The organism is Burkholderia catarinensis, from assembly GCF_001883705.2.
Taxonomy (GTDB): domain Bacteria; phylum Pseudomonadota; class Gammaproteobacteria; order Burkholderiales; family Burkholderiaceae; genus Burkholderia; species Burkholderia catarinensis.
Map to the genome: position 1 here is coordinate 1 of NZ_MDEQ02000002.1, position 223,607 is coordinate 223,607.

Below are 223,607 nucleotides of genomic sequence, written 5' to 3' on the forward strand. Positions count from 1 at the left end.
GCCTGGGAGCAGTGGATCGAACAGGCTCAGCAAAGCGGAATCGCTGCCCTGCAAAAGTTCGCTGAACGCTTGCAGGGCTATTGGCACGGTATCGTGACTCGTTGCCGCCACCCGCTCAATACCAGCATCGTTGAAGGCATCAACAACACCATCAAGGTCATCAAGCGTCGGGCTTATGGGTACCGCGACGAGGAATACTTCTTCCTGAAGATCCGCGCCGCGTTCCCCGGTAATCCGCGATGAACCTTTCTTTTTGCTTCAGCGCAACGGCGCGCGTGCGATCAGCGCAGATTCAGCGCAGCCCGCCGTACGACGAACTCGGCCGGCGCAGGCCGTCGACGCTCGCGCCTCCGGCGCCGGTAACGTACAGCAGCAGGAAACCGCCGGCAATCGCGATGTTCTTCCAGAAGTGGATCACCATGTCGTGCTGGACCGCGGCGTCCGTCGCGTCCCAGAAATTGTGCCCGACCATCGCGGTTGCGACCGTGTAGAACGCCATCAGCAGCGCGAGCGGCTTCACCTTGTAGCCGACGATCAGCAGCAGGCCGCCGAGCCCCTCGATCGCGACGACGATCGGCCCGATCACCTGCGGATACGGCACGTTCAGCCCATGCAGGTAACCGACGAAATCGCTGTAGCCGAGCAGCTTCATCACGCCGCCCCACAGGAACAACGCCGCCAGCGCCAGGCGTGCGAAAAAAATGACGCCGGAATCGACGGAACGCGTCATGCCTCTCTCCTCGTATGCAATTCGGCCGGCCGCGCGGGGCGCGCCCACGCGGCTCGAGGCCGCGTGGCCCTGCGGGGCCCGCGGCAAATGGGCCAGCATAGAGGGTCTTTCGGCCGTGTCCAAGAAAAAGGTTGTAGCAAATCTTTACACGGCGGCGGCATGGAAAAAAGCAAACGGGGCGTTTAGCCCGCGTCGCTCAACAGCACGCCTTTCTTGAAGATGAAGCAGCCGTAGCCGCGCAGCTCGCCGGTGACGATCACCGCGTAAGCCTGCTGCGCGCGCTCGTAGAACGCGAAACGTTCGATGCCCGAGAGCGGCACCGTGCGCCCTTCCGCGCGATCGATCTCGGCCTGCACCTCGCGCTGCACGGGCGGCACCGCGGCTGCATCGCCGACGACTTCCATCCGCCACGCGGGCGTGTCGACGAACGTATCGAGCGGCAGCACGGACAGCACCGCGCGCGCGACGCGCGCCGAATCGGCGCCGTCGACCCGCAGCGCGCGGCCGACCACCGTGTGCTCCGCGACGGATTCCGCGGGGAAATTCGCGTCGCAGATCACGATTTCGTCGCCGTGGCCCATCGCGCGCAGCGTGTGCAGGATGTCGGCGTGCAGCAGTGGATCGAGATTCTTCAGCATGCGGCTAGTCTCCGGGATCAGGAACAAACCGCATAACGTTACCCGATCCCGGTGGCCGCTGCACATGCGCCGCTCGCGTCACGACACCGCGGCCGGCATTTCGTCGATGAAACCCGTGACCGATGCGAGGCGGCCCGACGCGTCGACGGTGCCGAAGTCCGAGCCCTTCACGATCGCGGCGCCGTCGGGCGACACGAGCGCCCACGAGAACCGCAGGTGCCGGCCGAACGCGTCGACGTCGGTCGTGCGGCGGAAGCGGTACGCGGGGAAGCGCTCCTGCACGGCCGCGATCATCGTGTCGATGCCCGCGTGACCGTCGCCGGCCATCAGCGGATCGCGATAGGCCGCGTCGCTCGCGTAGGTCGCATCGATCAGCGCGCGCCGGCGCGCGACGTCCGGTTCGTTCCATGCGTCGAAGTAGCGGTCGATCAGGTCGGTGTGAGCGGCCGGGACGGATTGGGCGGTGTTCATGGCGAGGCTCCTTGTGTCGATGAGGGGACGAGGTCGCGAACGTGGTGTGCTTCGTATTCGCGTGCAGTCATCGTCGCCGACCTCGCGCAAGCGGTCGATTACGTGCGAGGTAAGGAAAATCGCGCCGTTCGCGTACGACACGCGTGCGTCGAATCGCGAACCGCCGCCGCAATGAAAACGGGCGCCCTCGGCGCCCGCATCGTCTGCCGTCACCACCGCGCGCGTCAGGTCACCGGCGCCGGGTTGAACAGCGTCAGCGCATTCGCGAGCTTCCATTGCTCGGCCCACGTGCGGCGCTTGCCGCTTGCGACGTCGAGCATCAGCCGGAACAGTTCCCAGCCCGTGTCCTCGATCGTTGCCGCGCCGGTCGCGATCCGCCCCGCATCGAGATCCATCAGGTCGTGCCAGCGGCGCGCGAGGTCGCTGCGCGTCGCGACCTTGATCACCGGCACCTGCGCGAGGCCGTACGGCGTGCCGCGGCCGGTCGTGAAAATGTGCAGGTTCATCCCCGCCGCGAGCTGCAGCGTGCCGCAGATGAAATCGCTCGCGGGCGTCGCCGCGTACAGCAGCCCCTTCTGCCGCGCGCGATCGCCGGGGCGCACGACGCCGGCGATCGGCGCGCTGCCCGACTTCACGATCGACCCCATCGCCTTCTCGACGATGTTCGACAGGCCGCCCTTCTTGTTGCCGGGCGTCGTGTTCGCGCTGCGGTCGACGCGGCCGCGCTGCAGGTAGCGGTCGTACCAGTCCATCTCGCGGATGATGTCGCGCGCAATCTCCTCGGTCGCCGCGCGCGACGTGAGCTGCGCGACGCCGTCGCGCACTTCGGTCACCTCGGAGAACATGATCGTCGCGCCGGCGCGCACCAGCAGGTCGGCCGCGAAGCCGACGGCCGGGTTCGCGGTGAGCCCCGAGAACGCGTCGCTGCCGCCGCACTGCACGCCGACGACGAGATCCGCCGCGGGGCATGTCTCGCGGCGACGGCGGTTCAGCCGCTCGAGATGCGCTTCGGCCATCTTCATGATCGAGTCGATCATCGAGTTGAAACCGACGTGCGCGGCGTCCTGCAGGCACACGACACCACCGTTGCCGGTCGCGCCGTCGGCCGTCACCGGAATCGCGCCGGGCGGCAACAGGCGCTCGGGCTGCAGCTTCTCGCAGCCGAGGCTCACGGTCATCACCTCGCCGCCGAAGTTCGGATTCAGGCTGATGTTGCGCAGCGTGCGGATCGGGATGTCGGCGTCGGGCGCGTCGATCGCGACGCCGCAGCCATACGTGTGCTCGAGCCCGACCACGTCGTCGACGTTCGGATAGCGCGGCAGCAGCTCGTCCTTGATCCGCTTCACCGCGTGCTCGACGACGCCCGACACGCACTGCACGGTCGTCGTGATCGCGAGGATGTTGCGCGTGCCGACCGAGCCGTCGGCATTGCGGAAGCCCTCGAACGTATAGCCTTCGAGCGGCGGCAGCGGCGGTGCGGCGCGCGTCGCGAGCGGCAGGTCGTCGAGCCCCGGCGGCTCGGGCATGCGCATCGTGCGCTCGTTGACCCAGCTGCCGCGCCGCAGCTCGGCCAGCGCATAGCCGATCACCACGTTGTAGCGCACGATCGGATCGCCGGCCGCGAGATCGGCCAACGCAACCTTGTGCCCCTGCGGCACGCCTTCGCGCAGCGTCAGCCCGTCGGCGAACGTCGCGCCCTCGGGCAGCCCGCCGTCATTGACGACGATCGCGACGTTGTCGTCCGGATGCACGCGGATATAGAGAGGGGAAGCAGTCATCGGGATTCCAGCAAGCTATTGACCATATCGTTAGTCATCATACGACATTCCGCGTCAACCAGCGATGCTGAGTAAACCCTTATCCGGAAAGACCCTACCCTCGAACGGCCAGCAAACCGCTTGCGCCACCCTTTCCCTCGTTGTACGATGACATACAACGACATCGCCAATGTGGCTCGTATGCCGTTCCCGACGAACCCAGCACTCGCGCTAGACGGACGACCCCAACCATGACTTCACCGCAAGAACTCAAACAGATCATCTCCCACGGCCTGCTGTCGTTTCCGCTGACGGATTTCGACGCCGACGGCAGCTTCCGCCCGGCCACCTATGCCGAACGCCTGGAATGGCTGGCGCCGTATGGCGCGAGCGCGCTGTTCGCGGCCGGCGGCACCGGTGAATTCTTCTCGCTCACCCAGCGCGAGTATTCGGACGTGATCCGCGTCGCGACGGAAACCTGCAAGGGCAAGGTGCCGATCCTCGCCGGCGCGGGCGGTGCGACGCGCGTCGCGATCGAATATGCGCAGGAAGCCGAGCGCCTCGGCGCAAGCGGCGTGCTGCTGATGCCGCACTACCTGACCGAAGCGAGCCAGGAAGGGATCGCCGACCACGTCGAGCAGGTGTGCCGCGCCCTGAAGGTCGGCGTCGTGGTGTACAACCGCGCGAATTCGAAGCTGAACGCCGACATGCTCGAGCGCCTCGCCGACCGCTGCCCGAACCTGATCGGCTTCAAGGACGGCGTCGGCGAGATCGAGAGCATGGTCACGATCCGCCGCCGCCTCGGCGACCGGTTCGCGTACCTCGGCGGCCTGCCGACGGCCGAAGTCTATGCCGCCGCGTACAAGGCGCTCGGCGTGCCGGTGTATTCGTCGGCCGTGTTCAACTTCATCCCGAAGACGGCGATGGAATTCTACGAAGCGATCGCGAAGGACGACCACGCAACGGTCGGCCGCCTGATCGACGACTTCTTCCTGCCGTACCTGAACATCCGCAATCGTCGCGCGGGCTACGCGGTCAGCATCGTGAAGGCGGGCGCGAAGCTCGTCGGCCACGACGCGGGCCCGGTGCGTGCGCCGCTCGTCGACCTCACCGACGCCGAAGCGGCCGAGCTCGACGTGCTGATCAAGAAGATGGGCCCGCAGTAAGCGGGCATGGCCGGCGGCGCGCCGGCAGATTTGCATCGCGGCCGGCACTCGCCGGCCGCGGCCATTGGTTGCGTTCTTTTCGCCATGACGCACGCATCCGCCGCGGTGCGCGCCGTCGCCGTCACATCTGCGCGATGATCCCGACGATCCGGTAGCGCACGGTCCCCAGCTTGACCCGCGTTGCCTCGATCTGGCTCTGTGCGCCCGTCCCTGCGCGCGCATTCGATTCGCCGCCGAGGATCTGCCCGAGCACGTCGCGGTCGACGACCGCATCGAAGAACCGGCCGACCGTGATCGTCGCCGACTGCTTCGCGGTCGCGAGCTGGCTGTTTGCCTGCATCAGCGCTTCGGTGCGCAGGCTCGGGTCGCGCTCGTCGATGCCGCGCCGGTACTGGAGCGCGAACACCAGCGCTTCCATGTCCTGCCGGAAACGGCGAACGGCCTGCCCGAACACGAGCGAATGCGCGTCGGCGCCCGTGACGAGCCGCCCCTGGTTGATCGTCACGTCGAATTCGCTGCCGCCGAGGTCGCGCTGGAATTCCAGCAGCGCATTCGCGAGCACGCGCCCTTCGCTGTATTGGCCGATCTGGGTGCGCACGGATTTCGCGACGTCGCCGATCGCTTTCCACAATCCGGCCGCGAACAGGTGATCGCCACGCTTGTTGATGTTCATGGGAGGGTTCCCTCGTTGTCTTTTGTCGGTCTCTCAGGCTCGCCCGCGAACCGGGTAGGCCGGGGCTTCGCTACTGTAGGAGAAAATCCGGCGACGCGGAAGGCACCCTGAAAAAAAGCGGAGACGGCCAGCCGGCCGCCTCCGCTTTCGCGCATCCGGCGAGCAGCCCGGCGTTCGCCGCCGGGCTGCCGCCCGTCACTCCGCCTTGCCGTCCCGCAGACGCGGAATCGCGAGCGGATTGCCTTCCTGCAGCCCTTCGGGCAGCAGGTCGTCCGGGAAATCCTGGTAGCACACGGGCCGCAGGAAACGCTCGATCGCCGTCGCGCCGACCGACGTGACGGCCGGGTTCGACGTCGCGGGGAACGGCCCGCCGTGCACCATCGCGTCGCACACCTCGACGCCGGTCGGGTAACCGTTCACGAGCAGGCGGCCTGCCTTGCGTTCGAGGACCGGCAGCAACCGGCGCGCGAGCGGCTTGTCGTCAGCGTCCATCTGCAGCGTGGCCGTCAACTGGCCTTCGAGCGCGTCGAGCACGCGCGCGACTTCGTCGAGATCGCGGCAGCGCACGATCAGCGACGCCGGCCCGAACATCTCGTGGCTGAACGCCGGCTCGGCCAGGAATGCCTGCGCGCCGGCTTCGTACAGCGCGCCGGCTCCCTGGCAGTCGGTCTGCGCGGCCTCGCCCGCGCCGATTTCGCGCGCGCCCGGCAGTTCAACCAGCTTGCCGCGGCCGTTGCGGTACGCATCGGCGATGCCGCGCGTGAGCATCACGCCGGCCGGCTTCTTCGCCAGCGCCTGCGCGGCGACGGTCTCGAAGCGGTCGAGATCGGGGCCGTCGATCGCGAGCACGAGGCCCGGGTTCGTGCAGAACTGGCCGACGCCGAGCGTCAGCGAATCGACGTAGCCCGTCGCGATCGCGTCACCGCGCGCGGCGAGCGCGGCCGGGAACAGCACGACGGGGTTGATGCTGCTCATTTCCGCATAGACGGGAATCGGCTGCGGGCGCGCGTTCGCGAGCTGCACGAGCGCCATGCCGCCCTGCCGCGACCCCGTGAAGCCGACGGCCTGGATCGCCGGATGGCCGACGAGCGCCGCGCCGATCACGCGGCCGGGGCCGATCAGCAGCGAGAACACGCCGGCCGGCATCCCGGATTTCGCGACGGCGGCGCGGATCGCGCGGCCAACCAGCTCGGACGTGCCGAGATGTGCCTCGTGCGCCTTCACGATTACCGGGCAGCCGGCCGCCAGCGCCGACGCCGTATCGCCGCCGGCCACCGAGAACGCGAGCGGGAAATTGCTCGCACCGAACACGACGACGGGCCCGAGCCCGACTTTCTGCAGTCGCAGGTCCGAACGCGGCAGCGGCGTGCGGGCGGGTTGCGCGGGATCGATCGACGCGGCAAGGAAGCGCCCGTCGCGCACGACGCGCGCGAACAGCCGGAGCTGGCCGACGGTGCGGCCGCGCTCGCCCTGCAGCCGCGCGACGGGCAGGCCCGTTTCGGCATGCGCGCGCTCGATCAGCGCGTCGCCGAGCGCGACGATTTCATCCGCGATCGCGTCGAGAAACGCTGCGCGGGCCGCGAGCGGCTGCGCGCGGTACGCATCGAACGCGTCGCGCGCGAGCTCGCACGCGCACTCGACGTCGGCCTGCGTCGCGACGCCGAACGCCGGCGCCTCGATCGGCGCGCCCTTCGTCGGATCGAACGCGCGCAAGGTTCCGGCCGAGCCGGCCACCGCTTCGGCGCCGATCAGCATCTCTCCTGTCAGTTGCATGGGGTGTGCTCCGTGGTTCGGGAATGGATTGTTCATTGTAGCTCAACAGATATGATGTCTGCCGACGACGTTTCAATATTCGCGTCAACAACCGGCCTCGTGCCGATATGCGCGAAGCCCTTATTCCATCAGTCTAGGCGCGGAATTCTTACCGTCTCGCGTCACCATCCAAAGGGAAAACCCGAGGTTTCTGCATCTGATCATTGCCCATAAACTGCCGTCATGTCATACGACGACGTACATTAAAGTGCCCAATCAGACCACCCCTCGCGATCTTCCGATCGACCTCGCGCGCACCGCGCGCCGGACCGCCGTGCGCTACTGGATCCTGGCGATGCTGTTCGTCGTCACGACGCTCAACTATGCGGACCGCGCGACGCTGTCGATCACCGGCACACCGATCCGCAAGGCGTTCGGCATCGATCCGGTGACGATGGGCTATATCTTCTCGGCGTTCAGCTGGGCGTACGTGCTCGCGCAACTGCCGAGCGGCTGGCTGCTCGACCGCTTCGGCGCACGCCGCGTGTATGCGGCGAGCATCTTCCTGTGGTCGGCGTTCACGCTGCTGCAGAGCACGATCGGCCTCGGCGGCAGCGCCGCGTTCGCGGTCGCCGCGCTGTTCGCGATGCGCTTCGCGGTCGGCATCGCCGAGGCGCCCGCGTTTCCGGCCAACGCGAAGGTCGTCGCGAGCTGGTTCCCGACCGCCGAGCGCGGCACCGCGTCGGCGATCTTCAACGCCGCGCAGTACTTCGCGGCCGTGGTGTTCTCGCCGCTGATGGCGTGGCTCACGCATGCGTACGGCTGGCACCAGGTGTACCTGTGGCTCGGCCTCGCGGGCATCGCGCTCGCGTTCCTGTGGCTGCGCGTCATGAAGGATCCGGCCGATCATCCGGCCGTGAATCGCGCGGAACTCGACCATATCGAGCAGGGCGGCGGCCTCGTGCGATCCGCGGGCCGGCCGACCGCGTCGCGCGGCGCCGGCGCCTCCGCTTCCGAAGGCAGTCGCGTGGCCGGCTGGTATTACATGCGCCAGTTGCTGTCGAACCGGATGCTGATCGGCGTGTACCTCGGCCAGTACTGCGTGAACGTGCTCACGTACTTCTTCCTCACGTGGTTCCCGATCTACCTCGTGCAGGCGCGCGGGATGTCGTTGCTGAAGGCCGGCTTCATGACGTCGCTGCCCGCGATCTGCGGGTTCCTCGGCGGCGTGCTCGGCGGGATGCTGTCGGACGGGCTGATCCGCCGCGGCGTATCGCTGACGCTCGCGCGCAAGATTCCGATCGTCGGCGGGATGGCGCTGTCGATGGTCATCATCGGCTGCAATTACGTCGACAGCGAAGTGCTGGTGATCGCGCTGATGGCCGTGTCGTTCTTCGGCAAGGGGATCGGCTCGCTCGGCTGGGCCGTCGTCGCGGATACCGCGCCGAAGGAAGCGATCGGCCTGTCGGGCAGCCTGTTCAACATGTTCGGCAACACGGCCGGGATCGTCGCGCCGATCGCGATCGGCTATCTCGTCGGCGCGAGCGGCTCGTTCAACGGCGCGCTCGTGTTCGTCGGGCTGAACGCGCTCGTCACCGTGTTCAGCTATCTCGTGATCGTGAAGGACATCAGGCGCGTCGAACTGCGTCATCGCGACGCGTGAAGCTCGGCGGGAGGGGAAGACGACGGCGGCCGCGTGAAAACGGCCGCCGTTTTTGCATCAGGTCGACGAATGCGCGACGCGCAGCATGTCGTGCACGCCGGACGTCATCAGCGCGAGGAACGCGAGCAGGCCGACGTAGCAGAGCGCGTACGTCGTCTTCGTCTCGATCGACGTCGCGTAGTACACGCGGTTCTCCGGCGCGTCGGGATCGTAGCGCCACGCGCGTTTCAGCTGCGGCAGCGCAAGGATCGCCATCACGATCAGCAGCGGGCTCGGGCGATACGCGAACAGCGCGATCAGCACGGGCACGCCCGCGAACCAGATGCGCGGCGACAGCACCGCGGTGATCCGCCCGCCGTCGAACGGCGACAGCGGAATCATGTTGAACAGGTTCAGGAAGAAACCCGTGTACGACAGCGCGAGCAGCAGGTTGCTGTCGAAGTGGCGCGCGGCCGCGTAGCAGGCCAGCGCGCCGAGCGTGCCGACGAACGGCCCGGCGAGCCCGACATACGCCTCGGTTTCCACGTCGTGCGGCATCTCCTTCAGCTGGATCCATGCACCGACGAACGGGATGAAGGTCGGCAGCCCGACATCGAGCCCGCGCCGCTGCGCGGCGATGTAGTGACCGGCCTCGTGCACCAGCAGCAGCGCGACGAAACCGGCCGCGAAGCGCCAGCCGTAGAACAGCGCATAGACCGCGATCGACGCCAGCATGGTGCCCGCCGACACGAGCACCTTGCCGAGCTTGAGGCCGCCGAAGATCAGCAGCAGCAGCTTCGTCATTCCTTGCGCTCCGTGACGGATACGTCGGAGACCTCGGACGCGTCGGCGACGGCCGGCACCGTGGCCGCCTTCGGCTTGCGCCCGAAGAAGCGCTTCAGCGCCGCGCCGCCGGCCAGCAGCGCGACCGCACCGATCTTGAAGAACTTCACCGCGAACACGCCGATCAGCGCGAGCAGGCCGAGCTTCTTCGCGCCGACGCCGACGATCAGTGCCGCGAGGCCGTACTCGGCGACGTGGTCGGTCGACTTGTTGAAATCGGCGTAGCGCTTGCCGTCGTTGAAGCTGATGTTCGACAGAAGATCATCGGCCGACGTCTTGTATTTCGGCAGGTCGGCCAGCGTCGACGCCATCGTCAGCGACAGGTAGCCGTCGCGGCCGAGCACGAGCGTCCGGTAGTTCACGCCGTCGTTCCCGGCATTCGCGGCCGCGCCCTTTTCACGGATGATCGCGGACCACACGAGCCGGTGCGTGGCCGCGTCGTACGCGGGCGCCTTCGCCCAGCCGACCACCTCGGTTTCGGGCAGGCCGCGCTCCTTGCGCGCCGGGTTGTCTTCCTCGGTGCCGGCCTGCAGGCTTTTCAGCAATTCGTCGGGTTTCCAGTCCTTCGCGTCGTCGTCGCGGATGTAGCCGCTCGGCTCGAACGACACGACCGAGATCCAGTCGGCGTCGGGATCGTCGGGCAGCACGAGGCCGACCAGCTTCGATTCGTCGATCGAGTTGCCCATCGAGCGCAGGTAGCGGCCGGCTTCGGCGGCCGGCACGAACGACTCGCCGGCCTTCAGCTTCAGCACGGCTTCGTGTTTCACGTCGATGTCGGTCGGCCCTTTCACGACCGCTTCGTTGGCGGCCGCGGCGGCGGCCCTCATTTCCACCTGCGCAGCTTCGGTCTGCGCGTGGCCGCTGGTCGCGGCGAGTGCGAGCATCGCCACGCAGGCGAGCCGGACGGCAAGTTTTTTCATTATTGGATTCCCCTGGAATGCCTTTGTCGTGAATGTGCGCGGCACCGGCCCGTGCGTTGTGGTCGCGGGGTCCGGCATCGCCTCTCAGATGGCACGGGGGTTATGGTAACGCAGCGCCGGGGGGAGCCCGGGGATTCGCGAAGGGGTGGCGGGAGGGGGCGGGACGAGCGCGCCGGCACGCACCGCTCGACCGCCATCGACGCGTCCCGCCGAAACGAAATGCTTACTTCCCGGGTAATGCCCGGCACGCACAGGATTGCCTATCATCCGGAACATGAACCCGACCGCCGCCCTCCATTCGCCCTCCCCGTCCGCCGGCCGCGCGTCCGGCATCGGCCCGCTGCTGCGCACGTGGCGGCAGCGCCGGCGCCTGAGCCAGATGGCGCTCGCGCTCGACGCGGAAGTCTCCGCGCGCCACCTGAGCTTCGTCGAATCGGGCCGTGCGCAGCCGAGCCGCGACATGGTGCTGCATCTCGCGGAGCGTCTGGACGTGCCGCTGCGCGAGCGCAATGCGCTGCTCGTCGCGGCCGGCTTTGCGCCGCTGTTTCGCGAGCGGCCGTTCTCCGATCCGCAGCTGGATGCCGCGCGCCATGCGGTCGAAGCCGTGCTGCGCGGCCACGAGCCCTACCCGGCGCTCGCCGTGGATCGTCACTGGACGCTGCTGGCCGCGAACCGGATGCTCGGCGCGCTGGTCGCGCAGGCCGATCCTTCGCTGCTGCAGCCGCCCGTCAACGTGCTGCGGCTGAGCCTGCATCCGGAAGGCCTCGCGTCGCAGATCGTCAACTGGCATGAATGGCGCGCGCACATCCTGCATCGGCTGCAGCGGCAGATCGATGCGAGCGGCGACCGCACGCTGCACGCACTGCGCGACGAGCTTGCCGCGTATCCGGCGCCGGCCGGCCAGCCCGACGAGCCGCAGGCGCGCGCCGACTTCGCGGATATCGCCGTGCCGCTGCGGCTGCGCACGGCGGCCGGCGAACTGACGTTCTTCAGCACGACGACGGTGTTCGGCACGCCGGTCGACGTGACGCTGTCGGAACTCGCGATCGAGGCGTTCTTTCCGGCGAACCCGGAGACGGTGGACGCGATGCGGGCGCTGGCGGACGCGTTGCCGGTGTAGTACCGCGCGCACGTCGACGATGCTGAAGTTGGCGTCGTAGCCCGGCGCGATGCACCCTTTCCCCTAGATGCGGAAACTGGAGTTGCACCGGCACCGCGCATGGCATGCCGATTGAAAGGTGTGGTTGATAAGCTTCCCGGCGAGACCGTTGGCCATCCACACAAACACCATGAAAAAGAAAAACTTTGCTGCGTTGTCACTCTGCGCCGCGCTGCCCGGCATCGCGCTCGCACAATCGATCGCGACCCCGACGCTGAAGCCGGGCGATACCTGGACCTACATCAACACCGTCGAAGTCGGCCCGAACGGCTGGCGCCAGACACGCGACCAGATTTCCGTGCAGCGCACGACGCCCGAGCATATCTACGTCGAGACCCGGCAAAGCGGCGCGACGCAAGCACCGCGCGAATTGATCGTCGACGCGGACTGGAGCCGCTCGCGCAGCGTCAACGGCACGGAAACCGTGGTGAACCGCCCGCTGGCGTTTCCGCTGACGGTCGGCAAGACGTGGACGATCAAGTACAGCGAGTCGCACCCGAATCCGCAGCACGCGTCGGAAGCGTACGACACGCATTACAAGGTCGTGGGCCCCGATACCGTCACCGTGACGGGCGGCAAGTTCGACGCGATCAAGATCGAGGCCGAAGGCACGTGGAAGGCGCAAGCCGCGCCGGGACAGTCGATCACGTCCGGCGTATCGCGCAACGCGGGCGGTTCGACGATCGTGATGCAGAGCCACAACAACGGGACGGCGGAACAGACCGGCAAGACCTACAAGGCATTCTGGTACGTGCCGGCGGTGGGCCGCTGGGTCAAGTCGGTCGAGGAATACTACGACGCGAACGGGATGCGGACGGCGCGCTATTCGGACGAACTGGCGTCGTACCAGCGCGCCGGTGCGGAGAGTAGCCCACCGCTGGCCGGCGAGCCGGCGCGCGCACCGGTGCCGGTGCCGGTGCCGCCGGAAGGCCAGCCTTCCGTCGAACAATGACGGAGCGCGCGCTCACTTACGTATAGAGCGACGCTTGCGGCAACTCGGCCGTCAGCGCGAACCGGCCCACATCGCGCAGCCGGTAGTCGAGCGGATCGTGCAGCGTATGCGTGCGCGCGTTCCGCCAGAAGCGGTCGAGGCCGAGCGACGCGGCCGTCGCGCGCGCACCGCAGGCGTCGAACAGCGCCTCGCCGTTCTCGAGCGCCGCGCGCTGCGCGACGATCTTCGCTTCCGATACCGCGAGCGCCACCTCGGCGCGCTCGTCGGCCGTCAGCGCATCCTGCCGCGCCCACGCGCGCTGCAACGCGCCGGCCGCGCGATCGGCCAGCGCCGCCGCGGCAATCGCCCGCACGCGCATGTCGCCGAAGCGCTGCAGCGTGTACGGATCGTCTTCCGCGTGTGCGGCGTCCGAGTGAAGCCACGGGCGGCCATGCTTCAGCACATAGTCGCGCGCTTCGGCCAGCGCGCCTTCCGCGAGCCCGACGAACAGGTTCGTCAGCACGAGCTGCGACACGAGCGTGCGCAGCGTCGCTCGCGGCGTCGGCGGCGCTTCGGAACGGTGCAGCACCTCGTCCGCCGCGAGCGTCACGCCGTCGAAGCGCACGCTGCCGCTATCGGTCTGGCGCTGGCCGATCGGATCCCAGTCTTCGTTGACCGTGATCCCCGGACGATCGGTCGGCACCACGCCGAACACGGTGCGGCCGGTTTCCGGATCGTGCGCGGACACCGTCATCCGCTGCGAGCCGCGCGTACCCGAACAGAAGCCCTTCACGCCGTCTAGCCGGTACCCGCCGTCCGGCGTCGCGACGGCCACGAGCCGCGTGTCGAGCGGATTGACCGCATTGCCCCACCACCAGCGCTGCTCGACCGTGCCGCGCAGATAGCGTTCGCGCTGCGCGGCGCTGCCCCACACGTCGACGCTCACCACCTGCAGGCACTGGAACCCGACGAGATGCGCGAGCGCGCTGTCGACGCGCGCGATCTGCCGGATCGCGTCGTAGATCTCGGGCCACGCGGCTTCCTGCCCGCCGAACGCGCGCGGCACCGCAAGTGTCAGCAGGCCCGCATCGGCGAGCCACTGTTTCTCCTGCGCCGCATGACCGCCCGCGCGGTCGCGCGCGGCGGCGGTCGCACGCAGCGCGTCGATCGCGCGCGCCAGCGCATCGTGGTCGAAGGCCGGCGCACCGGTATCCGGCGCGAAGGTCGCCGGGCCGCATGGATCGTTCATGCGACGGCTTCCTGCGCAACGGTTTCGCCCGACAGCGGCACGAGCGCACCGAGCCGGCGGCCGGTCAGCCGCGACAGGATCTCGCGCCGCCAGTCGTCGTAGATCGCTCGGTATTCGGCGATGTCCGCGCCGAACACGTGCGCGGTGTGCGCGTACTCGTCGTGCAGATAGCCGTCGAGCCGCGCCTGCGTTTCGTCGTCGGCCGCGATCACGCGATCGATCAGCGCGTCGCGCTCGGCGGCCGGCAGCGCCTGCAACGTGTCGAACCACCACTGGACGATCTGCACGCGATGCCACTCCTCGTCCGGCCGGATCCGGTTCTCGCCGTGCTCGCGCATCGCGCCGTCGCCGATGCGGCCGGTCTTGCGCTGGATCCACAGCTTCGCGAGGATGTGCAGCTCGTAATGCCATTCGAATGCGAGAAAGCCCGCGACGTCACGCACCGCAATGTCGCCGATGCGCGCCCAGTGTGCGGCGACGAGCCGGTCGACTTCCGGCAGCGGATCGCGCCCCGTCAGTTCGGTCACGCGTTCGCGGCCGATCGCCGCGTGCGCGCCGTCGTCGCCGAGCTGGCGCGACAGGATCAGCTGGAAATGCGGATCGTCGCGGAACAGCGTGTCGATCGCCTTCGCGACGACCTGCACGATGAACAGGTCGTGCGACGCCATCTTCGTGTAGTAGTCGGCGACGGCGGCCCGCTCGTCGTCATTGCGCGGCTCGCGCGGCGGCGTGGCGAGTTTGTCGGGGAAGCCCGGACGATGGCGTCGCGCCACGTCGAGAAACAGCGCCTCCTCGAATTGTCCGTTCCATTCGCGCGGCGCGCCGATGGGCAAGGTCATGGGTATCGTTCTCTCAGGGTCATGAATTGAAAAGAGCGGACGCTTGTGGCGTCGCTCAGGTACGCCGGGTCACGCGTCGGACCAGGCGGTCGCCCGTGATCTGCACGGCCGAGACGAGTGCGATCAGGATCACGATCACGGTCACCATGACGGTGGTGTCGAAACGCTGGTAGCCGTAGCGGATCGCGAGATCGCCGAGCCCGCCCGCGCCGACGGCGCCCGCCATCGCGGTCGAGCCGATCAGCGCGACGACGGTGATCGTGAAGCCGCCGAGCATGCCGGGCAGCGCCTCCGGCAGCAGCACGTGCCACACGATGTGGCGGCGCTTCGCGCCCATCGCGAGCGCGGCCTCGATCAGCCCGCGATCGACTTCGCGCAGGCTCACTTCGGCGATCCGCGCGAAGAACGGGATCGCGGCGATCGACAGCGGCACGACGGCTGCCCATACGCCGATCGTCGTGCCGATCAGCACGCGCGTGAACGGCAGCAGCGCGACCAGCAAAATGATGAACGGCGTCGAGCGGAACACGTTGACGAGCGCGCCGAGTACCGCGTTCACGCCGCGCCGCGCGTAGATGCCGCCGGGCGCGGTCGTCACGAGGATCACCGCGAGCGGAATGCCGATCAGCGCCGCGATCGCGGCCGACGCGGCGACCATCGACAGCGTGTCGCGGATCGCGTCGAGCAGTTCGGGCCACCAGAGCTCAAACATAGCCGAGCACCTCCGCGTGATTCGCGTGGCGGCGCGCGCGTTCGAGCAGCGCGGCGACCGCACCGCCGCGTGCCGGCGACTGGCCGGCGTCATCCGCGCGCGGCGCCGCGGCGATCACGAGGCGTCCCTGCGCATGCCCCTGGATGCGCTCGATCCCGCCGTGCAGGAAACGCACGGAGCCACCGAGCGCCGCCGCAAGCGCGCCAACGTCCGGCTCGCCACCGCTCTCGCCCGTATAGCGGACGTCGAGCACGACCTGTGCGCCGTCGGGCAACGCGGCCTGCTCGGGCAGCGGCCGCACGCGCGCGGCCAGTTCGGCCGGCAGGTCGTGCACGAGCGTACTGAGCAGCGCGCGCGTCGCGCCGTGGCGCGGATCGCCGAACACGCGCCACACCGGGCCCGTTTCGACGACTTCGCCCTGTTCGATCACCGCGACCGTGTCACACACCGCGCGGATCACTTCCATCTCGTGCGTGATCAGCACGATCGTCAGCCCGAGGCGGCGGTTGATGTCGGCGAGCAGCGCGAGGATCGACTGCGTCGTCTCGGGATCGAGCGCCGACGTCGCCTCGTCGCACAACAGCACCTCGGGATCGTGCACCAGTGCCCGTGCAATGCCGACGCGCTGCTTCTGCCCGCCCGACAGGCTCGCCGGATACGCGTCGCGCTTCGCGGCAAGCCCGACGAGCTCGAGCAGCGCGTCGACCTTGCGCACGCGCCCGGCCTTCGGCACGCCGGCGATCTTCAGCGGCAGCGCGACGTTCTCGAACACCGTCTTCGCGGACAGCAGGTTGAAATGCTGGAACACCATGCCGGTGCGGCGGCGCAGCGCGACGAGCCCGTCCTCGTCGAGCGCGCCGACGTCGACGCCCTGCACGCGCACGCGGCCCGAGCTCGGCCGTTCGAGCCCGTTGACGAGCCGCAGCAGCGTCGACTTCCCGGCGCCGCTGCGGCCGATGATCCCGAACACCTCGCCGCGCCGCACGTCGAGCGTCACGTCGCGCAGCGCGGCGGCCTGGCCGCGCGGTGTCGCGAACACCTTGCCGACCTGCTCCAGCGACACGGCGACTCCGCCGGCCGGCACGGCCGTTTCCTCATGCACCGCTGCATCGGCGCCGGCCCGCACGGCCGACGTCTCGATGAAACCCAGCGTATCGAACAATTGCGTCATCGCTTCGCTCCGTCACGTTCAGGCATGCGCGGGATGCGCGGGTTCGGACACGGCGGCCGGCCGGTGCTGCGCGCCCGTGTGCCAGGCGGGCAGGCGCGGGCCCGCGCCGAACAGCTTCTCGCGCAGCGTCGGCGCGGGATCGTAGTCTTCCTTGTAGACGCCGCGGTTCTGCAGCTCGGGCACGACCCAGTCGACGAAATCCTCGAACGACTCGGGCATCACGGTGCGCGTCAGGTTGAAGCCGTCGATGCCGGTCTCGTCGATCCACGACTGCAGTTCGTCCGCGACCTGCGACGGCGAGCCGACGATCGGCGCATAGCGGCCGCCGAGCGACATCTGTTCGAGCATCCGCCGCACGGTCCACGTGCCGGTCGTGCTCTTGCGCGAGATCGCGTCGACGGCCGACTGGATCGAATCGGTCTTCACGTACGAGATCGGCTCGTCGAGGCCGTACTTCGCGAAGTCGATGCCGGTCGAGCTCGCGAAATGCGCGAGGCCGGCTTCGGGGCTCGCGTAGCGCCGGTATTCGTCGAATTTCTCGCGCGCAAGCCGCTCGGTTTCGGCCGTCACGACGCTCACGCCCGCGAAGATCCGGATCGACGCCGGATCGCGGCCCTGCCGAGCGGCGGCCGCGCGGATGTCGAGCGCCGCCGCGCGCGCGGCGGCCTTGCTCTGCCCGTTCACGAACACGCATTCCGCATGACGGCCCGCGAACTCGACGCCGCGCGCGGACGAACCGGCCTGGTACAGCACCGGCGTACGCTGCAGCGACGGCTCGCTCAGGTGGATCGCGTCGATCGAATAGAACGGCCCGTCGTGCTTCACGCGCCGCACCTTGCCCGGCTGCGCGAACACGCGCGCCTGCGCGTCGCGGATCACCGCGTCGTCGTCCCAGCTCTGTTCCCACAGCTTGTAGACGACGTCCATGTAATCGTCCGCGCGCTCGTAGCGGTCGTCGTGGCCGATCTGCTGCGCGAGGCCCATCCCGCGCGCGGCGCTGTCGAGATAGCCGGTGACGATGTTCCAGCCCACCCGCCCCTTCGTCAGGTGATCGAGCGTCGACATGCGGCGCGCGAACAGGTAAGGCGGCTCGTAGGTCAGGTTCGCGGTCACGCCGAAGCCGAGATGCCGCGTGACCTGCGCCATCGCGGGCACGAGCAGCAGCGGATCGTTGACGGGCACCTGCACCGATTCGCGCAGCGCGGCATCGGGGCCGCCGCCGAACACGTCGTACACGCCGACGATATCCGCGAGAAAGATTCCGTCGAACTTGCCGCGTTCGAGCGTCTTCGCGAGATCGGCCCAGTAGTCGAGATCGGTGTAGTGCGCGGAGCGGTCGCGCGGATGCGTCCACAGCCCGTGGTTGATGTGCCCGACGCAGTTCATGTTGAACGCATTGAGCAGGATCTTCTTGCGGTTCGCCGTCGTCATGTTCGCCTCCGTCACCACGCGATCGCGTACAGCGAGCCGAATGCGTTGTCGAGCGCACGGCGCACGGCCGGCGAGTGCTGGTAGATCGCGATGAACTTGCGGATGCGCGGGTCGTTCACGCTGTCCGGCCGCACGACCCACTGGATCGCGAAGTTCTTGTTCTCGGTGCCGTCGAACAGCAGCGCGCTGTTCGGGTCGGTCGTGCCGGCGAGCTTGATGAAGCTCGGGTAGCCCTGCGCGAGATCGACGTCGTCGAGCGAACGCGCGAGCTGCGACGCCTCGAGCGGGATGATCTTCAGGTGCTTCGGGTTGGACACGATGTCGTGCGTCGTCGCCCGGTAGTCGGTGCCCGGCTTCAGCGCGATCAGGCCCGCGCGCTGCAGCAGCAACAGGCCGCGCCCGCCGTTCACCGGATCGTTCGCGATCGCGACCCGCGCGCCGTCCTTCAGCTCGGCGAAGCTTTTCACCTTCTTCGAATAGAGGCCGATCTTCATGATCGTGCCGGGTGCGATCGACACGAAATCGTAGCCGCCCTGCTTCTTCGCGTTCTCGAGAAACGGGATGTGCTGGAAGTAGTTGACGTCGATGTCCTTGTTCGCGAGCGCCGCGTTCGGCGTGTTCCAGTCGGTGAACTCGACGATCCGCACGTCAAGCCCCTGCGCCTTCGCCTCCTTCGCGGCGATCTTCAGCGCCTCGATCTGCGGGCTGGTCGAGATGCCGACCTTCAGCGGCGCGGTGTCGGCACGTGCGCCGTTCGGCAGCACGACGCCGAGCAGCACCGCGAGCAGCGCGGCCGTCAGCAGGCGGGCCGGCCGAGCAAGTTGGCCGGCGGAAAAGCGGGCGGAATAAACGGCATGCAGCATGGAAACCACTCTCCTGTCCAAAGACGGTATCGACGGATGAGCGACGCCGCGGCGAACGCGCGGGCGTTCTCCGGACAATCGTCGTCGCATCGGAAAAGGATCAGCTGATGATAGAGAGCGGCGGGTGGGCGGTCTACGAAGCGATTGTGCGAAGAAAATCGCGCGCGGCGATATGGCGGGCGAACGCGTCCGGCCGGGCGCCGGGCCGCCCGGTTGGCCGAAATCCCGGCCTGCCCGCCGCGCGAATTCCGAAATCTCGGAACGGCCTTCGCGCAGCCCTTTCCGCAGACGAAACAGACTCCTTATGAATCAACGATCTACAAGCACGCCGCAGGCGCGCACGCTTGGCACGGAGGTTGCGTAATACCCGGCACACGATGCCGCGAAGCAATGCAGGCATTCCAACATCAGGAGACACGTCTTGCAGACCTCTATCCATACCCCGTCCCATCCCGAGCCGGTTTCCGACGCCGTCGCCGCCCCGCGCGAGCGCTTCTGGCCGGAAGGCTGGTGGAAGCTGATGGAAATCCGCATCGGCATCATTCCGCTGCCCGTCTACTTCATCCTGCTCGCGCTGATCGTCGGCTTCTCGGTGACCGGCAAGGTGCCCGGCGAGATCTCGATGGCGATCGCCGTGCTCGCGTTCTTCGGCTTCACCTGCGCGGAACTCGGCAAGCGCCTGCCGCTGCTGCGCAACATCGGCGCGGCCGCGATCTTCGCGACCTTCGTGCCGTCGGCGCTCACGTACTACCACGTGCTGCCGAAGCCGGTGCTGAACCTGACGACCGAGTTCACGAAGTCGACCAACTTCCTGTACCTGTTCATCGCGTCGATCATCGTCGGCAGCATCCTGAGCATGGACCGGCGCGTGCTGATCCAGGGCTTCGTGAAGATCTTCATCCCGCTCGCGGCCGGCTCGGTCGCGGCCGCGATCGTCGGCACGCTGGTCGGCACCGCGCTCGGCCTCGGCGCGCGCCACACGCTGCTGTACATCGTCGTGCCGATCATGGCGGGCGGCGTCGGCGAAGGCGCGATTCCGCTGTCGATCGGCTATTCGGAACTGATGCACCTGCCGCAGGGCGAGATGTTCGCGATGGTGCTGCCGCCGGTGATGCTCGGCAGCCTGACCGCGATCATCCTGTCGGGCGCGCTCGACATGCTCGGCAAGCGCCTGCCGCACCTGACCGGCAACGGCCGCCTGCAGGTCGGCGAAAGCGGCGACATGACGCCGGAAAACGAGGAAATCCGAGGTCACGTCGACGTCACGCACATCGCGGGCGCCGGCATCACGGCGATCACGCTGTACCTCGTCGGCCTGATGGCGTTCAAGCTGTTCGGCCTGCCCGCGCCGGTCGCGATGCTGTTCCTCGCGGTGCTGGTGAAGCTCGCGCGCGCGGTGTCGCCGCCGCTGCAGGAAGGCGCGTTCGTCGTCTACAAGTTCTTCTCGACCGCCGTCACGTATCCGCTGCTGTTCGCGATCGGCGTCGCGATGACGCCCTGGGACAAGCTGACCGCCGCGTTCACGATCGTCAACGTGGTCACGATCGTGTCGACCGTCGCGACGCTGATGGGCACCGGTTTCGTGGTCGGCCGCCTGCTGAAGATGTACCCTATCGACACCGCAATCGTGAACGCCTGCCATAGCGGGCAAGGCGGCACCGGCGACGTCGCGATCCTGACCGCCGCGAACCGGATGCAGCTGATGCCGTTCGCGCAGATCGCGACGCGCATCGGCGGCGCGATCGTCGTCACGGTGACGCTGATCCTGGTCGCGCACTTCGGATGACGCACCGCCGCGCGCGCCGTCGCGCCGGCCGCTTCGCACGCGCCGCCGCCGGCCTTGCCGGCGCGCGGCGCGCGTCGTTTCGGGCTGGCAGGGCCTGTTCACGCCGATAACAGGCTTCGATGAGGGTGAACGTGCAGAAGAGCTTCAAGGGAATCCCGTGGTGGGGCTGGGCGTCGGCCGCCGTGCTGTATGTCGGCGTGGCGGGCGCGGCCGTCGATTTCGCGTGGGAACGCGCGATCGACGCGCTCGAGGAGGCCGGCGCGCACCGGCTCGACCTGTACGCGTCGAGCCTGAAGAGCGAGCTCGGCCGCTTCGAGATCCTGCCCGGCCTGGTCGCACGGCAGGACGGCGTGCGCGCGATGCTGAAGGCCGCGCCGCACGACGCCCCCGCGCTGGTGCAAACGGTGAACACGTACCTCGAAGCGGTGAACCGCGACGCGGGCAGCGGCGCGGTCGACGTGATCGGCCTGCAGGGCGACGTGATCGCCGCCAGCAACTGGAACGAAACGATCAGCTTCGTCGGCACCAACGTGTCGTACCGGCCGTATTTCAAGGACGCGCTCGCGCGCGGCAGCGGCCGCTTCTTCGGCATCGGCACCAACACGGGCGTGCCGGGCGTCTACTTCGCCAGCGCGGTGCGCGACGACGGCGTGCCGATCGGCGTGGCCGCCGTCAAGATCAGCGTCGATCCGCTCGAATCGGCCTGGCGCGCGCCGGGTGTCGCCGCGATGGTCGTCGACAGCAACGGCGTGGTCGTGATCTCGACCGAACCCGCATGGAAATTCACCGCGCTGCGCCCGATCACCGCGCAGCAGCAGCGCGACATCCAGGCGTCGCGGCAATACGCGGGCCGCACCGTCGACGCGCTGCCGTATCGCCGCATCGGCAGCCACAGCGCGGCCGCGTGGTTCGGCACCTTCCCCGATCCGCGCCGCACCGGCCGCACCACGCGTTATCTCGTGATGTCGCGCCCCGCGCCGCAGGCCGGCGATTCGCTGATGGTGCTGCTCGACATCGCGGGCGCGCGGCGCCAGCAGCAGACGGCCTTCGTGTTCGTCACCGGCGCGTTCCTGATCGCCGCGCTGCTGGCCGGCTACGCGGTCCAGCGCCGCCGGGCGATCGTCGCGCGGCTGAATGCGCAGGACGCGCTGCGCCGTGCGAACGACCGGCTCGAACTGACCGTCGCGCAGCGCACGGCCGCGCTGACGGCCACGAACGAGCAGATGCAGCGCGAGATCGTCGAGCGCGAACGCACCGAGCAGCGGCTGCGCGCGTCGCAGCAGGAAGTCGTGCACGCTGGCAAGCTCGCGGTGCTCGGGCAGATGGCCGCCGGCCTCACGCACGAGCTGAACCAGCCGCTCGTCGCGATCCGCACGCTGTGCGACAACGCGCGCACGTTCTTCGAGCGCGGCCAGCCGGCGCCGGCGCTCGCCAATCTCGAACGGATCGGCAAGCTCGTCGACAGCATGGCCGTGCTCACCGGCGAGCTGAAGACCTTCGCGCGCAAGCCCGATGTCGAGCGCGTCGCGGTGTCGCTGAACGAGGCCGTCGCGCATGCGCGGCTCATCTACGACGCGCGGATCCGCGACGAAGGCGTGCGGCTCGACGTGAACATCGCGCCCGGCACGACCGTGTCGGCCGAATCGAGCCAGTTGCAGCAGGTGATCGTGAACCTGCTCGGCAACGCGCTCGACGCGGTGCACGACGCGCCGGTGCGCCGCATCGTCATCGACGCCGCCGGGCCGGACGAAGCCGGCCGCGTGCGCTTCACGGTCGCCGACAGCGGCGCGGGCATCGCGCCCGACGTGCTGCCGCACCTGTTCGAGCCGTTCGTCACGACCAAGCCGCGCGGCCAGGGTCTCGGGCTCGGCCTCGCGATCACGTCGCGCATCGTCGAGGCGTTCGGCGCGAAGATCGCCGCGACGAACCGCGACGAAGGCGGCGCGCAGTTCAGTATCGAATTCGCGGCGGCGACGCTGCAACCAAGGACAGAGCATGGAAGATGAAATTCGGGTGCTGGTCGTCGAGGACGATGAAAACGTCCGGATCGGCGTCGAGCAGGCCGTCGCGCTTGCCGGGTTCCCGGTCGACGCATTCGCGTCGGCCGCCGACGCGCTTTCGCACGTCGCGCCCGGCGCGCCGGTCGTGATCGTGTCGGACGTGCGGATGCCGGGCATCGACGGGCTGCAGCTGCTCGACCGCGTGATGGCCGTCGATGCGCAGATCCCGGTCGTGCTGATCAGCGGCCATGCGGATATCTCGACGGCCGTCGGCGCGATGCAGGTCGGCGCGTATGACTTCATCGAGAAGCCGTTCTCGTCGGACCTGATCGCGGGCCGCGTCGCGCGTGCGGTCGAGAAGCGCCGCCTCACGCTCGAGGTGCAGGGGCTGCGCGCGGCGCTCGACAACTGGCAGGGCATCGAGGCGTTCATCCTCGGCAAGTCGCCCGCGATGGCCGACGTGCGCAAGAAGATCCTGCGCCTCGCCGATACGGCGGTGTCGGTGCTGATCACCGGCGAGACGGGCACCGGCAAGGAACTGATCGCGCGCAGCCTGCACGACTTCGGCGGCCGGCGCAGCGCGCATTTCGTCGCGCTGAACTGCGGCGGCCTGCCCGAGCAGATCTTCGAGAGCGAACTGTTCGGCCACGAGGCCGGCGCGTTCACCGGCGCGATCAAGAAGCGCATCGGCAAGATCGAATGGGCGCACGGCGGCACGCTGTTCCTCGACGAGATCGAGACGATGCCGATTTCGCTGCAGATCAAGATGCTGCGCGTGCTGCAGGAGCGCGTGATCGAGCGGCTCGGCGCGAACGAGCTGATTCCGGTCGACTGCCGCGTGGTCGCCGCGTCGAAGGCCGACCTCGCCGAGCTCGCGGCCGACGGCCGCTTTCGCGCGGACCTGCTGTATCGCCTCAACGTCGCGCAGATCGAGCTGCCGCCGCTGCGCGAGCGGCGCGAGGACGTGCCGCTGCTGTTCGAGCATTTCGTGCTCGCGGCCGCGCGGCGCTTCGGGCAGCCGGCGCCGGTCGTCACGGCTGCGCAGGTGTCCGAACTGATGACGCACGCGTGGCCCGGCAACGTGCGCGAGCTGCAGAACGTGGCCGACCGCTTCGTGCTCGGGCTGACCGGCGACAGCCTGCTGTCGTCCGGCGGCGCGCCGGCCGCGGGCGGCACGCTCGCGGAGCAGCTTGCGTATTTCGAGCGGATGCTGATCGAGGACATGCTGCGGCGTCACAACGGCAACGTTGCGGACGCAAGCGATGCGCTCGGCATGCCGAAGAAGACGCTCTATCACAAGCTGCGCAACCTGCGGATTCCCGCGCGCGGCGACGCGGCGGCCGACGGCGGCGAATGACGCGAACGAGGATACGCACAACAGCATGGATCGCATCGAAGTCACCGAACCCGGCCGCATCGCCGGCCACCTGATCCGCGGCGTCACGCGCGCGCAAAAGACCTTCCGCCCGAGCGACTGGCCCGAGCGCCTCGCCGGCGTCATCACGCTGTTCGTCGGCGAACGGCGCCCCGGCTATCCGTGCGCGCTGTCGCGGCTTGCGATGCCCGTCGTCGACGGCGGCGCCAAATGCCTGTTCGTGTCGGACGAATTGCGCGATGTGTGCGCCGATGCATTCGACTTCGCGATGCAGTTCGCCGCCGACAACGATCTTCCCGTCGAGCTTCAGGCCGCGCCCGCGTTGACGGTGCGCTGACGCGCGGGCCGCCGGCTTCCCCCTTTTTTCGATGCGGTTGCGCACGCGCGCAGGCCGTCGCGCGCCCTTTCGGTTCGGAAATCCATCGTCAGATGATTGAAGGCTTCGACTTACCCTTACGCTCCGACAACGGTTTGCGGCGCAGCCATCAATAAAATTGATCGCCACGATGAAAATTATGCGTTTTCCTTGCAGGTCGCCGTGATGCATAGTTGCGTCGTGTTGACGCACCTTTAAGTCTTTCAGCCATGAACATGCGAATCGAGCCTTCGGTGCTCGCGAACCCCGACCTGCAATTTGCGACGCTTTCGTCAGGCATCAGCCTGCCGTATGTCGAGCGGGGCAGCGGCGCACCGATGGTGTTCGTGCACGGCTCGCTGTGCGACTACCGCTACTGGGATCCGCAGCTTGCGTCGCTGTCGGCCCACTACCGCTGCATCGCGCCGAGCCTCAGCCACTACTGGCCGGCCGTCGAAGCGGGCATCCAGGACGAGTTCAGCTGGCAGAACCATGTCGACGAGCTCGCCGAATTCATCGACGCGCTCGATCTCGGCCCCGTGCATCTGGTCGGTCATTCGCGCGGCGGCAGCGTGGCGTTCAACGTCGCGCGCCAGCATCCGCATCTCGTCGAGTCGCTCACGCTCGCCGATCCGGGCGGCCCGCTGCAACAGCAGGGCGTGCTCGAAGCCGTGCTGCCGGCTGCCGCGATCGCGCTGCGCACGAAGGCCGTGAACCTGATCGGGCAAGGCGACGTCGAATCCGGCATCGAGATGTTCGTCGATTCGGTGAGCCTGCCCGGCGCGTGGAAGAAGAGCACGTCGCGTTTCCGCACGATGGCGATCGACAACGCCAGCACGCTGCCGAAGCAGCTGCGCGACCCGCTGCCTGCGTACTCGCAGCACACGGCCGCCGATATCGCATGCCGCACGCTGCTGATCGACGGCCAGCGCAGCCCGAAGATGTTCCGCAACAACGTCGACACGCTGTCGCAGTGGATCGGCAATGCGCAACGGCAGACCGTTGCTGGTGCATCGCACGGGATGAACGCGGCGAGCCCCGCGGTGTTCAACCGATACGTGCACGAGTTCGTCGCCGCGTAATTTCCCGGGCGGCATTCGTTCCGCCCGGTCTCGTCCCCTCTTTTCGAAATGATGCGGGCTACCCTGCATCGCTTCGCGATCCTCTACGTTACGCGACCGGCTTCGCCTTGCGCGTCACCGCATCCGGCAACCCGAACACGCTGTCGAACGCCCAGTTGTACGCGAACGTGAAGATCGGGAAGAACACGATCAGCACCGCGTCGTACAGGAACGCCTGCAGCAGCGACACGTCGAGCCACCACGCGATCAGCGGGATCAGGAACGTCACGAGCGCGACCTGGAAACCGATCGCATGCACGACGCGGCGCCCAACGGTGCGCGTGGTTTCCGCGCTGCGTCGCTCCCACGCCTCGAACGCGAAGTTGTACAGAAAATTGACGGTGACACCTGTCGTCGAGATCATCACGCCCAGCAGGCCGCTCGTCGCCGCGCTCGCGCCGCTCAGCATGCCGAGCACCGACGACGCGACCAGGATGCCGAGCACCTCGAACATCGCGACGTAGACTATGCGTCTCTTCCATCCTTGCATGACCATCCACCTTGCTATCGAACAAGGTGGCGAGACTAGCAGCGGGTACCTCGTCCGCCAAAGTCAGGTCCTTTCAATTTTTCTGACAGGAGGCCGCGGATGCTGACCAGCGACCACATCGACATGCTGCTGACCGTCATCGACAAAGGCTCGTTCTCGGCGGCCGCGCGTGCGCTCGGCCGCACGCCGTCGGCGGTCAGCATGGCGATCGCCAACCTCGAGGCAGAACTCGACCTCGTGCTGTTCGACCGCGGCACGCGCGAGCCGACGCCAACCGCCGCAATGGCCGCGCTGTTGCCCGATGCGCGATCGATCGCGGAGCGGCTGCACGTGCTGCGTGCGCATGCGCAGCATCTGTCCGAAGGCGTCGAGAACACACTGAGGCTCGGGCTCGCGGCCGAAATCGACGGCGCGCCGGTTGCCCGTGCGCTAACGGCCGTGGCCGCGAAATATCCGGCGCTCGCGATCAGCATCGTCACCGCGCCGCAGGACACGATCGTCGATGCGCTGCATCGCGGCGCCGTCGATCTGTGCGTCGCATACGGCGGGCTCGATCTTCATCCGCAGGAACAGATCCACGCGCTGTGGACCGAGACGCTCTTCGCAGTCGCCGCGCCGAGCCATCCGGCGATCGCCGAATGCGCGCAGCCCGAAGCGATCGAGCGGCTGTCGGGCTTCCGGCAGATCGTGATCGCCGATCCCGAACGGCCGCTGACCGACGTGCGGCCGCTGATCGGCAACCGCACGTGGAAGGTGACCGACATGGCCACCGCGATCGCGCTCGTGAAGGCCGGTCATGGCTGGGCGAATTTGCCGGAATCCGTGATCGGCCGATACATCGCCGACGGCGAACTCGTGCCGCTCGTGTTCGCGAACATCCGCAACGGGCTGCCGCTGCCCGTATTCCTGCGGCGGCCGAAGCACACGGGGCTCGGCAAGGCGGCGAGCGAACTGGTTCGCGCGCTGCGGGCTGAGGGCGATGAGAATTAAAGGTTTCCGCATTTGGCGGTGGATGGATGCTGCGGCGGAACGATGCAACACCAACATCACGGCGGCGGCCGTTTTTCCGAGGAGGTGAGGTTTTGCGCGGTTTAGACTGGAAAATAGCGCCCGGCTCTTTTATTGCCCTTGCCTTTATCAACTCCTTACCTTAATGTAAGGAGCAGTGGAGGGTAATTATGACAGCCGCAACTATCACATCAAAGGGCCAGGTCACGATTCCGGTGGACGTGCGCAACCAGCTCGGTTTGGCGTCCGGCGACCGGATCGAGTTCAGTTTCAACGAGGCAACGGGGCGGTACGAGATATATCCGGCCACGCGCTCGGTCGCATCGCTCAAGGGCATCGTGAAGAAGCCCGCCAAACCGGTCTCGATCGAGGACATGAACCGCGCCATCGCCGAGCGGGGAGCATCCGCGCGATGATCGGACTGGATACGAACGTACTGGTCCGCTATTTCGCGCAAGACGATGCCGTGCAGTCCAAGAAGGCGACGACGCTGATGGAATCCCTGTCGGCCGATCGGCCGGGCTATGTCTCGCAGGTGGCGCTCGTCGAGGTCGTGTGGGTGCTCGCGCGCTGCTACGGTGTCGAGCGCGACCAGATGAAGGACATTGTCGACTCGGTGATCGGCACGAAGGAACTGGTCGTCGAAGCTGCGGACACAGTGCGAAAGGCACTTCGTGTTTTCGCGGCATCAGACAAGGCAGATTTCGCGGACTGCCTGATCGAGCGGTCGGGGCACGTTGCCGAGTGCGAGTACACCGCCACTTTCGACGTGACGGCCTCGAAGGTCATCGGAATGCAGTTGATCAAGTAACGACGGCACTGGCTGATAGCAGGAAAAGCCCGCAATCGATGGGGATTGGCGGGGGTTCGTTCGCGACCGATGAGCGAATCGAATTTGAGGTACTGGTCATGCTCGGCGGTGATATCCCCGACCGAATGACCATCGACTCCATCGAGATCCTCCCCGGCAACCTTCACATCCAGCTCAACGAGATTGCCCCTGACTGGATGCATCCGTCTCAAAATGCGGATACCCAAAATTAACCGGTGCGGCGGCGATCGCCGCCGCACCGTCGGCCAACGCATGACGTGCTGACCGTTAGTTGCATCCAACTACACCGCTGCCGCCGCCGCGCTTTGAATCGAATCGACCAGCGACGCGTTGTCATAACGTCGTCCGGCAATGCCCCATCCGCCGTCGACGGCATGCACCACATTCACCCACACTTGCGCCGGCGTCAGCCGCCCGCCGGCCCGATGCAGCACGATTTCAGTCGCCCGTTCGACGAATTCCCGCTGTTTGTCGGGCGCCGCGAGCGCCACGGCTGGCAGCTTCAGTTCGACGAACGCGGCAGGCTCCGCGCGGCCGTGCACGAAGGTCCGGTGCCGCGGCAGCACGTTGAGCGTGCCCACCACGTTCGGCGCCAGGAACCCGTTCCCGGTCAACCCTTCGACTTCCAGCAGCGCATCGGTCAGCTCTGCAAACACCGGCCCCTCATCGTCCGGCGTGAAAACCCCTTCGGAAACTGTCAGCGTAATCGGCATCGCACTTGGGCGGCGTCACGCTCGCGCGAGCGGTGCGCGACCCCGAACTGGCACAGCGCATCGCCGATGCGGTCGGCCGCTACGCGGTGGTGATCGCCGAACGCACGGATGTGCAGCCCGAGCCACAGGCATAGCGGACGACCCATAAAAAACCCCGATCCGCATTGCCACGGATCGGGGTTCTTCGATCGACCACTTGTCTGGATGGCCCGTCGCGGGCCGCTGCGTCAACGCGCGGCGACCTCCGCCTTGACGGACGCCGCATCGCCAACCGCCGTCGGCGCCGCGCCCCACCCGCCGCCCAATGCACGGATCAGGTTCACGGTCGACACGGCCTGCGCGCCGGTCAGCTGGTTCACCTGCAGTTGCGACTGCAGCACCGAGCGCTCGCTGTCGATCACGTCGAGATACGCGACCTCGCCTTCCTGATACTGCGTACGCGACAGCGTTGCCGCACGACGCGACGCATTGACGGCCGCATCCTGCGCGCGGATCTGGTCGTCGAGCAGGCGCAGATCGGCGAGATTGTCCTCGACCTCGCGGAACGCGACGAGCACCTGCTGCCGGTAGTTCGCAACCTGCTCGTCGTACTGCGCGCGCGCCTGCTGCACGCCGGCCGCACGACGCCCGCCGTCGAACAGCGGCAGCGTCAGCGCGGTGCCGGCGAATGGCCCGAGCAGGAACGTGCGGCTCGACCACAGGAACAGGTTGCCGAGCGTCGACGCCTCATAGCCGAACGCCCCCGTGATATCGAGCTTCGGGAAGTATGCCGATTTCGCGAGGCCGATCCGCGCGTTCGCGGCCGCCATCGCGCGCTCGGCCGCCGACACGTCCGGACGGCGTTCGAGCAGCGCGGACGGCAGGCCCGGCGGAATCTTCACGCCCACCGGCACGATCGGCGTTTCCTTGAACGCGAAATCCGCGGGCGCCTTGCCGAGCAGGATCGCGAGCGCATGCTCGGACGCCGCGCGCCGGCGCGCGACGCCGACCGCATCGGCCTGCGCACTGGCCAGTTCGTTCTTCGCGCGCGACACGTCGAGCTCGCTGATGTCGCCTTCGTTGAAGCGGCGCTGCACGAGCTTCAGCGCCTGATCGCGCAACTCCACCGTGCGGCGGTACAGGTCCTGGTCCGAATCAAGCTGGCGCAGTTCGAAGTAGTTCTGCGCGACGTCCGCCTGCAGCGCGAGCTGCACCGAGCGGAACAGCGCCTCGCTCTGCGCCTGGTCGGCACGCGACGCCTCGACGTTGCGGCCGACGCGGCCGAACAGGTCGGCTTCATAGGACACCGTGCCCTGCGCGCGCCACAGCGTCGCGTTGGTCGGGCCCGTGCCCTGCGGCTGGAGCTGCGACGCCGACGACAGCCCTTGGCGCGTCGGCCCGAAACCGGCGCCGACCTGCGGGAACCATTGCGAGCGCGCGGAACGCGTCGCCGCACGCGCTTCCTCGACACGCGCGGCCGCGGCCTTCAGGTTCTGGTTCGCGGCGAGCGCCTGCGTCTCGAGCGAATCGAGCACCGGGTCGCCGAACACCGTCCACCATTCGCCGCGATGCGTGCCGTCCGACGGCTCGGCCGTCTTCCACGTGCCGGCCTGTTCGCCCGCGGCGAGCGTCGGCGCTTCCTTGAACGCGGCGGGCGTCGCTGCATCCGGGCGCTTGTAGTCGGGGCCCACCGCGCACGCGGCGAGCAGCGTCGCGAGCAGGGTGCTCGCGGCCGCCACCTTCGCGAAGCGCATCAGGCCATTCGTGTTGTGCAAGTTGTTCATCTTCTTATCCTCAAGCATCCGGAGCCGGTACGCCCGGAGCCGGCACGCCGTAACCCGCCGAGTCCTTGCCGGCGACGTGGATCTTGCCGCCCGCGAGCGTACGCAGCACGACGTAGAACACCGGCGTCAGCATCAGCCCGAACAGCGTCACGCCAAGCATCCCGAAGAACACCGCGATCCCCATCGCATGGCGCATCTCCGAACCCGCGCCCGTCGACACGACGAGCGGCACGACGCCCATGATGAACGCGATCGACGTCATCAGGATCGGGCGCAGCCGCAGCCGGCTCGCCTCGATCGCGGCCTCGAGCGGCGTCCTGCCGTCGTGTTCGAGCTCGCGCGCGAATTCGACGATCAGGATCGCGTTCTTCGCCGACAGCCCCACCAGCACCATCAAGCCGATCTGCGTGAAGATGTTGTTGTCGCCCTGCGTGAGCCACACGCCCGTCAGCGCCGACAGAATGCTCATCGGCACGATCAGGATCACCGCGAGCGGCAGCGTCAGGCTTTCATACAGCGCCGCGAGCACGAGGAACACAAGCAGCACGCTGATCGGGAATACATACATCGCCGAATCGCCCGCGAGGATCTGCTGGTACGTGAGGTCGGTCCACTCAAACCGCACGCCGCGCGGCAGCGTCTCGTGCGCGATACGCTCGATCGCGGCCTGCGCCTGGCCCGACGAGAAGCCCGGCGCCGGGCCGCCGTTGATGTCGGCCGCCGTGTAGCCGTTGTAGCGCACGACCATCTCCGGGCCGAACGTCGGCGTCACCGTGACGAGCGACGACAGCGGCACCATCTCGCCCTTGTCGTTGCGCGTCTTCAACTGCAGGATGTCGTCCGCGCGCTGGCGGAACGGCGCGTCGGCCTGCACGCGCACCTGGTACACGCGCCCGAAACGGTTGAAGTCGTTCACGTACAGCGAGCCGAGATACACCTGCATCGTGTTGAACACGTCGGTGACCGGCACGCCGAGCTGCTTCGCCTTCACGCGGTCGAGATCGACGTTGAGCTGCGGCACGTTGATCTGGTAGCTCGTGAACAACGGGCCGAGTTCCGGCGCCTGCTGCGCGCGCTTGATGAAGTCGTTGGTCGCATCCGCGAGCCGCGCATAGCCGACCGCGCCGCGATCCTCGATCTGCATCTTGAACCCGCCGAGCGTGCCGAGGCCGAGCACCGGCGGCGGCGGGAACACCGCGACGAACGAATCCTTCATCGCGCCATACTGCTGGTTCAGCGCACCCGCGATCGCACCGGCCGACAGCGCCTTGCCATGACGTTCCGAGAACGGCTTCAGCGTGACGAACACGATGCCCGCGCTCGAGCTGTTGGTGAAGCCGTTCACCGACAGCCCCGGGAACGCGACCGCGCTCTCGACGCCCGGCTGCTTCAGCGCGATCGAGCCCATGTCGCGGATCACCTTCTCGGTGCGGTCGAGCGACGCGCCGTTCGGCAACTGCGCGAACGCGATCAGGTATTCCTTGTCCTGCGCGGGCACGAAGCCGCCCGGCACGACCTTCGACACGAGCACGGTCGCGCCCACCAGCACGAGGTACACGCCCAGCATCAGCGTCTTGCGCGACAGCACGCCGCGCACGCCGCGGCCGTAGTTCTCCGCGCCGCGATGGAACACCTTGTTGAAGCCGCGGAAGAAGCCCCCGAGCACGCGGTTCATCACGCGCGTGAGCCAGTCTTCCTTGTCGCCATGCCCCTTCAGCAGGATCGCGGACAGCGCCGGCGACAGCGTCAGCGAGTTGAACGCCGAGATCACCGTCGAGATCGCGATCGTCATCGCGAACTGCTTGTAGAACTGGCCGGTCAGGCCCGACATGAACGCGAGCGGCACGAACACGGCGACGAGCGTCAGCGCGATCGCGATGATCGGCCCGCTCACTTCCTGCATCGCCTTGTAGGTCGCCTGCCGCGCGTTCATCCCGCTCTCGATGTTGCGCTCGACGTTCTCGACGACGACGATCGCATCGTCGACCACGATCCCGATCGCGAGCACCATCCCGAACAATGACAACGCGTTGATCGAATACCCGAATGCGAGCAGCAGCGAGAACGTGCCGATGATCGACACCGGCACCGCGATCAGCGGAATCAGCGACGCGCGCCAGGTCTGCAGGAACACGATCACGACGATCACGACCAGCGCGATCGCTTCGAGCAGCGTGTGCACGACGGCCTTGATCGACGAACGCACGAACTGCGTCGGGTCATAGACGATCTTGTAGTCGATGCCCGCCGGCATGTCCTGCTTCAGCTCGGCCATCGTCTTGCGCACTTCGTCCGAGATCTGCAGCGAGTTCGCGCCCGGCGACTGGTTGATCGCCATCGCGACGGCCGGCTTGTTATCGAGCAGCGAGCGCAGCCCGTATTCGGACGCGTCGAGCTGGATCCGCGCGATGTCGCGCAGGCGCGTGACGCCGCCGTCCGGTGTCGTCTTCACGACGATGTCGCCGAATTCGTCTTCCGTCTGCAGGCGGCCGCGCGCGTTCACCGACAGCTGCAGCGGCGTGCCGGGCAGCGACGGCGACGCGCCGATCACGCCGGCCGCGACCTGCACGTTCTGCTCGCGGATCGCCTGCACGACGTCCTCGGCCGACAGCCCGCGCTGCGCGACCTTCTGCGGATCGAGCCACACGCGCATCGCGTAGTCGCCCGAACCCCACAGCTGCACCTGGCCGACGCCCTGGATCCGCGACAGGCGATCCTTCACGTTGATCAGCGCGTAGTTGCGCAGGTAGGTCATGTCGTAGCGGTTGTCCGGCGAGATCAGGTGGACCACCATCGTCAGCGTCGGCGAGCTCTTCACCGTCGTGATGCCGAGCCGCTGCACGTCTTCCGGCAGGCGCGGCAGCGCCTGGTTCACGCGGTTCTGCACGAGCTGCGTGGCCTTGTCCGGATCGGTGCCGAGCTTGAACGTGACGGTGATCGTCATGTTGCCGTCGCTGTTCGCCTGCGACTGCATGTAGAGCATGTCCTCGACGCCGTTGATCTGCTCTTCAAGCGGCGACGCGACCGTCTCGGCGATCACTTTCGGGTTTGCGCCCGGGTACTGCGCCTTCACGATCACGGAAGGCGGCACGACTTCCGGATATTCCGAAATCGGCAGCAGGAACATCGCGATCACCCCGCCAAGCAGGATGATCACCGATAGGACTCCTGCAAAGATCGGCCGGTCGATAAAGAATTTGGAAATGTTCATGTGTGGCTCTGTCTGGTTGAACGCGGAAGCGAAGCGGCGTGCCGCTTACGAATCCGCCTTCGCCGGTGCGGCCGGCTTCGCGTTGTCCGCCAGCGGCGCGGACGGTGCATCGCCTCCCGTCATCGGGACCATGTGCGGCTTCACCTGCTCGCCGGGGCGCACGCGCTGCGTGCCGTTCACGACCACGCGATCGCCGGCGGACAGGCCGCTCACGATCACGCGCCGGTTGCCGTGCTGCATCCCCTGCTGCACTTCGCGGTACGACACGCGGCCCTGCTGGTCGACCACGAACACGAACTTCTTCTCCTGGTCGGTGTTGATCGCCGCGTCGTCGACAAGCAGCGCCTGGTGCGGCGCGCTGCCGCCCACCTTCACGCGTGCGTAGAGGCCCGGGACGAGTGCGCCGTCAGCATTGTCGAAGCGCGCACGCACGCGGATCGTGCCGGACGACGTGTCGAGCCGGTTGTCGACCGAGTCGATCTCGCCGCTCCTCGAATAGCCGGTTTCGTTCGCGAGGCCGAGCTCGACCGGCACCTTGCGGCCGTTGCGCGCGCCGTTGATGTATTGCAGGTAGGTCTGCTCGTCCGCGTCGAACGACGCGTAGATCGGCGACACCGACACCAGCGTCGTCAGCGGCGCGGCCGACGCGCCGGCCGACACGACGTTGCCGAGCGTGATTTCCGCGCGCGACACGCGGCCGGACACCGGCGCGGTGATCCGCGTATAGCCGAGGTTGATGCGCGCCGTTTCCAGCGCGGCATCGGCGGCCTTCAGGTTCGCGTTCGCCTCGCGCGCGGCGTTCTGCTTCTCGTCGTAGTCGCGCTTCGCGATCGCGTTGTCGCCGATCAGCCGCTGCGCGCGCTGCCAGTCGCTCTGCGCATAGCCGTTGCGCGCCTGCGCGGCAGCAAGCTGCGCGGCCGCGCGATCGGTCTCGGCCTGGTACGGGCGCGGGTCGATCACGAACAGCACGTCGCCCTTCTTCACGAGCGCGCCGTCCTTGAAGTTCACCGCGACGATCGTGCCCGACACCTGCGGGCGCACGTCGACTTTCTCGACCGCTTCGAGGCGGCCCGAATAACTTTGCCAGTCGGTCACGGTCTGCGGCACGACGGTCGCGACGTCGACTTCGGGCAGCGGCGCGGCCGATTTCTCGGGCGCGTTCGCGTTCACGCGCATTGCGCCGAACGTGCCGAGGCCGACGACGGCGAGCGTCACGATCGCCGCTGTCGCGATTCGGGAACGGGAGGTGCGTAGGATGGCCATGTGGATCTCCAGTAAACGTGGATTGGTTCTGGTTATTCGGAACGGTTCGGCTGGCGCGCCTGGAAGCGGCACTGGAAGAAGCGCACGGCTTCCTCGAAGGCGGCTTCGTGCGTCGCGAGCGCGGCGTGCGTGATGTCCGGATAGCGGATCACCTGCGTGAGCACGCCCGACGAGATCAGGCAGCCCGCATATTTCTCCGCCTCGACGTGCAGCACGTCGTTCTGCGCGGTGACGACGAGCGTCGGCGGCAGCCCCGCGAGGCGCACCGATTCGAGCGGCGCCGCGTACGGGTGCATGCGCTGCGCCGCCTGCGGCAGATACGCGCGATAACAGGCCGCGCATTCGCGCGCAGTGATGTCGGACGCGATGCGCTCGGCGTCGCCGATGCGCGTCATGCTCGGGTCGAGCATCGGCCCGAACAGCGCCTGCGCGGCGATCGACACTTCGCCGCGGTCGCGCGCGATGAAGGCAAGGCAGTTTGCGAGCTGGCCGCCCGCGTCGTGGCCCGCGACCCCGATCTTCTTCGGGTTGCCGCCGAACGCGCGGGCACGCGTCGCGGCCCATACGGCGGCGCGATACGCATCCTCCGGCGCGGCCGGAAAAGGAAAGGCCGGCGCGAGCGAATAATCGACCGACACTACGAGAGCTGGTAAGCGTTCTGCTAAAAAACGCGCGGCGAAATCCGCGTCTTCGAGCGAACCGCGCACGAAGCCGCCGCCGTGGAAATAAAGCACTACCGGTAATCCGGTCTTGTCCGGGCGGCGGTAGAGGCGCAGCACGATGTCCTGCGCGTAGCCGGGAATTTCCACTTCGGCGACCGTCAGTGCCGCGCCCGCCAAGGCTTGCGCGGGCAGTGCGGCTTTCAGGAATTTGCTGAATTCAGAAGCGTCCATGACGATGCAGCATCCATTTCGAGATGGAACGAATTCTGGGTCCGGCAGACATTGGGATAAATGCCTATAATCCGGCAACACAATTCAACACCCCCGAACAATCCGAGGCTGCGTTCACCCACGAGGTAGCGCAGCCTTCTTGTTCCGGAGGCTCATTAGATTGCGGAGGTTGTGATGGACCGGCTTCAGGCCATGCAGGTGTTTACTCGCGTCGTCGATACAAGCAGCTTCACCAAGGCAGCAGAAACGCTCGGCTTGCCGCGGGCGTCCGTCACGACGATCATCCAGAATCTCGAAGCATTCCTCGGCGTGCGGCTGATGCACCGGACCACGCGCCGGCTGTCGCTCACGCCGGACGGCGCCGCGTACTACGAAAGATGCGTGCGGATCCTCGCGGACGTCGAGGAAACCGAAGCGAGCTTCCAGGCCAACAACCGGAAGCCGCACGGAAAGTTGCGTATCGACATGCCGGGCTCGATCGGGCGCCTGCTCGTGATTCCGTCGCTGTGCGAATTTCATACGCGCTATCCGGACATCGACCTGCAGCTCGGCTTGTCAGACCGGCCGGTCGACCTGCTGCAGGAAGGCGTCGATTGCGTGATCCGCGTCGGCGCGCTGCAGGACTCGTCGCTCGTCGCGCGCCGTGTCGGGCTGTTCGAATGCGTGACCGTGGCCTCGCCCGACTATCTCGAACGGTACGGCGAACCGCGGACGATCGAGGACCTGAACGATCACAAGGCGGTCAACTACTTCTCGAGCCGCACGGGCCGCACGATCGACTGGTCGTTCCTGATCGACGGCAAGGAAACCGAGATCAAGATGAACAGCATCGTGTCGGTGAACGACGCGGATGCGTACGTGACCTGCGGGATCGAAGGCTTCGGGCTGACCCAGCCGCCGCTGTTCATGGTGCTGCCGCACCTGCGCGAAGGCCGGCTCAAGGAAGTGCTGCCCGGCATCAAGCCGCTGCCGATGCCGATCTCGGTCGTGTATCCGCACAGCCGGCACCTGTCGCCGAAGGTGCGCGTGTTCGTCGACTGGATCGCCGAGGTGTTCGACCGCTGCCCGCTGCTGAGCGGCAAGGGCAGCCTCGACGCGACGTGCAGCAAGCGCACGTTCGAGGAAGCCGAACGCGCGCCGGCGCTCGACACGCCGGTCGTCAACGAGTGGGTCGCGTAATCGTCTGAACCAACACGCGCGGGCTGCGAGGCCCGCGCGTCGTCCCGCCTTCGCGCCGCGTTCCCGCGCGGCGCCCCCGATCTTTCCCGAATCCGCAGCAAACCTTTGTGCCAGGCGCGGCAATCGTCCGCGGGTGTTGTCGCGTGTCGTCGCGCGTTGTCGTCACACCCGCGTGAGGCCCGCTGCAAGCGGGTTCGCGCGATTTCCGCATAACCCTGCCGGCCATGCGGATGACGATTGTTCCACTGACACGACAATTCAATTCGCGTCTGCCGCATTTATCGCGATGGAACAGATACCTAGAGTAAACCCTGTCGCGCACCTCGTTGCGCATCGAACAGATCCCGCTGATGGGGCCGGAGTAAGCGCTCAAGCGCCAGCTCCGACCCGCAAAGCGTGGGATCTGAGTAAGCGCTGAAGCGCTAACTCATATCGACAAAGGAGTTTCGCCATGAACCGCCGCCACCTTCTCTCGGCCCTCGCCCTCACACTCGCCGTGTCCGCACCGGCTTTCGCCGATTCGGGCACCCCGCACGCCGGCGACTACGGCAACACGTCGTGGTACTCGCAGCACAACGGCCCGCGTACGCGCGCCGAAGTGAGCGCGGAAGTCGAGCAAGCGCGCAAGGACGGCACGCTCGCGTACCTGCGCAAGGCGAATTCGTATCCGCAAGGGCTCGAACTGGCACAAGGCCCGTATCGCTCGATGCCGGAAAGCAACCAGCTCGCCGGCGGGGGCCGGTAAACGTGCAACGCCGCGCAGCGGATGATCCGGTGCGCGGCGTCGCGATACCGCTGTCGAATGTTCGATTAGTCAGTTAGTTGCAGGAGCCTGTGATGAACGATCAACTTCCTTCGCCGCTCGATCATTGGGACGACACCACGCCGGTCTGGACGCCGTTCCGTTCGGCGCCGGATTCGCATTGACCGCCAACTGAGTCATCGTCCGGCCATCAACGGCGCGGCACCCCGTCGCGCCATTCGCCCCAGTGCGTGACGATATCCTGCACGAGCGGATTGCCCGCGCGGTACAGGTTTTCGGTTGCCGGCGCGAAGCCGCCTTGGTCCGCGTAGTTCAGCAGGTTGTCGGCGCTCGTCTGCCCCGCATACGGTCGATCGAAATCGGACCCCGTGCGCAGCACGGCAACGCGCGACAGGTCGACCCGCTTCACGCTCGCGGCACGCTTGAGCGCTTCATACGTCGCGTTGTCTTCCTGCGCGGTCATGCAGTACGTGCCCTTGCCGTCCGTCAGGATCTTCGTCCACTGGCGCGCGCGCTCGCCGATCAGCGTGCCCGAGAACCACGTGTTGCCCGATGACGTGTCGCACTGGATCACCGTCGGCGGCCGGTTCGCCGGCGCATACGTGAACTTCGCGCGCGCGGCCTGCGCTTGTGCGCTGTCGGCGAGCACGACGTTGCGCGACAGCGCGTACGCGGCGTCGGTCAGCTGCGGGTTGAGCTGGAACACTTCGGTGCGATAGTCGAGCGGCGGCTTGTCGTTCGGGCTCTTCGTGTTGATGCCGAGAAAGCCCGTGTTCCAGCCGGCCGGAATCTCGCGCGCATCGAGCTCCCACTGCAAGCTGAAATCGACCAGGTATTTCGACCACGCGGCCGAACCGACCGTGCCTTGCGCGGGGTCGACGCCCGCGATGCCCGAGACCAGGAAATACGTGCGGCGCAGATCGAAGCGTTGCGAGAACGCGAGCGCCATGATCGTCGCCGACGCGTTCGCATAGCCCATGCCGGTCGTGACCACGCATATGTCCTGCTTGTTGCAGTGAACGTTCGGGTAGTCAGGCGACAGGCCCGGCACGGCGATGTCGCGCCACGGGCCGATACGGTCGAGCCACGCCTGGCCCTCCGGACCGAACATCGTGATGATCATGACCTTGACCGGGCGGCCCTGTGCACCGGTCTCGGCAAATGCATTGTTGCCCGCGTCGTTGCCCTGGTTGTCCTGCGCGATCGACGGTGCAGTCGCACAGGCCGCGAGCGAGAATGCGGCGGCGGAAAGGATGGAGCGAGTCAGCATCGGCGTTCCTTGTTTCGATGATGTTGGATGAGAACGGCTGTCGGAGACTGCGCGAGGGAGTATAGAACGGGCCTGCGCGATGCGGAACCCGACTACGAATCGACGACCGGTGTTTCGTGCGAAGAGATGCGTGTTGCGTGATGGAAATCGCGCGGTCGACACTGCATTGCAAACATCAGGAATGCTATCGGGTTGGACGCCACGCGTGACGTCGGCCGCCTGTCGCCGCTACACGCGCACCAGCCCCGCGACACCATAACCAAGCACGACCAGCGCGGCGACCACATGGCTCGCCGCGAGCCACCCGGGCGACTTCACGAAGCGCCCGATCGCGCTGCCGCCGAATGCGAACACGAGCTGCCCCGCGAGGCTGCCGGCAAACACGCACGCGGCACCGGACAGCCAATGCCGATGCGTACCGGCGGCAGCCGTCGCATAGCCGTAGAACAGCAGGATGGTCAGCGGGTTCGCGAGCGTGACGAGGAACATCGACGTGAACGGGCGGTTGCCCGGCGGCAGCGCATCGCCATCGAGCGTGCGGCGCCGGTCCCTCAGCGCCTGCCACAGCATGCGTGCGCCCATGGCGAGCGACACGAGCGCGCCGACGGTGCGGAACAGCGACAGGTGCAACGCGAGCGTGCTCGCGAGCAGCGTGCCGAGCGTGAACGCAACGACCGCATAGCAGCCGTCGGCAGCAGCCACGCCCGCCGCCGCGCGCACGCCGGTAGCGGTGCCGGCACGCATGCCGTAGTTCGCGATCATCAGCGCGACGGGCCCGACCGACAGCGCGATCATCAGCCCGAACAGGAAGTCGTTCATCGGTCCTCGATGCCTTCGATGGAAGGCATCGATTCTAGCGACGTCAAAACGATCCGGTGTGTGAATGCGGCGTCAGGCGATGTCGACGCGTGCGGGCCCGTCCACCATCTCGCCGATCACGGCCGCACGGTCGAAGCCGTCGGCGCGGAAGCATGCGAGGACTTCGTCGACCGCTTCCGGCGCACACGCGACGAGCAGCCCGCCGGACGTCTGCGGATCGGTCAGCAGCGCCTGCGCGACGGGCGGCAACTCGTCGGCGAGCCGCACGTCGGAGCCGTACGCGGCCCAGTTGCGCCCCGATGCACCGGTGAACACGCCGTCGGCGACGAACGCCTCGACGCCCGCGAGCCACGGCAGCGACGCATAGTGAACGCGCGCGGTGAGATGCGCGCCGCGCGCCAGTTCGAGCGTATGGCCGAGCAGCCCGAAGCCCGTGACGTCGGTCAGCGCATGCACGCCCGGCAGCGCGGCGAGCTCGGTGCCCGGCCGGTTCAGCTTGGTGGTCGTCGCGACCATCTGCGCGTAACCCGCGGCGTCGAGCTGGTTCTTCTTCAGCGCGGCCGACAGTACACCGACGCCGAGCGGCTTGCCGAGCACGAGCACGTCGCCCGCACGCGCGGCCGCGTTGCGCTTCACGCGCGACGGATGCACGACGCCGATCGCCGCGAGCCCGTAGATCGGCTCGACCGAATCGATCGAATGGCCGCCCGCGACCGGAATGCCGGCATCCGCGCACACCGATTCGCCGCCGCGCAGCACGGCCGCGATCGTCTCGTGCGGCAGCACGTTGATCGGCATGCCGACCAGCGCGAGCGCCAGAATGGGCTTGCCGCCCATCGCATAGACGTCGGACAGCGCGTTGGTCGCCGCGATGCGGCCGAAGTCGAACGGATCGTCGACGATCGGCATGAAGAAATCGGTGGTCGCGACGATCGCCTGCTCGTCGTTGAGCCGGTACACGGCCGCATCGTCGGACGTCTCCGTGCCGACCAGCAGATCCGGGAACAGCGCGGGCGGCGTCGCGCGCTTCAGCAGCTCGGACAGCACGCCCGGCGCGATCTTGCAGCCGCAGCCGCCCCCGTGCGAGAGGCTCGTGAGGCGCGGAACGGCAGGCTGGGCTTGGGTGGCTTCGGTCATCGTCGGCATCCGGTGAATAACAACGTTCTATTATCGACAATTCCGAGCGAGCGCGCCCGATACCCACATAATTGACGGCTCCCGCCCTCTCCCGTCCACGCCTTCGTCCATGGATCACCTGTTCATCGGCCTCGTGCTGTGCTCCGCGCTGCTGCACGCCATCTGGAATGCCTTCCTCCACGTCAGCGAAGACCGGCTCGTGCAGCTCGGCACGATGTCGCTGCCGTATCTCGCGTTCGGCGTCGCCGGCGCCGCGCTGCTGCCCGCGCCGGCGCCCGCCGCTTGGCCGTATATCGTCGCGTCGGCCGCGCTCGAGGTCGCGTACTGCTTCACGCTGGCGCGCGCGTACCGCAGCGGCGAGTTCGGGCAGATCTATCCGATCGCGCGCGGGATCTCGCCGCTGCTCGTGTCGGTGCTGGCGTTCACGATGCTGCACGAGCGGCCGACGCCGTTCGGCTTCGCGGGCATCGCGCTCGTGTCGTTCGGCATCATGTCGCTCGCGCTGCGGCGCGGCTTCAGGTTCTCCGGGGAAGGCGTGCCGTATGCGCTGCTGACCGGCGTGTTCATCGCCGCGTATTCGATCTGCGACGGGATCGGCTCGCGCGTGTCCGGCAGCGCGCTCGGCTACATCGCGTGGGTGTACCTGCTGTGGAGCGTGCCGCAGCTCGTGCTCGTCTGCGCGCTGCGCGGCGGCCCGCGCGCGGTGCTCGGCTCGCGCACGGCGCTGCGGCAGGGCGCGATCGCCGGCACGATCTCGCTCGCGGCCTACGGGATCGTGATTCTTGCGTACCGGCACCTGCCGGTCGCGACCGTGTCGGCGCTGCGCGAAACGAGCTCGATCTTCGCGGTCGCGATCGGCTGGTTCGTGATGCGCGAGCGGCCCGGCGCGCAGCGGCTCGCCGCGTGCGCGCTGGTGGTCGCGGGCGCGGCGCTGATCCGGCTTTAAGCGGAAACAAGCGCGCGCCCGCGGCCTGCAGCCACGTCAGAACTTGTGGCGGATGCCCGTCACCGCGACGATCTGCGTGCGCGTGCTCGACGGATTCGAGATCCCTTCGATCGCGGCCACCGTGTTCGACGACGCGCGCTGGTAGAACGCATTCACGTAGATGTCAGTGCGCTTCGACAGGAAATACTGCGCGCCGACGCTCGTCTGCAGGTAGTGCGAACTCGGCTTCGGCCCCTTCGACGCGAGCACCTGCGTATAGGTTTCGCCGAGCGCGAACTGCAGTGCGGGCGTCATCAGGTAGCGCACGCTGCCCTCGTAGTTGTTGAAGCGCATCGCGCCGCCCGTCTGCAGGTTGAACAGCGAGCTCGTGTACAGCAGCCCGAACGTCGCGGCGCCCCATGCATACGCGCCGCCCGCGCCCCAGATCTGCTGGCGCGTCACGCACTTGATGAACGTGTAGTAGTTGTCGGACGCCGCCGCGCCGGTCGTGTCGAGCGCAGGATGATCGACCCGCACATACGCCGCGCCGAGTTGCAGCGGCCCGTTCCCGTAGCTCGCGCCGAGGCTCCACACGCGGTTTTCCGCGAACGACGTCGAATTCGAGAAGCCGTACAGGCCGACCGCGCGCAGGCCGTACCACGTGGGCGTCTGGTACTGCACCGAGTTGTTGGTGCGGAACGTGTTGTTCAGGTCGTCGGTGTCGAACGGATGCAGCGCGTACTGGGTGAGCGCGGTGGTCGCGCCGATCTGCAGCGGCTCCAGCACTTCCTGCGCCGCGTTGTACTGGCGGCCCATCGTCAGCGTGCCCCAGCGGTCGTTTTCCAGCCCCACGTACGCGCGACGCCCGAACAGCCGGCCACCCTGGCTCGCGGCGCCGGACTCGATGTTGAAGCCGTTCTCGAGCCGGAACACCGCGCGCGTACCGCCGCCGAGTTCCTCCTTGCCGAGCAGCCCCCAGCGCGTGCCCTGCTCGTTGCCGCCGGTGGCCTGCCACGCGGCATGCCCGTTCTGGTTGTTCGTGTACGTGATCCCCGAATCGACGACGCCATACAGCGTCACGCTCGACTGCGCATGCACGTGCGTCGCGCCCGCCGCGATTGCGATACCTGCCAGCGCGACCGCCATCTCTTTCCGCTTCATCTCCGACCCCTTTTGTCGATTGAATATGGGGAGCGATTTATTTCTCCCACGACGTGTTTTATTGAATAAAACATCGTCTTATTAATTGTCGAATTCCGGGGTTTGAAGCGTCAAGCCATGCCAAAAATCGCACACGGGAATTAAAACGACCTGGCTCGCAATGCGTTTCGAAGAATGAAACAAACCCAATAACCACGGGCATTACAAGCAGATCCCCGCACGTAATCCCGGCGCTGAAAAAAGCCCTTGACCGCGACTTTCTGCCGTTGTGAAATATTGATACGTTGTTTTAATAAATAAAACACCCAGCCGAGACGCTTCGAGAAACTAGGTAAAGAACCTGATCCCCATGGTGACGTTTAATTGCAACAACGCGACCGCCGGCGAATCGCCCGCGTATTTCGTCGCACCGCCGACGGCGCCCGCGCTGCCGATCGTCGTCGATTCGCCGCACAGCGGCATCGCCTATCCGTCCGACTTCTCCGCCGTCGCGCCGGACGACGCGATCCGCACGACGTGGGACGCGTACATCGACGAACTGTGGGCCGGCGCCCCCGCGCGCGGCGGCACGCTGCTCGGCGCGACGTTTCCGCGCGCGTACATCGATCCGAACCGCGCGGAAACCGACATCGACGCGACGCTGCTCGCCGAGCCGTGGCCCGAGCCGCTTTCGCCGCAGCCGTATACGCAGCGCGGGATGGGGCTGATCCGGCGCGATGCGCTGCCCGGCGTGCCGCTGTACGACCGCCGGCTGTCGCTTGCGGAAGTACGCCACCGGATCGACGCGTACTACCGGCCGTACCGCCGCGCGCTCGCCGGCATCGCCGGGCCGCTGCATGCCGCGCACGGCGCGCTGTGGCACATCGACTGCCACTCGATGAAGTCGCGCGGCAACGCGATGAACGTCGACGCGGGCGCTTTGCGGCCGGACGTCGTCGTCAGCGACCGGCGCGGCACGACCGCCGACCCGGCCTTCACCGCGTGGACCGCACAGTGGTTCGCCGACGCCGGCTATCGCGTGCAGGTCAACGACCCGTACCAGGGCGGCGACCTGCTGACCGCGCTCGCCGATCCGGCGCGGCAGCGCCACAGCATCCAGATCGAATTCAATCGCGCGCTGTACATGGACGAAGCCGCGTTCGCGAAACACCCGGGCTTCGCCGCGCTGAAGCGCTCGGTCGACGCGTATCTCGACGCGCTCGCCGGCTACGTTCGCGCGCGCATCGCATCGCCGGGAGATGCCGCATGACGACCTACATCGTCGACGCCGTCGACAGCGCACTGAAGCTGCTGACCTACGTGGCCGAGCATCCGAACCTCGGCGTGACCGAGCTGGCGTCGCAGCTCGGCATCAACAAGTCGCGCACCTACCGGATGCTGTGCACGCTCGAACTGCACCGTTTCGTCGTGCAGGACCCGCGCACGTCCACCTATGCGCTCGGCCCGCAGGCATTCGTGATCGGCGTGGCCGCGTCGCAGCAGAACGCGCTCGTGCGCGCCGCGCACCGGCACATGCTCGCGCTCAACCAGGCGATCAACGAGACCATCGTGCTGCGCGTGCGCGAAGGGCTCGAATCGGTGTGCGTCGCGCGTTGCGAAACCACGCACGCGGTGCGCACCGTCGGCGCGGTCGGCAACCGCCGGCCGATCCATTTCGGCGCGTCGGGCAAGGTGCTGCTCGCGTTCGCGCCGGATGCCGTGCGCGACGAATTTCTCGCGCAACTGCGCAGGAACGGGCAGGCCGACGACCCGCCGAAACTCGCCGGCGAACTCGACGCGGTTGCGCGCAAGGGCTACGCGGTGAGCAGCGGCGAGGTGACGCCCGGCGCAGTCGGGATCGCGGTGCCGGTGCGCGACCTGACGGGTGCGACGGTCGCATCGGTCAGCGTGACGGGGCCCGAGGTACGCGTGAGCCACGCCGACATTCCCGACTATCTCGAACGCCTGCAGGCGTGCAGCCTCGCCATTTCCGCCGAACTCGGCTACGTCCCGGCGCGCGCCGCGCTGCAACCGGCCTGACGGGCCGCCCCTTCTTCGACGAGGATCCGATGTCCGCCTCTTCCCCGAATCCGGCCGGCGCGCACGGCGCCGCCCCCACCGCGCTCTCTTCCGACGATCCGGTTGCGCCCGCCGGTCACGCGCCGCACCCGCACGGCAAGATGCTGCACCCCGTCGTGATGATGCTGTGGGTACTGGCCGCCGCGATCGCGCTCACGTGGATCGTCGACTCCGGCCACTTCGAGCGCAACGGCCGGCTCGTCGTGCCGGGCACCTATCACGTGGTGCCGAAGACGACCGCGCTCGCGACGCTCGTCGCGCCGGCCGTCAGCCACAGCACGTCCGCGCATGCGCTGCCGGCGAGCCTCGTGTCCGCGTTCGTCGCGGTGCCCGAAGGCCTGCTGAAGAACGCGCCGCTGATCGTGATGGTGATGTTCGTCGGCGGGATGTTCGGCGTGATGCGCCGCACGGGCGTCGTCGATGCCGGCATCGACCGGCTGCTGCAGCTCACCGGCAACAACGCGTATCTGCTGACGCCGATGCTGATGATCCTGATCGGGCTCGGCAGCACGCTGCTCGGTTTCATCTCCGAGTATCTCGTGATCATCCCGATGGTCGTCGTGATCGCGCGGCGTCTCGGCCTGTCGGACCTGTTCGCGGTCGCGCTGGTCGCGCTCGCCGCGAAGATCGGCTATATCGCATCGGTCACGAACCCGCTCGCGCTCGCCGTCGCGCAGCCGCTCGTCGGCGTGCCGCTGTTCAGCGGCGTCGCGCTGCGCGCAGCCATATTCGTCGTATTCCTGACGATCGGCATCCTGTACCTGCTGCGCTACGTGCGGAACACCGGCTACCGGGCCGGGCAGACCGCCTCGGGCCACGCCGCGCACGCGGCCGCGAAGCTGTCGCTGCGCCACAAGGCGACGCTGGCCGTGTTCGCCGCGGCCGTCGCGATGCTGATCTACGGCACGCGCGAACTGAAATGGGGCAACGTCGAACTCGCGGCGTTCTATGCGGCCGTGAGCATCGCGACAGCCGTGATCGGCCGACTCGATTCGCGCAGCGCGGCCGACGCGTTCGTCGACGGAATGAAGAACATGATGCTCGCCGCGCTGCTGATGGGGCTCGCCGCATCGGTCGAGCTGCTGCTGCAGAACAGCCTCGTGCTCGACACGCTGATCAATTTCTTTACGCGGCTCGCCGACGGGCAGTCGCCCGTCTGGGTCGCCAACGGGCTGATGGGCGTACAGATGGTGCTCGACGTGTTCATCCCGTCGGTATCGGGCAAGGCCGCGGTCAGCATGCCGATCATCGGGCCGATCGCACAGCTCTCCGGCGTGAGCGGCCAGACGTCGGTACTCGCGTTCGTGCTCGGCGGCGGCCTGACGAATCTCGTCACGCCGACGTCAGGGATGCTGCTCGCGTATCTCGCGACCGCGCGCGTCGACTTCGGCGCGTGGATCCGCTTCGTGCTGCCGCTGTTCCTGACGCTGCTCGCACTGTCGTGCGTCGTGCTGACGTTCGCGGTGTGGATCGGGTATTGAGCGCCGGGGTTGCCACCGGCGCCCGCTGCCGTCATGCGACGGCAGCCACCTTGCCGAACGCCCGCTCGTCGATCGCTTCCGCAAGCGTCGCGAACGCGGTCGCGATCTCGTCCTCCGGCACGCACGCATAGCCGAGCAGCAACCCCGGTGCCGCACGGTCGCGGTCTGCGTAATACCCCGACAACGGCCGCACGACGATATTGCGTTCGAGCGCGGCCTGCGCGACCACGCGATCGTCGACGCCGGCCGGCAATTGCGTGACGAGATGCAGCCCCGCATCGCTGCCGAGCGCGTGCAGCGTGTCGCCGTAGCGTTGCGCGACCGCGTCGAGCAGCATTTCGCGGCGCTGCCCGTACAGCGTGCGCATCTTGCGGATATGCGACACGAAGTGCCCTTCCGCGATGAACTCGGCAAGCACGGCCTGCTGCAGCAGTTGCCCTTCGCGATACAGCTCGGCGCTCGCGGTCGCGAAGCTTTCCGCGAGCGGCTCCGGTGCGACCAGATAGCCGACCCGCAGCCCGGGGAACAGCGTCTTGCCGAAACTGCCGACGTAGATCACCTGCCCGGCCGTATCGAGGCCCTGCAGCGACGCGAGCGGCCGGCTGCCGTAGCGGAATTCGCTGTCGTAATCGTCCTCGATGATCCAGCAGCCGTGCTGGCGCGCGTATTCGAGCAGCATCCGCCGCCGCGCGAGGCTCATCACCATGCCGAGCGGATACTGGTGCGACGGCGTGACGAGCATCAGCTTCGGCGGTTCGGCGAGATCGGCAGCCGACGGCGCGATACCTTCATCGTCGACCGGGATCGGCCGCGTGGTCAGCCCCGACACGTTCAGCACGCTGCGCACGCCCCAGTAGCACGGATCCTCGGTCCAGATCGCGTCGCCGGGATCGGTCAGAAGCCGCACCGCGAGGTCGATCGACTGGTGGATGCCGGTCGTGATCACGATCTGCTCGGGCGTGCAGCGCACCGAGCGCGACGTGCGCAGGTAGTCGGCCAGCGCCTCGCGCAGCAGCGCGAGCCCGCCGCCCGGCGCGTAGGTCAGCAGATCGGGGCGCAGGCGCCGCCAGTACTTGTTGTGCAGCCGCGTCCACACGCGCGCCGGAAATCGCGACACATCGGGCACGCCCGGCATGAACGCGCCGCCCTGGCGCTTCGACACGCCGGCCCCGTCAACGAGCCGCGTGCCGCGCGCGGACAGCCGCCGCGCGGACGGCATCACCACGGCCGGCCCGGCCGCCGGGTCGTGCGGCGCGCCGACGATCTCGTCCGGCGCGCTGTCGGCGACGAACGTGCCGCGGCCGGTCGCCGAGTTCACATAGCCTTCGAGCACAAGCTGTTCGTAAACCTGCGTGACCGTGTTGCGCGCGATCCCGAGCTCGGCGGCCAGCAGCCGCGACGACGGCACGCGCGTGCCGGGCGGCAGTTCGCGCGACAGGATCGCCTGTTGCAGCAACCGGTGAAGCTGCCGGTAGATCGGCTGTTCGCCGCCGCGCACGAGACGCTGCGCCAGCCAGTCCGACAACACGCTCGCCCGCATGATTGGCTCCTGAATATTTATTGAAATGGCTCTGATTGCCAGAGCCAAATGTGATTATAGTCGGCTCCATGGGCTGCCAACGCGCCCGATTTCTACTCACCGGAAAGAACGTCAAGGAGATGACCGTGAAGAATGCCGACCTGCAGGCCCGCAAGAACGCCGCCACCCCGCGCGGCGTCGGCGTGATGTGCGATTTCTACGCAGCCCGCGCCGAGAACGCGGAACTGTGGGATGTCGAAGGCCGCCGCTTCATCGATTTCGCCGCCGGCATCGCGGTGCTGAACACGGGCCACCGCCACCCGAAGATCGTCAAGGCGATCGCGGACCAGCTGAACAGCTTCACGCACACCGCTTACCAGATCGTCCCGTACGCGTCGTACGTCGAGCTGGCCGAGAAGATCAACGAGCGCGCACCGGGCGACTTCCCGAAGAAGACCGCGTTCTTCACGACCGGCGCCGAAGCCGTCGAGAACGCGATCAAGATCGCGCGCGCAGCGACCGGCCGTCCGGGCGTCATCGCATTCGCGGGCGGCTTCCACGGCCGCACGATGATGGGCATGGCGCTGACCGGCAAGGTCGCCCCGTACAAGCTGAACTTCGGCCCGTTCCCGGGCGACGTGTTCCACGCGCCGTACCCGAACGCGCTGCACGGCGTGACGACGGCCGACTCGATCAAGGCGATCGAGATGCTGTTCAAGGCCGACATCGACCCGAAGCGCGTCGCCGCGATCATCTTCGAACCGGTCCAGGGCGAAGGCGGCTTCAACCCGGCGCCGGCCGAGTTCGTGCGCGCGCTGCGCAAGATCTGTAACGAGCACGGCATCCTGCTGATCGCCGACGAAGTCCAGACCGGCTTCGCGCGTACCGGCAAGCTGTTCGCGATGCAGCACTACGACGTGCTGGCCGACCTGATCACGATGGCGAAGAGCCTCGCGGGCGGCATGCCGCTGTCGGGCGTCGTCGGTCGTGCCGACGTGATGGACGCGGCAGCGCCCGGCGGCCTCGGCGGCACGTACGCGGGCAACCCGCTGGCAGTCGCATCGGCGCACGCGGTGCTAGATATCATCGACGAAGAGAAGCTGTGCGAGCGCGCGACGCAACTCGGCGACGTGCTGAAGGCGAAGCTGAGCGCGCTGCAGGCCCACGTGCCGCAGATTGCCGACGTGCGCGGCCCGGGCGCGATGATCGCGGTCGAGTTCCTGAAGCCGGGTTCGGGCGAGCCGGATGTCGAGTTCACGAAGCGCGTGCAGACGCGTGCGCTCGAGCGCGGCCTGCTGCTGCTCGTGTGCGGCGTGTACTCGAACGTCGTGCGCTTCCTGTTCCCGCTGACGATTACGCAGGCGGTGTTCGACGAAGCGCTCGTGATCCTCGAGGAAGTCCTGAAGGAAACGGTCGGCGTGCCGGCCTGAGTTCCCGTCAACTTGAATGCGCCGCCGCCGTCTTCACGACGGCGGCGGCCGTTTCATCTTCATAGCAGGCTATTCACATGAGCACGGTTCAGGAAACCCTGGCATTGAAAGACCCGTCGCTGTTCCGCCAGCAGGCGTACGTCAACGGCGAATGGCAAGGCGCGACGAACGGCGAGACGTTCGAAGTCCGCAACCCGGCGACGGGCGGCCTCCTCGGCACCGTGCCGGCGATGGGCACGGCCGAGACGCGTCATGCGATCGACGCCGCAAATGCCGCGTGGCCGGCATGGCGCAAGAAGACCGCGAAGGAGCGCGCGGTCATCCTGCGCAAGTGGCACGACCTGATGATGGAAAACGCCGACGATCTGGCGCTGATCCTGACGACCGAGCAAGGCAAGTCGCTGGCCGAAGCGAAGGGCGAGATCGGCTACGCGGCGTCGTTCCTCGAGTGGTTCGCCGAGGAAGGCAAGCGTGTGTACGGCGACACGATCCCGACGCCGGCGAGCGACAAGCGCATCGTCGTGACGAAGGAAGCGATCGGCGTGTGCGCGGCGATCACGCCGTGGAACTTCCCGGCGGCGATGATCACGCGCAAGGTCGGCCCGGCGCTCGCGGCAGGCTGCCCGATCGTCGTGAAGCCGGCCGAGGCGACGCCGTTCTCCGCGCTCGCGATGGCCGTGCTGGCCGAGCGCGCGGGCGTGCCGGCCGGCGTGTTCAGCGTCGTCACGGGCGACCCGAAGGCGATCGGCGGCGAACTGACGTCGAACCCGATCGTGCGCAAGCTGTCGTTCACGGGCTCGACGCCGGTCGGCCGCCTGCTGATGGCGCAATGCGCGGCGACGGTCAAGAAGGTGTCGCTGGAGCTCGGCGGCAACGCGCCGTTCATCGTGTTCGACGACGCCGATCTCGATGCGGCCGTGCAGGGCGCGATCGCGTCGAAGTACCGCAACAGCGGCCAGACCTGCGTGTGCACGAACCGCTTCTACGTGCATGAAGCCGTGTACGACCAGTTCGCGCAGAAGCTCGCGGCGGCCGTCGGCCAGCTGAAGGTCGGCCGCGGCACGGAGCCGGGCGTCACGCAAGGCCCGCTGATCAACGAAGCGGCCGTGCTGAAGGTCGAGGCGCACATCGAGGACGCGCTCGCGAAGGGCGCGACCGTCGTGACGGGCGGCAAGCGTCACGCGCTCGGCCACGGCTTCTTCGAGCCGACCGTGCTGACGGGCGTGACGCCCGCGATGAAGGTCGCGAAGGAAGAGACGTTCGGGCCGCTCGCGCCGCTGTTCAAGTTCAGCAGCGACGATGAAGTGATCCGCCTCGCGAACGACACCGAGTTCGGTCTGGCGGCTTACTTCTTCAGCCGCGATATCGGCCGCGTGTGGAAGGTCGCCGAAGCGCTCGAGTACGGGATGGTCGGCGTGAACACGGGCCTGATCTCGAACGAAGTCGCGCCGTTCGGCGGCGTGAAGCAATCGGGCCTCGGCCGCGAAGGCTCGCACTACGGCATCGACGACTACGTCGTGATCAAGTACCTCTGCCTGGCCGTCTGACGGTTCAGGGCCTGTGCGTCAAGCACAGGCCCTGACCGCCCGGCCGGAACCGGGCGGTCACGACGCGGGCCGGTGTCCCTCTCCGTCGCGCCCGCGTCGCCTCGATACGCGCGATGTCTACCCGCTCTGCGCGCGCGATTTCGACGCTGTATCCGCCGATACCTCATATCGGGCACGAATTTCGTTCAAGTCTCATTTCCCATTTCGCTACAAGCCGCTAGATTGAGCGCTCCACCTCGATCCGGTTTGCTCGCGCATGAATACCCCACCTGACGGCCCGGCGTACGCAGAGCCAGCATGACGTACGGGCGGGCGACCTCCCCGCCGCGTCCGTGTCATCTTTCTGCGTGCTCACCGAAACACGCTCACGTATCCACCAGCCGCGTCGCCTGCTGCTCAGGCGTCACCGACGCTGCCGCGTTCTGCTCGATCCCCCTTCGACCCGATCTCTATGATCGTTTCAATTCATCAATTTCAATCGTACTCCAAACTAAAAATCATACTCGTTCTATAGACAGAGAAAATCTTACCGTCCACTGTCTATGGCTAGTCCATACATAAGGTATCCGAGTCCATGGAAGTAGAACATGCCGCCTACCCTTACTTTCTTCACTCATCGATCTCGGCTTTACGCCATGGTGCAGCAGCTACACACGCCGCCGCCCGATACGCGCGACTCGATCGATTCGACGTATAGCGACAGCATGACGTGACCATTTCATGATCCTCTTCGCGGATGACGTGGTCGAGCAAATCGAAACAGCCTATCTGCGTGCCGGGCTATCCGCGTTCGGGACGACGCTGGAGGCGATGCATGGGTGGACCACCACGCAGATAGCTAAAGCAGAAGCATTGGCGCGCACGCCGCCGACCATTGCCGTTGAAGATGCCGCGATCGATCAATACGCAATTCATGACCCGGATTCAGCCGACTGGGTCTTTACCCACTTCGATTGAGGACATAGCCATGAGCCGACGAGCAGTCAGGATCGGCGACCCGACGACGACAGGCGGAATCGTCATCAGCGGGTCGTCAAACATGTTTAGCAACAGCAAAACCGTTGCCTTAGACGGTGACAAGGCAACGTGTGGAAATTGCGAGGGAGCGTTTCCGATAGCTGGCAGCGCTGTACGCGTGATATCACACGGGCGATGTATGGCTTTGGAGGGTGACGCAGTGCTCTGCCCCTGCGGGCAAAATCTTCTAATCTCTGGCAGCGATTGCACGATTTTTTACGAGGACGACGGCGGTCACAAGGTGGCAAAACCATTCACCACGCCTTCTGCATTCTCGCCCGCGCGATACACACCTGCATCAGGCATCAATGACGAACAGTACGTAGTGCGCGCGGCAGAGAGCGGGCGCCCTCTCGCGAATGTCCGCTATCGGATTCGCCTATCATCCGGAAAGATATTTACCGGTGTGACAGACGCAGCAGGCCACACGCAACGCGTCACATCCGCGTATGCGGAATCGCTCAAGTTCGAGATTGCAAGGAGCGGAAATGCCGAATCCTGAAGACGACTACGTGCTGGTACACGACACGGCCACGACGAACACGACGCCCGGCTCTAAGGTGTATGTCGATATCAACACGACACCGATTTGCCCAAACATGAGCAATGAAGATTTTAGAAAGACCGTCATGCGCGCTCGCGATGAAGCCGTCCATCTGATTAATTCCCGCATTGCAGCGCTAGCACGGTGGGACGCGAGCGAACAAGCGCGCGTCACCACCTATTTTGGGCGCGCTAACGCGCAGATTCGCAACACGTTATCTTCTGGTCTTCCGAGATTGCGTTCCGCGATGCAAGAGTTGGTGCCGGAAAAATTGTTCGATGGGACGGTGAAACCAGCAGGAATCTATCTTGCGCAGTCGTACCGGACAGCGGCCAAAACCGTGCCGCCGTGTGCAAACCCGACTCCCAGAAACGAATCATCGCTATCTACTCGTCATTTTGCAGCGACCCGTTTGGCGAGTTGTATCATGAAGCACAGATAAAGGTGTTGATTCACGAGTGCACGCACTTCACCGACACATTCGATTCCGTTGACGCCGGGTACGGAGATTCGGAACCTGGAATGAGAATATTTGCGATGAATAACCCGGACCTTGCCATTAAGAATGCAGACAGCATTACCGGATATATAGCAACCTTTGACAAGACAATCGAATAATGAACGGAAATCCCCTCAAATCCAGCGTTGCAGTCTACGTGCTCACGCTGTCGTCAATCCTGTCGAACGCAGCGATCGGATGCACGATAGGTGAGGAAGCACGGTTGCAACTTCCATTCAACACAACCACACTTTCCAATGCAGACAGAGTGACGATAGTTGATAGCGCTATCGAGGCAAAAAAATGGCCGAATGTCAAAATCCAAGCAATTATAATTGCGGGCGCCTATGTTTACGAGAAGAACATCGAAAAACTGAAGAATATGCGCGGAGAAAATGTAAAGGAATATTTACAACAACTTGGCATCAGTGCCGAGAACATCTACGTCGAAAAAAAGACATTTACCGATGAGATGATTACAAGACGACCGGACGGTACAATCAAAACCAATCAGGTAATCGTGGAATTTACGCCGATATGTAGCGGTAGCTGCGCATGGATGTGTGACGACCCTCGCGTGACACCACACAGCAAACTCATCAATTATTGACCACGGAACGCCCGCGTATGCGGCATTCTTATGCGACAACCCCGACAGTATCGCGGAGTATGTCATCGATGGCGACCAAACTCCTGACCGCCACCGCGCTCGCGTTGAGCTGCGCACATACGGCGTTCGCCTGTGAAGGCGCGATGAACATGCCCGCCCATTACATCGATATTGTTTTCGATGCTAATTCAAGCTCGATTTCTCCGGCTGAACTGTCGCGGTTGTCCGCATGGTCGAGCGACATGCACAAGCGCTTTCCGATCATTGATACGGTATGGCTTATCGGACTGGCCGAACAAACCGAACGCGACGCGCAACAGCTTGCAACGCGACGAGCGGAAAACGTGATGGCGGTCCTGGAGCAGCATTCGATCCGTGGCGAGAAAAGCGCCTTGGCGGGAAAAATTTTCAAGCCGGACGAGTTCGACCAATCCGGGCGACGCGTCGAAGTGAACGTCAGTCCGGGATGCCCGGATCACTGTTGCCCGAACCTCAATCCCATACCCAAGGCGCAATGACGTAGCAGGGCCCCCACGCCGGCCGCGCAATGCGGGCTGCCCTCCTCCTGCCTCACCTGTTCCTGCCCGTCACCGAAACACGTTCACCGCATCCACGAGCCGCGTCGCCTGCTGTTTCAGGCTCTCCGACGCCGCCGTGCTCTGCTCCACCAGCGCCGCGTTCTGCTGCGTGATGTTGTCCAGATGCACCACCGCCTGATCCACCTGCGACACGCCGGTGCTCTGCTCGGCCGTCGCCGAGCTGATTTCCGCGATCAGGTCCGACACGCGCTTCACCTGCGTGACGATGTCTTCCATCGTCTTGCCCGCGCCGTTGACGATCCGCGAGCCCGATTCGACCCGCTCGACGCTCGCGCCGATCAGCGTCTTGATCTCCTTCGCCGCATTCGCGCTGCGCTGTGCAAGCGCGCGCACCTCGCCCGCGACCACCGCGAAGCCACGCCCCTGCTCTCCCGCGCGCGCCGCTTCGACGGCCGCGTTCAATGCGAGGATGTTGGTCTGGAATGCGATGCCGTCGATCACGCCGATGATGTCCGCGATCTTGCGCGAGCTGGCGGTGATGTCGTTCATCGTCGTGACGACCTCGCCCACCGCCTGCCCGCCGCGCCCGGCCGCGTCGCTCGCCGACACCGCCAGCTGGTTCGCCTGCCGCGCGGTTTCGGCGTTGCTGTCGACGGTTGCCGTCATCTCGGCCATCGACGCCGCCGTCTGCTGCACGCTCGACGCGGCCTGCTCGGTGCGCGCGCTCAGGTCGTTATTGCCCTGCGCGATCTCGTTGCTCGCGCGCTGCACGTTGTGCACCTGCTCGCTCACGTCGTCGACGAGCCAGCGGAACATCAGCCCGAGCTGGTTGATCGTGCGCAGCGTCATCCCGATCTCGTCGACGCGGTTCATCTGCACGCCGCGCCGGCTCGCGCCGGTCGCGACGTTCAGCGCCTGGTCGTGCAGCCGCTTCAGCGGGCGCACGATCTGCGCGTCGAGCCACAGGCCGGCAGCCGCGGCCGCCCCGATCGTCGCAACCGCGAACGTCGCGAGGCCGCCGCCGGTCAGGCCGCACGCCCAGCCGGCGCCGATCACGGCCGGCGCCAGCACACCCAGCGCGGCATGCACGCGGCCGCGCACGGATAGCGTCTGCGGCAGCGACGCGATGCGCAGCAGCCCCGTGCGGATGACCAGCCCCTTGTGGAACCGGCGCTGCCCCGGCTTGCCTTCGCGAAACGCGCGGTACAGCGCGTCGGCGGCCTCGGTCTCGTCGGGCGGCGCCTTCGTGCGCACCGACATGTAGCCCGTCAGCTGCCCGTTGCGCATCACCGGCACCGTATTCGAGCGCACCCAGTAATGATCGCCGTTCTTGCGGCGGTTCTTCACGAGCGCGGTCCACGGCTCGCCGCCCTCGAGCGTCGCCCACATGTCGGCGAACGCCTCGCGCGGCATGTCCGGGTGGCGCACTAGGTTGTGCGGCTGGCCCACGAGTTCCTCGCTCGAGAAGCCGCTCACCTGCGCGAACGTCGTGTTCGCGTACGTGATGATGCTGTCGGCATCGGTCGTCGACATCAGCGTGACGTCGTCGGGAAAATCGAATTCCTGTTGGGTAACGGGTTGGTTGTTGCGCATGCAAGGCTCCGAAAAGCGGATCTGTCGTCCGCGCCGCGCTGAAATCACGCTCAGTAGCCGAAAAACGGTTGATCGCTTTACGACGGCATTCAACTTTACTGTCGGCAATTCGTCGGAAAACCTTACCCTCGTCGCGTATAAAATATTCAATTCGGCCGCCTCCATGATTTCGATCAAATAATCCGGCGATAATCGCCGCGCGCGCTGATCCGCCTGTCATGCCGAGCTGCTCAGAAGCGCCGCACGGCAGGCCAATGCCGGCAGCCGTTGCACGCGGCGAAACGATTCGATCTATCCTGCTCCGTTCAACCGCAATTAAAATTCGATGAAAAAGGCATTGCACGAACTGAATCGGCTGCCCTGGAATACGGCGACAGTCGCGCATGACAGCCATAAAGGCGATCAGGCCGCGTTTTTCCGCGATGGCGGCTCGACGCTGTTTCCGGAAGAACGCGAACGGCTCGACGACGGCGCGGATGCGACGGCCGTCGTCGATTTCGCGAACCCGCATCCGAGCTCCGCGTTCATGTGGGGGATCGGCGACGTGGTGAACGCGCTCGTATCGCCCGGGCTCGCGGTCGGCCGCCTGAACGAGTATCCGTATGCGAACGGCTGGAAGGGCTTCGACGGCATGCGCGAACTGGACGGCCGCCGGATGGTGCCGCCCGACCACATGCCGCGCCTGCCGCTGATGTATGCGATCGCCGCGCACCGGGCGGCCGCATGACGCGCCGTACCGCCGCCGAACGCGACGCGCTTTCCGCACGCCCGCTCGCACGCGACGAGGTGCCGCTCGTGTGGACCATCGACCGGCGCGAGATCATCGAGCACCTGTATGTGCTGCGCGACGGCGCGCTGCATCTCGTGCCCGAGTTCTACGACGTCAGCGGCTGGCCCGACGGCGAAGCCGACCACTACACGCCGATCCTGCTCGACTGTCACGATCGCGGCGGCTGGTGCCTCGGCATGTTCGACGGCGCACGGCTCGTCGCGGCGGTCGTCGTCGACAGTCAGCCGCTCGGCCCGCACCGCGACATGCTGCCGTTGAAGTTCCTGCACGTGAGTCGTGACTGGCGAGGCTGCGGGCTCGGCGAGCAGCTCTATCGAGCGGCCCATGCGCAGGCGCGCACGATGGGCGCAGCACGTCTGTATGTGTCGGCCACGCCATCGCAGCGCACGATCGACTTCTACCTGCGGCTCGGCTTTACGGTCAGCGCATCGCCCGACCCGGCGCTTTACGCGCTAGAGCCGGAAGACATTCATCTGGAAGGGCCGGCGGCCTGACGCACCGGCACGCGGGTGAAGCGTAGAATTTCCCGCTTTGCCACGGCCGCCATCGGCCATCGCAGAATCACGGAGAACGAAATTGCCGAACGAACCGCAGCCGCAAACCATGCCGAAGATCCTCGTCAGCATGTGCGTGGTCGGTCATCCGGTCCGTTACAACGGCTCGGCGAAGACCGCCGCGCACGAGGCGCTCGAACGGTGGCAGCGCGAAGGGCGTCTCGTGCCCGTCTGCCCCGAACTGGCCGGCGGCTTCGGCGTGCCGCGCCCGCCCGCCGAAATCGCGGGCGGCGAATCGGGGCAGCAGGTGCTGTCGGGCGCCGCGCGCATCGTCGACGTGAACGGAACGGACGTGACGGCGCCGTTCGTGTCCGGCGCGCAAACCGCGCTGGCCCTCGCGCGCACGCACGATTGCCGCTTCGCGATCCTCGCCGACGGCAGTCCGTCGTGCGGCAGCACGTTCATTTATGACGGGAGTTTCGAGAACCGGCGGCACGCGGGTGCCGGTGTCACGGCGGCGTTGCTGCGCGAGCATGGCATCGAAGTGTTCGCGGACACCGAGATCGACGCGCTCGACGCGCGCCTCAGGCAGCTGTCGCAGGCCGGTTAACGACGATGCGCGGCACGAGAACCCTCGTGCCGCGCATCGTTTCGGAAACCGCGAAGCGGTGAAGCAGCAAAGCGGCGCGTGCTCTGCCGCTTCGCCGCGAGACGCAGATCAGACGCGTTCGATCGCGATCGCGATGCCCTGGCCGACGCCGATGCACATCGTGCACAGCGCAAAGCGGCCGTTCGTGCGATGAAGCTGGTACATCGCGGTCGTCACGAGACGCGCGCCCGATGCGCCGAGCGGATGGCCCAGTGCGATCGCGCCGCCGTTCGGGTTCACCCGCGGATCGTCATCGGCGACGCCGAGCATGCGCAGCACCGCGAGGCCTTGCGACGCGAACGCCTCGTTCAGCTCGATCACGTCGAACTGGTCGATCGTCATCCCGAGCCGCGCGAGCAGCTTCTGCGTGGCCGGCGCGGGGCCGATGCCCATCACGCGCGGCGCGACGCCGGCCGTCGCGATGCCCAGCACGCGTGCGCGCGGCGTCAGGCCGAAGCGCTTCGCGGTTGCCTCGTTCGCGAGCAGCAGCGCGGCGGCACCGTCGTTGACGCCCGACGCGTTGCCGGCCGTCACCGAGCCGTCCGGGCGCACGACGCCCTTCAGCTTCGCGAGCGTTTCGAGCGACGTCTCGCGCGGATGCTCGTCGCGCGACACGACCACCGGATCGCCCTTCTTTTGCGGAATCGTGACCGCGACGATTTCCTCGGCGAGCGTGCCGTCCTGCTGCGCACGCGCGGCCTTCTGCTGGCTGCGCAGCGCGAACAGGTCCTGGTCGGCGCGGCTGATGCCGTAGTCGACCGCGACGTTCTCGGCCGTCTCCGGCATCGAATCGACGCCGTGCAGCTGTTTCATCAGCGGATTGACGAAGCGCCAGCCGATCGTCGTATCGAAGATGTCGGCCTGGCGCGCGAACGCGCTCGCGGCCTTGCCCATCACGAACGGCGCGCGCGTCATGCTCTCGACGCCGCCCGCGACCATCAGCGCGGCCTCGCCCGACTTGATCGCGCGCGCGGCCACGCCGACCGCATCCATCCCGGAACCGCACAGGCGGTTGATCGTCGAACCCGGCACGTCGGTCGGCAGGCCCGCCAGCAGCGCCGACATGCGCGCGACGTTGCGGTTGTCCTCGCCGGCCTGGTTCGCGCAGCCGTAGATCACGTCGTCGATCGCCGTCCAGTCGACATCGCGGTTGCGCTCGACGAGCGCCTTGAGCGGCACCGCGCCCAGGTCGTCGGCGCGCACGCCGGACAGTGCACCGCCGTAACGGCCGATCGGCGTACGGATCGCATCACACAGAAAAGCTTCGGTCATCAGTGTCTCCGGTCCCATCCAGGGCTGGGAAATGAACAGGGCGCGCCCCTTGCATTGCCCGCCGGGATGCGCTTAAATGTTCTATATACGAACATAAGATCGTGTATCGAACGTTCAACGCATCATAGGGAGTGCGGGGACGACCTGTCAAGCGCCCGGTCCGCCGGGCGGTTGGCGTGTCAGGCCCCATGCGCTATCTTCTCGGCTGCACGATTTTCCCACCGCTCATGACAACCGAAGACATTCAGACGAAACCCGGCGACTCCTATGTGCAGTCGTTCGCGCGCGGCCTCGCGGTGATCCGCGCTTTCGACGCGGCGCGCCCGGAGCAGACGCTCACCGAAGTGGCTTCGGTCACCGGGCTCACGCGCGCGGGCGCGCGCCGGATCCTGCTCACGCTGCAGACGCTCGGCTACGTCGAGGCCGACGGCCGGCTGTTCCGGCTCACGCCGAAGATCCTCGAGCTCGGCTTCGCGTACCTGACGTCGATGCCGTTCTGGAATCTCGCCGATCCGGTGATGGAGCAACTGTCCGCGCAGATCCATGAAAGCTGCTCGGCGGCCGTGCTCGACCGTACCGAGATCGTCTACGTGCTGCGCGTGCCGACCCGCAAGATCATGACGATCAACCTGTCGATCGGCAGCCGGCTGCCCGCGTACTGCACGTCGATGGGCCGCGTGCTGCTGTCCGCGCTCGACGACGCGGCGCTCGACGAAACGCTCGCGCAAAGCGGCATCCGCGCGCATACGCCGCGCACGATCACCGACCTCGGCGAGCTGAAGGCGGCGATCGCGCAGGTGCGCCAGCAAGGCTGGGCCGTGGTCGACCAGGAACTCGAAGTGGGCCTGATGTCGCTGTCCGCGCCGATCCGCAACCGGCGCGGGCAGATCATCGCGGCGATGAACATCAGCGGCAACGCGCAGCGGCATACCGCGAAACAGATGGTGAAGGAGTTTCTCGGGCCGCTGCAGCAGGCCGCGCAGACGGTGTCGGAGCTGGTTGCAAGGCGCGGGTGAGTGCAAGCCGTCACGCTCGGCGACGATGAAGCCTTGCCGCCCCGCCGGTTCTTCGACATGGGCGGCGCGGCACCGCCGCCCGGTATCGTCGTCAGCACCGCGCCGGCAAAGATGTCGTTCCGATGCGGATCGACACCCTCCGCCAGGCCAACGCGGCCGGCCGTATCGGAGCGCGCCGCTATCGCCGCAGCGGTCTGACGCGGGACTCCAGCATGCGCCGCGTGTTCTCCAATCTTGGTCGTCCTTGACCGACAGCAGTCGCACGTAGGCCGACCACGGCAGCGTAAAGAACTGCGCCAGTTCGTCGAGCCTCCTCGGATGTACCGGTGCCAGGGAAGAATCGCCAGACACTGTCTGGCGAATTGGCCAGGTCAGGAAGAACGACCGCATCTGCTGCAAGTTCTGGCGACTGAACCCGCGACCGAACCGTCCAGTGAGATCGTTCGCCAATCGCTGGATCAACTGCTCGCCGTATCCTGCACGCCGCCTCCCCTGCTGCTCGGCCTCCACGATGCGGCGACCAATTTCCCAATAACTCGCCGTCATCAGCGCATTGACTTTGCGGGCCGCCGCATGGCGTGCAGCCTCGAGCAATTCGACAATGCCACGATGGACGCCGGCATAGCCGGCCGGCACGACAGATCTTTTCGCGGTTGTCATAGAAGGCGTCCTGTTGCCCATGCGGTCACCTCCGCGGAACACGGAGGTGACCGCGCAACACAATTTAGTGATGGGGCAAGACTCGGTCTATCTGACACGAACGAAATTGCGCTGCGCCTGTAGGGCACCACACCGCTCACGCGCCGAGCAGCATCCCCTTTCGCACCGGCACCGTGCCCGTCACGCGGCCGAGCGGCGCGCCGGCCGTCACGAAGCGGATCGCGCGGCGCATGTAGAACACGCCGTCGGTGCCGCTCGAGATCGTCGTGATCGTATCCGTCAGCGGATCGACGATGTCGAACAGCGGATCGCCGGCGCGAATCGTCGCGCCGATCGCCGCGCGGTGCACGAGTATCCCGCTCACCGGCGCGTAGAACTGCTCGCTGCCCGCGAGCGGCGTGGCCGGCGCGGCAAGCGGCGGCAGCGGCGCGGGTGCGCCCTGCACCGCGCCGCGCCACACGAGGTAAGCGACGAGCGCATCGGCATCGCGTTCCGCGTATTCATACGTCACGTCGCGCTGGCCGCGGCACTCGACCGTCACGGCCACGGTGCCGGCCGCCATCGGCGTGCCTTCCGGCAAGTGCTGCCGCAACCGCGACCACAGCAGGTGATGCGCATCGTCGAACGCGTGGCCGCCCGAATCCTCGGCAAGCAGCGACACCTCCGAGCCGAGATAACGCGCCAGCGGTTCGACCTCCGGCCATGCGGTGTCGCTCGTGTACACGTGCATCACCGCTTCGAGCGAGCAATGCAGGTCGATCACGACCTCGGCGTCGTGCGACAGCTGCAGCAGCGCGAGCTGCAGCGCATCGAATTCGGTGCGCGGCGCGATATCGTCGAGCGCCGCGCCGACGCATTCGCGCACGATCGCGCGATTGCGTTCGCCGTCGTCGCCGAGCCGCTCGCGCGCGCGCGCGGCGATTTCCGCGAGCGGCAGGAAGCCGCGATTGAAGTTGCGTCCGCTCGCCAGGTCGAAACGGCCGATGAATTGCCCGAGCAAATGATGATTGAGGCCGACCGGGTTCGACACCGGCACGAGCACGATCTCGGCCGCGAGCCGGCCTTCGGCGTCGAGCTGCGCGAGACGCTGCTTCAGCACGAACGCCGCGAGCATCGCGGGCGTCTCGTCCGCATGCAGCGCGGCCTGCAGGTAGATCTTGCGGCCGGTATCGGCCGGCCCGAAATGAAAGCTCGTCAGCGTGCGCTGCGTGCCGATCGACGGCGACAGGAGCGGCGTGGTGCGAATCTGCATCGTGAATCTCGAACGGTGGGAATGGATGAAGCGGAACGATCGCCGCTCAGTCGCCGTACGGATTGAAATCGAAGTAGCGCTTCGCGATCCGTTCGTACGTGCCGTCCTTCAGCATCGACGCGATCGCGCCGTCGATCGATGCCTTGAGCGCGGTATCCGACTGCCGCATGCCGATGCCGACGCCGCGATCGCCCATGTCGAGCGGCGCGCCGACGAACGCGAAGCCCTTGCCCTTCGGCGTGCGCAGGAACCCGTAGTCGGCCTCCACCGTGCCGAGCAGCGCCGCGTCGAGCCGGCCGTTGACGAGATCGGCGAACACGTCGTCCTGGCTCTTGTACGGCACCACGCCGATGCCGGCCGGCGCCCAGTGCGCGAGCGCCCACGATTCGAACTGCGTGCCCGACTGCACGCCGACGCGCTTGCCTGCCAGCGACGCGGCCGTGCTGCCGAGGCCGCTCTCGGGCCGCGCGACGAGCCGCGACTTGAAGCGGAACAGCTTCGACGAGAACAGGATCTGCTTCTCGCGCTTCCCGGTGATCGCCATCGACGACAGGATCGCGTCGATCTTGCGTGCCTGCAGCGCCGGGATCATCCCGGAGAATTCGAGCTCGACCCACTGGCAGCGCAACTGCGCGCGGCGGCAGATCTCGTTGCCGAGATCGACGTCGAAGCCCTTCAGGCTGCCGTCGGGCGCTTTCGAATCCATCGGCGGATAGGTCGGATCGATGCCGAGGCGCACCGGGCGCGCGTCGAGCGCGTGCGCGGCGCCGGCCGCGAACGCAAGGCACAGGGAAACGAGCGGGATGAAGGTGCGTTTCATGGTCGATCGGGAGCGGGACGTTGGGCAAACGGCATGAGCCGGACTGCCTGCGATCGTAGTGCGCACGCGCCGCCGCCGGAACCGCCCGCGGCCTTATCATGATCAGTATTTCCGATCACCGGCCCCGTGCTTGCCCATGGCGTTCACGCTCTCCCAGCTCCGCATCTTCCAGGCCGTCGTCGAGCACGGCAGCCTGCGCGCCGCGGCGCGCGCGCTCGATCTCGCGCAAAGCGGCGTCACGCAGCAACTGCAAAGCCTCGAGGCAACGCTCGGCGCGACGCTGTTCACGCGCACCAATCGCGGGATCGTGCCGACGGCCGTCGGCCAGCGGTTGCTCGCGCGCTCCGGCTCGATCCTCGGCGAATGCGAGCAGGTCGAGCGGGAAATCCGGCAACTGAGCGGCGCGTACGAAGGCACCGTCACGCTCGGCCTTGTAGCCGAACCGCTGATCGACGCGTTCGCGCCCGTGCTGAGCGCGTTCCGCGCGCGCTTCGACAAGGTCGACGTGCACCTGCGCACCGGCACGTCGCGGATGATGATCGGCTGGCTGCGGGAAAGCGCGGTCGATTTCTCGATCGCGCTCGTCGCGAGACAGACCGACACGACCGATCTCGCGGTCACGCCGCTGCGTGCGTCGGCGCCGGTGGTCGTGTGCCGCAACGGGCATCCGGCGATGCACGCGCAATCGCTCGCCGAACTGGCCGAATACGCGTGGGTATCCACGCGCTCGCCGAACCTGAGCGCCGATCCCGTCGTCAACCGGCTGCTCGCGTACTTCGACACGCACGGCCTGCCGCCGCCGAAGATTCTCGCGACCGTCGAAGGGATGTTCGAGACGCTGCAGCTCGTCACGCAGACCGATTGCCTGTCGCTCGAAACCGAAGCCGTGACGCGGCACGGGCCGTTCGCCGGCGCGCTCGCGAAGGTGCCCGTGCGCGAGCAGGCCGAATCGCAGGACGTCTGCCTGCTGCAGCGCGCGGCCGTGCCGCTGACGCCGGCCGCACAGGAACTGGCGGCAATGCTCGCGTCATACCTGAGGATGGTGCGCGGGCGGTAAGCGCTTGATGCCGCTCGTGCCGCCCACGCCGCGCGTCAGTCCAGCGATTCCCGGGCCGTCTCGCGCAGCATCGCGACCGCGATCAGCGACAGCACCACGCACGTCGCCACGTAGCCGGCCGGCGCGAGCTTGCTGCCGGTCGTCTTCACGAGCCAGGTCGCGATCAGCTGCGCGGTGCCGCCGAAAATCGTCACCGCGAGCGCGTAGGCGATCGAGATGCCCGTCGCGCGCACGTGGCGCGGCAGCGACTCGCACATCAGCGCCATTTCCGATGCCGAGCCGAGCGAATAGAACAGCAGCAGCAGCGCGGTCAGCGGCAGGATCACCGACAGCGTCGGATGATGGTTCATCAGCCAGAACGCCGGGAACAGCAGCGCGACCAGCACGCCGCGGCCGACGAAGATCGGCAGGCGCCGGCTGCCGAGCTTGTCCGACAGCCAGCCGAACAGCGGGCACGTGACCAGCATCACGCAGCCCGATGCGACGCCGACGAACATCGACAGCTTCATCGGCAGCCCGAGCGTGTGGATCGCATAGGTCGGCATGTAGAAGGTCAGGATGTAGGTCGACACCGTGCCGCCCATCACCGTGAGCATCAGCAGCAGCACCGTGCGCGTGTGCTTCGAGAACAGCTCGTGCAGCACGCCGCGCTCGATGCCGTGATGGCTGTCGGCGGGCGCATCGTCCGCGAGCCGGCGGCGCAAAAACATGCCGACCGGCGCGATCAGCACGCCGACGAGGAACGGCAGCCGCCAGCCCCAGCTTTCGAGCGCATCCTTCGTCATCGTGTTCGACAGCAGCGCCGCGAAGCCCGAGCCCATCAGCGCGGCGCCGCCCTGCGTCGCGAGCTGCCAGCTCGCGCGGAACGCGCGGTGCGACGTGCCGCCCTGCTCGAGCAGCGTCGACGTCGCCGCGCCGAATTCGCCGCCCTGCGAGAAGCCCTGCATCAGCCGCGCGAACACGACGAGCAGTGGTGCGGCCACGCCGGCCTGCGCATACGTCGGCGCGATCGCGATCAGGCCCGTGCCGAGCGCCATCAGCATGATCGTCAGGTTCAGCGCGGCCTTGCGCCCCTTGCGGTCCGCGTAGACGCCGAGCACGACGCTGCCGAGCGGCCGCGTGAAGAAGCCGGCGGCGAACGTCGCGACCGACAGCAGCAGCGACGTGGTCGGGTCGCTCGACGGGAAGAACAGCTTGCCGATCAGCACCGCGAAGAAGCCGTACACGGTGAAATCGAAGAATTCCAGCCAGTTGCCGATCACGGCCGCCGCGATCGCGCCGCGCCGCGTGACGGCGGGCGTGCCGGGTACACCGGGCGCGTCGGTTTCAGCGGCCCCCGCCGACACGGGGTGCAGCGCGAGATGGTCTTTCTGCATCGTTATCACCTCCTCTCAATGCGGCCGGAAGCGCCGGCCGCTCGCCGCCGCCTGGGTCACTGCCCGAGGTAACGCTCCACGAGACGCGTCCAGAACGCCGCGCCGATCGGCAGGTTGCGATCGTTGAAGTCGTATTTCGGGTTGTGCACCATGCAGCCGTCCTCGCCTTCGCCGTTACCGAGCCGCACGAACGAGCCCGGCCGCTGCTGCAGCATGAACGCGAAATCCTCGCTGCCCATCAGCAGGTCGGTCTGCTCGACCACGTGCGCGTCGCCGACGAGTTCGCGCGCGACCTGCGCGGCGAAATCCGTTTCGGCATCCGTATTGACGACGACCGGGTAGCCTTCGATGTACTCGACATCGGCCGTTGCACCGTAGCTTGCCGCCTGCGCTTCGGCTAGCTCGGTGATGCGGCGCTTGAGCAGCGCGCGTACTTCGGGGCTGAACGAGCGCACGCTGAGTTCGAGGCGCGCGCCGTTCGGAATCACGTTGTTCGCGGTGCCCGCGTGCATCGAGCCGACCGTGACGACCGCCGGCTGCGACGGGTCGACGTTGCGCGCGACGATCGTCTGCAGCGCCATCACGATGCTCGCCGCGACGACCACCGGATCGACCGTCAGATGCGGCCGCGCCGCGTGGCCGCCGACGCCTTCGATCGTGATGATCGCCTTGTCGCCGGCCGACATGAACGGGCCGCGCCGCGTGAGGAACACGCCCGGCGCCGCGCCCGGATGGTTGTGCATGCCGAACACGGCATCGCACGGGAAGCGCTCGAACAGGCCGTCGTCGATCATCTTCTTCGCGCCGCTGTCGACGCCGTGCTCTTCCGCCGGCTGGAAATACAGGTGCACGGTGCCGGAGAAATTGCGCGTCTTCGCGAGATGCTGCGCGGCGCCGAGCAGCATCGTCGTGTGGCCGTCGTGGCCGCACGCATGCATCTTGCCGTGCGTGCCGCTCGCATACGGCAGCCCCGTCGCCTCGACGATCGGCAGCGCATCCATATCGGCGCGAATGCCGATGCTGCGCGTGCCGTCGCCCGCGCGCAGCGTGCCGACGACGCCCGTCTTGCCAACCCCGCGCGTCACCTGCCAGCCCCATTCCTCGAGCTTGTCCGCGACGAGCGCGGCCGTGTCGTGCTCCTCGTACGCAAGTTCGGGATGGTGATGGATGTGGTGACGGATCTCGCGCAGCCCGCCGGCGGCGGGCATCAGATCCTCGATTTCGGTGAATCGGGTATCGGTGGTCATCAAGAGGCTCCTGCTGTTTGTCTGCGCACGGCTGGGGGGCGCGTGCGGGAAAGCGAGCCACTATATCGAGCCGATATCGGTTCAATAAGATGCGGAATTTTTCACCGTGATAAGGTTTTTTAATCAGGGTTAATACGGGCAGCGGCTGCCGGACCGACATCGTCCGACGTTCCGCCCGACGCGATCGGCATGCGGGCCATTGATTTTTGAGACGAACGGTCTATTATTCGCGCATGGACGTTCGAACTGATCCGCCTCGCCGTCGCGGCAGGCCACCGAAGCAGCGCGAGGACCTCGTCGCCACGCGGGACATGCTGTTGCGCACGGGGCTTGAGGTGCTCACCGAAAAGGGCTTTTCGGCCACCGGGCTCGACGAGATCCTCGGGCGCGCCGGCGTGCCCAAGGGCTCCTTCTATCACTACTTCGACAGCAAGGAAGCGTTCGGCCTCGAACTGATCGACCGCTACGCCGACTTCTTCGCACGCAAGCTGGACCGTCATTTCAGCCACCTGGAGCGCTCGCCGCTGCAACGTGTGCGCGCGTTCGTCGACGATGCCCGCGACGGCATGGCCCGCTACGCATACAGCCGGGGCTGTCTGATCGGCAACCTCGGGCAGGAAATGGGCGCGCTGCCCGAAAGTTTCCGCGCGCGCCTGCGCACCACGTTCGAGGACTGGCAACGCCGCCTCGCCGATTGCCTGGTCGCGGCGCAACAGGCCGGCGAGCTGGCCGATTCGGCCGAACCTGCCGAGCTGGCCGCGTTCTTCTGGATCGGCTGGGAAGGCGCCGTGCTGCGCGCCAAGCTGGAGCGCAGCGACATGCCGCTCGCGCTGTTCGCGCAGTTTTTCTTCAATGGACTGCCGCGCGGCTGAATTTTTTTTGCCATTAATTAGACGATCAGTCTAGAAAGGAGAGCAGATGTTTCAAGGCATCGTGATCGACAGGCATGAAACCGGCCAGCACGCCCGGCTCCAGACGCTGGACGACGCGCAGTTGCCCGCGGGCAACGTGACGATCCGGGTGGGCTACTCGACGCTGAACTACAAGGACGGGCTGGCGATCACCGGCAAGAGCCCGGTCGTCCGCAAGTTCCCGATGGTGCCGGGCATCGACCTGGTCGGCGAAGTCGAAGAGAGCACGCACGCCGACTACCGCCCCGGCGACCAGGTCGTGCTCAACGGCTGGGGCGTCGGCGAAACGCACTGGGGCGGCCTGGCCCAGAAGGCCCGCGTCGACGGCGACTGGCTGGTGCCGCTGCCGTCCGCCTTTTCGCCGCAACAGGCAATGGCCATCGGCACGGCCGGCTACACCGCGATGCTGTGCGTGATGGCGCTGGAACGGCATGGCGTGCGCCCCGACGACGGCGAGATCGTAGTGACCGGTGCCGCAGGCGGCGTGGGCAGCGTCGCCACGGCCATTCTCGCGCGGCTCGGGTACCGGGTCGTCGCGGTGACGGGCCGCCCGGCCGATGCCGACTACCTGCGGCAGCTCGGCGCGGCGGAAATCCTGGATCGCGCGCAATTCAGCGAACCCGGCAAGCCGCTCGGCAAGGAACGATGGGCCGGCGCGGTCGACGTGGCCGGCAGCCACGTGCTCGCCAACGTGTGCGCGACCACGCGCTACCGTGGCGTGGTGACGGCCTGCGGCCTGGCCGCCGGCATGGACTTCCCCGCCACCGTCGCGCCGTTCATCCTGCGCGGCGTCACGCTCGTCGGGATCGACAGCGTCATGTGCCCGCGCGCCGAGCGTCTGGATGCATGGCGCCGGCTCGCGTCCGACCTCGACGTCGACAAGCTGGGCGCCATCAGCCACCAGGTCGGCCTGAGCAATGTCATCCCGCTTGCCGCGGACCTGATGAACGGCAAGGTTCGCGGCCGCATCGTCGTAGACGTGAACGCGTGAAGATCGCGACGGCAACCCGTCGTCGCCACTTCTTTTTTCGGCCCGGCCGCTCGCGCACCGATCGCCCGTGCCACGCTGTCGAGGAGAATCCATGACCGCTGCAGACATCGCCCCCATCAGCCGTTTTCCCGTGCCCGCGCTTGAAGACTTGCCCGACGACATTCGCGAACGCATCGCGGCCGTCCAGGAAAAGTCGGGCTTCATCCCGAATGTATTCCTGACCCTCGCGCATCGCCCGGACGAGTTTCGCGCGTTCATGGCGTACCACGACGCGCTGATGGACAAGCCGGGCAACCTGAGCAAGGCCGAACGGGAAATGATCGTCGTGGCCACCAGCGCCGTGAACCAGTGCCAGTACTGCGTGATTGCGCATGGCGCGATCCTGCGTGTTCGCGCGAAGGATCCGCTGATCGCCGACCAGGTCGCCACCAACTACCGCAAGGCCGACCTCACCGTCCGGCAGAAGGCGATGCTCGACTTCGCGATGAAGGTGTCGCAGGCCGCACACCAGGTCGGCGAGCCGGACTTCGACACGCTCGGCTCGCATGGTTTCACCGAGGAAGACATCTGGGACATCGCGGCGATCTCGGCCTTCTTCGGCATGTCCAACCGCATCGCGAACGTGACGAACATGCGGCCCAATGCGGAGTTCTACGCGCTGGGGCGCTGACCGCACGCACCGTGCAGTCACGCGGGCGGGACGCGACGTTCTCGCCCGCTTCGGCCGCGCGATCGTCGGAGGACGCGCGCGCAGGCGCTCGCCGAAGCGGCCGATGCTGCCGGCGCTCAGCGCGTCCCGTGCGGAAACGAGCGGATCTCGTCCGCGAGCCGGTCGCGCAGGGCGCGGACGCGGCTCAGGCGGCGATCGTCAAAGCCGGGCATGCGTTGCAGGCGCTGGTGGAACAGGCCGGCTGAGACGAAGGACCACGGCCGCCGATAGCGGCGCGCTGCCGGCCGGCGCCTGCGCGAACGCGCCGGCATCGGCCGGCAAACCGGATGTCAGTGCTCACTCCACGCCTTCAACGCCGCCAGCCCGTCCGGCAGCTGCGCGTCCGGGAACTGCGTGGACAGCGTCGTGTCGCGCCACCGCGCGGCCTCTTCCGCGCGCTGCGTCTCCGCCTGCTCGCACACGAACAGCGCATCGCCGCCGAGCAGCAATCGCATCGGCACATCCTCGCGGCGCGACAGCTCGACGATCAGCGCCGCGATCCGTACGGGATCGCCGACTTCATGGCCGCTATACGCGCCGAACAGTTCGAGAATCTTCCCGACCGACGGCTGATAGTCGGGCAGCAGGCCGTCGATGTCGCGCTTCGCCTGCGCGGCCCATTCGGTGCGCATCCCGCCCGGCTCGAGCGTGCACACGCGCACGCCGAACGGCGCGACCTCTTTCGCGAGCACGTCGCTGAACCCGCCGACCGCCCACTTCGCCGCCTGATACGCGGACAGGCCGGGCGTCGACGTGCGCCCGCCGACCGACGATACCTGGAAGATGTGCCCCGCACGCTGCGCGCGCATCGTCGGCAACACCGCGCGCGTCAGGTTGATCACGCCGAACAGGTTCGTTTCGACCTGGTCGCGGAAATCCCCCGCGCCCATCTGCTCGAACGGCGCCGTATGGCCGTAGCCCGCGTTGTTCACCAGCACGTCGATGCGGCCAAACGCTTCGCGTGCCGCCGCGACGGCCTGCGCGGCCGCCGCTTCGTCAGTGACGTCAAGCGCGACCGGCAGCAGACGGTCGCCGTAACGCTCGGCCAGATCGGCCAACCGCGCGGGATCGCGCGCACCGGCCACCAGCCGGTCGCCCGCCGCCAGCACCGCTTCCGAAATCGCTCGCCCCAGGCCGCGCGCGGCCCCTGTTACCAGCCAGACTTTCGACATTTCCATTCCTCGACAAAGTTGAAACCACCAAAATGAATGATTACTCACTCATTAATATGGACGCTCAAACGGTCGTTTTCACCGTCCGTCGCCCTGCCTGAAACCGCCTTCCATCGTCGCGGCGACGCCCGCACCGAACGCGCCGCCGCTCATCTCTCTACAACTTGCCGCTACGCCAGCCGCCGCCTCACACCGCGTGCAAAACGGCCCACAACGCGCGAAACCCGGCTTCCCGGTACGCATCGGCCCGCGCCGGATCGCGTGCGATCGACTCCATCGCGGTTTCCGCGATCGACGTGAACAGCGCCGTGCAGAACGCATGCGCGTCGTCGGCGTCGAGCCCGCCCGCGGCGGCACTCTGCGCGCGCAGCAGCGCGGTGATCGCGCCGAAGCCTTCGGTGCCGGCCGCGCGATGCGCGTCGTCGATGCGGCCGCTCACCTCGAGTTGCCGCAGCGCGCGCTGCCCGTGCGGATCCGCGATACCCCACGACACATAGCTGTTCCACACATGCCGCATGGCCTGCTCGGCCGGCGCGTGCTCCGGAAACCCGGTAATCATCGCGTCGCGCAGGTCGGCCTTCAGGCTCAGGTACAGCGCGTTCAGCAGCGCATCCTTGGTCTCGAAATAAGTGAACACCGTGCCTTCCGCGACGCCGGCGAGCCGCGCGATGCGCGCGGTGGTCGCACTCGCGCCGTCCTCCGCGAGCGCCCGGGCGGCCGCGGCGAGGATGGCGTCGTGCTTGTCGGGACTGCGCGGTCGGGCCACGTTCGATTCCTTTAATGAGTGAGCGCTCAATCATAATCAAGCCGACTCCACGAATGCAAGCCCTGTTACATCCTGGGGGAACGCATACGCAATCCATCAAAACCGTGCACTATAAGGGTTTTGCCGTACCGGCACCGGCCATCCGGCGCCCGATGCCCTCGACGTTCGTTTCACGTTCACCGTTTCAAACCGCGAACCTCCCATGACGAATCAGCCTACCCAAACCGCGGCCGACCGGCCCGTCGACATGATCATCTTCGGCGGCGGCGGCGACCTGGCCGCCCGCAAGCTGTTGCCCGCGCTGTACATGGCGCACCTGCACTGCAACCTTCCGCCCGAAACGCGCATCATCGCCGTCGGCCGCCGCGACTGGGGCATCGACGGCTATCGCAAGTTCATGGACGAGCAGTCGCGCCCGTTCATCGACGAGAAGGCGTTCGACGCCGAAGCGTGGAGCCGCTTCCTCGACCTGTTCAAGTACGTGCTGATCGACGTGAACGCGCCGGACGACTACCTGCGACTCGCCGAAGCGGCGCGCGGCGACGCGATCCGCGTGTTCTACCTGTCGACGTCGCCGGAGCTGTTCACGACGATCTGCGACAACCTGTCGGCCGCGCGCCTCGTCGACACTCGCTCGCGCGTCGTCCTCGAAAAACCGCTGGGCCACGATCTCGCGTCCGCGAAGGCGATCAACGATGCGGTCGGCAAGCACTTCGAGGAATCGCAGATCTATCGGATCGACCACTATCTCGGCAAGGAAACCGTGCAGAACCTGATGGTGCTGCGCTTCGGCAACCCGATCTTCGGGCCGCTGTGGCAGGCGCCGAGCATCCGCAGCGTGCAGATCACGGTGGCGGAGACGGTCGGCGTCGGCAGCCGCGCGGGCTTCTACGACCATACCGGCGCGCTGCGCGACATGGTGCAGAACCACCTGCTGCAACTGCTGTGCATCGTCGCGATGGAGCCGCCCGTGTCGCTCGACCCGGACGCGGTGCGCGACGAGAAGCTGAAGGTGCTGCGCTCGCTGCGGCCGATGGCGCTGTCGGATGTCGCGCGCGACACGGTGCGCGGCCAGTACACGGCCGGCGCGGTCGACGGCCAGCCGGTCAAGGGCTATCTCGAGGAAGACAACGTGCCGGCGGACAGCCGCGCGGAAACCTTCGTCGCGCTGCGCGCGCACCTGAACAACTGGCGCTGGGCGAACGTGCCGTTCTTCCTGCGCACCGGCAAGCGGCTGCAGCGCCGCCAGTCGGAAATCGTGATCGAGTTCGCGGACATGCCGTTCTCGATCATCCCGAGCGGCCCGCGCCACTACAGCAACCGCCTCGTGATCCAGCTCCAGCCGGAAGAGTCGATCCAGCTGCAGATGCTCGCGAAGGAACCGGGCAGCGGGATGAACATGGTGCCCGTGAGCCTGAACCTCGACCTGCAGCAGGCGATTCCGGAGCGGCGCGCGGAAGCGTACGAACGGCTGCTGATCGACGTGATCCGCGGCCGCCTCACGCACTTCATGCGCCGCGACGAGCTCGAAGCCGCATGGTCGTGGGTCGAGCCGATCCTCGACGGCTGGAAGCAGCTCGGCGACCGGCCGCGCCTGTACACGGCCGGCACGTTCGGGCCCGCGGCCTCGTCGGCGCTGCTCGCGCGCGACGGGATGTCCTGGTCGGAAGAAGCGTAACCGCCACACGACGGCGTGCCGCCGCGCGGCACGCCGGGCCAATCGGGGCGCGCCCGCCCCGCTTTCCCTGCGGGCCTGCCGTTACAGCGGCCCCATCCACGCGGCCTTGCGCCGCGCCGGCGCATCGCCGCCGCTGCCGCCGCCCAGCACCTCGATCAGGTAGTCGACGAACGACGCGATCCGCGACGAGATCGCGGTATTGCGGTAGTACACCGCATGGATCGGCTGCTCGACATCGAGCGTCTGGCGCGCGAGCACCTGCACGAGCCGCCCCGCGTCGCGATCCTGCGCGGTCATGAAATCCGACAGGCAGACGATGCCCGCGCCGTCCAGCGCGAGCTGCCGCAGCGTCTCGCCGCTCGACGACCAGATGCCCGGCTCGATGCGGCACGGCTCGCCGTCGGCGCCGAGGATCGGCCACACGTTCAGCGATTCGGGCTGCGTGAAGCCGAGCAGCGTGTGCTTGTCCAGATCCTCGACCTTGCGCGGCTGGCCGTGCGCCTCGACATACGCGGGGCTCGCGAGGATGCGCAGCCGGCTGTTGCCGATGCGCCGGCTGTGCAGCGTCGAATCCTTCAACCGGCCGATCCGGAACGCGACGTCGGTGCGCCGCTCCAGCAGGTCGATGATGCCCTCGTTGCTGTTCAGCTCCAGCTCGACTTTCGGAAAGCGTTCGCGATAGCCGCGCACGAGCGGCACGATCACGTGCAGCATGAACGGCGTCGCCGCGTCGACGCGCAGCCGCCCCGACGGCATCTCGCGCCGCGCGAGCATCTGTTCCTCCGCGTTCTCGACCGATTCGATGATCGCGCGCGCGTTCTGCAGGAACGCGCGCCCTTCCTCGGTCAGTTCGAGCCGGCGCGTGGTCCGGCGCAGCAGCGTGGTCTTCAGCTTCTCCTCGAGCCGCGCGAGCGTGCGGCTCGTCGCCGACACGGTGAGGTCGAGCTGCTGCGCGGCGGCGGTAATCGAACCGGAGTCCACCACGGCGGCAAAGGCCTGGAGTTCGTCGAGTGTGATCTTCATTGCGGCATTCTTGATCTGAAATCAAAACAATTTGGTTTATAGACCTGTTTTTCAGCAAAAGTAAAGGCGGCACACTGCGCTCCATCCTCACCGGACCCTGGAGCATCCGTCATGCCACTCGCCCTGCTTGCGCTGACCATCAGCGCCTTTGCCATCGGCACCACCGAATTCGTGATCGTCGGGCTGATCCCGACGATCGGCGCCGACCTCGGCGTCAGCCTGCCGTCCGCCGGCCTGCTCGTCAGCCTCTACGCGCTGAGCGTCGCGATCGGCGCGCCGCTCCTCACCGCGCTCACCGGCCGCGTGCCGCGCAAGACGCTGCTCGCCGCGCTGATGGCGCTCTTCACCGTCGGCAACCTCGTCGCGTGGCAGGCGCCGGGCTACGAATCGCTGATCGTCGCGCGCGTGCTCACCGGCCTCGCGCACGGCGTGTTCTTCTCCGTCGGCTCGATCATCGCGACCACGCTCGTGCCGAAGGACAAGGCCGCCAGCGCGATCGCGACGATGTTCAGCGGGATGACCGTCGCGTTCGTCGCCGGCATTCCGCTCGGCACCTTCATCGGCCAGCACTTCGGCTGGCGCGCGACATTCCTGGTCGTCGCGCTGTTCGGCGTCGTCGCGTTCCTCGGCGCGGTCGCGTTCGTGCCGCGCGGGCTGCCGCAAACGCCGCCCGCGCCGCTCGCCCGCCAGTTCCGCGTGCTTGCGCAGCCGCGCCTGCTGCTCGTCTATGCGATGACGGCCGTCGGCTACGGCGGCTCGCTGATCGCGTTCACGTACATGGCGCCGCTGCTCGAACAGATCGCCGGCTTCACGCCGTCGCAGGTCAGCCTCGTGCTCGTCGGCTACGGCGTGTCGGTCGCGTTCGGCAACGTGTGGGGCGGCAAGCTCGCGGACGCCGTCGGCCCCGTGAAGGCGCTCAAGCGGATCTTCCTGCTGCTCGCGATCGTGCTGCTCGCGCTGACCTTCACGATCCACGTCAAATGGCTCGCGGTGCTGACGATGCTCGCGTGGGGCGCGGTCGCGTTCGGCAACGTGCCGGGCCTGCAGGTGTACGTCGTCAAGCAGGCGCGCCACTTCGCGCCCGACGCCACCGACGTCGCGTCCGGCTTCAACATCGCCGCGTTCAACCTCGGCGTTGCGGGCGGCTCGGCGCTCGGCGGCCTGATCGTCGCGAACGTCGGCCTCGGCCATACGCCGTGGATCGCCGCGGCCGTCACGCTCGGCGCGTTCACGCTCACCGCGCTGAGCGGCCGTCTCGACCGCCGCCACGGCCTGCCGGAACGCACGGCCGAACCCGTCGAACTCGCGCACTGAGCGCCACTTTTCTGCAGGAACCCATCAGCATGAACGCATCGACCCCACGTCCGCCGTTCGCCGGCAGGACTTTCGAAGTCCGTTACGACGGCCTCACCGCGCTCAACGCGTATGACGACGACGGCCTCCACCTGCGCTACGAGATCACCGAAGGCCCGTATGCCGGCGCGAAGGGCGAAGTCGCCTGTACATGGCAGCACGTCGCCGGCGACACCTACGCGATCTCGTGGCAGGAAGCCGACCGCGCGACGGTCGTGCACATCGACGATTTCGCCGCCGGCACGTCGCGCTCGTTCTTCACCGCGTCGTCGCTCGATTTCCATCGGCTCGAAGGCAGCCTGCGCGCGGTCTGAACGGAGCCCGATCATGCCCACCTCACTCGACAAGCTGACTGCCGGCGGCTTCAGCGTCGGCATCGAACTGCCGCTCGACAACGACTGGTCGCCGGCCGGCGACGCGAAGCGCCAGCGTGACGGCCGCCGCCCCGGCGTGCCCGACCTCGAAATCCACGCGGAGCTCGCGCAACTGGCCGACACGCTCGGCTTCCGCGCGCTCTGGGTGCGCGACGTGCCGCTGTACGACCCGTCGTTCGGCGACGCCGCGCAGGTGTTCGAAACCTTCTCGTATCTCGGCTACCTCGCCGGCGTCACGCGCGACATCCTGCTCGGCACCGCGGCCGTCGTGCTGCCGCTGCGCGAGCCGCTGCTGACGCTGAAATCGGCCGCGACGATCCAGGAACTGAGCGGCGGCCGCCTGCTGCTCGGCGTCGCGAGCGGCGACCGGCCGGTCGAATATCCGCTGTTCGGCCGCGACTTCGCCTCGCGCGGCGCGAATTTCCGCGACCAGGTCGCGCTGCTGCGCGACGGCGCGCGCGGGCACCTGCCGCCCGGCCTCGACGTGCTGCCCGCCGCACGCACGCCGGTGCCGCTGCTCGTCGCGGGTCTCGCGCAGCAGACGCCCGCGTGGATCGGCGCGCACATGGACGGCTGCCTCGCGTATCCGGGCACGCCCGACGACCACCGGCAGCGCGCCGCGAACTGGCGCGCGGTGGCCGGCGACAAGCCGTACGTGAGCTTCATCCACCTCGACCTCGCGGAAGACCCGCACGAACCGCTGCAGCGGCACCGCTTCGGCGCACGCGCGGGACGCCTCGCGCTGGCCGAGGAGCTCGCGGCGATGCGCGACGCGGGCGTACGGCACATCGGCCTGCATTTCCGGCGCAACCGCCGCCCGCTCGACGAAACGCTGGCCGAGATCGCATCGGACGTGCTGCCGGCATTCCACGACCGCGCACAAGCACGCGTTGGACGGACAGCGGAAGCCGCTTCCGATACTTGATTTCGAATCAAATATTTTTGACCGGTAACGGCGTTTATTTCATCAGTATCCCGCGCCAGAATGACCTCCGTCTCGAAACCGTTCCACTTTCCCAGGAGCACACGATGAGCAAGATTCCCGCATTCGGCCTCGGCACCTTCCGCCTGCAGGGCCAGGTCGTCATCGACTCGGTCCGCAACGGCCTCGAACTCGGCTACCGCGCGATCGACACCGCGCAGATCTACGGCAACGAAGCCGAAGTCGGCGCAGCGATCGCCGCGTCGGGCGTGCGCCGCGACGAGCTGTTCCTGACCACCAAGATCTGGGTCGACAACTACGCGCCGGAAAAGCTCGTGCCGAGCCTCGAGGAAAGCCTGCGCAAACTGCGCACCGACCACGTCGACCTGACGCTGATCCACTGGCCGGCCCCCGACAACGGCGTCGCGCTCGACACGTTCATGACCGCGCTCGCCGATGCGAAGGCGCAGGGCCTGACGCGCCGGATCGGCATCTCGAACTTCAACATCGAACTGACGAAGCAGGCGATCGCCGCGGTCGGCAAGGACGCGATCGCGACGAACCAGATCGAACTGAGCCCGTACCTGCAGAACCGCAAGCTCGTCGAATTCCTGAACGGCGAAGGCATCCACGTCACGTCGTACATGACGCTCGCGTACGGCAAGGTGCTCGGCGATCCGGTGATCGGCGCGATCGCGCAGCGTCACGATGCGACGCCCGCACAGGTCGCGCTCGCGTGGGCGCTGCGGCTCGGCTACTCGGTCATTCCGTCGTCGACGAAGCGCGAGAACCTCGCGAGCAACCTGCTCGCGCAGACGCTGCGCCTGACCGACGAAGACATGGCGCAGATCGCCGCGCTCGAGCGCAACGGCCGCGAAGTCGACCCGGCCGGCCTCGCGCCGAAGTGGGACTAAGCGCGCCGGCCGCCACCCCGGCACTCGCCACTCGCCATTTGATCCGCCGTAGCCCGAAGGCCGCGGCACCGACAGGACACCACCATGACCCAGGACCCGCTTTTTCAACCGCTGCGACTCGGCGCGCTGACGCTGCCGAACCGCATCGTGATGCCGCCGATGACGCGTTCGCGCGCCAGCCAGCCCGGCGACGAAGCCAACGAACTGATGGCCGCGTATTACGCGCAGCGTGCGAGCGCGGGCCTGATCGTCAGCGAAGGCACCTATATCGCGCCGCTCGGCAAGGGCTACGCGTGGACGCCCGGCATTCACACGCCGTCGCAGGTCGCCGGCTGGCGCAAGGTGACGGACGCCGTGCATGCCGCGCACGGCCGGATCTTCGCGCAGCTCTGGCACGTCGGCCGGCTGAGCCACACGAGCCTGCTCGGCGGCCGGCAGCCGGTATCGTCGTCGCCGCTCCAGGCGAAGGGCGTGAACGTGTTCGTCGCCGGTGAGGACGGCAGCACGCCGGGCTTCGTGCAGGCGTCCGAGCCGCGCGCGCTGACGATCGACGAGATCCGCGAGATCGTCGATCAATACCGGGCCGCCGCCCGCAACGCGATCGAGGCCGGCTTCGACGGCGTCGAGCTGCACGGCGCGAACGGCTACCTCGTGAACCAGTTCATCGACTCGAACGCGAACACGCGCACCGACGCGTATGGCGGCTCGCTGGACAACCGGCTGCGCTTCCTGCGCGAAGTCGCGCAGGCGCTGATCGACGGCACCGGCGACGCATCGCGCGTCGGCATCCGCCTCGCGCCGCTGACCACGCTGAACGGCTGCGTCGACGACGATCCGGAAACGACCTATCTCGCCGCCGCGAAGCTGCTCGGCGAACTCGGCGTCGGCTACCTGCACATCGCGGAAGCCGACTGGGACGACGCGCCGCTGATGCCGGTCGAATTCAAGCAGCAACTGCGCGCCGCGTACCCGGGCGTGCTGATCTACGCCGGCGCGTACACCGCCGAACGCGCACGCGAGGCGATCGCCGCGGGATGGGCCGACCTCGTCGCATTCGGCCGCCCGTTCGTCGCGAACCCCGACCTGCCCGAGCGCCTGCGCACCGGCACCGCGCTTGCGACGCACGACCGCAACACGCTGTTCGGCGGCGGCGAGCGCGGCCTGACCGACTACCCGACGCTCGCCCAGGCCGCGGCCTGAGCCGGCGCCGGCATACCCGAGACTGCCCATGAGAATCACGCTCCCTTCCCGCCTGGGTTTCGGCACCGCGCCGCTGGGCAACATGTATCGGGACATCCCGAACGAAGAAGCGCTGGCCACGGTCGACGCGGCCTGGGAAAGCGGCATCCGCTACTTCGACGCCGCGCCGCTGTACGGCGCCGGCCTCGCCGAGCTGCGCCTCGGCGAAGCGCTCGCGGGCCGTCCGCGCGACGCGTATTCGCTCGGCACCAAGGTCGGCCGGCTCGTCCTCGACGAACACGAGGACGCGTCGCAACGCGACCTCGGCGAAAAGGGCGGCCTGTTCCGCCACGGGCTGCCGAACAGGATCGTCTACGACTACACCGAAGACGGCACGCTGCGTTCGATCGACGCGAGCCTCAAGCGGCTGCGCACCGACCGGCTCGACACCGTGTGGATTCACGACCCGGCCGTCGATTTTCACGGCGACGCGTGGCGCGACGTGTTCGACGTCGCGATGTCGGGTGCGGCCCGCGCGCTCACGCGGCTGCGCGACGAGAAGGTCATCCAGGGCTGGGGCCTCGGCGTGAACCGCGTCGAGCCGTGCGAACTCGCGCTCGAGCGCTCGGATCCCGACGGCTTCCTGCTCGCCGGGCGCTATACGCTGCTCGATCACGCAGGCGCGCTCGAACGGCTGATGCCGGAAAGCGTCGCGCGTGGTCTCGGGATCATCGTCGGCGGCCCGTACAACTCGGGCGTGCTGGCGGGCGGAACGCATTTCGAGTACCAGCCGGCCACGCAGGCAACGCTCGACCGCGTCGCGCGCATCCGCCGGATCAGCGAACGTTTCGGCGTCGATGTCCGCGCGGCGGCACTGCAATTCTCGCTCGCGCACCCGGCCGTCGCGGCCGCGATCCCCGGCGCGAGCCGGCCCGATCGCATCGACGAAAACCTGCGTCTCGCGGCAGCGCCGATCCCGGCTGAACTGTGGGATGCGCTGAAGGCCGAACACCTGATTGCCACGCACGCGCCCACGCCGGCAGGCGCGGGTTGAGCCGGGGTTGCGCTGCGGCATGGGGCCGCGCGCCCCGTTGCAATCGCGGCGGCTATCGTCGCGATTGCAATTTCCCAATTGCCGCCCCCGCGATCGGCGTCTAACGTTTACCGGATCCGCTCCGCACGATTGCCACCCGACCTGACAGGACGCCCCGCCATGCCAAGCCGCTCCCCGAAACGCGACATGCTGCTGGCCGTCGCGGCCGGCCTTTCATTCGCGGCCTGCGCCGCGCCGGCGTACGCCGACGAGGCTGCCGGTCTCGCGCCACCCGAGCCGGCGACGCCGGTGCTGTCGACCACCGCGACCGGCGTGCAGATCTACGCTTGCGAATACGACCCCGCACACCGGCTCGCGTGGGCATTCCAGCGTCCGGAGGCGATGCTGTTCGACGCCGGCGGCACGCTCGTCGTCCGGCATGGCGCGGGGCCCTCGTGGGAAGCGCTCGACGGCAGCCGCATTACCGGCAAGAAACTCGCGGAAGCGCCGAGCACGCGCCCGGGCAGCATTCCGCAACTCCTGCTCGCGACGACGCCGGCCGCGGCGGGCACGACAGGCACGCTCGCCGGCGTGCGCTTCGTGCAGCGGCTCGACACGTCGGGCGGCACGCCGCCGGAGGTTGCGTGTTCGACCGAGCATGCGATCGGCCGCTTTCCGTATTTCGCGCGATACGTGTTCCTGAAGTGACGCGCGACGGCGCCCGAAGCGCCGGGCGCCATCGCGGCGTCTTCCTTCACGCGCCCAATCGATCAGTCATCCTATCCTTTATGCGTAGCTGCCTGCCATCGTTTCGGTTGCGCAGCGCTCAGCGTATCCGCATCGACAATTCGACATCGCCGCCGAACGGCACCGACAGATAGCCGTTTTCCGGCGCGCGCACGTAAGCGAGGTAGTCGGGGCTGTATTCCGCGTTGTCGGCCACGACGAACGCCCCCGTCCCGAGCCGCGGCTCGACCCGTTCGAGAATCTCCGGATACAACGCCTTCGCACCGTCCAGCAGCAGCAAATCGACCGTATCCGGCAGATCACTGGCCAGCGTGCGCAACGCGTCGCCCTCGCGAATCTCCACCAGATCGGCCAGCCCGGCCGCGGCCAGGTTCGCCCGCGCCCGCACGACCTTCGACGGCTCGAATTCGCTCGTGATCAGCCGACCGCCGCCGTTGTCACGCAGCGCGGCCGCGAGATGCAGCGTCGAAATGCCGAACGACGTGCCGAATTCGACGATCGCCCGCGCACCGCAGCCGCGCGCAAGCATGTACAGCAGCGTGCCCGTCTCGCGCGACACCGCGAGCGGATAGTCCTTCAGGCGCGCATAGAAATCGGTGTAATCGGTCTTGCTGCGCATCAGCCGCACGTGCTCGTCGTGCGACAGGTCGGCGAAGTCCGGGCTCGATGCGGGCGACGAGGCGTCGGCTTCGTCGAACAGGCGCGCGAGCAACGACGCCAGCGGGTCGTGAATCAGGGTGGTCATGCGAATCTCCGGTGTCTGGTTGAGTGCGTCAGTACGCCCGACTAGAATATGACGAACTATTCAGGTTTTACTATTCGCATTGGCAGACCCGTCATGACCGACCGCCGCAACGCCCCGATCGCCTCGCGCAAACAGCCTCGGCAGGCCCGCTCGACCCGTCTCGTCGAAGACGTCCTCCAGGCCGCTATTCAGGTTTTGGCGACCGAAGGCGCGCAGCGCTTCACGATGGCGCGGGTCGCCGAGCGCGCCGGCGTGAGCGTCGGCTCGCTGTACCAGTACTTCCCGAACAAGGCGGCCGTGCTGTTCCGGCTCCAGCACGACGAATGGCGGCAGACGTCCGAGATGCTGTGCGGGATGCTGCAGGACACGCGGAAGACGCCGCCCGAGCGGCTGCGCACGGCCGTCCACGCGTTCATCCGTTCGGAATGCGACGAGGCGTCCATGCGCATCGCACTCGACGACGCCGCGCCCCTCTATCGCGACGCCCCCGAGGCGCAGGAAGTGAAGGCGGCGGGCAACCGCATCTTCCACGCGTTCATGCGGGAAGCGCTGCCCGATGCGCCGGACGCGACGCGCGCCCTCGCGTGCGACCTGATCAAGACCACGCTCACCACAGCCGGCAAGGCGTTTTCGGAAAGCGAGCGCACGCCCGGGGAAATCGACGCATATTCGGCCGCCATGGCCGATATGTTCTGCGCGTACCTCGCGCATCTCGCGCACCGTTGAGGCCGGACGAGGGCGAGAAGGGCACGTGCGCGACGGCGGGTTCGTCCGAATGCAGGTTGCGCGCGGCGGCCATCCCGTCACGCGCATCCGTTTCCGCCGGCCTCCCCGGCCGCAACGAAAGACATTCGTAATACTCGATGCATCACCCGCTTCCGCCCTGCCCGTCGCCCCCGCCTTCAAATAATCGCCTTAACGGATTCGAACTAGGCGTATACACGCGTTTCGTCGCGACGGAGTCCCGTTTCACGCCGATATAAGCGCTGCGACATGCGCTGCATGCTCTTCGCCCAATGGGACGTGATGGGCGGTTCGCCTAACCTTCGCTACGGCAAAGCACACGTGACGGGGTCGACCACACAACGCGTCGTACGACGCGACACCCTCGCGATCGTTTCGATTCGCGCAGGACGACACGGATCACGCGTCATTCGTCCCCCTGACGTTGCCGATAAATCCCAACCAGATACGAGACACCCTGACGACGGTTCGCTACGGGCCGTTTCAGCATGCTGATAAAGGAGCAAGCTCATGAGTGATACCCCGGTGCAGCCGACGGTCGGCGTCGGCGCGAAAGAAACTGACTTTGGCACCCAGGGAGTCATCGACCGGTACTTCGGCATTTCGTCGCGCGGCAGCACGCAGCGCCGCGAGATCGTCGCGGGCGTGACCACCTTCCTCGCGATGGTCTATTCCGTGTTCGTCGTGCCCGGCATGTTCGGCAAGGCCGGCTTCGACACGAGCGCCGTGTTCGTCGCGGTCTGCCTCACCACCGCGTTCGGTTCGTTGCTGATGGGCCTGTGGGCAAAGCTGCCGATCGCGATCGGCTGCGCGATCTCGCTGACCGCGTTCACCGCGTTCGGCCTCGTGCTCGGCAAGGGGCTGCATCCGACGGTCGCGCTCGGCGCCGTGTTCCTGATGGGCCTCGTGTTCACCGGCATCTCGGTCACCGGCGTGCGCTCGTGGATCCTGCGCAACCTGCCCGCGGGCGTCGCGCACGGCACCGGCATCGGCATCGGCCTGTTCCTGCTGCTGATCGCGTCGAACGACGTCGGGCTCGTGATCAAGAACCCGGGCGCCGGCCTGCCGGTCTCGCTCGGCCAGATCACCGCGCTCCCGGTCATCATGTCGGTCGTCGGCCTCGCCGCGATCTTCGGCCTCGAAAAGCGTCGCGTGCCGGGCGGCATCCTGCTCGTCGTGATCGCGATCTCGATCTTCGGCCTCGTGTTCGATCCGGCCGTGAAATACCACGGCGTCTTCGCGCTGCCGTCGCTGAGCGCGCCGGGCCATGCGTCGCTGATCGGTGCGATGGACATCAAGGGCGCGCTGTCGATGGCCGTGCTGCCGAGCGTGCTGGCGCTGGTGATGACGGCCGTGTTCGACGCGACCGGCACGATCCGCGCGGTCGCCGGGCAAGCCGGCCAGCTCGACGAGAACGGCCGCATCATCAACGGCGGCCGTGCACTGACCGCCGATTCGCTGAGCTCGATCTTCTCCGGCTTCCTCGGCGGCGCGCCGGCGGCGGCCTACATCGAGTCGAGCGTCGGCGTGGCCGCCGGCGCGAAGACGGGCCTCGCGGCAGCCGTGGTCGGCCTGCTGTTCCTCGTCGTGATGTTCTTCTCGCCGCTCGCGGGCCTCGTGCCGTCGTACGCCACGGCCCCCGCGCTGATGTATGTCGGCCTGCTGATGCTCGGCAGCGTGAGCAAGCTGCACATGGACGACATGGTCGACGCGATGTCGGGCCTCGTGTGCGCGGTGTTCATCGTGCTGACTGCGAACATCGTGACGGGCATCATGCTCGGCTTCTCGACGCTCGTGATCGGCCGCGTTGCCAGCGGCGAATTCCGCAAGCTCAATGTCGGCACCGTGCTCATCGCGGCCGTGCTCGTCACCTTCTATCTCGGCGGCTGGGCAATCTGACCTCCGATGATGCGCGACGCCGCCGGCAGAAGGGCGGCGCGCATCGGGACGACAACGTCTCCTCCACCATCATCGTTGATGGCCTCAAGGCCTGGGAACGCGAGTTTCCAGGCTTTTTTTGTCGGCGCGGCACGACTTGCGAAGCGTCGCGGCAGCGGCTCGACGCGAATCCGCGCCCAGTGCTACGATCTCGTTTTGCCTTCAGGAGCCGCCATGAACGCGCTCGGCATCGTCCCCGAATCGAGCACCCGGACCTCGGCGCGCAAGCCGCCGTTCATCCCGTCGTTCGGCTTCCACGAAGTGCATGAATCGCAGCCGATCGGCGCGCCGCCCGCGCGCATCATCGACGCCGTCGCGTCGCTCGACATGCGTGCCGATCCGGTCATCGACGCGCTGCTCACGGTGCGCGAGTTTCCGGCAGCAATCGCCGGCGCGCTCGGCAACGGGCCGGCCCGAACCGAGCACGCGCGCTTCGGCTTCGACACGTTCACACTGCTGCACCGCGACGACACGTCGCTGTCGCTCGGCCTCGTCGGACGCTTCTGGCGACCGACGCCCGACGTGCGAGCGATCGCCGACGCAGCGGCCTTCGTGCGGCACGACGACCCGGCCGACGCGAAGCTGGTGCTCCGGTTCGAGGTCATCGGGCTCCCATCGGGCGCACATGTGCTGCGCACGGAAACCTTCGTCCACTGCCCGAGCACACGCACACGCTGGCTGTTCATGCCGTACTGGCTTGCGATACGGCTGGGGAGCGGCTGGATCCGGCGGCGCACGCTGGCGGCGGTCGAGATGGCGCTGGCGTAGACCCGACGCGTCAGAACGGCTTGATCACGACCAGCCCGACGACGATCCCCGCTGCGACCACGACCGCGCCCGCCGCCTGCTCGAGCCATCGCGCGGGCGCGACGACGAGATCGTCGCGCTCCATGCGCCGCAACGTGCCGGCCAGCACCCCGTGCAGCGCCGACAGCGCGGTGACGACGACCAGCTTCACCGAGAGCCACGCGGCGCCGAACCAGTGACCGTTCAGCGCGATCGCAATGCCCGTGATCCAGACGAGCGCGAGCGCGGGCGCCGTCACCGTGCGATCCCAGCGCCGCACCGCGCGATGCACGGCCAGGTTGGCGATACGAACGCCGACGGACAGCATCAGCAGCCCGCCGACGAACGTGACGACGGCGACGACATGCACGGCCTTCAGCAGCAGGTAGGTCATCGCGCGTGCCTCCTGCGCGCGATCCATCCGGCGCTCGCCAGCCCCGCAAACGGCACGACGGCCGACAGCACGAGCCGCGCGACCTCGCCCTTGCTCCACAGCCCGCTCGACGCGGTGCCGACGACCGCCCACAGGTACATCGCGAAAGCGATGCCGTGAACCGGGCCCATGACCGATACCGCGACCGGATACCCGGCCAGATGCTTGAGCGGCACGGCGACGCACACCAGCACGACGAGCGTGGTCGCCTCCAGCAGCGACAGGTATTGCAGGTTCCGTAACGCATTACGATCGTCTTGTTTCATCGACAGGGCTCCAGATTGGTCCGCGATGATTGTCGCGTGTGGTGCGCACCCGGGCCATTGGCTAAAATGCCATCTTTAAACGGATTCTGGCCACGGCCTCGACCGTCATGCACACGCTCGCCGTTCTCGCTCTGCCCGAAGTCGTGCCGTTCGATCTGGGCGTCGCATGCGACACGTTCGCGCGCGTGCGTTCGCCCGGCGTTGCCCACGCGTACCGCGTGCGCGTGTGCAGCGAGCAGCCGCGCGTCGCCGGCGACCTGTTCGAACTGCGGCCCCCGTTTCGTCTCGATGCGCTCGCCGATGCCGATACGATCGTCGTCCCCGGCACGTCCGTGCCGCTCGCGCCCACGTCGCGCCGCGTGATCGCCGCACTGCGCGCGGCGGCCGCGCGCGGTTGCCGGATCGCGTCGATCTGCAGCGGCGCGTTCGTGCTCGCGGAAGCCGGGCTGCTCGACGGCTTGCGCGCGACGACGCACTGGCTCGCGGCCGCCGAACTCGCACGCCGCTACCCGAACGTCGAGGTCGACCCGAACGTGCTGTTCGTCGACAACGGGCAGATCCTGACGTCGGCAGGCGCCGCGGCCGGCCTCGATCTGTGCCTGCACATGATCCAGGCCGACTACGGCGCGGCGGTCGCCGTCGATGCCGCGCGCTACGCGGTGGCGCCGCGCGTGCGCGAAGGCGGGCAGGCGCAGTTCATCGCACCGGAATGGCCGGCCGGCACCGACGGGCTGCAAAGCCTGATGGACTGGCTGCAGGCGAACCTGCGCAAGCCGCTCACGCTCGATGCGATGGCCCGCAAGGCGTCGACGAGCGTGCGCACGCTGACGCGGCGCTTTCAGGAACAGACGGGCACGTCGCCGCGGCAATGGCTGCAGACCGCGCGCGTCAGGCATGCGCAGCAGTTGCTGGAGGTCACGGAGCTGTCGATCGAGCATGTCGCGACGGAAGCCGGGTTCGGTTCGGTCACCGCGTTTCGCGAGCGGTTCGCGCGCATCGTCGGCACGTCGCCGCAGCGGTATCGCCACGCGTTCCGCGCACGCTCCGGTGCGTGACATTCATCAGGATCACTACCGAAAACCTCCGCCGCCCTGCCTCGTCCGCCACACTGTCGCGCCAACCGGACCCGATCGATGACCCGCATCCGCAACCCCCTGAACATCGCGCAGCTCCAGGCATTCGTCTCCGCCGCACATCACAAGAGCCTGCGCGCCGCCGCGCGCGAGCTCGGCGTCACGCAGCCCGCGATCACGCACATGATCCGCGAACTCGAAACGGCGCTCAACGCGGAACTGCTCGCACGCAGCGTGCGCGGCGTCGAGCTGACTGCCTGCGGCCATGCGCTGCTGCCGCGCGCCGAGCAACTGCTCGGCGACATCCGGCGCACGGTCGAGGCCGTCGAGCAGGTGAAAGGCGAGATGTCGGGGCGCGTCGCGGTCGGCACGATGCCGTCGATCGCGCTGACGGCGCTGCCGCACGCGGTGACGGCATTCCGCCAGTCGATGCCGAACGTCAGCCTGCATCTCGAGGAAGTGACGGTGCCCGACGCGCTCGCGCAGTTGCGCAACGGCACGCTCGACATCGCCGCGATGCACCATGTGCCCACGCTCGACCGCGATTTCACGCAATTGCCGCTGCTGTCGACCGAATTCACCGTCGTGATGCGCGAAGGCCACCCGCTCGCGCACGCGCGCCGGTTAGAGGAACTGCTCGACGCCGAGTGGATCGTCACCGTCGGCGCCGAGCAGTTTCCGCACAGCGTGATGATCGCGATGTTCGAGGCGCGCGGGCTGCCGCTGCCGAAGCGCCTGCTGAGATCGCCGATGTCGTTCGCGGTGACGCTCGGGCTCGTCGCGCGCTCCGACGTGATCGGCTGCTTCACGCGCCCGCTCGCCGCGATGGTCGCGCCGCTCGGCATCCGCACGGCCGAACTCGACGAAAGCATGCCGCGCTTCGACCTGTCGATCATCGCGCGACGCGACCTGCTGCCCACGCCCGCCGTATCGCAATTCGTCACGTGCCTGCAGCGGGCGGTCAACGAAACGCTCGGCTGAATCGTTCCTGTGTCTGAAACGGCCGCGCATCGGAGGCGCTGCCGCCGGGCCCGGTATCGGGGCTTGTCCTAGGCGCCCTGCCGGTATTTTGTCTTGATAATCTTCCGCACGTCGCGCGCCCGCATCGGGCAGGCGAAACGGACAGTCCGACGCGAAGCCGCGCCGGACCGAAGGCTTACGGCGCGGCACAACCGCGCACCCATCGAACAAAATGAGGAGTCACCGAGTGAAAAAGATTCTTGCGGCTGTGACCGTGGCCCTGCTCGCCGTATCGGCCGGCAGCGCGTACGCGAAGGACTGGACGACCGTGCGGTTCGGCGTCGACGCAAGCTACCCGCCTTTCGAATCGAAAGGCGCTGACGGCAAGGTGGTCGGATTCGACGTCGACCTCGGCAACGAAATCTGCCGCCGCATCAAGGCGAAGTGCGTGTGGATCGAAAACGACTTCGACGGGATGATCCCGGCGCTGAAGGCCCGCAAGTTCGACGGCGTGCTGTCGTCGATGTCGATGACGCCGGCGCGTCAGGAACAGATCGCGTTCTCGGAGAAGCTGTTCAACACGCCGACGCGCCTCGTCACGAAGAAGGGCACCGGCCTGATGCCGACGGCCGAATCGCTGAAGGGCAAGTCGGTCGGCGTCGAGCAGGGCACGATCCAGGAAACCTACGCGAAGACCTACTGGGCATCGAAGGGCGTGAACGTCGTGCCTTACCAGAACCAGGACCAGGTCTACGCCGACCTGATCTCCGGCCGTCTGGACGGCGCGCTGCAGGACGCGGTGCAAGCCGAGATCGGCTTCCTGAAGACGCCGCGCGGCGCGAACTTCGATTTCGCCGGCAAGGATATCGACGATCCGAAGACGCTCGGCAACGGCGCCGGCATCGGCCTGCGCAAGGAAGACACCGACCTGAAGGCGAAGATCGACGGCGCGATCTCCGGCATGCGCAAGGACGGCACGTACGAGAAGATCGCGAAGAAGTACTTCGATTTCGACGTCTACGGCAAGTAACACCGCGAACCGGCGCGATTCGCGTCGACGCACAAACGGGCTCCTTGCGGAGCCCGTTTTTTTTGCGCGCGCGCCGCCGGGAGCGTTATTTTTTCCGCGCCAACCTGATGATTCTCAAAGAAAAATTTCGTGTTCCGGCGCCGGTTTGATGGCGGCGACGCAGGCAACGTACAATCGATCTCCCACGCACACCGGATCATTCGCGGCTGCGCCGCCCTCCCTCATCATGCAAACGCAGACCCATCCGCTGATTTCCCCCGCCGTCGGTACCGAACGCCAGATCACGAGCTTCCATTACGGCCCGCGCGGCGGCAAGAAGGTCTACATCCAGTCGTCGCTGCACGCGGACGAACTGCCCGGCATGCTGGTCGCCACGCTGCTGCGCCGCAAGATCGCCGCGCTCGAGACGGCCGGCAAGCTGCGTGGCGAAGTCGTCATCGTGCCCGTGCCGAACCCGATCGGCCTGTCGCAACACGTGTTCGGCGATCACCTCGGCCGCTTCGAGCTCGGCTCGATGCAGAACTTCAACCGCAATTTCTACGATCTCGCGGCGCTCGTGCTGCCGCGCGTCGAAAGCCGGCTCACGAACGACGCGCAGCGCAACCTCGCCGCCGTGCGCGCCGCGATGCGCGAAGCGCTCGACGAGCAGAAGCCGCGCACCGAACTCGACTCGCAGCGCCTCGCGCTGCAGAAGCTGTCGTTCGATGCCGATATCGTGCTCGACCTGCACTGCGACAGCGATGCGGTGATGCACCTCTATACGAATCCCGATCTGTGGCCGGACGTCGAGCCGCTGTCGCGCTATCTCGACGCGCAGGCGTCGCTGCTCGCGCTGAATTCGGTCGGCAACCCGTTCGACGAGATCCACAGCTTCTGCTGGTCGGATCTGCGCGACCGTTTCGGCGACCGCTTCCCGATCCCGAACGGCGCGATTTCCGTCACGGTGGAACTGCGCAGCGAACGCGACGTGTCGTACGAGTTCGCCGAAAAGGACGCGCAGGCGATCGTCGAATACCTGACCGAGCGCGGCGTCGTCGAAGGCACGCCGGCGCCGTTGCCGCCGCTCGCGCATCCGGCCACACCGCTCGCGGGCACCGATCCGCTCGTCGCGCCCGTGTCGGGCGTGATCGTGTTCCGCACGCCGGTCGGCGCGATGATCCAGGCCGGCCAGGAAGTGGCCGACATCGTCGATCCGCTGACCGATCGCGTCGTCACGCTGAAAAGCAGCGTATCGGGCGTGCTGTACGCGCGTCAGATCGTGCGTTTCGCGACGGCCGGCATGGAAGTCGCGCGGATTGCCGGCGCGACCGCGATCCGCACGGGTTCGCTGCTGTCGGCCTGAGCGCCCGGCCCGCGCGCCGGGCGACGGCGCGCACCGACACGAACCCGCGCGTACCAGCGAAATCGCCCGCTTGCGCGGGCGATTTGCTTTCCGGAGCGCCGGTGGCCGGCGATCCGCCGCCGGCCGGTACGCGCGAAAGACCGTTCAGAACGCCGGCACGATCGCACCGCCGAACTTCTGGTCGATGAACTTGCGCACGTCGTCCGATTCATAGGCCGCGACGAGCTTCTTCACCCACGGCTTGTCCTTGTCCTGCGCGCGCACCGCGATCAGGTTCGCGTACGGCCCGCGCAGATCCTCGATCGCGATCGCATCCTTCGCCGGCGTGAGCCCCGCCTTCACCGCATAGTCCGTGTTGATCGACGCGGCATCGAGATCGGGCAGCGCGCGCGGCAACTGCGCGGCATCGAGTTCGACGATCCTGATCTTCTTCGGATTCTCGGCGATGTCGAGCGGCGTCGCGTTCACGCCGTTCGTGCCGGCGCCCGCCTTCAGCTTGATCACCCCGTATTTCTGCAGCAGCAACAGCGCGCGGTTGCCGTTCGACGGATCGTTCTGGATCCCGACCTTCGCGCCCGCCGGCAAGTCCTTCAGCGACTTGATCTTCTTCGAATAGAAGCCCATCGGCGCCGTGTAGGTCAGCCCGACGTTCACGATCCGGTAGCCGCGCTGCTTGACCTGGCTATCGAGGAACGGCTGGTGCTGGAAGCCGTTCGCATCGAGATCGCCGGAATCGAGCGCCGCGTTCGGCTGCACGTAGTCGTTGAATTCGATGACCTTGATCGCGAGACCTTCGCGTGCGGCCACCTTCGTCACCTCGGTCCAGATCTGCGCGTCGGGGCCGCTCATCGTGCCGATCTTCAGCGTTTGCGGGTCGGCGTGCGCGCCGGGCGCCGCGAATGCCAGCGCTGCGGCGAGTGCGCCGAGGCCGGTCAGGATCGAACGTCGCATGGTGTCCTCTTGTCCCGTGTCGTTTGTTGGAGCACGGATCGTGGCACGGGGCCCGAACAGCACCAACCAAGCTTATTTCATGTGCATATTCCTGAGTCGGGTCGAATCTCAGTCTTAATCGGTATAACTCCCGGCTATACAACCGGGCAGAATCCAGTGTCGCATCGGCACCACACATTCTTCATATGACAGTCACTGTCATATTCATTACGTGGCCCACCGATAAAGTCGCCGCTGGTCCGTGAAAGCGCCCATAGAGAGCGCCGGAACCGCAACTGGACACGCCATTTATTCGCTCGGAGAATCCTTTGAACAAGAAACTGTTGACCATCGCCGTCCTCGCAGCAACGGCCGGCACGGCCCACGCACAAAGCAGCGTGACCCTGTACGGCGTCATCGATGCCGGTATCAGCTACGTGAACCACAGCAAGACCGCCAGCGGCGGCAGCAGCAAGCTGTTCAAGTATGACGACGGCGTTGCCCAGGGCAGCCGTTGGGGCCTGCGCGGCACCGAAGACCTCGGTGGCGGCCTGAAGGCGATCTTCGTGCTCGAAAACGGCTTCAACAGCGGCACGGGCGCCCTCGGCCAAAGCACCTCGACGTCGTCGACCATCTTCGGTCGCCAGGCCTACGTCGGCCTGAGCCAGTCGCAATTCGGCACGGTCACGCTCGGTCGTCAGTACTCGTTCTCGACCGACGTCCTCGGCTCGAACTACTCGACGGGCGGCAACACGGTCGCGGGTAACTACGCGTACCACGTGAACGACGTCGACCAGCTCACGTCGAGCCGCATCAACAACTCGGTGAAGTTCCAGAGCGCGAACTACGCCGGCTTCACGTTCGGCGCGTTGTACGGCTTCTCGAACTCGACCGACTTCGCTGGCGCAGCGGGCACGGGCACCACGAACACGGGCGGCTCGTCGCGTGCATACAGCTTCGGCGTGAACTACGCGAACGGCCCGTTCGCACTCGGCGCGGCCTACACGGACATCCGCTTCCCGAGCCAGTCGACGCCGGCATTCTCGACGACGATCGCGAACATCAGCACGGGTAACATCCGCGACCTGCGCACGTACGGCGTCGGCGGCCGCTACATCTTCGGCCCGGCAACGGCATGGGCCCTGTGGACGCGCACGCAGTTCACCCCGGTCGCAGCCGGCGCATCGGGCACGTTCTACAACGCATACGAAGCTGGCCTGAAGTACGCAATCACGCCGGCCCTGTCGGCAGCAGCGGGCTATACGTACACGAACGCAACGCAAAACGGCGGCTCGGCACACTGGAACCAGGGCGACCTGGCGCTGGACTACGCGCTCAGCAAGCGTACGGACGTGTACGGCCTGGTCGTCTACCAGAAGGCGTCGGGCAACAACGTGCAAGCGCAGATCGGTTCGAGCACGAGCTACTTCAACACGTCGGGCAACGGTGCGTCGAACCAGCTCGCCGCTCGCGTCGGTATCCGTCACAAGTTCTAAAGCATCCGCTTAACTCGCGGATCACGACGGCAAGAAGCGCCCCGCTCCACGCGGGGCGCTTTTTTATGTGCTTTTAAGTTTCGCTTAATTCTGGGCTGAGAGGATGCTCTCACCCCCCCTGTTGGCCGCCTGAACATCGGCGGCTTTTTTTTTACATGCCGACGGCGCCGCCATCGATTGCCCACAAGACAGGATCGGAGGCCATGATGATCGAAGATACCGTTTTCAGCCATCTGCACGCGATTCTGACGTGCCAACACTCGATACCGGTCCAGAGCTGCCGCGTATCAGTCGAAATGCAGCGCCCGTGGGGCCGCCCGTACCGGCTCGTCGAATGGACGATGCATCTCGACGCGCCCGCGCGGCGCCAGATCGTGCCGGCCGAATCGACCGACGAAGAGATCGCCGAGGTCGTCGCATCGCACGTGCCGGGCCGGCTTTACGGCGACGGCCGGCTCCAATTCTGAACGCCTTCCCGCTCCACCCGCTTCCCGCCTTTCGGCCGCCCCGCACGCGTCGTGCGGCAGTCGGTCTCGTTTGACGCGGCAACGAAACCTGCTACGCTGCGCGTTTTCGTCCACGCAACACACGATGGAAAACGCATTCAACGAACGCGGCGTGACGATCACGCGCAACGGCCTGTCGGCTGCCGGGCAGGTATTCGCACTGCGCGACATCCGCCAGGTCGACGTCGTCAAGATTCCGAAGAACCGCCTCGTTCCGTCGCTGATCTCGCTGATCGGCGCGGCCACCGCCATCGCGGGCGGCATCGGCGCATCGAGCGCCGCACTCGTCGTCGGCGTGATGCTCGCCGTCGTCGGCTATCTCTCATGGGTCACGCAGGACATCACGTATCGCCTGATGGTCGAGATGCCCGACGGCAAACGCGAAGCGCTGTCGAGCGTCGACGCGGAGTTCGTCGAACGCGTCGCGCAGGTCGTCCGCGATGCCCAGGCCGCGAAGGCTGCCGGCTGATTCCGTTCGCCCCCTTGCACGCTTCGGCTCGCGGTGTCCGGATGCGCGCGGCGAGTTTCGGCTCGCGCCGCCACGACCGCGCCGTCCCCATCGAATCCCGTTCCGCTGCATCCTCGCCGGCACCGCACCTCCACCGCGTACGCCAACCGCCTAGTATGGAATGAGCGGCCCGCCGCCGCATCGTCCGAGGAGGTCGGCATGAACGTCCAATCGCTGTCCGGCATGCTTCGCGCGCAGGAACTGCTGATCGTGTCGATGATCCGCGCGCTTCCCCCTGACGCGCGCCGTGCGCTCGTCGACCTCTATACCGAACAGATCGCGTTCGCCGAACAGGCGGGCCTCGAAAGCCACGGCGATCGCGCGACGCACGATGCGTTCATCGCGCATGCGCGCAACCTGTTGATCCGCATCGAAGCGCTGGCCTAGAGCCTGTTCACGCTAATAACGGGCCGGCGCTAGCCCGGCGCGTTGTCCCGAATTTCCCGCCGCGGCTCGCCCGGGCCGCGCTGGTAAGCGCTCACCCACACAGGATGCCTTCCATCTTGTGTTGATAATGATTCTCATTTACACTGGTAAAGTTGTCAGTTGTCTTTCAATTCGCCGTTCGCCGCATCCTGCGCGCGCACGGGCCAGCCAGGTGAACGCGTCACCCAGCCAGCCTTCGGGCTTGTCATCGTCAATGGGAGACCACCTGTGCATTGCTATCCGCTGGCGCGGCGGCCGATCTGCGCCGCGCTGTTCGGCGCGTTCGGCCTGTCCGCTGCCCCGGCTCACGCCGATTCGTCGCCGCAAGGCGCCACCCCGCCTCCTGCCGCCGTCGTCGCCGCGTCCACGCGCGGCGCCGCGGCGCTGCTCGACCCCGTCACCGTCACGGCCACCCGCACCGCCACCGCGGCGAGCCGCACGGCGGCGTCCGTATCGGTGATCACCGACGAGGATCTCGAGGAACAACAAGCCACCAACATCAAGGACGCGCTGCGCTACGAGCCGGGCATCACGGTGCGCCGCACCGCGTACCGGCCCGGCAGCGCCGCGCTCGGCGGCGGCCGCGACGGCGATTCGAGCATCAACATCCGCGGCCTCGAAGGCAATCGCGTGCTGCTGATGCAAGACGGCATCCGCCTGCCGAATGCGTTCTCGTTCGGCCCGCTCGAAGCGGGCCGCGGCGATTACGCCGATCTCGACACGCTCAAGCGCATCGAGATCCTGCGCGGGCCGGCCTCGGCGCTGTACGGCAGCGACGGCCTGACCGGCGCGGTGAACTTCATCACGAAGGATCCGCGCGACCTGCTGTCGATCTACAACAAGCCCACCTACTTCTCGTTCCGGCCGAGCTACGACTCGGCCGACCGCAGCATCGGCGCGACCGTGTCGGCCGCGGGCGGCAACGATCGCATCCAGGGGATGATCATCGCCGACGGCCGGCGCGGCCACGAGGTCGACACGCGCGGCAGCAACAACTCGGCAAGCACGCTGCGCACGACGTCGAACCCGCAGGACGTCTATTCGGAATCGCTGCTCGGCAAACTCGTGCTGACGCCCACCGCGCGCGACACGATCAAGTTCACCGCCGAAACGGTGCAGCGGCGCGTGAGCACCGACGTGCTGTCCGCGATCAATGCGCCGGCCACGCTCGGTCTCACGACGAACGACCGGCTCGAGCGCAACCGCTTCAGCGTCGACTACGATTTCCGCGACGATGCATTCCGCTGGTTCCAGACCGCGCACGTGCAGTTCTACTACCAGGACGCGAAGCAGGATCAGTACGCGTTCGAGACGCGCGGCAGGCAGCCTTCGCGTTCGCGCGACAACCAGTACAAGGAACGCACCTTCGGCGGTTCGGCATTCGCCGAAAGCGGTTTCTCGACCGGCCCGCTCGCGCACAAGCTGCTGGCTGGCGTCGACGGCAGCCTGTCGCGCGTGACGAACCTGCGCGACGGCACGGTGCCGGGCGTCGGCGAGGCATTCCCGAACAAGGCGTTTCCCGACACCGACTACACGCTGTTCGGCGCGTTCGTGCAGGACCAGATCGGCTACGGCCGCCTGCTCGTCACGCCGGGCCTGCGCTTCGACACGTACCGGCTGAGCCCGACCGAAAACGATCCGCTGTTCACCGGCAAGGCCGTGTCGACGAGCGCGAACGAACTGTCGCCGCGCGTCGCCGTGCTCTACGAGATCACACCCGCGGCCATTCCGTACGTGCAGTACGCGCACGGCTTCCGCGCGCCGACGCCCGACCAGGTGAACAGCAGCTTCTCGAACCCGGTGTACGGCTACACGTCGATCGGCAACCCGAACCTGAAGCCCGAGACGAGCGACACGTTCGAAGCGGGCCTGCGCGGCAAGGCCGGCACCGGCTACGGCGTCGTGCGCTACAGCGCGGCCGCGTTCACCGGCCGCTATCGCAACTTCATCTCGCGCACGACGATCGCGGGCAGCGGCCGGCCGGCCGACCCGTTCGTGTTCCAGTACGTGAACTTCGCCGACGCGCGCATCCACGGCCTCGAAGGCCGCGCCGAATGGGCGATGCCGAACGGCATCACGCTGAAGACGGCGATGGCGTTCACGAAAGGCTCGACGCAGAACAACGACGCGGCCAGCCAGCCGCTCAACACCGTCAACCCGTTCTCGGCCGTGTTCGGCGTGCGCTACGAGCCGGGCGAGCGCTGGTACGTGCAGACCGACCTACTGTTCCAGGCCGCGAAACGCGACAAGGACATCGACAAGTCCGACTGTTCGAACAAGACGTGCTTCACGCCGCCGTCGTCGTTCGTCGTCGACCTGCGCGGCGGCTATCGCTTCAACAAGCACGTCAGCGCGACGATCGGCATCCGCAACCTGTTCGACCGCAAGTACTGGAACTGGTCGGACGTGCGCGGCATCGCGGCCGATTCGCAGGTGCTCGATGCGTATACGTCGTCCGGTCGCACGGTCGCCGTCAGCATGAAAGTGGATTTCTGATGCGCGTCGCCCGCGCTGCCACCCCAACCGTTACTTGAAGGAGTCCGACATGATGCAATCCGCCCTTCCCGGTCAACCGGCCACGCCTGCCCGCGCGGCCGCCGCGCTGCGCGATGCGTTCATCAAGCTCAAGACCGAGCGCCAGCTGCGCAACCGCGACGTCGCGCTGGCGCTCGGCGTCAGCGAAGGCGAGGCGCTCGCCGCGTTCGTCGGCGAGCACGTCGTGCGGCTCGACGCGCGCTTTCCGGCGATGTTCGAGGAGATGCCGCGCCTCGGCCGCGTGATGGCGCTCACGCGCAACGACACGGCCGTCCACGAGAAGGACGGCGAATATGCGCAGATGAGCCACGACGGCCCCGTCGGCCTCGCGCTCGGCGATATCGACTTGCGCATCTTCTATCGTCGGTGGGTGTCGGCGTTCGCGGTGCGCGACGAGACCGCGCACGGCCCGCTGAAGAGCCTGCAGTTCTTCGACGCGCAGGGCCATGCGATCCACAAGGTCTACCTGCGCGCGCACAGCGATCACGCCGCGTACGACGCGTTCGTCGGGCGCTGGCGCGCGCCGTCGCAGCAGCCGGGCCTCGACGTCGCACCCGCCGCGCCGAAAGCACCCGAGCGCGCCGACACCGAGATCGACATCGCGGGCTTCCGCGCCGCGTGGGACGCGATGACCGACACGCACCAGTTCTTCGGCATCACGCAGCGCTTCGGCGTGAGCCGCATGCAGGCGCTGCGCCTCGCCGATCCGCACTACGCGTATCCGGTCGAAACCGCGCGTGCGCTGCGCCACGTGCTCGAACAGGCTGCGCAAAGCGGCCAGCCGATCATGGTGTTCGTCGGCAATGCGGGGATGATCCAGATCCATACGGGCCCCGTCGCGAACGTGCGCGAGGTCGGCGCATGGATCAACGTGCTCGATCCGGGCTTCAACCTGCACGTGCGCGAAGACCTGATCGCCGCCGCATGGGTCGTGAAGAAGCCGACGAGCGACGGCATCGTTACGTCGCTCGAACTGTTCGACCGGCAGGGCGACCACGTTGCGCTGCTGTTCGGCGAGCGCAAGCCCGGCAAGGTCGAGCGCGACGACTGGCGCGCGCTCGTCGCGACGCTGCCGCCGGCGGCACGCGGGGACGCGCGGTGAGCGCGCGGCCGTTCGATCCGCGCCGCCGCGCGGTGCTGGCGGGCGCGGCGGCCGGCGCGCTCGCGGGCGTGCTGCCCGGCAGCGTGCTCGCGCAGGTTGCGCAGGCCGCGCCGAAGCGCGTGGTCGTGATCGGCGGCGCGCTCGCGGAAACCGCGTTCGCGCTCGGCGGCGCCGAGACGCCCCGCTACCGGCTCGTCGGCGCCGATACGACCTGCACGTACCCCGACGCCGCGAAGCGCCTGCCGAAGGTCGGCTACCAGCGCGCGCTGTCGGCCGAGGGGCTGCTGTCGCTGCGGCCCGATCTCGTGCTCGCGTCGGCGGAAGCCGGCCCGCCCGCTGCGATCGCGCAGGTAAAAAACGCCGGCGTCGCGGTGACGACGTTCGACGAACGCCACGACGTCGCATCGGTGCGCGCGAAAATCACGGGCGTTGCGCAGGCGCTCGACGTGCGCGACGCGGGCGCCGCGCTGCTGCAGCGTTTCGATCGCGACTGGCTGGCCGCGCGCGACGCGGTCGCCGTGCGCGTGCCCAGCGGCGCGCAGCCGCCGCGCGTGCTGTTCGTGCTGAACCATACCGGCAACCAGGCGCTCGTCGCCGGCCAGCGCACGGCCGCCGATGCGATGCTCCGCTATGCGGGCGCGCGCAACGCGATGCAGGGTTTCGATCACTACAAGCCGCTGACGACCGAGGCGCTCGCGGCCGCCGCACCCGACGTCGTGCTGATCTCCGACGAAGGGCTCGCGGCCGTCGGCGGCCGTGCCGCGCTGCTCGCGACGCCCGGCTTCGGCGCGACGCCGGCCGGCCGCGCACAGCGCGTGGTGGCGCTCGATGCGCTGTTCCTGCTCGGCTTCGGCCCGCGCCTGCCGCTCGCCGTCACGACCCTGCACCGACGCCTGTCGGATGCACTTGCCTGATTCCGGATCGACCCGATGCCCGCTCATGCTTCGCCTTTCCCCGCACCGCCGGCCACGTCTCGCGCCGACGCCTCGCGCGCCGGCACGTCGCGCCGCTTTGCGCCGTTCGCGCTGGCGGCGCTCGCCGTTCTCGTGTGTGCGATGTCCGTCGTCGCGCTGTGCGTCGGCGCCTATCGCATTCCGCTCGCGCAAGCGTGGGCCGCGCTGACCGGCGATCCGGCCGCGCAGCAGGCGCGCGCGGTGCTGTTCGACATCCGCGCGCCGCGCGTCGTGCTCGCGCTGCTGGTCGGCGGCGGCTTCGGCGCAACCGGCGCCGCGATGCAGGCGCTGTTCCGCAATCCGCTCGCCGATCCGGGGCTCGTCGGCGTGTCGAGCGGCGCGGCGCTCGGCGCGACGACGATGATCGTGCTCGGCCCCGCGCTCGTTGCCGCACACGTGAGCGCGGCCGCGCTGCCCGTCGCCGCGTTCGCGGGCGCGCTCGCGGTCGCGGCGCTCGTCTACCGGCTCGCCGCGTCGCGCGGCCGGCTCGCGCTGCCGCTGCTGCTGCTCGCCGGCATCGCGATCAATGCGCTGGTCGGCGCGGCGATCGGGCTGCTCACGTTCGTCGCCGACGACGCGCAGCTGCGCTCGCTGACCTTCTGGAGCCTCGGCAGCCTCGGCGGCGCGCAATGGTCCGCGCTGGCGGCCGTCGCGCCGTGCGTCGCGATCGGCTGCGTGCTGCTCGCGCGCGAACGCGATGCGCTGAACGCGCTGCAGCTCGGCGAAACCGAGGCGCTGCATCTCGGCGTACCCGTGCAGCGGCTGAAGCGGCGCGTGCTCGTCGCGGTCGCGCTCGCGGTCGGCGCGCTGGTGTCGTGCGCGGGCATCATCGGCGTCATCGGGCTCGTCGCGCCGCATTGCGTGCGCCTCGCATGCGGCCCCGACCAGCGGATCGTGCTGCCCGGCGCCGCGCTGCTCGGCGCGTTGCTGACGCTCGCCGCCGATCTCGCCGCGCGCACGGTCGCCGCGCCCGCCGAAATTCCGCTCGGCGTGCTGACCGCACTGCTCGGCGCGCCGTTCTTTCTCGTGCTGCTGTGGAAGAGCCGCGGCGCGCTCGGCGGGTAATCCTTTCTTCACGACGACCATGCTGACCGCTCACCATCTCGACGTCGCCCGCCGACACAACGCCATCCTGCGCGACCTGTCGCTGTCGATCGAACCCGGCCGCGTAACCGCGCTGCTCGGCCGCAACGGCGCGGGCAAGAGCACGCTGCTGAAGACCTTCGCCGGCGAACTGACCGGCAGCGTCGCGCCGAACGGCGTGCGCGTGACGGGCGACGTCACGCTGAATGGTGAACCGCTCGCGCGCATCGATGCGCCGCGGCTCGCGTGCCTGCGCGCTGTGCTGCCGCAGGCCGCACAGCCGGCCTTCCCGTTCAGCGTCGACGAAATCGTGCTGCTCGGCCGCTATCCGCATGCGCGGCGCAGCGGTGCAACATCGCACCGCGATCGCGACATCGCGTGGCGCGCGCTCGAACGCGCGGGCGCCGATGCGCTCGTCGGCCGCGACGTCACGACCTTGTCCGGAGGCGAACTCGCCCGCGTGCAGTTCGCTCGCGTGCTCGCGCAGCTATGGCCGGACGACGACGCGATGGAAAGCGGCCCGCGCTACCTGCTGCTCGACGAGCCGACCGCCGCGCTCGATCTCGCGCACCAGCACCGCCTGCTCGACACCGTGCGCGCCGTTGCGCGCGAATGGCAGCTCGGCGTGCTCGCGATCGTGCACGACCCGAATCTCGCCGCGCGGCACGCGGATACGATCGCGATGCTCGCCAACGGCACGATCGTCGCGCACGGCACGCCGCGGGATGTGATGACGCCTGCCCATATCGCGCAGTGCTACGGATTCGCGGTGAAGATGGTGGAATCCGGCGACGGTGCGCCGCCGGTGATGGTGCCCGCTTAGCGCGGGCGTGCATTGCACTCGGGATCATTCGCGCATCCCCTTCGAGGAGACCCCGCGTGCCGCTTCCGATGATCCGCATCAGCCTGTACGTCCGCGACGCCGCGACCGTGTAACTGCCGGCGCGGCCGCGAGCGCTCAATGCTCGACGTCCGCCGCGCCGAAGGCCCGCATCTTCCACCCGAGCCGCACGGCAAGCATCCGCATCGAGAATCCGGCCGCCAGCGCGACCACCGTCGCGAAGCCCGCATCGATGCCGAGATGCTGCATCCCGACATACAGCGTGCCCGTGACGAACGCGACGCTCGCGTACAGTTCCTCGCGCAGGATCAGCGGCATCTCGTTGCACAGCAGGTCGCGCAGCATCCCGCCGCACACGCCCGTGATCGCGCCGGCCAGCACGACGATGATCGGCGCCGTGCCGGTCGCCGCGCCGACGTCGCAGCCGATGATCGTGAACGCCGCGAGGCCGATCGCGTCGACGGTGACGAACAGCGTCTTCATCCGCGCGACATGCCGTGCGGCCCACGACGCGACGGTCGCCGCGACGAGCGTGATCACGAGGTACTCCGGATGGGCGATCCAGCCGAGCGGATAGTGGCCGAGCAGCACGTCGCGCACGGTGCCGCCGCCGAGCGCCGTCACCGCGCCGACGAGCGCGAGCCCGAAGCGGTCCATCCCGCGGCGCATGCCCATCAGCGCCCCCGACATCGCTTCCGCGACGATCGCAATCAGATAGAGCGTATGCATGGTGCGCGTCAGTCGTCGGTCCGGAACAGGTCGAGCACGCGTTCGCGCTCGGCCGCATCGACCGCCGCGGGCATCGGTTCGTCGCGCTTGCCGCTGTCGCCCGATGCGTCCGGCGCATCGGTTGCCGGCGCACCGCCGCACGCAAAGCGGCTGCGGATATACGCCGGCACGTCGGCCGTACACGTGCCGCGCGCGTATTCGGCGTAGACGAAGTCGCCGTCGACCAGCGCGACGTCCTGCGGCGGCGTCGCATCGACGGGCGTACGCCCGTCGACGGCCGTCTTCATGTAGTCGAGCCAGACCGGCAGCGCCAGCGTCGCGCCGGTCGCGCGCCCCATCGGGCGCGGCGTGTCGTAGCCGAGCCACGCGACCGCGACGATGCCCGACGAGTAGCCGGCGAACCACACGTCCTTCGACCCGTTCGACGTGCCCGTCTTGCCGGCCGCGTCGTCGCGGCGCAGCGCAAGCGCGCCGCGCGCGGTGCCGGCCTTCACGACGTCGCGCAGCATGCTGTCCATCACGAACGCGTTGCGCGCCGACACGACGCGCTCGCCTGCCGGCGCGGTCGCCTCGTACATCGCGCCGCCGTGGCGCTGCTTCACCGACAGGATCAGGCGCGGCTCCATCCGCGTCCCGCCGTTCGCGAACACGCTGTACGCGCTCGCGAGTTCGAGCGGCGTCACGGCGCCCGCACCGAGCGCGAGCGGCAGCGACGCCGGATTGCGCTGCGCGTCGAAACCGAAATGCACCGCGTGCTGCTGCACGTAGCGCGCGTCGGTGGCCTGCATCAGGCTGACCGCGACCAGGTTCTTCGAGCGCACGAGCCCGCGCCGCACCGCGATGAAGCCTTCGTAGCGGTTGCCGAAATTGCGCGGACGCCACGGCTGCGCGCCGGTTTCCGCACGTGTGAGCGTGCGCTGCGTATCGTCGACGAGCACGCCCGGGAAGTAGCCCTTCTCCAGCGCCGCCGAATAGACGAACGGCTTGAAGCTCGAGCCCGGCTGGCGGTACGCCTGCAACGCATGGTCGAACACGTTGCGGCTGAAATCCGCGCCGCCGACGAGCGCGAGCATGTCGCCCGTCGCCGCGTCGAGCGACACGAGCGCGCCTTCGAGCCCGTTGCGCGCATCGCGCTTCGCGCGTGGCTGCCGGCTCAGTGTGCGGTCGAGCGCGGCTTCGGCCGCACGCTGGTCGCGCATCGAGATCGTCGTCGTCACGTCGAGGCCGAGCGTATAGGCATCGTCGTGAAAGCGCTCGACCATCATCCGGCGCGCGCGCTCGGCGACGTACGGCGCCGCGACGATCCCGGGCGGCGGCGTGGTTGCCAGCGCGATCGGCGCGTCGACGGCCGCGCGGTACGTCGCGTCGTCGAGCTGGCCGAGCGCATGCATCCGGCCGAGCACGTAGTTGCGCCGCGCGGTCGCGCGCGCCGGATTGACGACCGGGTTGAACGCGGACGGCGCCTTCGGCAGCCCCGCGAGCACCGCCGCCTCGCCCGCGCTCAGCGCGTCGAGCGGCTTGCCGAAATACACGTTTGCGGCGGCCGCGAAACCGTATGCGCGCTCGCCCAGATAGATCTCGTTCATGTACAGCTCGAGCAGCTTGTCCTTGCTGTATTCGCGTTCGAGCTTGGCCGCCATCAGGATCTCGGCGAGCTTGCGGCTCAGCACCTTGTCGCGCGTCAGGTAGAAGTTGCGCGCGACCTGCATCGTGATCGTGCTGCCGCCCTGCCCCGGCTGCCCCGTCACGACGTTCGCGAACGTCGCGCGCGCGAGACCGCCGAAGTCGACCGCGCCGTGCTGGTAGAACTTCGCGTCCTCGGCCGCGAGCAAAGCCTGCCGCATCAGCGGCGGGATGCGTTCGAGCGGCACGAACTCGCGCCGCTCGACGCCGTATTCGGCCAGCAAGTCGCCGTCGCGCGAGAAGATCCGCAGCGGCAGCGCGGGACGATAGACGGCCAGGTGCTCGACGGACGGCAACTGCGTCCAGATGCGCTGGATCGTCCATGCGCCGATGCCCGCGCAGGCGAGCGTCAGGCCGAGCAGCGCGCCCGCGAGCGTGCGCCACGCGCGGCGGCGGCGCGGCGGCGCGGGTTGCGGCGGTGGGGATGCGGTGTGATCGGTCATGTCGGGCTCCTTCTTCGATGCCGCGACGGCCGGCGCGCGATAGGCGCCAACCGGTCACGGAAGGCGCGCATTGTCGAAGGGATGGCGCGAAACCGGAACATTCTTTAGCCAAAGTTTGGCTGGCTAAATTTTATTTAGGAAAGCGCGCCGAGGCCGTTCACGCGACACTTGCGACCCCGTGACGCAGCGTCGGGCGAACCGCGCTGTGCGCGATCCGGTTCGCCTGTACCATCGTCTGATGTTCGATCGATATCTCGGCCTGTGGGGCCTCGTTCCCGACGGCGGTCCGATCCTGACCGCGAGCGGCGGCCTGCTGCCGGTCGTCTGGCACGCGCGGCCCGCGATGCTGAAGGTCGCCACGTGCGACGAAGAGCGCCGCGGCAATGCGTTGATGACCTGGTGGAACGGGCAAGGCGCCGCGCAGGTGTGGCAGCACGACGCCGATGCGATCCTGCTCGAACGCGCGCGGCCGGCGCCGACGCTGGGCGGTTTTTCGGCATCGGGCCACGACGACGACGCGATGCGCATCGCGTGCGCCGTCGTCGCGCGGCTGCATGCGCATCGTGCGCCGCAGCCGCCTGCGGTCGTGCCGCTGCACGACTGGTTCTACGCACTGCTGTCGAACGATGCGGCCGATGGCGTGCTGCGCCGCTCGGCGGCGGTCGCGCGCCAGTTGCTCGCGGAGGCACCCGTCGATGAAGTCGTCCTGCACGGCGACATCCATCACGGCAACATCCTCCACTTCGGCGACCGCGGCTGGCTCGCGATCGACCCGAAAGGGCTGCGCGGCGATCGCGCGTTCGACTACGCGAACCTGTTCTGCAATCCCGCGCCCGACATCGCGGCCGATCCCGCGCGCTTTGACCGGCGCGTCGCGCTCGTGGCCGACGCCGCGCGGCTCGACCGGCGCCGGCTGCTGCAGTGGATTCTCGCGTGGTCGGGTTTGTCAGCCGTGTGGATGATGGAGGACGGCCTGCCGCCCGATACGCGGCTGCAGGTCGCGACGCTCGCGGCGGCCACACTCAACCGATAGCAATACGCATCGCCCATGAGCACAGGTTCATCGTGAATTTCTGGGGAACGCAGCGAAGACTGGCGACTCTCGGCCAGGAAGAGACGTTCGCGCCTGCCGGGGAATGTCCGCTGCTCGGCCCGTACCGGCCGTAACTCTCCAGACAAGCTGCCTCCCTGTGCCGCGCTTCAACAACGGCGTGACCACACGCATAAGCCTTCCCGAGCTGTGACACGTAGCGCTACTTGGACTATCCGTCCGTTCTGCTATACCCAGATCATGAGCTGTGCGCGGCCCACGCGCCGCACGGCGAGTCGAGTGCCCGTTGCGACTGGCGCGACACAGGGGCAACACATCGGTGGGAACTGCTTCTTCGGGCTGGAGGCTGGCAGGAGGCTGACATGGCAAATTACCTGTTCGTAGAATCGCGCGGTCCATATGGTGCCGGAGATACCGAGCACGTCGAGGAACTGGTCAGGGGCATACGCCTGAGGGGAAACACGGTCACGCTGTTCCTGGTTCAGAACGGCGTGCTTTCCACTCGCCCGGGGGCAAAATTCAGCGAGCGATATGCGGATCTGACGCGCAGCGGCGTCACCGTCCTTGCCGATGAATTTTCCCTGCGCGAACGGGCGATCGAACGGCTGGCGGAAGGTGTCCAGAAGGCGGACATCGGACAACTCGTGGATCTTCTCCTAGTGGCTGGGACCAAGGCCATTTGGCACTGAATTAAGGAGAACGTGATGGCTATTGGTATGAAATTGACCCTGGCACTAATGGATCCCCCGTATGAAAAGGCAGCAAGCACGACGGCGCTGCGCATTGTGGATGCCGCACTGCGACGGGGGCACGACGTAACGGTGTTCGCCTACGAAGGTGCAGTCAATCTGACCATGAAGGCGCAAGCCCCACATGCCAATCCAGTCAAGGGCACGTCCGTGGAGGAGGAGGATCACCCGACAACCAGGGACTGGGTGGCAGCCTTGTTTCAACTCGCTGCCCAGCAGGGAGTCAAGTTCGATTGGATCAACTGCGGCCTGTGTGTGGACGAACGCGGCGCAGGTGACTGGATTGAGGGTCCCCGCCGAGGTAGCCCGAAGGATTTTCTCGACTCCGCGATCCAGAGCAACGCTGTGCTGGTAATCCCGACGAAATAGGAGTCGTGCCATGAAAATCCTGAGCATTGTTGAGACAGCGTACCGGGCTACCCTGGAAGAACAGGATGACACCATCCTGTGGCTGAACCATGTGCTGAAAAACGCCGGCGCGGACATCAGCCTGCTGCTGTGCGGAGGCGCCGTGAACTATGCAGCGCGCGGACAGGATGCCACCGGCCTCGCCTTCGGCACGCGCCGGCAGGTCCATCCGCCAGCGCTCGATAAGGATCTGGACAAAATGATCGGCGTCGGCGTTGCCGTGTATGCGGTCACCGAGGACATGCGTGACTGCGGACTGGGACAGGAAGATGTCATCGGCGGCCTGACGCTGCTCGCGCGTGGCGAGATCCCCGTCCTGTTCGATCGCTTCGATCAGGTCTGGCACTGGTAGCGGCTCAAGGCTGCACCGCATTCTGCTGACCGGATGGAATGCTTGCGTTTCGCTCACAACCGTTGCGGCATGCCGTCAGTGGGGTGCCCCGACCATACGCAACGGTCGCTGAGCGGAGAGTTGGGGTGATTCCCGATAGTCGCGTGCAGGCTGGGGAGCGGACGGTCGCGAACTTCGCTGAGCGGCTCCAATGGGTCGACAAGCGGCCTCCACGAAAATCTACGAAGACCTGAAATGAAAAAAAGCCCGCCGGCATGCACCGGCGGGCTTTCGCATCCGACTGCTTGCGCAGCGCTTAACGCGCCGGATTCAGCAACAGGTTCATGTGACGGTTCACATCCTTGTACAGCAGGTAGCGGAAGCGGCCGGGGCCACCCGAATAGCAGGCCTGCGGGCAGAACGCGCGCAGCCACATGAAGTCGCCCGCTTCGACCTCGACCCAGTCCTGATTCAGGCGATAGACGGCCTTGCCTTCGAGCACGTACAGGCCGTGCTCCATCACGTGCGTTTCGGCGAACGGAATCACGCCGCCCGGCTCGAACGTCACGATGTTCACGTGCATGTCGTGGCGCATGTCGCTCATGTCGACGAAGCGCGTCGTCACCCACGCGCCGTCGGTGCCCGGCATCGGGATCGGCTCGACGTCCTGCTCGTTGGTCACGAACGCGTCCGGCAGCGGAATGCCGTCGACGGCCTGGTAATGCTTGCGCACCCAGTGGAAGCGCACCGCGGCATCGCTGACGTTGTGCAGCGTCCAGTCGGCGCCCGGCGGAATGAACGCGTAGCCGCCCGGCTTCAGCACGTGCTTCGTGCCCTGCAGCGTCAGCTCGGCTTCGCCTTCGACGACGAACAGCACGGCTTCGGCGTTCTTGTCCTGCTCGGGCTTGTCACTGCCGCCGCCCGGGTTCACTTCGACGATGTACTGCGAGAAGGTTTCGGCGAAACCCGACAGCGGGCGGGCGATCACCCACAGGCGCGTGTTCGTCCAGAACGGCAGCCAGCTCGTGACGATGTCGCGCATCACCCCCTTCGGGATCACCGCGTACGCCTCGGTGAACATCGCGCGATCGGTCAGCAGATCGGTCTGCGGCGGGTGGCCGCCATGCGGCGCGTAATACGTTGTCTTAGACATATTGCATCCAGGCAATGGGTTGGTCCGGCCCCGGGCGCCAACGGCATCGGGCGGCACGCACGCGCGTGGGGCGCGCATGCGGCGGCGGGACATCGTTGCCGGGGTGGCTTGAAAGCGCATGCGCCTTCGTTCGGTCGGCCACGCTTCGCGACGGGTACGTCCGGTTCATCGGACGCGGCGGCCCATGCTTGTGGGGCCGGCGGCCGGGCCGCGGCGCTCGCGATCATGCGGCGAGGCGCAGCGGACGGCACGGTTCGACTCCGTACGCGAGCATCGCCGACGATAGCGAAGTCGATCTCAAGCGACCAATTAAATGTTGCGATGCCATCCATTCGATTTCCCACTACCCGCCAGCACCCGCGATATGCGGTGCAGAGGCGCTGCGCGGCGGTCCGACCATCAGGGAAATCCTGACGGGCGCGGCAGCGGGAACATTCGCGGGGACGCTGGACGCGACGCGTCCGGCCGGCGCAACGCCGGTGGCGCACACGGGTCGCGATACATCTGGTTACGCGGATTGGAGACGGTCGATGCGCGCGCGGCGGCGGATCGATGCGCCCTGTCGTGGACTGTCGTCAGGCCGGAACGGGCCGACGCGTCGAAGGGCATGCTCGATGGCGATCGCCGATTCTGCCCGGGGCGCATTCAGGCGCGGCAGGCGGTGTCGTCGGGAAGCGGGGAAACAAGGCGGGAGGACGATTGCCGGCCCGTCGATCGGGCACGGGGCAGCGTCTGATGAAACCGGAAAGGGTCGCCGGTCTGGCCGGCGATGGCGGCCCGGCTGGCTGCCGGGCTGCTGCTCGCGTCGGGTGCCGACGCCATCGGCGCGCCGGTGCGCGAGTCGCGCACCGTGCCGCGCCAGCGGCGATCAGTCCCAGTCGCGGTGGTGACGATGCTTGCGGTGATGGTAGCCGCGATCGCCGCGACCGCCGTAATCACGCTCGTACGAGCTGCGCGACATGTTGCCGCCGAGCGCCGCACCGGCGCCGCCGCCGACAGCCGCGCCCAGCAGGCCGCCCGTGCGGCCGCCCATCGCGTTGCCTGCCGCGGTGCCTGCCCCGCCGCCGAGTGCGCCGCCGATGATCGCGCCGGTGCGCTCGCGACGGTTCGACGTCACGGCGCCACCCGCGCCGCCGCCGATCGCGCCGCCAATCACGGAGCCGGTGCTGCCACCGACCGCGCCGCCGACCGCTGCGCCGGCAACCCCGCCGAGCGCGCCGCCAAGCGCGTTGTTCAGGTCACCGGCCATTGCCGGCAGTGCGGTCGCGCCGGTCAGCACGGCGACGACGAGAGTGGGGGCAATTTTCTTCCACATTCCCGTATTCTTCCTTGTTCGCAATCTGGTTATCGGAGGTCCGCTCGGTACGACGATCTGAATCGATCGACGTCGGGTCAGGCATTGTGCCGAACCGCGGACCAATTCATTTCAACGAGCTTGCGGCGAAGAATAGCACCGGTCCCACATCCTTGCCGTGGACATTCTGGTAACAAGTTGTTTACGAATAACGGACCTTGAACACACGCACCGGAATCGCCGGAAACCCGCGCCGGTATTGGCTTCAGCCAGGGTCCGGCCCCGCGGAACGACAGGCCGGCCACGCACGGCGTCGCACGTTTGCGACACACGCGGCAACACATCGGGCACGTGTCGTGAGCCGGCCTCGAAACGATGGCCGGGAAGAAACGAGGGGGTCAGTACACGCCGGGCAGCAGCCGCCAGGTCCGCGCGCAATACGCGTCGTATTCGGCGCCGAATTGCGAACGCAGCAGCGCCTCCTCGGATCGGATCCGCGCGACGAGCGGCACCATCGTCAGCGCGACGAGCAGCAGCCCGACGCCGGAACGGAACGCGAATGCCCAGCCAGCCGCATTGACGAGCAGGCCGAGATAGCTCGGGTTGCGGATCCTGCGATAGATGCCGTACGTCACGAGCGTGTGGCCGGGCTGGATCGCGACGAGCCCGCTGAAACGCTTGCCGAGCACGAACACGGGCCAGATGCGCAGCGCACCGCCCGCGATGTACAGCACGACGCCGGTCCAGCGCGCCGCATCGCCGCCGAAGGTCCAGAAATCGAGCCGGTCGGTTAGCGCGGGCAGATACGCGAGCAGGAACCCGCTCACCGCGAACGCCGCGAGCACCCAGCGGTTGTCGCGGTTCTCGCGCTCGCCGCTGCTCAGGTTGCCTTCGGTGAACATCGCGGCGACGGCCATCGCGAGCGTCGCGACGACGACGACGGTCAGCGGCGGATGCGAGAAGAACGCGGCGAACCCGCCGATGCCGAGCACGGCGAGCCCGAGATAGACGAGCGTGGATACGCCCGACAGGACTGCGACCTTGCGGGTGACTGTCATGGCTGCCTCGCCGGAGTGCGCTTTCCTGTGAAGTATAGGAACCGCGCGCACGATGCGCTGCGCGCGAATCGTCCGGCGAAAGGCGGCGGCCCGGGCCGGTGCGCCCGGGGCCGGATCAGCGGATGCGGAAGTGGCCGCCGATCCCGATGCTGACGGGCGGTGCGTAATACGCCGGCGCATAGCCGTAGTAGGCCGGTGCGGGCGCGTAGCCATAGTAGGCCGGCGCGGGCGCGTAGCCGTACGGCGGCGCGACGTAGCAGCCGGACAGGCCGCCGATCAGGGCAAGCGTGATGAGAAGTCTGGACATGGCTCGATTCCCGGCGCGAAAGACGAATGGCACCTTGCGAAGGCCGCGCCGCCGCGACGTGCGACGGACGGCACGAAGAGGCGATCCGCCCTTCCTGTCGCTCGATGAAACAATGCGCCGAGTCTAGCGCCGGGCTTGCCGGGCCGAGTTTCGCAGGCGGTTACACGTGTTACCTCGCGTGACCGCCGAAACAGTCGACACAGCCGATGCCGGAGCGGCGGCCGGCCGATGCGCCGCCGCCGAGCCGCGCGCGGTCGATGCGTTACACGAAGCGCGCGCGAATGCGCTGCGCGAGTGCTTCGAGCGCCGCCGCGTCGGCAATGTCGCGCGCATGCATCCGCAGCTCGGCGCCTTCCCAGCGCGGGATCACGTGGAAGTGCACGTGCGGGACCGTCTGGCCGGCTGCCGCGCCGTTGAACTGGCCGATGAACACGCCGTCCGGCTCGAGCGCCGCGCGCACCGCCGCCGCGACGCGCTGCGTCATGCGGATGCCGGCCGCGGCCGCGTCGCCGGACAGCTCGAAGATCTGCGCGGCCGGCTCCTTCGGGATCACGAGCACATGGCCGTCGGCCTGCGGCATGAGATCCATGATCGCGAGCGTCGCGTCGTCTTCCGCGACCTTCACGCACGGCAGTTCGCCGCGCAGGATTTTTGCGAACGGGTTGTTGTTGTCGTAGGACATGGCGTTTTCCGATAACGGTTAGGCAGTTGGACTGGGAGATCGATGCCGGACGATTATCGGTCGATGGCGGGCCGGATTTCAACTTGTCAGGCCGTGTCGCCATGGCGGCGAACATTGGACGCCGGCGCGCATGCAACATGCGTAACCGGATGGAATAGGCAGCCGTCGCCATCCGTTTATTGCGAGCGCGGGTTCGCGCGGCAAGCCGGCGAACCCGCGCCGGACACCCGTCGGCTGCGCAGGCCGGCAGCCGGGATGACTGATCGCGATCATCAACCGGAGTCATGCCATGAACCCTCTCCCCTCCTGTCGCTCGCCCGCCCCGTCCGTCTCCGCCGTTCATCCGCCGGTCTTCGCGCACGCCCGTCGCACGATTGCGCGCACGCTATGCCGCGCGGCTTGCGGCGCCGGGCTGGTCGCGTTGTCGTCGGCCTTCGCGTGGGCCGGCGGCAGCGACATCATCCTGCCGCCTTCGTCGGTCACGGCATCGACCGTACCCGCCAACGGCGACGTCAATCCGTACGGCATCGCGTTCGTGCCGCGCGGTGTGCCGACCTGGAGCACGCTGAAACCGGGCGACGTCGTCGTGTCCAACTTCAACGCGGCGTCGAACACGCAAGGCACCGGCACGACGATCGTGAAGCTGTCGCCCGGCAAAACGCCGGCGACATTCTTCCAGGGCAGCAATCTCGGCCTGACGACCGCGCTCACGGTACTGCGCAGCGGCTTCGTGCTGGTCGGCAACGTCCCTGCGCCGGACGGCAAGAACGTGGTCGCACCGGGCTCGCTGCTCGTCATCGGTCCGCAAGGCAATCTCGTCACGCAACTGGTCAGCGCCACGCTGCTCGACGGGCCGTGGGACATGACCGTAATCGATCGCGGGCAGCGCGTGACCGCGTTCGTGTCGAACGTGCTGAACGGGACGGTCGCACGGATCGACCTGGCGATCGGCAACGACGGCGTCTCGATGCTGCCGAGCTCGCGCATCATCGCGTCGGGCTACGTGAACCGGACCGATCCCAACGCGCTCGTCGTCGGCCCGACCGGTCTGGCGTACGACCCTGACGTCGACGTCCTCTATGTCGCCTCCACCGGCGACAACGCGGTGTTCGCGATCCAGAACGCCGCGTCGACGAACCGCAACGGCGGTGTCGGACGGATGATCTACTTCGACGCGGCGCACCTGCACGGCCCGCTCGCCCTGGCGCTCGCGCCGAACGGCCATCTCGTGACCGCGAACGGCGACGCGGTCAATCCCGATCCGCAGCAACCGAGCGAGATCGTCGAGTTCACGGTGAACGGGCGCTTCGTCGCGCAGATGCAGGTCGACACCGTGCCGGGCGCGGCCTTCGGCCTCGCGTTCGGGCGAGGCAGCAAGGGCCAGCCGCAATTCGCGGCCGTCGACGACAACACGAATACCGCGACGGTCTGGACCCTGCGTTCGGACAACGACAACGCACAATGACGCACTTCGTGAACGGGCCGCATCCGGCCCGTTCGAACCTGCGCGATCGACACATGCGATTCGCACACGCCGGGCACCATGCCACCTGAGTGACGCCGCCCGGCGTCGTCACCCCCCGCGATTGCCACCGCTTGCCCGAACCTGCGACACTGCCGGATCGTTGCCGGCCGGCACGCCACCGAGGACGCTCGCGCATGACGACATCCATCAAGCCGCTGATCCGACGAGGCGCCGCCCTCGTGCTGCTTGCCGCGGTCGGCTACGCCGGCTACATGCTGTCCCGGCTCGCGCCGATCGCGACCGGCTATGCGGCGAAGGCGCTATGTTCCGGCGTGTACGTGTCGGGCCGCCCGGCCGCGTCCGTGATCGACGTCGACATCATGGCCGGCGTTCATCCGCTGCTGAAACTGGTGCGCCCGTCGATCGATCCCGACCATCATCGCGCCGTGGCGACCTTCGCCGGCTTCGCCGGGCGCGAAGCCGACTTCCGTCCCGGGCTCGGCTGCACGCTTGCGCTCGGGCCGTCGCCCGGCGCGCTGCCGGCCACACTGACGGACAGCTTGCCGGCCGCATCGCCGCCCCTCCCCGATCCGCCGCCCGCGCAGCCCGCACCGGCCATGCCGCCGGCCGGCATCGACGCGCACAAGCTGCAAACCGCGCTCGACCGTGCGTTCGACGAACCCGATCCGGCACGGCCGCGACGCACGCGCGCGATCGTCGTGATGTGGCGCGGCCAGGTGATCGCCGAACGCTATGCGCCCGGCTTCACGGCCGACACGCCGCTGCCCGGCTGGTCGATGACGAAAACCGTGACGGCCGCGCTGGTCGGCACGCTCGTCGCGCGGCACAAGCTGTCGCCCGATGCGTCGGCGCTGCTGCCCGAATGGCGCGGCAGCGGCGATCCGCGCGCGGCGATCACGCTCGACGAATTGCTGCGGATGACGAGCGGCCTGCAATTCAACGAGGACTACGACGATCCGCTGTCCGACGTCGCCGTGATGCTGTTCACGCAGCCCGATACCGCGCGCTTCGCATCGGCGAAGCCGCTCGCCGCGACGCCCGGCACGCAGTGGTACTACTCGAGCGGTACGAGCGCGATCGTCGCGCGCGTGATGCGGGTAGCGCTGGGCGGCAGCGACGAGGACTACCTCGCGTTTCCGCGCCGCGCGCTGTTCGCGCCGCTCGGGATGCGCAGCGCGGTGTTCGAGCCCGATGCGTCCGGCACGCTCGTCAGCCCGTCGTACATGTATGCGAGCGCGCGCGACTGGGCGCGCTTCGGGCAGCTTCTGCTGCAGGACGGCGTGTGGAACGGGCAGCGGCTGCTGCCGGAGGGCTGGGTGCGCTACCTGACGCGCGCGACGCCGCAGTCGACGCGCCAGGAATTCGGCGCGCAGCTGTGGGTGAAGGTGCCGGAGCCGTTCAACGATCGCGATCCGCACGCGAGCACGATGCCGGCCGACGCATTTCATGCGGTCGGCCATGAAGGCCAGTTCGTGAGCGTCGTGCCGAGCCGCGAGCTGGTGGTCGTGCGGCTCGGGCTGTCGCGGCCGGAATCCGCGTGGAATCACGAGGCGTTTCTCGCGCGCGTGCTCGACGCGGTGCCGGCGCCTGGCGCGTGACGGCGGCAATCCCGACGCCTACGACACCAACGACGCCGCCTCGCCGCGCGTTACCTGCGGTGCGTCACGGATTCGCGCTGCCCGCGTATTGCTTGAAGCCTTCGCGCGTCGCGAGACGTTCGATATAACGCGACGCCGCCGGGAAATCCGGATGCTCGAACGGCGTGCCGAACCAGCGGTTCACCGACAGGCCGATCGGAATGTCGGCGAGCGTGAAGTGATCGCCGGCCACGAATGCGCCGGTCGCTTCGAGTTGCGCGTTCAGCACGCGCATGTGCTTCGTCCAGCCCGCGATCGACTGCGCGATGCCGTCCGGATCCTGGTGATCGGGCGATTTGCGCACGAGGCCGAGGAACGCGCCGATCCACGCGCGGTTCAGGTCCGCGCCCTGCCAGTCGATCCATTGATCGACCCGCGCGCGCGCCTGCGGCTCGGCCGGATAGAGCGCATCGCCGCCATAGCGGTTCGCGAGGTAGCGGATGATCGCGTTCGATTCCCAGAGCACGAAATCGTCGTCCTGGATGACGGGCACGAGCGCGTTCGGATTCAGCGCGAGATAGGCCGGATCGTTGGTCGTGCGGAAGCCCGCGCCCCAGTCTTCCTGTTCGAACGGCAGGTTCAGCTCGGTGCACAGCCACAGCACCTTGCGGACGTTGATGGACGGGATCTTGCCGAGGATGCGCAGCATGCTGTCTCCTTGTGAAGTCGGATGCGGAGCGTTCGGAGCGCACAAAACGTCCCGAACGCGTTCACGTCGAATTTAAACACGGCCTCGCCGCAAACGGCAGGCAGGCCGCGCAAAATCGGCGTGCGGCCGATTCGTCAGGTCACGCAGCGCGTGCTCGGCCGTCGGGAACCGGAACATGAATCCGTCCTGATGCAGCCGCGCGGGCATCACCCGCTGCCCGTCCAGCAGCAACTCGGCCATCTCGCCCATCGCGACGCGCAGCGGCGCGGCCGGCACGTGCAGCCATGCAGGGCGGCGCAGCACCTTCGTCACGACCTGCACGAACTCGCGCTGGGTCAATGCCGCGGGCGCAACCGCGTTGTAGACGCCGCGCATGCGCGGGTTCGACATCGCGCGTGCGATGATCCGCAGCACGTCGTCGCGGTGGATCCAGCTCATCACCTGCGCGCCGTCGCCGAATCGTCCGCCCATCCCGAAGTAATGCGGCAGCAGCATCGGGCGCAACGCGCCGCCGGGGCCGAACACGACGCCCAGCCGCAGCACCACCGAGCGCACCCCGTGGCGCTCGAGCGGCTGCGCGGACTGCTCCCACTGCCGGCACAGCTCCGACATGAACCCCGTGCCGGCGCTGCTGCCCTCGTCGAGCCGCTCGTCGGCCGGGCGCACGCCGTAGTAACCGATCGCGGACGCCTGGATCCACGTGCGCGGCTTGACCTCGGCAGTCTCGACCCAGCGCATCAGCGCCTGCGTGACGCCCGCGCGGCTGGCGAGCAGCAGCGCCCGGCGGCGCTTGCTCCAGCGCGCGCCCAGCACCGGCGCCCCCGCGAGATTGATGACCGTGTCGAAACGCTCGTGCGGCTGCAACTGTTCGACGGACGTCACGCTGCGCACGCGGCCATGAAACTGGTAAGCCGCGCGCAGCGGATCGCGCGCCAGCAACGTGACCGTATGCCCCGCATCGAGCAGCCCGTTCACGAGGGTTTCGCCGATAAAGCCGGTCCCGCCAGTGACGAGCACGTTGCCGGGCGGCTGCCCCGCGAACGGATTGGCGTCCGGAACGCGTCGCGCGATCCGGCAGGCGGCGATCCCGTCGCGGATCCCCGAAACCGTCACGCCGGCGGCAAACAGGCTGAGCAGCCAGCCGCGCCAGCCGAGGTCGAGCACGTGCAGCGCGGTCGGTTCGTGCGCCCACGCGGCCAGTTGCATCGCGAGCATCCCGAACAGCGCGCCGCCGTTGACGGCCAGCAGCGTGTGCAGCACGCGCTCGGTCGCCGGCAGCTTGCGGCTTTGGTCCTCGACGACGAAATCCCATAACGTCAGCACCACTTCGACGAGCACCACCGTCGCGAGGGCCGCGACCCACGCGCCGTGAAAGGCGACGTTCGCGATCGAGGCGAACACGAGGCCGTAAAGCACGGACCGCACCGCATGAATCGCCAGCTCGAGCCGCGCGCGCGGGCTGTGCGGCAGGTCCTGCGTGAGTTCGTGGTGATAAAGCGTATCGAATGCGCCCATCGCGCCCTGCACGATCAGCAGGTTGAGCGCCCAGTTGAAAGCAGGCAACGTGTTCATAGGGTATCCCTCCTCCATAGCCAGACGAGCGGCGGCACCATCGCGACGAGTGCGGCAGCATCGATCGCCACGTGGCCCCATACATGCGCCTGCCACGACAACAGCATGTCCTGCGGCGCCCAGATCAACAGGCCGGCCAGCAGCCATCCCCACACTTCCCTGCTGCGCAGCCGGTTGCCGAGGTGAACGAGCGCCAGCATCCAGACCGATGCGCATTGCACCGTCGCGCCGATCAGCGACATCCACCAGATCTGCTGGACGCGCGCCGCTTCGGGCGCCGTTCCCGCCCAGAAATGCAGCTCGATGCCGCGGTGATACGCATCGAGCCACGACGCGCTGGCAATCCACGGAATGGCTGCACCGGCGAGCAGGTGCACGATCGCCGCTGCAACCATCCAGCTCACGACGATGCGGCGCATGGTGTCGCGCGCAGGCCGATTCGCCGCCGTACTGTCGGCGGCCTCGCCGATACCGCACACTGCAGCGTCGCAGCGCGCTTCGGCGTGATAGCCGAGCCAGCGCGAAACGGCATGCCGGTTGCGTGCGAAGCGGCGATACAGCGGCGCCAGCGCAGCACGTATGGCCGGCACGCGAAGCAGCCAGGCGAGCCGGCGGCGCCCGACCAGCGTATAGGCGGCCAGGATGCTGTCCACGCCGGTCAGCATGCGTCCGTCCGGCAGGCGCGCGTGCAGCTCGCGATTCAGCGCGGGCAGGCTGACGCCCAGCGGCGCGGGATCGAAGCCCGGCTCGGCGATATCGACGAAAACCAGCCGGCGTCGCGCGTCCCGGGCCCCGAGACGCCGTATTTCTGCGACGCATAGCGGACATCGTCCGTCGAAATACAGCACCAATTCACCTGAGTTCATGTTTTGCACTCCTTCTTTTTATCGCAAGCATCATGAATCGATCGATTGACTGCTTTCAGGCGTGCATCGCCGCCGCTCCCGCGCGACGGTGACGTACTTACATCGGCTTGAGCACCATCAGGAAGTAGACGGTCAGCATCGCGAAGAACGCCGGGTAGCCGAGCAGTTCCCAGCGCTTCGCATAGCGCCAGTACTGTTCCGGCAGTGCGGCGTCGCCGTTCGCGTGCGCGAGCTTCGCCATCGCGGCGAGTTCGACCTGCAGCCACACGACCGGCAGCCAGCACGCGCCGGCGATCGCATACAGCACGATCGACGCGACGAGCCACGGCGTATGCCACGGCCAGCCGGCCGTGTGCGCGAGCCACAGCCCGGACGCCGGCTGGAACAGCACGGCCGGCGTCGTGAACCACCAGTCCGCGCGCACCACGAGCCGCGACACGGCCGCGATCGCCGGCACCGACTGCGTGCGGTTCGCGAAGAACAGGTAGAACGCGGTGCCGAACCCCGTGCCGACCAGCAGCACCGAGGACAGGATGTGAAGCGCCTTGATGACGAGATAGGTATTCATGCTTGTTCTTCTTCGGAAAACAGGATCAACAGGATGGCGAGAATCGGCACGTTCTTGAGCACGGGGCCGAACGGCTCGGCCAGCAGGCCGGGCATCGTGACCGCGATGACGGCCGAATACGCGACGATCAGCGCCGCTTGCGCAGCCCACAGGCGACGCGACGGCGCGGCGACGGTCGCGATGCCGAACGCGAAGTCCAGCGCGCTTGCCGCGTACAGCGCGATCAGCGCGGGCAACCCCGTCAGGTGCGCGTGAGCGAGCAGCGCGAGGCTCGCGTGCAGCGGATGGATGAACGCGCTGGCGATGGCGGTCCAGATCCAGACGATCGCGAGCGCACCCAGCAGCAGCGGACGCCGCCACATCGCGAGCGCGTCGCGACGCAGCGCGGCGGCTTCCGCGCCGATGAAGCCGTCGATGCCGCGCGGCGGCCGGCCCAGCACGGCCGTGACGGCCGACGGAGCGCCGGTGTTCCCGCCGCGCAGCATCGTCCACGTGTCGCGCGTGAACATCGCGCCCGGCAACGTGCCGAGCAGCGCGGCCGCCGCGCCGGCCAGCGGGCCCGGCAGCGTCACGCGGGCGGCCGGCGGAAATCCCAGCGCGGCGCGGTAGCGAGCCAGCATCTCGCGATATTCGACTTCGTCGTTGCCGACCACGTCGATCACCGCCGGGCTGCCGGCCGCCGGCGAATCGACGCACCGCGCGACGACTTCAGCGAGATCGTCGACGTGCACGGGGCGCAGCCGTTGATGGCCGCCCGCCGGCAGGACGTGCACGGGCAGGCTCGCGAGCATCCGGAAAAAACGCGCCGACGTGCCGGCCGTGCCGTAGACGAGCGCGGGGCGCACGATCCGGAAGTCGATCGGCAGCGTCTGCAGGAAGCGCTCGGCTGCGTGCTTGCTGGCGAAGTACCGCGTATCTCCACGCTCGACACCGAGCGCCGAGATCTGGATCACGCGCCGCACGCCGGCGCGGCAGCACGCGGTAAAGAGCGCACACGGTGCGGCGCGATGCACGGCATCGAGCGTCGCGCCGCGCCGATCGGCGAGGATGCCGACCGCATTGATCACCACGTCGACACCCTCCAGCCGCACCAGCCACGTGTCCGGATCGACGTCCTTCGCGAAGTCGATCGCGACGTCGCGCGGGCCGGCCGCATGACGCACGCCGCGGAGCACGCGATGACCGCCGGCTTCGAGCTGCGCGCACAATGCCCGCCCGATGAAGCCGTTCGCACCGCAGACGAGGACGGTCATGCTGCGCGCCCCGGTGCGATCGGGCTGGCAGGTCGACGGCAAGACTGCGTTCATTTTCATCCTCTATTTACAGTTATTTCTGTACAAACAGAAATAGAGACCCCAAAAAAAGCGGGCTGCGTGCCCGCACGGCCTGTACCGCTTACTTCGACGGCTTGCGCCTGACCGTCTGGCTGATCTTCGCGCCGATGCCGAGCGCTTTCATCAGCGTATCGGGCTTGAGCCGCAGCATCTCGTCCGACCAGGTCGTGAGCGTCTCGACGAACTGCAGCGTGTCGCGGATGCGCTGTTCGGTCTCGCGGCTCTCGTTCGCGATGTCGGGATTCGTCAGGCAATCGCGCAGCACCGTGAGCGTCGGCTCGATCTCGCGCTGCCGCCGCCCTTCGACGATCAGTTTGAACAGTTCCCAGATGTCGGTCGACGTCTCGAAATGGTCGCGGCGGTCGCCCAGCACATGCACGACCTTCGCCAGCCGCCATGCCTGCAGCTCCTTCAGGCTCGTGCTGACGTTGGAGCGCGCGACGTTGAGCGTCTCGGCGATCTCGTCGGCCGCGACCGGCCGGCCGGCCAGGTAGAGCAGCGCGTGGATCTGCGAGACGGTGCGGTTGACGCCCCACCGCGAGCCCATTTCGCCCCAGTGGAGAATGAATCGTTCGGCAATCGGTGTGAGTTCCATGTCGTGAAATTTAGTGATTTCAGTTATTTCTGTCAAGAGAGAAATAACGAGGCGATCCGGCGCGTTCCGGCCGCGCCCGCCCGCGAGCGGCCGCTTCCTTTACAATGCGCGGGATTTTTCCGATTTCAGGCCGTTTCCGCCTTTCTGACAAGAGGTTCCCATGATCATCAAACCGCGCGTGCGTGGCTTCATCTGCGTGACGACTCATCCGGTCGGCTGCGAAGCCAGCGTCAAGGAACAGATCGACTACGTGACTTCGCACGGCCCGATCGCCAACGGCCCGAAAAAGGTGCTCGTGATCGGCGCGTCGACCGGCTACGGCCTCGCCGCCCGGATCTCGGCCGCCTTCGGCTCGGGCGCGGACACGCTCGGCGTGTTCTTCGAGCGCGCCGGCAGCGAAACGAAGCCCGGCACGGCCGGCTGGTACAACAGCGCCGCGTTCGAGAAATTCGCCGCTGAAAAGGGGCACTATGCGCGCAGCATCAACGGCGACGCATTCTCCGACAAGGTCAAGCAGATCACGATCGACACCATCAAGCAGGATCTCGGCAAGGTCGATCTCGTCGTCTACAGCCTCGCGGCACCGCGCCGCACGCACCCGAAGACGGGCGAAACCATCAGCTCGACGCTCAAGCCGATCGGCAAGGCCGTCACGTTCCGCGGCCTCGACACCGACAAGGAAGTGATTCGCGAAGTCTCGCTCGAGCCGGCGACGCAGGAAGAGATCGACGGCACCGTCGCCGTGATGGGCGGCGAGGACTGGCAGATGTGGATCGACGCGCTGGATGAAGCCGGCGTGCTGGCCGACGGCGCGAAGACCACCGCGTTCACGTATCTCGGCGAGCAGATCACGCACGACATCTACTGGAACGGCTCGATCGGCGAAGCGAAGAAGGATCTCGACAAGAAGGTGCTGTCGATCCGCGAAAAGCTGGCCGCGCACGGCGGCGATGCGCGCGTGTCGGTGCTGAAGGCCGTCGTCACGCAGGCGAGCTCGGCGATCCCGATGATGCCGCTGTACCTGTCGCTGCTGTTCAAGGTGATGAAGGAAACCGGCACGCACGAAGGCTGCATCGAGCAGGTGTACGGGCTCCTGAAGGACAGCCTGTACGGCGCGACGCCGCACGTCGACGAAGAAGGCCGGCTGCGCGCGGACTACAAGGAACTCGATCCGCAGGTGCAGGCGAAGGTCGTCGCGATGTGGGACAAGGTGACGAACGAAAACCTGTACGAGCTGACCGACTTCGCCGGCTACAAGAGCGACTTCCTGCGGCTGTTCGGCTTCGAGATCGCCGGCGTCGACTACGACGCGGACGTGAACCCGGACGTGAAGATCCCGGGCATCATCGACACGACGATCTGACGGCGCTGCCCGCCGCCGCGCCCGGAGCGCGGGCGGCGGGTTCGCCTTCCCGGCGGCGTCAACGCGGCGCCGGCTCTTCCAGATAGACGCCTGACGACAACGTGGCCTTCACCTGCCGCGTGAACTCGTCGGTGGACACTTCCTCCGCCCCCGCTTCGATCGCTTCGTAGGCCTGGCGCACGACGTCGGCCGGCGTCGCCTTCGGCACGTCGAGGCCGGCCGTCAGGTCGGTATCGATGAAACCGGCATGCAGCCCGACGACCTGCGTGTGCTGCTCGCGCAGCGAATGGCGCAGCCCGTTGGTCAGCGCCCACGCGGCCGATTTCGACACGCCGTAGCCCGACAGGATCGGCCGGTTCACCCAGCTCGCGACGGACAGGATGTTCAGGATCGCGCCGCCGCCATGGCCGGCGAGGGTCCCCGCAAACGCGCGCGACATCGCCAGCATCCCGAACACGTTGGTTTCGAAGTGATCGCGCAACGCGTCGGGCGCGCCGTCGTCCGTCAGGCTGCCGAGCCGCGCGATGCCGGCGTTGTTGATCAGCAGCGTGACGTCGCGCGCCGCATCGGCCGCTGCGGCGACGGCCGCCGGGTCGGTCACGTCGAGCTTCACGGGCACGACGCCCGGCAGCGTCACGGTGGCCGGATCGCGCGCCGCCGCATAGACCTTCCGCGCCCCTCTTTCGAGCGCCTGCTTCGCAAACTCGAGCCCGAGCCCGCGGTTCGCGCCCGTCACGAAAACGACTGCACCTTCGATCTTCATAGTCCTTCCTTTCGCATGATGAATCGCATGCGCGCCGGCTCGCCGCGCGTGAGATCCGGTGGAAAACGAGGTTGCCATGGCATACCGAACCGTTGCGCCGCCGGTGGCAGGCGGCAAGCCGTCCGCTGCCCCGTTACCCCCGCGACGCCAAAGACGCCGACCCATTGCCATCCGTGCTCCAGCCGTGGCTTTGCATTACCGGCCAGGTCGGCTACACTCGATGTCAATGTTGATCACCATTGTCTTTGCGATGCATTGTGTTCGCGTCGCCTCGGCATGTCAATGGTGATCGACATTGTGTTTTCCAATCGCTGCGATCGGCAAAATCAGGGAGAGATCGATGGGCGTATCAAGACAGCAGGCCGCCGAGAACCGGAGCGCAATCGTGGCGGCCGCCGAGCGGCTGTTCCGCGTGCGCGGCGTCGACGCCGTGGGGCTGACGGAATTGATGAAGGAAGCCGGTTTCACGCAGGGCGGCTTCTACAACCACTTCAAGTCGAAAGACGCGCTGGTCGCCGAAGTGATGGAAACGGCGATGCAGGACCGCGCGGATTCGCCGAACGCCGGCAGTCTCGATGCGCAGGTGGCGTCGTATCTGTCGCCCGCGCATCGCGATAACGTCGAGGCCGGGTGCCCGCTATCCGGCTTCGCGGGCGACGCGCCGCGGCTGACCGATGCGGCGCGCGCGTGCTATGCACACGGCCTCGCCGCGTATCTCGACCGGCTGGAACGGATGGTGGCGATCGAAGGCGCGGCGCCGGAGCAGACGCGTCGCGACGCGCTCGCGGTCTTCAGCCAGATGGCGGGGGCGCTGGTATTGTCGCGCGCGATCGCCGGCAGCGATCCCACGCTGGCCGACGAGATCCTCGCCGCGGGGCGGGACACGCTCACCGGCAGACGCGGCGATCCGGTCGCGCCGGCGTAACGGAAACGCGCGGCGGCGCGCCGCCCTTGCCGCGCTATTCGACCGCCCGTGCGGCACCCCACAGCGGCTGCCCGCCCAGCGCCGCGTGCCACGCGTCAAAACGCGTGCGCCACGATTCGAACGGCTCCGTCAACGGATGGCGCGGATCCTCGCTGAGCGAATACGCCATCCCTTCGATCAGCCAGCGCGGCTTGGTCACGACGGCCAGGTTGCCGAGCACTTCCGCCTGGCGGTGATGGATCAGCTCGTGCGCGAGAAAGTAGGTCTGCCAGCCGCGCGGCGCGATGACCACGCCGAAGTTGCCGAGCGTCAGCGCCGCGCGTTGGCCGAGACCGAACGCGTCAGCGCACGTGCGCGTCGAGCAGAACACGACGCGCGGCGCGTCCTGGAACGCGCCGACGGCCGCCGCCGCGCGCGCATAGCCGTCGCGATAGAGCTGCCGCGCGTCGCCGAGTTTCGCGGCATCGTCCGTGCAGATGTCGGCGCTCGGGCACGACACGCCGGGTATCAGCGCGGGCGCGACGACGCGCAGCGGCTTGACGAGCGCATACGCAGCAATCGGCAGCGCGACGAGCAGGCCCGTGAGGGCGAAAGCGACGTGGGAGCGTTTCATCGAGGCGGCGGTTCCGTGGCGATCCGTTGGCGTTTTCCTGCGTGAATATATCGAATCGGCGACGATGCCGGCCCTGCTTTTACTTCCGGCCGGCGCCCGCCGTCACGATCCGCCGTCCTGCCGCAACCAACACTTTTCCGACCTGATCGCCGCTGAATTCGTCACGGCCCGGCACGGCTTCGAGCCTCGTCAGCCGGTGGCGAACGGGAGAACGGCCGGCCATCCGCCGACCGAACCCCGCCGCCCACGGCTGAAACGGGCCATGCACGTCACGCGGCGTGCTCCGGGCGCGTGTCGCCGGCGCCCGTCCCTCGGCGGCTCCAGCGCGTGCCCAGCCACAGCAGCGCGGCACTGAACGCGAACAGGATCGCCTCGACCAGCACGGTATCGACATGCCAGTACCGCGTCAGCAGCACAGCGACGAGGTCGAACAGGAAATGAAGCGCGATCGCATACGCGAGCCAGCGTTTCGTGCCGCGTACGAACGCCTGCAGCACGATCAGCGACAGCCCCACATGCGCGGCGAGTGCGCTCGCACGTTCGAGCAGCGCGAGAAACGGTGACGCGAGCGTCATGCCCGCGAACTGCGACCCGATCAGCGACTGCACGCCTTCAGGCACGACGACGCCGGCATGCGCGAGCAGGTAGCCGGTGCCGAGCGCGACAAACCCGACGCCGACCAGCAGCATCGCCTCCAGCCCGCCGTGCCCGAGCCCGAGCATCACGGCCGTCTGCGCGTCGTGCCGCTTCGGCAGCAGATACCGGAACGCAACCCAGCGCCCGCATTCCTCGAAGAGCCCAGCCGTCAACGCCGCGAACACGAGCATCGGCAGATGCCAGCGCGGATCGGTCCCGAGCCGGTGAAACAGCGGCACCTGCCACGACAGGCGTAATACCGGCTGGGACACGAAGAAGGTCAGCATCCCGTAGCAAAACACTCGCAACGGCACCTGCGTGCGGCGTCGCCACGCGGCCGCGAGCAACGCAGGCGCGATCAACGCGACGACACCGGCCGCGAACGTGAGGAACAGCAGCGCCGGCGCGACCGGATGCATGACGCGCGCCGCTACGCGAGCTGCTTGTGGAAGTACGTCGTCGCGCAGAGCGCGCCGTCGGGCATCAGCGCATAGTTCGGCACGACGCCGACGCGCTGCCAGCCGGCCCGCTCGTACAGCCGCTCGGCGTCGCTGCCCGTCACGGTATCGAGCACGAGCACGGTCTTGCCGGCGTCGCGCGCGGCCGCGTCGGCCGCCGCCATCAGCCGCGCGGCGATGCCCTGCCGGCGCGCGTGCCGCGACACGAGCATCTTCGCGATGTCCGCGCGATGCGGCTGGTTCTCGGGCTGTGCGGTCACGACCTGTACGGTGCCGAGGATGCGGCCGGACGCATCCTCGGCGACGAGCAGGATGCGCTCGCCGTTCCGGACGCCCTCGGCCACGCGCGTCCAGAACGCGACGGCGGTCGACCGTTCGATCGGCAGCATGAAACTGACGGACGCGCCGCCTTCGACGCAATCGATCAGCACGTCGGCCAGCGCTTCGACACAGGTCATCGCTTCGCGCGCGTCGACGCAGCGGACGGTAACAGGTTCGGTCATGCCATCTCCGGTAATGAAGCGGGCTGCACGCGTGGGTTCGGCATGCCCGCGGATCGGAAGAAACACCGGCCGATCGTCAAGGCTTGCGCAACGGCGGCAGCGGCCGGCAACGCAGCGCCCGGTCGGCACGCGTTACCGCCCCATCATCGTACGCGATGAAAATTTTCGCGGCATCGCCAGCCGCATCGCCTACACTTAGCCACATGGCTAACTTTCAACCCGGCATCAGCGACGTCTTCCACGCCCTCGCCGATCCGACGCGCTGCGCGATCGTCAGCGCGCTCGGCCACGGCGAGCGGACCGTCTCCGCGCTGGCCGCGCCGTTCGACATGGCGCTACCGTCGTTCATGAAGCATGTCGCCGTGCTCGAGCGCAGCGGCCTCGTGCAGACCCGCAAAACCGGCCGCTCGCGCACCTGCGCGCTGGTCGGCAGCCGGCTGACCGAGGCCGAGCAGTGGCTCGCCGCGCAGCGCGCGCTGTGGGAAGCGCGATCCGACCGTCTCGTCGAATTCGTCGAACGCCGTCACCAGGAGGAGCAAGATGTCAGCAAGCCACGTCGAACCCGTTGAAGCCCACGACCTCGTCATCACGCGCACGCTGCGCGCGCCGCGCCACGCGCTGTGGCGTGCGTGGACCGACCCCGAACTGCTGAGGCAATGGTGGTGCCCGAAGCCGTGGACCACCGAGGTGCGCGCGTTCGACCTGCGGCCGGGCGGCGTTTTCCACACGTTCATGCGCGGCCCCGACGGCGGCACGAGCGACAACCCCGGCTGCTTCCTCGATATCGTGCCGGAATCGCGCATCGCGTTCACGTCGATGCTCGCGGGCGGCTGGCGGCCGCAGGTGCCGTGGATGGGCTTCACGGCGATCATCACGATGGCCGACGACGATGCGGGCAGCCGCTACGAGGCGCGCGTGATGCATCCGGATGCCGCGACGCGCGAGCGCCACGAAGCGCTCGGCTTCTTCGAGGGCTGGAACACCTGCATCACGCAGCTCGACGCGTTCGCGGCCGCGCTGCGCTGAACGCGTACGAGTTGCGCGGTCATTGCATGCCGCCGCGCTCGCGCCTAGGATTCCTGAAGGAAGCGTGACGACACGCCGGCCTCCGGCGTGCACCGTCGCGCGCGCTCCGCGGGAGGCGACATGTTGCACACGCACACGCATTCGACCCGGGTCAGCCGGCACCTGAACGCACCGCGCGGGCGCGTCTACCGCGCGCTGCTCGACCCGCACGCGGTCGAGCAATGGAAGGTGCCCGACGGCATGACGTGCCGCGTGCATGCGTACGATGCCCGCGAAGGCGGCGCGCTGCGCGTGTCGCTGAGCTACGACGCGCCGTCGGCCGGCACCGGCAAGACCACCGCGCGCACCGATACCTATCACGGCCGCTTCGTCACGCTCGTGCCGGACGAGCAGATCGTCGAGATCGACGTGTTCGAGACCGACGACCCGATGCTGCGCGGCGCCATGACGATCACGATCACGCTGTCCGACGAAGCGGGCGGCACGCGCGTGGACGCCGTGCACGACGGCCTGCCGCCCGGCGTGCCGGCCGCCGACAACGAGACCGGCTGGCGCATGGCGCTGGCGAAGCTGGCGGCGCTGGTGGAAGCCGGGTGACGGGTGCGCGTCAGCCGAGCCGGTAAGCGCGCGTGACCGTGCCGCGGAACAGCGCGTCGCGCTCGTCCGGGCTCGCGTGTGCAGTCAGCCGCTTGAACGCGTTCCAGCCGTTCACGAACGCATACGAGCCCTTGTCGACCGGGAAATTGCTCTCGAACATGCAGCGCCCGGGGCCGAACGCGTCGATGCAGGTCATCATCCACGGCTTCCACGCATCGGCGAGCTGCACGGACGACGGCGGCCGCGCGCCCTTCTCGAAATCGAAACCGTTGATGCGCATCCCGAGCCCGCCGACCTTCACATATACGTTCGGCAACTGCGCGAGCGCGCGCATCGACGCCGACCAGCGCTCGAACACCTCCTGCCGCTTGTCCGCATAGCTCGCGATCCGCACGACGCCGCCGCAGTGATTCACGATGATCCGCGTATCGGGGTTCGCCTTCGCGAGATCGAACAGCTCGGGCAGTTGCGGAAAGAACAGCCACGCGTCGTACGACAGCCCGAGCGGCCCGAGCTGCGCCACGCCGGCCCGATATGCGGGATCGAGCAGCAGCCCGCGCGGCACCGCCGACAACGGATTGGCGAGCGTCGGATCGGCATCCCACGTGGTCAGGTGCCGAACGCCGCGAAACCGCCCGCGCCCGGCTTCGAGATGCGCTTCCAGCACGTCGCGCAGTCGTAGGGCGCCGGTTACGCCCGGCCGGCGATGCGGCAGCGCGAAAGGCGACCGCATGCGACACTGGCCGCCGATGCACGCATCGTGCGCCGCCCGCAGGCGCACCGCGCGTGCAGCCGTCAACCGGACATGCTTGAGGGGCCTCCGCCATGAACGCCGCGCGCACCGCCACCTGGTATTTCGATTTCGTCTCGCCGTTCGCATACCTGCAGCAGGAACAGTTCGACCGGTTGCCGCCCGCCGCCGCGTTCGAGCCGCAGCCGATCGTGCTCGGCGCGCTGCTCGCGCACTGGGGCCAGAAAGCACCGGCCGAGATCGCCGCAAAACGCGTCTTCACCTATCGCCATGCGCAATACCGCGCGGACAAGCTCGGCATTGCGTTCCGGATGCCGCCCGCGCACCCGTTCAACCCGATCAGGCCGCTGCGCCTCGCGATCGCGATGGGCAATTCGCGCGACGCGATCCAGCGGATCTTCCGGCATATCTGGCGCGACGGCCAGGACGTGTCGACGCCGGAAGGCTTCGCCGCGCTGTGCGAAGCCGTCGGCTTTCCGGAGGGCGTGACGGCCGTCGAAGCGCAACCGGTGAAGGACGCGCTGCGCGCGAACACGGATCGCGCGATCGCGCACGGCGTATTCGGCGTGCCGACCTTCGAACTCGACGGCGACCTGTTCTGGGGCGAGGATGCGACCGGCATGTTCGCCGACTGCGCCACGTCACGCGCGTGGCTCGACTCGCCCGAGGTACGCCGCATCAGCACGCTGCCCGAAGGGATCCGGCGCGGCTGACGGCGCGGCCGCCATCCCGCGCCGCCGGCTTCAGACGTCGCGCCCCTCGACGAGCGACGGCACGGCCTCGCGCATCATCGCGACGAACCGCACGAGCCGCGACGGATAGAACTGCGCATGCGGGTAGGTCAGGTAGACGGGCAGCGGCGCGGCCTGCCACTCGGGCGCGAGATGCACGAGCTCGCCGCGCGCGAGGTGGTCGGCCAGCATCCATGACGAACCGACGCACGCGCCGACGCCCAGCAGCGCCGCGCTGCGCAGCGCGTACAGGTTCGCGGTCGTGATGCGCGGGCGGATCGCAATGCGCCGCGTGTCGCCCGTGACGGCGTGCGTCAGCGCCAGCTCGGTGCGGTAGTACGTGCGCAGCGCGAGCCACGGCAACGCGGCCAGCGCGTCGGGGTCGGCCGGCACGTCGGCGCCGTTCAGCACGGACGGCGCGGCGACCACGAAGCGCGGCACCTTCGTCAGCCGGATCGCGACCACGCCCGGATCGGTCGGCTCGCCGACCTGGATCGCGCAATCAATGCCGCTGCCGACGAAATCCCGCACCTCGTCCTGCAGCAGCCACTCCACCGACACGCGCGGATAGTCGCGCAGGAACTGCGCGAGCGGCTCGACGAAACGCTCCTGGCCGAACGCGTGCGGCACCGCGACGCGCAGCAGCCCGTCGGGCTCCTCCTGCGCGCCGCGCAAGTCGGCCTCGAACGCCGCCCAGTTCGCCAGCAGCTCCTTCGCGCGCTTGAAGCAGCGCTCACCGTCGACGGTCAGCCGCATCGTGTGGGTCGTGCGTTGCAGCAGCCGCATGCCGAGCGAGCGTTCGAGCGCCTGCAGCCGCCGGCTGATCGTCGGCTGCGTCGTCTGCAGTTGCGCGGCGGCGGCCGACAGGCTGCCGGCCTCGACTATGCGCACGAAGGTTTCCATCAGCTCGAAACGATAGCCGGCGCCGTCCACCGGCACCACCTGAGCACGCGGAGACCCGCCAGCAGCGGGAGAAGCAGGAGATTTTTCGGTCATTCGCCGAGCGTATAACAAATCTGCGCGACGCGGTACTACCGTGGCCGGCCGCGTGCCGCCACACTCCCGTCCATCCCGTTATCCAACCCAGGATGCACGCCATGTCCACCCCGACCCGTCTCGACGCCGCGCCCCGTGCGGCACACGCCCCGGCCCACCCGGCCGCCCATTCGATGCCCGATCGCCGGCTCGTGCTGCTGCTCGCGGCCGCCGCCGGCCTCGGCGTCGCCCCGCTCTACTACGCGCAGCCGATGCTCGGCGCGCTGGGGCCCGATCTCGGCGCGTCGGCGCGTGCGATCGGCTTCGTGCCGACGCTCACGCAGCTCGGCTATGCGCTCGGCATCCTGCTGCTCGCGCCGCTCGGCGACCGCTTCGACCGGCGCCGCGTGATCATGACCAAGGCCGCCGCGCTGGTCGTCGCGCTGCTGCTCGCCGCCATCGCGCCGTCGCTCGGGCTGCTGCTCGCGGCGAGCTTCGCGATCGGCCTCGCCGCGACGATGGCGCAGGATGTCGTGCCGGCCGCCGCGACGCTCGCGCACGACACGCATCGCGGCCGCATCGTCGGCACGGTGATGACGGGGCTGCTGCTCGGCATCCTGCTGTCGCGCGTCGTGGCCGGCTTCGTCGCCGAGACGGCCGGCTGGCGTGCGATGTTCGCGCTCGCGGCCGCCAGCGTCGCCGCGATCGGCGTCGTGGCCGCACGCGGGCTGCCGCACTTCGAGCCGACCACCCGCCTGTCGTATCGCGCGCTGATCGGCTCGCTCGGCGCGCTGTGGCGCGATCATCCGGCACTGCGCCGCGCCGCGCTCGCGCAGGGGCTCCTGGCCGTCGGGTTCAGCGCGTTCTGGTCGACGCTCGCGGTGATGCTGCACGGCGCGCCGTTCCACCTCGGCAGCGCCGCCGCGGGCGCGTTCGGCCTCGCGGGCGCCGCCGGCGCGCTGGCCGCGCCGATTGCCGGGCGCCTGGCCGATCATCACGGCCCCGAGCGCGTCACGCGCATCGGCATCGGCATCGCGACGCTGTCGTTCGCGTCGATGGCCGCCGCGCCGCTGATGTCGCCGCATGCGCAGCTCGTGCTGCTCGCGGTCGCGACGATCGGCTTCGATCTCGGCGTGCAGGCCACGCTGATTGCGCACCAGGCAATCGTCTACCGGATCGACCCCGCGTCGCGCAGCCGCCTCAACGCGGTGCTGTTCGTCGGCATGTTCATCGGGATGGCGGCCGGCGCCGCGATCGGCAGCTTGTTGCTCGCGCAACTGGGCTGGAATGCGGTGACCGCGCTGGCCGTCGCGACGTCGCTGGCCGCGCTCGCCGTGCGGATCTGGCGCCGGTAATTCCCGGCATCGCGAATGCGGGGCGGGCAGGCCGCAGGGCTTGCCCGCCTTTTCTTTTATTTTTCGTTCGGCCTGCGCGGCCCGGCGCAGCGCGGCAGATCCGTGCAAAACGCGGGACGCATTCGGTCATCCGGCGCAAGGTCCGCGACGGCGCAACGAATTGCCTAGTTGAACCGATTATTTTTCGCCGGCGCCCAGGGATCCGCGTGCAACCGTCAGACGATTCGGCATGGCCGCGCCGCACGGTCCTCTCCAATCCGGCCCCACCGGAAAATCGCGTTTTCTCAGGGGATTCCCGGTATTTTTTCCCATTTTCTTCGAAATTACCGATGACATACTTGCCCCCCGTTGCGCTCCGGTACGAGCGCGCTTCCTGATCCTGCCGGCCGCGCGTCATGCGTCGTGCGTCCGTCGGGGTCGCAGAACATGAACAATTTCGACACCACGATCCAGATCTTCCTCACCCACATCACGTTCGGACCGCTGATGAACCACGCGATCCGCGTGATCGCTGGCCTCTATACGTTCAAGGGCTTCGTGCTCATCCCCGTGCTGTGCTGGCTATGGTTCCAGCCGGGCCCCGAGCGCGAACGGCAACGCGAGCTGGTCATCGCGACCGTCGCTAGCGGACTCGTCGCGCTCGCGTTCGGCCGACTGCTCGCGAAAGCCCTGCCGTTCCGCGTGCGGCCGATCTACAACCCCGACCTGCACCTGCACTTCCCGTCCGAGGAGCTGCGTGCGGCCACGCTGCAGGCCTGGAGTTCGTTTCCGAGCGATCACGCGATGCTGTGGATGGCGATCGCGACGGGGATCTTCATCATCGCTCGCCGCGTCGGCGTGCTCGCGCTGCTCTATGCGGTCGTGTTCATCTGCGTGCCGCGCGCGTATCTCGGCTTTCACTACCCGACCGACCTGATCGCCGGCGCGTCGATCGGCATCGCTATCGCGTGGCTGCTGACGCGCGATGCGATTCGATCGCGCTTCGCGCCGCAGGTGATGGCGGCGATCCGGCGCTTCCCCGCGCCGGCCTATACGCTCGCGTTCCTGCTGTGCTTCGAGCTGATCACGCAGTTCGACGAACTGCTGACGCTCGCGCAGTCGGTCAAGCATACGACGATGTAACGGGACGGCGCCGCGATGCATCCGCTGCTGTCGTCACGACGTCCGGGCACACGCTGCCGGCCCTGCGCGGCGGCATCGCGCCATACGCATGCCGCCGCTCGCGTCGTCGCTGCCGCAGCGATCGCGGCCGCACACGTCAGTCGCGATCCGGCGCGCCGAGCGGAAAGAACGCACGATACGGCCGCGCCTCATCGACCGCGCGCGCAAACGACGGCCGCGCCAGCAGACGCTTGCGGTACGCGATCACGTTCGCGAACGACGGATCGATCCGGTGCGTCCAGTCAGCGTAGAACAGGAACGGCGCCGCGCCGCAATCGGCGAGGCTGAAGCGGTCGCCGGCCGCCCATTCGCGCTCGGCCATCTTCTTGTCCAGCCACGCATACGACGTGTCGAGCATCGCGCGCGCATCGGCGACACCGCGCGCATCGCGTTCGCCTTCCGGCCGCAGCGCGTCGTGCACGACCTTCTGCTGCGGCGTCGACACGTAGTTGTCGAAGAAACGGTCCATCATCCGCACCTCGAGCGCCGCGTGCGGATCGTCGGGCAGCAGGCGCACGGGGCCCGGATGGTTCAGGCCGAGATACTCGATGATGATCGACGCCTCGACCACGGTGCGGCCCGCTTCGACGAGCACCGGAAAGCGCTTCAGCGGCCACAGTGCGGTCAATTCCTGCATCGGCAACGGATCGTCGTGCGCGAGCACGCGATACTCGAACGGCGTGCCGTTCTCGTACAGCGCGGTCAGCACCTTCTGGCAGTACGACGAAAAAGGATGGGCGTAAAGTGTCGGCATCATCGCGGGGGCTCTCAGGGGTTTCGGCGCCGCGTCGTGCGGCGCCACGTGATCGGGTACCTCGACGACGAACGGCGTCGGGCCGTTTCGACATCCGTCCGGAAATTTTTTATGCCGAGCGGACGCGCGCCGCTACGACCGGCCGTCCATCACGACGCGCCCTTCGGCGCGCCAGCGCAGCATCCCGCCGCCGAGATTCGCGACCGCGTCGAAGCCGGCCTTCAGCAGGATCACGGTCGCCTGCGCGGATCGGCCGCCGGCCCGGCACACGGTCACGACCGGCCGGTCGCGCGCGATCTCGCCAACCCGTGCGGCCAGTTCGCCGAGCGGGATCGGCGTCGCGCCGGGCAGGTGGCCGAGCGGGCCCGTGAATTCGTCCGGCTCGCGCACGTCGACGACCTGCACCGCCGGCAGATGATCCTCGAGCCACTGCGGATCGATTTCCCAGAACCCGGCGAACGTATAGACGAGCGGCGCCCAGTCGGCCGCCGCATGCGTATCGGGCGCGTTCGCGGCGACGCCGCATTGCAGGTTCGCCGGCACCGCGACGTCGATCTGGCGCGGGTGCGCGAGCCCGAGATTGCGCATGTAGCCCGCGAAATCGTCTTCGCTGAGATCGCCGCCGAGGCGCGGGTTGAAGCGCCGCTCCTCGCCGACGCTCGTCACGGTGAGCCCGCGATAGTCGTGCGCCGGATACAGCAGGCAAGCGGCCGGCAGCGTGAAGAGCCGGCCGTGCACCGCGCGATACAGCGCGCGCGGGTCGCCCTGCTGGAAGTCGGTGCGGCCCGTGCCGCGGATCAGCAGGCAATCGCCGGTGAACGCCATCGATTCGTCGTCGAGCACGAGGCTGATGCAGCCGCTCGTGTGGCCGGGCGTCGCGCGCACGGTCAGGTAGCGCGCGCCGAATGCGCAGCGGTCGCCGTCGTTCAGGTAGCGGTCGGCGCCCTGCGCGCCGCTCGCGGCCGAGATCGCGATCGCGCTGCCCGTGCGCTGCTTCAGCAGCCACGCGCCCGTCACGTGATCGGCGTGCACGTGCGTGTCGACGGTCGCGACGAGCCGCAGCCCGAGTTCGTCGAGCAGCGCCGCATCGCGGCGCACCTGCTCGAACACCGGGTCGATCAGCAGCGCTTCGCGCGACGTGCGGTCGGCGAGCAGGTAAGTGTAGGTCGACGACTGCGGGTCAAAAAGTTGCCGGAAGATCATCGCGAAGTCGCTCCGTCGCGGGTTGATGCGTGTCGTCCGGCCCGCGCCGCCCCTGTCGCGCGGGCCGCCCCGTCGTGGTCCTGCGTTGCCGGCGCGCGACCGGCACGCCGCGTCAGCGCGGCTGCGGCACGAAGCGCAGATACGGCTTCAGCGTCCGGAAGCCCTCCGGATACTTCTGCTTCGCCGCATCGTCCGACACCGACGTCGGAATGATGACATCGTCGCCGGGCTTCCAGTTGACCGGCGTGGCCACCGTATGCTTCGCATTGAGCTGCAGCGCGTCGAGCAGGCGCAGCACTTCGTCGAAGTTGCGGCCCGCGCTCATCGGATAGACGAGCATCGCCTTGACCTTCTTGTCCGGCCCGATGACGAACACCGAGCGCACGGTCGCGTTGTCGACCGCCGTGCGCGGGCCGCCGCTCGCATTCGGATGAATCATGTCGTACAGCTTCGCGACCTTCAATTCGTCGTCGCCGATCAGCGGATAGTTGACCGCGTGACCCTGCGTCTCCGCGATGTCCGCCACCCACTTGCGGTGATCGCTGACCGGATCGATCGACAGCCCGATGATCTTCGTATTGCGCTTGTCGAATTCCGGCTTGAGCCCGGCCATGTAGCCGAGTTCGGTCGTACATACCGGTGTGAAATCCTTCGGATGGGAAAACAGGATCGCCCAATGGTCGCCGATCCATTCATGAAAGTGGATCGGTCCCTCAGTGGTCTCCGCGGTGAAATCGGGCGCGTCCTCGCCTAGTCGAATCGACATGTTCGTCTCCGTCAAATGGGAATCGTCACGACATCCGCGCCGCGGCATCCGCTCGACGCGCGATCGTCCGCGCGCGAAACGCCGGCATGGCACATGCCGGATTCCGTGCGTTCATATAGCGTAGATCAAAATGCGCATGCCACCGGCATCCCATACGCGGCAACCGATTCCGACGACGAATCGCGCGCGGCGGGACGATTCGCCGCGCCCGGACGGTTGCGCACGCTGCCTTACACTACGGCCTGTTCTCGTCCCCGATCACAGGAATTCCACCGACATGTCGATGACGATCGATCCGAAGCAGGCCGCCGCGCTGCTGGCCGTCGCCGACACCGGCAGCTTCGAGCAGGCGGCCGTGCGCCTGCACGTGACCGCATCCGCCGTCACGCAGCGGGTCCGCGCGCTGGAGGCGAGCCTCGGCACGCCGCTCGTGCTGCGCACGCGACCGTGCCGCCCGACGGTGGCCGGTCAGCGCGTGCTGCAGCACCTGCGCCGCGTCGCGCTGCTGCAGGCCGACCTGCAGAGCACGCTCGCGGCCGAGCGCGAATCGCCGATCTCGGTCACGATCGCGCTGAACGCCGACAGCCTCGGCACATGGTTCCTGCCCGCGCTCACGTCCGTGCTCGCGGGAGAGCGCATCCTGTTCGAGCTGATCGTCGAGGACCAGGACCATACGTTCGCGCTGCTCGAAAGCGGGATGGCCGTCGGCTGCGTGACGACCGAGCCGAAGCCGATGCGCGGCTGCATCGCGACGCCGCTCGGCACGATGCGCTACCGGCTGCTCGCCGCCGCCGCGTTCGCGGTGCGCTGGTTTCCGCGCGGGCTGAACCGCACGAGCGCACGCAAGGCGCCCGTCGTCGCGTATTCGCGGCGCGACACGCTGCAGTCGTCGTTCCTGAAGGAGAAGTTCGGGTTGCCCGACGGCGCGTATCCGTGCCATTACGTGCCGGGCACGCATTCGCACTTCGCGGCGGTGCGGCACGGGCTCGGCTACGCGATGGTGCCGGAGCCGCTGATCGGCACCGCGCCGCTCGACGCGCAGGGGCTCGTCGATCTCGCGCCCGCGCATCCGACCGACGTCACGCTGTACTGGCATGCGTGGACCGTGCAGTCGCCGACGATGGCGTCGCTGTCCGGGCGGGTCGTTGAAGCGGCGCGCCGGTTGCTCGCGCCGTTGCCGAAATGAAACGAGCCGGTGACGGGGCCAGCCCTCGGCCCCCGGCCGTTATCCGCGCCGCTGCGAGAAATACGCGCCGACCGCGCCGAGGAACGTGTCGATATCCGCGCGCGACACGTCGCAGTGCGTGACGAAGCGCGACGCGTACAGCATCTGCGTGAGGATCCCGCGCTCCTTGAGCCACGCCTCGAGCGGCGCGCAATCGGCTTCGGGGAATTGCGCGAACACCATGTTCGTCGCGTGCGACAGCACCTTCACGGAGTCGATGCGCGCGAGGCCTTCCGCGAGATGCGCGGCATTCGCGTGATCGTCCGCGAGCCGCTCGACGTTGTGGTCGAGCGCATACAGGCACGCCGCCGCGAGAATGCCCGACTGCCGCATCCCGCCGCCGAGCACCTTGCGCCAGCGCTGCGCGCGCTCGATCAGCGCACGGCTGCCGACCAGCACCGAGCCGACCGGTGCGCCGAGCCCTTTCGAGAAGCAGATCGACACGGTGTCGAACGGCGCGCACAGCTCGGCGATCGGACGGCCCGACGCGACGGCCGCGTTGCACACGCGCGCGCCGTCGAGGTGCAGGGACAACCCGCGGCTGCGCGCGAGCGCGACGGCTTCCTGCACATAGCCTTCCGGCAAGACCTGGCCGCCGATCGTGTTTTCGAGCGCGAGCAGGCGCGTGCGGGCAAAGTGATTGTCGAGCGGCTTGATCGCCGCGGCGATCTTCGCGAGCGGCAGCGTGCCGTCCGGCGCGTTCTCGATCGGCTGCGGCTGGATGCTGCCCAGCACCGCCGCGCCGCCGCCTTCGTACTTGTAGGTGTGCGCGAGCTGGCCGACGATGTATTCGTCGCCGCGCTCGCAATGGGACATCAGCGCGGCCAGGTTGCTCTGCGTGCCGCTCGGGAAGAACAGGCCGGCTTCCTTGCCGGCCCGCTCGGCCGTCATCGCCTGCAGGCGCAGCACGGTCGGGTCGTCGCCCCATACGTCGTCGCCGGTTTCGGCGGCAGTCATCGCGGCCAGCATTGCCTGGCTCGGACGTGTCACGGTATCGCTGCGTAAATCGATCATCGCTATGCCCTGAGTAAACGCGGACCGGAATCCATGCGCCCGGCCCTGCCGAAACGAGACACAGAGTGTACGCAATTCACGCAGCGCGTGCCGACCGGCGACGGCGAACGCAGGCATCAATCCCGCGGCGGCGCCGGCTGGACACCCACCGGCGGCATCGGCGGCATCGACGAGACCGCGCGCAGCGCACCTCCGCCACATCCGCCGCTCATTCCGCCCGGCACCGGCATGCGGTTGCCCGAACGCATCGAAACGGATCGGCTGCGCAGGACGCCGCGCACGGGCCGTCAGGTGCACAACCTCCGCATGCGCGACACCGTTCCGATGACGCGACGCGCCATATTGACGCACGTGCGGCAGACCGCCGCGCCGCGGCCGCATCAGCCGCGAACGGCCTTCTTGATACGAATCAACGATTTATCCGGAAACCGCGCGCGGCGGGCTGGACATCTGCGACGAGTTGGCGCATTTCGCGGTGCAACATCGCGGCACATACTCCAGCCAACCCCGACGCCTGTCCGCCGGGGTCCGCCGGCACCCGCCGGCGGGTATCGTCAGCTTCCGGTCAACTGGTATGGACACCGCTCTTTCGGCCCTCGATCTGGCCCGCCTGCAATTCGCGTTCACCGTCTCCTTTCACATCGTCTTTCCGGCGCTGAGCATCGGTCTCGCCAGCTTCATCGCCGTGCTCGAATATCGCTGGCTCAAGACCGGCAAGCAGTACTACAAAACCCTCTGCCTGTTCTGGTCGAAGATCTTCGCGGTCGCGTTCGGGATGGGCGTCGTCTCCGGCGTCGTGATGAGCTACCAGTTCGGCACCAACTGGTCGGGCTTCTCCAGCTTCGCCGGCGCCGTCACCGGGCCGCTGCTGATGTACGAGGTGATGACCGCGTTCTTCCTCGAAGCCGGCTTCCTCGGCATCATGCTGTTCGGCTGGAACCGCGTGAGCCCGCGCGCGCACTTCGGCGCGACGCTGATGGTCGCGATCGGCACGCTGATCTCGACGTTCTGGATCCTCGCGTCGAACAGCTGGATGCAGACGCCGCAGGGTTTCGAGATCGTCGACGGCCGCGTCGTGCCGACCGACTGGTTCGCGATCATCTTCAACCCGTCGTTCCCGTACCGCCTGTTCCACATGGCGATCGCCGCGTTCATCGTCGCCGCGCTGGTGGTGGCCGCGACGGGCGCATGGCACCTGCTGAAGGGCCGCCGCGACAAGGGCGTGAAGAAGATGTTCTCGATGGCGCTGTGGCTGCTGCTCGTGCTCGCGCCGCTGCAGGCCGTGATCGGCGACCAGCACGGCATCAACACGCTGAAGCACCAGCCCGCGAAAATCGCCGCGATCGAAGGGCTGTGGGAAACCGAGAAGGGCGGCACGCCGCTCAACCTGTTCGGCATTCCGGACATGAAGGCGGAAACGACCCGCTACGCGGTGAAGGTGCCGCACCTCGGCAGCCTGATCCTCACGCACAGCTGGGACGGCGAGATCCGCGGGCTGAAGGAATTCCCGCCCGAAGACCGCCCGAACTCGACGGTCGTGTTCTGGAGCTTCCGGATCATGGTCGGCCTCGGCTTCGCGATGATCGGCCTCGCCGCGCTCGCGTGGCTCCTGCGCCGCCGCGGCCGCCTGTATGAATCGAAGGGGTTCCAGCGCTTCGCGCTCGTGATGGGCCCGACCGGCTTCGTGTCGCTGCTCGCGGGCTGGGTGACGACCGAAGCGGGCCGCCAGCCGTGGGTCGTGTATGGCGTGATGCGCACCGCGCATGCCGTGTCGCCGCTGTCGGTGCAGCAGGTCAGCCTGTCGATGATGACGTTCGTGATCGTGTACTTCCTCGTGTTCGGCACCGGCGTGTACTACATGCTGAAGCTGATGAAGGCCGGCCCCGCGCTGCCCGACGCGAAGCACGACGACACGCCCGACACGCGCCCCGATCACACCGCGCGCCGCCCGATGTCGGCCGTCGACGAGCTGATCGAGACCGTCTGAGCCCACCCCATCCGCATACGAGAAAACCTATGGACGTCACCGTAATCTGGGCCGCGATCATCGCATTGGGGCTCTTCATGTACGTCGTGCTCGACGGCTTCGACCTCGGCATCGGCATCATCTTCCCGTTCTTCCCGGACGAGAAGGAACGCGACCTGATGATGAACACGGTCGCGCCCGTGTGGGACGGCAACGAGACGTGGCTCGTGCTCGGCGGCGCCGGGCTGTTCGCGGTGTTCCCGATCGTCTATTCGACCGTGCTGTCGGCGCTGTACCTGCCGCTGATCTTCATGCTGGTCTGCCTGATCTTCCGCGGCGTGTCGTTCGAGATCCGTGCGAAGGCGCGACGCACGAAGCAGCTGTGGGATCTCGCGTTCATCGGCGGCTCAGCCGGCGCGACGCTGTTCCAGGGGATCGCGCTCGGCGCGTTCCTGCAGGGCATCAACGTGAAGGACGGCGTGTTCGCGGGCGACGCATTCGACTGGCTCACGCCATTCAGCCTGCTGACGGGCCTCGGCCTGATCGTGACCTATGCGCTGCTCGGCTGCTGCTGGCTCGTCGCGAAGACGGAAGGCGACCTGCAGCGCCGGCTGCATCGGGTCGTGTGGCCGCTGACCGTCGTGCTGCTCGGCTTCATCGCGGTCGTCAGCCTGTGGACGCCGCTGCAGGATCCGGCCATCGCGCAGCGCTGGTTCGATTCGGGGCTGTTCTGGCGCCTGCTGCCGGTGCCGTTCCTGGTCGCCGGGTGCGCGGTGTGGATGCGGCGCGCGGTGCGCGACCGGCACGACATGACGCCGTTCGTGCTCGCGCTGGCGCTCGTGCTGCTCGGCTACGTCGGCCTGCTCGTCACGCTGTTCCCGTATGCGATTCCCCAGACCATGACGATCTGGGAGGCGGCGGCGCCGCGTTCCAGCCAGACCTTCACACTGGTCGGCGCAGCGGTTATCCTCCCGATCATCATCGCCTACACGACGATGGGTTACTGGGTATTCCGAGGTAAGGTGCGCCATGAAGACCAGCATTACTACCATCACTGATTCAGCCGATCGCCCGCCCGAGGCACCCCGGCCGCGGATGCGCGGCTGGATGTGGTTCGTCGTGCTGTGGGCGGGCGGCGTGATCGGCGCCGTCACGCTCGGCTATGCGTTCAAGATCTTCATGAACCTGACACTGTTTGCGGTGAAGTAGGCCCCTCCTGCGGTGCACGCCGGGGCGAATGCCGGACCCGTTCCGCGCATCCCGCCTCCGGCGCACCGCCTTCGCCGCCGGCACGCTGCCGTGGCGATCGCACTCCCCCGCTTTCACGCCCCGGCGCGCCCCCCGCTCACCGCTCGCACTTCGTCGTGCACATCGCCTTGTCCACGTCCGTGAAGAACGCCTGGTAGTACTCAGGCTCCGTGACGGTCTTGGTACGCGAATCGCCGGCGCTGTCCCACACCGTGCGATCGAAGCGCGCACGCACGATCGCGACGTGCGCCTCCCGCCCCGCCCGAACCGTCACGACAGCGGCCACGCGCTCGTGATCGGGCTTCGTCGGCAGCATCCCGATGCGGGCCTTCAGCGCACCACGCAACAGCTGACGCCACTTCGGGATCAGCGTGTCGCTGCGCCCCGCTTCCACCAGCCCCGAATCGCGATCGACCGTCACCGGCGCATAACCCTGCGCGCGCAGCACGCCGGCCACCGCGTCGAGCGTGCGCGCCTGCGTCGCATCCGCATAGCGGCGGTCGCTGAGCATGCGCAGCGTCTGCTGCTCGGTATCGGTCAGGTCGACTTCCGTCTGGCTCGAGCTGTAGCGCACCAGCGACCCGCCGTTGCCGATCTGCCGCCCGTTGTCGGGTTTCGTCGCGCATCCGGTCAGCGCCGCGAACAGTCCGGCACAGGCGAGCGCCAGCGCGCCTCGGCCGCGCACGGGCGGCGCCGCGGCCGGGCGGCGCGTCGCATGCCGCGCCGCGCGCCGGAGGCGAAGACGGTGGCGAATTCCGGTTGCCCGGGCGTCGGGTGGCGATATGATCGTCATCGGGGCGTTTTCTCCTGTCGGCGCCATGATAGGGAGGCGCCCCAGCCGCCACAAACGACATTTTTTGACCCACTGTGTAGCTTTTCTTCGCGATCTCACGATGCGCCGATTGCCGCCCCTGAACGCGCTGCGCAGCTTCGAAGCTGCCGGCCGCCTGCAGAGCCTCACCCTCGCCGCCGACGAGCTGAACGTGACCCAGAGCGCGGTCGCGCAGCAGATCCGCGTGCTCGAATCGTTCTTCGGGCAGAAGCTGTTCGAGCGCGACGGACGCTCGCTGCGGCTCACGCCGCGCGCGCGGCATTACCTCGTCGACGTCGCGAGTTGCCTCGGCCGGCTCGCGCAGGCGACGGGGCAGATGTTCGACCCCGTCGGCGGCCATCCGGTGCGGATCAACGCGTCCGCATCATTCGCGCACGGATGGTTGCTCACGCAACTGGCCGCGTTCCAGACCGAGCATCCGGACATCGACGTGCAACTCGTCACGACGCCCGACACCGAACACGATCAGTTCGACGAAACCTGCGACATCGTGGTCCGCCGCTATACACCGGAGCTGCGCCGCAAGGGGTTCGTGTCGAGGCCGCTGCTCGCGACCGTCGCGGTGCCGGTGTGCGCGCCCGGCCACCCGGTGCTCGAACAGGCGCGTACGCCGGCCGACCTGCGCAACGCGCCGCTGCTGCATTACGCGGGCCTGCCGCAGGCGTGGCAATACTGGTTCCACCAGGCGGGCTCGGCCGTCACCGAGACGCTGCGCGGGCCGTTTTATCGCGAGTTCTTCCTGATGACCAAGGCCGCCGCGAGCGGGCTCGGCGTGTGCCTCGCGCCGCGCGCGGTCGTGCGCGACGACCTCGAGCACGGGCGGCTCGTCGCGCTGTTTCCGGAAGTCCACCTGGAAGGGCCGCCGTTTCATTGCCTGTATCGCGACGACGACGATCCGTCGCTGCGCACGTTCGTCGACTGGCTGTTCGCGCGGGCGGAGGCGCTGGAGGGGGCGGTGTCGGGATAGCCGGCGAGGGGCCGGAAGGTAAAGCCATCGAAGTGACTTGATGCAGATGTGCTACCGACGACTGGGCAGATGCACTGTCACGTTCAGCTAGATGTTCTGCCGCACCACACCCAGCTTCAAGCCCAGCATGCCGAATATACGGTTCATCGTCTGCACCGTCCCGTCGCTGCGGCCCTGCTCGATGTCCTGGATCGTCTTCGTCGACACACCCGCGAGCTTCGCCATTTCCGTACTCGTGAGCCGCATTGTCTTCTTCAGATGGCGCACCGATTCGCGCAGCGACCACTCGGGATGCGCGAGAACGTCCTCGATCGCCTCGCGCCGCAGCGCAAGCTGTTCGGGGAGCGACATCGCGTTATAGCGTTTGTCCATGGCGTCGCCTCCTCCTAGCGCACCGCAGCCAGTTCGCGAGCCAGCCGCTCGAGCCCCGGTTTCAGAAAGGCATGCACATCGTGCTCCAGCCCAAGATCGACGCCATGAGCCGCGATCTCTCGCAAACCCGGCGACATCGCACTCAGCCTTGCCCGCAACGCGTCGCGGTCCAACGCGACAGGTGCGTCCCCCGTTTGCGGCTCGCTGGTCCGAACGACTGCGTCGAGCACGCGCGCCCAGTCCGGCTGACTGCCGTCATTGCCTTCCCAGCGGATGCGCCGCGCGATGCCATCGGGGTGCAAATACATCGGCGCGAAGTCGTAGAGCGGCGTCAGGGCGACACGCCCTTCGAAGTCGCGTTGCAACGCGGTGTTTCTCGCATGATTGTCCTTGTTGCCCAACGCGAGATTCGCAATATCACGGCACAGGTATTCAGCCACCTCGGCCTGCGGGTCCGTGCATTGACGCACGAGATGCCAGCACACCTCGTCGTGGCTCGGCACGACACCAAAACCGGCCTTGCCCGTCAACGACGCAATGCTTTCCTGAGCGAACCGGACCACGCGACCGCCGACACGCGCCCGATCGAAACGCCGAATGAATAGCGAGCGATCGCGCAGTTCAAGTGGCGCATGCACGCGCAAGCCGAGACGCCGAGCCAATGCCATGCAAGGCGCCTCGTGGCGCAGGATCTGGGCAAGGCGCGCGTTCGCTCCGCGCCCGAACTTGACGATGTAGTGCTCGATCGCACGCTCGTCCGGCAGCGTGTGGTCAAGATAGAGCAGCCCGTCGTCGGCGCGGGTCAGCAGCAGCTTCGGCCATTCGCCCTGTACGCCCGAGGAGCCCGCAACGAAGAAGCCGTGCGCGGCGAGATATTCGCTGAACGCGTCGCCTCGCTCGACAACCTCCTCGTCGGTAAAACCCTGCTGCGGCCCCTGACGTTCGGCCAGCCAATGCACCGCCTCCTTGATTCGCAGATTCCCGATCGAATTCGCCGCCCCCGTCAGCAGCAACGGCCAGTCGGCACGCTCCTCGGCGGTTTCCGGCAAACCGAGACGGCGCAGCAACTCCGCGCGGCCGAACCCTTGCGGTAGCAGATCGATCAGGAAAACAGGCCAATGCGGCGTCTCCAGCGGCTCGAGGCCGACCGGGAATCGGCACGTCATGGCGTGCGCGTCGCGAGCGAGTTGATGCCGAACGGTCCACTCGACGTCGTAACCCGTATAGGCGCGTGCGCGCCAGCCTTCCTCGGGCGGGCCGAACAAGGTGACGACACCGATGTCGTGCCAGGCACCGTCGGCGTGGAGCTGAATCGTGCAGGAGGCGTTCATTTCAGTAGAAATCTACATAAATTATCCAAGTCATCGCAGATAAAGTATATATATTTCTACCGAAATAGAAACTTTTGCTGTTGGCTAGACGACGCGCAGCGTGCAAGGGGAATCGCCCTCGCCGGTCATTTTTGCCCGCCCAACGCCGCTTCGATCTTGCGATCCGTCTTGTACTGGCTCAGCGCATACACCGACCAGATCGCGGCCGGGATCCAGCCGATCAGCGTGATTTGCAGGATCAGGCAGATCAGCCCGGCGAACGGGCGGCCAATCGTGAAGAACTGCAGCCACGGCAGCAGCAGGGCAAGAATCAGGCGCATGGATATTCCTCTTCGTGCGTCGTTAAACGGTAATGCCCGGCCAATATGGCGTGTTGCGCTGCGGAATTCAAGCCCGGCGGCCCGCATCCCGGCACCAGGCTCGCCGCATGCCCTCGTCAACAAAAAAACGGCGCCCGCTTCACGCGGGCGCCGAGCCGAATTCGCCAGAGCGCGGCTGTCCGATCAGAACGTATGCCGCATGCCAATCCGCACGAGCGTCTGCGTGTCGCCGGCCGACGAGATACCGTTGCCGACGTCGCCGACCGACGCCGTCGCATCGACCACATTGCCGAATGCGTCGAGCGTCTTGCCGCTCGCCTTCTGGTAGCCGACGAGGCCGTACAGCGCGGTCCGCTTCGACAGGTTGTAGAACGACGCGAGGTTCAGCTGGTGGTACTTCGGCGCGGACTGCCCGCCGATCGAACTGCCTCGCGTGAAGTCGTACCCGGCCGCGACGCGCAGCGTCGGCGATGCCTGCCACGACACCGTGCCGCCCGCCGAGTTGTAGTTCGCCGTGCCGCGGAACGTCGAGAACGCGCCCGCGCGGTACTGCGTATTGCTGTACGACAGGCCGAGCGTGACCGCGCCGATCTGGTAGGTCGACGCCGCCGCGACGATCTGCATGCTCTTCGACGAGGCAAAGCCTTCGTTGATCGACGACGCGAACGTGCCGTCATACGAACCCGTCCATGCGCCCGCGTTCGCGCCGAATGCGTTGGTCGCATACAGATAGGCCGCGCCGAGCGCGAACGGGCCGTTCACGTACTGGCCGCCGACGCTCCACGTGTTCTGGTTCTTCGCGCTGCCCGCCTGGTTGCCGAAGCCGTACAGCGCGCCGAACGTGAATCCGCCGAATTTCGGGCTCACGTACTTGACCGAGTTGTTCTCGCGCGCCTGGTTGTCGATGTTGTCGAGGTCACCCGGATGCGCCCCCATGCCGGTCAGGAACGAGCCGGGCCCGATCGTGCCGACGAAGTCGACGATCGGATCGTACTGCCGGCCCATCGTCAGCGTGCCGAAGCGCGTGCTCGACAGGCCCATCCACGCCTGCCGGCCGAACATCCGGCCGCCCTGGCCGAGCTGCCCGTTGCCGATGTTGAAGCCGTTCTCGAGCTGGAAGATCGCGGCGAGCCCGTCGCCGAGGTCTTCCTTGCCCTTCAGGCCCCAGCGGCTGCCGGACCACGTGCCGCTCGCGAAGCTGTAGCTCGACGCGCCGCGATAGGCGACCGGCGTGCCGAGCGCGCCCTTGTTCGTCGCGACACGCTGGTTGCTCGTGTAGCCCAGCCCCGCATCGACGATCCCGTATAGCGTGACGGTGCCTTGCGCATGGGCGGTCGCGGACACGCACCCCGCCGCGCACACGATCATGGTTAACTTCTTCATTGGTAGGATTCCTATTTATATGAATGACATCTAGCGATACTGCACATCTCCAAACCGAGACGCTGACCTACGCCGAATCGGAAAGCCACCGCGCGACACGCGCGACGAGCGGATCCGCTTCGTCGAAGCACTCGACGCCCGCCACCTGCGGTGCGTCGCAAATCGTGAACACCGGTTTGCCCCATTGCAGCCCGAGCGCGATCTCGGACAGCGTGCCGAGGCCGCCGCCTACTGCTATCAGGCAAAGCGACGCGCGCGCGATCAGTGCATTGCGCGTGATGCCGAGCCCGGTCGGCAGGGCGACGGTCAGATACGGATTCGCGTGCTGCGCATCGTCCTCGGGCAGCAGCCCGATCGCGCACCCGCCCGCCGCATGCGCGCCGCGTGCGGCGGCTTCCATCACGCCCTGCTTGCCGCCGCCGACGAGCGCGATGCCCGTCGCCGCCAGTGCATGCGCGATCCGTTCGGCAACCCGCATCTGTTCATCCGTCGCTTCGCGCGGCCCGATCACGCCGACCGGCATCCGATGCCGCTGCCCGCCGCGTTGCCGCTCCGCCAATTGCGCGAGCGCGTCGCGCGCCGCTTCCGACCATTCAATGACGTCGTTGCCGAACAAGGCCTTCCCCCAACGCAAGAACACAGGTGCAGATTGCCGTCAGCACGATCGACAGCACGGCCGCCTGCGAGAAATCGGTTTGCCCGTCCGACAGCTTCAGGTACATCAGCAGCGGCAGGATGTTGATCTGCGTGCCGGCCAGCGCGAGCGCCGTGCCGTAGGTACCGAGCGCGATCGCCGTGACGAGGCACCACGCGGATGCGATCGACGGCCACAGTTCGCGCCATGCGACGTCGAGCCACGCGCGCCACGGCCGCGCGCCGAGCGTCAGCGCCGCCTCGAGCGGCCGCCGGTCGAGATTCGCGAACGCCGGATAGATCATCAGCGCGACCCGCGGAATCAGGTAATACGCATACGCGACCGCCAGCCCCGGCATCGTGTAGATCGCGCCGCCGAGCACGTTCGGATCCGCGCCCAGCGATGCCGCCAGCGTGGTGACGAAGCCGGCGCGGCCGAATGCGAGGATGAAGCCGTACGCGATCACCAGCCCGGAAAACGCGAGCGGCACGCCGAGCAGCACGAGCGACCAGCGGCGGCGGGCCGGCGACTGCCCGGCCAGCGCGAAGGCAACCGGCACGCCGACGCCGACCGACAGCGTGCCGGCGAACACGGCGAGCGCCAGCGAGCGCACGATCGCGTCGCCGACGAGCGGATCGCCGAACACCGCGGCGAACGCGCGGCCGCTGTCCGTGAATGCCGCGGCGACGAGCGCGGCGAGCGGCAGCGCGAAGAACACCGCGAGCAGCGCGGCCGCGGGCACCGCACCGAAGCGGCGCATCGCGCCGTGTTCGATTGACGAGGCGTGCATCGTCCGCTCCTTATTTGCCGAGCGTCGCCTGCGACCAGAGCTGGTCGACCTCGGCCTTGCGCGCCGCCGCCTTCACGACGTCGAGCGGGCGCACCTGCGGCGCATTCGGCAGCTTCGCCGCGACCTCCGGCGCAACCGGCGTACCGGGTACCGCCGGACGCACGTAGCCTTGCGCGAACAACGCCTGCCCGACGTCGCTCATCACCAGGTTGAGCCAGAGTTGCGCGGCGGACGGATTCGGGCCGTTCTTCACGAGGCTCATCGCATACGGCGCCGACACGCTGCCGTCCTGCGGAATCACGACGTCGGCCGCGTCGCCCATGCCATCCACATACTTCGCCTTGAGACCGTCGTTCTCGTAGCCGATCAGGATCGGGATCTCGCCCTTCACGAACTTCGCGTACGGCGTCGTGCCCTCGACGCGCAGCACGTTGCCCGCGTTCTTCAGCTTGCCGAAGAATTCCGCGCCGGGTTTCGGGTTCTCGACGTTGCCGCCATTCGCATACGCGGCCGCGAACACCGCGACCTGACCCTGCCCCGTCGAACGCGGGTCGAGATAGACCACCGCGTTGCGATACTCGGGTTTCAGCAGGTCCGACCACCGCTGCGGCGCGTTCTTGACGAGCTTCTTGTTGACGAGGAACGCGATGTTCAGCGAATGCACCGCGAACCAGCGGCCGTCGGCCGCGCGGAAGACGTTCGGCAGCTTGTCGAAGTTGACCGGCTTGAACGGCGCGACGACATCCTTGCCCTCGGCGTCGAGCGCCGACGCGGCGAAGTAGTACGCGGTATCGGCCTGCGGACGGCGGCGCGACTTGTCGAGCGCGACGACGGTGGCCGCCGAGCCGATGTCGTTGTACGTGATCTCGACCTTCGGATAGCGCTTGCGGAATTCGGCGAACAGCGCCTTCCAGTTCGCCCATTCGGGGCCCGTGTCGAACGACACGACGAGCCCTTCGTCGGCGGCCTTCGCGTACAGCGCGTCTTCTCCGGGGTACAGCGGCGCGGCGTGGGCCGACGCACAAGCGAGCGTCGCGAGCGCGCAGAGCGCCAGCACGCGGACGCTCAAGGCTTTCACAAGAGGATGGCCAGCAAACATCGTGAATCTCCGTTGAATGAAATGGGTCATCGCGCGCCCGGCGCCGCCGGCAGCACGAGCAGATGGTGGGGCTCGATGGCGATGCTTTGCACGGCGGGCTCGCGCCCTTCGCACAACAGCGTGTCGGTCGAGCCGGCGGGAATGAAGTCGTAGCGTTGCGTCGCGCCGAAATAGCGCACTTGGCCGGGACGTCCGTCGATGCGGTTCACGCTGTCGGCCGGCGGATCGGCCTGCACGAGTTCGGGCCGCACCAGTACGTCGATTTCGGCACCCGGCCGATGCTCGCCCGTCTCCGCCCGGAGCATCGCGAAGCGCACGTCGACCGTGCCGTGCGCGAGCACGCGGCCGCGCAACAGCGTCGAATGCCCGACGAAACGCGCGACCTGCGCGGAGGCCGGGCGCTCGTACAGGCTGCGCGGCGTGCCCGCCTGCAGCACGCGGCCGCCGTCGACGATCGCGACGCGATCGGCCATGCTCAGCGCCTCGTCCTGGTCGTGCGTGACGAGCAGCGTCGTCGCGCCGCACGCACGCTGCAGCGTGCGGATTTCATCGCGCAACTGATGGCGGATGCCGGCGTCGAGCGCCGCCAGCGGTTCGTCGAGCAGCAGCAGCTTCGGTTCGATCACGAGCGCCCGGGCGAGCGCGACGCGCTGCTGCTGCCCGCCCGACAGCATCGTGATGCCGCGATCCGCATGCGCCGACAGGCCGACCCGGTCGAGCATCTCCAGCGCGCGCCGGCGCCGGGCTTCGGTCGTGACGCCGCGCATCCGCAGGCCGTACGCGACGTTGTCGACGACCGACAGGTTCGGAAACAGCGCGTAGTGCTGGAACACCATGCCCACCTCGCGCCGCCACACGGGCACGCCCGCCACGTCGTCGCCGCCGATCGCGATGCGGCCGCGATAGCCGTCGAGCAGGCCGGCGGCGAGCCGCAGCAGCGTGGATTTGCCGGAACCACTGCGCCCCATCACGGCGAGCAGCTCGCCTTGCGCGGCGGACAGCGTGACATCGTCGACGCCGTGACGCGCGCCGGGATACTGAAAACTGACGTGTTCGAAATCGAGACTCATGACGGACTCACTTCAGACGTTGCACGGAGCTGACGGACACGAGCGTCGCCAGCACGGCGAGGACGAGCAGCACGACGGTGGCCGCGCACGCCATCCCCGACGCGCCATAGAACGCCTGTAGCAGCACGATCGGGTAGTTGCGATAGCGGAAGCCCGCGATCAGGTTCGAGATCTGGAATTCGCCGATCGACAGCGCGGCCACCATCACGAGCCCGGAAAACAGGCTGTGCCGCAGGTTCGGCAGCACGATCGTGAAGAACTGGCGCCGCGGCGTCGCGCCGAGCGTCGCCGCGCACGCTTCGAGGCGCTCGAGGCCGAGATGGCGCAGATCGCTGAGCAGGGTTTGCAGCAGATACGGCAGCGTCAGCACCGCGTGGGCCGCGATCATCAGCGGCAGCGTGCCGAGCCAGGGCAGCGTGTCGCCGCTGAAGATCGCGATGTAACCGAAGCCGAGCGTCAGCGCCGGCACGCCGACCGGCATCAGCATCACGATGCGGGTCGCGATGCCGCGCCCGGCCTGCGCGCGGTGATGCAGCGAATACGCGAGCGGCAGGCCGACCACGGCATTGAGCACGCAGCACGCCAGCGCCACCATCAGGCTCACGCCGAATGCACGGGTAAAGCTCCCGTTCGCGGCCAGATCGGCGAACCAGTGCCAGGTGAAACCGGTCGGCAGCAGCGTGTTCGTCCACGACTGGCCCACCGAACCGATCAGCAGCAACGCGATCGGCAGCAGAAGGTAGACCCCGAACACCGCGACGAGCGCCTGCAACACGAAGCGCCAGGCGCTCGGGCGCACGGATTTGTTACGACGAATCGGAATACCATCGGCCAGTGCCGGGGCGGTTGACGGATGCATGGATACGCTCGCTGCCGATGAGGAAAGACGCCGCGCAGCGCCCGCCGGACTGGGCTGGCGCGCTTGATCGGGACAGGCGAAGTGTGTGATTTCGACATGGCATCGTCATGAAAAAAACGTACAAAGCCCGCATCGATCTGTGCGCGAAAGGAATAGCTGGCGATGAAGCACCTGTATCCGAACGTCGCGGAACTGCACGCATTCGCGAGTTCCGCGAAGTACCTGAACTTCTCCCACGCGGCCCGCGAACTGGGCCTGACGCCCAGCGCCGTCAGCCGTCAGATCGCGAATCTCGAGGCGCTGTTCGGCGTGAAGCTGTTCGTGCGCGAGGGGCGCAGCCTCGTGCTCACGCGCGCCGGGCAGGTGTACCACGCACGCGTCGTCGGCCCGCTGCGCGAGATCGGCAACGCGTCGATCGAGCTGCTGAGCGCACGCGAGAACGGCGACCTGCTGACGATCGCCAGCGTGCCGACGTTTACGACCAAGTGGCTCGTGCCGCGGCTCACGCGCTTTCTGGCCGTCGCACCGAGCGTCACGTTGAGCTTTCGCCGCCATCTCGCGCACGGCGACATCTTTCCGTTCGGGCTCGACGCGGCGATCCGCTATGGCGACGGCGCATGGGAAGGGGTTCGAAGCGATTACCTGGACGGGCGGACCTTCGTGCCGGTCTGTACGCGCGAATTCGCGCAGCGGCACGCGTTGCGCACGCCGGCCGACGCCGCGACGGCGCCGCGCCTCGTGCACGAGCAGGCGGAAATCGCGTGGTCCGCCTGGGCGGAACGCCATCGCGCCACGCAGATGAACGCGCTCGCCGGGCCGCGCTTCGAACAGTATTCGGTGCTGATCCAGGCCGCGCAGGCAGGGCTCGGGCTCGCGCTCGTGCCGCGCTTCCTGATCCTCGACAATCTCGCGGCCGGCACGCTCGTCGAGCCGTTCGACGCGAGCGTCGAGGTCGACGCGCAGGGGCACTACCTGTGCTACGCGCCGGAGCGCCTCGAAACGAGCGAAGCGTTGCGGCACTTCAGGGCATGGATGCTGGACGAATGCGCGACCGCATGAGCCGGTCCGGCATCGTCATGCAGCGGGACGCGCGGCACCGCGCGTCCCGTGCCGGATGCCGCCCGTCGGCGGCGTCCGGCATGCGTCGTCAGCGCCCGATACCCAGCCCCGGCAGCACGCCCGTATTCTCGGCGACCACCGCATGCAGCAGGCGCGGGTCGGCGCCGAGCAGCCCGAGGATCGTCGGCGCGACCTGCTTCGTGCCCACCTGGTCGGCCACCGTGCGTGCGCGATGCAGGCCCGGATACGACACGAGCAGCCCGAGGTGGCTGTCGTCCGGCGCGTTGCCGCCGTGCTCCTCGTCCTTCTTCGTGCTCGACGTGTAGATCACGCCCGGATTCGGCTGGACGACGATGTCCGGCGTGCGGCCGTTGGCCGGATCGCCGAAGCGCTCGGCCAGCGCCGCGCCGTACAGGATGTAGGCCTGCGAGCCGTCCGCGCAGATCCCCGGCGCGTTGCAGCCCAGGTTCGCCTTCAGCGTCTGCACGACGGCCGTGCGCTGGCTGCGGTCGCGCAGCCAGATCAGGCCGACGTCGTCGGTCTGCACGAAGCCCGTGCCGACCAGGCCCGAACCGTCATTCAGGTTGCCCGTCGTCGTATTGTTCTGGCCGAAGTTGCCGTTCGGGTCGAAGTAGTTGTTCGCTTCGAGCAGCTTCGACAGCGTGTCGCCGTTCTTCACGAGCTTCGTGTGATCGGTCGGCGATTGACCATGCTTCGCCGTGACGATCACGGCCGTCGACGAATACAGGTTGGCCTGCTTCAGTGCGGCGACGATATGACCGATCGAGTTGTCGACATACGTGATCGCGTTCGCGACCTGGCCGTTCGGCGTGAAGTCGGCATCGAGATAGCCGCCACCCTTCGCGACCGGCGACTTCTGCGCGACGCTCAGCGTCTGGAAGTTGCCGCCGAACAGCGTCGGCACCGGCGCGCTCTTCGTGCCCGTCGAATCGCGGCCGTTGATCTGGTTGATCAGCGCCTGCACGTGCAGGTTGTCGAAGCGCGCGGTGTGCGAATAGACGTCCGTGTAGTCGGTGTTCGTCGCCGGGTCGATCGAGTTGATCTCGGTGCGCATCAGGTCGTCGACGCCGGTGCCCGACGGGCCGTTCAGCCAGTCGTAGCCCCACGCATGCTTGTCGGCCCACGCGGTGTGCGCATTCGGCACGCCGGCCTTCACGGCTTCGAACACCGTGTTGGTCTTCACGTAGTTGTGCGGATAGACCGCCACGCACTGGCCGTTGACCTTCGCATGCGGGATCGCCTGCGGGTTGAACGCGCCGCCGCCGTCGAGGTGCACGAGCTTGCCGCCGTTGAACGCATCGATGCCGGTCGTTTCGTCGAACACGACGTTCCAGCCCTGCTTGCCCGAACACGTCGTGTCGCCCGGCGCGTACAGGTTGCGGTCGTACGACACGTCATAGAACAGGCCGGCCGTCTTCGGCGAGCCGCCCGTCACGAGTGCCGCGAGGCCCGGGAACGAATCCGACAGGCCGGGCGTGTACGCATTCGTGTACGTCACGCCGCTCTTTGCGAGCACCGCGATGTTCGGGCACGTGTTCGCGCCGATGCAGCGCGCGAGATCCTGCTCGTGCAGGCCGTCGATGCTGAGCAGCAGCACGTGCTTCACGACGCGGTTCGCGCGGCCGTGGTCCTCGCCCTGACTGTTGCCGTCCTGTTGCGCTGCGTACGCGCCGGCGCTTGCGAGCGCCAGCGCGCCCGCCACCATCGCCGCCATTTTCCGCTGCTTACCGAAAAACGAAATCATCACCCCACCTCACCGATTGATGTTGAACTGCGTGACTTGCCATCAGGCGCGCAAAATATCGCCGGATCGTGGGGCGGTCCGATGAAGCGGGGCTTTCTATTGTCTGTCAAACGTAACCAATCGCAAGTGACACGAAACGGTCGCAATGTGATGCGCGCCGGCGCGGAGCAAACGAGACGCGCCAACGCTCGCCGCATGATTTTTTTTGTGCTTGGCGTACGACTATTGGCGTGTGATAAAGGGTTTTCCCTGACCCGGAGCACGAGTATGTCGACCCTGGAAGCTCTCCGGTTCGTGCTGGACGATGCACGCACCCCCGAAATCATTCGCCACCACGTCGTCGACGCGCTGCAGTACGCGTTGCGCAACCACGGACAGGTGTTCACCGCGAAGGAAGTCGAATGGCTGACGCAGTGGGACGACGCGCGTCTGCCGCTGGCCGCGAGGAAGGAACTGGAAAAGCGCGAACCGGCGATCGCCGCGCGCTGAAAAAAAGCCGCCGCGCCCGGCTCATGCGGGCGCGGCGGCAGCGGATGAAGCGGCCGCTTACTGCAGCCCGAAGTCGACGCGGGTCGTCGCGCCCTTGTCCTCGATGCCCTTCGCATCGAGCTTCGGCGCGACGACGAACACGCGGCTCGAATCGATCTTCCCGTCGAGGTACTGGCGCACGGCCTGCGCGCGCTGCTGAGCGAGCGCGCGCAGCGCGTTGTCGTCGGCCGGCGCGTGATCGGCAAGCGCCTGCTTCATGTCCGCATCGGGCAGCGTCTTCTGCAGGCCGACCAGGTTGCGCGGCTTCTTGAAGTCGGCGGCCTTGTAGGCGCGCGTCAGGTACTTCGAGTATTCGGCCTTGTCGACCTTCACCGACATCGGGTCGATGCTCTCGCCCTGGCCGACCACGTCCTTCAGCTTCTGCTGGCGCACCAGCCGCTCGACGTACGCGTCGCCGAGCCCCGACGTGTCCTTCGCCGGGTCGACGCGGCCGATCAGGTCGAGGCGGATCGACGGCTTCTCGGTCAGCATCTTCACGACGGTGTCGAGCTTCTTCTGCTGCGCGTCGTCGAGCTGGTACGAGCCCGGTGCGAACTCCACATAGCCGAGATCCTCGCCGCCGCCGCCGAACGCGTTCGCGAGCAGCGTGAACGGCGACGTGACCGCCTTCGCGATCAGGTTCAGCACCGCGTGCCAGATCAGCCCGCCGATGCTGAACTCCGGATTCGACAGCGAGCCCGATACCGGCAGGTTCACATCGATCTGGCCGCGCGTGTTCTTCAGCAGCGAGATCGCGAGCTTCACCGGCAGCTTGGTCGCCGTGTCGTTGTCGACGTGGTCGCCGAACGTGAGCTGGTCGATGAAAATATGGTTGTTCGCCTGCAGCTGGTCGTTCGCGAGCTGGTAATGCAGGTCGACGTTGAGCTTGCCCTTCGTGATCGGATAGCCGGCGTACTTCGCCGAATACGGCGTCAGGTTGGTCAGCTCGATGTCGTGCGCGGTCGCCGTCAGGTCGAGCGCCGGCTTCTCGATCAGCGGGTTCACCGAGCCCTTGATCGAGATCGGCCCGTTGCCCGCGAGGTTCGCGGCGACGTCGACCGGCGCGGACGTCGTCGAATCCGTGCCAAACGCGCCGACCGTGCCCTTGATCGCGATGAGGTTCGCCGTGTAGTTCGGCTTGATGAAGTTGTCGGTGTAGGTCACGCGGCCGTTCTGCAGCAGCAACTCGCCGAAATGCATCCGCACCGGGTTCTGCGGCGGCTGGGCGGCCTTCACGACCACCGTCGCCGACGCAGCGGCCGGCGCGGACGCCTGCTGCGCGGCGGCCGGCGGCGTCATGCCCGGCGACAGCGGCACCGGTTCGCCCTTGCTTGCGTCACGCGTGAGCGACTGCGCGGGGCCCGATTCCTTCGCGACCACATCCTTCAGGTTCAATCGCCCCTGCGCATCGAGCAGCACGCGGCCATAGAAGTTCGAGAACGTCACGCGCGTGGCGTCGACGTCGGTGCCCTTCTCGTCGTAGTTCGCCTTCAGGTTCGACAGCGCGAGCGAGCGCCAGCCCGCGAACGGGTCGGAGGTCGCCTTGTCGAGCATCCGCACGTCGACCAGCGCGACGTCGCCGCGATAGGTCGCGCGCGGCGTGTCCTTCACCTGCGCGAACGTCAGGTTGCCCTGCGCGTTGAGCAGCGCGCTCGCGATGGTCACGTTCAGCGCGCTGCCGAAGTACGGCTCGAACGCGGCCGCGTCGAGGCGGTTGCCGTTGATCTTCAGGCCGAGCTTCAGCGGCTGCGCGGTCACGTCGCCCGTCACGTTCAGCGAGCCCTTGCGGTTCAGCGTCGCCTTCAGCTGCACGGGCAGCGGCTTCGTCATGTCGTCGCTCAACTTCTGCACCGACAGCTCCAGCGGCTTGATCGCCAGCTTCACCGGGCGCGGCGTCGACAGGTCGGTGAAGTTCGCGGACGAATCCTTCACGTTCAGCGCGTCGATCCGGTAGTGCCACGACGGCGCGGCGGCCTCGGCCTTGCGCGCGACCGTGCGCTTCGGCACCGCCGCCTGCGCGGGTTCGGCCAGCGCCGCGAGGTCGATCTTGCCGTCCTTCAGGCGCGTCACGTCGAGCGCGAGCCCGCTCGCGTCGACGCTCGCGATCTCCGCGGTGCGCGCGGCGACGTCGACCTTCGCGATCTTCGCGCTCGCGTCGGGCAGCACGATCGCGGGCGCTTTCGTGTCGGGCGTCGCGATCTTCAGCGACTTCAGGCTGACCGTGCTGTCGGCGACCTGCGCGGCGAGCGGCGTCTTGCCCCAGTCGGCCTTCGCGTTGACGGTCGCGCCGAGCGTGCCGTCGAGCACGCGCGCGCGCGTCGCCTCGCCGAGGTACGGCTGCAACGCCGGCAGCGCGAGCGCGGCGACCGTCAGCTTCGTGTCGGCCTGCTTCGCCGCGAGATTGAGCGCGCCTTCGGCCGTCACGTCGCCGCCGCGCGACAGCGACGTCGACAGCGTGTATTTCGCGGGCGTCTTGCCCTGCAGCGAGAAGGCATCGAGCGTCGCGGCGAGCTTCGTGAGCGACATCGCGGTCGGCGTCGCCGGCACGCGATCGTCGATGTTGACCGTGCCGCCGTCGATCGCGAAATGACGGATCGTCAGGTCGAGCGGCGGCGCTTCCTTCGCGGCGGCGGCGGTGTCTTCGGCCTTCGCGCCGCTGGCTGCGGCTACGGCGGCACCGGAAGCGGCGGCGCCCGACGCCGCCGGCTTGCCCGCGGCGGCCTTCGGTGCGGCGGCCGGCTGCGCGACGAGCTTCTCGACGTTCAGCACGCCCTGCTTGTCGCGCGCCAGGTCGACCACCGGTTGGTCGATCCGGATCTCGTCGAAGTGCATCGCGTTGCGCAGCGGCTCGAGGCTGGCCGCCGCGACGTGCACGCCGCGCGCGGCGAACAGCGGCGCGGACGCGTGGTCCGTCACCTTCGCGTCGTCCAGGTCGACAGTGCCGGACACGCGCAGCGCGGGCGTCTCGCCGCTCATCACGAAATTGACCGCGAGGTTGCTGCTCAACAGGCCGCTCGTCACCGCCACCGGCAGCTTCGCCGGCACGTACGAGATCAGCTTCGGCACGTCGAGGCGGTCGAACTTCAGCGCGATCTCCGATTCGCGCGATTGCGCGAACGGCTTGGTCTTGCCGTCGATCGCGATCGGGCTGCCGTCGAAGCGCGCGCGCAGCTTCGGCTCGACGAAGATGTCGGTCTTCGATGCCAGCGTCGCGATGTACGGAATGCCGAGCGTCCAGTTGTCGACGACGTGCTTTTCGTTCAGCAGGCGGTCGTCGAAATCGATCCGGCCGTTGTTGACCTGGATGTTCGACACCGAGAACTGCGTCGGCTTGCTTTCGGGCTTGGACGGCGTGGAGAACTTCTCGATCAGGTCGGTGAAGTTGAAGCGCTGCGCGTCGTAGCGGACGATGTGAAAGCGCGGCGAATCGAGGCGGATTTCATTGACGATCGGCGCGCCGCGGAACAGCGACGACCACGACGGCCGCACGATGAGCTTCGCGATGTCGATGAAGTCGCCCTGCCCGCCTTTGTCGCCGAGATGGATGCCGTCGGCTTCGAGGTTCAGCGTGTACGGGTTCAGCGCGATGCGCTGGATCGTGGCGGGCCGGTCGAGCTGCTTGGTCAACTGCTGTTCGGCGACATGGCGGATCAGCGGCGGCGCCGCGAAGAACCCGAGCAGTCCGAATAAAACGACGAAAATCAGCAGGCCGATGCCGATGCGCCGGGTCCGGCGCGAGCGGGCAACGCCGCCGAGGGCTTGGAAGGGGGTCGAGGGTACGGGTTCTTTGTCTGCGCTTGCCATGCTTGAATGCCTCGGGAACGGATGCCGGGGCCGCACCGGACAACCGGGCGGCCGCGCACGCTATCCCGAAAGTATAGGCTCAGGTGGGTGACGGTACGGCGGTCGGGCGCCGCCGCCGCGCCCGCGAGTCGGACATCGACGGCGGTTATCCGTTCATTTCCGGACGACGACGGGCGGCATCCACGATCCGTCGCTCGCCTGCGGCTTCGGCGCGTACAGGCGCAGCGCAAGCGCGAAATCGGTGCGCGGCGCCGGCAGCCAGTTGGCCGCATGCGTGCCGCCCGGCGACGCCGATACGACGATGTCGATCGAGCCGTCGTGGTTGCGGCGCAGCCGGTCGCGATCGCCGAGCGAGCGGCGCGCCGACCCGACGTCGGGCAGCGCGCCGTCCGTCGTGTACGGCGTGAGCGTCCAGAACGCGCGGGCCGGCGGCAGCGCGCCCGGCGCGAAATGCAACACGTAGCGGTTCGCGCCGTTCAGCGAATGGCCGTCGCTGTCGACGCGGACCACCGCGAGCGTCTCGTCGTCGCGCGTCGCGGTGCCGAACTGCGTGTAGGCCGCGTAGGCGCGCAGCGCATAGTCCTGGCCGTACTTGCCCGCCGTGTCGCCGATCCAGCTCCAGCCGTTCACGTTCAGCAGGTTCGACGGCGCCGCCGCGAGCCGCGCGCGCGCCTCCGCGACGCCGGCCGTTGCGGCCGCGAGGCGGTCGCCCGTCCACTGCACCGGGTAGCCGGCCGTCACGCCGATGTCGCCAAGCAATTCCTGCGCGTGTGCGTCGTCGGCCGGCGCCGGGTTGTCCTGCAGCGCCCGCGCGAAGCGCGCGAAGAACGCTTTCGGGTCGAGCGCGGCCACCTGCTCGGCCGGCGTGCCGCCGCTCGCGGCTTCGGCCGCCGCGCTGCCCGCATGGACCGCGACCGACGCGCCGCGCGCCGCGCCGGTGTAGACAGACAGCGGCACCACGCGGATCGCGCGCTGCAGTTTCTTCACGTTCGTGAGGTCGCGCCCGCCGCTCGTCTGCAGCCGCACTTCGAGCCATGCATTGCCGGACGGCACGTCGACGCGCAGCGCGCCCTTCGGCAGCGTTCCCTGCCAGTCCTTCGCGGCGAAGGCAATCGTTTGCGATCGCGCGCTGCCGCGTGCACCGCGTGCCGCCACGCTCGACGACGACCACAGCACGTTCGTCCACATGTCGAGGGCGCGCGCGTCCCAGTAGCGGCCGCGCGTGTCAGGCAGCGTGACGATCACGGGTTCGGCGGCGACGTCGAGCCAGCCGCTCGAGTCGAGCGTGTCGACGCCCGGCAGCGGCGGATTGACCGCGCCGACGGGCGGCAGCGCCTGCGCGTGGCGCAGCGTGTTGAGCGGCGCCTGCCCCGGTTGCGCGCCGTCGCCGCCCGTCGCCGCTTCCTTCGCGACGTCCATCAGCACGAGCGGATACGCATAGACATAGGAGTCGGCGACTTCCGCGCGCATCCAGCCGGTTTTCCGCTGGATCGCGTCCGGTTGCGACGCGCACCCGCCAAGCAACGCCGCAATGGCCAGCGACGCGCATGCGCGTCGCAGAGAAATGGATTCTCGTTGGTTTTCAATCATCGATTCTGGCCGAATATCGTTCTTTTCAATCAACGCCTTGTTCGTCTCGCGAACGGCGAAAGCAAGGCACCCCAGCCTGCCCGGATAGCCGTTTCGTTACGTTTCGCTACGGTGGGCGCTGATGTCAGGCCGGTATCATAGCGCCTAAGGGCATCCCCCAATATGCCGAATAGCGGGTAAAGGGGCAGTCGTATTGTCAATAAATCTGAAATATTTCGCGCGATTTGCCATAAAAACGAAACGACGCCGGCCGGCACCGGAATGAGTCCGAGATGGGGCCGTTCATGACCCGGATTGACAGATGGTGTCATTATTGACACCATTCGTTATGGCAAGCGAATGGAAGATCCTCGAGCAAATGAGGCGCGAGCCCGCGAATGTGCGCTTCAACGATCTGTTCAAGATCTGCGAGGCACACTTCGGGCAGGCCCGCCAATCCGGTTCAAGCCATGCGATTTTCAAGACACCGTGGCAAGGTGACCCTCGAGTGAACATCCAGAACGATCGCGGGAAAGCCAAGGCGTATCAGGTGCGGCAGGTACTCGAAGCGATCGACCGACTGAAGGAACAGAAATCATGACCCAAGACCACTTTACGTACCGCGTAACGTGGTCCCCGGAGGACGGGGAGCACGTCGGCCTGTGCGCGGAGTTCCCTTCTCTTTCGTGGCTCGACGAAACGCCGGAAGGCGCGCTGGCCGGCATTCGCCGGCTCGTCGCCGATGTCGTGCGCGACCTGGCCGCGAACGGCGAAAAGGTGCCCGAGCCAATCGCCGACCGAACTTACAGCGGCGAATTCAAGGTTCGCATCCCGCCGCAAGCCCACCGCGCGCTGGTGATCCAGGCCGCCGAACAAGGCGTCAGCCTGAATCGTCTCGCGAGCGCCAAGCTCTGCGCCTGACCGCATAGCCGAGCACAACGGCACGATGATCGCCCGGCTGTCCGCCTGGATGCCGGGCGATCGTTTTTTCCGCGTTGTGACAACCTGTGTGCACCGACAGCATCGAATCGTCGCGACCGCTTGACCTTACCATCATGGGAATGTTGATACTGGAACCATTCGCGGCATGAACCGCGCTTTTGGGGAATCCGACATGACTGAACCACTTGCCTCCGCAGCGCTGCAAACGATCGAGCTGAGCGTCGACGGCATGCATTGCGGCGGCTGCACGGGCCGCGTGCAACGCGCGCTGGCCGCCGTGCCGGGCGTCGTCGACGCGACGGTCGATCTCGACGGCCACGCGGCGACGGTGACCGCGCAGGAAACGGTCGAGCCCGGCCAGCTCGTCGACGCGGTCGGCGAGGCCGGCTACCGTGCGGCCGTGCGCGAAGCGGCGGTCGCAACCGTCGCGACGACGCACGCGGCTCACGCGTTACGTGACGCAACGCCGCCTGTACCGGCCGCCGCCACGATCGAACTCGATATCGACGGGATGACCTGTGCGTCCTGCGTGTCGCGCGTCGAGAAGGCGCTCGCGAAGGTGCCGGGCGTCATGCGCGCATCGGTCAACCTCGCGACCGAACGCGCCACCGTCGACGCCTCGGCAGGCGTTTCCGCAGCGCAATTGGCGGATGCCGTGAAGCAGGCAGGCTATGGCGCTACGCCGACGGCGTCGGACACCGCCGTCCCGACCGCCGTCACCGCGTTGCCTGCCGCGCCCGCGAGCATCGAACTCGACATCGACGGAATGACCTGCGCGTCGTGCGTATCGCGCGTCGAGAAGGCGCTCGCGAACGTGCCGGGTGTCGCGCGCGCATCGGTCAACCTCGCGACCGAACGCGCCACCGTCGATGCCGCGGCCGGCGTTTCCGCCGCACGGCTCGCCGAAGCGGTGAAGCAGGCAGGCTATGGCGCGACGCCGGTCGCCAGCGCCGCCACCCCGCCGGCCGCCTCCGCCGATCTCGAACTCGACATCGGCGGCATGACCTGCGCGTCCTGCGCCGGCCGCGTCGAAAAAGCGCTCGCCGCCGTGCCGGGCGTCGCGCGCGCCTCGGTCAATCTCGCGACCGAGCGCGCGTCGGTGCACGGCGCCGGCGCCCTCGACGTCGCCACGCTGATCGCGGCGGTCACGACGGCCGGCTACCGCGCGTCGCTCACCGCCGCGTCATCGGCCGGTGCAACGGCCGGCGCCGGCGAACCGGCCAGCCCCGCACAGGACCCCGATGCGCGCAAGCGCCGCGAAGCGGTGCGCGAACGCAACCTCGTGATCTGGTCCGCCGTGCTGAGCGCGCCGCTTGTCGCGCCGATGCTCGTCGCGCCGTTCGGCATCGACCTGATGCTGCCCGGCTGGCTCCAGCTCGTGCTCGCGTCGGTCGTGCAGTTCGGCTTCGGCGCGCGCTTCTACCGCGCGGCCTGGCATGCGGTGAAGGCCCGCGCCGGCAACATGGACCTGCTCGTCGCGCTCGGCACGTCGGCCGCGTACGGGTTGAGCCTGTGGATGCTGCTGCGCGATCCCGCGCACCCCGGCCACCTGTATTTCGAGGCGTCGGCCGTCATCGTCACACTCGTGCGCTTCGGCAAATGGCTCGAATCGCGTGCGAAGCGCCAGACCACCGACGCGATCCGCGCGCTGAACGCGCTGCGTCCCGATCGTGCGCGCGTCGTCGAGCACGGCGTCGAACGCGACGTGTCGCTGTCGCAGGTGCGCGTCGGCACCCGGGTCAGCATCCGCCCCGGCGAGCGCGTGCCCGTCGACGGCCGGATCGTGTCGGGCCGCTCGCACATCGACGAATCGCTGATCACCGGCGAAAGCCTGCCCGTGCCGAAGGACGACGGCGACCCCGTCACGGCCGGCTCGATCAACGGCGAAGGCGCGCTCGTCGTCGAAACCACCGCGATCGGCGCGGAGACGACGCTTGCACGCATCATCCGCCTCGTCGAATCCGCGCAAGCCGAGAAGGCGCCGATCCAGCGGCTCGTCGATCGCGTGAGCGAGGTGTTCGTGCCGGCGATCCTCGGCATCGCGGTGCTGACGCTGGTCGGCTGGCTGATCGCCGGCGCCGGGATGGAAGCCGCGATCCTCAACGCGGTCGCGGTGCTCGTGATCGCGTGCCCGTGCGCGCTCGGCCTCGCGACGCCCGCCGCGATCATGGCCGGCACGGGCGTCGCGGCCCGGCACGGCGTGCTGATCAAGGATGCGCAGGCGCTCGAACTCGCGCAGCGCACAACCGTCATCGCGTTCGACAAGACCGGCACGCTGACCGAAGGCAAGCCGTCCGTGACGGCATTCGAAGCCGTCGGCGTGCCGCGCGACGAAGCGCTCGCGCTCGCGGCGGCGGTGCAGCGTCAAAGCGATCATCCGCTCGCGCGCGCCGTGGTCGCCGCGCACGATGCGGATGTTGCCGCGCGCGGCGACAACGCGCCGTCGGCCATCGCGGCCGATGCGCGCGCGGTGGCCGGACGCGGCGTGGAAGCGCGCGTCGGCGGACAGTTGCTCGCGCTCGGCAGCACGCGCTGGCGCGACGAGCTCGGCATCGCGGTGCCGCCCGCGCTCGACGCCCGCGCGACGGAGCTCGAACGCGCGGGCAACACGATCTCGTGGCTGATGCGCGCCGATGCGCCGCACGCGTTGCTCGCGCTGATCGCGTTCGGCGACACCGTGAAGCCCGGCGCCCGCGACGCGATCGCGGCGCTGTCGGCGCGCGGCGTCGCGAGCGTGCTCGTGACCGGCGACAACCACGGCAGTGCGGCGGCCGTCGCGGCGGCGCTCGGCATCGGCGAGGTGCATGCGCAGGTATTGCCTGATGACAAGGCGCGCGTCGTCGCCGAGCTGAAGCGCACGCACGGCGGGATCGTCGCGATGGTCGGCGACGGGATCAACGATGCGCCCGCGCTCGCCGCGGCCGATGTCGGGATCGCGATGGCGACCGGCACGGACGTCGCGATGCACACGGCCGGCATCACGCTGATGCGCGGCGATCCGGCGCTCGTCGCCGACGCGATCGACATCTCCAGGCGCACGTACCGGAAGATCCAGCAGAACCTGTTCTGGGCATTCGTCTACAACCTGGTCGGTGTGCCGCTCGCGGCGCTCGGCTGGCTGAACCCGGTGATCGCGGGCGCGGCGATGGCGTTTTCCAGCGTCAGCGTCGTGACCAACGCGTTGCTGTTGCGGAGATGGAAAGGCCGCGCGCGCTGATGCGTGCCGGACGGCCGAAGGGTCGTTCGGCGTTTGGCGTTTGGCGTCCGGCAAACAAGGAACGATCAGAAGGATCGCCGGCGTTGGCCGGTTGCGGCGCGTCGAATCGGCCGCACGTGACGACGCGGCGCCGGCCGGCGGATTCAGCCCGGGATAACCGGCTTGATCAAGGTGGTCGTGATCGGCGCGAAGCCGCATGCGCGGTACAGCGCGCGGGCCGCCGTGTTGTGATTGAACACCGACAACCCGATCTCGGTGACGCCGTACCGGCGCGCCTCGGCGTCGAGCGCAGCGAGTGCGCGCGTGGCCCAGCCCTGGCGGCGCCGGGACGGGACGATATCGAGGTCGTAGATGAACAGCGTGCGATTCGGCCCTTCGGGCACGATCGCGTACCAGAGGTCGCCCACCGTGTCGCCGCTGGCGCCGTCGATGAGCAGGACGAGGGTCTGGCCGGAGGTCAGCAGGCCGTCCGGCAGCAGCGTGTCGAAACAGGCGCGCGCACGATCGGCCGCGTCTTCGACAGCATTTTGTCCGGATGAAACGAGATCGCGCGCGTAGCCGTCGATGGCTCGCGTGCGGTACGCATGGAATTCACTGGCCGTCATCGGCCGCATCTGCAGCATGGCCCGGTCGCCGTGAACGGAATCGAACTTCCAGTTTAGCGGGACGGTCGCTCCGGCGCGCGATGCGGCGGCGAAAAGCGGGCGGGCAAGTGCGGCGGACGCCGCGCTGAATCAGCGAATCAGCGAATCAGCGAATCAGCGAATCAGCGAATCAGCGAATCAGCGAATCAGCGACGATACAGGACGATCGGTACGAGATGCGCACGGCGCACGCGCTCGGCTTCGGCACGACGCGCAGCGTACGAGTATTCGGCGTCGAGCGGCAGGTGCGGCGACACGAACAGGTCGTCGATCTTTTGCAGCAGGGCGAGGATGAAGCTCATGTGAGACTCCTGACAGATGTGACTAGGGTTTTCCCTTAGATGGCTTCCATTCTAAGGGTTTTCCCTGAACTCTGCCAGTACGCCGCATCAGTTTGCCGCACGCGCGCGACAGCCGATCGCCGGTACGGAGCGGCGATCCTTGCTCCGTGAGGCTTCCAGGATAGGGTCGAAACGATCAGCGGGTGCGGCGGGCGCGCTTGGCGACGGCCGCGTCGCGGTTCGCATTGCGCTGAAGCCGGTCGACTTGCGACAGGAGCGCTTCATGGTGCTCCTCGAGCGTCATCAGCGTCGCCTGCTGCGTCGACAGATCGGCCGCGAGGCGATCGATCCGTTGCTGCTTGGTGGCCGCGTCCTGCTTCAGATGCGCAATCTGCCGCGTCTGCAGCATCAGCGCGACGAGCCCCGCCAGCACGACGACGGCCAGCGCCAGCAGCAGGCGGTTGACGCGGCGCATCTCGCGATCGGCCGTGCGCGTCAGACCGTCCACGTCGGCCTGCAGCGCGGCGAGCCGGTCGGTCAGCGGGCGCAGGTGCGTGTCCGGATCGAATGTCGGCGCGGCCGGTTGCGTGCGTTCCGCCGACGGCTTGGTCACGAAGGACGCGGCGGAAGCCACCGGCTGCGTGACGGGCGGCGGCGGTGCGTCGGCCTGCGGGGGTGCGTCCTGGGGCTTCGCGGTATTCGTTGCGATTGCCGGCTCGGCCGACTGTGCCGGCGTCTGCGGCTCGACTGTCGACGCGGCGACCGGTGCCGGGTTCGATTCCGCAGGGTTCGATTCCGCCGCTTGCGGCGCCGTGTCGATCCTCGTCGCAACCGGCACGGATTGCACCGCCGCTGCTTCGCTTGCACCGGCAGCCGCCCGGCGTTTGCCGCCCGACGACGCGCGGCGCTCCTTTACCGCGTCGCCGGAAGATCGCCCTTCGCGGGATTTGACGGCCGCGGCGTCGACAACCGGCTTCGCCGCTTCGCCATCAGCCGCTTGCAGTTCGGCCGCCTTCGCCGCAGCGCCTTCGGCCGCTTGCAGCTCGGTTGCCGTCACCATGGCGCCATCGGCCGCACGCACGTCCGCGGCCTTCGTTGCCACGCCATCGGCGACCGGCATATCGACCGCCTTCATTGCAACGCCATCAGCCGCAGGCACGACGTCCGCGTTTGCGGCATCCCCACCTTCAGACGCCGAAACACCCTCGGCCGCGATCGCGACATCCGGCTTCACCGCGCCTTCAGCTTGCGCATGCACCGCCGCAGTCACGCCCTCCGGCGCGCTGAACCCGTCCAGCGTGGCCTGCAGCCCGGCGGCCGTATCGTCCGCGATACCGGCTTCCGCACCCGCTTCGTCGCGCGCCACAACCGGCACACGCTCGCCCGGCTCGAGCACCGGATCGCCGAACAGGTCGAGCGTCCGTTCGTCCCGCGGCGCATCGCCGGCCGGCGTGTTGCCGGGCCGCGCGGTCGTCCTCGCGGACGTACTGCCCGCGGCAGCGGCCGAGCGCTGGCGGGAACGGGCCGGCGAACGATTGGAACGGGAACGGGAGCGAGGCGTGGAAACGGATTCGGTCATGGAAATCGGATGGCGAGGCCCGCGAGCGCGGAACCGGAAGTCAAACGGAATCGGTGGCCGGCCATTGTCGCACGCCCCGCGACCGACTCAGCCTATTCGTCGCCCGACAGCCCGTTCCCCTCTTCAAAACGCGTGACACCCCGCAGCGTGCGCAACTTGTCGCAAATCGCCTGGTATTCGAGTTCCGACACCCGCGCGAGCGCGATGCGCACCTCGTCGTGCTCGCCGGTGTCGTCGGCCCGCTGCACGATGAACTGCTTCACGCGCGCACTGTCCGGGCCGAGCGCCGCGTGCAGCGAATCGAACGTCAGTGCGCCGCTCACGACCGTCAGCGCGAGCTGGCGCCGCTGGCGCACCGTGAAGTAGCGCCGTTCCAGCGGCTTGATGCCGGCCAGGATGATCAGGATGATGATCGTCGCCGAAATCGACGCGACGTAGAGCCCGCCGCCCACCGCGAGGCCGATCGCGGCGACGGACCACAGGCTCGCGGCGGTCGTCAGCCCGCGCACGATCTCGCCGCGCAGCAGGATCGAGCCCGCGCCGAGGAAGCCGATGCCCGACACGACCTGCGCGGCGATCCGCGACGGATCGAGCACGATGTGGTCGCTGCTGCCGAGCACGTCGGCGAAACCGAACGCCGACACGATCATGATCAGCGTCGAGCCGACACACACCAGCATGTGCGTGCGCAGGCCGGCCGCCCACGACAGGCGCTCGCGCTCGAAGCCGATGACGCTGCCCAGCGCCGCCGCGAGAACGAGCCGCATCACGAGTTCCAGGTTGCTGAGCATCCGATTTCTCTCCTTTTTTGTGCCGGCCGCGCGGAATGTTTTATCCTTGCCCCCGGCCGCGCCGATTCTCCGGGCCGCGCCGACACGTTTCGATCCAAGCGCTCAACCCCGTCATGCCCGTTTCCAACTCCGCTTCCGCCCAGGCCGCCCAGCTGCGCCACCATTTCGCGCACGTCGTCTTGCCGATCTGGCGGGGTTCAGGGTTCGACCAACCATTGCAACTGCCGTTCGAGGCCGTCGATCCGGCCACCCACGCGCCGCTGCCCGTGACCCGTTATCGTGCAATGGCGTGCGCGCGGCAACTGTTCGTGTTCGCGCAGGCCGGCGACGCGGCGCACGCGGCGACGCTGTTCGACGCGCTGTGCCGGCGCTTTCGCGACGCGCGCCACGGCGGCTGGATCTACAGCGTCGACGCGCAGGGCGCGCCGCTCGATACGACCAAGGATCTCTACACGCACGCGTTCATCGTATTCGCATGCGCCGCGTGGCATGCGGCGTCGGGCGACGCCGCCGCGCGCACGGTGGCCGAGGAGACCACCGCGCTGATCCAGGACCGTTTCGCGCCGCGCCACGGCGACGCACTGCTCGATGCGGCGCGCCACGCCGATTTCTCGTCATCCGGCAGCGGCGCGCTGCAGAATCCGCTGATGCACCTGACCGAAGCGTGGCTCGCGGCCGCCGACGCATTCGGCGACGCGGCGTTCGACGATGCGCTCGCGCGCACCGCACAGGCCGTCGAGCGCACGTTCGTCGACGCGGCGACCGGCTGCGTGGCCGAGCTGCCGCTCGGGGCGGCCGACAACCGTTTCGAGCCCGGCCATCAGTTCGAGTGGTTCTATCTGGTCGATGCAGCCGGCGCGCGGCTCGCGCAGACCGGGCTCCCCGCCGCGCTGTCGCGCGCGTTCACGTTCGCGGAACGATACGGCGTCGATCCGCTGACGGGCGGCGTCTGCGCGGCGCTCGACGCGCAAGGCGCGTGCGTCGACGGCACGCAGCGGATCTGGGCGCAGACCGAGTACCTGCGCGCGCTCGCAACGCACGGCGGCACGCCGGCCTCCGCGCCGCTCGCGCGGCAGATCGAGCGCTTCGCCGCGCGCTTCCTGCATCCGCGCGGCTGGTTCGAGTGCAAGACGGCGGACGGGCAGGTGGCGCGCGCCGACATGCCGTCGACGACGCCCTACCACCTCGCGACCGCCTACGCGGCGCTGCCGGCCGGCGCGTAACCCGTATCGGCCAACGACGGCGCCGCGCGTTCGCCACGCGCGGCGCGTCCGTCGCCCAGTTCGAACACCGACACCGCCTGCATCAGGTGCGCGGTCTGGTCGTTCAGCGACGCGGCCGCCGCCGCGACTTCCTCGACCAGCGCCGCGTTCTGCTGCGTCAGCTGATCCATCTGCGTGACGGCCTGGTTCACTTGCTCGATCCCGACGCTCTGCTCGACCGACGCCGCGGTGATCTCCGCCATCGTCTGCACGACGCGCGTGATCGACGCCGACACCGTCCGCATCGCGTCGCCGGCGCGCTCGACGAGTTCCGCGCCGCCGTTGATCTGCGCGACCGAATCCTCGATCAGCGCCTTGATCTCCTTCGCCGACTGCGCGCTGCGCTGCGCGAGCGAGCGCACTTCGCCCGCGACGACCGCGAAGCCGCGCCCCTGTTCGCCGGCCCGCGCGGCCTCGACCGCCGCGTTCAGCGCGAGGATGTTGGTCTGGAATGCAATGCCGTCGATCACCGAGATGATCTCCGCGATCCGCCCCGAACTCTGTGCGATGCCGCGCATCCGGTCGATCACGCTGTCCACCACGCCGCCGCCGTGGCCCGTCGCTTCGAGCGCCGCGTCGGCCAAAGCGCTGGCCGCGCGTGCGCTGTCGGTGTTCTGCCGGACGGTCGCGGTCAATTCCTCCATGCTCGCCGCCGTTTCCTCGAGCGACGCGGCCTGCGTGCCCGTGCGCGCCGACAGGTCGGCGTTGCCGCCCGCGATCTCGCCCGCGCCGAGGTGGATCGCATCGGACGCGTGGCGCACCGTGCGCACGGTGCCCGCGATGCTCGTCTGCATCGCGGCGAGGCCGCGCAGCATCCGGTCGATCTCGAACACGCCGCCCGCCCGCACGGCTTCGTCGAGCCGGCCTTGCGCGATCCGCTCGAAATGGCGGCCGGCTTCCTCCAGCGGCGCGACGACCGCGCGCCGCGCACCCGCGTAGATCGCCGTACTCGCCGCGAGCATCGCCACCAGCAGCACGATGCCGACCGACTTGAACCAGAGCATGCCGCTGTCGATCGTGTCGAGTGCCGTGCGGCTCGATGCGCCGCCATAGTCGGTGAAGCGGTGCAGTTCGGCGATATAGGCGTCCTGGATGCCTTGCGTCGGCTGGTCGAGGAATGCCTGGATGTTGTCGGCGTCGAGGAACTGCACGAGCTCGCCAAGCGCGCCGCGCAGCGCGCGATAGCGCTCGGCCAGCGCCGCGACGCGCGCACGGTTCGTGTCGTCGACCGGCTGCGCCCCCGTCAGCGCGGCGAATGCCTTGTCCGCTTGCGCGAGCGAAGTGCCGGCATGACGGATGATGTCCTCCGGCTTCGGGCCGCCGCGCACCATTCGCGTGCCGGCGCGCGACAGGTTGATGCGCGCGTCGAGCAATTGTTCGGTCGCCTGGCTGGCCGCGTCGACCTGCGCGATCGCGACGTTCGACAGATCGTCGACGCCGCTGCGCGTCGACGTGAGCGCCCAGAAGCCGAGCGTTTCGATCGCGAACAGGAAGAGGCAGAACACGGTCAACACGCCGAGCAGACCCGACGCGAGCTTGATTTTTCCGAACATGGGGAGATTCCTGGAGAGCGGACGATGAGGCAATGCCCCGGCATTAGCGGCATTTCTTCGTCGGACTTTAGCAACCGCCGGCGGCGAGGCCGCACTTCACACGCGCATTACCGTCGAATCGCCCGCAAACAAGGACATCTTCTGCATGCGACGCAATAATCGCGTCGCATCGCGCCGGAAATAGCAGGAATTGCGGACGAATTTCCTTGCTTATCCGCAGCCCCCTTCCTAGAGTTCAGCGCAAGCGGGCACTCATTTCGAGGAAAGTCGATGACCGACATCACGGATCACGCGCGCGGCGCATTGCGTGCGCAACCGTTCAGCATGCTGCTGGGCACGCAGCTGATGCATATCGGCGACAACGAAGTGTCGCTGTGCCTGCCCGTGCGCGAAGAACTGCGGCAGCAGCACGGTTTCGTGCACGGCGGCGTCATCAGCTATCTCGCGGACAACGCGCTGACGTTCGCCGGCGCGCTCGTGCTCGGCCCGCGCGTGATCACCGCCGAATACAAGATCAACTACCTGCGGCCGGCCGTGAACGGCACGCTCGTCGCCCGCGCGAAGCTCGTCTATGCGGGCCGGCACCAGGCGACCTGCCAGTGTCATGTGTTCGTCATCGACGGCGACCACGAGCGGCTCGTCGCGATCGCGCAAGGCACGATCAACCGCGTCGGCGACGGCAAGATGCCGGATGCGCCGGAAGAAACGGCGTGAACGACCGGAAGCGATTGTCGGCAGGCCGAACGACGTGTGTGGACTCGGACCGAACGGTCGAGCATCGCGGAAGGAACGCAGCGGACGCGCAGCGCGTCTTGCTCTAACGTTTCATCGCAGCAAGATAAACGGCATCGCGCTCACGGCGCCCGACTGCGACGACCAGTACGACGACTTCCGCATCGCGCACTTCGTAGACGAGTCGGTAGCCGACGCTGCGTAGCTTGATCTTGTAGCGATCCGGGTGACCATGCAGCTTTGCCGACGGTATGCGGGGATTCTCGAGCCGCTCGGCAAGCCTGGATTTGAACTGGTCGCGAACGGTGCGATCAAGCTTCTTCCACTCTCTCAATGCAGGCTCGAGAAATGCAAGTTCAAAGGTCATTCAGCTTGACCTTGACGACCTTCTCCTTGGCACGTGTGTTCGCCAGTGCATTGTCTTCGATATCTTCCAGACGCTCGACCATTGCTTCCCACGTCTTCGCAGGGATGCAATAGAACGCAGGTTCGTTGTGGTTCAGAATCGCGACAGGAAAGCCCTCTCCCGCCGCGACCGTCCCCATCGGGTTCCGTTTCAGTTCCGAAACGCTCGCCGTCACGCTGGCCAGAATGGTATGAGGCATGTCGACTCCTTCTTCAACAAGGCTTCAATTGTACTCCAGTTGAATCTCAATTTAGCACCAAAATTAGTACCATAAAAATTCCCGAGTTCCGGTACTGAAGCTCATTCAGAAAGCGGACAGAGTGCATCGACGTGCACACTACGCCGGATCCGCGTCATCCCCCTTCAGCGGCAGAAACCGCGGCGCCACCCGCGCCCGCACATTCCCGTTCTCGTCGGTCCGGTAGATCCCGCGTGCAACGTTATGCGGATGCGCGGCCGCGTCGGCCACGCTCAGCAGCGGGGCGAAACACGCGTCGGTGCCTTCGAGCAGCGCTCGCCAGTGCGCGGACGGCTGCTGCGCGAACACGTCGGCGAAACGCGCCTTCAGCGCGGGCCAGCGCGCGCGGTCGTACTGCGACGCCGGATCGACGTCGGTCAGCCCGAGCCGTTCGACCAACAGCGCATAGAACGGCGGTTCGAGCGCGCCGATCGTCACGCATTCGCCGTCCGCGCAGCGATACACGTCGTAGAACGGCGCGTCGTGGAAAAGGCTCGGCTGCGCGCCGTCGAGCTGCCCGTTCGCGCGCGCCCACAGCGCGAGCGAGCCGAGCATCGACACGATGTCGACGATCGCGCCGTCGACCACGCGCCCCGGCCCGCCGCCGCGCACGTCGAACAGCGCGCAGACGATCCCGAACGCGAGCCCGAGCGCGCCGCCCGCATCGCCGACGACGGTCGGCGGCACACCCGGCCGGCCGTCGCGCGGCGCGGATAGCGACAGCAGCCCGGTCAGCGCGACGTAGTTCAGGTCGTGCCCGGCCGCGGCCGCGAGCGGACCGTGCTGGCCCCAGCCGGTCATCCGCCCGTACACGAGCTTCGGATTGCGGCGCGCGCAATCGTCGGGCCCGAGGCCGAGCCGCTCCATCACGCCGGGCCGCAGGCCCTCGATCAGCGCATCGGCCTGCACGATCAGTTCGAGCGCGGCGTCGCGGCCGGCCGGCGACTTCAGGTCGAGTTCGACGATCGTCTTGCCTTCGCGCAGCAGGTCGCCGTCGCGGCCGCGCAGCGCGTCCGGCGAGCTCGTGCGGCCGGACGGGCGCGCGATCAGCGTGATCCGCGCGCCCATCCCGGCGAGCATCCAGCCCGCGAGCGGGCCGGGGCCGAGACCTTCGAATTCGACGATGTGGATGCCGGAAAGCGGCGCGTTCAATGGCATGGCGACCTCGCTGAAATGCAGTCGGGACAGGAGCGGCGAAACCTCCCGATTCTATGCGAATGCCTGCACGGGCCAGTCGCGCGCGGCTAGCCGGCCGCCTCGCCCGCGTGCTCGACCAGCGCCTCCCGCATCGCCCGCACGATCGCGTCGCGACGCGCGTCGATCCGCTCGACGGGCCCGGCCACGCCCATGGCCAGCGGCAGGCCGTTCCAGCCGTCCGCGATCACCATCGAGATCATCGCGGCGTCCCGCGTCACCGTATGCGCCGAATAGGAATAGCCGAGGCGGCGCGTCTGTTCGACCTTGTCGAGCACGACGTCCTCGTCGATCGTCCTGCCCGACTTCCCGAGCCGGCGGATGCTGCGCGACACGAGCCGGCGGATCGTGCTGTCCGGCTGGATGCTCAGCAGCGCCCAGCCGAGGCCCGACATGCAGATCTCGCGGCGCGTGCCGATCGGCGCATAGAACTGGACCGGAAGCGCATGGGCGCCCTCGACCGCATCGATGTACTGCACGTACAGATCGCTCTGCACCGCGATCACGACCGCCTCGCGCGTGCGTGCCGCCAGCCGCTTCGCGACTCCGTGCCAGTGCCGCCGGCTGCCGGCCGCCGAATCGACGAGCGCTTCGCCGAGATTGACGAGCCGTGCGGTGGGCGCATACGCGTGGGTTGCGTCGTCGTACGCGAGATAACCGAGCGCCTTCATGCTGGTCAGCAGCGCCGCCGCGCTCGACCCCGGATAACCGCAGCGCGTGGCGATCTCGCGCACGCTCAGCGGCCGCTGCAATGCGCTGAAGAGTTCCAGCACCTCGAACACGCGCGCCGCGCTCTTGACCACGTTTCCGCTCATCCCGCCCTCTCCGCAGCTACCGGGACGGGCCTTCCACATATGTGGAACGGAATTTCCCGCCGCCAACCGTCGTGACGATACTAGGCTTCGGCCCGCGACGTGAAGTCTCGCGGCACAGAACACACGGAGACACCATGGCAGCCTTTCTGATCCGTGAACGGCAGGGCCCGATCCTGACCGTCACGATGAACCGTCCCGACACCCGCAACGCCATTTCGGACACCGATGCGATCGATGCGCTGACCGAATGCTGCGACGACGCGAACCGCGACGAATCGATCCGCGTGCTGGTCCTGACCGGCGCCGGCACGACGTTCTCGTCGGGCGGCAACGTGAAGGCGATGCGCGCATTCATGGAATCGGGCCCGCACGATCCTGCCGCGATCCGGACGAGCTATCGCCGCGGCATCCAGCGGCTGGCGCATGCGTTCCAGCACCTCGAAGTGCCAGCCATCGCGGCGGTCAACGGCCCGGCGATCGGCGCCGGCACCGATCTCGCGTGCATGTGCGACATCCGCATCGCCGCCGACCGCGCGCGCTTCGCCGAAAGCTTCATCGCGCTCGGTCTCGTGCCGGGCGACGGCGGCGCGTGGTTCCTGCCGCAGATCGTCGGCCCCGCCGTCGCCGCGGAAATGTCGTTTACGGGCGACGCGCTGGACGCACAGGCTGCGCTGCGCTGCGGACTCGTGTCGCGCGTCGTTCCCGATGGCGACCTCCTTGCGCATGCGCACGAACTGGCCGGCCGTATCGCCCGTCACTCGGGCACCGCATTGCGCCTGACCAAGCGGCTGCTGCGCGAAGGCCGTCACGCGAGCCTCGACACGCTGCTCGACCTGTCGGCGTCGTACCAGGCGTTCGCGCACACCACCCCCGAACATCGCGCAGCGGTGAACGCGCTGTTCGCCGCGCGCGGGTGAGCTCGCCACGCGTCGAATACCGTGCGGCTGGCGCAAGCAGGCATGCCGAACGATCAAAACCCACATCGAAGGAAACATCGCCATGACCAGCAGTAACGAAGGCGCACTCGCAGGCGTGCGCGTGGTGGACCTGAGCCGCGTCTATGCGGGGCCGTTCTGCGCGCAGACGCTCGCCGATCACGGCGCGGACGTCATCAAGATCGAACCGCCGCAGGGCGACGAAACGCGCGACTGGGGGCCCGCGATGCCGAACGGCATCGCCAGCTACTACTGGGGGCTCAACCGCAACAAGCGCAATCTCGCGCTCGACCTGTCGCATCCGGACGGACGCGACGTGCTGTTCCGACTGCTCGACACGGCCGACGTGCTGATCGACAACTTCAAGCAGGGCACGCTCGAACGCTGGGGCATCGGCTACGAAGACTGCCTGCGCGAACGCTTCCCGCGCCTCGTCCATTGCTCGATCTCCGGATACGGCGCCGACGGCCCGCTCGCGCGGTTTCCGGGCTACGACGCCGTCGCGCAGGGGCTCGCCGGCTTCATGTCGATCAACGGCGAACCGGGTGGCATGCCGCTCAAGGTGCCGTTTCCGGTCGTCGATTACGCGGCCGGCCTGAGCGCCGTGTCGAGCATCCTGCTCGCGCTGGTCGAACGGACGCGCTCCGGGCTCGGGCAACACGTCGACATCGACCTGTTCAGCACGGCGCTGTCGATGCTGCATCCGGTCAGCACGAGCTGGATGGCGACCGGCGACGTTCCCGTCGCGACCGGCAACGTGTATGGCGCGATCGCGCCATACGGCGTCTATCCGTGCAAGGACAAGCCGGTAGCAACCGGCGCCGGCAACAACCGCACGTTCGCGCGGCTCGTCGAAGCGCTCGGTGTGCCCGAGCTGGCGCGCGATCCGCGGTTCGCGACCAACGCGCAGCGCGTCGCGCATCGCGAAGCGCTCGACACGCTGCTCGGCCAGCTGACCGCCGAACTGCATGCCGACGACGTCGTCGAGCGGCTGCTGCACGCCGGCGTCGCGACGGGACCGGTGAACACCGTCGCCGACGCGTTCGGTCATCCGCAGGCGGCGCGCAACGCGATGTTCGTCAACACCGATGCGTACACCGGCGCGGGCATCCCCGCCAAGCTTTCCCGCACGCCCGGATCGATACGCCGGCCGCCCCGGCCGTTCGCCGCCGACACCGACGCCGTGCTCGACGCGTTCGGCATCGACGCGGCGCGCCGGGACGCGTTACGGCAGGCGGGCGTGCTCCACGACACGCGCGCGGATGCCACCGGGAGCACGTCATGACCCCATCCGGCTCGTTTTCCTCGCTGACGGGCGACGACGCCCCGTCGATCCTGCGCAACGACGACAACGGCATCGCGTGGCTGACGATCCATCGTCCGCACGTCGCCAATGCACTGTCCGCCGAAGCGATCCGGCGCCTGTGCGACGAACTGGTCACGCTCGACGACACGCCTTCGATTCGCGTCGTCGTGATCCGCGGCACGGGCGAGCGCGCATTCAGCGCGGGCGTCGATCTCGGCGATCCCGAGATGCGCGGGATGCGGCCGATGCGCGGACTCGCCCGCAACGTGCATGAACTGATCCTGGAACTGCGCAAGCCGACCATCGCGGCAATCAACGGCTTCGCCGTCGGCGGCGGCTGCGAAATCGCCCTCGCCTGCGACTTGCGGATCGCCGCCGATCACGCGTACTTCGCGCTGCCCGAAGCGCGGGTCGGCATGGGCGCGAACTTCGCGAGCGTGCTGCTGCCGCGCATGCTGCCGCGCGCCATCGCGATGGAGCTGCTGTTCACGGGCCGCCGCTTCGACGCGGACGAAGCGCAGCGCGCCGGGTTGCTGAACCGCGTCGTACCCGGCGCCGCACTCGACGATACCGCGCGCGAACTGGCGCAGGCGATTGCCGCGAACGCGCCGCTCACGATCCGCCGCATCAAGGAAACCGCAACACGCAGCCAGGGGCTGCCGGTTGCCGCGGCGCTGCGGCTGGACGTCGGCCCCGACGTGTATGCGAGCGAGGACCGGATCGAGGGCGCCCGCGCGTTTCTCGAGAAGCGCAAGCCGGTGTTCAAGGGGCGCTGAGCCCGACGCGGCCCGGCGACACCACACGCGTAACCGCTCCCAGAACGCGGGCGCGCCAAGAAAAAAGACATGGAACGGAGACACCTTCATGCAACGGAAAGCATTCCTGATCGGCGCGTGCGTGCTGTGCACGGCGTCTGCACACGCGTCGTCGGTCACGCTGTACGGGATCGTCGACAGCTACGTCGAATTAGATCGCATCGGCAGCCTGTCGAGCGTGCGGCAGAGCGGCGGCGGATCGTCGACCAGCCGTTTCGGACTGACGGGCGTCGAGGATCTCGGCGGCGGCACGTCGACGAAATTCGTGCTGGAAAGCGGCTTCTCGCCGGCCGACGGATCGTTCCAGGGCGGCACGCTGTTCTACCGGCAGGCCTACGTCTCGCTGCAGAACACGCGCTACGGCGACCTCCGGCTCGGCCGGCAATACACGCCGGCGTTCTATATCGTGTACGACGGCGATCCGTTCGGACTCAATGAACGGCTGTCACCGCTCGCGCTGCTCGCGACGTCGACGGATACGATCACGAGCAACACGACGCCGCCGATTCCGCGCTTCAACCAGGCGGCGTCGTATCTGAGCCCCGCCTGGAACGGCCTGCGCGTGATGGCCACGTACGGCTTTCCGACACCGAACGCGCTGTCCACGCAAGCCGGGCGCAACTATGGCGCCGGGCTTCAGTACCGGATCGGCGGGCTCTATCTCGGCGCCGGCTTCCAGGGCGACACGTCGGCCGGCAACCTGTCGCCTGCCGTCTCCCCGTCGACGACCCGCCACTACGTGTTCGCGGCCAACTATGCGTTCGCGCGCGTCAAGCTGTACGCCGCGTTTCTGTACGGCGCCAGCACGGCGCAGAACCTGCCGGCGTTCTCGACTGCGAGTGCCGGCGCGTCGATCAACGTCGGCGCACTCGATCGCGTGCTCGTATCGGTCGCGCGCCGCGACGTGAAAGGCTCGGCGAACGACGCGACCGCGCTCGGCATCGGCTACGACCATCCGTTGTCGAAACGGACCTCGCTCTACGCGCGCTATCTCTACATGAAGAACGGCGGCGATGCCCGCAACACGGTCGTCGTCGGCCTGCAGCCGCAACCGGGCGGCACCGAGCAGGTGTTCGCGCTCGGCATCGTTCACCGCTTCTGACGGAGTGCCCATGACCCCGACCCTGTCCACCCGCCCGGCCGCCGTCGACGACGGCGCGACGCAGGCGCTCTACCGCCGGATCTCGCGCCGGCTGCTGCCGTTCCTGATCCTCTGCTACACGCTGTCGTTCATCGACCGGATCAACATCGGCTTCGCGCACGCGCAGATGGCTGCCGAATTGCACTTCTCCGACGCCGTCTACGGGCTCGGCGCGGGCATCTTCTTCATCGGCTACATGGCGTTCGAGATTCCGAGCAACGCGTTGCTCGTGCGGATCGGCGCGCGCAAGACGATTGCACGGATCATGATGCTGTGGGGGCTCGGCTCGGCCGCGACGATGTTCGTCACGACGCCCGCGCAGTTCTATACGTGCCGGCTCCTGCTGGGCGTGTTCGAGGCCGGCTTCTTCCCCGGCATCCTGTTCTATCTCGGCGCGTGGTATCCGCCGCGGCAGCGCGCGAAGGCGTTCGCGCTCTTCATGACGGCGCTGTACCTCGCGGGGATGATCGCCGGCCCCGTGTCGGGCGCCATCCTCACGTACTTCGACGGTACGGCCGGCCTGAGCGGCTGGCGATGGCTGTTCCTCGTCGAAGGGCTGCCCAGCAGCGCGCTCGGCATCGTCGCGCTGCGGTTTCTCGACGACCGGCCGGACGACGCGCGCTGGCTGTCGGACGCCGACAAGGCCGCGCTGCGCGCCGCACACGCGCGGGCCGAAGCCGGTGCACCGGACGGCAACGCGGCGCGGCCGCTGCTCGCGCACCGCGATTTCTGGCTGCTGTGCGCGGCCAATTTTGCGATCGCGGCCGCCGGCTACGCGCTCGTGTTCTGGATGCCCGTGATCCTGCATCGCGGCGGCCTGCACGGCGCAATGCAGATCGGGCTGCTGTCCGCGCTGCCCTACCTGTGCGGCATCGTCGGCATGCTCGGGATGGGCTGGCGCACCGAACGCCGGCGCGAATGGCGCGGGCATGGCGCATTCGCGATGCTCGCGTGCGCGGCGGCGCTCGCCGGGCTGGCGAGCGCCGCCGGCACATCGCACCTGATGATCGCGCTCTGCATCGCGGTCGCCACACACGCCGCGGCGCTGCCCGCGTTCTGGGTGCTGCCGGGGCTCGCACTGCCCAAGCGCTCGATGGCGGTCGCGATCGCCGCGATCACGATGTCCGGCGCGATCGGCGGCTTCGCAAGCCCGTTCCTGATGGGCGTGCTCAACACGGCCACCGGGTCGATGCGCGGCGGGCTCTATTTCAACGCCGCGCTGCTGGCGGCCGGCGCCATCGCATTGATCGGCACGCTGCGCGCCCGTGCAGCGTCGCGTGCGAACGCCGGCTGACGGCGCGACACATTCCTCTCCCACCCTGACCGACTCTCATGAATTTCGAACTCGAACTCGAACACCGGATGATCCGGGACCTCGTCGCGCGTTTCGTGAAGGACGAACTGATTCCGCTCGAAGCAGCCGTGATGGCGCGCGAGGCCGACGGCCAGCGCTTCGGGCTGCTCGCCGGCGAGCGCGCGCGACTCGACGAGCGCTCCCGGCAGCTCGGCCTGTGGGGACTCGACGCGCCGCTCGACGCCGGCGGCTCGGACCTGCCGGCCGTCGCGATGGTCGGCGTGAACGAAGCGATCGGCACGACCGTCACCCCGTACATCCTGCCGCCCGACTCGCCGAACCTGCGGATGCTGTGCGACGCGGCCGACGACGCGCAGCGCGCGCGCTATCTCGAACCGTACGCGCGCGGCGTCACGCGTGCCGCAATGGCGATCTCCGAGCCGGGCGCCGGCTCGGATCCGGGCGCGTTGTCGACGACGGCCGTGCGTGATGGCGATGGCTGGGTGCTGAACGGCCGGAAGATCTGGATCAGCCACGCCGTCGAAGCCGACTGGACGATCGTGATGGCGCTGACCGATCGAAGCAAGGGCAAGCGTGGCGGCATGTCGGCGTTCATCGTCGACCGCGACACGCCGGGCTTCGTCATCGAACGCCGGATCCCGATGATCGGCGGGCTGTCGACCTACGAAATCGTGCTGGAGCACTGCCGCATTCCCGCCGTGCAACTGCTGGGCCGGGAAGGCGCCGGTTTCGCGCCGATGCAGGCACGGCTCGCGAATCGGCGGCTGGAGATGGCTGCCTGGTGCATCGGCCGCGCCGAGCGCGCGGTCGCGCTGCTGTGCGACCATGCGAAACAGCGCAAGACCTTCGGCGTGCCGCTCGCGGAGCGCCAGGCGGTCCAGTGGTGGGTCGCCGACGCGCTGACGCAGATCCACGCGTGCCGCCTCATGACCTACGAAGCGGCCGCGCGCGTGGATGCCGGGCAGGATGCGCGCACGCAGATCTCGATGGTCAAGGTGTTCGCGACCGAAATGGCATCGAGCGTCATCGATCATGCGATGCAGACGCTCGGCGCGATGGGCATGACGAAGGAAATGCCGTTGCAGCAGATGGCCAGCGAAGCGCGGCTGATGCGCATCTTCGAAGGCCCGACCGAGGTACACCGTTGGGTCGTCGCGCGCAGCGTGCTCTGACCGCGGCGCACCGCCCGCCTTTACGATGGAGCTACGCGTTGAACACCCTGCATCTCGTCGATCCGGAAATCCGCCCGCTGCTGGAGGCCTGGCCGACCGTCACGCTCGGCGCCGACAACCTCGCGCAGTCGCGCGAACGCGTGCTGCCGCTGCCGCCGCCCGACCTTGCCGGCAGCACGCTCGAACGCCGCGCGGTGCCCGGTCCCGCCGGTGCGCCGGACGTCCCGGTCCTCATCTACCTGCCCGACGAACACGCGCGCCCGCTCCCGGCGATCGTCCACATGCACGGCGGCGGCTACGTGCGCGGCGCGGCGAAGGATCTCGAGGCGGTGCATCGGTCACTCGTGACGCAGCTCGGCTGCGCGCTGATCTCCGTCGACTACCGCCTCGCGCCGGAAACCGCGTTTCCCGGCGCGATCGAGGACTGCTACGCGGCGCTCGCGTGGGTCTTCCGCCAGGCCGGCACGCTCGGCATCGACGCGTCGCGGATCGGCGTGGCAGGCGAAAGCGCGGGCGGCGGGCTTGCCGCCGCGCTGGCGCTGCTGGCCCGCGACCGCGGCGAATACCGGCTCGCGTTCCAGCACCTGATCTACCCGATGCTCGACGATCGCACCTGCACGCGCACACCGCATCCGCATGCCGGCGAATTCGTCTGGCATGCGGCCAACAACCGGTTCGGCTGGACCTCGCTGCTCGGTCACGCGCCGGGCATCGACGGCGTGTCGCCGTACGCGGCGGCCGCGCGCGCCACGCGGCTCGACGGCCTGCCGCCCGCTTTCCTGTCGGTCGGTTCGCTCGACCTGTTCCTCGACGAAAATCTCGACTATGCGCAGCGCCTGCTCCGCGCGGGCGTGCCGACCGAACTGCACGTGCTCCCCGGCGGCGTACACGGTTTCGACATCGTGCCCGGCGCACGCGTCTCCGAAACAGCGCGCCGCCTCAGCCACGACGCGCTGCGCCGCTTCCTGCACGGCTGACCGAAACGACGCGGGCGGCCGAAGCCGCCCGCATCTGCGCCGATACAACCGGCAACGATCAGAACGCGTCGCCCGGCACGCGCACCCAGCCGTCCATCAGCACGCGCGCGCTGCGGCTCATGATCGCCTTCGTGACGGTCCACTCGCCGTTCGCCTGTCGCGCTTCCGCGCCGACGCGCAGCGTGCCCGACGGATGACCGAAGCGCACCGCGTTGCGTTCGCCGCCGCCCGCCGCCAGATTGACGAGCGTGCCGGGAATCGCGGCGGCCGTGCCGATCGCGACCGCCGCCGTGCCCATCATCGCGTGGTGCAGCTTGCCCATCGACATCGCGCGCACCAGCAGGTCGACATCGCCCGCGTTCACGCGCTTGCCGCTCGATGCGACGTAATCGGCCGGCTTCGCGACGAACGCGATCTTCGGCGTGTGCTGCCGCGTCGCGATTTCGTCGAGCGTATCGATCAGGCCCATGCGCAGCGCGCCGTGCGCGCGGATCGTCTCGAACTTCTCGAGCGCCTTCGCATCGCCGTTGATCGCGTCCTGCAACTCGGTGCCCGTATAGCCGATCGCTTCCGCCTCGACGAAGATCGTCGGAATCCCCGCGTTGATCATCGTCGCTTTCAGCGTGCCGACGCCCGGCACCGCGAGATCGTCGACGAGGTTGCCGGTCGGGAACATCGAGCCGCCCGCGCCCTCTTCATCGGCGGCCGGGTCCATGAATTCGAGCTGCACTTCGGCGGCCGGGAACGTGACGCCGTCCAGCTCGAAGTCGCCCGTCTCCTGCACCGCGCCGTTCGTGACCGGCACATGCGCGATGATCGTCTTGCCGATGTTCGCCTGCCAGATCCGCACGGTCGCGATGCCGTCGCGCGGCACGCGCGCCGGATCGACGAGCCCGCCGCTGATCGCGAACGGGCCGACCGCCGCCGACAGGTTGCCGCAGTTGCCGGTCCAGTCGACGAAGGCCTTGTCGATCGCGACCTGACCGAACAGGTAGTCGACGTCATGGCCGGGCCGCGCGCTCTTCGACACGATCACCGTCTTGCTGGTGGACGACGTCGCGCCGCCCATCCCGTCGATCTGCTTGCCGTACGGATCGGGGCTGCCGATCACGCGCAGCAGCAGCGCGTCGCGCGCGGCGCCCGGCGCCTGCGCGGCATCGGGCAGGTCCTGCAGCCGGAAGAACACGCCCTTGCTGGTGCCGCCGCGGAGGTAGGTCGCGGGAATCCTGATTTGAGGAATGTGAGCCATGTCTGTGTTCCCAATGTGCGCCTGTCAGGCCGCCTGCGACGATTCGAGGAAGTCCTGCGCGAAACGCTGCAGCACGCCGCCCGCTTCGTAGATCGACACTTCCTCGGCCGTATCGAGCCGGCACGTCATCGGCACCTCGACGCGCTCGCCGTTCGTGCGGTGAATCACGAGCGTCAGGTCGGCGCGCGGCTTGCGCTCGCCGATCACGTCGAAGGTTTCGGTGCCGTCGATGCCGAGCGTCGTCCGGTTCGTGCCCGGCTTGAACTCGAGCGGCAGCACGCCCATCCCGATCAGGTTCGTGCGGTGGATCCGCTCGAACCCTTCGGCGGCGATCGCCTCGACGCCCGCGAGCCGCACGCCCTTCGCGGCCCAGTCGCGCGACGAGCCCTGGCCGTAGTCGGCACCGGCGACGACGATCAGCGGCTGCTTGCGATTCATGTACGTCTCGATCGCTTCCCACATCCGCATGACCTTGCCTTCCGGCTCGACGCGCGCGAGCGAGCCCTTCTTCACCGCGCCGTCGACGATCGCCATCTCGTTGACCAGCGTCGGGTTCGCGAAGGTCGCGCGCTGCGCGGTCAGGTGGTCTCCCCGGTGCGTCGCGTACGAGTTGAAGTCCTCTTCCGGCAGGCCCATCTTCGCGAGGTATTCGCCGGCCGCGCTGTCCAGCAGGATCGCGTTCGACGGCGACAGGTGGTCGGTCGTGATGTTGTCGCCGAGCACCGCGAGCGGGCGCATGCCCGTGAGCGTGCGCTCGCCGGCCAGCGCCCCCTCCCAGTACGGCGGGCGACGGATGTACGTGCTCTGCGCGCGCCAGTCGTACAGCGGCGCCGCGCGCTCGCCCGCGTCGGCGCTGCGCGCGAACATCGGCTCGTAGACCTTGCGGAACTGCTCGGGCTTCACGCTCGACGCGACGATCGCATCGATCTCCTCGTCGGTCGGCCAGATGTCCTTCAGCGTGACGGGCTTGCCGTCCGGGTCGTGGCCGAGCACGTCCTTCTCGATGTCGAAGCGGATCGTGCCGGCGATCGCATACGCAACCACGAGCGGCGGCGACGCGAGGAACGCCTGCTTCGCATACGGATGGATGCGGCCGTCGAAGTTGCGGTTACCGGACAGCACGGCCGTCGCATACAGGTCGCGATCGACGATTTCCTGCTGGATCTTCGGGTCGAGCGCGCCCGACATCCCGTTGCAGGTCGTGCATGCGAACGCGACGATGCCGAAGCCGAGCTTTTCCAGCTCGGGCAGCAGGTTCGCCTCTTCCAGATACAGTTCGACCGCCTTCGAGCCGGGCGCGAGCGAGCTCTTCACCCACGGCTTGCGCACGAGGCCGCGCGCGTTCGCGTTGCGTGCGAGCAAGGCGGCGGCGATCACGTTGCGCGGGTTGCTGGTGTTCGTGCAGCTCGTGATCGCGGCGATGATCACCGCGCCGTCGGGCATCTCGCCCGCCTTCTCTTCCCACTGGCCGGCGATCCCGCGCGCGGCGAGATCGGACGTCGGCAGCCGCTTGTGCGGGTTCGACGGGCCGGCCATGTTGCGCACGACGCTCGACAGGTCGAACGTCAGCGTGCGCTCGTACTGCGCGTTGTCCAGCGTATCGGCCCACAGGCCCGCCGCCTTCGCGTAGGTCTCGACGAGCTTCACCTGCTCGTCGCTGCGGCCGGTGAGGCGCAGGTAGTCGGTCGTCTGGCCGTCGATGAAGAACATCGCGGCCGTCGCGCCGTATTCGGGCGCCATGTTCGAGATCGTCGCGCGATCGCCGAGCGTGAGGCTCGCCGCGCCCGCCCCGCGGAATTCCAGGTACGCGCCGACCACCTTTTCCTTGCGCAGGAACTCGGTCAGCGCGAGCACGATGTCGGTCGCGGTGATGCCGGGCTGGCGCTTGCCGGTCAGCTCGACGCCAATGATGTCGGGCAGGCGCATCCACGACGCGCGGCCGAGCATCACGTTCTCCGCCTCCAGGCCGCCCACGCCGATCGCGATCACGCCGAGCGCGTCGACGTGCGGCGTGTGGCTGTCGGTGCCGACGCAGGTGTCCGGATACGCGACACCATCCTGCGCCTGGATCACCGGCGACATCTTCTCGAGGTTGATCTGGTGCATGATGCCGTTGCCCGGCGGGATCACGTCGACGTTCTCGAACGCCTTCTTCGTCCACTCGATGAAGTGGAAGCGATCCTCGTTGCGGCGATCCTCGATCGCGCGGTTCTTCGCGAACGCGTCCGGATCGAAGCCGCCGCACTCGACGGCGAGCGAGTGGTCGACGATCAGTTGCACGGGCACGACCGGGTTCACCTTCGCCGGGTCGCCGCCGCCGTCCGCGATCGCGTCGCGCAGGCCGGCGAGATCGACGAGCGCCGTCTGCCCGAGGATGTCGTGGCACACGACGCGCGCCGGGAACCACGGGAAGTCGCGCTCGCGCTTGCGCTCGACGATCTGCTTCAGCGATTCGGCGAGGATTGCCGGATCGCAGCGGCGCACGAGGTTTTCGGCGAGCACGCGCGACGTGTACGGCAGCGTGTCGTAGGCGCCGGGCGCGATCGCTTCGACCGCGGCGCGCGCGTCGAAATAGTCCAGCGACGTGCCGGGCAGGGGTTTGCGGTTGGCGGTATTCATGATGTGGGGCGGGAATCGGGGTGTGACATTCCGCGCGCGCCGGCGGCCCGCATCACGGGGGGCGCCGGCGCGCGCGGCGGGCGATCAGCGCTTCTCGATCGGCACGAACTGCAGGTCTTCCGGGCCCGTGTAGTTCGCGCTCGGGCGGATGATCTTGTTGTCTACGCGTTGCTCGATGATGTGCGCGCTCCAGCCCGACGTGCGCGAGATCACGAACAGCGGCGTAAACATCGCGGTCGGCACGCCCATCATGTGATACGACACCGCGCTGAACCAGTCGAGGTTCGGGAACATCTTCTTCGCGTCCCACATCACCGATTCGAGGCGCTCGGCGATGTTGTACAGCTTCAGGTCGCTCGCTTCCTTCGACAGCTTGTGCGCGACGCCCTTGATCACCTTGTTGCGCGGATCGGAGATCGTGTAGACCGGGTGGCCGAAGCCGATCACGACTTCCTTGTTCTCGACGCGGCGGCGGATGTCGGCTTCGGCGTCGTCCGGCGAGCTGTAGCGGCTCTGGATTTCATACGCGACTTCGTTCGCGCCGCCGTGCTTCGGCCCGCGCAGCGCGCCGATCGCGCCGGTGATCGCCGAGTAGATGTCCGAGCCCGTGCCCGCGATCACGCGGCCCGTGAACGTCGACGCGTTGAATTCGTGCTCCGCGTACAGGATCAGCGACGTGTGCATCGCCTCGACCCACGACTTCGACGGCGTCTTGCCGTGCAGCAGGTGCAGGAAGTGGCCGCCAATCGAGTCGTCGTCGGTTTCGGTTTCGATGCGCTTGCCGTTGTGCGAGAAGTGATACCAGTACAGCAGTATCGAGCCGAGCGACGCCATCAGGCGGTCGGCGATGTCGCGCGCGCCCGGCAGGTTGTGGTCGTCCTTCTCCGGCAGCACGGTGCCGAGCACCGACACGCCGGTGCGCATCACGTCCATCGGGTGCGCGGACGCCGGGATCTGTTCGAGCGCCGCCTTCAGCGCGCTCGGCAGGCCGCGCATCGCGCGCAGCTTGGTCTTGTACGCGGCCAGTTCGGTCAGGTTCGGCAGCGTGCCGTGCACGAGCAGGTGAGCGATTTCCTCGAATTCGCATGACTCGGCGACGTCGAGAATGTCGTAGCCGCGGTAGTGCAGGTCGTTGCCGGTCTTGCCGACCGTGCACAGCGCCGTGTTGCCGGCCGTCACGCCCGACAGCGCCACCGATTTCTTCGGCTTGAATGCGCCTGCGGCGGCCGGTGCTGCTGCGTCTTTCGTCTCGCTCATGTTCCGTTCTCCAATGTGTATCGTGTCGGCCAGACTTAGCGCTTCAGCGCTTAGTCTGGCCCCATGCAAAGCCGTCGGCCGAACCGCGCCACGGCGGCGGGTTCGACCGCATGCAAAGCGTTCCGGAATCGTGTCCCGGCGCGCGGGCGCGTTACTTCTTGCCCTGCGCGAACAGCTCGTCGAGCTTGCGTTCGTATTCGTGATAGCCGAGGAAGTCGTACAGCTCGGCGCGCGTCTGCATCGTCGGCACGGCCGCCTTCTGCGTGCCGTCGCGGCGCAGCGTCTCGTAGAAGTTCAGCGCGGCCTTGTTCATCGCGCGATACGCGCCGCAGCAGTACAGCGCGATGTCGACGTTCGCCTCGCGCAGTTCGTCGAGCGTGAACAGCGGCGTCGAGCCGAACTCGGTCAGGTTCGCGAGGATCGGCACCTTCACGGCCGCCTTGAAGCGACGGTAGTCGTCGAGCGTCTTCATCGCTTCCGGGAAGATCATGTCCGCGCCGGCTTCCACATAAGCGATCGCGCGCTCGATCGCCGAATCGATCCCTTCGGCGGCAGCCGCATCGGTACGGGCCATGATCACGAACTGGTCGTCGGTGCGCGCATCGACCGCTGCCTTGACGCGATCGACCATCTCTTCGATCGGCACGACTTCCTTGCCCGGACGGTGGCCGCAGCGCTTCTGGCCGACCTGGTCCTCGAGGTGCACGGCCGCGACGCCGGCCTTGATGAACGAGCGCACCGTGCGCGCGATGTTGAACGCGCCGCCCCAGCCCGTATCGATGTCGACGAGCAGCGGCAGGTCGGTCGCGTTGGTGATCCGGTTCGCGTCGATCAGCACGTCTTCCATCGTGCTGATGCCGAGGTCGGGGATCCCGAGCGAGTTCGCGGCGACGCCGCCGCCCGACAGGTACACGGCCTTGAAGCCGACGGCTTGCGCCATCTTGGCCGCGTACGCGGTGATCGCGCCGACCACCTGCAGCGGCTGCTCCGCCGCGACTGCCGCGCGGAATTTCGCGCCGGCGCTCTGAAGATGCGTATTGCTCATGAACGGCCTCCTGAAGGAACGACCATTAACAGCAAGGACCGGGCCAGCTTGCGCGACGCCGCTAACCCACTGATTCTTAAGCAACCCGCACGGGCGATGCCGCATCCGGCTATTTCAATTCGGCAACTTCATGTTTCAAAAATGAAATCGCGCGCGCATAATCGACCGCCATGGATCTCTCCTCGACCAAGCCCGTCGGCCCGGCCGATCGCACGGTGCGCCCGCGCATCTGGGCGATGGGCATCAGCCGCCTGCGCGACCTGTTTCGCGAGATCGCCGGCGAATTCGACGAACGCGCCGACGTGCGCATCGTGACGCGCGCCTATGAGGATGCGCTCAGCGCGATCGCCGAGGCCGGCACCGCGCGGCCCGACGTGATCGTCGCGGCCGGCTCGAACGGCGGCTTCCTGAAAACGCGTGCGCAGGTGCCGGTGGTGGTCGTGTCGCCGACCGGCTTCGACGTGATGCAGGCGCTCGCGCGCGCCCGGCGCGACGCGTCGCGGATCGCGCTCGTCAGCGCCGGGGAAACGCCGCCTGAAGTGCGCCGCTTCGTCGCCGCGTACGGCCTCGACGTGCAGTTTGCGTCATATCAGTCCGCGCAGGAAGCGGAAGCCTGCGTGCACGACCTGCGCGACCGCGGCATCGAGACGATCGTCGGCCCCGGCCTCGTGACCGATCTCGCGGCCAGCGCCGGCATGGGCGCGGTGTTCCTGTATTCGCACGCGTCGGTACGCAAGGCTGTCGAGACGGCGCTCGAAGTCGCGTATGCAACGCACGCAGAGGCATTCCGCCGCCAGCGGCTCGACAACCTGCTGCAGCACCTGCGCGACGGCGTGGTCGCGCTCGACGCGCGCGGCCGTGTCGAGGCGATCAACGAGCGGCTCGCGTCGGCGCTCGGGGTCGAACCTGCGGCGGCCGTCGGCCGCGCGCTCGTCGACCTGCGGCCCGAGCTGCGCACGCTGCGCGGCGAGGACGGCGACGCGCTCGCGACGGTGCGCGGCGTGCGCTACGTCGTGCATCGCGGGCCGCTCGTCGATCGCGGCGTCACGTCGGGCAGCGTGCTGACGTTCCAGGAATCGCGCGCGGTCGAACGGCTCGACCGCGCATTGCGTTCGCAGCCGACCACGCAGCAGTTCGCGGCGCGCTACGCGCTCGACGACGTGGTCGGCGCATCGGCGCCGATGGCGCGCGTGCGCGATCTCGTACGCCGGTACGCGAAATCCGACGCGACCGTGCTCGTGCTCGGCGAAAGCGGCACCGGCAAGGAAATGATCGCGCAAAGCCTGCACGCGCTGTCCGCGCGGCGCAGCTATCCGTTCGTCGCGGTCAACTGCGGCGCGTTTCCCGAAGCGCTGCTCGAGAGCGAGCTGTTCGGCTATGAGGAAGGCGCGTTCACCGGCGCGCGGCGCGGCGGCAAGACCGGCCTGTTCGAGGCCGCGCACCGCGGCACGCTGTTTCTCGACGAGATCGGCGAGATGCCGCCGTCGCTGCAGAGCCGGCTGCTGCGCGTGCTGCAGGAGCGCGAGGTGATCCGCCTCGGCTCGACCGAGCCGATCCGCATCGACGTGCGCGTGATCGCCGCGACGCACCGCCCGCTGCTCGCGGCCGTCGAGGCCGGCACGTTCCGCGCGGATCTCTATTACCGGCTCAACATCCTGAACGTCGGCCTGCCGCCGCTGCGCGAGCGCGCGGCCGACATCCCCGCGCTCGCGGCGACGCTGCTCGTGCAGGCCGCGCGTCGCGAGCCGCGCCTGGCCGAACGCCTGCGCGACGCCGGCGATGCCGCGCGCGTGCTCGGCGCAACGCAGGCGAGCCTCGCGCGCTACCGGTGGCCCGGCAACGTGCGCGAACTGCAGAACGTGATCGAGCGGATCGCGGTGGAACTGGCCGAGGAAGCCGACGAAAACGATCCGGCCGCCGCGTGCGGCGCGCTCGATCCCGACGCGCTGCAGGCAATCGCGCCCGAGCTGTTCGCAACGCCGCCCGACGCGGCCGACGCCGACGATGCGCAGACGCTGCACGCGCGCCGCCGCCGCGCGGAAGCCGACGAGATCCGCGCGGTGCTCGACGCGTGCGGCGGCGACCGCGACCGCGCCTGCGCGATGCTCGGCATCAGCAAGACGACGCTGTGGCGGAAGTTGTCGGCGAAGTAGGCAGGATCGGGTTCGCCGCGCCGGTGCGCGCGTGCCCGAGCCGGCTCGTCAGCCGGCCTTGTGATAGTGGCGGTACGCCTTCGCGCGATTGCCGCACGACGACATCGAGCACCAGCGGCGGCTGCCGTTCTTGCTGTCGTCGATGAACAGCCACTGGCATGCGTCGTTCGCGCAACGTTTGACCTTCGCGAGCCGCGCGCCGCCGAGCAGGTCGATCGCCGACCACAGCACCGGGCTCAGCAGCCCCGCGAGCGTTGCGCCCGCGCCCCCGATCCGCCACGCATAGCCGCCATCGATGCGCGCCAGCGCGACGCGCGGCGACGCTTCCGCCAGAAATCCGCCGAGCAGCGCGAGATCGTCGGCCTGCGGCTCGCGCCGCTCGGCCTGCGCATGAAAGAGCCGATACAGCGTCTCGCGCAACGCAAGCGCGCGCGCCAGCATCGCCGGCTCGCCGTCCTCCACGCCGCGCGCGCGGCACGTTTCCGCCAGGCAGGCCGGCACGCCGGCTTGCTCGCGGCACCACGCCAGCAGGTCGTCCATCGTTCCGAAGGTCTCGGTCGGCGGATCGCTGCCGCGCCAGTACAGCGTGTTCGCGAAATCGATGCTCAGGGTTTCGGACGGCGCCGGAATCAGGCAGTCCATCGTGACGGAAGGTTGCGTATCGCTCATGCCCGGATCGTATCTAACCACCATGCCGGTTGACAAGCCCGCAGGCGCTTTCTAACATAACCAGCATGGTGGTTAAAACGAAGTGTGCTGCACTGAAGTCCCCTCTCAGTTCAAGGAGCCAACCCACATGATCGATCACCTCTCGTTCGGCGTTGCACACATCGGCCGCAGCCGGGCGTTCTACGACAGCACGCTCGGCGCGCTCGGCTACAAGCGGCTGTACAGCGACGACGGCTCCATCGGGTACGGCACGACCGAACCGGAGCTGTGGTTGCAGCACGCGGCTCGCCCCGTCGTCGCCGATCCCGACTCCGGGCTGCACTTGTCGTTCAGGGCCGCTTCGCCCGTCGAGGTCGACGCGTTCTACCGCGCCGCGCTCGAGCACGGCGGCCAGGACAACGGCGGGCCCGGCAAGCGTGAACACTACGGCCCCGGCTACTACGCCGCGTTCGTCGTCGATCCCGACGGCTATCGGCTGGAAGCGCATTGCGAACTCGACAACGTCGTGTGATCGCGCCCGCGCAGAAATGCCAAGGGCCCGATTCCGCGCACTGCGGAATCGGGCCCTTGCTCTTGAATCATCGGGATCCGGTTCCCGGCGACCGCCGGCGGCGGTCGTTCAACGGGATCGCGGCACGCGCGCTTATTGTGCGCCGCGCGTGTGCTGCAGCTGCTCGCCGAGCCCCTCGACGCCGAGGCGCACCCTCTGGCCGGCCTTCAGGAACACCGGCAACGGCTTGATGCCCATGCCGACGCCCGGCGGCGTGCCGGTCGTGATCACGTCGCCCGGCTGCAGGCTCATGCAGCTCGACAAATAGGCGATCAGCTGCGCGACGGTGAACACCATCGTGCGCGTGTTGCCGTTCTGGTAACGGTGGCCGTCGATTTCGAGCCACAGGTCGAGACGCTGCGGATCGGGCACGTCGTCGCGCGTGACGAGCCACGGGCCGATCGGGCCGAACGTGTCGAAGCCCTTGCCCTTGTCCCACTGGCCGCCGCGCTCGATCTGCCATTCGCGCTCGGACACGTCGTTGACGACGCAGTAGCCCGCGACGTAATCGAGCGCGCGGGCTTCGTCGACGTCCTTGCACGTCGCGCCGATCACGACGCCCAGTTCGACTTCCCAGTCCGTCTTGACGGAACCCTTCGGGATATCGATGCCGTCGTTCGGGCCGCAGATCGAACTCGTCCACTTGCCGAACACGACCGGCTCCTTCGGGACCGGCATGCCGGCTTCGGCCGCGTGATCGGCATAGTTCAGACCGATGCCGATGAACTTGCCGACATGCCCGACGCACGCGCCGATGCGCGGCTCGCCGGACACGAGCGGCAACGTGGCCGGATCGATCGCGCGCAGCCGCGCGAGACCCGCGTCGGACAGCGCATCGCCGGCAAGATCCGGCACATGCGCGGACAGGTCGCGAATCCGGCCGGCCGCGTCGAGGATACCGGGCTTTTCCTGGCCGGACGGGCCATAGCGAAGCAGTTTCATGTGCTCAACCTCTGTTGTCGAATGGGACAGGATACCGGCCGACGCAGCCATTCGCGGCCGCGCGCCGGACTGATCGTCGATCGTCGATTGCGCGCGCCGGCGCCGCATCCGGCATGCCGTCGACGCGCGAGGGTCGCGCGGGCGCAGCGATCGCGGCGCCGCACGGACGTACGGCGCGCATCGAACGGGCGGCCGCCGGTTTGCGCATCGGCGACGACGGCCCGGCACCCGCGACGCGTGCCGGCCCATGCCGGCCGGCTTCACCCGCGGCCACGCCGTCGCTGGCCCGCAAGCCTTTGTACCATCGGCTGCGCGCCGTGAAATGACGGGCGACGGATACCGACTATTGGTGCGCCTGCAGACGCTGCGGCGCAGCATCGCGGGCCCGATTCCCTTTCAAAAACCTTGAGCCCGTGCCACCTGCCATAAATACCGGGTATTCGTAGCTACCCTGTCATCCTGAAAGGGAACTGATCCGTTCTTATTTGGTAACGATCGGCAAAAAGACGCTGCATTGCACACTGAATGTTTGTTGTTGAGCTCAAACGGAAGGCGTTCGTCGCCACACGCGAGCCCGACACAAGCGGGTTGCAAAATGGGTCAGCGTGCGTCGCCAACCGATCGACGGTAATCCCCCCAACTTCACGCCAATAATGCAAACAATCAACGACTCGCTTCCCGGCTGCGACGCACGGGAATCGACAGGAGCACTCGACCGTTACCGCGCACCCGCGCTCGACAAGGGTCTCGACATACTCGAACTCCTGGCGGAGCAGAAGGAAGGACTCACCCGCACCGAAATCACGAAGGAACTCGGCCGCAACGCGAGCGAGATCTACCGGATGCTCGAACGCCTCGTCGCGCGCCGCTACGTGATGCGCTCGACCGGCGGCGACCGCTACACGCTCAGCCTCAAGCTGTTCGCGCTCGCGCACGGGCATCCGCCGATGAACCGGCTGATTGCCGAGGCCTTGCCGCCGATGCAACGCTTCGCCGACTTCTCCGAACAGTCGTGCCACCTGTCCGTCTACGATCGCGGCAACCTGCTCGTGATCGCACAGGTCGACGGGCCCGGCCCGTGGGGCGTGTCGGTCCGGCTCGGCTCGCGGGTCGGGCTCGCCGATACGGCATCGGGCCGCGTGATGCTGTCGTTCCAGGGCCCCGAGCAGCGCGCGCACATGCTGACCGAGCATCGCCAGGTCAAGGGCGAAGCGCCGCTGAACGAGCAGGAACTCGCGTATGCGTGCCAGTCCATCCGGCAAGACGGCTACCTGCGCCAGGACAGCCGCCAGGCGTACGGCGTGACCGACCTGACCGCGCCGATCCTCGGGCCGTCCGGCCATGCGATCGCGGTGCTGACCTGCCCGTACATGCGCCGGATCGATGCGCACATGGCGCCGTCCGCCGACGTGGTCGTCGAAGGGCTGCGCGACACGGCCGCCCATCTGTCGATGGGCCGCACCGAGACCTGCTGACGCGCAGGCTCGACGGAGCGCACCGGGTACGACGCGGTTGCACCGGCCCCGGTCGCGCGCAACGCCCGTGCGGTGCGCGATGCGCGGTGCCATATCGTGCGCCCACGGCGCTACGCTAGAATAGCGGCCCTCTCAAAAAACTACGGCGGCCGGTTGTCGCGGCCGTCGTGTCCGATGGATGTCATGGCCAAACTTCTGAACGATCAAGAATTCCAGCGTTTCTCCGAACTTCAGCAGAAGCAGGCAAGCTTCACGATCACGCCCGAGGAGGCGGACGAGCTGCGCGATATCGTCGCGCACGCGCAGAAGAAGCGCGACGATCGCGCCGCCGCGATGCAGGCGATCGAGAACTACATCGAGCAGTTCGACATCACGCCCGACGAGCTCTTCTCGCCCGAGCAGATCGGCGACGCGGCCCGCACCTACGGGCTCATCACGGCCACCAAGAAGGAACGCACGCTGCCGCCGTCGATCACGTTCAACGGCAAGCCGTACCAGTGGACCAAGACGCTTCCGGACGACGTGCGCGGCGCGCTGTTCGACGCGTTCACGTCCGGCGAGTCGGTCAAACGCTTCATCGCGATGCCGAAGGATGCCGCGCGCTGCGCACTGACGATCGCCCGCCTCGAGCGCGAAACCGGCGCCGTCTATGCCGATCCGCACCTCGAGGAACTCGCGATTTCGCGCGACCAGGTGAACGACGCGGCGTCGAAACTCGCTGCCTGAATGTGACCGTGGGCACGGTTCATGCCTGCCCGCCCCCTCGCGTGACGCCGGCATTGGCCGGCGCTGCGCCCGCGGGAGCCGTGCGTCCGCATGCTCCCGAAAAGCCTCACCTTAGTGTCCCGCAAGCGCTCACCCGCACCTCCCGGAAAATCTCACCCAAGGCTCCTGGAGACCCTCACCGAAGTCTCCCGAATATCCTCACCGACACCTCCCGCAGCCCCTCACCGACGCGTCCCGGAAAGGCTCACCGGCGCCTCCCGAAGGTGCTCACCGACCGCTCCCGGGAAGGCTCACCGAACGCTCCCGTATCGGCTCACCACGGCTTCCCGGAAAGGCTCACTCGCGGCTCCTGAAAAGTCTCACCTTGGTGGCGATTTCGAATTTTCGGGGCTGAAACGTGGCAGCGAATGCGCGTGAACCCGTCGCGTGAAGCAACCGTCACGGACGAATATCGCAGCACGCAGCAAGCGTTTCCCGGTGCGACGGAAGCATCGATATCCCGGTGGCGAACAGGCGCCGGCACGCTCGCGGGCACTTCGTCCGGGACGACAAACCCGAATGCTCTGCATTCCTCAATTGTAAAATTCGCAACATGCCGGGATACCGGAGACATCGACTGAATGCGATGTCTCCGTGCGTCGGCCATCCGACAAACGCTACGGCTGCAACTTCATCCTGAAACCCACGACGCCGGGCTCCTCCGTCGTCGACACCGCAAAGCCGCACGACTTCGCGAGCGAGATCATCGCCGAGTTCTCGCGCAGCGCCTCGCCGATCATCCATGCGGTTCCGCGCGAGCGCGCGTAGTCGATGATGCGGGCCATCAGCAGCCGGCCAAGCCCCTTGCCCTTCTGATCGGGCCGCACCGCGATCGCGAACTCCGCCGTCTCGTTGTCGGGATCGGCAACCGCACGCACCACCGCGAGCGTGTGGTCCCGCCCCGACACATCGATGAACGACACGATGAAGGCCATCTCGCGGTCGTAGTCGATCTGCGTCATGCGCGCCACCTGCGAATGATCGAAGCTGCGCACCGCGCCGAAGAAACGCATCCGCAGATCGTCCGGCGTCATTGCGCCGAGCAGTTCGTTGTGCGCGGCTTCGTCGTCCGGACGGATCGGACGGATCGTCACCGTCTCGCCGCGCCACTCGAGCGTCTGTTCGAGGTGGCGCGGATACGGCATGATCGCGAGCCGGCTGCGCCCCGCGGCCAGCGTGATGCGCGGCGAGATCACCTGCGCGCGGTCGGACAGCACGCGCAGCGTGACCGACATCGCAACGACTTCGCGCACGTCGCAGACGACCTGCGACAGCGCCGTCAACGCGTCGAGCGTCGGCTCGATGGGCGTGCTGCGCGCATACGGAGAACGTTCCATCACCGCACGGGCGAGCACGGTGTTCAACGGCGGCAGGCCGTAGACGACGAACGGTGCCGATACGCCGTCCGCAGGCGGCACGGCATAGCGAAACACCGGACCGAAGTTCGAATCGTCGTACATGTCGACCGTGACATCGACGACTTTCGTGCCGGCCGGCTCAGCGGCCTGCTCGCCCTGCAGGCCAAAATGGGACAGCCAGCGCGACGCGGCGTCGCCGGCCAGTTCATGCTGGCCGGCTTCGACCATCCGGCGCGCATCGGCCTGCGCGGATGCAACGCACTCGGCCGGCTGCTGCGGCGTGCCCTCGGGCGTCTGCATCAGCAGTTGCCGCCCGAGGTTGTAGTCGACGAGACGCGCATACGCACGGGCAAGCCGCTGCGGCGTCGTATGCACGGGAATGCCGTTCGCATGCAGCGCATCGCGCGTCGCCGCGTCGACCGCACCGAAGAAACACGCGAGGATGCCGCGATGCGCATACTGCCGCGATTCGATCAGCGTGCGCGCAACCGCATCGGCCGGCGCGCTGTGGGAAGTCGAATGGACGACGAACAGCGTGCCCGTTTGCGGGAACGGCGCGAGCGCCTTGACCGCCGCGGCGAAGTGTTCGGGCCGTGCAACGTCGCCCAGCGTCAGCGGATTGCCGGGCGCCTCGAGATGCGGCAGTGCGGCCGACACGGCCGACGTGACCGCCGGCGACCAGTCGGCCAGCACGTCGCGCACCTCGGCGACCGCATCGCCCGCGAGTTTCGCGACGCCCGCATCGCTCGTCACGAGCGTCGCCGCGCCACGCGCCGCGACGCGGCCGACGCCGAGCGTCTCGATCTCGTCGAGCAGATCGTCGAGCGCATCGACGCGCACCATCCCCGCGCGCTGGAACGCCGCCGTATAAAGCGCATCGCCAGGATCGGCGCGCCCGGTACGCAACGCGAGCACCGGCTTGTTGCGTGCGGCCGCGCGCGCGGCCGACATGAACTTGCGCGCGGCGCGCACGGTATCGAGCTCGAGCAGGATCGCGCGCGTGCCGGGATCGCTCGCAAGATAGTCGAGCACGTCGCCCGCATCGACGTCGGACTCGCTGCCGAGCGCGACGACATGCGAAAAGCCGAGCCCTCGCGCATCGGCCCAGCCGAGCACCGCGTTCGTCAGCGCGTTCGATTGCGACACCCACGCGACACCGCCCGATCGCGCCGTATAGGCCGGCGCACCGAAATGCGCATGCCGTGCCGGCGACAGCACGCCGAGGCTGCCGGGCCCGACGATACGGAGCACGAATGGCTTCGCCGCCTTGAGCGTGCGATCGAGCGCGGCGAGATCGGCCTCCGTGCGCGCGTCGCCGACGATCACCGCGACGCGCGTGCCGAGTTCGCCGAGCTTGCGCACGATGCCGGCCCAGGTCGCGGGCGGCGTGCAGATCACGGCAACCGACGGCGGCTCGGGCAACCGGTCGACATCGGAGACGACCACATGCCCGTCCAGCTCGCGATATTTCGGATTGACGGGCCACACAGGCCCCTGGAACGCGCCGTCGAGCACGCGCGACCACACCATCGCGCCGATACTGCCCGCGCGCAATGACGCGCCGACGACCGCAACGGACTTGGGCTGGAACAACGCATCGAGATGGCGAACGGTCACATCGGCTCCCTGCGGTAACGAAAGACGACCCGATCGGCATGCGGCCGGACAGGCCGTGCGCCGATCGACGCGAACCCCAAGCATAGGCGAAGCGCATGCGGCTGCCTATATGCCGAACGGCTGACTATTCGACGAGCGTCAACGCTTGCACCATGGACCTTCAAGACACGCGCGGCCGGGCATCGCCGCACGCCGTCCGCGCCCATTCGCACGGCGCGCACCGCGCAAGCAACGCGGCGCGACGCTGCCGCCGCTTCCTCAAAGGTGAGGATTTACAGGAGCCATGGTGAGCATCTTCGGGAATGGCACGACACACTGCGCAAACACGCGCAAGGTGATGAGAATCCGCGGCACGCGTGCACCGCGGAAATGGCGAATGCCAATGCGCGTACCTTGCGTCATTACACGGTTGTTTACCGGAATTCCCCGCAATAAGCGGTCCGATCGCGGCGAATTCGCAAAACGGAATCCGTCAATTGCGCGGTATTGCGCTTCAGTTCGTCAGGGAAAATCGCACCGCGACTGCGCAAAAACAAAACGGTGCGACGGCCGCATGGCCGTTCGCACCGTCAGTCAGCACACGAAAGGTGAGGGTTTTCGGGAGTCAGTCCTTGATCAGGAAACGTGCGCGGTTCTTGCCGAGCCACGTCGGCGCCCGCCCGCGGCCACTCCAGGTTTCGCCCGTCTTCGGATTCAGGTATTTCGCCGGCAACGTGCGCTTCGGCTTCACGGCGGCAGCGACGGCGGACCCCGCCGGACGAAACCCGAGCTCTTCCGGCGTAATGTCGTATTCGTCGATTTTCGCGCGGATATCGGCAATCGCATCGGCAATCGCTTTTTCGCGTTCCTTGTCGATCTTCTGCTGAAGCCGTTCGAGCTGCGCGGTCAGTTGCCTGTAGGTCGCCATATGGATGGGACTCCGTGAGTATTATTCGTGAAAAATAGGTGACTCAAAGCAAACAGAAAAGCGCTTCGCCCGATCGCGGTCTCCTCAGCGGGTCATTTCGGGATCAATAACCGCTTTTCTTCTTGCATGCGAAGAGAAGATTTCGCGTGGCGTCATCAGTTGATTGCTGGATCACATCGAAATCCCCGTTGCACATGGCCCGGGCATTGTCCGTGCAATTGCTCCAGCCGCTGCCGGTGCATTGCACCTGAGTGGTCGGACGCCCGTCCGACGTGAACAGCGGAGCACCGCCACCGCACCCGCCGAGTCCCGCAACCAGAGCCAGCAATGCGGCTGCCCGAGACCGCCGACAGACCGACGCAAGCATGTGTTTCATCGTTCTTCCCGTCAACCTTTTTTTGAATGTCGCGAGTATGCCATGTATGCCCCTTCGGCCGTCAGTTCGGCGTGCGGTCCGGTTGCCCGCGCACCTTGTACGGCAAGCTCCGGCGCGGATCGTCGGTGATGCGAACGAAAACCTGCTCGACGTCCGGAAGCGCCTCGAGTTCGCGTTGCAGCGCCTGGCGATCGAACGCCGTATCCGCGCATCCTTCGACGTAAATGAAACGCCGCTGCACGGTAATCCACAGGCTCGTGCCATGCAGGCGATCGGAGCCGGCGAAGTGCGCCTTCGCCGCATCGGCGATCGGTGCGTCATACATATACGAGTTCGGCTTCGTGCAGCGGTGGGCGAGCCAGCAGGTGGTGCCGCGTTCGGCGCGGTAATGCGCGTCGTCCGACATCTCGGCCCGGGTCATCCACGGGCCGAGCGGCAACGGGCATTCGGCCAGGTCCCGCGACAGCGCGACGAACGGATCGTTGTACCAGTTGCGCCGCGCCTCGGGCGCACCGGCGTCGCCCGGTTGCGCGAGCGCGGAAGTCGCCAGCAACAGGGTCAGCCACGCTGCGATGCCGGTCCGCTTCATCATGATCTCCTGTTCGATGCTTTACAGCCGACCGCATCGGCATCGCCGATTGGCCTACCGGTCGATGCCCAGCGCCGCCAGCTTCTTGTACAGCGTCGCGCGGCCAATCCCGATGCGCGCGGCCGCTTCCACGACCTTCCCGTCACAGGCTGCCAGCGCATCGGTCAGGAACCGGCGCTCCCACGCCGCCAGTGCATCGGCATACGAAGCGACCGGCGCACCGGACGCACCGGACGCATCGCCCGCGCGCCGCTCGACCGGCGCTGCGCCGTCCGCCGATACGCGCACCGGCCCGAGGAACGACGCGAGCGCACGCGCATCGATCACCGAACGGTCCGACAGCATCAGCGCTCGCTCGAGCGTATTGCGCAACTCGCGCACGTTGCCCGGCCATGGGTACGCGCACAGCATCCGCAGCGCATCGTCAGTCAGTTCGCAGTGCGCGGCACGCCCGTGCTGGGCGGCCAGTTCCTCGAGCGTCGCGTAGACGAGCGCCGCGATGTCGGATGCCCGCTCGCGCAGCGGCGGCGCATGGATCGTCAGCACGTTGAGCCGGTAATAGAGATCCGCGCGAAAACGCCCGGCCGCCACGAGCGCCGTCAGGTCGGCCGACGTCGCGGCGATGATGCGGACGTCCGCGCGCACGATCCGGTTCGAGCCGACCGGCTCGAACTCCTTGTCCTGCAGCACGCGCAGCAGCTTGCCCTGCAACGGCAGCGGCATGTCGCCGATCTCGTCGAGAAACAGCGTGCCGCGATCGGCCAGCTCGAACTTGCCGACGCGCCCCTTGCGGTCGGCGCCCGTGTACGCGCCGGGCGCCGCGCCGAAGAATTCGGTTTCGAGCAGCGTGTCGGGAATCGCGGCGACGTTGACGGTCACGAGCGGCTGGAGCGCGCGCGCCGACGCCGCGTGGATCGCGTGCGCGAGCAGTTCCTTGCCGGTGCCCGTCTCGCCGAGCAGCAGCACCGGCGAATCGACCTGCGCGGCCCGCCGCGCCTGACGCTTGGTTTCGAGGCTCGCGGCACTCGTGCCGACGAAGCTCGCGAACGTGTATTTCGCGCGGCGCGCCTGCGCGAGCGAACGCTGCGTCGCAATCAGTTGCTGTTGAAGCTGTACGTAACGGGAAAAGATCGGCGTGAGCGTCTTCAACTGGTCGAACAGCGCGAAGCCGATCGCGCCGACCGTCTCGCCGGCCTCGTTCTTCAGCGGCAGGCGCGTGACGACGAGCGGCTCACGGCCCGTCTCCATGATGTCGAGCAGGATCGGCTGGCCGGTCGATACGACCTCGCGCATCAGGCTGTTCGGGATCACGGCCTCGCAGTCGAGGCCGACGGCCTGCTGCGGATCGGCGAAACCGAAGCGCGCCGCGTAACGCTCGTTCATCCACACGACGCGCGCGTCGCGATCGACGACCACCGTGCCCGCGCTCGAATCCTCGAAGGTCCGGAACAGCGACTCGGCGGCGCGCCGCAGCACGTCGCCGTAGTTGACGGGCAGGCGAGCCCAGTCGTTCATCATCGTGTCGTCGTCTCCGTGTATTTTCGACCGGATGTCTCCGGATCGAGACGGATTATCTCACTCTGGAGACGCGCCGCAATGCGTTGTCCGACAAAGCCCTGTATGGTTTCACGGGCTGGCCGGACGGCCAAATCGTCTCCGGATGGAGACGTTTTATGTAGAATCGTCAGACAACGACCGGCGCGGGCCCGCCAGCCTCCTTCGGAACCCTGTCTGGCGGCGCAATCCGGCCGATGGCACGAAACCTGCACGACCCTGAACCGGTCCGCGGCGCGTCGCGCGATCGAACAACAACCAAAGCCATTAGGAGACTCCCTTGTCATTCGTGATCGTCCTCGCCGCGCTGGCGTTCCTGATGTACGCCGCGTATCGCGGCTACAGCGTGATCCTGTTCGCGCCGATCGCCGCGCTCGGCGCGGTGCTCCTGACCGAACCCGCCGCCGTCGCCCCGGTCTTCTCCGGCATCTTCATGGAGAAGATGGTCGGCTTCGTCAAACTGTATTTCCCGGTGTTCATGCTCGGCGCGGTGTTCGGCAAGGTGATCGAACTGTCCGGGTTCTCCGAGTCGATCGTCCATGCGGCGATCCGCTACATCGGCCGCTCGCGCGCGAATGCGGTGATCGTCGCGGTGTGCGCGCTGCTCACCTATGGCGGCGTGTCGCTGTTCGTCGTGGTGTTCGCGGTCTATCCGTTCGCGGCCGAACTCTATCGCCAGAGCAACATCCCGAAACGGCTGATGCCCGGCGCGATCGCGCTCGGCGCGTTCTCGTTCACGATGGATTCGCTGCCCGGCACGCCGCAGATCCAGAACATCATCCCGACCACGTTCTTCAAGACGACCGCCTGGGCCGCGCCCGCGCTCGGCACGATCGGCTCGCTGTTCATCATCGTCGTCGGCCTCTCGTATCTCGAATGGCGCCGCCGTTCGGCGATGGCGAAGGGCGAAGGCTACGGCACGTCGCTCGTCAACGAGCCGGAGCGCGTCGAGGTGACGTCGCTGCCGCATCCCGCGCTGGCGATCCTGCCGCTGATCCTCGTCGGCGTGTCGAACTTCGCGCTCACCAAGCTGATCCCGACGTGGTATGGCGCCGCGTCGTACACGGTCGCGCCCGACGTGCTGCCGGGCGTGCATACGCCGGTGACGACGTCGATCAAGACGGTCGTCGCGATCTGGTCGGTCGAGGCCGCGCTGCTGCTCGGCATCCTGCTCGTCGTCGCCACCGCGTTCAGGCGCGTCAGCGACCGCTTCGCTGCCGGGTCGAAGGCAGCGGTCGGCGGCGCGCTGCTCGCGGCGATGAACACCGCGTCCGAATACGGCTTCGGCGGCGTGATCGCCGCGCTGCCGGGCTTCCTCGTCGTCGGCGATGCGCTGAAGAGCATCCCGAACCCGCTCGTCAACGCGGCCGTGTCGGTCAGCTCGCTCGCCGGTATCACGGGCTCGGCGTCGGGCGGCATGAGCATCGCGCTCGCCGCGATGTCGGATCTGTTCATCAAGGGCGCGCAAGCCGCCAATATCCCGCTGGACGTGCTGCACCGGGTCGTCGCGATGGCGAGCGGCGGCATGGACACGCTGCCGCACAACGGCGCGGTGATCACGCTGCTCGCGGTCACGGGCCTCACGCACCGCGAGTCATATCGCGACATTTTCGCGGTCACGATCATCAAGACGCTCGCGGTGTTCTTCGTGATCGCCGTGTACTACACGACGGGGCTCGTGTAAGTCTCCGCACGAGGCGGCGTTCCATACACCACCTCCCGGCCTGCCGGATCGCCGCGGCAGGCCGCTTCAAGCCCGGGCCGCCTTTCACGATCGGACCGCATGCGAACCGGAACGGATTCCGGCATTCGCATCCGGTCCGATTTCAATTCCGCGCTCACCGGGCCCGGTCAAATCCATGCCGCGACGCGCCGGCGTGACGCCCGGGCCGCCGCGCCGCCATCCGGCACTGCCTGCCATCACCCGCCCATTGTTGCCCGCAACAAAACACTCCGTTGGGCGCGATCGCATTTTTCGCGCGCCCGCTCCGGCCTACACTGATTCCAACGTCGCCCGGCGCTTCGACGAACGAAGCGCGGCGATTCACCGGAATCCTGGAGGTCCCGATCATGAAGCGCCTGATCCATGCCGTTGCCATTGCCCTGGCCGTATCGGCCCCGCTCGCCGCGCAAGCGCAGTCGAACCAGCCGTTGACACGTGCACAGGTCCACGCCGAAGTGAAGGCGCTGAAGCAGGCCGGCTTCCAGTCGAGCGACTGGTTCTATCCGGCCAGCATCGTGTCCGCCGAAGCGAAGATCGCCCGTCAGCACGATGCCGGATACGGCAGCGATCGCGGCGCATCGTCGGAGTCGGGCCGGTAATCCGCCGCCCGGCCCGCTCGACGACGCATCCGCGCGTCGTTACGCCTTCACGGGCTGGATCAGCTTCGCGCACGCCGCTGCCTGCGGATCGCCCGCGGGCAGCTTCCCGCACACGCCGTCGAACTGCCTCACGACCGACCGGACCGTCGCATCGTGCGCGCCGCTGCCGCGCCAGCGGTTCAACTGCGTGACGACCTTGGTCAGCGCGCGCAGGTTCGCGCCGTAGAACGCGTCCCGGGTCTTGTCGGCCTGCGCGAGCACGCTCGCGGCAATCCCTTCGATACGCGCCGAATCGTCCGGCGCCAGTTCAACCGCATTCGCAAAATAGGTCGCGCCCCAGCGCAGCTTCGTCGCCGGACCGCTCGCCGAGTCGTACGCCTTCCGGTACCAGTCGAGCGCCGCGGCCTTGTCGCCGCGCGCCTTCGCATTCGCGGCCAGCCCGGACATGAAGTAGTACGGCGTGGACGAACGCGGCAACTCGGCCTTCAGCAACGCATCCGACTCGTCGTACAGCCCCGCGTCGGTCAGCGTGTCCGCGCCTTCGCTGACGAGCGCCTGCCGCTCGTATGCATTCGCGGCCCCCTGCACCGACGCGGCGATCTGCTTGCGCGCGGTGTCGGCCAGCGCCGGCGCGGCGAGCGGCGCGCCCTTGCCCGCGTCGCCCCGCGCGAGCAGCACACGGCCGTGCAGCGCCATCAGCCGGTCGATCGACGACAGCGTGGTGTCGGTCGACAGGCGCGCGAGCGCCGTGTCGTATGCGCCGCGCAACTTCGCGCGCTGCGCGTCGCTGCCGCTACCGTCACCGCCGAGATACGCGACCACGCGTGCGGGCGCCGCCACCAGCACGTCCGAATCGGCTCGCGACAGCGCGGGATCGTGCAGCACCGTGCGCAGCGAATCGGCGAGCGCCGCCTTGTCGAGCGCACCGGCCTGCGCCGGATCGTCGGATGCGGCGACCACCGCCGACTTCAGCGCGAAGCGCGCCGCTTCGGCCTTCGCGCCGGCCGCCCGCGCGCGTTGCGCGAGCGACTGCAGCGTCTCGGCGACGCGATCGGCCGGCACCGGCAGCGCGCCGTCGGTATCCCACGAATAGTCGGCCAGCAGGCGCCATTCGTCCGGCGTCAGCGACGCGCCGTTCTTCAGCGCCATCGCGAGCGTCTGCCGCACCGGATGCGCGGCCGTCATCCCGAGCGACAGCGCCTGCATGTAGCGATCGAGATCGGCTTCGCCCGGCAGCCGCGTCACTTCGGTGCCGTCGGGGCGGAACAGGATCATCGTCGGATAGCCGTGCACCTTGAAACGCTCGCCGAGCTTCTGCGCGCTTTCGGTATCGCCGTCGAGATACACGGGCACGAAGAACGACGAGCGGGTCTTGAATGCCTGCTGGCTGAAGATCGTCGACTTCACCTGGTTGCACGACGGGCACCACACCGCGCCCCAGTAGAGCAGCAGCGGCTTGCCGGTGCGCTTCGCGAGCGCGAACGCGGCATCGACGTCGCCGTGCTGCCACGCAATGCCGGGCGGCAGATGTGCGCCGTCGGGCGATGCGCTCGACACGGCGGCACCCGAAGGCGCGGCAGCGGCAAACGCCGCGCCCGCGGCGGCGAACAGGCAGGCGGCAGTCAGATTCCGGAGAGCGGTTTTCATCGGGGCGGGTTCCGTTGAAAGAGAGGGTTGCGGGAAGGGGTGTCGCGCGAAACGATGACCATGAAGCGATGTTCATGAAGCGATGAAGCACACCGACGTGCGGCGTGGCGCACGCATCGACGCAAAAAAGGCGAACACCGGCCGAGGCGACCGGCAAATCGTTCAACGATACGACTGGCGAAGACGGCGGGAAACGAACCAATTCTCAAATGCATATGACGCGCGGCATCACGGCCGCGCGTGCCGTCACGCACGCATTGGCCGGCCCTTCACTGCCGCCCCTTGATCCGTGCCATGTGATACACGGACGCATGCACGCCGTCGCGCAATGCATAGCCCGGCGATTCGCCTTCGATCCGGAAGCCGTGCTTCTCGTAGAGCGCGATCGCCGCGCGGTTGTCGGTAAACACGACCAACTCGAGACGCGTGATGTTCAGCCAGTTTTCCGCGAGATCGATCGCGGCCGCGAGCAGCCGGCTGCCGACGCCGCGCCCGTGACAGGTCGCGTCGACCATCATGCCGAGCCCCGCTGCATGGCGCCGGCGCGGATTCGGCTCGGGATTCAGGCCGAGATGGCCGACCACCGCACCGTCGATTTCGGCGACGAGGCTCACGCCGTGCTCGCGCGTGCCGCCGAGCCGTTTCTGCCATTTCTCGAGCGACGGAAACGGAAGCTGCAAGGTATTCATGTACACCGCGGGATGCGCGGCGATCTGCCGGATCGCGTCGACGTCGTGCGTCTCGCTGTGCCGGATCCTGATGTCGGTCATGGGTGGGCCGGTTCCGAAAAGTCACGCCAGCGGCGCGGACTGCGCACATGCGCAGCAACGTGTCGAGCTTATCCGATTTCACGCATTTGAAACATGGGCGTCACGCCGTCACGTCGTCGCGCGATGCCGTTGCATCCGCAACGACAAACGATCACGCTCTCGTGCAGCAAACCGGGAAAATATAACCGGACCCGCGTGCGCAAATCGGTAATTCCTTGCCTTTTTCAACGACGCGTCGCCGCCGGACTCATCGTTGCGCACACAACGTCATGCGCGCGACATGCGATGTCATTTCTTCAACACGTCGACGTCATGTCGTCTCCCTAGACTGGGCGCCACCCAACCCGGCATTCGCCGGGCCGGTGTGTGCCAACGTCCTGGCCCGCGCATCACGAGCGCGCGGCGCACAGGATCGCGACGACGGCCGATGCATCCGCTCGACACCCCGTATCGAACGCGATGCGCGCACCTCCGCCACGCGTGGTCGACGCACCCGAACGCACCCGCATCGCGGATCGTCCCAGGGGGGGACGACGCACGGGCGCATCCAGACGAAGTCACGAACGCTCCCACCATCACAGGATCCGAACGCCATGACGTCACGCCGCAAATTCCTTCAGCAGACCGCCACTTCCGGCCTCGCCGCCGCCGCGCTGTCCGCGTTTCCGCCGAGCATCCGCCGTGCGCTCGCCATTCCCGCGTTTCACGAAACGGGGACCATCAAGGACGTCAAGCACGTCGTGCTGCTGATGATGGAGAACCGCGCGTTCGACAGCTATTTCGGCACGTTCAAGGGCGTGCGCGGCTACGGCGACCGCTTCGCGGTGCCGTCGCCGAACGGCCGCGACGTGTTCTACCAGACGGTCACGAAGCCGGCGCCCGCGACGACCTGCACGCCGTATCACCTCGACGCGAGCCAGGGCAACGCGCAGCGCGCGGGCGGCACGCCGCACCAGTGGGCCGATGCGCAGGCCGCGTGGGACCACGGCCGGATGAACCGCTGGCCCGACACGAAGACGCCGCTGTCGATGGGTTATTACGACACAGCCGAAGTGCCGTTCCAGCGCGCGCTCGCCGACGCGTTCACGCTGTGCGATCACTACCACTGCGGGATGCACACAGGCACGATCGCGAACCGCCTGTTCTACTGGAGCGGCACCAACGGCCCGAACGGCATCAGCCCGGCCGACGGCAGCCGCGTGAAGATCGCCGCGCTGAACAACCAGTTCAACGGCGGCAACGACATCGGCCCGTCGAGCCAGGGCTGGACCTGGACCACTTATGCCGACCGGCTGCAGCAGGCCGGCGTGAACTGGAAGGTCTACCAGAGCCTGATCGACAACTTCGGCTGCAACGAAATGATGAGCTTTCGCCACTGGCGCGCGGCGATCGAACAGATGCCGGCCGCGCGCCGGCCCGCGTACGTCGCGTCGACGGACATCACGCAGCCCGTGACGGCGGCCGGCGCGTTCTACGATCCGGCGATCGACGATCCGTTGAGCCCGCTCGCGAAGGGTTTCGGCAACACGATGCCGTACGGTTTTCTCGAATCGTTCCGCGACGACATCCGCAACGGCAAGCTGCCGGAAGTGTCATGGATCATCCCGCCGTCCGTGTACAGCGAACACCCGGGACCGTCGAGCCCCGCGCAGGGCGGCTGGTACGTGCAGGCCGTGCTCGATGCGCTGACGGCGAACCCCGAGGTGTGGAGCAAGACCGTGCTGCTGGTCAACTACGACGAGAACGACGGCTTCTTCGACCACATGCCGTCGCCGGCCGTGCCGTCGCGCAACGCCGACGGCACGCTCGCGGGCGGCCATACGCTCGCGGCTGCCGACGTCGCGGTCGAATACCACGACTTCGCGCCGGCCACGTCGAGCCAGCCCGCGGCCGACGGCCGCCCGTACGGCCCGGGCCCGCGCGTGCCGATGTGGGTCGTGTCGCCGTGGAGTCGCGGCGGCTGGGTCAACTCGCAGGTGTTCGACCACACGTCGACGCTGCTCTTCCTCGAAAAGCGCTTCGGCGTCGCGGAGCCGCAGATCAGCGCGTACCGCCGCGCGATATGCGGCGACCTGACGAGCGCGCTCAACTTCCGCTCGCCGAACAACGAAGCGCTGCCTACGCTCGCGGGCCACACGACGAAAAGCCAGGTCGACGCGCTGAGCGCCGCTCAGCAGGCCGCGCCGAAGATCGTGCCGCCCGCCGCGCCGTCGCTGCCCGCGCAGGCCACCGGCGTGCGCCCGTCGCGCGCGTTGCCGTACGAGCTGCATGCGAGCGCGCGCACCGATGCCGGCAACGGCACGGTCACGCTGAAGTTCGCGAACACGGGCCGCGCCGCCGCCGTGTTTCACGTCTATGACAAGCTGCACCTCGACCGCCTGCCGCGGCGCTACGTCGTCGAGCCGGGCAAGACGCTGCACGGCGACTGGGCCGCGCGCGCCGACAACGACGGTAAATATGACCTGTGGGTGCTCGGCCCGAACGGCTATCACCGCCGCTTCACCGGCGACCTGATCCGCCTGGCCGGTGCCCGCGCGCCCCATCCGGAAGTTCGGGTCGGCTATGCGGGCGCGAGCGGCGACCTCCACCTGCGGTTGCGCAACAGCGGCGGCGGCGCGGTGCGCTTCACGGTGAAGTCGAACCAGGTCTACGGGCCGCTGTCCGGCCGCGGCGCGAACGACGATCGCGGCCATGGCCACGGCAACGAGGACGGCAACGGCCAGGGTCGCGGCCGCGATCACGGCACGGGCACCACGTGGACCGTCACGGTGCGCGCCGGCGACCAGTCCGAACTGCACTGGAAGCTCGACTCGACCGGCCACTGGTACGACTTCATCGTCACCGCGGACAGCGATGCGAGCTTCTCGCGCCGCGTGGCCGGCCGCGTCGAAACCGGCCGCCACTCGGTCAGCGACCCGGCGATGGGGCTTGCCGACCGCTTCTGACACCGCCGCGGCGACGCGTGTTGCAGCGCGTGTCGCCGCCCGTGCCGGCCTGGCCGCGAACGCCGGCCCGGTGCCGGCCCCGGCGCGGCCGATCCGGCTGAAACGCCCGCCCGGCATGGCTCAAACGTCAGAGGGATCGTGGTTCAGCCCTCATTTCGCGCCAACGAAAATGCTCCGTCTTGCGGCCCGTTCGCGTTAAACTCCACCAAGCTGGATTCAACAAAGACATCTTTGCCGCTACGGCATCCACGATACGAGGATAGGTTCGATGCGCACTACCGGCTCATCCGGGGCAATGACCCTGCTCACCGAACACGACCCGGCCGACGGCCGCGAACTGCGTTCGCTCCGGCTCGAAGCGACGGGCGACGGCAAGAGCGTGCTGCTGATCGAGATCGACGAACGCAAGCCCGGCATCCACCGCGAGGTCCGCTACGAGATCACGCCGGCCGAACTGATCGCGGCGATCCGCTCGCACGGCGCCGAGCTGCCCGGCGAAAACCACGGCGCCGCATCGCTCGTCCGCACCTCCTCCTGATCCCGCTTCGAAACGGTGAGCCGCCGCATCGCACGCGGCTCACCGCCATCCCCCTGCTGCCGTCAGGCGCATTCCGTTATTCGTTCCGCTGACTTGAAAAAGGCCGATAATCGGCGCATCTGCGTGCTTTCCGCACGCGCTTTCTTTTCGGCCAGCCGTCATGCTCCTCCGTGACCTCGTCGCCCAGTACGGGCCGCTTCTCGTGTTCGCCAACGTGCTCGCCGCGGCAATCGGCCTGCCGGTGCCCGCGATGCCGACGCTCGTGCTGTTCGGTGCGATGTCCGCGATGCATCCGGCGATGATCGGCTCGCAGCTCGTGACGGTGGTCGCGCTGTCGGTGCTCGGCGCGCTGCTCGGCGACACCGTGTGGTACATCGCCGGCCGGCGCTACGGCGGCGCGACGCTGAAAACGATCTGCCGGCTGTCGCTGTCGCGCGACAGCTGCGTCAAGAAAACCGAGCGCTTCTTCGGCCGCTACGGCGTACGCGTGCTCGCGGTCGCGCGCTTCATTCCGGGCCTGTCGCTCGTGTCGGTGCCGATGGCCGGTGCGCTCGGCACGCGCTATCGCACGTTCGCCGGCTACGACGCGCTCGGCGCCGCGCTGTGGACGATCGTCGGATTGCTGGCCGGCCTCGTGTTCTACCGGCAGATCGACTGGCTGTTCGCCGGCGCGAGCCAGCTCGGCCGCGCGGCGCTGGTGGTGATCGTCGCCCTGCTGGCCGTGTATGCGGCGATCCGCTGGATGCGCCGCCGCGCGCTGATCCGCCAGCTCGCGAAAGCCCGGATCGGCGTCGACGAACTCGAAACCTTGCTGCGCGACACCGCCGCGCCGGTGGTGCTCGACGTGCGCTCGCCCGAACACCGCAAGCTCGACCCGTTCACGATTCCCGGTGCGCAATTCGCCGACGAGCGGAAGATCGGCGACATCGTCACGCGCTATCCGCTCACGCAGAAGTTCGTCGTGTACTGCTCGTGCCCGAACGAAGTGACGGCCGCGCTGATGGCGAAGCGCCTGCTCGACGCAGGCTTCACCGATGCGCTCGCGCTGCGCGGCGGCCTCGACGCATGGCGCGACACGGGCCGCCAGCTCACGTCGCTCGCGGAAGAGACGCCCGTCGCGAACCATCCGGTCGCGGGGTTCCACAAGCCGGCCTGAGCGCACTGCCCGCAGGCCGGCCGCGCGATGCGGGGGACGACGCGTCCCCCTTCGATCAGAACGCGTGCAGCGGCAGGTTCACGACCAGGCGGTACTCGCGGTTCGTCGCGTCCGAGTAGTGCGCCGAACCGTTGTGCCACATCGCGATGAACGTGACCTTCGTGTCCTTCAGCTTGCCGCTCTGGAACGTGTACGACGGGATGAAGCCGAACTCGTGGTGACGGCCCTGCACCGGCGCGCCGTTGCTCCAGTAGATGCTCGACTTGGTCGGGTCGCTCGCCGCGCCCGCGCTGCCGTCCGCACCCCAGCCCGTCACGCCCCAGACCATCGCCTTGAAGCCCGGCAGGCCCGCTTCCTTGCCGTAGAACGTGTAACGCAGCTGCAGCGACTTTTCGTGCGGCGCGTTGTAGTCGACGTCCATCGAGTTGGTCAGGAAGATGCCGTTCGTTTCGTTCAGGTAGTCGAAGAACTGGTCGCCGAGCACCTGCTGGAAGCCGAGCAGCAGCTCGTGCGGGCCGTGCTGCGCGGACACCGACAGGCTGTATGCGTTGTTGTCGATCTTGCCCTGCCGCGCATCGCCCGTGTCGTGCGTCGAGTAGACGTTGCCGAAGCCCGTCCACTTGATCGTCTGCGGGCTGCCGATGCTGTGCTTCACCGACGCGTAGTACTGGTGCCACACGTCGTCGGCCTGGTTCGCGTACAGCGCGACTTCGCCGTTCGGCGAGTAATCCCACGTGCCGCCGACATACGACAGGCGATTGATGCGCGTGCCGCCGTATTGCGTCGTCAGGTTGGTGAGCGTCGTGTGACCGCGCGCGTTGGTCTTCGTGAAGCTGCCGGCCTCGAGCATCACGTTCTTGAATTCATTGCTGACGACCGTCGCGCCGAGGAACGTCGGCGGCAGCGCACGGTTGTCGTGCTGCTCCATGAACGGGTTGTCGACGGCCTGCAAACCGTACTTGACCACCGTGTTCGAGATGCGTGCCTTGATGTCGTAAATGCCCGGGTAGGCCCACGCGAGCTGGTTGCCGCCGCCGCCGCCCTTCGCGATGTGCACCATGCTGCCGGCGCCCTGGCCGCCGTCGAGCTTCAGCGCCGCATACAGCGACGCGTCGAAGCCGATTCCGATCAGGCCCGTCGTAAAGCCCGACTCGAAGTTCGCCATCGCGCCCTGGACCCACGCGTGGCGATGCGGCCCGCCCTTGCTGTCGAGCACGTCCGCATAGTTGCGGAACAGGAAGTCGAGATGGCTGTCGGCAATGAAGCCCTTCGACTTCGACTGGGCCGACGGCTCGTCGGGCGGCGTGACGGCCTGGGTCGCTTCGGCGTTGATAATGGCGTTCGGGGTCGTTGCCTGCGCAACGGTTATGCCCGTACCGGCCGCCGGCGCGGCCTGCGCGACCGTCAGCGGCGCGGGGGCCGCGTCGTCGGCGTGCGCGACGCCCGTCAACGAGACACCTGCGAGTGCCGGCAGTCCCCATGCAAGCAGCATCTTCGATGCCGTCCCGATCGTCTTCTGTTTTTTCATCGTGATTCTCGTCTTGTGTTGATATCGTCCACGCCGGTCGCGATCCGCTCCCGGCCCTCCGGCGTGCCCGGCTAAGGACGCGCCTGTCCCCGCGACGCGAAGATCTTTCGCGCCGCCCCTACCCCTGTTGACCTGCCTGGTTATGTTTGCTGCGTTACTTCACATCACGCCGCGCCCGCGCGGATGCACGCGACACGCGCCGCCGACCCCTGCCGCACTTCCGGCAGCGGCACGTCCTGCGCGCACGCGTCGATCGCGACCGGGCAGCGCGTGCGAAACGCGCAGCCCGACGGCGGGTTGAGCGGCGAGGGCATCTCGCCCGCCAGCAGCATCGGACGGCGAGCACGCTCGCGCGCCGGCTCCGGCGTCGGCGCCGCATCGAGCAGCGCCTTCGTGTACGGGTGCTGCGGCACGCCGTACACGTCATGCCGCGTGCCGAACTCCATCACGCGGCCGAGATACATCACGAGCACGCGCTGGCTGATCGCCTTGACCACCGCCAGATCGTGCGCGACAAACAGATAGGACAACGACAGGTCGCGCTGCAGGTCGCGCAGCAGGTTCACGATCTGCGCCTGGATCGACACGTCGAGCGCCGATACCGGTTCGTCGCAGATCACGAGCTTCGGCTCGCCGATCAGCGCGCGTGCGATACCGACGCGCTGGCACTGCCCGCCGGAAAATTCATGGGGATAACGCAACAGGTGATGCGCGTTCAGGCCGACGCGTTCGAGCATCGCGATCACGCGTCGACGCACTTCGGTACGACCGAGGCCGGCCTGGTGCGTGACGAGCGGCTCGGCGACGACCTGTTCGATCGTCATGCGCGGATCGAGCGACGCGAGCGGATCCTGGAAGATCATCTGCACTTCGCGCCGCATCGCGGACCCGCGCAGGTAATCGGGCGCAACGGCCTGGCCGCGCCATTTCACGGCGCCGGCCGTCATCGGCACGAGGCCGATCAGCGCGCGCGCGAGCGTCGACTTCCCGCAGCCCGATTCGCCGACGAGCCCGACCGTCTCGCCGCGCTTGACGTCCAGCGACACGCCGTCGACCGCGCGCAGCGTGCCCTTCGGCGACCACGGATAGCCGCCGAGCGGCACGCGGAAATGTACCTTCAGATTCTCGACGGACAGCAGCGTGTCGTCCGTCGCGCCGGCATTGCGGCGTTCATCGACGCTCATCGCAGACCTCCCGTCAGATCGGCCACGGGGCGGTGGCACGCGCGCACCGCGCCCACGGCGCCATAGGTTTCGAGCGCAGGGCGCGCGGCGCTGCAGCGTTCTTCCGCATACGTGCAGCGCTTCGCGAATGCGCAGCCGGCCGGCGCGGTGCCGGGCATCGGCGGATTGCCGGGAATCGCGACGAGCGGCGCGTCGTCCGCGTCGGTCAGGCGCGGCAGCGCGTTGAGCAGGCCGATCGTGTACGGATGCGACGGCGCCGCGAAGATCGATTCGGCCGGTGCGTATTCGACGGTGCGGCCCGCATACATGACCATCACGTCGTCCGCGAGGCCGGCGACCACGCCCATGTCGTGCGTGATCAGCACGATCGCGGTACCGCGCTCGCGGTTCAGCTCGCGCAGCAGGTCGATGATCTGTGCCTGCACGGTCACGTCGAGCGCGGTGGTCGGCTCGTCGGCGATCAGGATTTCCGGTTCGGACAGCAGCGCCATCGCAATCATCACGCGCTGGCGCATGCCGCCGGAGAACTCGTGCGGATACATGCGGATGCGCCGCGCCGCGTCGGGAATGCGCACCGATTCGAGCGCCTCGATCGCGCGCTTGATCGCTTCCTTGCGCGACAGCTTGCGATGCAGCTGCAGCGTTTCGGTCATCTGCCGCTCGATCGTCAGGAACGGATTGAGCGACGTCATCGGATCCTGGAAGATCATCGCGATCCGGTCGCCGCGCACCGCGTTCAGCGCGCGCGTATCCATCTCGAGCAGGTTGTTGCCGCGGTAGCGCGCGGCGCCGGTCGTCGCGCCGTTGCCCGCCAGCAGGCCGAGCAGCGCCATCACCGTCTGGCTCTTGCCCGAGCCCGATTCGCCGACGATGCCGAGCGTCTTGCCGGCTTCGAGCGAGAACGACACGCCGTTCACGGCGTCGATCGGCGGCGCGTCGTTGCGCGTGAAGCGCACGCCGAGGTTGTCGACTTCTAGTAGTGATGCCATTTCAGCGATCCTTCGGGTCGAGCGCGTCACGCAGGCCGTCGCCGACGAAATTCACGCAGTAGAGCGTCACGCACAGCATGACGGCCGGGGCCAGCAGCAGCCACGGCATCGATTCCAGTTTCTGCGCGCCGTCCTGGATCAGCACGCCCCAGCTCGTCATCGGTTCCTGCACGCCGAGGCCGAGGAACGACAGCACCGACTCGGTCAGCACGATGTTCGGCACCGAGACCGTTGCGTACACGACGACCACGCCGAGCAGGTTCGGCACGATGTGGCGCAGCACGATCGACGCCGGCGACACGCCGATCGCGCGCGCCGCGTCGACGAACTCGCGGTTGCGCAGCGACAGCGTCTGGCCGCGCACGACACGCGCCATGTCGATCCACGAGAACGCGCTGATGGTCAGCACGACGAGCATGAACGAGCGGCCGAACAGGGTCATCATCAGGATCGCGATCAGCAGGTACGGGATCGCGTACATCATGTCGACGATGCGCATCATCACGGAGTCGACGCGGCCGCCCGCGAAGCCCGCGGTCGCGCCCCACGCGACGCCGAACAGGCCCGACACGAGCGTGCCGAGCACGCCGACCTCGATCGACACGCGCCCGCCGATCAGCGTGCGCACGAGCAGGTCGCGGCCGAGCTCGTCGGTGCCGAACCAGTGCTGGTTCGCCCAGGTCGGCGGCAGGCTGATCGAGCCCCAGTCGCTCGCGGCGGGATCGGCCGCGAGCAGCCACGGGCCGACGAAACACGTGAGCGTGATCAGCGCGAGCAGTACGAGGCTGAACAGGGCCGCGCGGTTGCGCAGGAAGCGTGCGAACGCAAGCGCGAGCGGCGAGCGCGAACGCGGCGGCGAGTCGGTCTGCACGGGCAGGCCGACGACGGGAGTAGTCGGAGTCATCGCTGTGCCTCGCTCAATAACGGATGCGCGGATCGAGCCACGCGTACGCGAGGTCGACCAGCAGGTTGAACAGCACCGCGCAGACGGTCGTCAGCACGACGAGGCCGAGCACCAGCGTGTAGTCGCGGTTGATCGCGCCGTTCACGACGAGCTGCCCGAGCCCCGGCAGCGCGAACACCGATTCGGTGACGACAGCCGCCGTGATCGACGAGATGCAGACCGTGCCGAACAGCGACACGACCGGCATCAGCGCGGGCTTCAGCGCGTGGCGCAGCACGATCGTCGAGCCCGGCAGGCCCTTCGCGCGCGCGGTGCGGATGTAGTTGCTCGACAGCGTCTCGATCATCGAGCCGCGCATCACGCGCGCGAGCAGCGACACGTTGATGAGGGTCAGCAGCACGATCGGCAGCAGCCGGTACTGCCAGCTGCCATCGCCCCAGCCGCCGGCGGGCAGCCAGCCGTTGCCGGCCGACGTCTTCAGCAGGATCGCGAAGATCCAGACGAGCACGGGGCCGAGCACGAACGGCGGGATGACGTTGCCGAAGTTGCCGATCAGCATCACGAAGCGGTCGATGAAGCTGTCGCGGCGCACGGCCGCGACGGTGCCGAGCAGCACGCCGAGCACGATCGCGATCGGGATCGACACGCCGCCCACGCCGAGGCTCACGGGCAGCGCCTTCTTCACGAGATCGTTCACGGACCAGTCGACGTAGCGGAACGACGGACCGAGATCGCCCTGCAGCAGCGCACCGAGATACATCAGGTACTGCTTCCACAGCGGCTGGTCGAGGTGGTACTTCGCGTTCAGGTTCGCGAGCGTGGCCGCGGACAGCTGCTTCTCCGTGTCGAACGGGCCGCCGGGCGTGAAATGCAGCAGCAGGTAGCAGACGGTGATGACCGCGAGGATCGTCGGCACCGCCCACAACGTGCGCCTCAAGGCGTAGGCCAGCATGATTGCTCCGCTCAGTGCTTGATCAGGTACATGTCCTGCGAAGCACGCATGTCGATCACGTTCTTCAGCGAGTAGCCGCCCACATAGGGCTTCACGAGACGGTCGGCCGAGTACTGGAACAGCGGCACCATCGGCGTGTCGTTCATCGCCGTGTCGTGCGCCTGCGTGAGCAGCGCGGCGCGCGCCTTGTCGTCGAGCTTCTCGTTGCCGTCCTCGACGAACGTGTCGACCTGCTTGTTGCAGTAGCCGACGGTGTTCTGCGAGCTGCCGCAGCGGATCAGGTCGAAGAAGGTCATCGCGTCGTTGTAGTCGGCGAACCAGCCGTCGCGCGCGATCTGCACCTTGCCGTCATGCCGCTCCTTCATCAGCACCTTGAACTCGACGTTCTCGAGCTTCGTGTTGATGCCGAGCTTCGTGCGCCATTCCGACGCGGTGAACAGCGCGACCTTCTTGTGCAGGTCGTTGGTGTTGTACGTGAGCGTGAACGACAGCGGCTTCGCATCCGAGTAGCCGGCCTGCTTCAGCAGGTTCTTCGCGGTGTCGATGCGCTTGGCCATCGGCCACGACGCCCATTCCGGCGTGAACGGCTGCACGCCCTTCGTGCCGTTCGGCATCAGGCCGTACATCGGCTTCTCGCCAGCCTGCGTGAGCTTCGACGTCAACACGTCGCGATCGATCACCATCGACAGCGCCTGGCGCACGCGCTTGTCCTTCAGCGCCGCGTCGCTGTTGTTCAGGTAGTAGTAGTAGGTCGCGAGCTGCAGGCCCGGGCGCAGTTCGCCGCCGAACTGCTTGCTGACCTGCTGGAAGATGCCCGACGGGATCGAGTAGCTGTAGTCGATCTGGCCGGCCTGGTACATGCGCATCGCGGTCTCGTCGCTTTCGATCGGCAGGTACGTGACCTTGTTGATCACGACCTTCGGCGCGTTCCAGTACTTCGCGTCCTTCGACACGACGATGCGGTTGTTCGGCTGCCAGTCGACGAGCTGGTACGCACCGTTGCTGACGATGTTGCCCGGGCGCGTCCATGCATCGCCGAACTTCGCGACGACGTCCTTGTTCACCGGCACGAGCGGCGCCATCGCGGTCAGTTCGGGGAAGAACGCGACGGGCACGTCGGTCGTCACCTCGAGCGTGTACGGATCGACGGCGCGCACGCCGAGCGTCGACGGCGCGGCCTTGCCCGCGATGATGTCCTTCGAGTTCTTCACGAACTCGACGAGGATCGTGTACTTCGAGCCCGTCTTCGGATCGGCGAGGCGCTGCCACGAATAGACGAAATCGGCGGCCGTCACCGGCTGGCCGTTGCTCCACTTCGCGTCGCGGCGAAGCTTGAAGATCCACGTCTGCGGCGTCTTGCGCTCCCACGACAGCGCGACGCCCGGCACGACCTGGCCGGCCGCGTCGATGCGGGCGAGCCCTTCGAACAGATCGAGGCCGATCGTGTTGCCGGTCCACGATTCGATGTGCGCCGGGTCGAGCGACTCGACTTCGGCGGGCACCTGTCGCGTCAGGTCCTGTTGAGGAGCGAGCGCGACGTTCGACGGAACGTTCACGGCGTGGACGGCGGGCGTCGTCAGGGCGAGCGCGGCCAGCACGGCCGACATGGCATGCAAGGATTTCATCGTGGCAGTCTTGAAAAGGTTTGTTCGGTGAGCGGCGCGCGGCGGATGCCGCGGATTACGCCCGAGACGCTGACGGGTGCAGCGATTGAGGAGGCCCGTGGTTCTCGTATTGCATATTAGTATTCCTTACATTTCTTTCGACAGGTATCCCGTCTTGGAAACGAAGGAATACCTATGCGTTAGAACAGCCGCGGTGTACCGACCCAGACCACCACCGACTCGACCTTCGCGGTGTTGACCCAGCTGTGCGGGACCGTCGACTGATAGTGCGAACTGTCGCCGGCCTGCAGAACGAACGTCTTGCCTTCCAGCGTCAGCGACACTTCCCCTTCAATCACATACAGGAACTCTTCCCCTGCATGTGTCGTCACCTCCGAGCGTTTCTGCCCCGGCGGCATCCTCACGAGGATCGCCTCCAGCTGGCGCCCTTCGGATACGTTCGTCAGCCTCGCGAACAGGTTCGCCGAATCGGCAAACCCGAAGAAGCGCAACTGCTCGCCTCGGCAGACCGAGCGTTCCTCGCTCGGCGTATCCACAAAGTACTGCACCGTCACACCGAGCGCGTGCGCGATACCGGCCAGCGACGTCAGCGACGGCGACGCGAGCCCGCGCTCGACTTGAGACAGAAACGGCTTCGAAATCCCCGCGGCAGTAGCGGTGTCGTCGAGCGTGCGCTTCAGACGTTGGCGCAGCGCGCGAATCTTGCTGCCCAGCGCGACAGCGTCTGCTGACCGCGAGTTTTCAGTGGGGGGAACCATAGCAGGCCGAAAAGTGATCGTCAAAAAATGTTTGATGGAAAGTAACTAAGTTAAATCGAGATAGCTTAATCTTCAGGTTCGCACATGTCTTCGGCGCTGAGCCCGGTGCACTAAACAGCGGACGAAGCAAGCGAAACGACGCGCTATCTTGCCAGACTCACCGGCTTCACAGGCAAGCTGCAAGCGGCTCTCCGGGAATCTGCGGAGAGCCGGCACAGAAATTTTCAAATAGATGACGAGACAAATATTCCTGAAAGCTGCTGCCACATCGGGAGTTTCCCTAGGTGGCGCATACCTGACGCACCGGACCGGCGAACGTTACCATTCGCGCGCCGGTCGGGGTCATTCCCCGCCTCATCGGGCGGCGTCCGACCCCGGCCCGGGCTGACCCGCCCGGCTGTTCCATCGCCAGCACGAGACCTACCCGGCCTGTTGTGCACAGGCGCCAGTTCGACCCCAAGACGACGCGTGATCCGTGCCGTCCGTTTCAACCGAGATTGATGATGCATTCACCTGTTTCACAAACCCGATCGTTCACGACGGTCTTCCTCATCGAAATGTGGGAGCGCTTCGGCTACTACGGCATGGCCGCGCTCCTGGTCCTCTTCATGGTCGACCGGCTCGGCTTCACCGACAGCCATGCGAACCTGACCTGGGGGGCGTTCACCGCGCTCGTCTATGCGGCGCCGTCGATCGGCGGCTGGATCGGCGACAAGGTGCTCGGCGCCCGCCGCACGATGATCATCGGCGCGTCCGTGCTGTGCGCCGGCTACCTGATGCTCGCGGTACCGAACGATCACCTGACGTACATGTACGCGTCGCTCGGCGTGATCGTCGTCGGCAACGGCCTGTTCAAGGCCAACGCGGCGAACCTCGTGCGCCGCATCTATGAAGGCGACGACGCGCGCATCGACAGCGCGTTCACGATCTACTACATGGCGGTCAACATCGGCTCGACGGTGTCGATGCTCGCGACGCCGTGGATCAAGGATCACTGGGGCTGGCACACCGCGTTCGCGGTCTGCTGCGGCGGCATGCTGCTCGCGATCCTCAACTTCATGCTGATGCATCGCACGCTCGCGCATGTCGGCTCGCAGCCCGACGACGAACCGATCCGCTGGAAGCGCCTCGGCGCGGTCGCCCTGGGCGGCGTCGCGCTCGCGCTGGTCACGCTGTACGTGCTGCAGCACAAGCAGCTCGCGGTCGCCAGCGTGTGGACGGCAGCGTTCGCGATCCTCGCGATCTTCGCGTACATGATCGCGAAGTCGGAGCGCTCGGAGCGCGCGGGCCTGATCGCGGCGCTCGTGCTGATCGGCCAGGTGATCCTGTTCTTCATCTTCTACGTGCAGATGTCGACGTCGCTGACGCTGTTCGCGCTGCGCAACGTCGATCCGCGCTTCATCCTGTTCGGCACGACGCTGTTCACGTGGAGCGCCGCGCAGTTCCAGGCGCTGAACCCGATCTGGATCATGCTGCTGAGCCCGGTGCTCGTGCTGGTCTACAACGGGGTCGCGAAGGGCGGCCGCGACCTGCCGGTCGCCGCGAAGTACGCGCTCGGCTTCGGCGCGGTCGCCGCGGGCTACCTGGTGTTCACGATGAGCGGCCGCTATGCGGTCGACGGTCGCGTGTCGTCGTGGTTCATGGTGTGGGGCTACGGCCTCTACTCGCTCGGCGAACTGCTGGTGAGCGGCCTCGGCCTCGCGATGATCGCCCGCTACGTGCCGGCGCGCATGAGCGGCTTCATGATGGGTGCGTATTTCGTCGCGACGGGCGTGTCGCAGTATCTGGGCAGCGTCGTCGCGAACTTCGCGCAGATGCCGTCGCACGAACTGCCGGCCACCGAATCGCTGCCGCTCTACCTGTCGCTGTTCGAGAAGCTCGGCTGGCTCGCCGCGATCGGCATGGTGCTCGCACTGCTGCTGCTGCCGCTGATGAACCGCCTGTCGCGCCAGCATCAGCGCTGCGCGGAAGAGCGCCGCGAGGAAGCGCTGCAGGCGCAGGCCGCCGCCGCCCAGTAAACCCAGTAAGTACTATCCCTCGGCGTGCTGCGTGCACGCCACATTCTCCCGCCGGTTTCGCGATTGCGTCCTACACTGGTTGCAAGCAGTGCATCCGCCGAGATGCGCACTGGCGGGAGAAGACGATGAAAAGCAAGACCACGAGGATCCTGAGGATACTGTCGGATATCCGGCACGCGCAGCGATGCACCGCGCTGCGCGCCGCACGGGCCGCGGCCGAAGCGGATGCCGTACTCGCGGAACGCGAGAACGACGCGGCATCGGACGAACGCGACGACGCCGAAGCCGACGACGCAACCTCCGTACCCCGCTCCCGTATCAGCTCACCTCACTGACGCCGCGCGGCACATTCCGTGCCGCACGCGCCGCCTTTCGCGCCGCTCACGCGGCCGCACCGCGCCACCGCGCGATCCACGTTCCCGATCCGGCCACGGCCATCATCAGCCCGAGCGCGCACGCGTCGGCCACGAGGCCCACGCCGACATGCCGCAGATCGGCGCTGCGCACCACCGGATGCAGCAGCGAATCGATCACGAGCGAGATTGCCGCGCCCGCGACGAAGCAGACCAGCCCGCGCTGGCCGACCGCGACGACGGGCCGCACGGCCTGCGCGACCCGCGCGATCCAGCCGAAGCGCACGCAATCGGCCATCAGCCACGCAATGGCCGCGAAGCTCACGACGCGCGGCAGCGCGAGATCGCGCTTGAGCACGCCTTCGGGCACCGGCAACCCCGAAAACAGCTTGTAGCTCGCGCAGCCGAGCACGATCGCGAACGCCAGCCCGGTCGCCGCAGCGCCCCACCTGCCGAGCGCGATGCGCCGGTAGAACGGCTGGCAGCGCGCGAGCACGCCGGCGACGAACATCAGTTGCCACGCGAACGGGTTGAAGCTCCAGCGGAATCCGTCGGTGTCCAGCAGCTCCGGGCCGAGCCAGCCCGCCGCGATCCACGACGCGACGCTGAACGCGACGAGCAGCCACGGATGGCGGCGCGCGAACGGCACGAGCACCGGCGACGCGAGCGCGAACAGCACGTACATCGGCAGCACCGACGCGAGATACGGCTGGCGCTGGAACGTCAGCAGTTCGGCGAGGCCCGTGAGCGGCGACGCGAGCATCACGCTGACGTCGTCGAGCGCGAGGTTTGGCGCATCGATCCCGTAGTGGTCGAGCACGGCCGACACGACGAGCATCAGCGTCGACGTCGCGAGAAACGCGCGGTAGATCTGCATCGCGCGACGCACGAACCGCCGCTGCGCGGCGCGCGCACCGTGCCGTTCGGCGATCGCGCCGTACGCGCTCGCGGTCGCGAAGCCGCCGAGAAAGACGAATACCTCGGCCGCATCGCACAGCGCGAACGCGTGCAGCGTCACGCGCGACAGCACGCTCGCGCCGATGTGATCGACGACGATCATCAACAGCACGATCCCGCGGAAGAAATCGACTTCGATCAGGCGGCCGCTGCGCGACGGCTGAACCGTGGCGGAAGGCGGCAGGCTCAACGACATGAGCGCACCTGTGCAACGGCGGCGCGACAGGCGCCGTGGAATGGATCGGAAAGGGGAAGGCGAGCGCGCTCAGCGACGATACGCGTATGCTCGCATCGCGCCAGCCCGGCCGGCCAGGCACGGAGATGACCGTTCATTGAAAAGCTGCATACGAAGGGAAGTCGGTCAGGCCAGTCTAATGGCCGATCCGGGGAGACCCTAAGTAACAAAGTGCAACCGAATCTTCTATTCGATTACAACGGCGAGGCCGGTGGCGCGAAGCGGGCAGCCCCGCCAGATCCACGTCAGCGCGACGCCAGTTTGCGGCCAGCATCGATGCGTTCGACCGCCGCGCGACTGCGTTGCAATGCGCGATGCGCTCCGTGCCGCCGCGCATCGCGATCGACGCTTATCCGCGCGGGGGCAGGCGCCGCATCAGCATCGTGCTGTGCCACGCGGTCAGCGCGACGGCGGCCCAGATCGGTCCGTACGTCGCGAGCTTCGCGACGCTCAGCGTCTCGCCGAGCAGCAGCAGCGACACCGCGACGAGCAGCACCGGCTCGACGTAGCAGAGAATCCCGAACAGCGCCATCGGCAGCATCCGGCTCGCCTTCAGGTAGCTCGCGAGCGCGAGCGTGCTGAGCACGCCGAGCCCCGGCAGCAGCGCGGCCCACAGCACCGGTTGGTTGCCGACGCGCGTCGTGCTCGTCGCGACCATCGCGAACGCGATCGGGCACAGCAGCGCGATCTCGACCGCGAACGCGGCCAGCGAATCGGCGTTGCTCCGCCGGCGCAGCACGAAATACGGCGGATAGCCGAGCGCGACGACAAGCGTCGGCCATGCGAACGCGCGCGTCGCCCACACTTCGTGCACGACGCCGAGCGCGGCGCACGCGACCGCCGCCCATTGCAGCGGATCGAGGCGTTCGTGATAGTAGAAGCGGCCGACGAGCACCATCGTCAGCGGCAGCAGGAAATAGCCGAGCGACACTTCGAGCATGCGGCCGTGCAACGGCGCCCACAGGAACAGCCACAGCTGCACGCCGAGCAGCGCCGCGCTCACCGGCAGCGCGATCAGCAAGCGCCAGTCGCGCACGCTGCGCCGGACGAGTTCGACGAGCGCCGGCCAGCGGCCGCGCAGCGCGATCAGCGCGAGCGCGCCCGGCGCGGTCCACAATATGCGCCACGCGAAGATGTCGAGCCCCGTGAGCGGCGCGAGCAGTTTCGCGTAAGCCGACATCAGCGCGAACAGCGTCGACGCCATCACCGACAGCGTGAGCCCGCGCCCGGCTTCCGGATACCCCGTCATGATCGTTCCGCGCCGCTTACTGCTGCTGGAAGCGCTCGAAGCGCCTTTCGGTCAGGCGTTCCTCGAACGTCACCTCGGTCACGCGCGCGGCCGGCGGCCCGTGACGCAGCCACGCGAGCATCCGGTCGATCTGCGCGCCGGGGCCCTGGATCATCGCTTCGACGCTGCCGTCCTCGAGATTCGCGACCCAGCCGCGCAGCTTCAGCGCATGCGCTTCACGCACCGTCGCATGACGAAAGCCGACGCCCTGCACGACGCCGCGCACCCGCACGTAGTAGGTCTCGATCCGTTCGTCCAGTTCATTGCGGCTCATCGCGTCGCCCTCCCGTTGCATTCAAGCCCGGCATTGTAGTCGCGTCGGCCGCTTCGCACACGCGCCGGGCAGGCAGCGCGCCGCCGGAGCAACGCGGCCCGACGGGCGCGCCGGCCTTGCGTCGCCGCGCGCGCCGACCACGTACAATCTCGCCGACGCTCAACCGCCGCGCCGCCCGCGCGCGGCCCTGAAGGAAACGCATGACTGAACCCTCCCGCGATCTTGTTCTCGTCACCGGCGCGTCCGGTTTCGTCGGCTCGGCCGTCGCGCGCATCGCGCAGCAGAAAGGCTATGCGGTGCGCGTGCTGGTGCGCCCGACCAGCCCGCGCACGAACGTCGCGGATCTCGACGCCGAGATCGTCACCGGCGACATGCGCGACGAGGCGTCGATGCGCGCCGCGCTGCGCGGCGTGCGCTACCTGCTGCACGTGGCGGCCGACTACCGGCTGTGGGCGCCCGATCCGGACGAGATCGAGCGCGCGAACCTCGAAGGCGCGGTCGCGACGATGCGCGCGGCGCGCGCGGAAGGCGTCGAGCGGATCGTCTACACCAGCAGCGTCGCGACGCTGAAGGTGACGAGCGCCGGCGATCCGTCCGACGAGAACCGGCCGCTCACGCCCGAGCAGGCGATCGGCGTGTACAAGCGCAGCAAGGTGCTCGCGGAACGTGCGGTCGAACGGATGATCGCCGACGAAGGGCTGCCGGCCGTGATCGTCAATCCGTCGACGCCGATCGGCCCGCGCGACGTGAAGCCGACGCCGACCGGCCGCATCATCGTCGAGGCCGCGCTCGGCAAGATTCCCGCGTTCGTCGACACGGGGCTGAACCTCGTGCACGTCGACGACGTCGCGCACGGCCACTTCCTCGCGCTCGAGCGCGGCCGGATCGGCGAGCGCTACATCCTCGGCGGCGAGAACCTGCCGCTGCAGCAGATGCTCGCCGACATCGCGCAGATGACGGGCCGCAAGGCGCCGACGATCGCGCTGCCGCGCTGGCCGCTCTACCCGCTCGCGATCGGCGCCGAAGCGGTCGCGAAGTTCACGAAGAAGGAGCCGTTCGTCACCGTGGACGGGCTGCGGATGTCGAAGAACAAGATGTATTTCACGTCCGCGAAAGCCGAGCGCGAGCTCGGCTACCGCGCGCGTCCGTACCGCGAAGGGCTGCGCGACGCGCTCGACTGGTTCGGCTCGGCGGGCTACCTGAAATAACACAAGGCGGAGCGCATCGTGTCGCTTCGCGCACTTTGTTACACGTCGCGCGCGGACCGGTACCGGCGCAGCGGGTAAAATCGCGGGTCTTACGCAGAGAAGACACGCATGAACCTGAACGATCAGATCGCGTCGCTCGCCACGGGCGTCGATCAGCTCCTCCACGATCACCACGCCGCGCAGCAGGCGGCACGCAGCGCGGAAGCCTTCGCGCGCGCCGCGGCAGCGGAAGCCCGGGCCGCGGCAGAGCGTCACGCCGCCGCGGAAACCGAAGCGCAGGCCGCCGCGCAGCGCCACACGGCGGCAGCCGCCGACGCCGAGGCCGCGCAGCAGCGCCACGCCGACGCGACCGCCGCCGCCGAAACCGCCGCCCGGCGTCATACGGATGCCGCCACGCAAGCCGAGGCCGCCGTGCAGCGCCACGCGGAAGCCACCGCACTGACCGAAGCGCTCGCGCAACGTCACGCGGATGCCGAAGCCGCCTCGCAGCGCCACGCAGCTGCGATCGCCGAAGCCGAGGCCGCCGCGCAGCGTCATCACGCCGCCGCGACCGAAGCGGATGCGGCCGCCCAGCGCTACGCGGCCGCGACCGTCGAAGCCGAAGCCGCCGCGAAGCGTCATGCGGAAGCGACCGCCGAGGCCGAAGCGCTCGCGCAGCGTCACACGCAGGCGATCGCCGACACGCAGGCCGCCGCGCAGCGTCATGCCGACGCAACCGCCGAGGCCGAAGCCGTCACGCAGCGCCACGCCGAAGCGATCGCGCAGGCCGAAGCCGCTGCGCAGCGCCACGCCGACGCAACCGCCGAGGCCGAAGCCGTCACGCAGCGCCATACCGAAGCGATCGCCCAGGCCGAAGCGGCCGCGCAGCACCACGCGAAGGCCATCGCCGACGCCGAGGCGCTGGTCGAGGCCGTCGTCAAGGAAGCCGCAACGACCGCGGTTGCGACCACGTCCGTTGCGGCCGTTGCCGCCGAAGTCGTGGAGCCGGCGCCGGCGGCGGAACCGGCCGTAGACGCATCCGCGCCGGCTGCGGCCGATACAGCGACCGACGCCGCAACCGCGCTCGTCCCGACGGCGCAAGTCGAAACGGCTGTTGAAACCGACACCACCACCGCCCCGGCCCCCGCCGACAAATCGACGCTGCACGTGTCGCGCCCGTCTCAGAACGAACTCACGCTGGCCATCAACGGCGAATCGATCACGCTGAATCCGGAGCAACTGGGCCAGTTGATCGAGGAACTCGCGCATGCGCGCGCGTCGATGCAGCCGGAGCCGCCGTCCGGCATCCCGGCCGGCTGGCGTTTCGTGACGACGAAGAACCCGATGATGGCCGTGCAGAAGCAGTCGAACGGCGACCGCCTGCTGGTCGCCCGCCATACGGGCTACGGCTGGGTGCCGTTCACGTTCTCGCCCGACGTGGTGGTCCAGATGTACATGATGCTGACCCAGCGGTAATGACCCGGCGGTAGGCACCCGCAAACGGCACCGCCGAAAACGAAACAGCCCGACCGGTTCGCACCGATCGGGCTGTTTGCTTTCCGAAGCCCGGAGAAACGGCCGGCCTGCGCCGGCCTCGCTCAGCGATCCACCGGCGCCTGCACGCGCGCCTTCCACTGGCCGCCCTTGCCGCGCCAGTAGCGCCACGCGGACGCGAACGTCGCGCCGACGTAGAACAGCGCGACGAGCGGCAGCGCGGGCGCCCACAGCGGCGAGCGCCGGTAGTAGCGCAGCATCGGCGCATACGCGGCGCACATCGACGCCCACGCAAGCCATGCCGGCCATGCGCGCGCGCCGTACGCGAGCGCCGCGACGGGCGGCACCAGGTAGATGATCGCCATCCCGAGCAGCGTGCCGGCCAGCAGCAGCGGCGAATAGTGCAGCTGCGTGAACGCGGTGCGCGCGATCATGTTCCAGATGTCGCGCCAGCTGTCGTACGGGCGCAGCGACACGCTGCGGTCGGCCAGGTCGAGCCGGATCGGATGGCGGCCGCTGCCGCGGTGCTTGATCTGCGCGGCGAGGCTGCAGTCGTCGATCAGCGCGCCGCGGATCGACTCGATGCCGCCCGCTTCCTCGAGCGCCGTGCGCTTCACGAGCATGCAGCCGCCCGCGGCGCCGGCCGTCCGGTTGCGCGGGTTGTTGATCCACGAGAACGGGTACAGCTTCGCGAAGAAGAACACGAACGCCGGGATCAGCGCCTTTTCCCAGAACGAATCGCAGCGCAGCCGCACCATCAGCGACACGAGATCGCGGCTCTCGGCCTGTGCGCGCGTGACGAGCTGCGCGACGGCATCGGGCGGATGGCCGATGTCGGCATCCGTCAGCAGCAGGTAGTCGGCGGGCAGGCCGAGCGTGCGCACCGCGGCGATCCCCTGCGACTGCGCCCACACCTTGCCCGACCAGCCGGCCGGCAGCGGCTTCGCGGCCAGCACCGTCAGCCGGTCGGCGCGGTTGATCGCGAGCGCGGCCGCGCGGGCCGCGTCGGCGGTGCCGTCGTCGCTGTGGTCGTCGACAATGATCAGATGAAAATCGCCCGGGTAATCCTGCTCGAGCAGCGAA

At 67.8% G+C, this 223,607-nt stretch carries 213 protein-coding genes and 2 pseudogenes (1 of these 215 running past the window's edge); 107 read left to right on the top strand and 108 right to left on the bottom strand.

Features of this window, described 5'->3' with window-relative positions:
- Positions 1 to 243 (top strand): transposase (locus BFF94_RS03140; protein ID WP_219138978.1); only part of this gene is annotated, 243 nt, incomplete at its 5' end.
- Positions 244 to 292: 49 nt separating this feature from the next.
- On the opposite strand, the gene BFF94_RS03145 is transcribed toward BFF94_RS03140, so the two are convergent.
- The 4 genes from BFF94_RS03145 to garD all read right to left on the bottom strand — a co-directional run bounded on the left by BFF94_RS03145 (position 293) and on the right by garD (position 3,617).
- Entirely contained in the window at positions 293 to 730 is a 438-nt protein-coding gene (locus BFF94_RS03145) for a DoxX family protein (protein ID WP_128842960.1), read from the bottom strand.
- A gap of 182 nt (positions 731 to 912) precedes the next feature.
- Entirely contained in the window at positions 913 to 1,368 is a 456-nt protein-coding gene (locus BFF94_RS03150; RefSeq protein ID WP_128842961.1) for an RbsD/FucU family protein, read from the bottom strand.
- 78 nt (positions 1,369 to 1,446) lie between these two features.
- The gene (locus BFF94_RS03155) at positions 1,447 to 1,839 is read right to left on the bottom strand and encodes a nuclear transport factor 2 family protein (RefSeq protein WP_128842962.1); all 393 of its coding nucleotides are present in this window, start codon (positions 1,837 to 1,839) and stop codon (positions 1,447 to 1,449) included.
- Positions 1,840 to 2,063: 224 nt separating this feature from the next.
- On the bottom strand, positions 2,064 to 3,617 hold the full coding sequence (garD, locus tag BFF94_RS03160) for a galactarate dehydratase (protein WP_219138979.1): 1,554 nt from the start codon (positions 3,615 to 3,617) through the stop codon (positions 2,064 to 2,066).
- Positions 3,618 to 3,847: 230 nt separating this feature from the next.
- On the opposite strand from garD, the gene kdgD reads away from it, so the two are divergent.
- Positions 3,848 to 4,762 (top strand): 5-dehydro-4-deoxyglucarate dehydratase, encoded by a 915-nt coding sequence (gene kdgD, locus BFF94_RS03165; RefSeq protein ID WP_128842963.1) that lies wholly within the window; start codon positions 3,848 to 3,850, stop codon positions 4,760 to 4,762.
- A 121-nt stretch (positions 4,763 to 4,883) separates the two neighbouring features.
- On the opposite strand, the gene BFF94_RS03170 is transcribed toward kdgD, so the two are convergent.
- A complete protein-coding gene (locus BFF94_RS03170) occupies positions 4,884 to 5,435 on the bottom strand; it encodes a hypothetical protein (RefSeq protein WP_128842964.1) in 552 nt (183 codons plus the stop codon).
- 195 nt (positions 5,436 to 5,630) lie between these two features.
- Positions 5,631 to 7,208 carry an aldehyde dehydrogenase (NADP(+)) gene (locus BFF94_RS03175; RefSeq protein ID WP_128842965.1) on the bottom strand — a complete coding sequence of 526 codons (1,578 nt, stop codon included), beginning with the start codon at positions 7,206 to 7,208 and terminating at the stop codon, positions 5,631 to 5,633.
- 247 nt (positions 7,209 to 7,455) lie between these two features.
- Between BFF94_RS03175 and BFF94_RS03180 the strand changes: the two genes are divergently transcribed.
- Positions 7,456 to 8,850, top strand: a complete 1,395-nt coding sequence (locus BFF94_RS03180; RefSeq protein ID WP_128842966.1) for an MFS transporter — start codon at positions 7,456 to 7,458, stop codon at positions 8,848 to 8,850.
- 57 nt (positions 8,851 to 8,907) lie between these two features.
- Here BFF94_RS03180 and BFF94_RS03185 read toward each other — a convergent pair whose 3' ends face one another.
- Positions 8,908 to 9,633: a site-2 protease family protein gene (locus BFF94_RS03185; protein ID WP_128842967.1), complete on the bottom strand. Its 726-nt coding sequence runs from the start codon at positions 9,631 to 9,633 to the stop codon at positions 8,908 to 8,910.
- A complete protein-coding gene (locus BFF94_RS03190; RefSeq protein ID WP_128842968.1) occupies positions 9,630 to 10,592 on the bottom strand; it encodes a DUF2167 domain-containing protein in 963 nt (320 codons plus the stop codon). The genes BFF94_RS03185 and BFF94_RS03190 overlap by 4 nt, the downstream gene beginning before the upstream one ends.
- A gap of 274 nt (positions 10,593 to 10,866) precedes the next feature.
- On the opposite strand from BFF94_RS03190, the gene BFF94_RS03195 reads away from it, so the two are divergent.
- Both BFF94_RS03195 and BFF94_RS03200 read left to right on the top strand, forming a co-directional pair.
- On the top strand, positions 10,867 to 11,712 hold the full coding sequence (locus BFF94_RS03195) for a helix-turn-helix domain-containing protein (RefSeq protein ID WP_219138980.1): 846 nt from the start codon (positions 10,867 to 10,869) through the stop codon (positions 11,710 to 11,712).
- 169 nt (positions 11,713 to 11,881) lie between these two features.
- Complete coding sequence (locus tag BFF94_RS03200) at positions 11,882 to 12,703, top strand: hypothetical protein (protein WP_219138981.1); 822 nt, start codon at positions 11,882 to 11,884, stop codon at positions 12,701 to 12,703.
- A gap of 16 nt (positions 12,704 to 12,719) precedes the next feature.
- Here BFF94_RS03200 and BFF94_RS03205 read toward each other — a convergent pair whose 3' ends face one another.
- From BFF94_RS03205 to BFF94_RS03230, 6 genes are read right to left on the bottom strand one after another with little or no spacing between them, the layout of a single operon-like run.
- Positions 12,720 to 13,931 carry an acyl-CoA dehydrogenase family protein gene (locus BFF94_RS03205; RefSeq protein ID WP_219138982.1) on the bottom strand — a complete coding sequence of 404 codons (1,212 nt, stop codon included), beginning with the start codon at positions 13,929 to 13,931 and terminating at the stop codon, positions 12,720 to 12,722.
- A complete protein-coding gene (locus BFF94_RS03210; protein ID WP_128845176.1) occupies positions 13,928 to 14,770 on the bottom strand; it encodes a hypothetical protein in 843 nt (280 codons plus the stop codon). Before BFF94_RS03210 ends, BFF94_RS03205 begins: the two co-directional genes overlap by 4 nt.
- A 55-nt stretch (positions 14,771 to 14,825) precedes the next feature.
- Complete coding sequence (locus BFF94_RS03215) at positions 14,826 to 15,482, bottom strand: methionine ABC transporter permease (protein WP_047902352.1); 657 nt, start codon at positions 15,480 to 15,482, stop codon at positions 14,826 to 14,828.
- On the bottom strand, positions 15,475 to 16,653 hold the full coding sequence (locus BFF94_RS03220) for a methionine ABC transporter ATP-binding protein (RefSeq protein ID WP_219138983.1): 1,179 nt from the start codon (positions 16,651 to 16,653) through the stop codon (positions 15,475 to 15,477). Before BFF94_RS03220 ends, BFF94_RS03215 begins: the two co-directional genes overlap by 8 nt.
- Before the next feature lie 18 nt (positions 16,654 to 16,671).
- Complete coding sequence (locus BFF94_RS03225) at positions 16,672 to 18,084, bottom strand: LLM class flavin-dependent oxidoreductase (RefSeq protein WP_128845174.1); 1,413 nt, start codon at positions 18,082 to 18,084, stop codon at positions 16,672 to 16,674.
- Between the two features lie 11 nt (positions 18,085 to 18,095).
- Positions 18,096 to 18,947 carry a MetQ/NlpA family ABC transporter substrate-binding protein gene (locus tag BFF94_RS03230; protein WP_219138984.1) on the bottom strand — a complete coding sequence of 284 codons (852 nt, stop codon included), beginning with the start codon at positions 18,945 to 18,947 and terminating at the stop codon, positions 18,096 to 18,098.
- Between the two features lie 421 nt (positions 18,948 to 19,368).
- On the opposite strand from BFF94_RS03230, the gene BFF94_RS03235 reads away from it, so the two are divergent.
- The 5 genes from BFF94_RS03235 (at position 19,369) to BFF94_RS03255 (ending at position 25,545) form a co-directional block, all read left to right on the top strand.
- Positions 19,369 to 20,733, top strand: a complete 1,365-nt coding sequence (locus BFF94_RS03235) for a 2-hydroxycarboxylate transporter family protein (RefSeq protein WP_219138985.1) — start codon at positions 19,369 to 19,371, stop codon at positions 20,731 to 20,733.
- Between the two features lie 119 nt (positions 20,734 to 20,852).
- On the top strand, positions 20,853 to 22,739 hold the full coding sequence (locus BFF94_RS03240) for a sensor histidine kinase (RefSeq protein ID WP_219138986.1): 1,887 nt from the start codon (positions 20,853 to 20,855) through the stop codon (positions 22,737 to 22,739).
- Positions 22,729 to 24,090, top strand: a complete 1,362-nt coding sequence (locus BFF94_RS03245; RefSeq protein ID WP_219138987.1) for a sigma-54-dependent transcriptional regulator — start codon at positions 22,729 to 22,731, stop codon at positions 24,088 to 24,090. The genes BFF94_RS03240 and BFF94_RS03245 overlap by 11 nt, the downstream gene beginning before the upstream one ends.
- Before the next feature lie 25 nt (positions 24,091 to 24,115).
- Entirely contained in the window at positions 24,116 to 24,445 is a 330-nt protein-coding gene (locus BFF94_RS03250) for a DUF3579 domain-containing protein (protein WP_128841251.1), read from the top strand.
- Between the two features lie 248 nt (positions 24,446 to 24,693).
- Positions 24,694 to 25,545 (top strand): alpha/beta fold hydrolase, encoded by an 852-nt coding sequence (locus BFF94_RS03255; protein ID WP_128841250.1) that lies wholly within the window; start codon positions 24,694 to 24,696, stop codon positions 25,543 to 25,545.
- 88 nt (positions 25,546 to 25,633) lie between these two features.
- On the opposite strand, the gene BFF94_RS03260 is transcribed toward BFF94_RS03255, so the two are convergent.
- Positions 25,634 to 26,074 (bottom strand): PACE efflux transporter, encoded by a 441-nt coding sequence (locus BFF94_RS03260; protein ID WP_128841249.1) that lies wholly within the window; start codon positions 26,072 to 26,074, stop codon positions 25,634 to 25,636.
- A gap of 99 nt (positions 26,075 to 26,173) precedes the next feature.
- On the opposite strand from BFF94_RS03260, the gene BFF94_RS03265 reads away from it, so the two are divergent.
- The 4 genes from BFF94_RS03265 (at position 26,174) to BFF94_RS03280 (ending at position 28,126) form a co-directional block, all read left to right on the top strand.
- Complete coding sequence (locus BFF94_RS03265) at positions 26,174 to 27,064, top strand: LysR family transcriptional regulator (protein ID WP_128841248.1); 891 nt, start codon at positions 26,174 to 26,176, stop codon at positions 27,062 to 27,064.
- Positions 27,065 to 27,252: 188 nt separating this feature from the next.
- On the top strand, positions 27,253 to 27,498 hold the full coding sequence (locus BFF94_RS03270; RefSeq protein ID WP_128841247.1) for an AbrB/MazE/SpoVT family DNA-binding domain-containing protein: 246 nt from the start codon (positions 27,253 to 27,255) through the stop codon (positions 27,496 to 27,498).
- Positions 27,495 to 27,893 carry a type II toxin-antitoxin system VapC family toxin gene (locus tag BFF94_RS03275; protein ID WP_128841246.1) on the top strand — a complete coding sequence of 133 codons (399 nt, stop codon included), beginning with the start codon at positions 27,495 to 27,497 and terminating at the stop codon, positions 27,891 to 27,893. Before BFF94_RS03270 ends, BFF94_RS03275 begins: the two co-directional genes overlap by 4 nt.
- 38 nt (positions 27,894 to 27,931) lie before the next feature.
- A complete protein-coding gene (locus tag BFF94_RS03280; protein ID WP_143269599.1) occupies positions 27,932 to 28,126 on the top strand; it encodes a hypothetical protein in 195 nt (64 codons plus the stop codon).
- A 69-nt stretch (positions 28,127 to 28,195) separates the two neighbouring features.
- Here the strand turns inward: BFF94_RS03280 and BFF94_RS03285 are convergent, their stop codons facing one another.
- Complete coding sequence (locus tag BFF94_RS03285; protein WP_128841245.1) at positions 28,196 to 28,627, bottom strand: Tautomerase enzyme; 432 nt, start codon at positions 28,625 to 28,627, stop codon at positions 28,196 to 28,198.
- Between the two features lie 5 nt (positions 28,628 to 28,632).
- Between BFF94_RS03285 and BFF94_RS38165 the strand changes: the two genes are divergently transcribed.
- Positions 28,633 to 28,761 carry a hypothetical protein gene (locus tag BFF94_RS38165; RefSeq protein ID WP_281426097.1) on the top strand — a complete coding sequence of 43 codons (129 nt, stop codon included), beginning with the start codon at positions 28,633 to 28,635 and terminating at the stop codon, positions 28,759 to 28,761.
- Between the two features lie 93 nt (positions 28,762 to 28,854).
- Here BFF94_RS38165 and opcM read toward each other — a convergent pair whose 3' ends face one another.
- From opcM to BFF94_RS03310, 4 genes are read right to left on the bottom strand one after another with little or no spacing between them, the layout of a single operon-like run.
- On the bottom strand, positions 28,855 to 30,390 hold the full coding sequence (gene opcM, locus BFF94_RS03295; RefSeq protein ID WP_128841244.1) for a multidrug efflux transporter outer membrane subunit OpcM: 1,536 nt from the start codon (positions 30,388 to 30,390) through the stop codon (positions 28,855 to 28,857).
- A gap of 10 nt (positions 30,391 to 30,400) precedes the next feature.
- Positions 30,401 to 33,601 (bottom strand): multidrug efflux RND transporter permease subunit CeoB, encoded by a 3,201-nt coding sequence (gene ceoB, locus BFF94_RS03300; protein WP_128841243.1) that lies wholly within the window; start codon positions 33,599 to 33,601, stop codon positions 30,401 to 30,403.
- Positions 33,602 to 33,646: 45 nt separating this feature from the next.
- Positions 33,647 to 34,864 (bottom strand): multidrug efflux RND transporter periplasmic adaptor subunit CeoA, encoded by a 1,218-nt coding sequence (ceoA, locus tag BFF94_RS03305; protein WP_128841242.1) that lies wholly within the window; start codon positions 34,862 to 34,864, stop codon positions 33,647 to 33,649.
- Positions 34,865 to 34,896: 32 nt separating this feature from the next.
- On the bottom strand, positions 34,897 to 35,757 hold the full coding sequence (locus BFF94_RS03310) for an alpha/beta hydrolase (RefSeq protein WP_128841241.1): 861 nt from the start codon (positions 35,755 to 35,757) through the stop codon (positions 34,897 to 34,899).
- 174 nt (positions 35,758 to 35,931) lie between these two features.
- On the opposite strand from BFF94_RS03310, the gene ceoR reads away from it, so the two are divergent.
- A complete protein-coding gene (ceoR, locus tag BFF94_RS03315; RefSeq protein ID WP_128841240.1) occupies positions 35,932 to 36,936 on the top strand; it encodes a putative multidrug efflux transcriptional regulator CeoR in 1,005 nt (334 codons plus the stop codon).
- A 451-nt stretch (positions 36,937 to 37,387) separates the two neighbouring features.
- Positions 37,388 to 37,681 carry a DUF4148 domain-containing protein gene (locus tag BFF94_RS03320; RefSeq protein WP_046546177.1) on the top strand — a complete coding sequence of 98 codons (294 nt, stop codon included), beginning with the start codon at positions 37,388 to 37,390 and terminating at the stop codon, positions 37,679 to 37,681.
- A gap of 208 nt (positions 37,682 to 37,889) precedes the next feature.
- Here BFF94_RS03320 and BFF94_RS03325 read toward each other — a convergent pair whose 3' ends face one another.
- The 3 genes from BFF94_RS03325 to selD all read right to left on the bottom strand — a co-directional run bounded on the left by BFF94_RS03325 (position 37,890) and on the right by selD (position 40,925).
- Positions 37,890 to 38,969, bottom strand: coding sequence for a purine-nucleoside phosphorylase (locus BFF94_RS03325; protein ID WP_128841239.1), 1,080 nt, complete (start codon positions 38,967 to 38,969; stop codon positions 37,890 to 37,892).
- 228 nt (positions 38,970 to 39,197) lie between these two features.
- The gene (locus BFF94_RS03330; RefSeq protein ID WP_128841238.1) at positions 39,198 to 39,788 is read right to left on the bottom strand and encodes a LysE family translocator; all 591 of its coding nucleotides are present in this window, start codon (positions 39,786 to 39,788) and stop codon (positions 39,198 to 39,200) included.
- Positions 39,789 to 39,860: 72 nt separating this feature from the next.
- Positions 39,861 to 40,925 carry a selenide, water dikinase SelD gene (selD, locus tag BFF94_RS03335; protein WP_128841237.1) on the bottom strand — a complete coding sequence of 355 codons (1,065 nt, stop codon included), beginning with the start codon at positions 40,923 to 40,925 and terminating at the stop codon, positions 39,861 to 39,863.
- Positions 40,926 to 41,034: 109 nt separating this feature from the next.
- On the opposite strand from selD, the gene BFF94_RS03340 reads away from it, so the two are divergent.
- Positions 41,035 to 41,871, top strand: coding sequence for an EamA family transporter (locus tag BFF94_RS03340; protein ID WP_219138988.1), 837 nt, complete (start codon positions 41,035 to 41,037; stop codon positions 41,869 to 41,871).
- Positions 41,872 to 41,907: 36 nt separating this feature from the next.
- On the opposite strand, the gene BFF94_RS03345 is transcribed toward BFF94_RS03340, so the two are convergent.
- Positions 41,908 to 43,011 carry a porin gene (locus tag BFF94_RS03345; protein WP_162285566.1) on the bottom strand — a complete coding sequence of 368 codons (1,104 nt, stop codon included), beginning with the start codon at positions 43,009 to 43,011 and terminating at the stop codon, positions 41,908 to 41,910.
- Positions 43,012 to 43,360: 349 nt separating this feature from the next.
- Between BFF94_RS03345 and BFF94_RS03350 the strand changes: the two genes are divergently transcribed.
- The 3 genes from BFF94_RS03350 to BFF94_RS03360 are packed head-to-tail and all read left to right on the top strand — an operon-like array spanning position 43,361 to position 46,550.
- Positions 43,361 to 44,260, top strand: coding sequence for an N-formylglutamate amidohydrolase (locus tag BFF94_RS03350; protein WP_128845917.1), 900 nt, complete (start codon positions 43,361 to 43,363; stop codon positions 44,258 to 44,260).
- Positions 44,257 to 45,030: an IclR family transcriptional regulator gene (locus tag BFF94_RS03355; RefSeq protein WP_128845919.1), complete on the top strand. Its 774-nt coding sequence runs from the start codon at positions 44,257 to 44,259 to the stop codon at positions 45,028 to 45,030. Before BFF94_RS03350 ends, BFF94_RS03355 begins: the two co-directional genes overlap by 4 nt.
- Positions 45,031 to 45,059: 29 nt before the next feature.
- Complete coding sequence (locus BFF94_RS03360) at positions 45,060 to 46,550, top strand: SLC13 family permease (protein WP_128845922.1); 1,491 nt, start codon at positions 45,060 to 45,062, stop codon at positions 46,548 to 46,550.
- 31 nt (positions 46,551 to 46,581) lie between these two features.
- Here BFF94_RS03360 and pdxR read toward each other — a convergent pair whose 3' ends face one another.
- Positions 46,582 to 48,090 carry a MocR-like pyridoxine biosynthesis transcription factor PdxR gene (gene pdxR / locus BFF94_RS03365; RefSeq protein WP_219138989.1) on the bottom strand — a complete coding sequence of 503 codons (1,509 nt, stop codon included), beginning with the start codon at positions 48,088 to 48,090 and terminating at the stop codon, positions 46,582 to 46,584.
- A 125-nt stretch (positions 48,091 to 48,215) separates the two neighbouring features.
- On the opposite strand from pdxR, the gene BFF94_RS03370 reads away from it, so the two are divergent.
- From BFF94_RS03370 to BFF94_RS03400, 8 genes are all read left to right on the top strand, one after another.
- On the top strand, positions 48,216 to 49,499 hold the full coding sequence (locus BFF94_RS03370) for a 4-aminobutyrate--2-oxoglutarate transaminase (RefSeq protein WP_128843443.1): 1,284 nt from the start codon (positions 48,216 to 48,218) through the stop codon (positions 49,497 to 49,499).
- 77 nt (positions 49,500 to 49,576) lie between these two features.
- The gene (gene gabD, locus BFF94_RS03375; protein WP_128843442.1) at positions 49,577 to 51,046 is read left to right on the top strand and encodes an NADP-dependent succinate-semialdehyde dehydrogenase; all 1,470 of its coding nucleotides are present in this window, start codon (positions 49,577 to 49,579) and stop codon (positions 51,044 to 51,046) included.
- Between the two features lie 720 nt (positions 51,047 to 51,766).
- On the top strand, positions 51,767 to 52,003 hold the full coding sequence (locus tag BFF94_RS37740; RefSeq protein WP_246637219.1) for a hypothetical protein: 237 nt from the start codon (positions 51,767 to 51,769) through the stop codon (positions 52,001 to 52,003).
- A gap of 10 nt (positions 52,004 to 52,013) precedes the next feature.
- Positions 52,014 to 52,565, top strand: a complete 552-nt coding sequence (locus BFF94_RS03385; RefSeq protein WP_128843441.1) for a PAAR domain-containing protein — start codon at positions 52,014 to 52,016, stop codon at positions 52,563 to 52,565.
- Positions 52,552 to 53,049, top strand: a complete 498-nt coding sequence (locus BFF94_RS03390; protein WP_246637233.1) for a M35 family metalloendopeptidase — start codon at positions 52,552 to 52,554, stop codon at positions 53,047 to 53,049. Before BFF94_RS03385 ends, BFF94_RS03390 begins: the two co-directional genes overlap by 14 nt.
- Entirely contained in the window at positions 52,956 to 53,225 is a 270-nt protein-coding gene (locus BFF94_RS37745) for a M35 family metallo-endopeptidase (protein WP_246637220.1), read from the top strand. Before BFF94_RS03390 ends, BFF94_RS37745 begins: the two co-directional genes overlap by 94 nt.
- Entirely contained in the window at positions 53,225 to 53,716 is a 492-nt protein-coding gene (locus tag BFF94_RS03395; protein WP_246637221.1) for an OmpA family protein, read from the top strand. Before BFF94_RS37745 ends, BFF94_RS03395 begins: the two co-directional genes overlap by 1 nt.
- Positions 53,717 to 53,784: 68 nt before the next feature.
- Complete coding sequence (locus tag BFF94_RS03400; RefSeq protein ID WP_128843440.1) at positions 53,785 to 54,234, top strand: OmpA family protein; 450 nt, start codon at positions 53,785 to 53,787, stop codon at positions 54,232 to 54,234.
- Positions 54,235 to 54,303: 69 nt separating this feature from the next.
- Here the strand turns inward: BFF94_RS03400 and BFF94_RS03405 are convergent, their stop codons facing one another.
- Positions 54,304 to 55,848 (bottom strand): methyl-accepting chemotaxis protein, encoded by a 1,545-nt coding sequence (locus BFF94_RS03405; protein ID WP_219138990.1) that lies wholly within the window; start codon positions 55,846 to 55,848, stop codon positions 54,304 to 54,306.
- A 325-nt stretch (positions 55,849 to 56,173) separates the two neighbouring features.
- On the opposite strand from BFF94_RS03405, the gene BFF94_RS03410 reads away from it, so the two are divergent.
- The 3 genes from BFF94_RS03410 (at position 56,174) to BFF94_RS03420 (ending at position 57,742) form a co-directional block, all read left to right on the top strand.
- Positions 56,174 to 56,575, top strand: a complete 402-nt coding sequence (locus tag BFF94_RS03410) for a hypothetical protein (protein ID WP_128843439.1) — start codon at positions 56,174 to 56,176, stop codon at positions 56,573 to 56,575.
- Positions 56,572 to 57,132: a GNAT family N-acetyltransferase gene (locus BFF94_RS03415; protein ID WP_128843438.1), complete on the top strand. Its 561-nt coding sequence runs from the start codon at positions 56,572 to 56,574 to the stop codon at positions 57,130 to 57,132. Before BFF94_RS03410 ends, BFF94_RS03415 begins: the two co-directional genes overlap by 4 nt.
- A 109-nt stretch (positions 57,133 to 57,241) precedes the next feature.
- On the top strand, positions 57,242 to 57,742 hold the full coding sequence (locus BFF94_RS03420) for a 2-thiouracil desulfurase family protein (protein WP_443626622.1): 501 nt from the start codon (positions 57,242 to 57,244) through the stop codon (positions 57,740 to 57,742).
- A gap of 108 nt (positions 57,743 to 57,850) precedes the next feature.
- Here the strand turns inward: BFF94_RS03420 and pcaF are convergent, their stop codons facing one another.
- Complete coding sequence (pcaF, locus tag BFF94_RS03425) at positions 57,851 to 59,053, bottom strand: 3-oxoadipyl-CoA thiolase (RefSeq protein WP_219138991.1); 1,203 nt, start codon at positions 59,051 to 59,053, stop codon at positions 57,851 to 57,853.
- A 227-nt stretch (positions 59,054 to 59,280) separates the two neighbouring features.
- Here pcaF and BFF94_RS03430 point away from each other — a divergent pair, with 227 nt between their 5' ends.
- Positions 59,281 to 60,069: an IclR family transcriptional regulator gene (locus BFF94_RS03430; protein ID WP_162285562.1), complete on the top strand. Its 789-nt coding sequence runs from the start codon at positions 59,281 to 59,283 to the stop codon at positions 60,067 to 60,069.
- A 237-nt stretch (positions 60,070 to 60,306) separates the two neighbouring features.
- Here the strand turns inward: BFF94_RS03430 and BFF94_RS03435 are convergent.
- The 3 genes and pseudogenes from BFF94_RS03435 to BFF94_RS03445 form a co-directional block, all read right to left on the bottom strand.
- Positions 60,307 to 60,750 (bottom strand): annotated as a pseudogene (locus BFF94_RS03435) (DUF1016 N-terminal domain-containing protein); the annotation flags it as partial.
- A gap of 115 nt (positions 60,751 to 60,865) precedes the next feature.
- Positions 60,866 to 61,981: a succinylglutamate desuccinylase/aspartoacylase family protein gene (locus tag BFF94_RS03440; protein ID WP_128845574.1), complete on the bottom strand. Its 1,116-nt coding sequence runs from the start codon at positions 61,979 to 61,981 to the stop codon at positions 60,866 to 60,868.
- Positions 61,982 to 62,027: 46 nt separating this feature from the next.
- A complete protein-coding gene (locus BFF94_RS03445) occupies positions 62,028 to 62,801 on the bottom strand; it encodes a transporter substrate-binding domain-containing protein (protein WP_128845577.1) in 774 nt (257 codons plus the stop codon).
- Between the two features lie 136 nt (positions 62,802 to 62,937).
- On the opposite strand from BFF94_RS03445, the gene BFF94_RS03450 reads away from it, so the two are divergent.
- Complete coding sequence (locus BFF94_RS03450) at positions 62,938 to 63,858, top strand: LysR family transcriptional regulator (protein WP_128845579.1); 921 nt, start codon at positions 62,938 to 62,940, stop codon at positions 63,856 to 63,858.
- A 35-nt stretch (positions 63,859 to 63,893) separates the two neighbouring features.
- Here the strand turns inward: BFF94_RS03450 and BFF94_RS03455 are convergent, their stop codons facing one another.
- Positions 63,894 to 65,234: an MFS transporter gene (locus BFF94_RS03455; protein WP_219138992.1), complete on the bottom strand. Its 1,341-nt coding sequence runs from the start codon at positions 65,232 to 65,234 to the stop codon at positions 63,894 to 63,896.
- Positions 65,235 to 65,290: 56 nt separating this feature from the next.
- On the bottom strand, positions 65,291 to 66,481 hold the full coding sequence (locus BFF94_RS03460) for a M20 aminoacylase family protein (protein WP_128845582.1): 1,191 nt from the start codon (positions 66,479 to 66,481) through the stop codon (positions 65,291 to 65,293).
- A gap of 233 nt (positions 66,482 to 66,714) precedes the next feature.
- On the opposite strand from BFF94_RS03460, the gene acuR reads away from it, so the two are divergent.
- The 3 genes from acuR (at position 66,715) to BFF94_RS03475 (ending at position 69,053) form a co-directional block, all read left to right on the top strand.
- On the top strand, positions 66,715 to 67,353 hold the full coding sequence (gene acuR / locus BFF94_RS03465) for an acrylate utilization transcriptional regulator AcuR (RefSeq protein ID WP_128845587.1): 639 nt from the start codon (positions 66,715 to 66,717) through the stop codon (positions 67,351 to 67,353).
- A gap of 46 nt (positions 67,354 to 67,399) precedes the next feature.
- Complete coding sequence (gene acuI, locus BFF94_RS03470; RefSeq protein WP_128845590.1) at positions 67,400 to 68,383, top strand: acrylyl-CoA reductase (NADPH); 984 nt, start codon at positions 67,400 to 67,402, stop codon at positions 68,381 to 68,383.
- A 91-nt stretch (positions 68,384 to 68,474) separates the two neighbouring features.
- Positions 68,475 to 69,053, top strand: a complete 579-nt coding sequence (locus tag BFF94_RS03475) for a peroxidase-related enzyme (RefSeq protein ID WP_128845593.1) — start codon at positions 68,475 to 68,477, stop codon at positions 69,051 to 69,053.
- A 329-nt stretch (positions 69,054 to 69,382) separates the two neighbouring features.
- Here BFF94_RS03475 and BFF94_RS03480 read toward each other — a convergent pair whose 3' ends face one another.
- Positions 69,383 to 70,264: an SDR family NAD(P)-dependent oxidoreductase gene (locus tag BFF94_RS03480; protein ID WP_128845595.1), complete on the bottom strand. Its 882-nt coding sequence runs from the start codon at positions 70,262 to 70,264 to the stop codon at positions 69,383 to 69,385.
- Between the two features lie 187 nt (positions 70,265 to 70,451).
- Positions 70,452 to 71,030 (bottom strand): TetR/AcrR family transcriptional regulator, encoded by a 579-nt coding sequence (locus BFF94_RS03485; protein WP_128845598.1) that lies wholly within the window; start codon positions 71,028 to 71,030, stop codon positions 70,452 to 70,454.
- A 202-nt stretch (positions 71,031 to 71,232) separates the two neighbouring features.
- Here BFF94_RS03485 and zwf point away from each other — a divergent pair, with 202 nt between their 5' ends.
- Positions 71,233 to 72,708, top strand: coding sequence for a glucose-6-phosphate dehydrogenase (gene zwf, locus BFF94_RS03490; RefSeq protein ID WP_128845601.1), 1,476 nt, complete (start codon positions 71,233 to 71,235; stop codon positions 72,706 to 72,708).
- A gap of 81 nt (positions 72,709 to 72,789) precedes the next feature.
- Here zwf and BFF94_RS03495 read toward each other — a convergent pair whose 3' ends face one another.
- A complete protein-coding gene (locus BFF94_RS03495) occupies positions 72,790 to 73,731 on the bottom strand; it encodes a LysR family transcriptional regulator (protein WP_128845603.1) in 942 nt (313 codons plus the stop codon).
- Between the two features lie 111 nt (positions 73,732 to 73,842).
- On the opposite strand from BFF94_RS03495, the gene BFF94_RS03500 reads away from it, so the two are divergent.
- The 7 genes from BFF94_RS03500 (at position 73,843) to BFF94_RS03530 (ending at position 80,214) form a co-directional block, all read left to right on the top strand.
- On the top strand, positions 73,843 to 75,045 hold the full coding sequence (locus BFF94_RS03500; RefSeq protein WP_219138993.1) for an MFS transporter: 1,203 nt from the start codon (positions 73,843 to 73,845) through the stop codon (positions 75,043 to 75,045).
- A 29-nt stretch (positions 75,046 to 75,074) separates the two neighbouring features.
- Positions 75,075 to 75,398, top strand: a complete 324-nt coding sequence (locus tag BFF94_RS03505; protein WP_128845605.1) for a MoaF-related domain-containing protein — start codon at positions 75,075 to 75,077, stop codon at positions 75,396 to 75,398.
- A 13-nt stretch (positions 75,399 to 75,411) separates the two neighbouring features.
- Entirely contained in the window at positions 75,412 to 76,383 is a 972-nt protein-coding gene (locus BFF94_RS03510; RefSeq protein ID WP_219138994.1) for an LLM class oxidoreductase, read from the top strand.
- 104 nt (positions 76,384 to 76,487) lie between these two features.
- Positions 76,488 to 77,294 carry a 2,5-didehydrogluconate reductase DkgB gene (gene dkgB / locus BFF94_RS03515; protein WP_128845609.1) on the top strand — a complete coding sequence of 269 codons (807 nt, stop codon included), beginning with the start codon at positions 76,488 to 76,490 and terminating at the stop codon, positions 77,292 to 77,294.
- Between the two features lie 84 nt (positions 77,295 to 77,378).
- Positions 77,379 to 78,494 carry an alkene reductase gene (locus BFF94_RS03520; protein WP_219138995.1) on the top strand — a complete coding sequence of 372 codons (1,116 nt, stop codon included), beginning with the start codon at positions 77,379 to 77,381 and terminating at the stop codon, positions 78,492 to 78,494.
- Between the two features lie 28 nt (positions 78,495 to 78,522).
- Positions 78,523 to 79,527: an aldo/keto reductase gene (locus BFF94_RS03525; RefSeq protein WP_128845611.1), complete on the top strand. Its 1,005-nt coding sequence runs from the start codon at positions 78,523 to 78,525 to the stop codon at positions 79,525 to 79,527.
- A 159-nt stretch (positions 79,528 to 79,686) separates the two neighbouring features.
- Entirely contained in the window at positions 79,687 to 80,214 is a 528-nt protein-coding gene (locus tag BFF94_RS03530) for a DUF3455 domain-containing protein (protein WP_128845614.1), read from the top strand.
- A gap of 118 nt (positions 80,215 to 80,332) precedes the next feature.
- Here BFF94_RS03530 and BFF94_RS03535 read toward each other — a convergent pair whose 3' ends face one another.
- On the bottom strand, positions 80,333 to 80,998 hold the full coding sequence (locus BFF94_RS03535) for an O-methyltransferase (protein ID WP_128845616.1): 666 nt from the start codon (positions 80,996 to 80,998) through the stop codon (positions 80,333 to 80,335).
- A gap of 48 nt (positions 80,999 to 81,046) precedes the next feature.
- Here BFF94_RS03535 and BFF94_RS03540 point away from each other — a divergent pair, with 48 nt between their 5' ends.
- The 3 genes from BFF94_RS03540 (at position 81,047) to BFF94_RS03550 (ending at position 84,448) form a co-directional block, all read left to right on the top strand.
- Positions 81,047 to 81,724 carry a TetR/AcrR family transcriptional regulator gene (locus BFF94_RS03540; RefSeq protein ID WP_128845619.1) on the top strand — a complete coding sequence of 226 codons (678 nt, stop codon included), beginning with the start codon at positions 81,047 to 81,049 and terminating at the stop codon, positions 81,722 to 81,724.
- A 528-nt stretch (positions 81,725 to 82,252) separates the two neighbouring features.
- Positions 82,253 to 83,641: an NCS2 family permease gene (locus tag BFF94_RS03545; protein ID WP_128845621.1), complete on the top strand. Its 1,389-nt coding sequence runs from the start codon at positions 82,253 to 82,255 to the stop codon at positions 83,639 to 83,641.
- 213 nt (positions 83,642 to 83,854) lie between these two features.
- Positions 83,855 to 84,448, top strand: a complete 594-nt coding sequence (locus BFF94_RS03550; protein ID WP_128845624.1) for a hypothetical protein — start codon at positions 83,855 to 83,857, stop codon at positions 84,446 to 84,448.
- Between the two features lie 10 nt (positions 84,449 to 84,458).
- On the opposite strand, the gene BFF94_RS03555 is transcribed toward BFF94_RS03550, so the two are convergent.
- Complete coding sequence (locus tag BFF94_RS03555; RefSeq protein WP_128845627.1) at positions 84,459 to 84,860, bottom strand: CopD family protein; 402 nt, start codon at positions 84,858 to 84,860, stop codon at positions 84,459 to 84,461.
- Positions 84,857 to 85,165: a DUF3817 domain-containing protein gene (locus tag BFF94_RS03560; RefSeq protein ID WP_128845630.1), complete on the bottom strand. Its 309-nt coding sequence runs from the start codon at positions 85,163 to 85,165 to the stop codon at positions 84,857 to 84,859. Before BFF94_RS03560 ends, BFF94_RS03555 begins: the two co-directional genes overlap by 4 nt.
- A 107-nt stretch (positions 85,166 to 85,272) precedes the next feature.
- Here BFF94_RS03560 and BFF94_RS03565 point away from each other — a divergent pair, with 107 nt between their 5' ends.
- The 4 genes from BFF94_RS03565 (at position 85,273) to BFF94_RS03580 (ending at position 89,570) form a co-directional block, all read left to right on the top strand.
- Complete coding sequence (locus tag BFF94_RS03565; protein WP_219138996.1) at positions 85,273 to 86,220, top strand: GlxA family transcriptional regulator; 948 nt, start codon at positions 85,273 to 85,275, stop codon at positions 86,218 to 86,220.
- A 78-nt stretch (positions 86,221 to 86,298) separates the two neighbouring features.
- Positions 86,299 to 87,219, top strand: a complete 921-nt coding sequence (locus BFF94_RS03570; protein ID WP_162285563.1) for a LysR family transcriptional regulator — start codon at positions 86,299 to 86,301, stop codon at positions 87,217 to 87,219.
- Between the two features lie 226 nt (positions 87,220 to 87,445).
- Positions 87,446 to 88,228: an ABC transporter substrate-binding protein gene (locus BFF94_RS03575; protein ID WP_128845632.1), complete on the top strand. Its 783-nt coding sequence runs from the start codon at positions 87,446 to 87,448 to the stop codon at positions 88,226 to 88,228.
- Between the two features lie 226 nt (positions 88,229 to 88,454).
- Complete coding sequence (locus tag BFF94_RS03580; protein ID WP_128845635.1) at positions 88,455 to 89,570, top strand: succinylglutamate desuccinylase/aspartoacylase family protein; 1,116 nt, start codon at positions 88,455 to 88,457, stop codon at positions 89,568 to 89,570.
- Between the two features lie 144 nt (positions 89,571 to 89,714).
- On the opposite strand, the gene BFF94_RS03585 is transcribed toward BFF94_RS03580, so the two are convergent.
- On the bottom strand, positions 89,715 to 90,521 hold the full coding sequence (locus tag BFF94_RS03585) for a MetQ/NlpA family ABC transporter substrate-binding protein (RefSeq protein ID WP_128845638.1): 807 nt from the start codon (positions 90,519 to 90,521) through the stop codon (positions 89,715 to 89,717).
- A gap of 308 nt (positions 90,522 to 90,829) precedes the next feature.
- Between BFF94_RS03585 and BFF94_RS03590 the strand changes: the two genes are divergently transcribed.
- The 9 genes from BFF94_RS03590 (at position 90,830) to BFF94_RS03630 (ending at position 99,932) form a co-directional block, all read left to right on the top strand.
- On the top strand, positions 90,830 to 91,996 hold the full coding sequence (locus BFF94_RS03590; protein ID WP_128845640.1) for a porin: 1,167 nt from the start codon (positions 90,830 to 90,832) through the stop codon (positions 91,994 to 91,996).
- Between the two features lie 206 nt (positions 91,997 to 92,202).
- Positions 92,203 to 92,463 carry a DUF2866 domain-containing protein gene (locus BFF94_RS03595; RefSeq protein ID WP_128845643.1) on the top strand — a complete coding sequence of 87 codons (261 nt, stop codon included), beginning with the start codon at positions 92,203 to 92,205 and terminating at the stop codon, positions 92,461 to 92,463.
- 124 nt (positions 92,464 to 92,587) lie between these two features.
- Entirely contained in the window at positions 92,588 to 92,971 is a 384-nt protein-coding gene (locus tag BFF94_RS03600; RefSeq protein ID WP_128845646.1) for a DUF6232 family protein, read from the top strand.
- A 198-nt stretch (positions 92,972 to 93,169) separates the two neighbouring features.
- Positions 93,170 to 93,397: a hypothetical protein gene (locus BFF94_RS03605; protein ID WP_128845649.1), complete on the top strand. Its 228-nt coding sequence runs from the start codon at positions 93,170 to 93,172 to the stop codon at positions 93,395 to 93,397.
- Positions 93,398 to 93,664: 267 nt separating this feature from the next.
- Positions 93,665 to 95,932, top strand: a complete 2,268-nt coding sequence (locus BFF94_RS03610; RefSeq protein WP_219138997.1) for a TonB-dependent hemoglobin/transferrin/lactoferrin family receptor — start codon at positions 93,665 to 93,667, stop codon at positions 95,930 to 95,932.
- 49 nt (positions 95,933 to 95,981) lie between these two features.
- Complete coding sequence (locus BFF94_RS03615) at positions 95,982 to 97,073, top strand: hemin-degrading factor (RefSeq protein WP_219138998.1); 1,092 nt, start codon at positions 95,982 to 95,984, stop codon at positions 97,071 to 97,073.
- A complete protein-coding gene (locus tag BFF94_RS03620; RefSeq protein WP_219138999.1) occupies positions 97,070 to 97,987 on the top strand; it encodes a heme/hemin ABC transporter substrate-binding protein in 918 nt (305 codons plus the stop codon). Before BFF94_RS03615 ends, BFF94_RS03620 begins: the two co-directional genes overlap by 4 nt.
- A 15-nt stretch (positions 97,988 to 98,002) precedes the next feature.
- Positions 98,003 to 99,091 (top strand): FecCD family ABC transporter permease, encoded by a 1,089-nt coding sequence (locus BFF94_RS03625; protein ID WP_219139000.1) that lies wholly within the window; start codon positions 98,003 to 98,005, stop codon positions 99,089 to 99,091.
- 19 nt (positions 99,092 to 99,110) lie between these two features.
- Positions 99,111 to 99,932, top strand: coding sequence for a heme ABC transporter ATP-binding protein (locus BFF94_RS03630; protein WP_128847438.1), 822 nt, complete (start codon positions 99,111 to 99,113; stop codon positions 99,930 to 99,932).
- Between the two features lie 135 nt (positions 99,933 to 100,067).
- On the opposite strand, the gene BFF94_RS03635 is transcribed toward BFF94_RS03630, so the two are convergent.
- Together BFF94_RS03635 and BFF94_RS03640 are read right to left on the bottom strand one after the other, a co-directional pair.
- Positions 100,068 to 100,679, bottom strand: a complete 612-nt coding sequence (locus tag BFF94_RS03635) for a trimeric intracellular cation channel family protein (RefSeq protein ID WP_128847440.1) — start codon at positions 100,677 to 100,679, stop codon at positions 100,068 to 100,070.
- A gap of 8 nt (positions 100,680 to 100,687) precedes the next feature.
- A complete protein-coding gene (locus tag BFF94_RS03640; RefSeq protein ID WP_219139001.1) occupies positions 100,688 to 102,805 on the bottom strand; it encodes a penicillin-binding protein 1A in 2,118 nt (705 codons plus the stop codon).
- A gap of 238 nt (positions 102,806 to 103,043) precedes the next feature.
- Between BFF94_RS03640 and BFF94_RS03645 the strand changes: the two genes are divergently transcribed.
- From BFF94_RS03645 to BFF94_RS03660, 4 genes are all read left to right on the top strand, one after another.
- Entirely contained in the window at positions 103,044 to 103,838 is a 795-nt protein-coding gene (locus BFF94_RS03645; protein ID WP_128846961.1) for an aminoglycoside phosphotransferase family protein, read from the top strand.
- A 380-nt stretch (positions 103,839 to 104,218) separates the two neighbouring features.
- Complete coding sequence (locus tag BFF94_RS03650; RefSeq protein ID WP_128846955.1) at positions 104,219 to 104,545, top strand: DsrE family protein; 327 nt, start codon at positions 104,219 to 104,221, stop codon at positions 104,543 to 104,545.
- A 15-nt stretch (positions 104,546 to 104,560) separates the two neighbouring features.
- Positions 104,561 to 104,974, top strand: coding sequence for a DsrE/DsrF/TusD sulfur relay family protein (locus BFF94_RS03655; RefSeq protein ID WP_128846953.1), 414 nt, complete (start codon positions 104,561 to 104,563; stop codon positions 104,972 to 104,974).
- Positions 104,975 to 104,984: 10 nt separating this feature from the next.
- The gene (locus BFF94_RS03660; RefSeq protein WP_164497757.1) at positions 104,985 to 105,365 is read left to right on the top strand and encodes a hypothetical protein; all 381 of its coding nucleotides are present in this window, start codon (positions 104,985 to 104,987) and stop codon (positions 105,363 to 105,365) included.
- Between the two features lie 295 nt (positions 105,366 to 105,660).
- On the opposite strand, the gene BFF94_RS03665 is transcribed toward BFF94_RS03660, so the two are convergent.
- The 5 genes from BFF94_RS03665 to BFF94_RS03685 form a co-directional block, all read right to left on the bottom strand.
- Positions 105,661 to 106,497, bottom strand: a complete 837-nt coding sequence (locus BFF94_RS03665) for a bifunctional allantoicase/(S)-ureidoglycine aminohydrolase (protein ID WP_128846950.1) — start codon at positions 106,495 to 106,497, stop codon at positions 105,661 to 105,663.
- A gap of 868 nt (positions 106,498 to 107,365) precedes the next feature.
- Positions 107,366 to 107,812, bottom strand: a complete 447-nt coding sequence (locus BFF94_RS03670) for a hypothetical protein (RefSeq protein WP_219139002.1) — start codon at positions 107,810 to 107,812, stop codon at positions 107,366 to 107,368.
- 377 nt (positions 107,813 to 108,189) lie between these two features.
- Positions 108,190 to 108,849 carry a methyltransferase family protein gene (locus BFF94_RS03675; RefSeq protein WP_128843658.1) on the bottom strand — a complete coding sequence of 220 codons (660 nt, stop codon included), beginning with the start codon at positions 108,847 to 108,849 and terminating at the stop codon, positions 108,190 to 108,192.
- Between the two features lie 115 nt (positions 108,850 to 108,964).
- Positions 108,965 to 109,156, bottom strand: coding sequence for a hypothetical protein (locus BFF94_RS03680; RefSeq protein WP_219139003.1), 192 nt, complete (start codon positions 109,154 to 109,156; stop codon positions 108,965 to 108,967).
- A 262-nt stretch (positions 109,157 to 109,418) separates the two neighbouring features.
- Positions 109,419 to 109,838, bottom strand: a complete 420-nt coding sequence (locus BFF94_RS03685) for an HIT family protein (RefSeq protein ID WP_128843659.1) — start codon at positions 109,836 to 109,838, stop codon at positions 109,419 to 109,421.
- Between the two features lie 289 nt (positions 109,839 to 110,127).
- On the opposite strand from BFF94_RS03685, the gene BFF94_RS03690 reads away from it, so the two are divergent.
- Both BFF94_RS03690 and BFF94_RS03695 read left to right on the top strand, forming a co-directional pair.
- The gene (locus BFF94_RS03690) at positions 110,128 to 111,303 is read left to right on the top strand and encodes a YncE family protein (RefSeq protein ID WP_128843660.1); all 1,176 of its coding nucleotides are present in this window, start codon (positions 110,128 to 110,130) and stop codon (positions 111,301 to 111,303) included.
- Positions 111,304 to 111,497: 194 nt separating this feature from the next.
- A complete protein-coding gene (locus tag BFF94_RS03695; protein ID WP_219139004.1) occupies positions 111,498 to 112,922 on the top strand; it encodes a serine hydrolase domain-containing protein in 1,425 nt (474 codons plus the stop codon).
- Positions 112,923 to 112,986: 64 nt separating this feature from the next.
- Here the strand turns inward: BFF94_RS03695 and BFF94_RS03700 are convergent, their stop codons facing one another.
- The 6 genes from BFF94_RS03700 to BFF94_RS03725 all read right to left on the bottom strand — a co-directional run bounded on the left by BFF94_RS03700 (position 112,987) and on the right by BFF94_RS03725 (position 118,545).
- Positions 112,987 to 113,610 carry a glutathione S-transferase family protein gene (locus BFF94_RS03700; RefSeq protein ID WP_128843661.1) on the bottom strand — a complete coding sequence of 208 codons (624 nt, stop codon included), beginning with the start codon at positions 113,608 to 113,610 and terminating at the stop codon, positions 112,987 to 112,989.
- A gap of 72 nt (positions 113,611 to 113,682) precedes the next feature.
- Entirely contained in the window at positions 113,683 to 115,182 is a 1,500-nt protein-coding gene (locus tag BFF94_RS03705; protein ID WP_128843662.1) for a TIGR01777 family oxidoreductase, read from the bottom strand.
- A complete protein-coding gene (locus BFF94_RS03710) occupies positions 115,179 to 116,048 on the bottom strand; it encodes a thiol-disulfide oxidoreductase DCC family protein (RefSeq protein ID WP_128843663.1) in 870 nt (289 codons plus the stop codon). Before BFF94_RS03710 ends, BFF94_RS03705 begins: the two co-directional genes overlap by 4 nt.
- 97 nt (positions 116,049 to 116,145) lie before the next feature.
- Positions 116,146 to 116,616, bottom strand: coding sequence for a DUF2269 family protein (locus BFF94_RS03715; RefSeq protein WP_128843664.1), 471 nt, complete (start codon positions 116,614 to 116,616; stop codon positions 116,146 to 116,148).
- Positions 116,613 to 117,923 carry an SDR family oxidoreductase gene (locus tag BFF94_RS03720; RefSeq protein ID WP_219139005.1) on the bottom strand — a complete coding sequence of 437 codons (1,311 nt, stop codon included), beginning with the start codon at positions 117,921 to 117,923 and terminating at the stop codon, positions 116,613 to 116,615. Before BFF94_RS03720 ends, BFF94_RS03715 begins: the two co-directional genes overlap by 4 nt.
- 88 nt (positions 117,924 to 118,011) lie before the next feature.
- Positions 118,012 to 118,545, bottom strand: a complete 534-nt coding sequence (locus BFF94_RS03725) for a GbsR/MarR family transcriptional regulator (RefSeq protein WP_050012168.1) — start codon at positions 118,543 to 118,545, stop codon at positions 118,012 to 118,014.
- 160 nt (positions 118,546 to 118,705) lie between these two features.
- On the opposite strand from BFF94_RS03725, the gene fabV reads away from it, so the two are divergent.
- A complete protein-coding gene (fabV, locus tag BFF94_RS03730) occupies positions 118,706 to 119,908 on the top strand; it encodes an enoyl-ACP reductase FabV (RefSeq protein ID WP_128843195.1) in 1,203 nt (400 codons plus the stop codon).
- 58 nt (positions 119,909 to 119,966) lie between these two features.
- On the opposite strand, the gene BFF94_RS03735 is transcribed toward fabV, so the two are convergent.
- Positions 119,967 to 120,671, bottom strand: a complete 705-nt coding sequence (locus BFF94_RS03735; protein ID WP_219139006.1) for an SDR family oxidoreductase — start codon at positions 120,669 to 120,671, stop codon at positions 119,967 to 119,969.
- A 340-nt stretch (positions 120,672 to 121,011) separates the two neighbouring features.
- Here BFF94_RS03735 and BFF94_RS03740 point away from each other — a divergent pair, with 340 nt between their 5' ends.
- Positions 121,012 to 121,596 (top strand): TetR/AcrR family transcriptional regulator, encoded by a 585-nt coding sequence (locus tag BFF94_RS03740; RefSeq protein ID WP_128843196.1) that lies wholly within the window; start codon positions 121,012 to 121,014, stop codon positions 121,594 to 121,596.
- Positions 121,597 to 121,630: 34 nt separating this feature from the next.
- Here the strand turns inward: BFF94_RS03740 and BFF94_RS03745 are convergent, their stop codons facing one another.
- From BFF94_RS03745 to BFF94_RS03755, 3 genes are all read right to left on the bottom strand, one after another.
- Positions 121,631 to 122,209: a hypothetical protein gene (locus BFF94_RS03745; RefSeq protein WP_128843197.1), complete on the bottom strand. Its 579-nt coding sequence runs from the start codon at positions 122,207 to 122,209 to the stop codon at positions 121,631 to 121,633.
- Positions 122,210 to 122,478: 269 nt separating this feature from the next.
- On the bottom strand, positions 122,479 to 123,264 hold the full coding sequence (locus BFF94_RS03750) for a YhfC family intramembrane metalloprotease (protein WP_128843198.1): 786 nt from the start codon (positions 123,262 to 123,264) through the stop codon (positions 122,479 to 122,481).
- Between the two features lie 11 nt (positions 123,265 to 123,275).
- A complete protein-coding gene (locus BFF94_RS03755) occupies positions 123,276 to 123,806 on the bottom strand; it encodes a GNAT family N-acetyltransferase (protein ID WP_128843199.1) in 531 nt (176 codons plus the stop codon).
- Positions 123,807 to 124,009: 203 nt separating this feature from the next.
- Between BFF94_RS03755 and BFF94_RS03760 the strand changes: the two genes are divergently transcribed.
- The 3 genes from BFF94_RS03760 to BFF94_RS03770 all read left to right on the top strand — a co-directional run bounded on the left by BFF94_RS03760 (position 124,010) and on the right by BFF94_RS03770 (position 125,429).
- On the top strand, positions 124,010 to 124,375 hold the full coding sequence (locus BFF94_RS03760) for an ArsR/SmtB family transcription factor (RefSeq protein WP_128843200.1): 366 nt from the start codon (positions 124,010 to 124,012) through the stop codon (positions 124,373 to 124,375).
- Positions 124,347 to 124,832, top strand: coding sequence for an SRPBCC family protein (locus BFF94_RS03765; RefSeq protein WP_128843201.1), 486 nt, complete (start codon positions 124,347 to 124,349; stop codon positions 124,830 to 124,832). The genes BFF94_RS03760 and BFF94_RS03765 overlap by 29 nt, the downstream gene beginning before the upstream one ends.
- A 120-nt stretch (positions 124,833 to 124,952) precedes the next feature.
- Entirely contained in the window at positions 124,953 to 125,429 is a 477-nt protein-coding gene (locus tag BFF94_RS03770; RefSeq protein WP_128843202.1) for an SRPBCC family protein, read from the top strand.
- Positions 125,430 to 125,439: 10 nt separating this feature from the next.
- Here BFF94_RS03770 and BFF94_RS03775 read toward each other — a convergent pair.
- Positions 125,440 to 126,108, bottom strand: a pseudogene (locus tag BFF94_RS03775) (amidohydrolase family protein); the annotation flags it as partial.
- A gap of 146 nt (positions 126,109 to 126,254) precedes the next feature.
- On the opposite strand from BFF94_RS03775, the gene BFF94_RS03780 reads away from it, so the two are divergent.
- Positions 126,255 to 126,893: a 2-hydroxychromene-2-carboxylate isomerase gene (locus BFF94_RS03780; RefSeq protein ID WP_128843203.1), complete on the top strand. Its 639-nt coding sequence runs from the start codon at positions 126,255 to 126,257 to the stop codon at positions 126,891 to 126,893.
- A gap of 30 nt (positions 126,894 to 126,923) precedes the next feature.
- On the opposite strand, the gene BFF94_RS03785 is transcribed toward BFF94_RS03780, so the two are convergent.
- A complete protein-coding gene (locus BFF94_RS03785) occupies positions 126,924 to 127,907 on the bottom strand; it encodes a LysR family transcriptional regulator (protein ID WP_219139007.1) in 984 nt (327 codons plus the stop codon).
- Between the two features lie 101 nt (positions 127,908 to 128,008).
- Between BFF94_RS03785 and BFF94_RS03790 the strand changes: the two genes are divergently transcribed.
- Both BFF94_RS03790 and BFF94_RS03795 read left to right on the top strand, forming a co-directional pair.
- The gene (locus tag BFF94_RS03790; protein ID WP_219139008.1) at positions 128,009 to 129,241 is read left to right on the top strand and encodes an MFS transporter; all 1,233 of its coding nucleotides are present in this window, start codon (positions 128,009 to 128,011) and stop codon (positions 129,239 to 129,241) included.
- A gap of 426 nt (positions 129,242 to 129,667) precedes the next feature.
- Positions 129,668 to 130,363, top strand: coding sequence for a phosphatase PAP2 family protein (locus BFF94_RS03795; RefSeq protein WP_128842608.1), 696 nt, complete (start codon positions 129,668 to 129,670; stop codon positions 130,361 to 130,363).
- 136 nt (positions 130,364 to 130,499) lie between these two features.
- Here the strand turns inward: BFF94_RS03795 and BFF94_RS03800 are convergent, their stop codons facing one another.
- The 3 genes from BFF94_RS03800 to BFF94_RS03810 form a co-directional block, all read right to left on the bottom strand.
- A complete protein-coding gene (locus BFF94_RS03800) occupies positions 130,500 to 131,159 on the bottom strand; it encodes a glutathione S-transferase family protein (protein WP_128842609.1) in 660 nt (219 codons plus the stop codon).
- 129 nt (positions 131,160 to 131,288) lie between these two features.
- A complete protein-coding gene (locus BFF94_RS03805; RefSeq protein WP_128842610.1) occupies positions 131,289 to 132,359 on the bottom strand; it encodes an MBL fold metallo-hydrolase in 1,071 nt (356 codons plus the stop codon).
- A 112-nt stretch (positions 132,360 to 132,471) separates the two neighbouring features.
- Positions 132,472 to 133,125, bottom strand: a complete 654-nt coding sequence (locus tag BFF94_RS03810; RefSeq protein ID WP_128842611.1) for a peroxiredoxin — start codon at positions 133,123 to 133,125, stop codon at positions 132,472 to 132,474.
- Between the two features lie 277 nt (positions 133,126 to 133,402).
- Here BFF94_RS03810 and BFF94_RS03815 point away from each other — a divergent pair, with 277 nt between their 5' ends.
- Positions 133,403 to 134,311 (top strand): HTH-type transcriptional regulator ArgP, encoded by a 909-nt coding sequence (locus BFF94_RS03815; RefSeq protein ID WP_219139009.1) that lies wholly within the window; start codon positions 133,403 to 133,405, stop codon positions 134,309 to 134,311.
- A 39-nt stretch (positions 134,312 to 134,350) separates the two neighbouring features.
- Here BFF94_RS03815 and ltaE read toward each other — a convergent pair whose 3' ends face one another.
- The gene (gene ltaE / locus BFF94_RS03820) at positions 134,351 to 135,364 is read right to left on the bottom strand and encodes a low-specificity L-threonine aldolase (protein ID WP_128842612.1); all 1,014 of its coding nucleotides are present in this window, start codon (positions 135,362 to 135,364) and stop codon (positions 134,351 to 134,353) included.
- Positions 135,365 to 135,938: 574 nt separating this feature from the next.
- Between ltaE and BFF94_RS03825 the strand changes: the two genes are divergently transcribed.
- From BFF94_RS03825 to BFF94_RS03835, 3 genes are read left to right on the top strand one after another with little or no spacing between them, the layout of a single operon-like run.
- The gene (locus BFF94_RS03825; protein WP_128842613.1) at positions 135,939 to 137,351 is read left to right on the top strand and encodes a cytochrome ubiquinol oxidase subunit I; all 1,413 of its coding nucleotides are present in this window, start codon (positions 135,939 to 135,941) and stop codon (positions 137,349 to 137,351) included.
- Positions 137,352 to 137,380: 29 nt separating this feature from the next.
- Positions 137,381 to 138,388, top strand: coding sequence for a cytochrome d ubiquinol oxidase subunit II (gene cydB / locus BFF94_RS03830; protein WP_128842614.1), 1,008 nt, complete (start codon positions 137,381 to 137,383; stop codon positions 138,386 to 138,388).
- The gene (locus tag BFF94_RS03835; RefSeq protein WP_128842615.1) at positions 138,360 to 138,539 is read left to right on the top strand and encodes a hypothetical protein; all 180 of its coding nucleotides are present in this window, start codon (positions 138,360 to 138,362) and stop codon (positions 138,537 to 138,539) included. The genes cydB and BFF94_RS03835 overlap by 29 nt, the downstream gene beginning before the upstream one ends.
- Before the next feature lie 136 nt (positions 138,540 to 138,675).
- On the opposite strand, the gene BFF94_RS03840 is transcribed toward BFF94_RS03835, so the two are convergent.
- A complete protein-coding gene (locus tag BFF94_RS03840) occupies positions 138,676 to 139,263 on the bottom strand; it encodes a hypothetical protein (protein ID WP_246637222.1) in 588 nt (195 codons plus the stop codon).
- A gap of 208 nt (positions 139,264 to 139,471) precedes the next feature.
- On the opposite strand from BFF94_RS03840, the gene BFF94_RS03845 reads away from it, so the two are divergent.
- Complete coding sequence (locus BFF94_RS03845; RefSeq protein ID WP_246637223.1) at positions 139,472 to 140,377, top strand: LysR substrate-binding domain-containing protein; 906 nt, start codon at positions 139,472 to 139,474, stop codon at positions 140,375 to 140,377.
- Between the two features lie 87 nt (positions 140,378 to 140,464).
- Here the strand turns inward: BFF94_RS03845 and BFF94_RS03850 are convergent, their stop codons facing one another.
- The 9 genes from BFF94_RS03850 to BFF94_RS03890 form a co-directional block, all read right to left on the bottom strand.
- Positions 140,465 to 140,749, bottom strand: coding sequence for a helix-turn-helix domain-containing protein (locus BFF94_RS03850; protein WP_128842597.1), 285 nt, complete (start codon positions 140,747 to 140,749; stop codon positions 140,465 to 140,467).
- A 14-nt stretch (positions 140,750 to 140,763) separates the two neighbouring features.
- Positions 140,764 to 142,080 (bottom strand): type II toxin-antitoxin system HipA family toxin, encoded by a 1,317-nt coding sequence (locus tag BFF94_RS03855; RefSeq protein WP_128842596.1) that lies wholly within the window; start codon positions 142,078 to 142,080, stop codon positions 140,764 to 140,766.
- Between the two features lie 125 nt (positions 142,081 to 142,205).
- Positions 142,206 to 142,400, bottom strand: coding sequence for a YqaE/Pmp3 family membrane protein (locus tag BFF94_RS03860; RefSeq protein ID WP_128842595.1), 195 nt, complete (start codon positions 142,398 to 142,400; stop codon positions 142,206 to 142,208).
- A 183-nt stretch (positions 142,401 to 142,583) separates the two neighbouring features.
- A complete protein-coding gene (locus BFF94_RS03865; RefSeq protein WP_128842594.1) occupies positions 142,584 to 143,783 on the bottom strand; it encodes a porin in 1,200 nt (399 codons plus the stop codon).
- A gap of 67 nt (positions 143,784 to 143,850) precedes the next feature.
- Positions 143,851 to 144,306 carry a TIGR00725 family protein gene (locus tag BFF94_RS03870; protein ID WP_128842599.1) on the bottom strand — a complete coding sequence of 152 codons (456 nt, stop codon included), beginning with the start codon at positions 144,304 to 144,306 and terminating at the stop codon, positions 143,851 to 143,853.
- 70 nt (positions 144,307 to 144,376) lie between these two features.
- Positions 144,377 to 145,207 (bottom strand): ABC transporter permease, encoded by an 831-nt coding sequence (locus tag BFF94_RS03875; protein WP_219139011.1) that lies wholly within the window; start codon positions 145,205 to 145,207, stop codon positions 144,377 to 144,379.
- A gap of 10 nt (positions 145,208 to 145,217) precedes the next feature.
- Positions 145,218 to 146,306 carry an extracellular solute-binding protein gene (locus BFF94_RS03880; protein ID WP_128842592.1) on the bottom strand — a complete coding sequence of 363 codons (1,089 nt, stop codon included), beginning with the start codon at positions 146,304 to 146,306 and terminating at the stop codon, positions 145,218 to 145,220.
- Positions 146,307 to 146,332: 26 nt separating this feature from the next.
- Positions 146,333 to 147,376 (bottom strand): ABC transporter ATP-binding protein, encoded by a 1,044-nt coding sequence (locus BFF94_RS03885; RefSeq protein ID WP_219139012.1) that lies wholly within the window; start codon positions 147,374 to 147,376, stop codon positions 146,333 to 146,335.
- A gap of 7 nt (positions 147,377 to 147,383) precedes the next feature.
- Positions 147,384 to 148,235, bottom strand: a complete 852-nt coding sequence (locus tag BFF94_RS03890) for an ABC transporter permease (protein ID WP_128842591.1) — start codon at positions 148,233 to 148,235, stop codon at positions 147,384 to 147,386.
- Between the two features lie 162 nt (positions 148,236 to 148,397).
- Here BFF94_RS03890 and BFF94_RS03895 point away from each other — a divergent pair, with 162 nt between their 5' ends.
- On the top strand, positions 148,398 to 149,294 hold the full coding sequence (locus BFF94_RS03895; RefSeq protein ID WP_128842589.1) for a LysR substrate-binding domain-containing protein: 897 nt from the start codon (positions 148,398 to 148,400) through the stop codon (positions 149,292 to 149,294).
- Positions 149,295 to 149,382: 88 nt separating this feature from the next.
- On the opposite strand, the gene BFF94_RS03900 is transcribed toward BFF94_RS03895, so the two are convergent.
- Positions 149,383 to 151,059 (bottom strand): alkaline phosphatase family protein, encoded by a 1,677-nt coding sequence (locus BFF94_RS03900; RefSeq protein ID WP_128842588.1) that lies wholly within the window; start codon positions 151,057 to 151,059, stop codon positions 149,383 to 149,385.
- Between the two features lie 267 nt (positions 151,060 to 151,326).
- On the opposite strand from BFF94_RS03900, the gene BFF94_RS03905 reads away from it, so the two are divergent.
- A complete protein-coding gene (locus tag BFF94_RS03905) occupies positions 151,327 to 151,548 on the top strand; it encodes a hypothetical protein (RefSeq protein WP_128842587.1) in 222 nt (73 codons plus the stop codon).
- A gap of 57 nt (positions 151,549 to 151,605) precedes the next feature.
- Here the strand turns inward: BFF94_RS03905 and BFF94_RS03910 are convergent, their stop codons facing one another.
- Both BFF94_RS03910 and BFF94_RS03915 read right to left on the bottom strand, forming a co-directional pair.
- Complete coding sequence (locus tag BFF94_RS03910) at positions 151,606 to 155,391, bottom strand: DUF748 domain-containing protein (protein WP_219139013.1); 3,786 nt, start codon at positions 155,389 to 155,391, stop codon at positions 151,606 to 151,608.
- Positions 155,392 to 155,544: 153 nt separating this feature from the next.
- Complete coding sequence (locus tag BFF94_RS03915; protein WP_219139014.1) at positions 155,545 to 156,981, bottom strand: DUF1254 domain-containing protein; 1,437 nt, start codon at positions 156,979 to 156,981, stop codon at positions 155,545 to 155,547.
- A gap of 301 nt (positions 156,982 to 157,282) precedes the next feature.
- Here BFF94_RS03915 and BFF94_RS03920 point away from each other — a divergent pair, with 301 nt between their 5' ends.
- The 3 genes from BFF94_RS03920 (at position 157,283) to BFF94_RS03930 (ending at position 161,119) form a co-directional block, all read left to right on the top strand.
- Complete coding sequence (locus BFF94_RS03920; RefSeq protein WP_201260439.1) at positions 157,283 to 157,561, top strand: toxin HicA; 279 nt, start codon at positions 157,283 to 157,285, stop codon at positions 157,559 to 157,561.
- On the top strand, positions 157,558 to 157,881 hold the full coding sequence (locus BFF94_RS03925) for a type II toxin-antitoxin system HicB family antitoxin (protein ID WP_128847041.1): 324 nt from the start codon (positions 157,558 to 157,560) through the stop codon (positions 157,879 to 157,881). The genes BFF94_RS03920 and BFF94_RS03925 overlap by 4 nt, the downstream gene beginning before the upstream one ends.
- A 193-nt stretch (positions 157,882 to 158,074) precedes the next feature.
- Positions 158,075 to 161,119 (top strand): heavy metal translocating P-type ATPase, encoded by a 3,045-nt coding sequence (locus tag BFF94_RS03930; protein WP_219139015.1) that lies wholly within the window; start codon positions 158,075 to 158,077, stop codon positions 161,117 to 161,119.
- Positions 161,120 to 161,262: 143 nt separating this feature from the next.
- On the opposite strand, the gene BFF94_RS03935 is transcribed toward BFF94_RS03930, so the two are convergent.
- The 4 genes from BFF94_RS03935 to BFF94_RS03950 all read right to left on the bottom strand — a co-directional run bounded on the left by BFF94_RS03935 (position 161,263) and on the right by BFF94_RS03950 (position 164,414).
- Entirely contained in the window at positions 161,263 to 161,742 is a 480-nt protein-coding gene (locus BFF94_RS03935) for a GNAT family N-acetyltransferase (RefSeq protein WP_128843459.1), read from the bottom strand.
- A 167-nt stretch (positions 161,743 to 161,909) separates the two neighbouring features.
- Entirely contained in the window at positions 161,910 to 162,065 is a 156-nt protein-coding gene (locus BFF94_RS03940; protein WP_006481665.1) for a hypothetical protein, read from the bottom strand.
- Positions 162,066 to 162,240: 175 nt separating this feature from the next.
- Positions 162,241 to 163,623 (bottom strand): flagellar hook-length control protein FliK, encoded by a 1,383-nt coding sequence (locus tag BFF94_RS03945; protein ID WP_219139016.1) that lies wholly within the window; start codon positions 163,621 to 163,623, stop codon positions 162,241 to 162,243.
- A gap of 92 nt (positions 163,624 to 163,715) precedes the next feature.
- Complete coding sequence (locus tag BFF94_RS03950; protein ID WP_128843461.1) at positions 163,716 to 164,414, bottom strand: MgtC/SapB family protein; 699 nt, start codon at positions 164,412 to 164,414, stop codon at positions 163,716 to 163,718.
- A gap of 113 nt (positions 164,415 to 164,527) precedes the next feature.
- Between BFF94_RS03950 and BFF94_RS03955 the strand changes: the two genes are divergently transcribed.
- Positions 164,528 to 165,637, top strand: a complete 1,110-nt coding sequence (locus BFF94_RS03955; RefSeq protein WP_219139017.1) for an AGE family epimerase/isomerase — start codon at positions 164,528 to 164,530, stop codon at positions 165,635 to 165,637.
- On the opposite strand, the gene BFF94_RS03960 is transcribed toward BFF94_RS03955, so the two are convergent.
- Positions 165,610 to 167,229, bottom strand: coding sequence for a methyl-accepting chemotaxis protein (locus tag BFF94_RS03960; protein WP_219139018.1), 1,620 nt, complete (start codon positions 167,227 to 167,229; stop codon positions 165,610 to 165,612). The two genes, BFF94_RS03955 and BFF94_RS03960, sit on opposite strands and share 28 nt — an antisense overlap.
- A 270-nt stretch (positions 167,230 to 167,499) precedes the next feature.
- Between BFF94_RS03960 and BFF94_RS03965 the strand changes: the two genes are divergently transcribed.
- Positions 167,500 to 167,943, top strand: a complete 444-nt coding sequence (locus tag BFF94_RS03965) for a PaaI family thioesterase (RefSeq protein WP_128843463.1) — start codon at positions 167,500 to 167,502, stop codon at positions 167,941 to 167,943.
- 103 nt (positions 167,944 to 168,046) lie between these two features.
- Here the strand turns inward: BFF94_RS03965 and BFF94_RS03970 are convergent, their stop codons facing one another.
- The 4 genes from BFF94_RS03970 to BFF94_RS03985 form a co-directional block, all read right to left on the bottom strand.
- A complete protein-coding gene (locus tag BFF94_RS03970; RefSeq protein ID WP_128843464.1) occupies positions 168,047 to 168,328 on the bottom strand; it encodes a type II toxin-antitoxin system RelE family toxin in 282 nt (93 codons plus the stop codon).
- Positions 168,318 to 168,566, bottom strand: a complete 249-nt coding sequence (locus tag BFF94_RS03975) for a type II toxin-antitoxin system Phd/YefM family antitoxin (protein WP_128843465.1) — start codon at positions 168,564 to 168,566, stop codon at positions 168,318 to 168,320. The genes BFF94_RS03970 and BFF94_RS03975 overlap by 11 nt, the downstream gene beginning before the upstream one ends.
- A 138-nt stretch (positions 168,567 to 168,704) precedes the next feature.
- Positions 168,705 to 169,763, bottom strand: coding sequence for a CaiB/BaiF CoA transferase family protein (locus BFF94_RS03980; RefSeq protein WP_219139019.1), 1,059 nt, complete (start codon positions 169,761 to 169,763; stop codon positions 168,705 to 168,707).
- 86 nt (positions 169,764 to 169,849) lie between these two features.
- On the bottom strand, positions 169,850 to 170,614 hold the full coding sequence (locus BFF94_RS03985) for an IclR family transcriptional regulator (protein ID WP_128841996.1): 765 nt from the start codon (positions 170,612 to 170,614) through the stop codon (positions 169,850 to 169,852).
- Positions 170,615 to 170,748: 134 nt separating this feature from the next.
- Between BFF94_RS03985 and BFF94_RS03990 the strand changes: the two genes are divergently transcribed.
- The 7 genes from BFF94_RS03990 (at position 170,749) to BFF94_RS04020 (ending at position 178,275) form a co-directional block, all read left to right on the top strand.
- A complete protein-coding gene (locus tag BFF94_RS03990; protein WP_128841995.1) occupies positions 170,749 to 171,531 on the top strand; it encodes a crotonase/enoyl-CoA hydratase family protein in 783 nt (260 codons plus the stop codon).
- Between the two features lie 82 nt (positions 171,532 to 171,613).
- Positions 171,614 to 172,834, top strand: coding sequence for a CaiB/BaiF CoA transferase family protein (locus BFF94_RS03995; protein ID WP_128841994.1), 1,221 nt, complete (start codon positions 171,614 to 171,616; stop codon positions 172,832 to 172,834).
- Positions 172,831 to 173,631, top strand: coding sequence for an enoyl-CoA hydratase/isomerase family protein (locus BFF94_RS04000; RefSeq protein WP_128841993.1), 801 nt, complete (start codon positions 172,831 to 172,833; stop codon positions 173,629 to 173,631). Before BFF94_RS03995 ends, BFF94_RS04000 begins: the two co-directional genes overlap by 4 nt.
- A gap of 88 nt (positions 173,632 to 173,719) precedes the next feature.
- Positions 173,720 to 174,772 (top strand): porin, encoded by a 1,053-nt coding sequence (locus tag BFF94_RS04005; RefSeq protein WP_128841992.1) that lies wholly within the window; start codon positions 173,720 to 173,722, stop codon positions 174,770 to 174,772.
- A 10-nt stretch (positions 174,773 to 174,782) separates the two neighbouring features.
- On the top strand, positions 174,783 to 176,105 hold the full coding sequence (locus tag BFF94_RS04010) for an MFS transporter (protein ID WP_219139020.1): 1,323 nt from the start codon (positions 174,783 to 174,785) through the stop codon (positions 176,103 to 176,105).
- A 38-nt stretch (positions 176,106 to 176,143) separates the two neighbouring features.
- A complete protein-coding gene (locus tag BFF94_RS04015) occupies positions 176,144 to 177,298 on the top strand; it encodes an acyl-CoA dehydrogenase family protein (protein WP_219139021.1) in 1,155 nt (384 codons plus the stop codon).
- A gap of 38 nt (positions 177,299 to 177,336) precedes the next feature.
- Positions 177,337 to 178,275, top strand: coding sequence for an alpha/beta hydrolase (locus BFF94_RS04020; protein ID WP_219139022.1), 939 nt, complete (start codon positions 177,337 to 177,339; stop codon positions 178,273 to 178,275).
- Positions 178,276 to 178,333: 58 nt separating this feature from the next.
- On the opposite strand, the gene prpF is transcribed toward BFF94_RS04020, so the two are convergent.
- The 4 genes from prpF to prpB all read right to left on the bottom strand — a co-directional run bounded on the left by prpF (position 178,334) and on the right by prpB (position 184,445).
- Positions 178,334 to 179,524: a 2-methylaconitate cis-trans isomerase PrpF gene (prpF, locus tag BFF94_RS04025; protein ID WP_128841990.1), complete on the bottom strand. Its 1,191-nt coding sequence runs from the start codon at positions 179,522 to 179,524 to the stop codon at positions 178,334 to 178,336.
- A gap of 24 nt (positions 179,525 to 179,548) precedes the next feature.
- A complete protein-coding gene (acnD, locus tag BFF94_RS04030; RefSeq protein WP_128841989.1) occupies positions 179,549 to 182,143 on the bottom strand; it encodes a Fe/S-dependent 2-methylisocitrate dehydratase AcnD in 2,595 nt (864 codons plus the stop codon).
- A gap of 84 nt (positions 182,144 to 182,227) precedes the next feature.
- Positions 182,228 to 183,400 carry a bifunctional 2-methylcitrate synthase/citrate synthase gene (gene prpC / locus BFF94_RS04035; RefSeq protein ID WP_128841988.1) on the bottom strand — a complete coding sequence of 391 codons (1,173 nt, stop codon included), beginning with the start codon at positions 183,398 to 183,400 and terminating at the stop codon, positions 182,228 to 182,230.
- Positions 183,401 to 183,551: 151 nt separating this feature from the next.
- On the bottom strand, positions 183,552 to 184,445 hold the full coding sequence (gene prpB, locus BFF94_RS04040) for a methylisocitrate lyase (RefSeq protein WP_128841987.1): 894 nt from the start codon (positions 184,443 to 184,445) through the stop codon (positions 183,552 to 183,554).
- A 170-nt stretch (positions 184,446 to 184,615) separates the two neighbouring features.
- Here prpB and prpR point away from each other — a divergent pair, with 170 nt between their 5' ends.
- Positions 184,616 to 186,598 carry a propionate catabolism operon regulatory protein PrpR gene (gene prpR, locus BFF94_RS04045; RefSeq protein ID WP_219139023.1) on the top strand — a complete coding sequence of 661 codons (1,983 nt, stop codon included), beginning with the start codon at positions 184,616 to 184,618 and terminating at the stop codon, positions 186,596 to 186,598.
- Between the two features lie 48 nt (positions 186,599 to 186,646).
- On the opposite strand, the gene BFF94_RS04050 is transcribed toward prpR, so the two are convergent.
- The gene (locus BFF94_RS04050; protein WP_128848493.1) at positions 186,647 to 187,291 is read right to left on the bottom strand and encodes a CGNR zinc finger domain-containing protein; all 645 of its coding nucleotides are present in this window, start codon (positions 187,289 to 187,291) and stop codon (positions 186,647 to 186,649) included.
- A gap of 103 nt (positions 187,292 to 187,394) precedes the next feature.
- Between BFF94_RS04050 and BFF94_RS04055 the strand changes: the two genes are divergently transcribed.
- Entirely contained in the window at positions 187,395 to 187,778 is a 384-nt protein-coding gene (locus BFF94_RS04055) for a VOC family protein (RefSeq protein WP_128848491.1), read from the top strand.
- A 132-nt stretch (positions 187,779 to 187,910) separates the two neighbouring features.
- On the opposite strand, the gene BFF94_RS04060 is transcribed toward BFF94_RS04055, so the two are convergent.
- Positions 187,911 to 188,759 (bottom strand): ureidoglycolate lyase, encoded by an 849-nt coding sequence (locus BFF94_RS04060; RefSeq protein ID WP_128848489.1) that lies wholly within the window; start codon positions 188,757 to 188,759, stop codon positions 187,911 to 187,913.
- Positions 188,760 to 189,412: 653 nt separating this feature from the next.
- On the opposite strand from BFF94_RS04060, the gene BFF94_RS04065 reads away from it, so the two are divergent.
- Together BFF94_RS04065 and BFF94_RS04070 are read left to right on the top strand one after the other, a co-directional pair.
- Positions 189,413 to 190,234: an IclR family transcriptional regulator gene (locus BFF94_RS04065; protein ID WP_128847826.1), complete on the top strand. Its 822-nt coding sequence runs from the start codon at positions 189,413 to 189,415 to the stop codon at positions 190,232 to 190,234.
- A gap of 174 nt (positions 190,235 to 190,408) precedes the next feature.
- Positions 190,409 to 190,960 carry a hypothetical protein gene (locus BFF94_RS04070; RefSeq protein ID WP_128847828.1) on the top strand — a complete coding sequence of 184 codons (552 nt, stop codon included), beginning with the start codon at positions 190,409 to 190,411 and terminating at the stop codon, positions 190,958 to 190,960.
- Between the two features lie 656 nt (positions 190,961 to 191,616).
- On the opposite strand, the gene BFF94_RS04075 is transcribed toward BFF94_RS04070, so the two are convergent.
- The 5 genes from BFF94_RS04075 to BFF94_RS04095 all read right to left on the bottom strand — a co-directional run bounded on the left by BFF94_RS04075 (position 191,617) and on the right by BFF94_RS04095 (position 197,364).
- Entirely contained in the window at positions 191,617 to 193,974 is a 2,358-nt protein-coding gene (locus BFF94_RS04075) for a GNAT family N-acetyltransferase (RefSeq protein ID WP_128847830.1), read from the bottom strand.
- Positions 193,975 to 194,578: 604 nt separating this feature from the next.
- Positions 194,579 to 194,881, bottom strand: a complete 303-nt coding sequence (locus BFF94_RS04080) for an H-NS histone family protein (protein WP_128847832.1) — start codon at positions 194,879 to 194,881, stop codon at positions 194,579 to 194,581.
- Positions 194,882 to 194,984: 103 nt separating this feature from the next.
- The gene (locus BFF94_RS04085) at positions 194,985 to 195,257 is read right to left on the bottom strand and encodes a hypothetical protein (protein ID WP_128847834.1); all 273 of its coding nucleotides are present in this window, start codon (positions 195,255 to 195,257) and stop codon (positions 194,985 to 194,987) included.
- 61 nt (positions 195,258 to 195,318) lie between these two features.
- The gene (locus BFF94_RS04090) at positions 195,319 to 195,846 is read right to left on the bottom strand and encodes a BON domain-containing protein (protein ID WP_128847836.1); all 528 of its coding nucleotides are present in this window, start codon (positions 195,844 to 195,846) and stop codon (positions 195,319 to 195,321) included.
- Positions 195,847 to 195,900: 54 nt separating this feature from the next.
- Positions 195,901 to 197,364: a sigma-54 interaction domain-containing protein gene (locus BFF94_RS04095; protein ID WP_219139024.1), complete on the bottom strand. Its 1,464-nt coding sequence runs from the start codon at positions 197,362 to 197,364 to the stop codon at positions 195,901 to 195,903.
- Between the two features lie 316 nt (positions 197,365 to 197,680).
- Here BFF94_RS04095 and BFF94_RS04100 point away from each other — a divergent pair, with 316 nt between their 5' ends.
- Both BFF94_RS04100 and BFF94_RS04105 read left to right on the top strand, forming a co-directional pair.
- Entirely contained in the window at positions 197,681 to 199,084 is a 1,404-nt protein-coding gene (locus BFF94_RS04100; protein ID WP_128847838.1) for a GntP family permease, read from the top strand.
- Between the two features lie 386 nt (positions 199,085 to 199,470).
- Positions 199,471 to 199,722 (top strand): DUF4148 domain-containing protein, encoded by a 252-nt coding sequence (locus BFF94_RS04105; RefSeq protein WP_128847840.1) that lies wholly within the window; start codon positions 199,471 to 199,473, stop codon positions 199,720 to 199,722.
- Between the two features lie 39 nt (positions 199,723 to 199,761).
- On the opposite strand, the gene BFF94_RS04110 is transcribed toward BFF94_RS04105, so the two are convergent.
- Together BFF94_RS04110 and BFF94_RS04115 are read right to left on the bottom strand one after the other, a co-directional pair.
- Positions 199,762 to 201,369: a thioredoxin family protein gene (locus tag BFF94_RS04110; protein ID WP_219139025.1), complete on the bottom strand. Its 1,608-nt coding sequence runs from the start codon at positions 201,367 to 201,369 to the stop codon at positions 199,762 to 199,764.
- A 269-nt stretch (positions 201,370 to 201,638) separates the two neighbouring features.
- On the bottom strand, positions 201,639 to 202,139 hold the full coding sequence (locus BFF94_RS04115) for a GNAT family N-acetyltransferase (RefSeq protein ID WP_128847844.1): 501 nt from the start codon (positions 202,137 to 202,139) through the stop codon (positions 201,639 to 201,641).
- A 593-nt stretch (positions 202,140 to 202,732) separates the two neighbouring features.
- Between BFF94_RS04115 and BFF94_RS04120 the strand changes: the two genes are divergently transcribed.
- From BFF94_RS04120 to BFF94_RS04130, 3 genes are all read left to right on the top strand, one after another.
- A complete protein-coding gene (locus BFF94_RS04120) occupies positions 202,733 to 205,084 on the top strand; it encodes a phosphocholine-specific phospholipase C (RefSeq protein WP_219139026.1) in 2,352 nt (783 codons plus the stop codon).
- Between the two features lie 268 nt (positions 205,085 to 205,352).
- Positions 205,353 to 205,622, top strand: coding sequence for a hypothetical protein (locus BFF94_RS04125; RefSeq protein ID WP_114181410.1), 270 nt, complete (start codon positions 205,353 to 205,355; stop codon positions 205,620 to 205,622).
- A gap of 160 nt (positions 205,623 to 205,782) precedes the next feature.
- Positions 205,783 to 206,778: a DedA family protein/thiosulfate sulfurtransferase GlpE gene (locus BFF94_RS04130; RefSeq protein WP_128847846.1), complete on the top strand. Its 996-nt coding sequence runs from the start codon at positions 205,783 to 205,785 to the stop codon at positions 206,776 to 206,778.
- A 55-nt stretch (positions 206,779 to 206,833) separates the two neighbouring features.
- Here the strand turns inward: BFF94_RS04130 and BFF94_RS04135 are convergent, their stop codons facing one another.
- The 7 genes from BFF94_RS04135 to BFF94_RS04165 form a co-directional block, all read right to left on the bottom strand.
- Positions 206,834 to 208,306, bottom strand: a complete 1,473-nt coding sequence (locus BFF94_RS04135; protein ID WP_128847848.1) for an OprD family porin — start codon at positions 208,304 to 208,306, stop codon at positions 206,834 to 206,836.
- 164 nt (positions 208,307 to 208,470) lie between these two features.
- Positions 208,471 to 209,490, bottom strand: coding sequence for an ABC transporter ATP-binding protein (locus BFF94_RS04140; protein WP_219139027.1), 1,020 nt, complete (start codon positions 209,488 to 209,490; stop codon positions 208,471 to 208,473).
- Positions 209,487 to 210,479 (bottom strand): ABC transporter ATP-binding protein, encoded by a 993-nt coding sequence (locus tag BFF94_RS04145; protein WP_128847850.1) that lies wholly within the window; start codon positions 210,477 to 210,479, stop codon positions 209,487 to 209,489. The genes BFF94_RS04140 and BFF94_RS04145 overlap by 4 nt, the downstream gene beginning before the upstream one ends.
- Before the next feature lies 1 nt (position 210,480).
- On the bottom strand, positions 210,481 to 211,383 hold the full coding sequence (locus BFF94_RS04150) for an ABC transporter permease (protein ID WP_128847853.1): 903 nt from the start codon (positions 211,381 to 211,383) through the stop codon (positions 210,481 to 210,483).
- Positions 211,384 to 211,396: 13 nt separating this feature from the next.
- A complete protein-coding gene (locus tag BFF94_RS04155) occupies positions 211,397 to 212,335 on the bottom strand; it encodes an ABC transporter permease subunit (RefSeq protein ID WP_128847856.1) in 939 nt (312 codons plus the stop codon).
- 11 nt (positions 212,336 to 212,346) lie between these two features.
- Complete coding sequence (locus BFF94_RS04160; RefSeq protein WP_128847859.1) at positions 212,347 to 213,960, bottom strand: peptide ABC transporter substrate-binding protein; 1,614 nt, start codon at positions 213,958 to 213,960, stop codon at positions 212,347 to 212,349.
- Positions 213,961 to 214,139: 179 nt separating this feature from the next.
- Positions 214,140 to 214,718, bottom strand: a complete 579-nt coding sequence (locus BFF94_RS04165) for a cupin domain-containing protein (RefSeq protein WP_128847861.1) — start codon at positions 214,716 to 214,718, stop codon at positions 214,140 to 214,142.
- Positions 214,719 to 215,218: 500 nt separating this feature from the next.
- Here BFF94_RS04165 and BFF94_RS04170 point away from each other — a divergent pair, with 500 nt between their 5' ends.
- Together BFF94_RS04170 and BFF94_RS04175 are read left to right on the top strand one after the other, a co-directional pair.
- On the top strand, positions 215,219 to 216,736 hold the full coding sequence (locus tag BFF94_RS04170; RefSeq protein ID WP_128847864.1) for a peptide MFS transporter: 1,518 nt from the start codon (positions 215,219 to 215,221) through the stop codon (positions 216,734 to 216,736).
- Between the two features lie 125 nt (positions 216,737 to 216,861).
- Positions 216,862 to 217,071 (top strand): hypothetical protein, encoded by a 210-nt coding sequence (locus tag BFF94_RS04175; protein WP_128847866.1) that lies wholly within the window; start codon positions 216,862 to 216,864, stop codon positions 217,069 to 217,071.
- Between the two features lie 46 nt (positions 217,072 to 217,117).
- Here BFF94_RS04175 and BFF94_RS04180 read toward each other — a convergent pair whose 3' ends face one another.
- The 3 genes from BFF94_RS04180 to BFF94_RS04190 all read right to left on the bottom strand — a co-directional run bounded on the left by BFF94_RS04180 (position 217,118) and on the right by BFF94_RS04190 (position 219,843).
- Positions 217,118 to 218,242, bottom strand: coding sequence for an OpgC domain-containing protein (locus BFF94_RS04180; protein WP_128847869.1), 1,125 nt, complete (start codon positions 218,240 to 218,242; stop codon positions 217,118 to 217,120).
- A gap of 388 nt (positions 218,243 to 218,630) precedes the next feature.
- Positions 218,631 to 219,530, bottom strand: a complete 900-nt coding sequence (gene rarD, locus BFF94_RS04185) for an EamA family transporter RarD (protein WP_128847873.1) — start codon at positions 219,528 to 219,530, stop codon at positions 218,631 to 218,633.
- Positions 219,531 to 219,546: 16 nt separating this feature from the next.
- A complete protein-coding gene (locus BFF94_RS04190) occupies positions 219,547 to 219,843 on the bottom strand; it encodes an acylphosphatase (protein WP_128847875.1) in 297 nt (98 codons plus the stop codon).
- A gap of 200 nt (positions 219,844 to 220,043) precedes the next feature.
- On the opposite strand from BFF94_RS04190, the gene hpnA reads away from it, so the two are divergent.
- Both hpnA and BFF94_RS04200 read left to right on the top strand, forming a co-directional pair.
- A complete protein-coding gene (gene hpnA / locus BFF94_RS04195) occupies positions 220,044 to 221,051 on the top strand; it encodes a hopanoid-associated sugar epimerase (protein WP_128849654.1) in 1,008 nt (335 codons plus the stop codon).
- Positions 221,052 to 221,159: 108 nt separating this feature from the next.
- The gene (locus tag BFF94_RS04200) at positions 221,160 to 222,506 is read left to right on the top strand and encodes an RNA-binding protein (RefSeq protein ID WP_219139028.1); all 1,347 of its coding nucleotides are present in this window, start codon (positions 221,160 to 221,162) and stop codon (positions 222,504 to 222,506) included.
- Between the two features lie 122 nt (positions 222,507 to 222,628).
- Here BFF94_RS04200 and BFF94_RS04205 read toward each other — a convergent pair whose 3' ends face one another.
- On the bottom strand, positions 222,629 to 223,607 hold the 3' portion of the coding sequence (locus BFF94_RS04205) for a glycosyltransferase (RefSeq protein WP_219139029.1). It continues 209 nt past the right edge of the window; the window shows 979 of its 1,188 coding nt (coding positions 210-1,188); its start codon lies beyond the right edge, outside the window — the gene reads right to left on this strand; its stop codon occupies positions 222,629 to 222,631.

Coding starts and splice junctions, on each gene's coding strand:
- BFF94_RS03980 (WP_219139019.1), bottom strand. CDS start 169,763: ATGCCATTGAACGCGCCGCTTTCCGGCATCCACATCGTCGAATTCGAA.
- acuI (WP_128845590.1), top strand. CDS start 67,400: ATGTTTCAAGGCATCGTGATCGACAGGCATGAAACCGGCCAGCACGCC.
- kdgD (WP_128842963.1), top strand. CDS start 3,848: ATGACTTCACCGCAAGAACTCAAACAGATCATCTCCCACGGCCTGCTG.
- BFF94_RS03230 (WP_219138984.1), bottom strand. CDS start 18,947: ATGCTGCATGCCGTTTATTCCGCCCGCTTTTCCGCCGGCCAACTTGCT.
- BFF94_RS03965 (WP_128843463.1), top strand. CDS start 167,500: ATGACCGACATCACGGATCACGCGCGCGGCGCATTGCGTGCGCAACCG.
- BFF94_RS03585 (WP_128845638.1), bottom strand. CDS start 90,521: ATGCGACGTTCGATCCTGACCGGCCTCGGCGCACTCGCCGCAGCGCTG.
- BFF94_RS03910 (WP_219139013.1), bottom strand. CDS start 155,391: ATGGCAAGCGCAGACAAAGAACCCGTACCCTCGACCCCCTTCCAAGCC.
- BFF94_RS03720 (WP_219139005.1), bottom strand. CDS start 117,923: ATGAACGCAGTCTTGCCGTCGACCTGCCAGCCCGATCGCACCGGGGCG.
- BFF94_RS03280 (WP_143269599.1), top strand. CDS start 27,932: ATGGGGATTGGCGGGGGTTCGTTCGCGACCGATGAGCGAATCGAATTT.
- BFF94_RS04005 (WP_128841992.1), top strand. CDS start 173,720: ATGCAACGGAAAGCATTCCTGATCGGCGCGTGCGTGCTGTGCACGGCG.
- BFF94_RS03240 (WP_219138986.1), top strand. CDS start 20,853: ATGAGGGTGAACGTGCAGAAGAGCTTCAAGGGAATCCCGTGGTGGGGC.
- prpB (WP_128841987.1), bottom strand. CDS start 184,445: ATGAGCAATACGCATCTTCAGAGCGCCGGCGCGAAATTCCGCGCGGCA.
- BFF94_RS03175 (WP_128842965.1), bottom strand. CDS start 7,208: ATGCAACTGACAGGAGAGATGCTGATCGGCGCCGAAGCGGTGGCCGGC.
- BFF94_RS03735 (WP_219139006.1), bottom strand. CDS start 120,671: ATGAAGATCGAAGGTGCAGTCGTTTTCGTGACGGGCGCGAACCGCGGG.
- BFF94_RS04165 (WP_128847861.1), bottom strand. CDS start 214,718: ATGGTTCCCCCCACTGAAAACTCGCGGTCAGCAGACGCTGTCGCGCTG.
- BFF94_RS03930 (WP_219139015.1), top strand. CDS start 158,075: ATGACTGAACCACTTGCCTCCGCAGCGCTGCAAACGATCGAGCTGAGC.
- BFF94_RS03150 (WP_128842961.1), bottom strand. CDS start 1,368: ATGCTGAAGAATCTCGATCCACTGCTGCACGCCGACATCCTGCACACG.
- BFF94_RS03700 (WP_128843661.1), bottom strand. CDS start 113,610: ATGCTGCGCATCCTCGGCAAGATCCCGTCCATCAACGTCCGCAAGGTG.
- BFF94_RS03205 (WP_219138982.1), bottom strand. CDS start 13,931: ATGAACGATCCATGCGGCCCGGCGACCTTCGCGCCGGATACCGGTGCG.
- BFF94_RS03785 (WP_219139007.1), bottom strand. CDS start 127,907: ATGACCGAAAAATCTCCTGCTTCTCCCGCTGCTGGCGGGTCTCCGCGT.
- BFF94_RS03540 (WP_128845619.1), top strand. CDS start 81,047: ATGACGAACTATTCAGGTTTTACTATTCGCATTGGCAGACCCGTCATG.
- BFF94_RS03535 (WP_128845616.1), bottom strand. CDS start 80,998: ATGACCACCCTGATTCACGACCCGCTGGCGTCGTTGCTCGCGCGCCTG.
- BFF94_RS03545 (WP_128845621.1), top strand. CDS start 82,253: ATGAGTGATACCCCGGTGCAGCCGACGGTCGGCGTCGGCGCGAAAGAA.
- ltaE (WP_128842612.1), bottom strand. CDS start 135,364: ATGATCGATTTACGCAGCGATACCGTGACACGTCCGAGCCAGGCAATG.
- prpC (WP_128841988.1), bottom strand. CDS start 183,400: ATGAGCGAGACGAAAGACGCAGCAGCACCGGCCGCCGCAGGCGCATTC.
- BFF94_RS03200 (WP_219138981.1), top strand. CDS start 11,882: ATGAAAAAGAAAAACTTTGCTGCGTTGTCACTCTGCGCCGCGCTGCCC.
- BFF94_RS04160 (WP_128847859.1), bottom strand. CDS start 213,960: ATGAAATCCTTGCATGCCATGTCGGCCGTGCTGGCCGCGCTCGCCCTG.
- BFF94_RS03705 (WP_128843662.1), bottom strand. CDS start 115,182: ATGAACACGTTGCCTGCTTTCAACTGGGCGCTCAACCTGCTGATCGTG.
- BFF94_RS03975 (WP_128843465.1), bottom strand. CDS start 168,566: ATGCCTCATACCATTCTGGCCAGCGTGACGGCGAGCGTTTCGGAACTG.
- BFF94_RS03695 (WP_219139004.1), top strand. CDS start 111,498: ATGACGACATCCATCAAGCCGCTGATCCGACGAGGCGCCGCCCTCGTG.
- BFF94_RS03340 (WP_219138988.1), top strand. CDS start 41,035: ATGGATCACCTGTTCATCGGCCTCGTGCTGTGCTCCGCGCTGCTGCAC.
- BFF94_RS03680 (WP_219139003.1), bottom strand. CDS start 109,156: ATGTCCAGACTTCTCATCACGCTTGCCCTGATCGGCGGCCTGTCCGGC.
- BFF94_RS03660 (WP_164497757.1), top strand. CDS start 104,985: ATGAAAATCCTGAGCATTGTTGAGACAGCGTACCGGGCTACCCTGGAA.
- BFF94_RS04110 (WP_219139025.1), bottom strand. CDS start 201,369: ATGAAAACCGCTCTCCGGAATCTGACTGCCGCCTGCCTGTTCGCCGCC.
- BFF94_RS03650 (WP_128846955.1), top strand. CDS start 104,219: ATGGCAAATTACCTGTTCGTAGAATCGCGCGGTCCATATGGTGCCGGA.
- BFF94_RS03685 (WP_128843659.1), bottom strand. CDS start 109,838: ATGTCCTACGACAACAACAACCCGTTCGCAAAAATCCTGCGCGGCGAA.
- BFF94_RS03440 (WP_128845574.1), bottom strand. CDS start 61,981: ATGCAGATTCGCACCACGCCGCTCCTGTCGCCGTCGATCGGCACGCAG.
- BFF94_RS03655 (WP_128846953.1), top strand. CDS start 104,561: ATGGCTATTGGTATGAAATTGACCCTGGCACTAATGGATCCCCCGTAT.
- BFF94_RS04125 (WP_114181410.1), top strand. CDS start 205,353: ATGCGCACTACCGGCTCATCCGGGGCAATGACCCTGCTCACCGAACAC.
- BFF94_RS03190 (WP_128842968.1), bottom strand. CDS start 10,592: ATGAAAAAACTTGCCGTCCGGCTCGCCTGCGTGGCGATGCTCGCACTC.
- BFF94_RS03780 (WP_128843203.1), top strand. CDS start 126,255: ATGAACGCCGCGCGCACCGCCACCTGGTATTTCGATTTCGTCTCGCCG.
- BFF94_RS03825 (WP_128842613.1), top strand. CDS start 135,939: ATGGACACCGCTCTTTCGGCCCTCGATCTGGCCCGCCTGCAATTCGCG.
- BFF94_RS04065 (WP_128847826.1), top strand. CDS start 189,413: ATGCAAACAATCAACGACTCGCTTCCCGGCTGCGACGCACGGGAATCG.
- zwf (WP_128845601.1), top strand. CDS start 71,233: ATGACGAATCAGCCTACCCAAACCGCGGCCGACCGGCCCGTCGACATG.
- BFF94_RS03445 (WP_128845577.1), bottom strand. CDS start 62,801: ATGAAACGCACCTTCATCCCGCTCGTTTCCCTGTGCCTTGCGTTCGCG.
- BFF94_RS03480 (WP_128845595.1), bottom strand. CDS start 70,264: ATGTCGAAAGTCTGGCTGGTAACAGGGGCCGCGCGCGGCCTGGGGCGA.
- BFF94_RS03155 (WP_128842962.1), bottom strand. CDS start 1,839: ATGAACACCGCCCAATCCGTCCCGGCCGCTCACACCGACCTGATCGAC.
- BFF94_RS03555 (WP_128845627.1), bottom strand. CDS start 84,860: ATGACCTACCTGCTGCTGAAGGCCGTGCATGTCGTCGCCGTCGTCACG.
- BFF94_RS03890 (WP_128842591.1), bottom strand. CDS start 148,235: ATGCATCCGTCAACCGCCCCGGCACTGGCCGATGGTATTCCGATTCGT.
- BFF94_RS03815 (WP_219139009.1), top strand. CDS start 133,403: ATGTCGATGACGATCGATCCGAAGCAGGCCGCCGCGCTGCTGGCCGTC.
- BFF94_RS03385 (WP_128843441.1), top strand. CDS start 52,014: ATGAGCCGACGAGCAGTCAGGATCGGCGACCCGACGACGACAGGCGGA.
- rarD (WP_128847873.1), bottom strand. CDS start 219,530: ATGACGGGGTATCCGGAAGCCGGGCGCGGGCTCACGCTGTCGGTGATG.
- fabV (WP_128843195.1), top strand. CDS start 118,706: ATGATCATCAAACCGCGCGTGCGTGGCTTCATCTGCGTGACGACTCAT.
- BFF94_RS03925 (WP_128847041.1), top strand. CDS start 157,558: ATGACCCAAGACCACTTTACGTACCGCGTAACGTGGTCCCCGGAGGAC.
- BFF94_RS03410 (WP_128843439.1), top strand. CDS start 56,174: ATGAAAAAGGCATTGCACGAACTGAATCGGCTGCCCTGGAATACGGCG.
- BFF94_RS03855 (WP_128842596.1), bottom strand. CDS start 142,080: ATGAACGCCTCCTGCACGATTCAGCTCCACGCCGACGGTGCCTGGCAC.
- BFF94_RS03390 (WP_246637233.1), top strand. CDS start 52,552: ATGCCGAATCCTGAAGACGACTACGTGCTGGTACACGACACGGCCACG.
- BFF94_RS03600 (WP_128845646.1), top strand. CDS start 92,588: ATGGAAAACGCATTCAACGAACGCGGCGTGACGATCACGCGCAACGGC.
- BFF94_RS03495 (WP_128845603.1), bottom strand. CDS start 73,731: ATGAAGATCACACTCGACGAACTCCAGGCCTTTGCCGCCGTGGTGGAC.
- BFF94_RS04135 (WP_128847848.1), bottom strand. CDS start 208,306: ATGAAAAAACAGAAGACGATCGGGACGGCATCGAAGATGCTGCTTGCA.
- BFF94_RS03325 (WP_128841239.1), bottom strand. CDS start 38,969: ATGCTGACTCGCTCCATCCTTTCCGCCGCCGCATTCTCGCTCGCGGCC.
- BFF94_RS03985 (WP_128841996.1), bottom strand. CDS start 170,614: ATGAGCGGAAACGTGGTCAAGAGCGCGGCGCGCGTGTTCGAGGTGCTG.
- BFF94_RS04145 (WP_128847850.1), bottom strand. CDS start 210,479: ATGGCATCACTACTAGAAGTCGACAACCTCGGCGTGCGCTTCACGCGC.
- BFF94_RS03860 (WP_128842595.1), bottom strand. CDS start 142,400: ATGCGCCTGATTCTTGCCCTGCTGCTGCCGTGGCTGCAGTTCTTCACG.
- BFF94_RS03765 (WP_128843201.1), top strand. CDS start 124,347: ATGTCAGCAAGCCACGTCGAACCCGTTGAAGCCCACGACCTCGTCATC.
- BFF94_RS03215 (WP_047902352.1), bottom strand. CDS start 15,482: ATGTTTGAGCTCTGGTGGCCCGAACTGCTCGACGCGATCCGCGACACG.
- BFF94_RS03750 (WP_128843198.1), bottom strand. CDS start 123,264: ATGCATCCGGTCGCGCCGGCGCTGCTGTTCCTCACGTTCGCGGCCGGT.
- BFF94_RS03360 (WP_128845922.1), top strand. CDS start 45,060: ATGTCCGCCTCTTCCCCGAATCCGGCCGGCGCGCACGGCGCCGCCCCC.
- BFF94_RS37740 (WP_246637219.1), top strand. CDS start 51,767: ATGATCCTCTTCGCGGATGACGTGGTCGAGCAAATCGAAACAGCCTAT.
- BFF94_RS03945 (WP_219139016.1), bottom strand. CDS start 163,623: ATGACCGAATCCGTTTCCACGCCTCGCTCCCGTTCCCGTTCCAATCGT.
- BFF94_RS03935 (WP_128843459.1), bottom strand. CDS start 161,742: ATGCTGCAGATGCGGCCGATGACGGCCAGTGAATTCCATGCGTACCGC.
- BFF94_RS04090 (WP_128847836.1), bottom strand. CDS start 195,846: ATGAAGCGGACCGGCATCGCAGCGTGGCTGACCCTGTTGCTGGCGACT.
- BFF94_RS03415 (WP_128843438.1), top strand. CDS start 56,572: ATGACGCGCCGTACCGCCGCCGAACGCGACGCGCTTTCCGCACGCCCG.
- BFF94_RS03310 (WP_128841241.1), bottom strand. CDS start 35,757: ATGGACGCTTCTGAATTCAGCAAATTCCTGAAAGCCGCACTGCCCGCG.
- BFF94_RS03400 (WP_128843440.1), top strand. CDS start 53,785: ATGGCGACCAAACTCCTGACCGCCACCGCGCTCGCGTTGAGCTGCGCA.
- BFF94_RS04170 (WP_128847864.1), top strand. CDS start 215,219: ATGATGCATTCACCTGTTTCACAAACCCGATCGTTCACGACGGTCTTC.
- BFF94_RS03905 (WP_128842587.1), top strand. CDS start 151,327: ATGTCGACCCTGGAAGCTCTCCGGTTCGTGCTGGACGATGCACGCACC.
- opcM (WP_128841244.1), bottom strand. CDS start 30,390: ATGAACAACTTGCACAACACGAATGGCCTGATGCGCTTCGCGAAGGTG.
- BFF94_RS03900 (WP_128842588.1), bottom strand. CDS start 151,059: ATGATTTCGTTTTTCGGTAAGCAGCGGAAAATGGCGGCGATGGTGGCG.
- BFF94_RS04080 (WP_128847832.1), bottom strand. CDS start 194,881: ATGGCGACCTACAGGCAACTGACCGCGCAGCTCGAACGGCTTCAGCAG.
- BFF94_RS03805 (WP_128842610.1), bottom strand. CDS start 132,359: ATGATCTTCCGGCAACTTTTTGACCCGCAGTCGTCGACCTACACTTAC.
- BFF94_RS03225 (WP_128845174.1), bottom strand. CDS start 18,084: ATGACGACGGCGAACCGCAAGAAGATCCTGCTCAATGCGTTCAACATG.
- dkgB (WP_128845609.1), top strand. CDS start 76,488: ATGAGCAAGATTCCCGCATTCGGCCTCGGCACCTTCCGCCTGCAGGGC.
- BFF94_RS04140 (WP_219139027.1), bottom strand. CDS start 209,490: ATGAGCGTCGATGAACGCCGCAATGCCGGCGCGACGGACGACACGCTG.
- ceoB (WP_128841243.1), bottom strand. CDS start 33,601: ATGAACATTTCCAAATTCTTTATCGACCGGCCGATCTTTGCAGGAGTC.
- BFF94_RS04010 (WP_219139020.1), top strand. CDS start 174,783: ATGACCCCGACCCTGTCCACCCGCCCGGCCGCCGTCGACGACGGCGCG.
- BFF94_RS03885 (WP_219139012.1), bottom strand. CDS start 147,376: ATGAGTCTCGATTTCGAACACGTCAGTTTTCAGTATCCCGGCGCGCGT.
- BFF94_RS03800 (WP_128842609.1), bottom strand. CDS start 131,159: ATGATGCCGACACTTTACGCCCATCCTTTTTCGTCGTACTGCCAGAAG.
- BFF94_RS03605 (WP_128845649.1), top strand. CDS start 93,170: ATGAACGTCCAATCGCTGTCCGGCATGCTTCGCGCGCAGGAACTGCTG.
- BFF94_RS03460 (WP_128845582.1), bottom strand. CDS start 66,481: ATGACCACCGATACCCGATTCACCGAAATCGAGGATCTGATGCCCGCC.
- BFF94_RS03675 (WP_128843658.1), bottom strand. CDS start 108,849: ATGACAGTCACCCGCAAGGTCGCAGTCCTGTCGGGCGTATCCACGCTC.
- BFF94_RS03770 (WP_128843202.1), top strand. CDS start 124,953: ATGTTGCACACGCACACGCATTCGACCCGGGTCAGCCGGCACCTGAAC.
- BFF94_RS03940 (WP_006481665.1), bottom strand. CDS start 162,065: ATGAGCTTCATCCTCGCCCTGCTGCAAAAGATCGACGACCTGTTCGTG.
- BFF94_RS04055 (WP_128848491.1), top strand. CDS start 187,395: ATGATCGATCACCTCTCGTTCGGCGTTGCACACATCGGCCGCAGCCGG.
- BFF94_RS03345 (WP_162285566.1), bottom strand. CDS start 43,011: ATGAAGCGGAAAGAGATGGCGGTCGCGCTGGCAGGTATCGCAATCGCG.
- BFF94_RS04000 (WP_128841993.1), top strand. CDS start 172,831: ATGACCCCATCCGGCTCGTTTTCCTCGCTGACGGGCGACGACGCCCCG.
- BFF94_RS03395 (WP_246637221.1), top strand. CDS start 53,225: ATGAACGGAAATCCCCTCAAATCCAGCGTTGCAGTCTACGTGCTCACG.
- BFF94_RS03960 (WP_219139018.1), bottom strand. CDS start 167,229: ATGTTCGGAAAAATCAAGCTCGCGTCGGGTCTGCTCGGCGTGTTGACC.
- BFF94_RS03520 (WP_219138995.1), top strand. CDS start 77,379: ATGACCCAGGACCCGCTTTTTCAACCGCTGCGACTCGGCGCGCTGACG.
- BFF94_RS03405 (WP_219138990.1), bottom strand. CDS start 55,848: ATGCGCAACAACCAACCCGTTACCCAACAGGAATTCGATTTTCCCGAC.
- BFF94_RS03875 (WP_219139011.1), bottom strand. CDS start 145,207: ATGCACGCCTCGTCAATCGAACACGGCGCGATGCGCCGCTTCGGTGCG.
- BFF94_RS03580 (WP_128845635.1), top strand. CDS start 88,455: ATGCAAACGCAGACCCATCCGCTGATTTCCCCCGCCGTCGGTACCGAA.
- BFF94_RS04070 (WP_128847828.1), top strand. CDS start 190,409: ATGGATGTCATGGCCAAACTTCTGAACGATCAAGAATTCCAGCGTTTC.
- hpnA (WP_128849654.1), top strand. CDS start 220,044: ATGACTGAACCCTCCCGCGATCTTGTTCTCGTCACCGGCGCGTCCGGT.
- BFF94_RS03475 (WP_128845593.1), top strand. CDS start 68,475: ATGACCGCTGCAGACATCGCCCCCATCAGCCGTTTTCCCGTGCCCGCG.
- BFF94_RS03715 (WP_128843664.1), bottom strand. CDS start 116,616: ATGAATACCTATCTCGTCATCAAGGCGCTTCACATCCTGTCCTCGGTG.
- BFF94_RS04060 (WP_128848489.1), bottom strand. CDS start 188,759: ATGAAACTGCTTCGCTATGGCCCGTCCGGCCAGGAAAAGCCCGGTATC.
- BFF94_RS03530 (WP_128845614.1), top strand. CDS start 79,687: ATGCCAAGCCGCTCCCCGAAACGCGACATGCTGCTGGCCGTCGCGGCC.
- BFF94_RS03210 (WP_128845176.1), bottom strand. CDS start 14,770: ATGACCTTGCCCATCGGCGCGCCGCGCGAATGGAACGGACAATTCGAG.
- BFF94_RS03450 (WP_128845579.1), top strand. CDS start 62,938: ATGGCGTTCACGCTCTCCCAGCTCCGCATCTTCCAGGCCGTCGTCGAG.
- BFF94_RS04175 (WP_128847866.1), top strand. CDS start 216,862: ATGAAAAGCAAGACCACGAGGATCCTGAGGATACTGTCGGATATCCGG.
- BFF94_RS03350 (WP_128845917.1), top strand. CDS start 43,361: ATGGTGACGTTTAATTGCAACAACGCGACCGCCGGCGAATCGCCCGCG.
- acnD (WP_128841989.1), bottom strand. CDS start 182,143: ATGAATACCGCCAACCGCAAACCCCTGCCCGGCACGTCGCTGGACTAT.
- BFF94_RS03745 (WP_128843197.1), bottom strand. CDS start 122,209: ATGAAACGCTCCCACGTCGCTTTCGCCCTCACGGGCCTGCTCGTCGCG.
- BFF94_RS04180 (WP_128847869.1), bottom strand. CDS start 218,242: ATGTCGTTGAGCCTGCCGCCTTCCGCCACGGTTCAGCCGTCGCGCAGC.
- BFF94_RS03870 (WP_128842599.1), bottom strand. CDS start 144,306: ATGCCGGTCGGCGTGATCGGGCCGCGCGAAGCGACGGATGAACAGATG.
- selD (WP_128841237.1), bottom strand. CDS start 40,925: ATGACCGAAGCCACCCAAGCCCAGCCTGCCGTTCCGCGCCTCACGAGC.
- BFF94_RS03665 (WP_128846950.1), bottom strand. CDS start 106,497: ATGTCTAAGACAACGTATTACGCGCCGCATGGCGGCCACCCGCCGCAG.
- BFF94_RS03990 (WP_128841995.1), top strand. CDS start 170,749: ATGGCAGCCTTTCTGATCCGTGAACGGCAGGGCCCGATCCTGACCGTC.
- BFF94_RS03670 (WP_219139002.1), bottom strand. CDS start 107,812: ATGTGGAAGAAAATTGCCCCCACTCTCGTCGTCGCCGTGCTGACCGGC.
- BFF94_RS03950 (WP_128843461.1), bottom strand. CDS start 164,414: ATGCTCAGCAACCTGGAACTCGTGATGCGGCTCGTTCTCGCGGCGGCG.
- BFF94_RS03630 (WP_128847438.1), top strand. CDS start 99,111: ATGCTGACCGCTCACCATCTCGACGTCGCCCGCCGACACAACGCCATC.
- gabD (WP_128843442.1), top strand. CDS start 49,577: ATGAGCACGGTTCAGGAAACCCTGGCATTGAAAGACCCGTCGCTGTTC.
- BFF94_RS03865 (WP_128842594.1), bottom strand. CDS start 143,783: ATGAAGAAGTTAACCATGATCGTGTGCGCGGCGGGGTGCGTGTCCGCG.
- BFF94_RS03635 (WP_128847440.1), bottom strand. CDS start 100,679: ATGCATACGCTCTATCTGATTGCGATCGTCGCGGAAGCGATGTCGGGG.
- BFF94_RS03265 (WP_128841248.1), top strand. CDS start 26,174: ATGCTGACCAGCGACCACATCGACATGCTGCTGACCGTCATCGACAAA.
- BFF94_RS04095 (WP_219139024.1), bottom strand. CDS start 197,364: ATGATGAACGACTGGGCTCGCCTGCCCGTCAACTACGGCGACGTGCTG.
- BFF94_RS04105 (WP_128847840.1), top strand. CDS start 199,471: ATGAAGCGCCTGATCCATGCCGTTGCCATTGCCCTGGCCGTATCGGCC.
- BFF94_RS03690 (WP_128843660.1), top strand. CDS start 110,128: ATGAACCCTCTCCCCTCCTGTCGCTCGCCCGCCCCGTCCGTCTCCGCC.
- BFF94_RS03760 (WP_128843200.1), top strand. CDS start 124,010: ATGGCTAACTTTCAACCCGGCATCAGCGACGTCTTCCACGCCCTCGCC.
- BFF94_RS03970 (WP_128843464.1), bottom strand. CDS start 168,328: ATGACCTTTGAACTTGCATTTCTCGAGCCTGCATTGAGAGAGTGGAAG.
- BFF94_RS03835 (WP_128842615.1), top strand. CDS start 138,360: ATGAAGACCAGCATTACTACCATCACTGATTCAGCCGATCGCCCGCCC.
- BFF94_RS03740 (WP_128843196.1), top strand. CDS start 121,012: ATGGGCGTATCAAGACAGCAGGCCGCCGAGAACCGGAGCGCAATCGTG.
- BFF94_RS03510 (WP_219138994.1), top strand. CDS start 75,412: ATGCCCACCTCACTCGACAAGCTGACTGCCGGCGGCTTCAGCGTCGGC.
- garD (WP_219138979.1), bottom strand. CDS start 3,617: ATGACTGCTTCCCCTCTCTATATCCGCGTGCATCCGGACGACAACGTC.
- BFF94_RS03595 (WP_128845643.1), top strand. CDS start 92,203: ATGATCGAAGATACCGTTTTCAGCCATCTGCACGCGATTCTGACGTGC.
- BFF94_RS03995 (WP_128841994.1), top strand. CDS start 171,614: ATGACCAGCAGTAACGAAGGCGCACTCGCAGGCGTGCGCGTGGTGGAC.
- BFF94_RS03525 (WP_128845611.1), top strand. CDS start 78,523: ATGAGAATCACGCTCCCTTCCCGCCTGGGTTTCGGCACCGCGCCGCTG.
- BFF94_RS03505 (WP_128845605.1), top strand. CDS start 75,075: ATGAACGCATCGACCCCACGTCCGCCGTTCGCCGGCAGGACTTTCGAA.
- BFF94_RS03275 (WP_128841246.1), top strand. CDS start 27,495: ATGATCGGACTGGATACGAACGTACTGGTCCGCTATTTCGCGCAAGAC.
- BFF94_RS03640 (WP_219139001.1), bottom strand. CDS start 102,805: ATGACCGATCACACCGCATCCCCACCGCCGCAACCCGCGCCGCCGCGC.
- BFF94_RS03810 (WP_128842611.1), bottom strand. CDS start 133,125: ATGTCGATTCGACTAGGCGAGGACGCGCCCGATTTCACCGCGGAGACC.
- BFF94_RS03645 (WP_128846961.1), top strand. CDS start 103,044: ATGTTCGATCGATATCTCGGCCTGTGGGGCCTCGTTCCCGACGGCGGT.
- BFF94_RS03245 (WP_219138987.1), top strand. CDS start 22,729: ATGGAAGATGAAATTCGGGTGCTGGTCGTCGAGGACGATGAAAACGTC.
- BFF94_RS03455 (WP_219138992.1), bottom strand. CDS start 65,234: ATGCAGAAAGACCATCTCGCGCTGCACCCCGTGTCGGCGGGGGCCGCT.
- BFF94_RS03795 (WP_128842608.1), top strand. CDS start 129,668: ATGAACAATTTCGACACCACGATCCAGATCTTCCTCACCCACATCACG.
- BFF94_RS03755 (WP_128843199.1), bottom strand. CDS start 123,806: ATGACCGAACCTGTTACCGTCCGCTGCGTCGACGCGCGCGAAGCGATG.
- BFF94_RS04150 (WP_128847853.1), bottom strand. CDS start 211,383: ATGACTCCGACTACTCCCGTCGTCGGCCTGCCCGTGCAGACCGACTCG.
- prpF (WP_128841990.1), bottom strand. CDS start 179,524: ATGGCTCACATTCCTCAAATCAGGATTCCCGCGACCTACCTCCGCGGC.
- BFF94_RS03560 (WP_128845630.1), bottom strand. CDS start 85,165: ATGAAACAAGACGATCGTAATGCGTTACGGAACCTGCAATACCTGTCG.
- BFF94_RS03570 (WP_162285563.1), top strand. CDS start 86,299: ATGACCCGCATCCGCAACCCCCTGAACATCGCGCAGCTCCAGGCATTC.
- BFF94_RS03145 (WP_128842960.1), bottom strand. CDS start 730: ATGACGCGTTCCGTCGATTCCGGCGTCATTTTTTTCGCACGCCTGGCG.
- BFF94_RS03430 (WP_162285562.1), top strand. CDS start 59,281: ATGACAACCGAAGACATTCAGACGAAACCCGGCGACTCCTATGTGCAG.
- BFF94_RS03260 (WP_128841249.1), bottom strand. CDS start 26,074: ATGCAAGGATGGAAGAGACGCATAGTCTACGTCGCGATGTTCGAGGTG.
- BFF94_RS04190 (WP_128847875.1), bottom strand. CDS start 219,843: ATGAGCCGCAATGAACTGGACGAACGGATCGAGACCTACTACGTGCGG.
- BFF94_RS04015 (WP_219139021.1), top strand. CDS start 176,144: ATGAATTTCGAACTCGAACTCGAACACCGGATGATCCGGGACCTCGTC.
- ceoA (WP_128841242.1), bottom strand. CDS start 34,864: ATGGCCATCCTACGCACCTCCCGTTCCCGAATCGCGACAGCGGCGATC.
- cydB (WP_128842614.1), top strand. CDS start 137,381: ATGGACGTCACCGTAATCTGGGCCGCGATCATCGCATTGGGGCTCTTC.
- BFF94_RS03330 (WP_128841238.1), bottom strand. CDS start 39,788: ATGAACGACTTCCTGTTCGGGCTGATGATCGCGCTGTCGGTCGGGCCC.
- BFF94_RS03725 (WP_050012168.1), bottom strand. CDS start 118,545: ATGGAACTCACACCGATTGCCGAACGATTCATTCTCCACTGGGGCGAA.
- BFF94_RS03550 (WP_128845624.1), top strand. CDS start 83,855: ATGAACGCGCTCGGCATCGTCCCCGAATCGAGCACCCGGACCTCGGCG.
- BFF94_RS03255 (WP_128841250.1), top strand. CDS start 24,694: ATGAACATGCGAATCGAGCCTTCGGTGCTCGCGAACCCCGACCTGCAA.
- BFF94_RS03285 (WP_128841245.1), bottom strand. CDS start 28,627: ATGCCGATTACGCTGACAGTTTCCGAAGGGGTTTTCACGCCGGACGAT.
- BFF94_RS03250 (WP_128841251.1), top strand. CDS start 24,116: ATGGATCGCATCGAAGTCACCGAACCCGGCCGCATCGCCGGCCACCTG.
- acuR (WP_128845587.1), top strand. CDS start 66,715: ATGGACGTTCGAACTGATCCGCCTCGCCGTCGCGGCAGGCCACCGAAG.
- BFF94_RS04115 (WP_128847844.1), bottom strand. CDS start 202,139: ATGACCGACATCAGGATCCGGCACAGCGAGACGCACGACGTCGACGCG.
- BFF94_RS03220 (WP_219138983.1), bottom strand. CDS start 16,653: ATGACGCAATTGTTCGATACGCTGGGTTTCATCGAGACGTCGGCCGTG.
- pdxR (WP_219138989.1), bottom strand. CDS start 48,090: ATGCGGGCGAGCGTGTTGTCGGACTGGCTGGCGCAGCGTCTCGTGCGC.
- BFF94_RS03850 (WP_128842597.1), bottom strand. CDS start 140,749: ATGGACAAACGCTATAACGCGATGTCGCTCCCCGAACAGCTTGCGCTG.
- BFF94_RS03420 (WP_443626622.1), top strand. CDS start 57,242: ATGCCGAAGATCCTCGTCAGCATGTGCGTGGTCGGTCATCCGGTCCGT.
- ceoR (WP_128841240.1), top strand. CDS start 35,932: ATGGACCGGCTTCAGGCCATGCAGGTGTTTACTCGCGTCGTCGATACA.
- BFF94_RS03565 (WP_219138996.1), top strand. CDS start 85,273: ATGCACACGCTCGCCGTTCTCGCTCTGCCCGAAGTCGTGCCGTTCGAT.
- BFF94_RS04120 (WP_219139026.1), top strand. CDS start 202,733: ATGACGTCACGCCGCAAATTCCTTCAGCAGACCGCCACTTCCGGCCTC.
- BFF94_RS03170 (WP_128842964.1), bottom strand. CDS start 5,435: ATGAACATCAACAAGCGTGGCGATCACCTGTTCGCGGCCGGATTGTGG.
- BFF94_RS03710 (WP_128843663.1), bottom strand. CDS start 116,048: ATGAACTCAGGTGAATTGGTGCTGTATTTCGACGGACGATGTCCGCTA.
- BFF94_RS03915 (WP_219139014.1), bottom strand. CDS start 156,981: ATGATTGAAAACCAACGAGAATCCATTTCTCTGCGACGCGCATGCGCG.
- BFF94_RS03790 (WP_219139008.1), top strand. CDS start 128,009: ATGTCCACCCCGACCCGTCTCGACGCCGCGCCCCGTGCGGCACACGCC.
- BFF94_RS04130 (WP_128847846.1), top strand. CDS start 205,783: ATGCTCCTCCGTGACCTCGTCGCCCAGTACGGGCCGCTTCTCGTGTTC.
- BFF94_RS03880 (WP_128842592.1), bottom strand. CDS start 146,306: ATGTTTGCTGGCCATCCTCTTGTGAAAGCCTTGAGCGTCCGCGTGCTG.
- BFF94_RS03195 (WP_219138980.1), top strand. CDS start 10,867: ATGAACCCGACCGCCGCCCTCCATTCGCCCTCCCCGTCCGCCGGCCGC.
- BFF94_RS04155 (WP_128847856.1), bottom strand. CDS start 212,335: ATGCTGGCCTACGCCTTGAGGCGCACGTTGTGGGCGGTGCCGACGATC.
- BFF94_RS03185 (WP_128842967.1), bottom strand. CDS start 9,633: ATGACGAAGCTGCTGCTGCTGATCTTCGGCGGCCTCAAGCTCGGCAAG.
- BFF94_RS03955 (WP_219139017.1), top strand. CDS start 164,528: ATGCCCGTTTCCAACTCCGCTTCCGCCCAGGCCGCCCAGCTGCGCCAC.
- BFF94_RS03355 (WP_128845919.1), top strand. CDS start 44,257: ATGACGACCTACATCGTCGACGCCGTCGACAGCGCACTGAAGCTGCTG.
- BFF94_RS03625 (WP_219139000.1), top strand. CDS start 98,003: ATGCCCGCTCATGCTTCGCCTTTCCCCGCACCGCCGGCCACGTCTCGC.
- BFF94_RS03845 (WP_246637223.1), top strand. CDS start 139,472: ATGCGCCGATTGCCGCCCCTGAACGCGCTGCGCAGCTTCGAAGCTGCC.
- prpR (WP_219139023.1), top strand. CDS start 184,616: ATGGATCTCTCCTCGACCAAGCCCGTCGGCCCGGCCGATCGCACGGTG.
- BFF94_RS03500 (WP_219138993.1), top strand. CDS start 73,843: ATGCCACTCGCCCTGCTTGCGCTGACCATCAGCGCCTTTGCCATCGGC.
- BFF94_RS03320 (WP_046546177.1), top strand. CDS start 37,388: ATGAACCGCCGCCACCTTCTCTCGGCCCTCGCCCTCACACTCGCCGTG.
- BFF94_RS03920 (WP_201260439.1), top strand. CDS start 157,283: ATGGTGTCATTATTGACACCATTCGTTATGGCAAGCGAATGGAAGATC.
- pcaF (WP_219138991.1), bottom strand. CDS start 59,053: ATGACCGAAGCTTTTCTGTGTGATGCGATCCGTACGCCGATCGGCCGT.
- BFF94_RS04085 (WP_128847834.1), bottom strand. CDS start 195,257: ATGAAACACATGCTTGCGTCGGTCTGTCGGCGGTCTCGGGCAGCCGCA.
- BFF94_RS04200 (WP_219139028.1), top strand. CDS start 221,160: ATGAACCTGAACGATCAGATCGCGTCGCTCGCCACGGGCGTCGATCAG.
- BFF94_RS03270 (WP_128841247.1), top strand. CDS start 27,253: ATGACAGCCGCAACTATCACATCAAAGGGCCAGGTCACGATTCCGGTG.
- BFF94_RS03615 (WP_219138998.1), top strand. CDS start 95,982: ATGATGCAATCCGCCCTTCCCGGTCAACCGGCCACGCCTGCCCGCGCG.
- BFF94_RS04050 (WP_128848493.1), bottom strand. CDS start 187,291: ATGGTGGTTAGATACGATCCGGGCATGAGCGATACGCAACCTTCCGTC.
- BFF94_RS03895 (WP_128842589.1), top strand. CDS start 148,398: ATGAAGCACCTGTATCCGAACGTCGCGGAACTGCACGCATTCGCGAGT.